The sequence below is a fragment of the Micromonospora sp. NBC_00330 genome (assembly GCF_036136635.1).
GTDB classification, from domain to species: domain Bacteria; phylum Actinomycetota; class Actinomycetes; order Mycobacteriales; family Micromonosporaceae; genus Micromonospora; species Micromonospora salmantinae.
This window is the reverse complement of the sequence record NZ_CP108012.1, coordinates 5,607,297-5,836,146: the sequence shown is the minus strand read 5'-3', so window position 1 is coordinate 5,836,146 and position 228,850 is coordinate 5,607,297. Positions and strand designations below refer to the sequence as shown.

At 70.9% G+C, this 228,850-nt stretch carries 212 protein-coding genes, 4 tRNA genes and 1 pseudogene (2 of these 217 only partly in view); 113 read left to right on the top strand and 104 right to left on the bottom strand.

The genetic code is table 11. The annotated features are described in order from the left end of the window. From OG598_RS26535 to OG598_RS26525, 3 genes are all read left to right on the top strand, one after another. Window positions 1–1,096, top strand: partial view of a PP2C family protein-serine/threonine phosphatase gene (locus OG598_RS26535; RefSeq protein WP_328655440.1) — the 3' portion only. The gene continues 29 nt to the left of window position 1, outside the view; only the last 1,096 of its 1,125 coding nucleotides appear in the window; its start codon lies beyond the left edge, outside the window; it ends in the stop codon at window positions 1,094–1,096. Window positions 1,097–1,225: 129 nt separating this feature from the next. Continuing rightward, complete coding sequence (locus OG598_RS26530; protein ID WP_328651557.1) at window positions 1,226–3,082, top strand: acyl-CoA dehydrogenase; 1,857 nt, start codon at window positions 1,226–1,228, stop codon at window positions 3,080–3,082. Between the two features lie 195 nt (window positions 3,083–3,277). After that, window positions 3,278–3,547: a DUF6458 family protein gene (locus tag OG598_RS26525; protein WP_030487564.1), complete on the top strand. Its 270-nt coding sequence runs from the start codon at window positions 3,278–3,280 to the stop codon at window positions 3,545–3,547. Window positions 3,548–3,596: 49 nt separating this feature from the next. On the opposite strand, the gene OG598_RS26520 is transcribed toward OG598_RS26525, so the two are convergent. After that, entirely contained in the window at window positions 3,597–4,136 is a 540-nt protein-coding gene (locus OG598_RS26520; protein ID WP_328651556.1) for a SixA phosphatase family protein, read from the bottom strand. 112 nt (window positions 4,137–4,248) lie between these two features. Here OG598_RS26520 and OG598_RS26515 point away from each other — a divergent pair, with 112 nt between their 5' ends. Beyond that, the gene (locus OG598_RS26515; RefSeq protein ID WP_238685224.1) at window positions 4,249–4,536 is read left to right on the top strand and encodes a DUF6458 family protein; all 288 of its coding nucleotides are present in this window, start codon (window positions 4,249–4,251) and stop codon (window positions 4,534–4,536) included. Window positions 4,537–4,754: 218 nt separating this feature from the next. Here the strand turns inward: OG598_RS26515 and trhA are convergent, their stop codons facing one another. Further along, a complete protein-coding gene (trhA, locus tag OG598_RS26510) occupies window positions 4,755–5,432 on the bottom strand; it encodes a PAQR family membrane homeostasis protein TrhA (RefSeq protein WP_328651555.1) in 678 nt (225 codons plus the stop codon). 107 nt (window positions 5,433–5,539) lie between these two features. Between trhA and OG598_RS26505 the strand changes: the two genes are divergently transcribed. From OG598_RS26505 to OG598_RS26495, 3 genes are read left to right on the top strand one after another with little or no spacing between them, the layout of a single operon-like run. Beyond that, the gene (locus OG598_RS26505) at window positions 5,540–6,283 is read left to right on the top strand and encodes a 5-oxoprolinase subunit B family protein (protein WP_328651554.1); all 744 of its coding nucleotides are present in this window, start codon (window positions 5,540–5,542) and stop codon (window positions 6,281–6,283) included. Next, entirely contained in the window at window positions 6,181–7,143 is a 963-nt protein-coding gene (locus OG598_RS26500; RefSeq protein WP_442931534.1) for a biotin-dependent carboxyltransferase family protein, read from the top strand. The genes OG598_RS26505 and OG598_RS26500 overlap by 103 nt, the downstream gene beginning before the upstream one ends. After that, the gene (locus OG598_RS26495) at window positions 7,127–7,876 is read left to right on the top strand and encodes a LamB/YcsF family protein (RefSeq protein WP_328651552.1); all 750 of its coding nucleotides are present in this window, start codon (window positions 7,127–7,129) and stop codon (window positions 7,874–7,876) included. The genes OG598_RS26500 and OG598_RS26495 overlap by 17 nt, the downstream gene beginning before the upstream one ends. A 32-nt stretch (window positions 7,877–7,908) precedes the next feature. Here the strand turns inward: OG598_RS26495 and OG598_RS26490 are convergent, their stop codons facing one another. The 7 genes from OG598_RS26490 to pdhA all read right to left on the bottom strand — a co-directional run bounded on the left by OG598_RS26490 (window position 7,909) and on the right by pdhA (window position 17,438). Next, entirely contained in the window at window positions 7,909–9,747 is a 1,839-nt protein-coding gene (locus OG598_RS26490) for an NHL domain-containing thioredoxin family protein (RefSeq protein ID WP_328651551.1), read from the bottom strand. 165 nt (window positions 9,748–9,912) lie between these two features. After that, window positions 9,913–10,299 carry a hypothetical protein gene (locus OG598_RS26485; RefSeq protein ID WP_328651550.1) on the bottom strand — a complete coding sequence of 129 codons (387 nt, stop codon included), beginning with the start codon at window positions 10,297–10,299 and terminating at the stop codon, window positions 9,913–9,915. 82 nt (window positions 10,300–10,381) lie between these two features. Then, window positions 10,382–13,111, bottom strand: coding sequence for an LppU/SCO3897 family protein (locus OG598_RS26480; protein ID WP_328651549.1), 2,730 nt, complete (start codon window positions 13,109–13,111; stop codon window positions 10,382–10,384). Between the two features lie 343 nt (window positions 13,112–13,454). Continuing rightward, window positions 13,455–13,592, bottom strand: coding sequence for a hypothetical protein (locus OG598_RS26475; protein WP_167492909.1), 138 nt, complete (start codon window positions 13,590–13,592; stop codon window positions 13,455–13,457). 218 nt (window positions 13,593–13,810) lie between these two features. Next, the gene (locus OG598_RS26470) at window positions 13,811–15,277 is read right to left on the bottom strand and encodes a dihydrolipoamide acetyltransferase family protein (protein WP_328651548.1); all 1,467 of its coding nucleotides are present in this window, start codon (window positions 15,275–15,277) and stop codon (window positions 13,811–13,813) included. After that, complete coding sequence (locus OG598_RS26465; protein ID WP_328651547.1) at window positions 15,274–16,263, bottom strand: alpha-ketoacid dehydrogenase subunit beta; 990 nt, start codon at window positions 16,261–16,263, stop codon at window positions 15,274–15,276. The genes OG598_RS26470 and OG598_RS26465 overlap by 4 nt, the downstream gene beginning before the upstream one ends. Beyond that, entirely contained in the window at window positions 16,263–17,438 is a 1,176-nt protein-coding gene (gene pdhA, locus OG598_RS26460) for a pyruvate dehydrogenase (acetyl-transferring) E1 component subunit alpha (RefSeq protein ID WP_328651546.1), read from the bottom strand. The genes OG598_RS26465 and pdhA overlap by 1 nt, the downstream gene beginning before the upstream one ends. A gap of 526 nt (window positions 17,439–17,964) precedes the next feature. Here pdhA and OG598_RS26455 point away from each other — a divergent pair. Both OG598_RS26455 and OG598_RS26450 read left to right on the top strand, forming a co-directional pair. Beyond that, window positions 17,965–18,876 (top strand): hypothetical protein, encoded by a 912-nt coding sequence (locus OG598_RS26455; RefSeq protein ID WP_328651545.1) that lies wholly within the window; start codon window positions 17,965–17,967, stop codon window positions 18,874–18,876. 65 nt (window positions 18,877–18,941) lie between these two features. Continuing rightward, window positions 18,942–19,565, top strand: coding sequence for a phosphatase PAP2 family protein (locus OG598_RS26450; RefSeq protein ID WP_328651544.1), 624 nt, complete (start codon window positions 18,942–18,944; stop codon window positions 19,563–19,565). Between the two features lie 99 nt (window positions 19,566–19,664). Here OG598_RS26450 and OG598_RS26445 read toward each other — a convergent pair whose 3' ends face one another. The 3 genes from OG598_RS26445 to OG598_RS26435 are packed head-to-tail and all read right to left on the bottom strand — an operon-like array spanning window position 19,665 to window position 24,448. Further along, entirely contained in the window at window positions 19,665–20,888 is a 1,224-nt protein-coding gene (locus OG598_RS26445) for a hypothetical protein (RefSeq protein ID WP_328651543.1), read from the bottom strand. A 57-nt stretch (window positions 20,889–20,945) separates the two neighbouring features. Beyond that, a complete protein-coding gene (locus OG598_RS26440) occupies window positions 20,946–22,631 on the bottom strand; it encodes a GTPase (protein WP_328651542.1) in 1,686 nt (561 codons plus the stop codon). Continuing rightward, window positions 22,628–24,448 (bottom strand): ABC transporter, encoded by a 1,821-nt coding sequence (locus OG598_RS26435; protein WP_328651541.1) that lies wholly within the window; start codon window positions 24,446–24,448, stop codon window positions 22,628–22,630. Before OG598_RS26435 ends, OG598_RS26440 begins: the two co-directional genes overlap by 4 nt. A 220-nt stretch (window positions 24,449–24,668) precedes the next feature. Between OG598_RS26435 and dnaK the strand changes: the two genes are divergently transcribed. From dnaK to OG598_RS26410, 5 genes are all read left to right on the top strand, one after another. Then, the gene (gene dnaK / locus OG598_RS26430; protein WP_328651540.1) at window positions 24,669–26,537 is read left to right on the top strand and encodes a molecular chaperone DnaK; all 1,869 of its coding nucleotides are present in this window, start codon (window positions 24,669–24,671) and stop codon (window positions 26,535–26,537) included. 48 nt (window positions 26,538–26,585) lie between these two features. Beyond that, window positions 26,586–27,341 carry a nucleotide exchange factor GrpE gene (grpE, locus tag OG598_RS26425; RefSeq protein ID WP_210782999.1) on the top strand — a complete coding sequence of 252 codons (756 nt, stop codon included), beginning with the start codon at window positions 26,586–26,588 and terminating at the stop codon, window positions 27,339–27,341. Window positions 27,342–27,426: 85 nt separating this feature from the next. Then, entirely contained in the window at window positions 27,427–28,608 is a 1,182-nt protein-coding gene (dnaJ, locus tag OG598_RS26420) for a molecular chaperone DnaJ (protein ID WP_210782998.1), read from the top strand. A gap of 30 nt (window positions 28,609–28,638) precedes the next feature. Beyond that, a complete protein-coding gene (locus tag OG598_RS26415; protein WP_088952117.1) occupies window positions 28,639–29,079 on the top strand; it encodes a heat shock protein transcriptional repressor HspR in 441 nt (146 codons plus the stop codon). Window positions 29,080–29,215: 136 nt separating this feature from the next. Continuing rightward, window positions 29,216–29,410, top strand: a complete 195-nt coding sequence (locus OG598_RS26410) for a hypothetical protein (protein WP_328651539.1) — start codon at window positions 29,216–29,218, stop codon at window positions 29,408–29,410. A gap of 159 nt (window positions 29,411–29,569) precedes the next feature. Here the strand turns inward: OG598_RS26410 and OG598_RS26405 are convergent, their stop codons facing one another. Beyond that, the gene (locus tag OG598_RS26405; RefSeq protein WP_112677468.1) at window positions 29,570–30,001 is read right to left on the bottom strand and encodes a hypothetical protein; all 432 of its coding nucleotides are present in this window, start codon (window positions 29,999–30,001) and stop codon (window positions 29,570–29,572) included. A gap of 172 nt (window positions 30,002–30,173) precedes the next feature. Between OG598_RS26405 and OG598_RS26400 the strand changes: the two genes are divergently transcribed. Next, window positions 30,174–30,632, top strand: coding sequence for a GNAT family N-acetyltransferase (locus tag OG598_RS26400; RefSeq protein ID WP_328651538.1), 459 nt, complete (start codon window positions 30,174–30,176; stop codon window positions 30,630–30,632). Here OG598_RS26400 and OG598_RS26395 read toward each other — a convergent pair. The 3 genes from OG598_RS26395 to OG598_RS26385 form a co-directional block, all read right to left on the bottom strand. Further along, window positions 30,621–31,835, bottom strand: a complete 1,215-nt coding sequence (locus OG598_RS26395; RefSeq protein ID WP_328651537.1) for a cation:proton antiporter — start codon at window positions 31,833–31,835, stop codon at window positions 30,621–30,623. The genes OG598_RS26400 and OG598_RS26395 overlap by 12 nt on opposite strands. A 5-nt stretch (window positions 31,836–31,840) precedes the next feature. Continuing rightward, a complete protein-coding gene (locus OG598_RS26390) occupies window positions 31,841–32,341 on the bottom strand; it encodes a cation:proton antiporter regulatory subunit (RefSeq protein WP_030332098.1) in 501 nt (166 codons plus the stop codon). A 189-nt stretch (window positions 32,342–32,530) separates the two neighbouring features. Next, a complete protein-coding gene (locus OG598_RS26385; RefSeq protein WP_328651536.1) occupies window positions 32,531–33,667 on the bottom strand; it encodes an epoxide hydrolase family protein in 1,137 nt (378 codons plus the stop codon). An 85-nt stretch (window positions 33,668–33,752) separates the two neighbouring features. On the opposite strand from OG598_RS26385, the gene OG598_RS26380 reads away from it, so the two are divergent. The 15 genes from OG598_RS26380 to OG598_RS26310 all read left to right on the top strand — a co-directional run bounded on the left by OG598_RS26380 (window position 33,753) and on the right by OG598_RS26310 (window position 46,555). Further along, the gene (locus OG598_RS26380; RefSeq protein WP_328651535.1) at window positions 33,753–34,397 is read left to right on the top strand and encodes a TetR/AcrR family transcriptional regulator; all 645 of its coding nucleotides are present in this window, start codon (window positions 33,753–33,755) and stop codon (window positions 34,395–34,397) included. Between the two features lie 85 nt (window positions 34,398–34,482). After that, on the top strand, window positions 34,483–37,074 hold the full coding sequence (gene clpB / locus OG598_RS26375) for an ATP-dependent chaperone ClpB (protein WP_328651534.1): 2,592 nt from the start codon (window positions 34,483–34,485) through the stop codon (window positions 37,072–37,074). 178 nt (window positions 37,075–37,252) lie between these two features. Continuing rightward, window positions 37,253–37,879 carry a DUF4178 domain-containing protein gene (locus OG598_RS26370; protein WP_328651533.1) on the top strand — a complete coding sequence of 209 codons (627 nt, stop codon included), beginning with the start codon at window positions 37,253–37,255 and terminating at the stop codon, window positions 37,877–37,879. A gap of 1 nt (window position 37,880) precedes the next feature. Continuing rightward, window positions 37,881–38,393, top strand: coding sequence for a DUF2617 family protein (locus OG598_RS26365; protein WP_328651532.1), 513 nt, complete (start codon window positions 37,881–37,883; stop codon window positions 38,391–38,393). Continuing rightward, complete coding sequence (locus OG598_RS26360; protein ID WP_328651531.1) at window positions 38,390–38,815, top strand: DUF4247 domain-containing protein; 426 nt, start codon at window positions 38,390–38,392, stop codon at window positions 38,813–38,815. The genes OG598_RS26365 and OG598_RS26360 overlap by 4 nt, the downstream gene beginning before the upstream one ends. A gap of 33 nt (window positions 38,816–38,848) precedes the next feature. Continuing rightward, window positions 38,849–39,271 (top strand): DUF350 domain-containing protein, encoded by a 423-nt coding sequence (locus tag OG598_RS26355; RefSeq protein ID WP_124815985.1) that lies wholly within the window; start codon window positions 38,849–38,851, stop codon window positions 39,269–39,271. Between the two features lie 52 nt (window positions 39,272–39,323). Beyond that, entirely contained in the window at window positions 39,324–40,916 is a 1,593-nt protein-coding gene (locus tag OG598_RS26350; RefSeq protein WP_328651530.1) for a polyamine aminopropyltransferase, read from the top strand. 122 nt (window positions 40,917–41,038) lie between these two features. After that, window positions 41,039–41,410 carry a hypothetical protein gene (locus tag OG598_RS26345; RefSeq protein WP_328651529.1) on the top strand — a complete coding sequence of 124 codons (372 nt, stop codon included), beginning with the start codon at window positions 41,039–41,041 and terminating at the stop codon, window positions 41,408–41,410. 69 nt (window positions 41,411–41,479) lie between these two features. Further along, the gene (locus OG598_RS26340) at window positions 41,480–42,334 is read left to right on the top strand and encodes a hypothetical protein (protein ID WP_328651528.1); all 855 of its coding nucleotides are present in this window, start codon (window positions 41,480–41,482) and stop codon (window positions 42,332–42,334) included. 82 nt (window positions 42,335–42,416) lie between these two features. Next, window positions 42,417–42,995: a DUF4178 domain-containing protein gene (locus OG598_RS26335; RefSeq protein ID WP_328651527.1), complete on the top strand. Its 579-nt coding sequence runs from the start codon at window positions 42,417–42,419 to the stop codon at window positions 42,993–42,995. 102 nt (window positions 42,996–43,097) lie between these two features. Further along, complete coding sequence (locus OG598_RS26330; RefSeq protein ID WP_328651526.1) at window positions 43,098–43,862, top strand: hypothetical protein; 765 nt, start codon at window positions 43,098–43,100, stop codon at window positions 43,860–43,862. 72 nt (window positions 43,863–43,934) lie between these two features. Next, complete coding sequence (locus OG598_RS26325; RefSeq protein ID WP_328651525.1) at window positions 43,935–44,591, top strand: hypothetical protein; 657 nt, start codon at window positions 43,935–43,937, stop codon at window positions 44,589–44,591. Between the two features lie 10 nt (window positions 44,592–44,601). Continuing rightward, window positions 44,602–45,411, top strand: coding sequence for an SDR family NAD(P)-dependent oxidoreductase (locus OG598_RS26320; protein ID WP_328651524.1), 810 nt, complete (start codon window positions 44,602–44,604; stop codon window positions 45,409–45,411). Window positions 45,412–45,580: 169 nt separating this feature from the next. Next, window positions 45,581–46,120, top strand: a complete 540-nt coding sequence (gene pyrE, locus OG598_RS26315; protein ID WP_112586136.1) for an orotate phosphoribosyltransferase — start codon at window positions 45,581–45,583, stop codon at window positions 46,118–46,120. Between the two features lie 57 nt (window positions 46,121–46,177). Further along, window positions 46,178–46,555 (top strand): ArsR/SmtB family transcription factor, encoded by a 378-nt coding sequence (locus OG598_RS26310; RefSeq protein WP_030332125.1) that lies wholly within the window; start codon window positions 46,178–46,180, stop codon window positions 46,553–46,555. 166 nt (window positions 46,556–46,721) lie between these two features. Here OG598_RS26310 and OG598_RS26305 read toward each other — a convergent pair whose 3' ends face one another. Together OG598_RS26305 and OG598_RS26300 are read right to left on the bottom strand one after the other, a co-directional pair. After that, the gene (locus tag OG598_RS26305) at window positions 46,722–47,543 is read right to left on the bottom strand and encodes a DedA family protein (RefSeq protein ID WP_328651523.1); all 822 of its coding nucleotides are present in this window, start codon (window positions 47,541–47,543) and stop codon (window positions 46,722–46,724) included. A gap of 129 nt (window positions 47,544–47,672) precedes the next feature. Beyond that, window positions 47,673–49,241 (bottom strand): LPXTG cell wall anchor domain-containing protein, encoded by a 1,569-nt coding sequence (locus OG598_RS26300; RefSeq protein WP_328651522.1) that lies wholly within the window; start codon window positions 49,239–49,241, stop codon window positions 47,673–47,675. A 180-nt stretch (window positions 49,242–49,421) separates the two neighbouring features. Here OG598_RS26300 and OG598_RS26295 point away from each other — a divergent pair, with 180 nt between their 5' ends. Both OG598_RS26295 and OG598_RS26290 read left to right on the top strand, forming a co-directional pair. Then, window positions 49,422–49,901, top strand: a complete 480-nt coding sequence (locus tag OG598_RS26295; RefSeq protein ID WP_328651521.1) for a SigE family RNA polymerase sigma factor — start codon at window positions 49,422–49,424, stop codon at window positions 49,899–49,901. Window positions 49,902–49,903: 2 nt separating this feature from the next. Then, window positions 49,904–50,965, top strand: a complete 1,062-nt coding sequence (locus tag OG598_RS26290) for an LCP family protein (protein ID WP_328651520.1) — start codon at window positions 49,904–49,906, stop codon at window positions 50,963–50,965. Window positions 50,966–51,037: 72 nt separating this feature from the next. Here OG598_RS26290 and OG598_RS26285 read toward each other — a convergent pair whose 3' ends face one another. Together OG598_RS26285 and OG598_RS26280 are read right to left on the bottom strand one after the other, a co-directional pair. Beyond that, the gene (locus tag OG598_RS26285; RefSeq protein WP_328651519.1) at window positions 51,038–52,609 is read right to left on the bottom strand and encodes an LPXTG cell wall anchor domain-containing protein; all 1,572 of its coding nucleotides are present in this window, start codon (window positions 52,607–52,609) and stop codon (window positions 51,038–51,040) included. 146 nt (window positions 52,610–52,755) lie between these two features. Continuing rightward, window positions 52,756–52,968, bottom strand: coding sequence for a hypothetical protein (locus OG598_RS26280; protein WP_328651518.1), 213 nt, complete (start codon window positions 52,966–52,968; stop codon window positions 52,756–52,758). A gap of 124 nt (window positions 52,969–53,092) precedes the next feature. Here OG598_RS26280 and OG598_RS26275 point away from each other — a divergent pair, with 124 nt between their 5' ends. Beyond that, on the top strand, window positions 53,093–53,476 hold the full coding sequence (locus OG598_RS26275; RefSeq protein ID WP_238677616.1) for a phage holin family protein: 384 nt from the start codon (window positions 53,093–53,095) through the stop codon (window positions 53,474–53,476). Window positions 53,477–53,611: 135 nt separating this feature from the next. Further along, window positions 53,612–54,637 carry a class II fructose-bisphosphate aldolase gene (gene fbaA / locus OG598_RS26270; protein ID WP_124853722.1) on the top strand — a complete coding sequence of 342 codons (1,026 nt, stop codon included), beginning with the start codon at window positions 53,612–53,614 and terminating at the stop codon, window positions 54,635–54,637. Window positions 54,638–54,688: 51 nt separating this feature from the next. On the opposite strand, the gene OG598_RS26265 is transcribed toward fbaA, so the two are convergent. Continuing rightward, window positions 54,689–55,882: an LOG family protein gene (locus OG598_RS26265; RefSeq protein ID WP_328651517.1), complete on the bottom strand. Its 1,194-nt coding sequence runs from the start codon at window positions 55,880–55,882 to the stop codon at window positions 54,689–54,691. 249 nt (window positions 55,883–56,131) lie between these two features. Here OG598_RS26265 and OG598_RS26260 point away from each other — a divergent pair, with 249 nt between their 5' ends. Further along, the gene (locus OG598_RS26260) at window positions 56,132–56,560 is read left to right on the top strand and encodes a DUF3151 domain-containing protein (protein WP_112586150.1); all 429 of its coding nucleotides are present in this window, start codon (window positions 56,132–56,134) and stop codon (window positions 56,558–56,560) included. A 45-nt stretch (window positions 56,561–56,605) separates the two neighbouring features. Here the strand turns inward: OG598_RS26260 and OG598_RS26255 are convergent, their stop codons facing one another. Both OG598_RS26255 and OG598_RS26250 read right to left on the bottom strand, forming a co-directional pair. After that, complete coding sequence (locus OG598_RS26255; RefSeq protein WP_328651516.1) at window positions 56,606–58,891, bottom strand: MinD/ParA family ATP-binding protein; 2,286 nt, start codon at window positions 58,889–58,891, stop codon at window positions 56,606–56,608. A 91-nt stretch (window positions 58,892–58,982) separates the two neighbouring features. Next, on the bottom strand, window positions 58,983–60,062 hold the full coding sequence (locus OG598_RS26250; protein WP_328651515.1) for a diacylglycerol kinase family protein: 1,080 nt from the start codon (window positions 60,060–60,062) through the stop codon (window positions 58,983–58,985). Between the two features lie 124 nt (window positions 60,063–60,186). Between OG598_RS26250 and OG598_RS26245 the strand changes: the two genes are divergently transcribed. The 3 genes from OG598_RS26245 (at window position 60,187) to purD (ending at window position 63,900) form a co-directional block, all read left to right on the top strand. Then, complete coding sequence (locus tag OG598_RS26245) at window positions 60,187–61,476, top strand: adenylosuccinate synthase (RefSeq protein WP_210782949.1); 1,290 nt, start codon at window positions 60,187–60,189, stop codon at window positions 61,474–61,476. A 145-nt stretch (window positions 61,477–61,621) separates the two neighbouring features. Continuing rightward, window positions 61,622–62,560, top strand: a complete 939-nt coding sequence (locus OG598_RS26240; protein WP_328651514.1) for a type IV toxin-antitoxin system AbiEi family antitoxin domain-containing protein — start codon at window positions 61,622–61,624, stop codon at window positions 62,558–62,560. Window positions 62,561–62,649: 89 nt separating this feature from the next. Continuing rightward, a complete protein-coding gene (gene purD, locus OG598_RS26235; RefSeq protein ID WP_328651513.1) occupies window positions 62,650–63,900 on the top strand; it encodes a phosphoribosylamine--glycine ligase in 1,251 nt (416 codons plus the stop codon). A gap of 50 nt (window positions 63,901–63,950) precedes the next feature. Here the strand turns inward: purD and OG598_RS26230 are convergent, their stop codons facing one another. The 3 genes from OG598_RS26230 to OG598_RS26220 all read right to left on the bottom strand — a co-directional run bounded on the left by OG598_RS26230 (window position 63,951) and on the right by OG598_RS26220 (window position 67,377). Continuing rightward, window positions 63,951–65,513: an AMP-binding protein gene (locus OG598_RS26230; protein WP_328651512.1), complete on the bottom strand. Its 1,563-nt coding sequence runs from the start codon at window positions 65,511–65,513 to the stop codon at window positions 63,951–63,953. A gap of 195 nt (window positions 65,514–65,708) precedes the next feature. Further along, a complete protein-coding gene (locus OG598_RS26225; protein WP_328651511.1) occupies window positions 65,709–66,923 on the bottom strand; it encodes an acyl-CoA dehydrogenase family protein in 1,215 nt (404 codons plus the stop codon). Between the two features lies 1 nt (window position 66,924). Then, entirely contained in the window at window positions 66,925–67,377 is a 453-nt protein-coding gene (locus OG598_RS26220; RefSeq protein ID WP_196920508.1) for an SCP2 sterol-binding domain-containing protein, read from the bottom strand. Between the two features lie 67 nt (window positions 67,378–67,444). On the opposite strand from OG598_RS26220, the gene OG598_RS26215 reads away from it, so the two are divergent. Then, window positions 67,445–68,083: a TetR/AcrR family transcriptional regulator gene (locus OG598_RS26215; protein WP_112586169.1), complete on the top strand. Its 639-nt coding sequence runs from the start codon at window positions 67,445–67,447 to the stop codon at window positions 68,081–68,083. On the opposite strand, the gene OG598_RS26210 is transcribed toward OG598_RS26215, so the two are convergent. Further along, complete coding sequence (locus OG598_RS26210; RefSeq protein WP_442931376.1) at window positions 68,058–68,759, bottom strand: DedA family protein; 702 nt, start codon at window positions 68,757–68,759, stop codon at window positions 68,058–68,060. The two genes, OG598_RS26215 and OG598_RS26210, sit on opposite strands and share 26 nt — an antisense overlap. Before the next feature lie 134 nt (window positions 68,760–68,893). On the opposite strand from OG598_RS26210, the gene OG598_RS26205 reads away from it, so the two are divergent. Both OG598_RS26205 and OG598_RS26200 read left to right on the top strand, forming a co-directional pair. Beyond that, window positions 68,894–70,045, top strand: coding sequence for a sensor histidine kinase (locus tag OG598_RS26205; RefSeq protein WP_328651510.1), 1,152 nt, complete (start codon window positions 68,894–68,896; stop codon window positions 70,043–70,045). Continuing rightward, window positions 70,042–70,683 (top strand): response regulator transcription factor, encoded by a 642-nt coding sequence (locus OG598_RS26200; protein WP_328651509.1) that lies wholly within the window; start codon window positions 70,042–70,044, stop codon window positions 70,681–70,683. The genes OG598_RS26205 and OG598_RS26200 overlap by 4 nt, the downstream gene beginning before the upstream one ends. A gap of 6 nt (window positions 70,684–70,689) precedes the next feature. Here OG598_RS26200 and OG598_RS26195 read toward each other — a convergent pair whose 3' ends face one another. The 7 genes from OG598_RS26195 to OG598_RS26165 all read right to left on the bottom strand — a co-directional run bounded on the left by OG598_RS26195 (window position 70,690) and on the right by OG598_RS26165 (window position 77,824). After that, a complete protein-coding gene (locus tag OG598_RS26195) occupies window positions 70,690–71,325 on the bottom strand; it encodes a DedA family protein (RefSeq protein ID WP_328651508.1) in 636 nt (211 codons plus the stop codon). A 185-nt stretch (window positions 71,326–71,510) separates the two neighbouring features. Further along, on the bottom strand, window positions 71,511–72,773 hold the full coding sequence (locus tag OG598_RS26190) for an adenylosuccinate synthetase (protein WP_328651507.1): 1,263 nt from the start codon (window positions 72,771–72,773) through the stop codon (window positions 71,511–71,513). Next, window positions 72,770–73,729, bottom strand: a complete 960-nt coding sequence (locus tag OG598_RS26185) for a hypothetical protein (RefSeq protein WP_328651506.1) — start codon at window positions 73,727–73,729, stop codon at window positions 72,770–72,772. The genes OG598_RS26190 and OG598_RS26185 overlap by 4 nt, the downstream gene beginning before the upstream one ends. A 9-nt stretch (window positions 73,730–73,738) precedes the next feature. Next, on the bottom strand, window positions 73,739–74,707 hold the full coding sequence (locus OG598_RS26180) for a serine/threonine protein kinase (protein WP_328651505.1): 969 nt from the start codon (window positions 74,705–74,707) through the stop codon (window positions 73,739–73,741). Then, window positions 74,704–75,456 (bottom strand): NUDIX hydrolase, encoded by a 753-nt coding sequence (locus tag OG598_RS26175; protein ID WP_328651504.1) that lies wholly within the window; start codon window positions 75,454–75,456, stop codon window positions 74,704–74,706. Before OG598_RS26175 ends, OG598_RS26180 begins: the two co-directional genes overlap by 4 nt. Before the next feature lie 128 nt (window positions 75,457–75,584). After that, a complete protein-coding gene (locus OG598_RS26170) occupies window positions 75,585–76,451 on the bottom strand; it encodes a MaoC/PaaZ C-terminal domain-containing protein (RefSeq protein ID WP_328651503.1) in 867 nt (288 codons plus the stop codon). Beyond that, on the bottom strand, window positions 76,451–77,824 hold the full coding sequence (locus OG598_RS26165; RefSeq protein ID WP_328651502.1) for a 3-oxoacyl-ACP reductase: 1,374 nt from the start codon (window positions 77,822–77,824) through the stop codon (window positions 76,451–76,453). The genes OG598_RS26170 and OG598_RS26165 overlap by 1 nt, the downstream gene beginning before the upstream one ends. 55 nt (window positions 77,825–77,879) lie before the next feature. Between OG598_RS26165 and OG598_RS26160 the strand changes: the two genes are divergently transcribed. Next, the gene (locus tag OG598_RS26160) at window positions 77,880–79,172 is read left to right on the top strand and encodes an acetyl-CoA C-acetyltransferase (RefSeq protein ID WP_328651501.1); all 1,293 of its coding nucleotides are present in this window, start codon (window positions 77,880–77,882) and stop codon (window positions 79,170–79,172) included. Window positions 79,173–79,239: 67 nt separating this feature from the next. On the opposite strand, the gene OG598_RS26155 is transcribed toward OG598_RS26160, so the two are convergent. The 3 genes from OG598_RS26155 to OG598_RS26145 form a co-directional block, all read right to left on the bottom strand. Next, window positions 79,240–81,561: a PKD domain-containing protein gene (locus OG598_RS26155; RefSeq protein ID WP_328651500.1), complete on the bottom strand. Its 2,322-nt coding sequence runs from the start codon at window positions 81,559–81,561 to the stop codon at window positions 79,240–79,242. A 178-nt stretch (window positions 81,562–81,739) separates the two neighbouring features. Beyond that, window positions 81,740–84,067: a PKD domain-containing protein gene (locus OG598_RS26150; protein ID WP_328651499.1), complete on the bottom strand. Its 2,328-nt coding sequence runs from the start codon at window positions 84,065–84,067 to the stop codon at window positions 81,740–81,742. Window positions 84,068–84,245: 178 nt separating this feature from the next. After that, window positions 84,246–86,567, bottom strand: coding sequence for a PKD domain-containing protein (locus OG598_RS26145; RefSeq protein ID WP_328651498.1), 2,322 nt, complete (start codon window positions 86,565–86,567; stop codon window positions 84,246–84,248). Window positions 86,568–86,626: 59 nt separating this feature from the next. Between OG598_RS26145 and OG598_RS26140 the strand changes: the two genes are divergently transcribed. After that, window positions 86,627–86,761, top strand: a complete 135-nt coding sequence (locus tag OG598_RS26140) for a hypothetical protein (protein ID WP_328651497.1) — start codon at window positions 86,627–86,629, stop codon at window positions 86,759–86,761. Window positions 86,762–86,829: 68 nt separating this feature from the next. On the opposite strand, the gene OG598_RS26135 is transcribed toward OG598_RS26140, so the two are convergent. Together OG598_RS26135 and OG598_RS26130 are read right to left on the bottom strand one after the other, a co-directional pair. Beyond that, window positions 86,830–89,136, bottom strand: coding sequence for a PKD domain-containing protein (locus OG598_RS26135; protein ID WP_328651496.1), 2,307 nt, complete (start codon window positions 89,134–89,136; stop codon window positions 86,830–86,832). A gap of 269 nt (window positions 89,137–89,405) precedes the next feature. Next, complete coding sequence (locus OG598_RS26130) at window positions 89,406–91,724, bottom strand: PKD domain-containing protein (protein WP_328651495.1); 2,319 nt, start codon at window positions 91,722–91,724, stop codon at window positions 89,406–89,408. A gap of 174 nt (window positions 91,725–91,898) precedes the next feature. On the opposite strand from OG598_RS26130, the gene purB reads away from it, so the two are divergent. After that, entirely contained in the window at window positions 91,899–93,323 is a 1,425-nt protein-coding gene (gene purB / locus OG598_RS26125) for an adenylosuccinate lyase (RefSeq protein ID WP_328651494.1), read from the top strand. Between the two features lie 127 nt (window positions 93,324–93,450). On the opposite strand, the gene OG598_RS26120 is transcribed toward purB, so the two are convergent. Beyond that, complete coding sequence (locus OG598_RS26120) at window positions 93,451–94,014, bottom strand: YbjQ family protein (protein ID WP_328651493.1); 564 nt, start codon at window positions 94,012–94,014, stop codon at window positions 93,451–93,453. Window positions 94,015–94,038: 24 nt separating this feature from the next. Then, window positions 94,039–94,722 (bottom strand): S1 family peptidase, encoded by a 684-nt coding sequence (locus tag OG598_RS26115; RefSeq protein WP_328651492.1) that lies wholly within the window; start codon window positions 94,720–94,722, stop codon window positions 94,039–94,041. A gap of 358 nt (window positions 94,723–95,080) precedes the next feature. Between OG598_RS26115 and purS the strand changes: the two genes are divergently transcribed. The 4 genes from purS to OG598_RS26095 all read left to right on the top strand — a co-directional run bounded on the left by purS (window position 95,081) and on the right by OG598_RS26095 (window position 99,521). Next, complete coding sequence (purS, locus tag OG598_RS26110; protein ID WP_030491392.1) at window positions 95,081–95,344, top strand: phosphoribosylformylglycinamidine synthase subunit PurS; 264 nt, start codon at window positions 95,081–95,083, stop codon at window positions 95,342–95,344. Continuing rightward, a complete protein-coding gene (purQ, locus tag OG598_RS26105) occupies window positions 95,341–96,024 on the top strand; it encodes a phosphoribosylformylglycinamidine synthase subunit PurQ (protein WP_328651491.1) in 684 nt (227 codons plus the stop codon). The genes purS and purQ overlap by 4 nt, the downstream gene beginning before the upstream one ends. A gap of 67 nt (window positions 96,025–96,091) precedes the next feature. Beyond that, complete coding sequence (gene purL, locus OG598_RS26100; protein ID WP_328651490.1) at window positions 96,092–98,761, top strand: phosphoribosylformylglycinamidine synthase subunit PurL; 2,670 nt, start codon at window positions 96,092–96,094, stop codon at window positions 98,759–98,761. Between the two features lie 4 nt (window positions 98,762–98,765). Continuing rightward, entirely contained in the window at window positions 98,766–99,521 is a 756-nt protein-coding gene (locus tag OG598_RS26095; RefSeq protein ID WP_091396049.1) for a 2-phosphosulfolactate phosphatase, read from the top strand. Window positions 99,522–99,687: 166 nt separating this feature from the next. On the opposite strand, the gene OG598_RS26090 is transcribed toward OG598_RS26095, so the two are convergent. Continuing rightward, window positions 99,688–101,703: a carboxypeptidase-like regulatory domain-containing protein gene (locus OG598_RS26090; protein WP_328651489.1), complete on the bottom strand. Its 2,016-nt coding sequence runs from the start codon at window positions 101,701–101,703 to the stop codon at window positions 99,688–99,690. Between the two features lie 161 nt (window positions 101,704–101,864). Here OG598_RS26090 and OG598_RS26085 point away from each other — a divergent pair, with 161 nt between their 5' ends. From OG598_RS26085 to amcA, 5 genes are all read left to right on the top strand, one after another. Continuing rightward, complete coding sequence (locus OG598_RS26085) at window positions 101,865–102,218, top strand: sterol carrier family protein (RefSeq protein WP_328651488.1); 354 nt, start codon at window positions 101,865–101,867, stop codon at window positions 102,216–102,218. A gap of 168 nt (window positions 102,219–102,386) precedes the next feature. Next, complete coding sequence (gene purF / locus OG598_RS26080; protein ID WP_210784153.1) at window positions 102,387–103,925, top strand: amidophosphoribosyltransferase; 1,539 nt, start codon at window positions 102,387–102,389, stop codon at window positions 103,923–103,925. 57 nt (window positions 103,926–103,982) lie between these two features. After that, a complete protein-coding gene (gene purM, locus OG598_RS26075) occupies window positions 103,983–105,137 on the top strand; it encodes a phosphoribosylformylglycinamidine cyclo-ligase (protein WP_196920530.1) in 1,155 nt (384 codons plus the stop codon). A gap of 172 nt (window positions 105,138–105,309) precedes the next feature. Further along, entirely contained in the window at window positions 105,310–106,413 is a 1,104-nt protein-coding gene (gene amcB, locus OG598_RS26070; RefSeq protein ID WP_328655438.1) for a cyclophane-forming radical SAM peptide maturase AmcB, read from the top strand. Further along, the gene (gene amcA / locus OG598_RS26065; protein WP_210784155.1) at window positions 106,382–106,609 is read left to right on the top strand and encodes a multiple cyclophane-containing RiPP AmcA; all 228 of its coding nucleotides are present in this window, start codon (window positions 106,382–106,384) and stop codon (window positions 106,607–106,609) included. Before amcB ends, amcA begins: the two co-directional genes overlap by 32 nt. A 136-nt stretch (window positions 106,610–106,745) precedes the next feature. Here amcA and OG598_RS26060 read toward each other — a convergent pair whose 3' ends face one another. Both OG598_RS26060 and OG598_RS26055 read right to left on the bottom strand, forming a co-directional pair. Next, a complete protein-coding gene (locus tag OG598_RS26060) occupies window positions 106,746–106,961 on the bottom strand; it encodes a DUF3073 domain-containing protein (protein ID WP_030332207.1) in 216 nt (71 codons plus the stop codon). 302 nt (window positions 106,962–107,263) lie between these two features. Beyond that, window positions 107,264–108,346: a Leu/Phe/Val dehydrogenase gene (locus OG598_RS26055; protein ID WP_328651487.1), complete on the bottom strand. Its 1,083-nt coding sequence runs from the start codon at window positions 108,344–108,346 to the stop codon at window positions 107,264–107,266. 193 nt (window positions 108,347–108,539) lie between these two features. Between OG598_RS26055 and OG598_RS26050 the strand changes: the two genes are divergently transcribed. Both OG598_RS26050 and OG598_RS26045 read left to right on the top strand, forming a co-directional pair. Then, entirely contained in the window at window positions 108,540–109,379 is an 840-nt protein-coding gene (locus OG598_RS26050; protein ID WP_328655437.1) for a hypothetical protein, read from the top strand. A gap of 250 nt (window positions 109,380–109,629) precedes the next feature. Continuing rightward, window positions 109,630–109,839 (top strand): BldC family transcriptional regulator, encoded by a 210-nt coding sequence (locus tag OG598_RS26045; protein WP_007073996.1) that lies wholly within the window; start codon window positions 109,630–109,632, stop codon window positions 109,837–109,839. Window positions 109,840–109,940: 101 nt separating this feature from the next. Here the strand turns inward: OG598_RS26045 and OG598_RS26040 are convergent, their stop codons facing one another. Next, window positions 109,941–110,330, bottom strand: a complete 390-nt coding sequence (locus OG598_RS26040) for a PPOX class F420-dependent oxidoreductase (protein WP_328651486.1) — start codon at window positions 110,328–110,330, stop codon at window positions 109,941–109,943. Between the two features lie 54 nt (window positions 110,331–110,384). Here OG598_RS26040 and OG598_RS26035 point away from each other — a divergent pair, with 54 nt between their 5' ends. Next, window positions 110,385–111,164, top strand: coding sequence for a class I SAM-dependent methyltransferase (locus OG598_RS26035; protein WP_328651485.1), 780 nt, complete (start codon window positions 110,385–110,387; stop codon window positions 111,162–111,164). 52 nt (window positions 111,165–111,216) lie between these two features. On the opposite strand, the gene OG598_RS26030 is transcribed toward OG598_RS26035, so the two are convergent. Continuing rightward, window positions 111,217–111,504, bottom strand: a complete 288-nt coding sequence (locus OG598_RS26030) for a hypothetical protein (protein WP_091396025.1) — start codon at window positions 111,502–111,504, stop codon at window positions 111,217–111,219. Window positions 111,505–111,681: 177 nt separating this feature from the next. Here OG598_RS26030 and OG598_RS26025 point away from each other — a divergent pair, with 177 nt between their 5' ends. Together OG598_RS26025 and OG598_RS26020 are read left to right on the top strand one after the other, a co-directional pair. Continuing rightward, a complete protein-coding gene (locus tag OG598_RS26025) occupies window positions 111,682–112,539 on the top strand; it encodes a 3-hydroxyacyl-CoA dehydrogenase family protein (protein ID WP_328651484.1) in 858 nt (285 codons plus the stop codon). Next, window positions 112,536–113,279: an enoyl-CoA hydratase/isomerase family protein gene (locus OG598_RS26020; RefSeq protein ID WP_328651483.1), complete on the top strand. Its 744-nt coding sequence runs from the start codon at window positions 112,536–112,538 to the stop codon at window positions 113,277–113,279. The genes OG598_RS26025 and OG598_RS26020 overlap by 4 nt, the downstream gene beginning before the upstream one ends. Before the next feature lie 66 nt (window positions 113,280–113,345). On the opposite strand, the gene OG598_RS26015 is transcribed toward OG598_RS26020, so the two are convergent. Beyond that, on the bottom strand, window positions 113,346–114,689 hold the full coding sequence (locus OG598_RS26015) for an ABC transporter substrate-binding protein (RefSeq protein ID WP_328651482.1): 1,344 nt from the start codon (window positions 114,687–114,689) through the stop codon (window positions 113,346–113,348). Window positions 114,690–114,845: 156 nt separating this feature from the next. Between OG598_RS26015 and OG598_RS26010 the strand changes: the two genes are divergently transcribed. Then, window positions 114,846–115,235, top strand: coding sequence for a hypothetical protein (locus OG598_RS26010; protein ID WP_328651481.1), 390 nt, complete (start codon window positions 114,846–114,848; stop codon window positions 115,233–115,235). A 54-nt stretch (window positions 115,236–115,289) separates the two neighbouring features. Here OG598_RS26010 and OG598_RS26005 read toward each other — a convergent pair whose 3' ends face one another. Then, complete coding sequence (locus tag OG598_RS26005) at window positions 115,290–115,730, bottom strand: hypothetical protein (RefSeq protein ID WP_238685309.1); 441 nt, start codon at window positions 115,728–115,730, stop codon at window positions 115,290–115,292. Window positions 115,731–115,859: 129 nt separating this feature from the next. Between OG598_RS26005 and OG598_RS26000 the strand changes: the two genes are divergently transcribed. Next, window positions 115,860–116,564: a DUF2786 domain-containing protein gene (locus OG598_RS26000; RefSeq protein WP_328651480.1), complete on the top strand. Its 705-nt coding sequence runs from the start codon at window positions 115,860–115,862 to the stop codon at window positions 116,562–116,564. A 12-nt stretch (window positions 116,565–116,576) separates the two neighbouring features. Here OG598_RS26000 and OG598_RS25995 read toward each other — a convergent pair whose 3' ends face one another. Further along, window positions 116,577–117,104 carry an SRPBCC family protein gene (locus tag OG598_RS25995; RefSeq protein ID WP_328651479.1) on the bottom strand — a complete coding sequence of 176 codons (528 nt, stop codon included), beginning with the start codon at window positions 117,102–117,104 and terminating at the stop codon, window positions 116,577–116,579. Between the two features lie 46 nt (window positions 117,105–117,150). Here OG598_RS25995 and OG598_RS25990 point away from each other — a divergent pair, with 46 nt between their 5' ends. Further along, a complete protein-coding gene (locus OG598_RS25990) occupies window positions 117,151–118,638 on the top strand; it encodes a hypothetical protein (RefSeq protein WP_328651478.1) in 1,488 nt (495 codons plus the stop codon). Window positions 118,639–119,015: 377 nt separating this feature from the next. On the opposite strand, the gene OG598_RS25985 is transcribed toward OG598_RS25990, so the two are convergent. The 8 genes from OG598_RS25985 to OG598_RS25950 all read right to left on the bottom strand — a co-directional run bounded on the left by OG598_RS25985 (window position 119,016) and on the right by OG598_RS25950 (window position 124,614). Next, window positions 119,016–119,089: transfer RNA gene (locus OG598_RS25985), tRNA-Phe, on the bottom strand. Window positions 119,090–119,188: 99 nt separating this feature from the next. Next, window positions 119,189–119,262, bottom strand: a tRNA-Asp gene (locus tag OG598_RS25980). A 57-nt stretch (window positions 119,263–119,319) separates the two neighbouring features. Then, window positions 119,320–119,392, bottom strand: a tRNA-Glu gene (locus OG598_RS25975). A gap of 154 nt (window positions 119,393–119,546) precedes the next feature. After that, a complete protein-coding gene (locus OG598_RS25970; protein WP_328651477.1) occupies window positions 119,547–120,329 on the bottom strand; it encodes a polysaccharide deacetylase family protein in 783 nt (260 codons plus the stop codon). A 75-nt stretch (window positions 120,330–120,404) separates the two neighbouring features. Further along, window positions 120,405–121,355: a MerR family transcriptional regulator gene (locus OG598_RS25965; RefSeq protein ID WP_328655436.1), complete on the bottom strand. Its 951-nt coding sequence runs from the start codon at window positions 121,353–121,355 to the stop codon at window positions 120,405–120,407. Further along, on the bottom strand, window positions 121,345–121,965 hold the full coding sequence (gene idi / locus OG598_RS25960; RefSeq protein ID WP_328651476.1) for an isopentenyl-diphosphate Delta-isomerase: 621 nt from the start codon (window positions 121,963–121,965) through the stop codon (window positions 121,345–121,347). The genes OG598_RS25965 and idi overlap by 11 nt, the downstream gene beginning before the upstream one ends. Beyond that, complete coding sequence (crtI, locus tag OG598_RS25955; protein ID WP_328651475.1) at window positions 121,962–123,443, bottom strand: phytoene desaturase family protein; 1,482 nt, start codon at window positions 123,441–123,443, stop codon at window positions 121,962–121,964. Before crtI ends, idi begins: the two co-directional genes overlap by 4 nt. A gap of 28 nt (window positions 123,444–123,471) precedes the next feature. Then, window positions 123,472–124,614, bottom strand: a complete 1,143-nt coding sequence (locus tag OG598_RS25950) for a polyprenyl synthetase family protein (RefSeq protein WP_328651474.1) — start codon at window positions 124,612–124,614, stop codon at window positions 123,472–123,474. Between the two features lie 65 nt (window positions 124,615–124,679). On the opposite strand from OG598_RS25950, the gene OG598_RS25945 reads away from it, so the two are divergent. Further along, window positions 124,680–125,603 (top strand): phytoene/squalene synthase family protein, encoded by a 924-nt coding sequence (locus OG598_RS25945; protein ID WP_328651473.1) that lies wholly within the window; start codon window positions 124,680–124,682, stop codon window positions 125,601–125,603. Continuing rightward, the gene (locus OG598_RS25940; RefSeq protein WP_328651472.1) at window positions 125,600–126,925 is read left to right on the top strand and encodes a cryptochrome/photolyase family protein; all 1,326 of its coding nucleotides are present in this window, start codon (window positions 125,600–125,602) and stop codon (window positions 126,923–126,925) included. The genes OG598_RS25945 and OG598_RS25940 overlap by 4 nt, the downstream gene beginning before the upstream one ends. Here OG598_RS25940 and OG598_RS25935 read toward each other — a convergent pair whose 3' ends face one another. Continuing rightward, window positions 126,926–128,002, bottom strand: a complete 1,077-nt coding sequence (locus tag OG598_RS25935; protein WP_328651471.1) for a serine hydrolase domain-containing protein — start codon at window positions 128,000–128,002, stop codon at window positions 126,926–126,928. An 80-nt stretch (window positions 128,003–128,082) separates the two neighbouring features. Here OG598_RS25935 and OG598_RS25930 point away from each other — a divergent pair, with 80 nt between their 5' ends. The 8 genes from OG598_RS25930 to OG598_RS25895 all read left to right on the top strand — a co-directional run bounded on the left by OG598_RS25930 (window position 128,083) and on the right by OG598_RS25895 (window position 143,045). Continuing rightward, window positions 128,083–129,570, top strand: a complete 1,488-nt coding sequence (locus OG598_RS25930; protein WP_328651470.1) for a dihydrolipoyl dehydrogenase family protein — start codon at window positions 128,083–128,085, stop codon at window positions 129,568–129,570. Window positions 129,571–129,697: 127 nt separating this feature from the next. Then, window positions 129,698–130,702 carry a LacI family DNA-binding transcriptional regulator gene (locus tag OG598_RS25925; RefSeq protein WP_112586239.1) on the top strand — a complete coding sequence of 335 codons (1,005 nt, stop codon included), beginning with the start codon at window positions 129,698–129,700 and terminating at the stop codon, window positions 130,700–130,702. Between the two features lie 333 nt (window positions 130,703–131,035). After that, on the top strand, window positions 131,036–132,415 hold the full coding sequence (locus OG598_RS25920; RefSeq protein ID WP_328651469.1) for an ABC transporter substrate-binding protein: 1,380 nt from the start codon (window positions 131,036–131,038) through the stop codon (window positions 132,413–132,415). A gap of 86 nt (window positions 132,416–132,501) precedes the next feature. Beyond that, complete coding sequence (locus OG598_RS25915; protein WP_328651468.1) at window positions 132,502–133,458, top strand: carbohydrate ABC transporter permease; 957 nt, start codon at window positions 132,502–132,504, stop codon at window positions 133,456–133,458. An 11-nt stretch (window positions 133,459–133,469) separates the two neighbouring features. Next, on the top strand, window positions 133,470–134,357 hold the full coding sequence (locus OG598_RS25910; protein WP_328651467.1) for a carbohydrate ABC transporter permease: 888 nt from the start codon (window positions 133,470–133,472) through the stop codon (window positions 134,355–134,357). Window positions 134,358–134,496: 139 nt separating this feature from the next. After that, window positions 134,497–136,116 (top strand): glycoside hydrolase family 13 protein, encoded by a 1,620-nt coding sequence (locus tag OG598_RS25905; protein WP_328651466.1) that lies wholly within the window; start codon window positions 134,497–134,499, stop codon window positions 136,114–136,116. A gap of 143 nt (window positions 136,117–136,259) precedes the next feature. Then, window positions 136,260–139,160 carry a galactose-binding domain-containing protein gene (locus OG598_RS25900; protein WP_328651465.1) on the top strand — a complete coding sequence of 967 codons (2,901 nt, stop codon included), beginning with the start codon at window positions 136,260–136,262 and terminating at the stop codon, window positions 139,158–139,160. Between the two features lie 189 nt (window positions 139,161–139,349). Beyond that, the gene (locus tag OG598_RS25895; RefSeq protein WP_328651464.1) at window positions 139,350–143,045 is read left to right on the top strand and encodes a discoidin domain-containing protein; all 3,696 of its coding nucleotides are present in this window, start codon (window positions 139,350–139,352) and stop codon (window positions 143,043–143,045) included. Here the strand turns inward: OG598_RS25895 and OG598_RS25890 are convergent. Next, complete coding sequence (locus OG598_RS25890) at window positions 143,032–143,847, bottom strand: crotonase/enoyl-CoA hydratase family protein (protein WP_328651463.1); 816 nt, start codon at window positions 143,845–143,847, stop codon at window positions 143,032–143,034. The genes OG598_RS25895 and OG598_RS25890 overlap by 14 nt on opposite strands. A gap of 185 nt (window positions 143,848–144,032) precedes the next feature. On the opposite strand from OG598_RS25890, the gene OG598_RS25885 reads away from it, so the two are divergent. After that, complete coding sequence (locus tag OG598_RS25885) at window positions 144,033–144,887, top strand: Rieske 2Fe-2S domain-containing protein (RefSeq protein ID WP_328651462.1); 855 nt, start codon at window positions 144,033–144,035, stop codon at window positions 144,885–144,887. Between the two features lie 631 nt (window positions 144,888–145,518). On the opposite strand, the pseudogene OG598_RS25880 reads toward OG598_RS25885, so the two are convergent. From OG598_RS25880 to OG598_RS25825, 12 genes and pseudogenes are all read right to left on the bottom strand, one after another. Beyond that, window positions 145,519–146,616: pseudogene (locus OG598_RS25880) on the bottom strand (LysM peptidoglycan-binding domain-containing protein); the annotation flags it as partial. Window positions 146,617–146,630: 14 nt separating this feature from the next. After that, window positions 146,631–147,080 carry a pilus assembly protein TadG-related protein gene (locus OG598_RS25875; RefSeq protein ID WP_328651461.1) on the bottom strand — a complete coding sequence of 150 codons (450 nt, stop codon included), beginning with the start codon at window positions 147,078–147,080 and terminating at the stop codon, window positions 146,631–146,633. Further along, window positions 147,077–147,544 carry a TadE/TadG family type IV pilus assembly protein gene (locus OG598_RS25870; protein WP_328651460.1) on the bottom strand — a complete coding sequence of 156 codons (468 nt, stop codon included), beginning with the start codon at window positions 147,542–147,544 and terminating at the stop codon, window positions 147,077–147,079. The genes OG598_RS25875 and OG598_RS25870 overlap by 4 nt, the downstream gene beginning before the upstream one ends. After that, window positions 147,541–147,984: a TadE/TadG family type IV pilus assembly protein gene (locus tag OG598_RS25865; protein ID WP_328651459.1), complete on the bottom strand. Its 444-nt coding sequence runs from the start codon at window positions 147,982–147,984 to the stop codon at window positions 147,541–147,543. The genes OG598_RS25870 and OG598_RS25865 overlap by 4 nt, the downstream gene beginning before the upstream one ends. A gap of 8 nt (window positions 147,985–147,992) precedes the next feature. Next, window positions 147,993–148,193, bottom strand: coding sequence for a hypothetical protein (locus OG598_RS25860; protein WP_112677536.1), 201 nt, complete (start codon window positions 148,191–148,193; stop codon window positions 147,993–147,995). Between the two features lie 25 nt (window positions 148,194–148,218). After that, entirely contained in the window at window positions 148,219–149,091 is an 873-nt protein-coding gene (locus tag OG598_RS25855) for a type II secretion system F family protein (protein WP_328651458.1), read from the bottom strand. 55 nt (window positions 149,092–149,146) lie between these two features. Further along, a complete protein-coding gene (locus OG598_RS25850) occupies window positions 149,147–150,049 on the bottom strand; it encodes a type II secretion system F family protein (protein WP_328651457.1) in 903 nt (300 codons plus the stop codon). A gap of 4 nt (window positions 150,050–150,053) precedes the next feature. Further along, a complete protein-coding gene (locus OG598_RS25845; RefSeq protein WP_328651456.1) occupies window positions 150,054–151,595 on the bottom strand; it encodes a CpaF family protein in 1,542 nt (513 codons plus the stop codon). Beyond that, entirely contained in the window at window positions 151,585–152,385 is an 801-nt protein-coding gene (locus OG598_RS25840) for a ParA family protein (protein WP_328651455.1), read from the bottom strand. Before OG598_RS25840 ends, OG598_RS25845 begins: the two co-directional genes overlap by 11 nt. A 2-nt stretch (window positions 152,386–152,387) precedes the next feature. Beyond that, on the bottom strand, window positions 152,388–153,050 hold the full coding sequence (locus OG598_RS25835; protein WP_328651454.1) for an SAF domain-containing protein: 663 nt from the start codon (window positions 153,048–153,050) through the stop codon (window positions 152,388–152,390). Next, complete coding sequence (locus OG598_RS25830; RefSeq protein ID WP_328651453.1) at window positions 153,047–153,982, bottom strand: hypothetical protein; 936 nt, start codon at window positions 153,980–153,982, stop codon at window positions 153,047–153,049. The genes OG598_RS25835 and OG598_RS25830 overlap by 4 nt, the downstream gene beginning before the upstream one ends. After that, a complete protein-coding gene (locus tag OG598_RS25825) occupies window positions 153,976–154,485 on the bottom strand; it encodes a hypothetical protein (protein ID WP_442931533.1) in 510 nt (169 codons plus the stop codon). The genes OG598_RS25830 and OG598_RS25825 overlap by 7 nt, the downstream gene beginning before the upstream one ends. A gap of 839 nt (window positions 154,486–155,324) precedes the next feature. Between OG598_RS25825 and OG598_RS25820 the strand changes: the two genes are divergently transcribed. Further along, window positions 155,325–156,002: an A24 family peptidase gene (locus tag OG598_RS25820; protein ID WP_328655435.1), complete on the top strand. Its 678-nt coding sequence runs from the start codon at window positions 155,325–155,327 to the stop codon at window positions 156,000–156,002. A 32-nt stretch (window positions 156,003–156,034) separates the two neighbouring features. Here the strand turns inward: OG598_RS25820 and OG598_RS25815 are convergent, their stop codons facing one another. Next, window positions 156,035–156,664, bottom strand: coding sequence for a phosphatase PAP2 family protein (locus tag OG598_RS25815; protein WP_328651451.1), 630 nt, complete (start codon window positions 156,662–156,664; stop codon window positions 156,035–156,037). Window positions 156,665–156,834: 170 nt separating this feature from the next. Here OG598_RS25815 and OG598_RS25810 point away from each other — a divergent pair, with 170 nt between their 5' ends. Further along, window positions 156,835–159,231: a glycoside hydrolase family 65 protein gene (locus OG598_RS25810; RefSeq protein ID WP_328651450.1), complete on the top strand. Its 2,397-nt coding sequence runs from the start codon at window positions 156,835–156,837 to the stop codon at window positions 159,229–159,231. 54 nt (window positions 159,232–159,285) lie between these two features. Here the strand turns inward: OG598_RS25810 and OG598_RS25805 are convergent, their stop codons facing one another. Further along, window positions 159,286–159,750: a hypothetical protein gene (locus OG598_RS25805; protein WP_112586282.1), complete on the bottom strand. Its 465-nt coding sequence runs from the start codon at window positions 159,748–159,750 to the stop codon at window positions 159,286–159,288. A gap of 144 nt (window positions 159,751–159,894) precedes the next feature. Between OG598_RS25805 and OG598_RS25800 the strand changes: the two genes are divergently transcribed. From OG598_RS25800 to OG598_RS25790, 3 genes are all read left to right on the top strand, one after another. Beyond that, complete coding sequence (locus OG598_RS25800; RefSeq protein WP_328651449.1) at window positions 159,895–160,683, top strand: SAM-dependent methyltransferase; 789 nt, start codon at window positions 159,895–159,897, stop codon at window positions 160,681–160,683. Window positions 160,684–160,758: 75 nt separating this feature from the next. Next, on the top strand, window positions 160,759–161,919 hold the full coding sequence (locus OG598_RS25795; protein ID WP_328651448.1) for a low temperature requirement protein A: 1,161 nt from the start codon (window positions 160,759–160,761) through the stop codon (window positions 161,917–161,919). Between the two features lie 27 nt (window positions 161,920–161,946). Beyond that, entirely contained in the window at window positions 161,947–162,843 is an 897-nt protein-coding gene (locus OG598_RS25790) for a helix-turn-helix domain-containing GNAT family N-acetyltransferase (RefSeq protein ID WP_328651447.1), read from the top strand. A gap of 39 nt (window positions 162,844–162,882) precedes the next feature. Here the strand turns inward: OG598_RS25790 and OG598_RS25785 are convergent, their stop codons facing one another. Genes OG598_RS25785 through OG598_RS25775 form a run of 3 tightly spaced genes read right to left on the bottom strand, consistent with a single transcriptional unit; the run spans window position 162,883 to window position 164,443 of the window. Continuing rightward, the gene (locus OG598_RS25785) at window positions 162,883–163,266 is read right to left on the bottom strand and encodes a hypothetical protein (RefSeq protein WP_328651446.1); all 384 of its coding nucleotides are present in this window, start codon (window positions 163,264–163,266) and stop codon (window positions 162,883–162,885) included. Continuing rightward, complete coding sequence (locus OG598_RS25780) at window positions 163,263–164,150, bottom strand: class I SAM-dependent methyltransferase (RefSeq protein WP_328651445.1); 888 nt, start codon at window positions 164,148–164,150, stop codon at window positions 163,263–163,265. Before OG598_RS25780 ends, OG598_RS25785 begins: the two co-directional genes overlap by 4 nt. Beyond that, on the bottom strand, window positions 164,150–164,443 hold the full coding sequence (locus OG598_RS25775) for a hypothetical protein (RefSeq protein ID WP_328651444.1): 294 nt from the start codon (window positions 164,441–164,443) through the stop codon (window positions 164,150–164,152). Before OG598_RS25775 ends, OG598_RS25780 begins: the two co-directional genes overlap by 1 nt. Before the next feature lie 56 nt (window positions 164,444–164,499). Here OG598_RS25775 and OG598_RS25770 point away from each other — a divergent pair, with 56 nt between their 5' ends. Further along, window positions 164,500–165,144, top strand: a complete 645-nt coding sequence (locus OG598_RS25770) for a TetR/AcrR family transcriptional regulator (RefSeq protein WP_328651443.1) — start codon at window positions 164,500–164,502, stop codon at window positions 165,142–165,144. Window positions 165,145–165,198: 54 nt separating this feature from the next. Here OG598_RS25770 and OG598_RS25765 read toward each other — a convergent pair whose 3' ends face one another. After that, the gene (locus OG598_RS25765) at window positions 165,199–166,080 is read right to left on the bottom strand and encodes a LysR family transcriptional regulator (protein ID WP_328651442.1); all 882 of its coding nucleotides are present in this window, start codon (window positions 166,078–166,080) and stop codon (window positions 165,199–165,201) included. Window positions 166,081–166,217: 137 nt separating this feature from the next. On the opposite strand from OG598_RS25765, the gene OG598_RS25760 reads away from it, so the two are divergent. Then, complete coding sequence (locus tag OG598_RS25760) at window positions 166,218–166,829, top strand: dihydrofolate reductase family protein (protein ID WP_328651441.1); 612 nt, start codon at window positions 166,218–166,220, stop codon at window positions 166,827–166,829. Then, entirely contained in the window at window positions 166,826–167,770 is a 945-nt protein-coding gene (locus OG598_RS25755; protein ID WP_328651440.1) for a GNAT family N-acetyltransferase, read from the top strand. Before OG598_RS25760 ends, OG598_RS25755 begins: the two co-directional genes overlap by 4 nt. Before the next feature lie 23 nt (window positions 167,771–167,793). Here OG598_RS25755 and OG598_RS25750 read toward each other — a convergent pair whose 3' ends face one another. The 4 genes from OG598_RS25750 to OG598_RS25735 form a co-directional block, all read right to left on the bottom strand. Further along, a complete protein-coding gene (locus OG598_RS25750; protein ID WP_328651439.1) occupies window positions 167,794–169,701 on the bottom strand; it encodes an ABC transporter permease in 1,908 nt (635 codons plus the stop codon). Between the two features lie 125 nt (window positions 169,702–169,826). After that, window positions 169,827–171,257 (bottom strand): ABC transporter substrate-binding protein, encoded by a 1,431-nt coding sequence (locus tag OG598_RS25745; RefSeq protein ID WP_145796139.1) that lies wholly within the window; start codon window positions 171,255–171,257, stop codon window positions 169,827–169,829. Window positions 171,258–171,694: 437 nt separating this feature from the next. Next, window positions 171,695–172,501, bottom strand: coding sequence for an IclR family transcriptional regulator (locus OG598_RS25740; RefSeq protein ID WP_328651438.1), 807 nt, complete (start codon window positions 172,499–172,501; stop codon window positions 171,695–171,697). A 172-nt stretch (window positions 172,502–172,673) separates the two neighbouring features. Further along, a complete protein-coding gene (locus OG598_RS25735) occupies window positions 172,674–173,576 on the bottom strand; it encodes an SdrD B-like domain-containing protein (RefSeq protein ID WP_328651437.1) in 903 nt (300 codons plus the stop codon). A 185-nt stretch (window positions 173,577–173,761) separates the two neighbouring features. Here OG598_RS25735 and OG598_RS25730 point away from each other — a divergent pair, with 185 nt between their 5' ends. After that, complete coding sequence (locus OG598_RS25730; RefSeq protein ID WP_328651436.1) at window positions 173,762–174,487, top strand: DUF4839 domain-containing protein; 726 nt, start codon at window positions 173,762–173,764, stop codon at window positions 174,485–174,487. 285 nt (window positions 174,488–174,772) lie between these two features. After that, on the top strand, window positions 174,773–175,657 hold the full coding sequence (locus OG598_RS25725; RefSeq protein WP_328651435.1) for a DUF1963 domain-containing protein: 885 nt from the start codon (window positions 174,773–174,775) through the stop codon (window positions 175,655–175,657). Between the two features lie 409 nt (window positions 175,658–176,066). Here the strand turns inward: OG598_RS25725 and OG598_RS25720 are convergent, their stop codons facing one another. Both OG598_RS25720 and OG598_RS25715 read right to left on the bottom strand, forming a co-directional pair. Next, complete coding sequence (locus tag OG598_RS25720; protein WP_328651434.1) at window positions 176,067–176,240, bottom strand: hypothetical protein; 174 nt, start codon at window positions 176,238–176,240, stop codon at window positions 176,067–176,069. Next, window positions 176,237–176,455 carry a flavin reductase gene (locus OG598_RS25715; protein ID WP_328651433.1) on the bottom strand — a complete coding sequence of 73 codons (219 nt, stop codon included), beginning with the start codon at window positions 176,453–176,455 and terminating at the stop codon, window positions 176,237–176,239. Before OG598_RS25715 ends, OG598_RS25720 begins: the two co-directional genes overlap by 4 nt. Before the next feature lie 498 nt (window positions 176,456–176,953). On the opposite strand from OG598_RS25715, the gene OG598_RS25710 reads away from it, so the two are divergent. From OG598_RS25710 to OG598_RS25675, 8 genes are all read left to right on the top strand, one after another. Beyond that, on the top strand, window positions 176,954–177,169 hold the full coding sequence (locus OG598_RS25710; RefSeq protein WP_328651432.1) for a winged helix-turn-helix domain-containing protein: 216 nt from the start codon (window positions 176,954–176,956) through the stop codon (window positions 177,167–177,169). Window positions 177,170–177,521: 352 nt separating this feature from the next. After that, window positions 177,522–177,839: a hypothetical protein gene (locus tag OG598_RS25705; protein ID WP_328651431.1), complete on the top strand. Its 318-nt coding sequence runs from the start codon at window positions 177,522–177,524 to the stop codon at window positions 177,837–177,839. Window positions 177,840–177,995: 156 nt separating this feature from the next. Further along, a complete protein-coding gene (locus OG598_RS25700; protein ID WP_328651430.1) occupies window positions 177,996–178,406 on the top strand; it encodes a hypothetical protein in 411 nt (136 codons plus the stop codon). 648 nt (window positions 178,407–179,054) lie between these two features. Continuing rightward, window positions 179,055–180,230: a toll/interleukin-1 receptor domain-containing protein gene (locus OG598_RS25695; protein ID WP_328651429.1), complete on the top strand. Its 1,176-nt coding sequence runs from the start codon at window positions 179,055–179,057 to the stop codon at window positions 180,228–180,230. A 1,118-nt stretch (window positions 180,231–181,348) separates the two neighbouring features. Beyond that, window positions 181,349–182,917 (top strand): replication initiator, encoded by a 1,569-nt coding sequence (locus tag OG598_RS25690; protein ID WP_328651428.1) that lies wholly within the window; start codon window positions 181,349–181,351, stop codon window positions 182,915–182,917. Beyond that, a complete protein-coding gene (locus OG598_RS25685; protein ID WP_113973362.1) occupies window positions 182,914–183,111 on the top strand; it encodes an excisionase family DNA-binding protein in 198 nt (65 codons plus the stop codon). Before OG598_RS25690 ends, OG598_RS25685 begins: the two co-directional genes overlap by 4 nt. Further along, a complete protein-coding gene (locus OG598_RS25680) occupies window positions 183,111–184,328 on the top strand; it encodes a tyrosine-type recombinase/integrase (RefSeq protein ID WP_328651427.1) in 1,218 nt (405 codons plus the stop codon). Before OG598_RS25685 ends, OG598_RS25680 begins: the two co-directional genes overlap by 1 nt. A 59-nt stretch (window positions 184,329–184,387) precedes the next feature. Next, window positions 184,388–184,912, top strand: coding sequence for an SMI1/KNR4 family protein (locus OG598_RS25675; protein WP_328651426.1), 525 nt, complete (start codon window positions 184,388–184,390; stop codon window positions 184,910–184,912). A gap of 130 nt (window positions 184,913–185,042) precedes the next feature. Here the strand turns inward: OG598_RS25675 and OG598_RS25670 are convergent. Next, a tRNA-Lys gene (locus OG598_RS25670) sits at window positions 185,043–185,114 on the bottom strand. A gap of 176 nt (window positions 185,115–185,290) precedes the next feature. On the opposite strand from OG598_RS25670, the gene OG598_RS25665 reads away from it, so the two are divergent. Beyond that, complete coding sequence (locus OG598_RS25665; RefSeq protein WP_328651425.1) at window positions 185,291–185,593, top strand: hypothetical protein; 303 nt, start codon at window positions 185,291–185,293, stop codon at window positions 185,591–185,593. Between the two features lie 146 nt (window positions 185,594–185,739). After that, window positions 185,740–186,822 (top strand): NAD-dependent epimerase/dehydratase family protein, encoded by a 1,083-nt coding sequence (locus tag OG598_RS25660; RefSeq protein ID WP_328651424.1) that lies wholly within the window; start codon window positions 185,740–185,742, stop codon window positions 186,820–186,822. Between the two features lie 115 nt (window positions 186,823–186,937). Here OG598_RS25660 and OG598_RS25655 read toward each other — a convergent pair whose 3' ends face one another. The 8 genes from OG598_RS25655 to OG598_RS25620 all read right to left on the bottom strand — a co-directional run bounded on the left by OG598_RS25655 (window position 186,938) and on the right by OG598_RS25620 (window position 193,712). After that, complete coding sequence (locus tag OG598_RS25655) at window positions 186,938–188,128, bottom strand: hypothetical protein (RefSeq protein ID WP_328651423.1); 1,191 nt, start codon at window positions 188,126–188,128, stop codon at window positions 186,938–186,940. Window positions 188,129–188,281: 153 nt separating this feature from the next. Next, complete coding sequence (locus OG598_RS25650; RefSeq protein ID WP_328651422.1) at window positions 188,282–189,031, bottom strand: ZIP family metal transporter; 750 nt, start codon at window positions 189,029–189,031, stop codon at window positions 188,282–188,284. Between the two features lie 54 nt (window positions 189,032–189,085). After that, a complete protein-coding gene (locus OG598_RS25645; RefSeq protein ID WP_328651421.1) occupies window positions 189,086–190,261 on the bottom strand; it encodes a GNAT family N-acetyltransferase in 1,176 nt (391 codons plus the stop codon). Window positions 190,262–190,344: 83 nt separating this feature from the next. After that, on the bottom strand, window positions 190,345–191,037 hold the full coding sequence (locus OG598_RS25640) for a hypothetical protein (protein WP_112637984.1): 693 nt from the start codon (window positions 191,035–191,037) through the stop codon (window positions 190,345–190,347). Then, a complete protein-coding gene (locus OG598_RS25635; RefSeq protein ID WP_328651420.1) occupies window positions 191,034–191,879 on the bottom strand; it encodes an ATP-binding cassette domain-containing protein in 846 nt (281 codons plus the stop codon). The genes OG598_RS25640 and OG598_RS25635 overlap by 4 nt, the downstream gene beginning before the upstream one ends. Then, the gene (locus OG598_RS25630) at window positions 191,876–192,214 is read right to left on the bottom strand and encodes a PadR family transcriptional regulator (RefSeq protein WP_328651419.1); all 339 of its coding nucleotides are present in this window, start codon (window positions 192,212–192,214) and stop codon (window positions 191,876–191,878) included. The genes OG598_RS25635 and OG598_RS25630 overlap by 4 nt, the downstream gene beginning before the upstream one ends. A 102-nt stretch (window positions 192,215–192,316) precedes the next feature. After that, the gene (locus OG598_RS25625; RefSeq protein ID WP_112586332.1) at window positions 192,317–193,036 is read right to left on the bottom strand and encodes a PP2C family protein-serine/threonine phosphatase; all 720 of its coding nucleotides are present in this window, start codon (window positions 193,034–193,036) and stop codon (window positions 192,317–192,319) included. 115 nt (window positions 193,037–193,151) lie between these two features. Next, a complete protein-coding gene (locus OG598_RS25620) occupies window positions 193,152–193,712 on the bottom strand; it encodes a helix-turn-helix domain-containing protein (protein WP_238678690.1) in 561 nt (186 codons plus the stop codon). Between the two features lie 55 nt (window positions 193,713–193,767). On the opposite strand from OG598_RS25620, the gene OG598_RS25615 reads away from it, so the two are divergent. Beyond that, on the top strand, window positions 193,768–195,027 hold the full coding sequence (locus OG598_RS25615) for a benzoate/H(+) symporter BenE family transporter (RefSeq protein WP_328651418.1): 1,260 nt from the start codon (window positions 193,768–193,770) through the stop codon (window positions 195,025–195,027). 67 nt (window positions 195,028–195,094) lie between these two features. Here OG598_RS25615 and OG598_RS25610 read toward each other — a convergent pair whose 3' ends face one another. From OG598_RS25610 to OG598_RS25595, 4 genes are all read right to left on the bottom strand, one after another. After that, window positions 195,095–195,466 (bottom strand): hypothetical protein, encoded by a 372-nt coding sequence (locus tag OG598_RS25610; protein WP_328651417.1) that lies wholly within the window; start codon window positions 195,464–195,466, stop codon window positions 195,095–195,097. Window positions 195,467–195,722: 256 nt separating this feature from the next. Next, on the bottom strand, window positions 195,723–195,974 hold the full coding sequence (locus OG598_RS25605) for a hypothetical protein (protein ID WP_030486188.1): 252 nt from the start codon (window positions 195,972–195,974) through the stop codon (window positions 195,723–195,725). Window positions 195,975–196,055: 81 nt separating this feature from the next. Then, window positions 196,056–196,529 carry a large conductance mechanosensitive channel protein MscL gene (gene mscL / locus OG598_RS25600; RefSeq protein WP_112586336.1) on the bottom strand — a complete coding sequence of 158 codons (474 nt, stop codon included), beginning with the start codon at window positions 196,527–196,529 and terminating at the stop codon, window positions 196,056–196,058. Window positions 196,530–196,568: 39 nt separating this feature from the next. Beyond that, window positions 196,569–197,249 (bottom strand): FadR/GntR family transcriptional regulator, encoded by a 681-nt coding sequence (locus OG598_RS25595; RefSeq protein WP_328651416.1) that lies wholly within the window; start codon window positions 197,247–197,249, stop codon window positions 196,569–196,571. Window positions 197,250–197,488: 239 nt separating this feature from the next. Here OG598_RS25595 and OG598_RS25590 point away from each other — a divergent pair, with 239 nt between their 5' ends. Beyond that, window positions 197,489–198,640 (top strand): MFS transporter, encoded by a 1,152-nt coding sequence (locus OG598_RS25590; protein WP_238683251.1) that lies wholly within the window; start codon window positions 197,489–197,491, stop codon window positions 198,638–198,640. Window positions 198,641–198,653: 13 nt separating this feature from the next. Here the strand turns inward: OG598_RS25590 and OG598_RS25585 are convergent, their stop codons facing one another. Further along, window positions 198,654–199,010 carry an STAS domain-containing protein gene (locus tag OG598_RS25585; protein WP_030332365.1) on the bottom strand — a complete coding sequence of 119 codons (357 nt, stop codon included), beginning with the start codon at window positions 199,008–199,010 and terminating at the stop codon, window positions 198,654–198,656. Window positions 199,011–199,173: 163 nt separating this feature from the next. Between OG598_RS25585 and OG598_RS25580 the strand changes: the two genes are divergently transcribed. From OG598_RS25580 to OG598_RS25555, 6 genes are read left to right on the top strand one after another with little or no spacing between them, the layout of a single operon-like run. Beyond that, window positions 199,174–200,034 carry an STAS domain-containing protein gene (locus OG598_RS25580; RefSeq protein ID WP_328651415.1) on the top strand — a complete coding sequence of 287 codons (861 nt, stop codon included), beginning with the start codon at window positions 199,174–199,176 and terminating at the stop codon, window positions 200,032–200,034. Next, window positions 200,034–200,444, top strand: coding sequence for an STAS domain-containing protein (locus OG598_RS25575; RefSeq protein WP_328651414.1), 411 nt, complete (start codon window positions 200,034–200,036; stop codon window positions 200,442–200,444). The genes OG598_RS25580 and OG598_RS25575 overlap by 1 nt, the downstream gene beginning before the upstream one ends. Beyond that, a complete protein-coding gene (locus tag OG598_RS25570) occupies window positions 200,441–200,860 on the top strand; it encodes an anti-sigma regulatory factor (RefSeq protein WP_091395782.1) in 420 nt (139 codons plus the stop codon). Before OG598_RS25575 ends, OG598_RS25570 begins: the two co-directional genes overlap by 4 nt. Next, window positions 200,857–201,870 carry a SpoIIE family protein phosphatase gene (locus tag OG598_RS25565; RefSeq protein ID WP_328655434.1) on the top strand — a complete coding sequence of 338 codons (1,014 nt, stop codon included), beginning with the start codon at window positions 200,857–200,859 and terminating at the stop codon, window positions 201,868–201,870. The genes OG598_RS25570 and OG598_RS25565 overlap by 4 nt, the downstream gene beginning before the upstream one ends. Before the next feature lie 32 nt (window positions 201,871–201,902). Next, a complete protein-coding gene (locus OG598_RS25560) occupies window positions 201,903–203,228 on the top strand; it encodes a sensor histidine kinase (protein ID WP_328655433.1) in 1,326 nt (441 codons plus the stop codon). Between the two features lie 13 nt (window positions 203,229–203,241). Beyond that, window positions 203,242–204,771, top strand: a complete 1,530-nt coding sequence (locus tag OG598_RS25555) for a SpoIIE family protein phosphatase (protein ID WP_328651413.1) — start codon at window positions 203,242–203,244, stop codon at window positions 204,769–204,771. 39 nt (window positions 204,772–204,810) lie between these two features. On the opposite strand, the gene OG598_RS25550 is transcribed toward OG598_RS25555, so the two are convergent. Next, window positions 204,811–205,638, bottom strand: a complete 828-nt coding sequence (locus tag OG598_RS25550) for an AraC family transcriptional regulator (RefSeq protein WP_328651412.1) — start codon at window positions 205,636–205,638, stop codon at window positions 204,811–204,813. A gap of 31 nt (window positions 205,639–205,669) precedes the next feature. On the opposite strand from OG598_RS25550, the gene OG598_RS25545 reads away from it, so the two are divergent. The 4 genes from OG598_RS25545 (at window position 205,670) to OG598_RS25530 (ending at window position 209,234) form a co-directional block, all read left to right on the top strand. Then, window positions 205,670–206,272 carry a TIGR03086 family metal-binding protein gene (locus tag OG598_RS25545; protein ID WP_328651411.1) on the top strand — a complete coding sequence of 201 codons (603 nt, stop codon included), beginning with the start codon at window positions 205,670–205,672 and terminating at the stop codon, window positions 206,270–206,272. Between the two features lie 198 nt (window positions 206,273–206,470). Beyond that, window positions 206,471–207,007 (top strand): PadR family transcriptional regulator, encoded by a 537-nt coding sequence (locus OG598_RS25540; RefSeq protein ID WP_328651410.1) that lies wholly within the window; start codon window positions 206,471–206,473, stop codon window positions 207,005–207,007. Then, entirely contained in the window at window positions 207,004–207,705 is a 702-nt protein-coding gene (locus OG598_RS25535; protein WP_328651409.1) for an ABC transporter ATP-binding protein, read from the top strand. Before OG598_RS25540 ends, OG598_RS25535 begins: the two co-directional genes overlap by 4 nt. Beyond that, on the top strand, window positions 207,702–209,234 hold the full coding sequence (locus OG598_RS25530) for an FtsX-like permease family protein (protein WP_328651408.1): 1,533 nt from the start codon (window positions 207,702–207,704) through the stop codon (window positions 209,232–209,234). The genes OG598_RS25535 and OG598_RS25530 overlap by 4 nt, the downstream gene beginning before the upstream one ends. 42 nt (window positions 209,235–209,276) lie before the next feature. On the opposite strand, the gene OG598_RS25525 is transcribed toward OG598_RS25530, so the two are convergent. Both OG598_RS25525 and OG598_RS25520 read right to left on the bottom strand, forming a co-directional pair. After that, window positions 209,277–209,462 (bottom strand): hypothetical protein, encoded by a 186-nt coding sequence (locus OG598_RS25525; protein ID WP_328651407.1) that lies wholly within the window; start codon window positions 209,460–209,462, stop codon window positions 209,277–209,279. Window positions 209,463–209,621: 159 nt separating this feature from the next. Beyond that, window positions 209,622–211,718, bottom strand: a complete 2,097-nt coding sequence (locus OG598_RS25520; RefSeq protein WP_328651406.1) for a S9 family peptidase — start codon at window positions 211,716–211,718, stop codon at window positions 209,622–209,624. A 96-nt stretch (window positions 211,719–211,814) separates the two neighbouring features. Here OG598_RS25520 and OG598_RS25515 point away from each other — a divergent pair, with 96 nt between their 5' ends. Continuing rightward, window positions 211,815–213,173 (top strand): FAD-binding oxidoreductase, encoded by a 1,359-nt coding sequence (locus OG598_RS25515; protein WP_328651405.1) that lies wholly within the window; start codon window positions 211,815–211,817, stop codon window positions 213,171–213,173. A gap of 52 nt (window positions 213,174–213,225) precedes the next feature. Here the strand turns inward: OG598_RS25515 and OG598_RS25510 are convergent, their stop codons facing one another. Further along, complete coding sequence (locus OG598_RS25510) at window positions 213,226–213,633, bottom strand: hypothetical protein (RefSeq protein ID WP_328651404.1); 408 nt, start codon at window positions 213,631–213,633, stop codon at window positions 213,226–213,228. Between the two features lie 48 nt (window positions 213,634–213,681). Beyond that, the gene (locus tag OG598_RS25505; RefSeq protein WP_442931374.1) at window positions 213,682–215,754 is read right to left on the bottom strand and encodes a SpoIIE family protein phosphatase; all 2,073 of its coding nucleotides are present in this window, start codon (window positions 215,752–215,754) and stop codon (window positions 213,682–213,684) included. Between the two features lie 293 nt (window positions 215,755–216,047). Here OG598_RS25505 and OG598_RS25500 point away from each other — a divergent pair, with 293 nt between their 5' ends. Both OG598_RS25500 and OG598_RS25495 read left to right on the top strand, forming a co-directional pair. Continuing rightward, window positions 216,048–220,418, top strand: coding sequence for a HAMP domain-containing protein (locus OG598_RS25500; protein ID WP_442931373.1), 4,371 nt, complete (start codon window positions 216,048–216,050; stop codon window positions 220,416–220,418). Further along, window positions 220,415–220,969 (top strand): response regulator, encoded by a 555-nt coding sequence (locus OG598_RS25495; protein WP_091395745.1) that lies wholly within the window; start codon window positions 220,415–220,417, stop codon window positions 220,967–220,969. Before OG598_RS25500 ends, OG598_RS25495 begins: the two co-directional genes overlap by 4 nt. A gap of 14 nt (window positions 220,970–220,983) precedes the next feature. On the opposite strand, the gene OG598_RS25490 is transcribed toward OG598_RS25495, so the two are convergent. Next, window positions 220,984–221,319, bottom strand: coding sequence for an STAS domain-containing protein (locus OG598_RS25490; protein WP_088951070.1), 336 nt, complete (start codon window positions 221,317–221,319; stop codon window positions 220,984–220,986). Window positions 221,320–221,498: 179 nt separating this feature from the next. Here OG598_RS25490 and hemL point away from each other — a divergent pair, with 179 nt between their 5' ends. The 6 genes from hemL to ccsB are packed head-to-tail and all read left to right on the top strand — an operon-like array spanning window position 221,499 to window position 227,488. Next, on the top strand, window positions 221,499–222,836 hold the full coding sequence (hemL, locus tag OG598_RS25485) for a glutamate-1-semialdehyde 2,1-aminomutase (protein WP_328651402.1): 1,338 nt from the start codon (window positions 221,499–221,501) through the stop codon (window positions 222,834–222,836). Window positions 222,837–222,842: 6 nt separating this feature from the next. Next, window positions 222,843–223,490, top strand: coding sequence for a histidine phosphatase family protein (locus OG598_RS25480; RefSeq protein ID WP_328651401.1), 648 nt, complete (start codon window positions 222,843–222,845; stop codon window positions 223,488–223,490). Beyond that, entirely contained in the window at window positions 223,490–224,056 is a 567-nt protein-coding gene (locus tag OG598_RS25475; RefSeq protein WP_328651400.1) for a TlpA family protein disulfide reductase, read from the top strand. Before OG598_RS25480 ends, OG598_RS25475 begins: the two co-directional genes overlap by 1 nt. Next, window positions 224,056–224,874: a cytochrome c biogenesis CcdA family protein gene (locus tag OG598_RS25470; RefSeq protein ID WP_328651399.1), complete on the top strand. Its 819-nt coding sequence runs from the start codon at window positions 224,056–224,058 to the stop codon at window positions 224,872–224,874. The genes OG598_RS25475 and OG598_RS25470 overlap by 1 nt, the downstream gene beginning before the upstream one ends. Continuing rightward, window positions 224,874–226,517, top strand: a complete 1,644-nt coding sequence (gene resB / locus OG598_RS25465; protein WP_328651398.1) for a cytochrome c biogenesis protein ResB — start codon at window positions 224,874–224,876, stop codon at window positions 226,515–226,517. The genes OG598_RS25470 and resB overlap by 1 nt, the downstream gene beginning before the upstream one ends. After that, window positions 226,517–227,488 (top strand): c-type cytochrome biogenesis protein CcsB, encoded by a 972-nt coding sequence (ccsB, locus tag OG598_RS25460; protein ID WP_328651397.1) that lies wholly within the window; start codon window positions 226,517–226,519, stop codon window positions 227,486–227,488. Before resB ends, ccsB begins: the two co-directional genes overlap by 1 nt. A 71-nt stretch (window positions 227,489–227,559) precedes the next feature. Here the strand turns inward: ccsB and OG598_RS25455 are convergent, their stop codons facing one another. Continuing rightward, window positions 227,560–228,850 carry the 3' portion of a hypothetical protein gene (locus tag OG598_RS25455; RefSeq protein WP_328651396.1) on the bottom strand. Its footprint extends 71 nt past the window's final position, so only the last 1,291 of its 1,362 coding nucleotides appear in the window; its start codon lies off the right edge, out of view — the gene reads right to left on this strand; it ends in the stop codon at window positions 227,560–227,562.

Genomic DNA, 228,850 nt, shown 5'->3' with positions numbered 1-228,850 from the left:
GTCGGGCCGTCGCCCGCTGAGCCCCGGATCCCGCGCCGGCCTCGGCGCGGCCCTCGTTCTGCTCGCGATCGTGTCGGCGGTGGAGGCGGCGGACGGCCGCAAGGTGCACTACGTCGCGCTCCTGGCGGCCGCGCCGGTTCTCGCCGCCGCCCTGGCGTCCTGGGTGGTGGTCCTGGGGGTCGGCGTCGCGGCGACAGTGATCGGCGCCGGCTTCGCGCTCGTCGCGCCGAAGGTCTCGTTGGTCACCTCGGTCAACGTTGTCGCGGTCGCGCTCGCCACCGGGATGGCAGTGGCGGTGGCGTGGGTTCGCCAGCGGCAGGCCGAGCGGATCGTGGAGCTGACCAAGCTCGCCTCGGTGGCCCAGCAGGCGGTGTTGCGCCCGCTCGGGCCGCAGGTCGGCACGCTCTCGGTCGCGGGACGCTACATCTCCTCCACCGCGACGGCCGAGATCGGCGGCGACCTGTACGAGGCGATCGACACGCCCTACGGCGTCCGCATGATCATCGGTGACGTGCGGGGCAAGGGTCTGGACGCGGTCCGGCTGGCCAGCATCGTCCTCGGTTCGTACCGGCATGTGGCGTACGAGCGGGCCGACCTGCGGGCCGTCGTCGCCGACCTGGACCGCGCGGTGGCCCGCAACGTCGGCGACGAGGACTTCGTCACGGCGGCACTGGTCGAGGAGCGTGGCGGCACCCTCACGATCGTCAACTGCGGGCATCCGCCGCCGCTGCTGCTACGCCGGGGTGCGGTGATCCCACTGGAACCGCCGGCCCCGGCGCCTCCGCTCGGGTTCATGCCGGTGGTCCGCCCCCGGGTCGAACGCCTGGAGCCCGGGGACCGGCTGCTGCTGTTCACCGACGGTCTCGGCGAGGCGCGGCGGGACGGCGAGTTCTTCCCGACCGCCGACCGGGCGTGGCGACTGCTCGGCCATGGCACCGTCGCCGACGGGCTGGCATCGCTGGAGACCGCCCTGGTCGAGTGGGTGCACGGTCGGCTCGACGACGACATCGCGCTGGTCCTGATGGAGTACGTGGGTGCCCGTACCGGCGCGGCCGTAGCTGTCCCGAGCTGGGAGGTCGGCGCCGCCGAGAGCTGAGCCGGCAGACCGCGCCCGGAGGTGTGTAATCGCCGTCACTTGGGTGATCCGCTTGTCGCTGCCTACCCGCGAGTAATACAGTCGGGGTTACTGATCGGTAACACCTGTCCGGAAGCGGGGCCAGCGAGCATGACCCACTACAAGAGCAACCTCCGGGATCTCGAGTTCAACCTCTTCGAGGTCTTCGGGGCGGACCGGGCGTTCGGCCAGGAGCCGTACTCGGATCTCGACACCGACACCGCCCGCAGCTTCCTCGCTGAGGTCGACCGCCTCGCCCGCGAGGATCTGGCCGCCAGCTACACGGACAGTGACCGCAACCCGCCGGTCTTCGACCCGGCGACGCACACCGCGCCGCTGCCGGAGTCGTTCAAGAAGTCGTACCAGGCATTCATGGACTCCGAGTTCTGGCGCCTGGACCTGCCGCCGGCGCTGGGCGGCACCAACGCGCCGCGCGCCCTCTGGTGGGCGCTCGCCGAGCTGGTGCTCGGCTCGAACGCGCCGGTCTGGATGTACGCCTCCGGCCCGTCCTTCGCGCACGTGCTGCACGTCGAGGGCAACGAGCGGCAGAAGAAGTGGGCCAAGCTCTTCATCGACAAGCAGTGGGGCTCCACGATGGTGCTCACCGAGCCGGATGCCGGCTCGGACGTTGGCGCGGGGCGCGCCCGGGCGATCCAGCAGCCCGACGGCACCTGGCACATCGAGGGTGTGAAGCGCTTCATCACCTCGGGTGAGCACGACCTGAGCGACAACATCGTGCACTACGTGCTGGCCCGTCCCGTCGGCGTGGAGGGTGTCGGTGGCCCCGGCACCAAGGGTCTGTCGCTCTTCGTGGTGCCGAAGTTCCACTTCGACGAGACCACCGGCGAGCTGGGCGAGCGCAACGGCGTCTACGCCACGAACGTCGAGCACAAGATGGGCCTGAAGGTCTCCAACACCTGCGAGGTGACCTTCGGCGAGCACGGCGTGCCGGCCAAGGGTTGGCTGCTGGGCGACAAGCACGACGGCATCCGGCAGATGTTCATGATCATCGAGTACGCCCGGATGATGGTCGGCACCAAGGCCATCGCCACCCTCTCCACCGGTTACCTCAACGCCCTCGAGTACGCGAAGAACCGGGTGCAGGGCGCCGACCTGATCCAGCAGGCCGACAAGACCGCCCCCCGGGTCACCATCACCCACCACCCGGACGTACGCCGCTCGCTGCTGCTGCAGAAGTCGTACGCCGAGGGTCTTCGCGCTCTGGTCCTCTACACCGCCACCTGGCAGGACAAGATCGCGCTGGCCGAGGCCGCCGGCGACGAGAAGGCCACCAAGCTGGCCAAGCGGATCAACGACCTGCTGTTGCCGCTGGTCAAGGGCGTCGGTTCGGAGCGGGCGTACGAGATGCTCGGGCACGAGGCCCTGCAGACCTTCGGCGGCTCCGGGTTCCTCCAGGACTACCCGCTGGAGCAGTACGTCCGCGACGCCAAGATCGACACCCTGTACGAGGGCACCACCGCCATCCAGAGCCTCGACCTGATCTTCCGCAAGATCGTTCGGGACAACGGCAAGGCGCTGCTCGCGGTCTCCGGCGAGATCCAGGAGTTCCTCTCCTCCGAGGCGGGCAACGGCCAGCTCAAGGAGGAGCGGCAGTCGCTCGGCAAGGCGCTGGCCGAGATCCAGAACATCCTCGGCGTGCTGACCGGCTGGCTGGGCGAGGCGCAGGGCGGCGACACCCGCGCGCTCTACAAGGTCGGGCTGAGCAGCCGGCGGTTCCTGCTGGCGATCGGCGACCTGGTGGTCGGCTGGCTGCTCCAGCGGCAGGCCGAGGTGGCGCTGAAGGCCCTCGCGGGCGAGGTCTCCGCCAGCGACAAGGCGTTCTATACCGGCAAGGTGGCCGCTGCCCGCTTCTTCGCCCGTGAGGTGCTGCCCCGCATCGGCGCCGACCGGCGGATCATCGAGGGTGCCGACCTCGACATCATGGACCTCCCGGAGGAGGCCTTCTAGGTCCTGTGCTGGGTCGCACCACCCGGCACTTGCCACGGCCGGTGGGGCTTCTGCCCCGCCGGCCGTCGCCGTCTCCGCCCGGTGGCGGCACGTATTGGCCGAGCCCGGTCGGGTATGCCGCTGGCGTGGCGGGTAACCGTCGCGTGACCTCGAAAGGGAACGCCCAGAGCCACCGCACGGGGGAGTGCAGCGCACATGGGTGTAGGAAGCGGCATTTTTCTCATCGCGATCGGCGCGATCCTGACCTTCGCGCTGAGAGCCAACGTCTGGTGGATCGACGTACGCGCGGTCGGTTGGGTGTTCATCCTGGCCGGGCTGGCCGTACTGCTGACCACTGTCTGGTTCTGGCAGGACCGGCGCAAGCGGGCTCGAACCCTCATCGTGGAGGAGAACCGGCTGTCTCATCCGACGGCGATGATGCCGCCACCGCCGGACCCGCCGCCACCAACCGCGCCGCCGTCCTGATCCCCGCACAATGCGTACCCCTGAGCCACCCGTCGGATCGGCGGGTGGCTCAGTCGCGTGCGGTGTGCCGAGCCGTGAGCGGCGCTCCCGCCCTGCTCAAGTCCGCCCAGCCGGCCGGGCAGCTGTGCACCGCCAGCTCAGCGGTACGCAAACCCTCGTCGTCCACGCCCTCCGGATCGAGGAGCGCGGAGAGCAGCGAGATGCCCGGATTGTGGGCAATGAGCAGCGCCGTGCGGGCCGCCGGGTCCACAGTGCGGACCAGCGACAACAACTCCTCGGGGTGCGCGTCGTACGCACCCGGCTCATAACGGACGGTCGGGCGAGGACCGGTCGGACCACCCTCCGGCGGTGAACCGGTCATCCCCATCGCCACCCCGTGCCAGGTCTGCCGGGTGCGTCGGGCCGTCGAGCAGATCACCACGTCGGGCAGCAACCCCTGGTGCGCCAACCAGGCCCCAGCCGCAGCCGCGTCGGCGGTCCCGCGTGCGCTCAGCGGCCGCTCCGCGTCGTCCGCCGCGTCGCTGCCCTGCTCGGCCTTCGCGTGCCGCAGCAACACCAGAGTCCGTGTGTCGGGGTCGGCGTCCGTCATGCCCCCAGCTTGCCCGATTGGCGATCTCTGTGCCTGGGTAAGTCGATGGATGCCGCACCCCTACCGACGGCCGCGGCGCGACGTACGCCAGGTTAGAGCCGAGGAGCGAGACATGGGCATTGGTGGCAGCATCTTCTTGATCGCATTAGGCGCGATCTTCGCGTTCGCAGTGGAGGCCGACCTGGGTTGGCTGGACCTCGCAGTGGTCGGCTGGGTGTTGATGCTCGCCGGCGTCGCCGGCCTGCTCACCACCCTCTACTTCTGGAACAGCCGCCGCCGCCCGGTGGTGGCCGCGCCGGTACGCGAGGAGCGCGTGGTGGCCGACCGGGTCGTGCCGGTCCAGGACAACCAGGTCATGCAGGAATACCGCGAGGTGCGTCGGCCGGGCCGACCGGTCTGATCCTCGCCCACACACTCCGGGGTCCCGCAGCGTCGCGGGGCCCCGGCTCGCGTGTGCGCCCGGCTCGCGTCTGTGCGCCGGGACCGCCGGCACCCCGCTACCCCTGCCAAGATCCGCACACTTTCGGGGAAAATGCTGCCTGAGGGCGCGTCCAGGCAGCAGTTTCCCCGAAGTTGCGCGGATCTTGAGGTGCGGGCCCGTCCCAGAAGCTGGTTGGGTCAGGCGAACAGCGCGAAGTAGATCGCGATGTGGTGACAGAGCGCCGCCAGCAGCGTGCAGGCGTGGAAGAACTCGTGGTGGCCGAAGACGGTGGGCCACGGATTGGGTCGGCGCAACGCGTAGAAGACAGCGCCGATGCTGTAGATCGCGCCGCCGACGATCAGCAGCACCAGCGCTGCGACGCCGCCCCCGTGCAGGATCTCCGGCAGCATGGCCACCGCCACCCAGCCCAGCGCCAGGTAGAGCGGCGCGGACACCCAGCGCGGCGCGTGCGGCCAGATCACCTTGACCGCCACGCCGGCCAGCGCGCCGCCCCAGACCAGGGCCAGCATCACCGTGGCCGGCCGGGGCGTGAGCAGCATCGCGCAGAGCGGCGTGTACGTGCCGGCGATGAACACGAAGATCATCGAGTGGTCCATCCGGCGCATCACCTGGTAGCCGCGCTCCGACCACACGCGACGGTGGTACAGCGCGCTCGTGCCGAAGAGCCCGCAGACCGTCAGGCTGTAGATGAGGCAGCTCACCAGGGGTGCCCACCCCGGCCGGGTGGCGGCGATCGAGCAGAGCACGATGCCGCAGACCACGGCGACGAAGAAGGCGTACGTGTGTAGCCAGCCGCGCATCCGGGGCTTACCGATGTCGACCGGCTTCAGGCGAAGCGGGGCGGAGGTGGTCACCCAGTCAGGTTACGGCACCGTAGGTTACTTGTAAGTAGTGGCGTTGGTGACACCCGGCACCGTCACCGTGAACACCGGATCGACACGACATCGGCGAGGATGAGCGGATGCGGATCCGACAGGTCGGGGCGCACGCCCTGCTACTCGACTGCACCGCCCCCGCCGACGCCCCCGACGCCGTGGCCGACATCCCGGAGGCCGCGTTCGTCGAAGCGTGGCGGGCCGAGCTGTGGCGGCGTCGGGAGCAGGGCGACCTGATCGCCGTGGAGATCGTGCCGGCGGCCCGGACCGTGCTGCTCGACGGCCTGCCCGACCCGACCACCACGGCCGAGCAGCTGACCCGATGGGCGTCCGCCGTCACCGCCGCGACCACCCGCCCCAACCAGGCCGACGCCAAGGACCACACCACCGCCAATGCCGACGCCCATGCCCAGGACCACAACGGCACAGCCGAAGACGGAGCCGACCACGCGGCGGACGTGGTCGTACCGGTCGTCTTCGACGGGCCGGACCTGCCGGCGGTGGCGGAACACTGGGGCGTGGACGCGCCGGCAGTGCGGCACCGGTTGACCAGCACCCGGTTCCGGGTCGCCTTCTGCGGATTCGCCCCCGGATTCCCCTACCTGACCGGGCTGCCCGCCGAGTTGGCGCTGCCCCGGCTGGCCACGCCCCGTCCCCGGGTGCCGGCCGGCTCGGTCGCGTTGGCCGGCCCGTACGCCGGCATCTACCCGGGCGCTTCCCCGGGCGGCTGGCTGCTGGTCGGTCGGACCGACCTGCTGCTGTTCGACGTGGCCGCCGACCCGCCGGCCCGACTCGGACCGGGCACCACCGTGCGGATGGTGGCGGCGTGACCCACCCGGCCACCATCGAGGTGCTCCGCGCCGGTGCGCTCACCACGATTCAGGACCTGGGCCGGCCCGGCTGGGCGCACCTGGGCGTACCCCGGTCCGGCGCCCTCGACCCGGGTGCCCTGCGGTTGGCCAACCGACTGGTCGGCAACCCGGAGCACGCGGCCGGCCTGGAGATCACCCTGACCGGTTGCACGGTGCGGTTGACCCGGGCGGCCACGGTGGCGGTCACCGGCGCCGAGGTCCCCGTCCAGGCGGGTGCCCGGCCCGGTGACACCGGACGCCCGCTCACAGTGCCGGCCGGGACGGTGCTGCGGATCGGTCCCGCCCGGCGGGGCGTACGGAGTTGGCTGGCGGTGGCGGGCGGCATCGACGTGTCACCGGTGCTCGGTAGCCGGGCCACCGACACCCTCTCCGGGCTCGGCCCGCCCCGGCTACGGGACGGTGACCTGCTGCCGCTCGGTGATCCGGTCGGCACCCCCGCACCGGTGGACCTGACCGTGTGCCCCACGCCGCCGGAGGAACTGCACCTGACGCTGGGCCCCGGCCCTCGCGAGGACTGGTTCACGCCGACCGCGTTCGACAGGCTCTTCGGCAGCGCGTACACCATCAGCCCGGTGAGCAACCGGGTCGGCGCGCGGCTCGCCGGCGCGGCGCTGCCCCGCGCGGTGGCCGGCGAACTCCCCAGCGAGGGCATCGTGCTCGGCGCGGTGCAGGTGCCGGCCGACGGACAACCCCTGATCTTCCTCGCGGACCATCCGACCACCGGTGGATACCCAGTCATCGGGGTGGTCACCGACGTGACCCCGCTCGCGCAGGCCCGGCCAGGTACTACCGTCAGATTCCATGGACCTCAACGCTGACCTGGGCGAGGGATTCGGCATCTGGCGACTCGGCGACGACGAGGCGCTGCTGAGCCTCGTCACCTCCGCCAACGTCGCCTGCGGCTTCCACGGCGGCGACCCGTCCACCATGCGGCGGGTCTGCGAGGGCGCCGCGCGACGCGGGGTCGCGGTGGGTGCGCAGGTCGGCTACCGGGACCTGGCCGGCTTCGGCCGGCGGCACATCGCGTACGACTTCGCCGAGCTGCGCGACGAGGTGACCTACCAGTTGGGGGCGCTGGACGCGTTCTGCCGGCTGTTCCGCACCCGGGTCCGCTACCTCAAGCCGCACGGCGCGCTCTACCACGCGGCCAGCACCGACGAGTCCCAGGCGGCGGCGGTGGTCGCCGCCGTCACCGGTTACGACCCCGAGCTGCCCGTACTCTGCCTTCCCGGCTCGACGCTCGCCCAACTCGCCGTGGGAGCGGGCCTGCCGGTGGTCGCCGAGGCGTTCGCCGACCGCGCCTACCTGCCCAACGGGGCGCTGGTGCCGCGCGGCACCCCCGGCGCGGTGATCACCGACCCCGAGCAGGTCGCCGAACGGGCGGCGCGGATGGCCACCGAACGCAGCGTGGTGGCGGTCGACGGCACAGTCATCCCGTGCTCGGTCGACTCGATCTGCGTCCACGGCGACACCCCGGGCGCGGTCTCCGCCGCCGAACTCGTCCGCGCCACCCTGATCGACGCCGACATCACACTGGCCCCCTTCGCCTGACCGGAGGGGCCCAGCGGGCCCCTCCGGTCGCGTCAGGCGTCCAGGCCGCGAAGCACCAGCGGCAGCCGGGTCATGGCGCCGTCGACCACCCGGACCGGTACGCCCCAGTCCTGCCGGGTCAGGTGGCACGCCGCGTGCTCGACGTCCGCATCACAGGTCGCCGCCTGCGCGGTCACCTGAAGCACCCCTGCGGTGACCTCGCCGTTGAGCACCAGCCGGCGGGACAGTTCGGTGCCCGTACCGGCACCGTCCACCAGCAGCTCCGGCGGGGACGCGGAGACCACCAGCCGGGTCGACGGCCCGTACGTCTCGTCCAGCTTCTGCCCCGGCGCCGGGGTGAAGACGATGTCCAGGGTGACCTCGCCGGCGGCCACGTCGGTCGGCTTGCGCTCGGTGCGGCGGCGGGGCCCGTCCACGGTGCTGGCACCCGCCGCCGACAGGGCGCCGGGGGCGAGCCGGGTCAACCGGTGCGCGGCGGACTCCACCACCAGCACCTCACCGGACGGGGTGAGCACCAAATCGCTCGGCTCCGCCAACCCGTCGGCGACTGTGGAGACCCGGTTGCTGGCCGGATCGAAGCGACGCACCGCGCCGTTGTACGTGTCCGCGATCAGCACCGAGCCGTCCGGCAGCGCGCACACGCCCAGCGGGTGCTGGAGCAGGGCAGACTCCGCCGGACCGTCCACGTGCCCGAAGTCGAACAGGCCCTGCCCGACGGCGGTGCCCAACACACCGTTCTCGACGTACCGGACGGCGCTGGACTCGCTGTCGGCCACCCAGAGACGGGTGCCGTCGGCGGAGACGGAGAGCCCCGACGGCTGGGCCATCCACGCCTCGGCCAACGGGCCGTCGCGCAGCGCCTCGACGGTGGTGCCGGCGTACATGCCGGCGGTCCGCTTGATCGGGTCGAACCACCAGAGCTGGTGGATGCCGGCCATCGCGATGATCAGCTTGTCGTCGTACCAGGCCAGGTCCCACGGGGAGGAGAGGTCGACGGCGAACGCGTCGTGTGCGTGGTCGTCGACCTCGGCGCGCCACTGCCGCCCACTGCCGGCCACTGTGACCACCTCGCCGGACTCCAGCCGTACGCCGCGCAGCAGGTGGTTGACAGTGTCGGCCACCACCAGGTCGTAGCCGGCCACCTCGGCGACGTGCGTGGGGAGCAGACACACCCCCTGCGGCTCGGAGAACGTCGCCGCGGCGGCCGGCCCGTCCGCCCGGCCGCGCTCGCCCGAGCCGATCCGACGCACCGGCGTCTCGCCGTCCGGGTCGATCTCGACCACTGAGTGCCGGGCCGAGTCCGAGACCAGCAGGTTGCCGTTGGGCAGCAGCACCGCCTTACCCGGGAAGCGCAGCGCGGTCTCCGGTGCCGGCGGCGGGACGTACGGGCCGTTCCCCCGGTGCAGGGTGCCCTTGGCCTCGTGGGTGGAGATCAACTCGTCGATCAGTCGGGCCAGCCCCTCGGCGTGCCCCTCGCCGGCCATGGTGGCCACCACGTAACCCTCGGGGTCGATCACCGACAGGGTCGGCCAGGCCCGGGCCGCGTACTGCTGCCACATGTCCAGCTCAGGATCGTCGAGCACGGGGTGGTGCACCCCGTACCGCTCGACCGCGGCGGCGAGCGCGTCGGCGTCCTTCTCGTGCTCGAACTTCGGCGAGTGCACGCCGATCACGACGAGCACGTCGCCGTACTTCTCCTCAAGCGGGCGGAGCTCGTCGAGCACGTGCAGGCAGTTGATACAGCAGAACGTCCAAAAATCCGCGATGACGATCTTGCCGCGAAGGTCGGCGAGCTTCAGTTCGCGCCCACCGGTGTTCAGCCAGCCCCGACCACGCAGTTCGGGGGCACGTACACGCGCTGTCGTTCCCATGCCTGTCAGCCTGCCACGCCCCGTGGGCCCAGCCGCCGTGACCCGTACGACAAGCGTCCTAGTGCAGTACTCGGCGTGTCGGGTTGCTCAGCTTCCAACGATCAAGGGGGCGACTCACGACGCCGGACCGACATCCGGACTCCGCCTCTGCTCGACCGAGGACTCCTAGCTACCTAACGTCCCAATCTCGCTGATCTCGGTCCCAAGAGTGGGACAGGCCCAGACCGCTCGGTCGGCGCGTACCACCGCTGTCAGGGGGTGGCTCTCGGGATGCTGGGGACAGGGCGGCCAGTTGGTGGCACGGCCCAGTGACCACAGTGCCTCCACCGCCCACTCCTGAACCTGGTCGGCGAGCGCGACGACCTGTGTCACGGTGGGTAGGCCGAGATCGATCGAGATCCCGTGGCCGGAACCGTCGGAGGCGTAGAGGAAGGCGCTGGCGGTCTGTGGGTCGTCTCGCCACGGCTCGTCGCGAAGATCGGGCTGCACCCCGTCAGGCTTCCCAAGATCGGACAAGATCGGCTCCAGCGCCGCCGCCAGCTCGCGTTGCACGATCGAATTGTGCCTGAAGCAAGAGGCTCCGGGTACGACGACGGCGGAGCCACGGTTGCCCGTGACCCCGCCGTCGGTGCAGCTACTTCGTGGCCGGCTTCAGGCAGAGCACCCGGTTGGTGCCTTCACCCGGCAGCACCACGTGGGGCTGCGTCGTGTCGGTGCACTTCTCCTTGGCGTCCACCTTCGAGACGATCGTGAACGCGCCCGCCTCGCCGCAGTCCGCCGCCGAGGCGCCGCCCTGCCCGGACTGCTTCACGCAGGTGCCGACCGCCGGGTCGAAGGCCGGCGTGTCGTTCCCGCCGACCTTGCCGAGCAGCAGCAGCAGGCCGAGCGGCACCGCCAGGATGAGCATGGCGGCGATCAGCACCGCGGCCAGCACCCGGCCGTTGCGCACCTTGGGGGTCGGTGGCTCCACCTTCGGCTCGTCGACGGCGTCCGGCTTGAACGCGTCGAATCGGCCCTGGTCCGACTGGCCGGCCTCCTGGCCCCAGGACGAAGCGGGCTGTGGCGGTGGCGGGAACGACGGCGGGAAGCCGCCGCCCTGCGCCGGTTCGGTCCCCGGCCCGCCGAAGCCCGGCGCGCCGGAGCCCGGGCCACCGAAGTTCGGCGCACCGAAGGTCGCCGTTCCGTTCGCGGTGCCGGCGGCTGGCGACCCGGGGCCGCCGAACTGGTCCGCCGGCGGCTCGCCGCCGGAGTGCGGGCGGGTGCCGTTCACCGGCCTGTTGTTGCCGGGGGCGTCGACGAAGGACGGCACACCCGGCGGGAACGCCGGCGGCGGCGACGGTGCCTCGTTGAACGCGTTCGGTGCGGGCTGCCGGTCGTCGAAGCGCGGATCGGCCGGGGACTCGCCGCCCCAGCCGGGCCCAGCCTGCCGCTGCGCGTCGTTCTGCCAGTCGGGTGCGGACTGCTGCCGCTGCGCCTCGTTCTGCCAGTCGGGAGCGATCTGCCGCTGCCCCTCGTGCTGCCAGTCGGGCGTGGCCTGCCGTGGCGCGTCGTTCTGCCACTCCGGAGCACCCTGGCGGTCGGCGCCCTGGTCGCCCTGGAACGCCTCCGGCTCCGGCTCGGCCTCCGGCTCCGGTCGTGCCGGACGGCCGTACACCCGGGGTTGCGGGTTGGCCGTGCCGGTCGGTCGGATGGCCTGGTCGGTCGGGGGCATCACCCGGCTGGCCAGCGGCACCGAAGCGCTCGCCGTGGCCCGGGCCGCTGCGCCGGCTGCCGACTCGGCGTCCGACACCGATACGACAGCGCGGCCCGCTCCGGACTCCGGAGAGGTACGCGGGGCGGGCACCACAGCGCCGCTCGCGGAGACGTCGTCGGGGCGGCCACCGTACTGCGCGGCGGCGTCCGGGGTCTCCCGCTCGGCGTAGGCGGGCTGCTCGGGGATCGGAGCGAACTGTGCCTGGGGCGCGTAGTCGGCCGGCGGGGCGGCGGCCAGGCTGGCACCCGGGACGCGCTGCTCCTGCGGGGGCAGCGGCACCGCGTTCGCCGGCGAGATGCCCGGCGCGGGCCCGGGCTGGTAGGCCGGCGCCTCGTCGCCCCGGTCCGCCTCCCAACCGCCGCGGGACTGTGCGGAAGCTTCGGCCTCCGCGCGACCCCATACCTCACCGGGGGCCCACGGCTCGACCTCCGGCACGCCGCCGGAGTTGCCCTGGGCGGCGTTGTCCGGGCCGGCGGCCCAGTTGGGCGCGCCGCCGCTGGTGGGCACGCTGGCGCTGGCCCGGGCGGGGAGGTTGCTCGGCTCCGCCGGGGTCCACCCTGCCTGCTCCGGCCGCTCGGTCGGCTGCTCCGGTTGGGAGAGCACCCAGTCGGGCTGCTGCGGACGGCCCTCGGCCTCGCCCCAGGCGGCCGGCTGCGCGGGCTGGTCCTGCCGCGCGTCGTTGCCGTCGTTCCACACTGCGGGCTGCGCCTGCTGCTGCGCGGCCCATCCGCCGGAGTTGGCCGGATCGTCCTGCGCGGGCCAGTTCGTCGTCGGGGCCGGGACCTGGGCGGCGCCACGGGCCGGGCTCGGCTGGGCGGCCTGACCCCAGCCGGGGGCGGGCTGCTCGGTCGCTTCGGCGGGCTGGCCCCAGGTCGGTGGCGACTGCTCCGCCGGCGTCCACACCGGCTGGTCGTCGCGGGCGGCGCCGGCGGCGGGCCAGCCGCCGTTGCCGGTGGCCTGGTCCTGCTGGGCGCCGCCGGACCAGCCGGCGGCCTGCGGTTCGTCGGATTGCGGAGATTCGGTCGCCCGCCAGTCGGCTGCGGGCGGGTTGGCCTGCGCCGCGCCGCCCCAGCCGCTGGCCGGGTCCTCCTGGGCGGGCCAGGCGGCGGTGGCCGGCGGAACCTGCGCGGCGCCCCGTGCGGCTGGCTGGGCCTGCACCCAGTCCGGCTGCTCGGCGGGGGCGTTCGGGGTCCAGGTCGGTGCGGGTGCGCTCTGCTCGGCTGGCGTCCAGCCCTGCTGCTGCGCGGCCCAGGGGTCGGGCTGTGCAGCAGCAGGCGTGCCGTCGTTGCCGGACCACGCGCCGGGCTGCTGCTGCGGCGGCTCGCTCGCGCCACCACCGGCGGCCCAGGCGGGCTGCGCCGGGTCGTGGGGCTGCCCAGCGGCGGCGGCACCCCAGGCGGGGGCCGGCGGCTGCTCGGACTGGGCCGCCCATGCCGGCGTCGACGGGTTGGGCCGCGTCGGGGGCGGGGGTGCCCAGCCCAGGTCGGGGCCGGCCGCGTTCTGGCCGTTGTCCGGCTGCGCCGGGCGGTCGCCGTACGGCGCCGGTCCGCCGGCGCCCGGTGACACCTCGTCCGGCTCTTGGCCGGGTCGGTGCGGGCCCTCGGACGTCATGGGTGCGCCTCCTCCATCACATGTCGGCTCGCCGGTGCCGATTGGTCTCCTCGGCGTGGCTGCCGGCGTCACCGGCGTACCGCTGTGCCGGCTCCCCGCACGGTATCGGGTGGTGGCACGACACGTCCAAGGAGCACTGGTCGTCACTCACCGTTGCCGGTTGATGTCGAGCAGTTTCTGTCGGCTCGGCCTCTGCCGGGTCGGCGGGCGGCGACCGAAGCCCACCGTACCGGGCGCTGCGGCAGGGCGGAATCCCGGTGGTGGTGGTTGGGAAACGCCGATGGCCCACCCGGTGGGCCGGGTGGGCTATCGATCTGGAGGAGGTGAGGAAAGTCGTGGAGCGTCAGCTCATGTGACGCTGGGCGATGGCGAGGATCTCCTCGCGAACCGCCGGCGAGTTCGCCGAGCGCAGCGCGTGCTCGATGGCACGGGCGCGGCGGGTCGCGTCGCGGTGGTTGCGGATTCGCTCGATCATGCTCATTGGTGGGTCCCCCTGGCTATTCGGTTGTCAGCCCCTGATGCATCTATTCAACAGCATGAGCCGGCGAACTTCCATCGATTATTAGGTGAGCTGAGACACCTGCCTAACAATCAAAGGTCAACAAGCCGTCTGGCCGACGGTTCCGTTGCCCAACGGACACGGCCGGTGTGCCGGGCGTTAACCCGTGGCACACCGGCCGTGGCTGGCGTTCGAACCGATCAGGTCCAGGCGAGCAGCGCCGCCTCCGGATCCGTGAGGAACTCGCCGACGTCCCGCAGGAACTTCGAGCCCAGCTCACCGTCGACGATCCGGTGGTCGAAGCTCAGCCCCAGGGTGGTGACCTGGCGAACCTTGACCTTGCCCTTGTGCACCCAGGGCATCTCCCGCACCGCGCCGAAGGCCAGGATCGCGGACTCACCCGGCGGCAGGATCGGTGTGCCGGTGTCCACCCCGAACACGCCGACGTTGGTGATGGTCAGGGTGCCGCCGGACATGGCCGCCGGCGAGGTCCGGCCGGACTTCGCCGTCTGCACCAGGTCGGTCAGCGCGTCCGCCAACTCCCGCAGCGAGAGTCGGCCGGCGTCCTTGACGTTCGGCACGATCAGACCGCGCTCGGTGGCCGCCGCGATACCGAGGTTGACGTACTCCTTGACCACGATCTCGTCGCCCGCCCAGGTCGAGTTGACCATCGGGTGCCGTTGCACCGCCAGCAGCACCGCCTTCGCCACCAGCAGCAGCGGCGAGACCCGTACGTCGCGCCACTCCCGTCGGCCGCGCAGCCGGTCCAGGGCCTTCATCGCCCGGGTCACGTCGACGGTCAGGAACTCCGTCACGTGCGGGGCGGTGAACGCCGAGCGGGACATGTTCTCGGCGGTCAGCTTGCGGACGCCCTTGACCGGGATGCGCTGCTCCCGGTCCGCTCCGAAGCTGGGCGCTGTCGTCGCCACGATCGGCTCGGCAACCACCACGCTCGCACCGCTCGCCGCCTGCTGCACGTCCTCCCGGGTGATCGAGCCGAGCGGCCCCGACCCGGTCAACGTGCCGAGGTCGACCCCGAGATCCTTTGCGAGCTTGCGCACCGGCGGCTTGGCCAGCACCCCGCCGGTCACCGTCGCGGCCCGCCCGTTCTGGGCCGGCGCCACCGCCGGCGTGACCACCGGTGACGGAGTCGGCGCGGCCGGTGCGGGAGCCGTCACGGCCTGCGCCGGGACCGCGCCCTTGCGGGGGCGGCGCTTCGCCGCGGTGGTACGCGGGCCGTAGCCGACGAGCACCGCGGTCCGCCCGCCCGGGGCCGCACCGCCGATCAGGCCGGGCTCGACCATGCCCTCGGCCGGTGCCACCTCCACCGCCGCCAGCGAGGCCGCCGACGGGGTGGGCAGGTCACCGCTGGGCGTGGCAGTCGTCGACGGCGCGTCCAGCGGCCCGGCGCCCGGGTCGGTGTCGATCGCGATGATCGGCGTACCGACCTCGACAGTGGTGCCCTCCGGGTGGTGGATCGCCTGAACCTGGCCGGCCCACTTCGCCGGGATCTCCACGGCCGCCTTCGCCGTCTCCACCTCGACGATCGGCTGGTTCAGCTCGATGGTGTCGCCCACCTTGACCAGCCAGGCCAGGATCTCGCCCTCGGTCAGCCCCTCGCCCAGGTCGGGCAGGTTGAACGTCTTGATCCGGGACATGTCGCTCACCAGCCGAAGGTGCGGTCGACGGCGTCGAGCACCCGGTCGAGGTCGGGCAGGTACTCCTCCTCCACCCGGGCGGCCGGGTAGGGGGTGTCGAAGCCGGTAACCCGCAGCACTGGCGACTCCAGGGAGTAGAAGCACTCCTCGGTGATTCGGGCGGCCAACTCGGCGCCGAGGCCGATGTTGGACGGCGCCTCGTGCACCACGACCACACGGCCGGTGCGCTTCACCGACTCGTACGCCGCGGTCAGGTCCAGCGGCGAGAGCGAGCGCAGGTCGATGACCTCAAGCTCCCGGCCGTCCTCGGCGGCGGCGGTCGCCGCCTCCAGGCAGGTCCGCACCATCGGGCCGTAGGCCAGCACGGTGACGTCGGTGCCGGGCCGCACGACCCGGGCCGAGTGCAGGGGGTACGCGTCGGACAGCGGCGCGTCCAGGTCGACCTGGCCCTTCTCCCAGTAGCGCCGCTTGGGCTCCAGGAAGACGATCGGGTCGTCCGAGGCGATGGCCTGCTGGATCATCACGTACGCGTCCTGCGGGTTGGAGCAGGTCACCACCTTCAGGCCGGCGGTGTGCGCGAAGTACGCCTCCGGCGACTCGGAGTGGTGCTCGACGGCGCCGATGCCGCCGCCGAACGGGATCCGGATCACCATGGGGATGCTGAGCCGGCCGCCCGAGCGGTAGTGCATCTTCGCCACCTGCGACACGATTTGGTCGTACGCGGGGTAGACGAAGCCGTCGAACTGGATCTCGCAGACCGGCCGGTAGCCGCGGATGGCCAGACCGACAGCGGTGCCGATGATGCCGGACTCGGCCAACGGGGTGTCGATCACCCGCTGGTCGCCGAAGTCCTTCTGGAGACCGTCGGTGATCCGGAAGACGCCGCCGAGCTTGCCGACGTCCTCGCCCATGATGATGACCTTGGGGTCGTTCTCCAGGGCGCGGCGCAGACCGGTGTTGAGGGCCTTGCCGATGGTGAGCGTCTCCGTGGCCATCAGTGGGCGCTCCCCTCGAACGACTCCATGTAGCGGCTGAACTTCGCGCGCTGCTCGTCGAGCAGCGGAGACCCGTTGGGGTAGACGTGGTCGAACATCGTCACCGGTTCCGGGTCCGGCATCTCGAGCACCCGCTCGCGCAGGTGCACCGACTCGCGGCGGGCCTGCTCGTCGACCTCGGCGAAGAAGGCCGCGTCGGCGATCTGCTGCTTTTCCAGGAAGGCCTTGACCCGGGCGATCGGGTCCTTGGCCTGCCACGCCTCGACCTCGCTGGCGATGCGGTAGCGGGTCGGGTCGTCGGAGGTGGTGTGCGCGCCCATCCGGTAGGTGTACGCCTCGATCAGGCTCGGACCCTGCCCGAGGCGGGCGTTGTCGAGCGCGGTGCGGGTGACCGCGTACGTGGCGAGCACGTCGTTGCCGTCCACCCGTACGCCGGGGAAGCCGAAGCCGGCGGCCCGCTGGTAGAGCGGGACGCGGGTCTGCCGCTCCAGCGGCTCGGAGATCGCGTACTGGTTGTTCTGGCAGAAGAAGACCAGCGGCGCGTTGAACACGCTGGCCCAGACGAAGGCCTCGTTCACGTCGCCCTGGCTGGTGGCGCCGTCGCCGAAGTAGGCGATCGCCGCCTCGCCGTCGTCGGTGCCGGTCTTGCCGTCGATGGTGATTCCCATCGCGTAGCCGGTCGCGTGCAGGGTCTGCGCCCCGATGACGATCGTGTACATGTTGAACTTGAACTCGTTCGGGTCCCAGCCGCCCTGGTCGACGCCGCGGAACAGGCCCAGCGGCATGATCGGGTCGATGCCCCGGCAGTAGAGGACGCCGTGCTCCCGGTAGGTCGGGAAGGCCATGTCCTGGGTGCGCAGCGCCCGCCCGGAACCGACCTGGGCGGCTTCCTGGCCGAGCAGGCTGGCCCACAGGCCCAGCTCGCCCTGACGCTGGAGAGCGGTCGCCTCGGCGTCCAGCTTCCGGACCAGCACCAGGTCGCGGTAGAGACCGCGGTATTCCTCGTCGGTGAAGTCGACGCGGTACTCGGTGCCGTCCGGCCCGGTGGCGCTGTCGATCCGCTCGCCTTCGGGGGTGAGGAGCTGCACCAGCGCGGGGTCGCCGGCCGCGCCCTTTTTGGAGCGGGGTGCGGCCCGCCTGCTGCGGGTGGTGCCCCCGGGGTCGCCCTTTGCCATCGGTCTCTCCCTGTCGTGTCTGCGTCGGCACCGGGGGGTCACCCGGCCGCGCAACTCGTGCGCCTGCCCGGCTGCTGCCGGACCGGTTCCTGGCGGCCGCGCCTAGCCCCGGTGGGGGTTGCCGCACGGCGTGATCCGGGTTCTGGCCGAACCCGGATCGGGAGCGCCGGCGCTCAACCGCGCCTGCCGCGAGGGTGCGCGGAGGTCACGGCTGCGTTGCCGTCGTGCTCCATATTCGCAGAGCAGGTGAGCGCGCCCACAGTACGCCTGCCTCCGCAATCCGACCGCCCATGCTTTGACGCCGTTTGTCGCCATCATGCCGGCCCGCGTTTCCCATGCGTTGCGGCACAATTCGTCACCGTTCGGGCAGCACTGCGTGTCGACACGCGGTGGAGGTTGGCTGACCCACAGTGACTGAGCGAGGCTGATTCCCGCAGGATCGCGCCTATCGGGTTATTTGTCGGCTTTCTGCCCCCGGCGGCGTCCATTCATGTCCTCCGACGGCCGACGACTAGGGGTGTGTGCGGTGTACGAGCCAGGAGACGGTCCCGGCACACCAGCGCTTGGTCGGCACCGGTCGGCCGGCGGCTACCGCCGGATGGTCGGTGTCCACCGGGCCCCCGGCGCCGGTGGCCCCTCCCGCGGTTACCTGCTCACCGTCGCGCTGCTGGCCGGCACGGCGTCGATGCCCATCCTCGCCGCGATCAGCGCGGGCTCGGCCACCCCGGGCAGCACCGCCCTACCGGACAGCAGCACCCCGTTCATGCCGACCCCGTCCGTCGGGCCGGTGGTGATCCCCATGCCGATGACCAGCCAACCACCGCTTCCCGCGCTCGGCACACCCAGCGTCGGCCCGACCAGCGGCTGGCTGCCGGCCGCCCCGTCGCGTCCACGCGAAGGGCCCGCCGCGGCCGATCCCGGGCCCGCCCGGTGGACGACAGCCCCGCCGGTGGCACCGAGACCCACGCGGAGCACCTCGCCGCCGGTGCCCCCGCCCGTCGTTCCGCCACCATCGACCGGCCCCGACCCGACCGATCCGACCGATTCGCCGGAGCCGGACCCGACCGACCCCGACCCGACCGATCCGCCGGACCCGGAGCCGACCGACCCGGACCCCACCGACTCGCCGGACCCCACCGACCCGGACCCGACCGGCTCGGCCGATCCCGATCCGACCCCGACGCTGACGGTGGACCCGACGCCCACACCGGACCCGACGCTGGGGCCGACATCCACGCCGACCGACGATGCGACAGCGACCGCCGTGCCGACCAGCACCTGGTCCGTGCCGGCACCCACACCCACGCCGCCCACTGCTCCGACCCGCCGACCCGGCCCGGCGATCCCGTCGCCGTCGGCCGTCGCCTCGACGCCCAGCGTCGGCCCGGCGCCACTGGCCGGACCGACGTACCCGGCGGTGTCGCCGACGGTACGGTGACGATCAGGCGCGGTCTGTCCGGCGACGGCGGCGTTCGGCGGTAGGCGCGTACCGGAGGGGGTGGCGTGGGCGGCGGTGCGGAACCCCGCCCGGTCACCACCCGGCCCGGCCCGGGGTTGCGGATCGCCCGGCTGGTCACCGAGGTGACCGCACCGGCGGTGCTCGTGTCGCTGCTGATCATCACGGTGAGCTGGCACAGCGCCACCCGCCCCGGTCAGGGCCTCGTCTGGGGGCTGCTCGCCACTCTGTTCGTCACCGGCATTCCGTTCGCCTACATCGTCGGCGGCGTACGCCGTGGCCGGCTCACCGACCACCACGTCGGCCGCCGGGAGCAGCGCCGGGCGCCGCTGCTGGTCGGCCTCGGTTCGGTCGCGGCGGGGCTCGCCCTTCTCGCTGTGCTCGGCGCGCCCCGCCCGGTGCTGGCACTGGCGGTGGCCGGCCTCGTCGGCCTCGTCGTCGCCGTGTCGGTCAGCCACTGGTGGAAGATGTCGATCCACTCGGCGGTGGCCGCCGGCACGCTGGTCATCCTGATGCTGACCTTCGGGACCCGGCTGGTCGCCGCCGCACCGCTGCTGGCGCTGGTCGGCTGGTCACGGGTGCGGCTGAGAGACCACACGCTGGCGCAGGTGCTGACCGGAGGTGCGCTCGGCGCCCTGATCGCCGCGGCGATCTTCGGCCCGCTGCGCTAGCCCGATCCATGGGGCGGGGCGGCGTGCCGCTCAGCCCTGGCGCGCGACGCCGGCCGGGCCGAGGGCGGACGGCGCGTAGCCGCCCACCCTCGGACGCCGTCAGGCGCCGTCGTCGGCGAGGCGGTGGCGGTTCGCCTCGATCCACGCGTCCAGCGCGGCCGGGTCGTCCGGGTCCACCCCGTCGGCCATCAGCTGCGCCACCGCGGCGGTGGCAGCGCTGCGCCGCTCACCGGTCGAGTAGAGGCGGGCGAACTCCGGCACCATCTCCTCGATCGCCTCGTCGGTGCGCGTCGCCGCCGCCTCGGACAGCCCGCGCTGGCGCGACGCGTACCGCGCCCAGGCCCGCAGCACCCGGGGGAGCATCGCCGCGTCGTCCATGTCCAGCACGGCCCGGCGGTGCACCCAGTCGAGCAGGAAGAGCCCGGACACCGCGGGACTCCAGCGCATCGGATCGGCGTCCGGGAAGCTCGCCGAGTGGTCCAGCAGCAGGCTCAGGCAGAAGTGCAGGGAGGCCAACTCCGGGCCGTCGACGGCGTCCAGCCCGAAGCGGGCGGCCTCCGGCGCGGCGAGGAACCGTCGGACCAGGTCGGTGCGCTCGGCCGCGGAGAGCGGCTCGACCTCCGCCGGACCGGTCGGGTCGGCCGCGGTGGGCAGCATCGCCAGCCGGGCCCCGACCAATGCCCGGTCGGTGGCGAGTGACCCCTCGCCGGGCAACTCGCCCAGGTCGTCGGTGACCGCCAGATGGCGAGCCACCTCGCCCCGGAACCGGGCCGGATCTTCGGTACGGAACCAGGTCAGCTCGTCGTCGGCGCACATCTGCCGGACCTGGTCCAGGATCCGTTCGGCCGGCCCGCCCACGAAGATGTCCTTGGTGATCCCGATGTTGTGGTCCACCAGGGCCACCAGCGCGTGCTCCGAGCCGCCGGACTCGTCGTCGTAGGCGAAGGTAGCGAGGTAGGAGGTCTGGTCGCCGTACACGTCGCCGTACGCCCAGGTGCCGGTGAGGTGCACCCGGCCGAGCTGGGCCGTCCAGGTGGGCGCCTGGCTGCCCGGGCGCACCCGATCGGCACCCTCGGCGGTCGGGACGAGCGTGGCGAAGACCTGCCGGATGGTGGTGGCCGCCGCGATCCTGCGACGGGCGGTGGCGGCGAGGAAGCCGGTGACGAACTCCCGTACGGCGGCGTCGCGGTCGGACTCCGCGATCGCGTAGACACTGCCCAGCAGGGCGCTGCCGAGCATCTCGGCGTCGAGGGCGGACTCCAGCTTGGTCACGTCGCGTGCGGCGTGCAGCACCGCGTCGTAGGGGGTCTGAGGCGTGGCCATGCTCCGACCCTACGCCGCCTGAGGCGTACGCAGAGCGGTAGCGAGCCGTGCGGAGCGTCAGCGGCGTGCGGCGTCCCGCAGCGCGTCGCGTGCCTGCGCGTACGAGCCGAGCACGTTCCGTACCGGTGTCAGCACGTACTCGTCGCCCACCTGGGCGACCCGCGCCGTCAGCCGCTGGTCGGCGCGGGTCCGGGCGCGCCGGGCGGCCCAGCGCACCACCGGCCGGGTCAGCGCCGCCACCAGCAGCCCGGCCAGCAGGCCGCCGAGCAGCAGCACTGTCGGCAGCGGCACCTGGCCGACCATCGGGTTGTCCAGCGCGGGCAGGCCGAGCGCCCGCAGCGCGTAGCCGAGCACCAGCCAGCCCAGCCCGACCACGGCGGCGAGGGTGACCAACCACTGCACACCGCCGACGACCCGCCACCACAGCGGGCGACGGTCGAGGCCGAGGTCGGTGCCGGCGATCGTGCGATCCAGGGCGTCCGGCAGGTCGCCGAGGCGGGACCGGGCGGCGGCGGTCACCGCTCCGGGCCAGGCGGCGGGCAGGTCGGTGGCGGCCCGGTCGGCCACCGCGCGGATGGCGAGACCGAGCGCCGAGCGCTGAGCGGCCGTCGGGTCCGGTACCGAGGTGGCCGCTACCAGGCTCTCCGCCGGGTCGGCCTGGTCGCCGGTCGAGCCGGGCAGGTGCAGCCGACGCAGCGGGTCGGGCCGCAACCGCCGCCAGCCCCGGACCACTGGCCAGCCGGTGGCCGCGCCGGCCCGATGCCAGTACGCCCGCTCCACGGCCTCGGTCACCGCTGGCACCCCGGCCGCCCCGGCCAGCGCCCGGTTCAGCCCCTTGACGGCGGTGTCGTCCGGCCCGCCCGCGGGCCGGGCCGAACCGACCAGCTCGTCCAAGCCGGCGACGACGGTGTCGACGTCACCCGCGAGCCGGCGCAACGCGGCCTGCCGCTCGGCGACGGTGCGCTCCAGCGCGTTGCGCAGCCCGACCATCCCGGCCGGATCGATGGCGGTGGTGGCCAGCAGGGGCACCCCGGTCAGCCCGTCGGTGTCGAGCAGCCGACGCAAATCGTCCAGGACCCGGGGCACCTCGGCCGGGGGCAGCCGGTCGGCCTGGTTGAGCACTACCAGTGTGACGTCGCGGTGCCTGTGGAACTCGCGCAGGTAGCTGTCGTGGATGACCCGGTCGGCGTACTTCTGCGGGTCGACCACCCAGACCACCTGGTCGACCAGGCCCAGGAGTCGGTCCACCTCGAGCCGGTGAGATCGCTGCACCGAGTCGAAGTCGGGCAGGTCGAGCAGGATCAGCCCGTGCAGGGCCGTCTCGTCGTCCGCGTCCAGGGCGCTCTCCCGGACGAAGCGGTGTCGGGGCAGTACGCCGATCCAGTCGAGCAGATGGTTGGCGCCCTCCAGTGGCCCCCACACGCAGGCGTGGGTGACGCCTGTGGTCGGCCGGCGGACCCCTACCGGTGAGAGTTCCAGCTGGGCCAACGCGTTGAAGAGGCTGGACTTGCCGCTGCCCGTGGCGCCGGCCAGGGCGACCACCGTGTGGTCCCGGGACAGCGCGAGCCGGGTGCCGGCCCGTTCGACCACTGTGTGCGCGGGCACCAGGTCGGAGTCCGGCAGCAGACCGTCCACGGCGGTCAGGAACCGGCGTACCGCGTCCAGGCGGGCGATCAGCGCGTCGGCGTCGACCCGCTGGTCCCCGCGGAACACCTCGCGTACCCGGCCGGCGATGTTGCTCACCGGGAACCCTCCTCGTCGGCGGCGGACAGGCCGCTGCGGTGCCGGGCCAGCTCGACCCGGCCGGCGGCCCGGCGCAGCCCGTCGCCGGCGTCCTCGGCGGGGCGGGCGTCGGCGGTGCGGCTCAGGAAGCGGTCGGCCTCCACGGCGAGCAGCGTCCGCACCCGGTCCAGCAGGTCGGCGCGGGCCTTGGCGGCAAGGGTACGCACCGCCTGGTCGCCGAAGATCGCCTGGAGGACGGCCTGCGCGGCGACAGTGGTGCCGGCCCCGGTGGCCAGCTCCAGCCCGGTCGGGATGAACGCGGTGGAGGCGAAGACGGCGATCATCACGGCCAGCCCGGTGGCGTTCACCGCGTACGCGGCGGTGCGGGCCACGAACCGCTTGTCACCGCCCTCGACCCGGACCAGTTCCAGCACTCCGCGCTGCCAGTCCCGGACCATGCGCTCGGCGCGCTCGGGTAGGTCGTCGCTCGGGTGGGCGAGCGCCGGGTCGAGCAGGCCGGCGCCGGCCGGGTGTGCCTTCCACCCGGTGTACGCGGACTCGGCGGCCTCCGAGGCCACCCCGCGCAGCAGCGTCACGAGCTGGGACTCGATGGCGTTGCGCAGCTCGGCGGCGGGTGCCGGCCGACCGGTGACGGCGGCCACGACCCGGTCCCGGAGGCGGCCGATCCGTGCCTCCAGCGTGCGGAACAGCTCGCCGGTGCCGACGAACTCCTGCCAGCGGGCGAGCACTTCACCCCGGAGCAGCCGGCCGTCCTGGAGCCCCTGCTCGACGGTGCGTTCGGCACCCCGGTACGCGGCCCGGACCCGTTCGTCGAGCCCGTCGGCGGCGGCGAGCTGCTCGTCGGCGGCGTCGGCCAGATCCTCCACGGCGGGGTGGAGTGCGGCCAGCGCCCCGTCGAGGGTCTGGCGGACCACTGCGGCCCGCGCGTCCACGTCGGCGGCCAACCGGGCGAACCAGTCGGCCAGTGGGGCGGTGACTCCCTCGGGCAGCAGCCCCTGACCGTCGACCCAGGTCTCGGGCAACACGAACAGCGGCGCCCGGCCGAGGCCCTGCTCGGCGAGCATCTCGGTCAGGTGCGCGGCGATCTCGTCGGTGGCCTCGGCGGGCACCCGGTCCAGCACCATGGCGATCACCGCGCCGCGCGCCCGGGCACTGCGCAGCAGCTCCCAGGGCACCGCGTCGGCGTACCGGGCGGCGGTGGTGACGAAGAGCCACAGATCGGCGGCGGCCAGCAGTTGGGTGGCGAGCGCCCGGTTGGCGTCGACGACCGAGTCGATGTCGGGCGCGTCGAGGAACGCCAGCCCGGCGGGCAGGGCCGGGGCGGTGACGAGGTGCAGGGCGCGCGGATCGTCGCTCGGCTCGGTGGTGCGGGTCAGCCCGGGCAGGAGGTCACCCTGCCGGAACCAGGCCGCGTCGGACGGGTTGCAGACCAGCACCGGGGAGCGGGTGGTCGGCCGGAGCACGCCGGCGGCGCTGACCCGGGCCTTGACCAGGCTGTTGACCAGGGTCGACTTACCCGCGCCGGTGGAGCCGCCGACCACCACGAGCAGTGGTGCGTCCAACCGGGCGAGCCGGGGCAGCAGGTAGTCGTCGAGTTGGTCGGTGAGTGCTGTGGCGCTGTGCCGGGCCGAGTTGGCAGAGGGCAGCGCGAGGGGATACCGGGTCGCGCCAATCGCCTCCCGGAGGCCCGACAGTGCGCCGGGGAGGCTGTCGTCCCCGGTGGTGGCGGGCGGCTCCTCCGCGGCGTCCGGCGGGTCGGTACGGGCTGCGACGGCGGGCGCACCGGAACGGGTGGCGGGATCGCCGTGCGTCGTCACCGCTAAAGCGTGCCCGACCGATGCAAGGGAAGACAACCGGACGGTAATAACGGCTGGGTTGCGTCGGGTTGACTCAAGTCAACTTGACGATTGGCCAACGCGTGGCACTATTGAGTCAAGTTCACTCAACTTGTGGTGGGGCCCGCTGCGGGCGGTGCTCGCCAGCAGCCCACGGGCGATGCCCGTCACCTGCACAACCTTATGAAGCGAGGAAGCGAAGATGGCACGTGCGGTCGGTATCGACCTCGGCACGACGAACTCCTGCGTCAGCGTTCTCGAGGGCGGTGAGCCCACCGTCATCGCCAACGCTGAGGGGTCGCGGACGACTCCTTCGATCGTCGCGTTCGCCCGCAACGGCGAGGTGCTCGTCGGTGAGGTCGCCAAGCGCCAAGCGGTGACCAACCCGGACCGGACGATCCGGTCGGTCAAGCGCGAGGTCGGCACGAACTGGTCCGTCGACATCGACGGCAAGAAGTACACCCCGCAGGAGATCTCGGCCCGGACGCTGATGAAGCTCAAGCGGGACGCCGAGGCGTACCTGGGTGAGCAGATCACCGACGCGGTGATCACCGTTCCGGCCTACTTCAACGACAGCCAGCGCCAGGCCACCAAGGAGGCCGGTGAGATCGCCGGCTTCAACGTGCTGCGGATCGTCAACGAGCCGACCGCGGCCGCCCTGGCGTACGGGCTGGACAAGGGCTCCAAGGAGCAGACCGTCCTGGTCTTCGACCTCGGCGGCGGCACCTTCGACGTGTCGCTGCTGGAGCTGGCCGAGGGCGTCGTCGAGGTCAAGTCGACCAGCGGTGACAACCAGCTCGGTGGCGACGACTGGGACCAGCGGATCATCGACCACCTGGTCAAGACGTTCCGCGGTGAGCACGGCATCGACCTGGCTCAGGACAAGATGGCCCTCCAGCGGCTCCGCGAGGCAGCCGAGAAGGCCAAGATCGAGCTGTCCGCCGCCACCACCACCAACATCAACCTGCCGTACATCACCGCCGGCGCGGCCGGCCCCCTGCACCTCGACGTGACGCTCAGCCGCGCCGAGTTCCAGCGGATGACGCAGGACCTGCTGGACCGTTGCAAGGGCCCGTTCGAGCAGGCCGTGAAGGACGCCGGGATCAAGATCTCCGACGTCGAGCACGTCATCCTGGTCGGCGGTTCGACCCGGATGCCCGCCGTGACGGACCTGGTCAAGCAGCTCACCGGCCGCGACCCGAACAAGGGCGTCAACCCGGACGAGGTCGTCGCCGTCGGCGCCGCCCTCCAGGCCGGTGTGCTCAAGGGTGAGGTCAAGGACGTCCTGCTGCTCGACGTGACCCCGCTGAGCCTGGGCATCGAGACCAAGGGCGGCATCTTCACCAAGCTGATCGAGCGCAACACCACAATCCCGACCAAGCGTTCCGAGGTCTTCACCACGGCGGACGACAACCAGCCGTCGGTGCTGATCCAGGTGTTCCAGGGTGAGCGTGAGATCGCGGCGTACAACAAGAAGCTCGGCACCTTCGAGCTGACCGGCCTCCCGCCGGCGCCGCGCGGCGTGCCGCAGATCGAGGTCGCCTTCGACATCGACGCCAACGGCATCGTCAACGTGCACGCCAAGGACCTGGGCACCGGCAAGGAACAGAAGATGACGATCACCGGCGGCTCCTCGCTGCCGAAGGACGACATCGAGCGGATGCGCCGGGACGCCGAGGAGCACGCGGAGGAGGACAAGCGCCGCCGCGACGACGCCGAGACCCGCAACGTGGCCGAGGCGCTCCAGTGGCAGACCGAGAAGTTCCTCGCCGAGAGCGGCGACAAGCTGCCCGGTGAGAACCGCGAGCAGCTCAACGAGGCGCTCGGCGAGCTGCGTGGCGCCCTCGGCGGCCAGGACATCGAGAAGATCAAGTCGGCGCACGAGAAGCTGGCTCAGGTCTCCCAGCAGGCCGGTTCGCTGCTCTACTCGCAGCAGGCCGAGCAGGGTCAGCAGCCGAGTGGCGAGCCCGGCCCGGGTGCGACCGGCGCGACCGGTGCCACCGGGGCGCAGGCGGGCGGCGCCGACGACGTGGTCGACGCGGAAATCGTGGACGAGGACGGCAAGAAGTGACCGTCGGCCTCCGACACGTTTCCACCTCGAAGGGGATGAGGTAGCCGCATGACGCAGAAGCCACGAGCCGCCGACCCGGGCGACACCGGGTCGGCGCCGGGTGGCTCCGCGACCACGGAGCCGACCGGCGACGGGGAGCGGGTCGTCATCCGCAACAACCGCAAGCTCGTCGACACCGCCGAGCCGGAGGGGACCGCCGCCGACGCGGAGACCGGTGTGCCGGCCGAGGGTCTGGTCGAGGACGCCGAGGTCGTGGTCGACGAGATCGAGGTCGAGGTCAACTCCACCGACGGGCCGGAGCCGTCCGGTCCGCCGGTGGTGGACGCCCCGGCGCAGCCGGTGGACGGCGGCGGCACGGGCACCTCGCTCGGCGCCGAACTGGAGGCGCTGCGGGCCGAGCTCGACGAGCGGACCAGGGACCTGCAGCGGGTGTCGGCCGAGTACGCCAACTACCGCAAGCGGGTCGACCGCGACCGCAGCCTCGTACAGGAGCAGGCGACCGGCTCGGTGCTGGCCGCGCTGCTGCCGATCCTGGACGACCTGGACCGGGCCCGGGAACACGGCGACCTGGTCGGGCCGTTCGGCACGGTGGCGGAACAACTCACCACCGCGCTGGGCAAGTTCGGCCTGAACGCCTTCGGCGAGCAGGGCGACCCGTTCGATCCGACCCGGCACGAGGCGGTCGCGCACCAGACCTCGGCCGACGTCAGCGAGCCGACCTGCGTACAGGTAATGCGACGCGGCTACCAGCTCGGTGAGCGGCTGCTGCGCCCCGCGCTGGTCGCGGTCGCGGATCCGGAATAGTGCCAGACAGTGACCGAGCCGTCCCGCCCACCGCTCAGCGGTGGGCGGGACGGCCGGGCCACCAGGGTCGGAAGGAGGTGGACCGGTGAGTTCGAAGGACTGGATCGAGAAGGACTTCTACGCCGTGCTCGGCGTGGACAAGGCCGCCTCCGCGGATGACATCAAGAAGGCGTACCGCAAGGTGGCCCGGGAGTCGCACCCGGACCACAACCCGGGTGACCCGAAGGCCGAGGAGCGGTTCAAGGCCGCGTCCGAGGCGTACAACGTGCTGTCGGACAGCGGCCGCCGTCGCGAGTACGACGAGATGCGTTCGCTGTTCGGCTCGGGCGCGTTCCGGCGCAACGCCCGGGGTGGGGGTCAGCCGGGCGGCATGCCGTTCGACGTCTCCGACATGTTCGGCGGCGGCGGAGGCGGCGATCGTCGCTTCGGCGGCGCCGGCTTCCAGGACCTCTTCAGCTCCATCTTCAGTGGCGGTCAGGCCGGTGGGCAGGCCGCACCACACGGTCCGGCCCGTGGTCGGGACGTGGAGACCGAGGTGGCGCTGGACTTCGGCGACGCGGTGCGCGGCGTGACGCTGCCCCTGACGCTGCGCGCGCCGGGAGTCTGCGACACCTGCCACGGCAACGGGGCCAAGCCCGGCACCCAGCCGCGTACCTGCCCGGTCTGTCATGGTGCCGGCGTGACCACCCGCAACCAGGGGTCGTTCAGCTTCTCCGAGCCGTGCCGCAACTGCCAGGGCGTCGGCACCGTGGTCGAGGAGAAGTGCCCGGAGTGCCACGGCAGCGGCGGTGTCACCAAGACCCGCACCATGAACGTGCGCTTCCCGGCCGGTGTGGCCGACGGTCAACGCATCCGGCTGGCCGGGCGTGGCGAGCCGGGCGAGCGCGGTGGCCCGGCCGGCGACCTCTTCGTGCACGTCAAGGTCCGGCCGGACGAGCTGTTCGGGCGTACCGGGGACGACCTGACGCTGACCGTGCCGGTCACCTTCGCGGAGGCCGTGCTCGGCACGGACCTGCGGGTGCCCACGCTCGACGGTGCGATGACCCTGCGGGTGCCGCCGGGGACGCCGAGCGGGCGGGTGCTGCGGGCCCGGGGCAAGGGTGTGGTCCGCCGCGACGGGCAGGCCGGTGACCTGCTGGTCACGCTGGACGTGGTGGTGCCGGCCCGGCTGTCGGACGAGGCCCGCACGGCGCTGGAGTCGTTCGCCGAGCAGACCCCGCCGGCGGCCCGGGAACATCTCGACGCACGGGTGCGTCGAGTCAGTTAGTCCGGTGGAATGGACGCGGAGGTGAGCGGGATGTCGGGCGAGTTCCTCGGTTCGGGCGACCCTGCCTACGAGGCCAAGGTGCTGATGATTTCGGTAGCGGCACGGATGGCGGGGATGCACCCGCAGACCCTGCGCCAGTACGACCGGCTGGGGCTGGTGCAGCCTGGCCGAGCTGCTGGTGGCGGGCGTCGCTACAGCGTCCGCGACGTGGTGCTGCTGCGCGAGGTGCAGCGGCTCAGCCAGGACGACGGGATCAACCTGGCCGGTGTCAAGCGGATCATCGGGCTGGAGCGGCTGCTGGAGCAGGCACAGCAGCGGGTGGCCCGACTGGAGGCGGAGCTGGACGCCGCGTACCGCCGGGTGGCGGAGCTGGAGTCGCTGGCCCGCTTCCCGGGCCGGGATCTGGTGCCGACCAACCGCACGTCCACCGCCCTGGTGGTGTGGCGCCCACGCCGGATGCCCGATCGCTGACCTGCCGCTCACCCGGATCTGTCTTCTCGGCCCGGACCACGCTGGATTCCCGGCGCGGTCCGGGCCGCTTCAGTTAGCCTGTCGATAAGGGTCCAATCGGCTCAATCTGGACCTACCGGCATGGCGAGGGGGAGCGATGGCGGAATCGGCGAAGAAGGTGGCCCAGCAGACCGAGGACCGGTTGGAGAACCTGGCCGAGACCGTCCGCAAGAAGTTCGACAAGGTGACCGAGGGGACCTACCGGGACCGGATCATCGCGGGCCGGTTCGCCGAAGACGGCGACCACGCCGGCGAACGGGGCCGAGCCGAGAAGGAACGCAAGCAGGACTGACCGGTGACCGACGTGCGGGCCGGGACCCACGGGGGGTCCCGGCCCGTTCGCCGTTCCGCAGTGCGGGCCAGGCGTGAATCGTTTGCGACATCAGCTCCAAAGGAGCCGCAAACAGCAACAGCACCCAGCCACCGCGGGCGAGGGAGCCGCCTGGCCGTCTCAGCCGAGGCGGCGGTTTTCGCGGACCAGGCCGCCCTCGCACCAGTCCCGGTAGACGAAGAGGTCCGGTCGGGCCAACAGCACGCGGCCGTTGTGCGCCCAGACCTTCATCAGTTCGTCGCCGTCACGCTCGGCCTGTTCGACGAGTTTGCGAAAGCGGCGCTTGGGGTGGGCGCGGAAGTTCGTCCGGATGCCGTCGGCCGCGTAGATGTAGAGGCAGTGCAGCGCGAAACGCCGGGCCGGGCAGGTCGGATCCATCGCTAACTCGAAGAGTGTCAACACCAGCCGGTCGCCGGAGACCAGCAGGTCCCAGTCGGGTGGCATCGAGGCCAACGGCACCGAATCGGGCTTGTACGCCCAAGCTCGCAACTCCGCCGGAGTCGGATCGACGGGGTTGGCGAAGCCGTGGAACGTCGACTCCTGCACGCTCACCGGCCAACCTTCCGCTCTCGCCCGCGTCTGGCAACGCTGCCTGCGGACCGTGGCTGCTGGGGCGAAACGGTAACCCGCCGTGGGGTGCTGCGGTAGTACCCGCGAGGAGCAATTCCGCAACCGTTGGCACGGGCGGGTCCATTGCATCGACAGCGCAGCCGATGATGCTCCTATGACTATCCACGTTAGACGGTTCCAGCGGGGTGCCGAGGCCGACTTCGTCGCGGGGCTGGAGTGGCTTTTCGCCCCTCCCGGTAGCCGTCCCGGGGATTGGGACCGCGACCGCGCCGTCGAGCGGACCGCGCAATTGCTCGCCCACGAGGACGTCGCACTTTTCGCGGCGCGATCGGACGACGATCAGTTGATCGGCGTGGCAAGCGCCTACCTGGACATCCTCTCCGTGCGCTTCGGCCGTCGGGCGTCGATCGAGGATCTCGCCGTGCACCCCGAGTGGCGCTCTCGGGGTGTCGGCTCCAACCTCCTCGCGGCGGCCAGGGCGTGGGCGCACGAACAGGGTGCCGACTACGTCTTCCTGGAGTCCGGCCTCGCCCGGACCGAGGCGCACCGCTTCTACCTCCGCGAGGGTGCGACCCACGCCGCCGCGGCGTTCAGGTGGAGCTCAGTGCAGTGAGTCGACGGCCGGGATCGGCTCCCGCCGTTGGGCCGCCGCGCGGTTGCGCAGCCACCGCTTGAACCACGGGAAGTCGGGCAGCCGAGCCAGGATCGGCCCGGTCACCACGGTGATCAGGACGTACGTCGCGGCCAGCGCCGCCAACCGCGGCTCGACGCTCCCGGCAGCCACCGCGAGACCGGCGATGACGATGGAGAACTCACCTCGGGGTACGAGCGCCAGGCCGGCCCGCCATCGACCGGGTTCCGCGATGCCGACCCGGCGGGCCGCGAGGTAGCCGGTGAGTGTCTTCGTCGCCATGGTGACCACGGCCAGGGCGAGTGCCGGCAGCAGCACCGGCGGGATGTCCTGCGGGTCGGTGGTCAGGCCGAAGAAGACGAAGAACACAGCGGCGAACAGGTCCCGCAGGGGCGAGAGCAACTCGGTGGCGTGGTGCGCCACCGGGCCGGACAGGGCGATGCCGACGAGGAACGCGCCGACCGCCGCCGACACCTGGAGCGACGCGGCGATGCCAGCGATCAACAACGTCAGACCGAGTACGCCGAGCAGCAGCGCCTCCGGGTCCTTTGCCGACAGGGCGGACGAGATCAGGTGGCCGTACCGGATGGCGACCACCAGCACGATCAGCACGGTGCCCACCGCGACGGTGAGCGCGATCCCGCCGCCGAGCAGGCCGGTCCCGGCCAGTACGGCGGTGACGAGCGGCAGGTAGAGGGCCATCGCCAGGTCCTCGATGACCAGCACCGAGAGGATAACCGGGGTTTCCCGGTTACCGAGCCGGCCCAGGTCGGCGAGGACCTTGGCGATCACCCCGGAGGAGGAGACCCAGGTGATGCCGCCGAGTACCAGGGCGGCGACCCAGTCCCACCCGAGGAGCAGGGCGAACCCCGCGCCGGGTAGCGCGTTGAGGACGCCGTCGATCAGCCCTGCCGGTGCCGCCGAGCGCAGGTTGCCGACGAGCTCGTTGGCCGAGTACTCCAGGCCGAGCATCACCAGCAGAAGGATGACGCCGATCTCGGCGCCGACTGCGAAGAACTCCTCGCTGGCGTCCAGCGGCAGCAGCCCGCCGTGCCCGAACGCGAGCCCCGCGAGCAGGTAGAGGGGAATGGGAGAGAGGCCGAAGCGTCGGCTGAGCCGGCTGAGGAGCCCGAGCAGCAGCAGCAGCGCACCGACTTCGATGAGCAGCGTGGTGAAATCGTGCATCCGCCTCAGCCGTCCGGGTCACTGTCGGCGAGGATGGCGGAAACGCCGTCGAGACCTCTACGGGTCCCGACAACGACCACCACGTCGCCGGCCGCGAAGCGGAAGGAGGGGAGTGGCGAGACGATCACTTCGCCTTCACGCAGTACCGCCACGATGGAGGCGCTGGTGCGGGTACGCGCCTTGGTGTCGCCGAGCTTCCGGTTGACGTACGGGGAGCCGGCAGTGATGGCGATCTGCTCGGTGAGCAGACCGGCGGCCTGCTCGCGGAGCCCGGAGAGCTGGCCGAGCATCAGCGACGCGCCGAGGATGTCGGCCAGAGCCTCGGCCTCGTCGTCGGTCAGCGGAATGTCCGACTGGCAGGCGTCGGGGTCGTCGGGATCGTAGAGAACGAGATCACGGCGGCCGTTGCGGTGGGAGACGACGCCCAGGCGGCGTCCGGACTCCGTCACCAGATCGTGACGTACCCCGATCCCGGGTAAGGCGGTCTGCTCGACACGTACTCGCACCCTCCAAGGCTACCGCTTTGTGAACAGAGCGCAGATCTTGGAGGTTCAGCGCACTTCGGGCCTGCCCCGGAGCACCTCAGCGGCCGTGATCCACTCCGGTTCATTGAAGTCGGGGCATCCGGCGGGGCGGGACACCCCGACTTCCTGAAGGCCGAGTGGATCAACCGCGTCGGGCGCCGGACGCCGAGGTCAGCGGAGGCTGGCGAAGAACTCGCGGATGTCGGTGACCAGCACCTCGGTGGCCTGGTGGGCCGCGTAGTGACCGCCGACGTCGCCCCGGCCGTCGACGTCGGTCTCGTACGCCGTCCACCGGACGATGTTCGCGTGGTCCCGCTCGGCGAAGCGGCGGATGGACTGGAAGTCGCCGGGGAACATGGCCAGCGCGGTCGGAGCGGTGGTCGGTTCGGTCGGCGGCTCGCCGGCGTGTGCGTCCTCCCAGTAGAGCCGGATCGCCGAGGCGGCAGTGCCGGTGAACCAGTAGAGCGCCACGTTGGCCAGGACGAAGTCGGCGTCCAGGCTCTCGTCGAAGAGCTGGGAGTTCCAGGCGAGCAGTCCCACCGGCGAGTCGGTCAGCGCGAACGCCAGTGTCTGCGGCTGCTGACTGTGCACCTGGTTGAAGGAGAACTTGTTCTCGTAGAACCACTGGAGGTGCCCGAGCGCGGCCTGGTCCGCCTCGGAGAGCCCGGCGAACTCGGCCGGGTCGCCGGAGGGGAACGAGAAGAGTTGGGTGACGTGTACGCCGAGCACCCGCTCCGGATCGACCCGGCCCAGCTCCGGCGCGACCATGGAGCCGGCGTCGTTGCCGACCGCGCCGTAGCTGTCGTACCCCAGTCGGTCCATCAGCTCGGCCCAGGCGCGGGCGATGCGGAACCGGTTCCAGCCGGCGCTGCGGGTCGGGCCGGAGAAGCCGAAGCCGGGCAGTGACGGGACGACCACGTGGAAGGCCGGCGCGTCCGGGTCGGTCGGCTCGGTGAGCGGGGCGATCACGTCGAGGTACTCCAGCACCGAGCCGGGCCAACCGTGGGTGAGCACCAGCGCCGTGGCGTCCGGCCGGGACGACCGGACGTGCAGGAAGTGGATCCGTTCGCCGTCGATCTCGGTGACGAACTGCGGGTGGGCGTTCAGGCGGGCCTCGACGGCACGCCAGTCGAACTCGCCCCGCCACCGGTCGACGAGGTCGCGCACCCGGTCGTTGCTCATCCCGTACGAATCACCCGCGCCGGGCAGGTCGGCGGGCCAGAGGGTGCGGTCCAGCCGGGCGGCCAGGTCGTCGAGGGCGGTCTGCGGGATCTCGACGCGGAACGGGCGGATCGCGGTGTCGCTCATGCGGGAACTCCTTCGGAACGGAATGTTTCGTTCTGCTATCACCATAGCAGAGCGGAACGATCCGTTCCACTGTTAGGCTGGGGGCATGTCAACGACTTCCGGCAAGACGCTGGGCGGTCGCCGCGCCCAGGCAGCCCGCAACGACGAGGTCATCCTCGAAGCTGCCCGCGCCGTCTTCCTCGACGACCCGAAGGCTCCGATCGCCGCCGTCGCGGAGCGCGCGGGCGTCGGCATCAGCGCCCTCTATCGGCGGTACGCGGGCAAGGAGGACCTGCTGCGCCAGCTCTGCCACGACGGGCTGCGCCGGTACGTCGCGGAGGCCGAGACGGCCCTCGACGAGCCGGACGACTGGGCCGCGTTCACCGGCTTCCTGGCCCGGGTGGTCGACGCCGACGTGCACTCGCTCACCGTCCACCTGGCCGGCACCTTCACCCCGACCGAGGAGATGGGTCGGGACGCGATGCGCGCCGGCGAGTTGGCCACCGCCCTGGTCGACCGCGCCCACGCCAGCGGCCGGCTGCGCCCCGACGCTGTCGTACACGATCTGGGGTTGTTGTTGGAGGCGTGCGCTGCGGTGCGCGTACCCGATCCGGAGCGGACCCGCCAACTGCGCCGCCGGCAGCTCGCGGTCCTGCTGGCCGGCCTGTCGTCGGCGCCGGACGCGGACCCGCTGCCCGGCCCGCCCCCGGCGGCCGGCGAGTTCGACTGGCGGTGGCGGCGTCGGGAGTGATGGCCGTCACGCGCTAAGGTTGAGTGGAATACGCTCAACTCTGGTTGTGTCCAACCCAATGGACAACGCCGATCCGGGGGAGCCCATGAACACCGAAAGACTCACCACCAAGAGCCGCGAAACCATCACTGGCGCTGTCGCGCTGGCCAACCAGCGTGGTCACGCCACGGTGGAGCCCTGGCACCTGCTCCTGTCACTCCTGGACACCGACGGTTCGACCGCCACCGGTCTGCTGCGCGCCGTCGGGGCCGACCCGACCGAGCTGCGCCAGGCCGCCCAGCGCGCTGTCGACAACCTGCCGGCCGCCCGCGGCTCCAGCATCGCCGAGCCGACGTTGGCTCGGGAGTTCGTCAACGCCATCGGCGCCGCCGAGCAGATCGCCCGGCCGCTGGGCGACGAGTACACCTCCACCGAGCACCTGCTCGCCGGCCTGGCCCGGGTGGGCGGGGCGGTGTCCGGCGCGCTGAAGACCGCCGGCGCCACCGAGGAGGCCCTGGTAGCCGCCTTCCCGACCGTTCGCGGTGGGGACCGTCGGGTCACCACCGCCGACCCCGAGCAGACCTACCAGGCCCTCACCAAGTACGGCGTCGACCTCACCGCCAGCGCCCGGGACGGCAAGATCGACCCGGTCATCGGCCGGGACTCCGAGATCCGTCGGGTCATCCAGGTGCTCTCCCGGCGTACCAAGAACAACCCGGTGCTGATCGGTGAGCCCGGCGTCGGCAAGACCGCGATCGTCGAGGGCCTGGCCCAGCGGATCGTCACCGGCGACGTGCCCGAGTCCCTGCGTGACAAGAAGCTGATCTCGCTGGACCTTGGCGCGATGGTCGCCGGCGCCCAGTACCGCGGCCAGTTCGAGGAGCGACTGAAGTCCGTCCTGGAGGAGATCAAGAACTCCAACGGGCAGGTCATCACGTTCCTCGACGAGCTGCACACGGTCGTCGGCGCTGGCAAGGGCGAGGGCTCGATGGACGCCGGCAACATGCTCAAGCCGATGCTGGCCCGTGGCGAGCTGCGGATGGTGGGCGCCACCACGCTGGACGAGTACCGCGAGCACATCGAGAAGGACCCGGCGCTGGAGCGCCGTTTCCAGCCGGTGCTGGTCGGTGAGCCGACCATCGAGGACACCATCGGCATCCTGCGCGGGCTCAAGGAGCGCTACGAGGTGCACCACGGCGTACGCATCACCGACGCCGCGCTGGTCGCCGCCGCGACGCTGTCCGACCGCTACATCACCGACCGGTTCCTGCCGGACAAGGCGATCGACCTGGTCGACGAGTCCGCGTCCCGGCTCCGGATGGAGATCGACTCGCGTCCGGTCGAGGTGGACGAGATCGAGCGGGCGGTCCGCCGGCTGGAGATCGAGGAGATGGCCCTGGCCAAGGAGCCGGACGCCGCCTCGGCCGAGCGGTTGGAGCGGCTCCGCAAGGAGTTGGCCGACAAGCGCGAGCAGCTCACAGTGCTCTCCGAGCGCTGGCAGACGGAGAAGAGCCACATCACCAAGCTCTCCACCGCGAAGGAGGAGTTGGAACGCCTCGGCGGTGAGGCCGAGCGGGCCGAGCGGGACGGCGAGCTGGAACGCGCCGCCGAGCTGCGCTACGGCCGGATCCCCGCTCTGAAGGTCGAGCTGAAGCAGGCCGCGGAGGAGCTGGCCCAGCTCCAGGCCGACGGCGCGATGCTCAAGGAGGAGGTCGGCGCTGACGACATCGCCGCTGTGGTCGCCTCCTGGACCGGTATCCCCGCCGGCCGCCTGCTGGAGGGTGAGACGGCCAAGCTGCTGCGGATGGAGGAGTCGCTGGGCGGCCGGGTGGTCGGCCAGACCGAGGCGGTCGGCGCGGTCTCCGACGCGGTACGCCGTGCCCGGGCCGGTATCGCCGACCCGGATCGCCCGACCGGCAGCTTCCTCTTCCTCGGCCCCACCGGCGTCGGCAAGACCGAGCTGGCCAAGGCCCTCGCCGAGTTCCTCTTCGACGACGAGCGGGCCATGGTCCGCATCGACATGAGCGAGTACGGCGAGAAGCACTCGGTCGCGCGCCTGGTCGGTGCCCCGCCCGGCTACGTCGGTTACAACGAGGGTGGTCAGCTCACCGAGGCGGTGCGCCGACGGCCGTACTCGGTGGTGCTGCTGGACGAGGTGGAGAAGGCCCACCCGGACGTCTTCGACGTGCTGCTCCAGGTGCTCGACGACGGCCGGCTCACCGACGGCCAGGGCCGCACCGTGGACTTCCGTAACGCGATCCTGATCCTCACGTCCAACCTCGGGTCGTCGGTGATCAGCGATCTGACGCTCGCCGACGAGCAGCGCCGGGAGGGCGTGCTGGCAGTGGTCCGGTCGCACTTCAAGCCGGAGTTCCTCAACCGGCTCGACGACATCGTGGTCTTCGCCTCGCTGCGCGGGGACGACCTGCGTTCCATCGTCGACATCCAGTTGAACCGGATGCGGCGGCGGTTGGCCGATCGCCGGCTGGGTCTGGAGATCACCGATGCCGCCCGGGACTGGCTGGCCGAGCATGGCTACGACCCGATCTACGGTGCGCGACCGCTCCGCCGCCTGGTCCAGACGGCAATCGGAGACCAACTGGCCAAGGCGCTGCTCTCCGGGACGATCCGAGACGGCGAGACGGTGAAGGTGGACCGCGCCACCGAAACCAACACCCTGTCGGTAACCGCCGCCTGATCCGTCGCACCCGGGCCGATCCCGCCTCGCAGGCGGGGTCGGCCCGACCGCGTTCAACGGCCCCGACGGCACCCCGCCGGGACGCTCCGTAGCCGCCGCATCACCAGACAATGATGAGTTTCTCCAGGTGCGCGGGGTTGTTACCGTTCCCGCCGACGCACTTGGGGAGGTGGTCGGCATGAACGGTCCAGTGGCGTACCTGGTGACGACGCTGGGGTGTCTGATCGGAGTCGCCGGGGTCGTGGTGGCGGTGGTGGCGGTGCGCAAGGGCCGCAAGGCCGCCCGGCCGGCCGCACCCGCAGACCCGTTCCGGGACACCGACAGCGACGCGCTCCGCGGCGACCCGCGCAGGCTCAAGCCCGGCGACATCGTCGAGATCCGCCGGGTGTCGTACGCGGTCCGGGGCTCGGTGCATCTGAACGAGGGCGGCTGGAGCTGGGCCGAGCACCTGCTGGACACGGTCGAGGGCGACAAGCGCTGGCTCTCCGTGGAGGAGGACCCGGACCTGGAGCTGGTGCTCTGGACCGCCGAGCCGGCCGCCACGATCACCCCGGGCGCGTCCACCCTCGACTTCGCCGGCCGCCGCTACGCCCTGGAAGAGTCCGGTCAGGCCCGCTTCACTGCCACCGGCAGCACCGGCCTCGACCCCAGTGGCACCCTTCGATACCACGACTACCGGGCCCAGGGCGGCGAACGGCTCTCCTTCGAGGCGTACGGCCAGGCTGGCTGGGAGGTCGCCCGGGGCGAGCAGTTGCACCGCGCCGACGTGATGGTGTACCCGCAGGCCGGTCCGGAGGCCAGCTGACGTGTTGGTGACCCTCCACACCCCATACGTCGACACCTGCGCCGCCGACCTGAGCCTGGCGCTCGGCGGCCCGGAGCGGCCCGCGTTGCACGTCCGCGACCTCACGCTGCCCGGGGACGTCCGGCTACGGCTGCGCCTGCTGGGCGCGTCCCACCAGGTAGTTCTGGCCGAACCCGGCGGCGCGGCCGAACTCACCGAGACGGTCGCCTGCCTTCCTGGTCGGCCGCCGCACCTGCCCGGCACCCTGCACGACGAGGCAGGCGGATACCGCTTCACCGCCAGCGTGCTACGCCCCGCCGACGGTGAGTTGCACACCCGGATCGCCGGGCTCCGCGCCGACCTGGCCGACGACCCGTACGCCCTGGTCGGAGTCTTTCCCGGTGACCCGGACGCGGTCACCGCGCTGGCCGTGCGCACCGACCTGCCGCACCTGTCGGTCGGCTGGCGTACCTGGCACGCGTACCCGCAGACCAACGAGCTGGTCCTGACCGAGACGGTGGTGGCACTGCGATGACGTACCGACGCTGGTTCGTTGTGGGCGCGGCAGCGGCCGTGGTCGGCGCGCTGGTCGCGACCTTCGCGCTCGTCAACGGCACCTTCTCCCCGCGCGCCTACGTGCAGGACAGGTACTCGCGAGCGGCCAGCCGGGACATCGGCCGGGAAGCGACCGCGTACACCTCGTCCAAGTCACCGACCACCGTCGCCAAGGAACTGACCGACGCGTGGAAGCCGTCCGACCGGTACGCCGACGGCAGCGGCGTCTACCTGCGCTACGACGACGACTCGGTGGTGATCCTGCCGATCGCCGCCGGCTCGGTGATCCTGCTCGAAGACATGGACACCGCTCACCCCCGCTACCACTCGACCGTCGGGTCGTACTGGGGCTGGGGACGCGGCAGCAGCGTGCGGGGCGGCGGCCCCGGCGCCGGCAAGTAGCCCGACGCCCGACCCCTTCACCTGGAGCCCTCCGTGCAGAACCTCGTCACCGATCTGCTGGCCACCCTCGCCTTCGGCGCGGTCGGCGTCGTCCTCATGGGCGTCGGCTACGGGCTGGTCGACCTGACCACTCCCGGCAAGCTGCACGAACTGATCTGGACCGAGCGCAACCGCAACGCGGCGCTGCTGCTCGCGTCCAACCTGCTCGGCGTCGGCACCATCGTGGTCGCGGCGATCGTCGCCAGCGACGACGACCTCGCCCTGGGGCTGGTCGGTGCGGCGGCGTACGGGATCGTCGGCCTGGTCATCATGGCCGCCGCGTTCCTGCTGCTCGACGCGGTGACCCCGGGCCGGCTCGGGGAGCTGCTGGTCGACCCGGAGCCGCACCCCGCCGTGTGGGTGTCGGCAGTGGTGCACCTGGCCACCGGCGCGATCATCGCCGCCGCGATCCTCTGATGACCGGGGGACCGCGACCGGGCGGTGCCGGCCGGCCGTACCCGGGGCAGTCATGAGCACCGGGGCGCCGCCGGTGGTCGACGGCGGCACCGAGGCCCGGCCGCACTGGCGGCTGGCCCGGGCGGCGGTGCTGGTAGCGGTCTTCGTCTGCGCCGCCTGCGGGCTGGTCTACGAGCTGGCCCTCGTCGCGCTGGGCAGCTACCTGATCGGCGACACCGTCGGGCAGGCGTCGATCGTGCTCGGCGTGATGGTCTTCGCGATGGGGGTCGGCGCGCTGGTCGCGAAGCCGTTGCAGCCCCGGGCCGCCGCCGCGTTCGCGGTGATCGAGCTGGCCCTGGCCCTGCTCGGTGGTCTGTCCGTGCTCGGCCTCTACGCCGCCTTCGCCTGGCTCGACCTGTACGGCCCGGCGCTGGTCGGCACCGCCTTCGTGCTGGGCCTGCTGATCGGCGCGGAGATTCCGCTGCTGATGGTGATGCTGCAGCGCATCCGCGAGCAGGCTGCCGGCAGTGCGGTGGCGGACCTGTTCGCCGCCGACTACGTCGGCGCGCTGCTCGGCGGGCTCGCGTTCCCGTTCCTGTTGATCCCCGTCTTCGGCCAGCTCAAGGGTGCCCTGGTGGTCGGCGCGGTGAACGCGGTGGCCGGTCTCGCCCTGGTCTGCACGGTGTTCCGGAGGGAGCTGAGCCGCCGCGCCCGGCTCGTCCTCGGCGCCGGCTCTGTCGTGGTCGCGCTCTGCCTGGGGTACGCCTGGGTGACCGCCGCCGACTTCGAGGTGACCGCCCGGCAGCAGCTCTACCGGGACCCCGTCGTGTACGCCGAACGCTCCCGTTACCAGGAGATCGTGCTGACCCGGTCGGTGCGGGAGGTCGGCCACGCCGACACCGACCTGCGGTTGTTCCTCAACGGTGATCTTCAGTTCAGCTCGGTCGACGAGTACCGCTACCACGAGGCGCTGGTGCATCCGGCGATGCGCGGCCCGCGCGGCGACGTCCTGGTTCTCGGTGCCGGCGACGGCCTCGCCGTCCGGGAGATCCTGCGGTACCCGGACGTCCGCCGGGTGACGGTGGTCGACCTCGACCCGGCGGTGGTGGCGCTGGCCAGCACGGTGCCGCAGCTGCGGGAGCTCAACGGCGGCTCGCTCGGCGACCCCCGGGTGCGGGTGCTGAACACCGACGCGTTCGGCTGGCTGCGTACGGCCGCCGAGCGCTTCGACGTGGTGGTCGCCGACCTGCCCGACCCGGACGAGACGGCCACCGCCAAGCTCTACACGGTCGAGTTCTACGCGCTCATCAGGTCGGTGCTCGCCGAGCAGGGACGGCTTGTGGTGCAGTCCGGCTCGCCGTACTTCGCGCCCCGCTCCTACTGGTCGATCGACGCGTCGGTGCGGGAGGCCGGCTTCGCCACAGTGCCGTACCACGTCGACGTGCCGTCCTTCGGCGACTGGGGGTTCCTGCTCGCCACGGCGGGAACCGTCCCGCCGGTGCTGGAACTGCCGGCCGACGCGCCCCGCCTGCGTTTCCTCGACCCGGGCGTGCTGCGGGCGGCGGCGGCCTTTCCCCCCGACCGCGCCCGCCTGAACGTGCCCCCCAGCACCCTCCTGCAACCGAGGGTCCTCGACTACGCCCGCACCGAGTGGCGCGGCTACTGACCGCCACCACCTGGCGCCTGAACGAGGCGGCTGTGTCAGGGAAGTGTCCGCTCATGGCGCAAACCTCGTGATTAACGGGGTGGAGTGGGGGCGAACGGGGAAAGGGTGGAGGCATGTTTGGGATGCGGAAGGCTTGGGAGCGCGAATTGGGCGCCGCCGTCGACGAGTTGGTGGCGGCTGACACGCTCGCCTTCGGTGGGGTGGGGATCGCGGGCACGCTGTTGCCGGTGACCGAGGCGTACCACCGGGTCGAGGCCGCCCTCACCGACCACCCCGAGGAGGTACGCCGCCAGCTCGACCGGGTGCTGGCCGACGGCACACCCGCCGGCCGGGCGTACGCCGCCACGCTGCTGGAGCGGGTCGACCCGGAGGCGGCCCGAGCGGCCTGGACGTCGCTGCGGGACGATCCGAGCGAGTTCACCACCTTCGTCGGCTGCGTCATGGACCGGGAAACCCTTGGCACGTACGCCAGTCGGCGGCTCGCCGCAGCATGATCCATTCGCCGGTCGGTGCTGCCCGATTGGTTCTGCCGGTCGCCGACGCCGCGCCGTACGTTGCGAGCCATGAGCCCGCCCGTCGCCGCGCCGCGTCCGCCTCGCCCGGCCACCGTGACCATCGCGTTCTGGCTGCAACTGGCGGTGGTGCTGGTGCTGCTCGCCCTGGCCGCGCTGACGGTGGCCGAGGCGGTGCACTTCGACGGCCAGATCGACCGTGCGGTACGACTGGTGCCGGACGCCGACCCGGACGAGGTGGCTGGCGAGCGGCGGGGCAACGTCGCGATGACGCTGATCCTCGGCGTGCCGGCGGTGTTGCTCGCGGTCTGGTTGGCGGCCACGGCCGGCCCGGTCCGGCGGGGCGCCAACGTCGCGCGGATCCTGGTCTTCGTGGCCAGTGGCGCGCAGTTGCTGGTCTGCTTGGCGCAGTGCTGTTCCGGCGGGTTTCTCGTGCCGCTGCTGACCATGCCGGAGATCGGGGACGAGCCGCCACCGGACTGGGACGAAGAGTGGGAGACCTCGACGTTCTTCGACACGCTCTACGCCGGCACCGATCCCTGGGACGATCTGCTCCTCTCCACGGCAGGGCTGGGTGTGCTCGCCGTCCTGGCCCTCTCCGCAGCCGTGGTCCTGCTGCTGGCGCTGCCGCCGGCGAACCGCTGGTTCGTGCCGCGTACCGCGAACGAGGCGCTGCCCGGCCCGGCCTGGGTGATGCCCGTCCCCACCTACGCCCCGACCGGTTACGGATATCCGACAGCTCCGCTCGTGCCGGGTTTCCTGCCGCCGAACCAGCCGCTCCCACCCGGCTACCTGATCTGCCCCGACCCGGCCGCGCACCTGCCACCGAGCGCGCCGGGCACCTCACCAGGGCCGACCGGACCCCCGGCGGCACCTCCGGAGGACGCACCCGACCACAGTCGCTAGCTGAGCTGTGGGCCACAGCGCGGGCCTTCCTGGTGCCGAAGGTTGTTACCGTCTGCGCCGACGTACCTGGGGAGGTGGTCGGGTGGACGCGCTGGTGACGTGCCTGGTGGCGGCTGTTGCCGTACTCGCGGTGGTAGTGGTCGTCGTGCGGGCCCGCCGGCAGCCGACGGGTCGGCCCGACGGCCAGCCGGCGGAGCCGCCGCGCGACGGCCCGCTCCGCCTGACCCCGGGCGACCGCGTGCGGATCCGCGAGCGGGAGTACGCGGTGAGCGCCACGATCCGTCTGGTCGAGGGCGACTGGAGTTGGGTGCAGCACCTCCTCGACGACGACTCCGGCACCCGCCACCGGCTCTCCGTGGAGGACGGCCCCGAACTCGAGCTGGTGTTCTGGACCGCCGAACCGGGCGCCACCGTCACCCCGGGCGCCCCGACCATCGAACTCGGCGGGCGGCGCTACACCTGGGCCGAGACCGGGCAGGCGCGTTACACCGCCACCGGGGAGACCGAGCTGCCGTCGACCGGGACGATGCGCTACCACGACTACCAGTCCGGTGGTGCCGCGCGGCTCTCCTTCGAGGCGTACGGCGAAGAGGGTTGGCGGGTCGCCCGCGGTGACCTGCTCGACCCCGCCGACCTGACGATCCGTCCGCCCCGTGCCTGAGGCCCGCTGAGCCGGACCGGGTGGACGCGCCGCGCTCGTCACGGCATGCCGAACTGGCCGGTTGTCGATACGGTGTGGGCGCGATCTTAGGGAAGGAGAATCGTGGTCGATTCCCAGAGCACGCCGGCCCGTCAGCGGCCATCCATTGTGTCGATTTCCAGTTACCTGCTCTTCCTGTTCCTGGCACTCCAGGTGATCAGTCTGATCATCACGCTCAGCACCTTCGGCAAGACGCGGGACGCGCTCCGCGAGGCGTACGCCGGCACCGCCACCGACGGTGAGCAGGTGGCCGACGTCTTCGCCGTCGTCGGCATCGGCGGGAGCATCGTCCTGCTGCTGCTCGCGGTCGTGCTGGGCGTGCTGGCCCTGTTCAACAACCAGGGCCGCAACGGCGCCCGGATCACCACCTGGATCGTCGGCGGCATCATGGTCTGCTGCGTGGGCGGTGGCCTGCTCAGCAACGCGGCCGGCGGTTTCAACACCGGTGGCGGGAATACCGCCAACGGGCCGAGCCCCGAGGAGATCCAGCGCCGCCTGGAGGAGGCCCTGCCCTCCTGGGTCACCCCGGTCAGCCTCCTGCTCGGCGTGCTCAGCCTGATCGCGCTGATCACGGCGCTGGTCCTGCTGGCGCTGCCGAAGGCCAACCCGTTCTTCCGCAAGCAGACCGCGGGCTGGGAGCCGCCGACCCCGGGCGCCAGCTACCCCGGTCCGCAGGCGCCGGGTCAGCCGGGCTACCCGCAGGCGTCGGGTGAGCCGGGTTATCCGTCGAGTGGGGAGCCGAGCTACCCGCCGCCACCGGCAGCGGACCGGCCGGACGACACGCCGCCCACGGATCGGCCCGGGTTAACCCCGCCGCCTACCAACTGACGGCTCGATAAGCACGACGCCGACGATCCCTCCGAGTAGGTTGCAACCCGACGCCTACCGGAGGGATTCGTCGTGTCGTACCCGGAATCGGCACCGGCCCGCCGGCCCGCCGCCGTCCTGTCGGCCGCGACAGTGCTGTTGGTGATGGCGGTCGGCGCGCTCGCGTACGCAGTGGTCGACCTGGTGGTGCTGGGCGGGACTGTCGACGAGTTCCGCTCCGCCGCCCGCGACACCTCGGCGAGCCCGGAGCAGATCGACGACGTGGTGACTCTGCTCCGCGCGTCCGCTGTGCTGTCGGCGGTGGTGGCGGTGCTCTCCGCACCACTGCTCGCCGGCCTGGCCCTCGGGCTGCTGGCCGGTCGCAACGGTGTCCGGGTGGCGACCTGGGTGGTCAGTGGGCTCGGCCTGCTCGCCGGCTGTTGCAGCGTGGCGGTGGTCGTCGGCGAACGGGCCGCACCACTGCAACTGGGCTCCGGCGAGCAGGCTCTCGCCGAGTTGCTGGGTCTGATCGGCGACGCGTACCCGTCCTGGTGGATTCCGCTCAACGCCGGGCTTTCCGTCGCACAGGCGCTCGGTTACCTTGTAGTAGCTACGCTGCTGGCGCTGCCGGCGGCGAACGGCTGGTTCGGCCGCCACCGCTCGACGGCGCCAACCGCACCGCCCATGTTCCTGCCCGCCCCGCACCAGCCCCCGTCGGCGCCGCACACGCCCCCGTACCCGCCCAGGTGAGGACCACTCCGTGACGCTCGACCCCACGACTGCCGAGCGCCGGGCCCTGATCACCGGGGCCACCGCCGGCATCGGCGCGGCGTTCACGCGGCGGCTGGCCGCCGACGGCTGGCACCTGGTGCTCGTTGCCCGCGACGCGGCGCGGCTGACCGAGCTGGCCACCGAGCTGGGTTCCACGTACGGACGCGAGGTGGAGACGATCTCAGCGGATCTGTCCACCGACGACGGCTGCGCCACCGTGGAGCAGCGGCTCGCCGACGGCAGCCCGGTGCACCTGTTGGTCAACAATGCGGGGATCAGCCTGAACAAACCGTTCCTGCGCTCCACGGCGGAGGACGAGGCGCGACTGTTGCGACTCAACGTTCACGCGGTCATGCGGCTGACCCTGGCGGCGCTCCGACCGATGACTGAACGGCGAAATGGGGCAGTGATAAATGTCTCTTCGGTCGCCGGTTTCGGTACGGCCATGCCCGGATCGACGTACTCCGCCAGCAAGGCGTGGGTCACCAACTTCAGTGAGTCCGTCGGCCAGTCGGCGCGGCCGTTCGGCGTTCAGGTGATGGCCCTCTGCCCCGGCTACACCCGCACCGAATTCCACCAGCGAGCCGGCATCAACATGTCCAAGACGCCGGAGTGGCTGTGGCTGCGGGCCGAGGATGTGGTGGACGAAGCCCTGCGTGACCTGGGCAAAGGCAAGATGGTCAGCATCCCGGCGTGGAAGTACAAGGTGGTCGTCGCCGGCATGCGACACGCGCCACGGCGGCTGCTCCAGGCGGTCGCTCGGGACACCCGCGGCCGGATCGGTCGCGACGAGCGCTGAGCTTCGACCGGCCCGCCGACACCGAGCTGATGGTCGGACGGCGTTGGCACGCCGCTGTCGAGCCAGTTGCTGAGCGTAGTCGAACATCGCCAGTCATCGGTTCCCCTCGGGGCTGATCAGGGTGGACCCCACACGCGGCGTTCAGAGTTGCGCAGTAACCTCTATCGCCATGGGGGACCACGACGACCTGCGTAAATTCATTACCGACCTGGCTGTGGTCCACGGCCGGGTCGTGCTCTCGTCGGGGCGCGAGGCAGACTGGTACGTGGATCTGCGGCGCGTCACGCTCCATCACCGGGCCGCTCCTCTGGTCGGCCGGGTGTTGCTCGACCTCACCGCCGACTGGGAGTTCGACGCCGTTGGGGGCCTCACCCTGGGCGCGGATCCTGTGGCGCTCTCGATGCTGCACGCCGCCGCTCCGACCGGCCGGGCCCTGGACGCCTTTGTGGTGCGCAAGGCGGGCAAGGCCCACGGTCTTCAGCGGCGGATCGAGGGACCGGAGGTGGCTGGCCGTCGAGTGTTGGCGGTGGAGGACACATCCACGACGGGCGGAAGTGTTTTGACCGCTGTCGAGGCGCTTCGCGAGGCCGGGGCGGAAGTCGTGGGCGTGGTGGTTATTGTTGATCGAGGCGCCGGCGACGCGGTGCGAGCCGCCGGATTGCCGTACCGGGCGGCCTATACGTTGGCTGACCTCGGCCTTGTGGCGTAAAAGTCTGCCGATTCGGATCTGCTGATATGCAGGCGGATCGATGCTGCTGGTGGAAGGATGGAATACGTGGGAACTGCGTTGGCCGAAATGACTATGCCTCAGATCTCGCCGCTAAACGGCGAGCCGATCGAACGTGCCGATGCCGAGCGTCTCGCCGGGGTCCTCAAGGCCCTTGCTGATCCTGCTCGGTTGCGGCTGCTCAGCCTGATCCAGTCGGCCCCCGAGGGCGAGGCGTGCGTCTGTGACCTGACGGCGCCGCTCGGCCTCTCTCAGCCGACGGTCAGTCATCACCTGCGCATCCTCACCGAGGCTGGCTTGTTGCAGCGGGAGAAGCGCGGTGTCTGGGCGTACTACAGCCTGGTCCCGAGTGCGATCGCGACGATCGCCGACCTGCTGACCCCGCCGCGTAAGCGGGCCACCAAGAAGGCCCGCTGACGTAGGCACTACCCGCCGTCCCGAGCCGGGGCGGCGTCCGGTGGCGAGCCAGGGGTGGCGCCACCGGTGGTTGACACCTGCTCGTCCCCGGTCGCACCACCGGAGGCCGGGTCCGACATGCCGACGGCCGACCCCCTCACCAGGGGGCCGGCCGTCGTCGTACCGCTCAACGATCCTGACCGTGCTCCGGGCGCTGACGGCCGTGCTGGTGCCCGTCGTGGTCGAACGCCTCACGGGCCGCCTCCACGGCGCCTGCGGCACTGGCCGCCGCTACCACCGCGACCGCCTCGCCGCGCTTACGAGCCCGCCGGTCACGCAGGAACTCGAAGAAGATCGGCAGCACCGAGATCAGAATGATCAGGGCCACCACCGGCAGGATGTAGTGGTCGATCTTGTCGCCGATGGCCTGGTAGATCTGCTCGGCCAGCAGATAGCCGATCAGCAGGATGCCGTCCACCCAGAGCACCGCGCCGACGATGTTCCAGAGCAGGAACTTCTTGGCCGGCATGCCGAGCGCGCCCGCGACCGGGTTGAGGAACGTCCGGACGATCGGAATGAAGCGCGCCAGCACGACGGCCTTCGCCGGGCCGAACTTCTGGAAGTAGTACTCGGCCTTCTCCACGTACTCCTTCTTGAAGAGCCGGGAGTTCGGCCGCTCGAACATCGGCCGGCCGTACCGCGCGCCGAGCCAGTGCCCCAGCTGGGCGCCGATGATCGCGCAGATCGGCCCACCGATCAGCAGGCCGGCGAGGGAGAGGCGGGTGCCGTCGCCGAAGATCGCGTCCGCCACCGGTGACGAGGCGACCCCGGCGAGGAACAGCAGCGAGTCGCCCGGGAAGAAGAAGCCCACCAGCAGGCCGGTCTCGGCGAAGAGGATCACCCACACGCCGATCAGCCCGAAGGTCTGCAACAGATCCTTGGGATCGAGCGGGTTCAGGGCGACGCTCTCCACGAGAGCGCGGGTCTTCTCAGCTGTGTCCACGGCCACAAAGGGTACCGAAGCCCGAGGCCCCGGCCGCGCCGGACCGGCCCGTCACCACCCGCCCGCGCCGTGAGGGCCAAGGACGGTGCCCCGCCGACCGTGGTGGTCGACGGGGCACCGGTGGTGCGGGGTGGGTCAGGCGACGAAGCGGGTCCGGCGGCGCTTGGCCACCAGGTAGCCGCCGACGCCCGCGGCGAGCAGCAGCGCGCCGAGGCCGGCGATCAGGCCGGTGGACTGACCGGTGATCGGCAGCGAACCGCCGTCACCGTCACCGTCGCCACCGCCCGTGCCGCCGGCCACGTTGACCAGGATCTTGGCGACGTCGTTGGCGGGCTTCAGATCGTCGTAGAAGCCGCCCTCGCACTCGCACGGCACGTTGACCTTGACCGTGCCGGTGGCGTTGGCGATGACCTTGTCGATCCGGAACGTGAACTCACCGGTCAGAGTCTCGCCGGCCGGCGCGAACGGGCCCGGGTAGCAGCGGTACTCGCCGGCACCGGGGGTGCCCGCCTCCGGCCACTCAACGTCACTGCCGATCCGCGGGGCGCACTCCATCGGCACCTCGACGGCGGTGGTGCCGGCCGGCACCGTCACGTCGACGAAGGTGACGTCGGCCTCGGTCCGCAGGTAGTCCAGCGTTGCCGGACCGTTGTTGCGGAAACCGAGCGCGGCGGTCAGCTCGGCACCCTTCTTGCCGTTGAGCGTGGCACCAACGGCTTCCAGGTCGGCCCCGTTCTTGCCGGTGACGTCGACCCGGAGCCCGCTGAAGTTGTTGCTGGGGTCGGTGTCGGTCTGCACGGCACGGGCCGCGCGAGCGGCGGAGACCGCCTTCAGCGACAGCGTCTTGCCGGTGCCGCGGCGGGCCTCTTGCGCACCGGCCTCCTTGCGGATCCCGAGGAGATCCTCGAAGTCGGCAGGGGTCATGAACCAGGCGTAGCTGTTCTCGCGACCTGGCGCGTAGGTGTCGGTGGCCAGTTCGTAGTTGAACGTCGCCGTCGCGCCCCCGGAAGCCGGGATCTTCTCATCGAACTCGCAGGCGAAGAGGAAGTCATCGGCGTAGAGGCAGTTGTCGAACCGCTCCTTGGTCCGGATGCCGTAATCGGTGTCGAACATGGCCACGACACCATCGACCTCGGTCGTGCCAGCGTTGAACACCGTCACCGGCGCCTGGAACTTGCCGCCGGGTGCCGCCGTCACAGTGGTGTCCGGCCCGCCTTGCAGGTCGACGCCCTCGCCGACCCGGACCTGGGAGGCGTAGCTGGCGGCCTCCTTGCCGGCGAGCTTGAGGCTGATCTTCAGCTCGCCGGTGTCGCCCTTCGCCGCCTTGTCGGTCGGCGCGATGACGACCTCTCTGAGGAAGCCGCCGAACATCTCGTCGACGGTGACCGGGGCAACCTCGCGGCAGAGGAGGACGCTCTCGCCGTCGGCGGCGCAGTCGTTACCGCTCTCGCCCGCCAGCGTGACCTTGCCGGCGAGGCTGCTGTAGTCGTAGCGGACCGAGACCTCATTGAGCACTGCGGACTCGCCGCTGTACACGGACGGCGACCGAACGACGCCAGCTGAATCGGCGGCGACGGTGACGTCCTCGAAGTACAGGTCGAACTCGGCCGCGGGAGCGGCGACGGCCGGACTGGCGGAGGCAGCGACGAACGCGCCTGCTACGCCCAGTCCGGCGAGCCAACGCCGGGTGGAGTGGGTGAGCATGAGGGGGGTTCCTCCAGTTGGGGGATCAGGTGGAGCCTGCGGATCTTAAGGAATCCCTAAGGCTGACTGCAGCCCTCAAAGCCGCCCGCTGGGCAAGACGAACCAAAAGGTTGATCAGAGTCACCGCAATGTTCGGTCGGTCCGCTTCCGTCATCTGAGGCAGGAGCCCCGGGAGGTGCAGTGACGTACGAGGAGTTCGCGGACACGCGGCTGGCCCCGCTACTGCGGTACGCGGTGATGCTGACCGGCGAACCACACCAGGCCCAGGATCTGGTTCAGGAGACCATGGTCCGGGTCCAGCTCAACTGGCGTCGGGTCGCCCGAGCGGACTCGCCCGAGCGTTACGTACGCCGGATGCTCACCAACCAGTTCGTCGACTGGCGGCGCGGCTCGTGGGTGCGCCGGGTTCTGTTGCGCGGGGAGCCCGACGCGTCGGTGCCGGTCCCCACCGACCATGCCCAGTCCGCCGTGGACCGGGACCAGGTCTGGTCCTGGCTGTCTCGGCTGCCGCGTCGGCAGCGGGCCGCTCTGGTGCTGCGCTACTACGAGGACCTGCCCGACGTCGAGATCGCCGACATTCTCGGCTGTGCCGTCGGGACCGTCCGTTCGTCCATCTCCCGGGCCCTGGCCACGCTCCGGGCCGAGTACGTGGAGGCGTGAACATGATCGAGGATGACCTGCGTGCCGTGTTCGCCCGGCACGAAACGTTGACCCCGTCGACCGGCCCGCTGCGGGTCGCGATCGACCGGATCGCCGCTGTCCGCCGTCGCCGTCGGCAGCGGTTCCAGGCCGCCGGCGTCACGCTCGCCCTGCTCGCCGCGCTCGGAGTCGGGGTGCCGCAACTGGGCCCCGATCGGCCGGCGGAGGGCCCGTCGTTGTCCGGTCAACCGGCTGGCGCGCAGTCCGGGGCGCTGAACGTCCTGCTGCTCGGGGTGGACGGCTTCGGCGAGCAACCGTCGTACCGGTTGGCGGACTCCGTCCTGCTGGTGCACGTCCCGGCCGACCGGAGCCGGCCGTACCTCATCTCGTTGCCGCGCGACCTTGAGGTCTCGATCCCCGGCCGGGGGGTCGAGAAGCTCAACAGCGCGTTCTACAGCGGTGCCGGCGAGCCCCGGCCCGACCTGGACGCCGGCTACGACCTGACCCGCCGGGTGGTCGCCGACCTGACCGGGGTACGCGTCGACGCCGGCGCGGTGCTGACCTTCGCCGGGCTGCGCCGGATCACCGAGGCGGTCGACGGGGTGGAGGTGTGCCTACCGACGGAGGTTCGGTCCTGGCACACCCGCCGGACCTTCCCGGCCGGCTGTCAGGTGCTCGACGGAGCTGCCTCAGTCGATTTGCTGCGGCAACGGCGCTATCTGCCCGACGGCACGTTGGACCGGGACCGTAACGCCCAGCGCTACGTCGCCGGGCTGGTCCGGCGGGCGGTCGCCCAGGACGTGCTGACCAATCCGGTACGGCTCACCGCGCTGCTGTCGGCCGCCGGCAAGGGTCTGGCGGTCGACGACGACGGTCTGCCGCTGACCAGGCTGGTGGCGGTGCTGCCCGAGCTGAAGAGCGTCGACCCGGTGGGGCTCAGCCTGCCGGTCGGACCCCCGGGAGGCAATGCTTCGCGGCTGCCGCTGGACCCGAAGCAGGGCCCGGAGTTCCTTGCCGCGCTGCGCGAGGATCGGTTGGCGCAGTGGGTGGCGCAGCACCCGGAGCAGGTCAATCCCGTCCGGTGACGGACGAGGGCATCACGACGACGCCCCGCCGCCCCGTACCGGGGCGGCGGGGCGTCGTCGGGTCGGGGTGGGTCAGGCGGTGAAGCGGCCGCTCTGGCGTCGGGCGAGCAGGTAGCAGCCCGCACCGGTGACGAGCAGCAGGGCGCCGATGCCGGCGATCACTGTGGTGGGGGCGCCGGTGATGGGCAGCGAACCGCCACCGCCACCGCCACCGTCGCCATCACCGTCGCCTTGGCCACCGCCGCCCTGGGCCGCGTTGACCACGATGGTGGCCTTGTCGTTGGCCGGTTTGATGTCGTCCTTGAAGCCGCCGCCGGAGGGGCACTCGCACGGCGCGTTGACCCGCACCGCACCCCGGGCGTTGGGGATGACCTTGTCGATACGCAGCCGGAACTTCATGGTGTAGGTCTGTCCGGCCACCAGGAGCATCTCCGAGGCGCACAGGTACGTGCGGGTGGTGTCCTGCCGCAACCAGCAGTTGTCGGGGACCTCGACGGCGGTGGTGCCCGGCGGTAGCTCGACGTCGGTGTGGGTGGCGGCCTCGAAGTCTCCGTTCGTTCCGTCGAGCGTCGCCGGGCCGTTGTTCTGGAAGCCGACTGTCGCCGTGACGACGGCGCCGGCCGTGCCCTTGAGCGTGGCGCCGATCGCCGCGAGGTCGGTGCCGTTCTTGCCGGTGGCCTTGATGGTCCACCCGGTGTAGTCGTTACCCGGGCCGATGTCGGTCTGGGCGGCCTTCCGCACCCTGCTGGGTGCCTCGGCCAGAGTCAGTTTCGGGCCGCTGCCGGGGGTGGCCGCTCGTGCGCCGACGGCCGTCCGCACCCGGGTCAGGTCCTCGAAGTCGGCAGTGGTCATGAACTGGGCGTAGCCGACGTGGTTGGCCGGCGCGTAGGTGTCCTTGGCGAGTTCGAGGTTCAGCGTGGCGACGAGTCCGGTGCCCACCGGGATGTCCTCGTCGAACTGGCAGGAGACCAGGTGGTCGTCGGCGTAACGGCAGTTGCTGAACCGGTCCTTGGTGCGGATCGAGTAGGGGAGGTCGAAGACCGCGACGAATCCGTTGACGACCTTGTCGCCGGCGTTGGCCACGGCCAGCGGAACGGTGAACTTTCCACCCGGCTTCGCGGAGAGGCTGGTGTACGGTCCGCCGGCCAGGTCGACCCCCTCGCCGACCCGGACCCGTGAGGTGTAGCTGCCGCGCCGCCCGCCGGCCGCCTGGAAGCTGACCGCGACGTCGCCGGAGTCGCCGAGCTGCGCATCGTCGGTGAGGCCGAGGTGCACCCGCTTGGCCCCGTTGCGGTAGATCCCGCTGCCGAGCGGCGGCATCTCGTACAGGACGACATCCGAGGGCTCCGTGCAGACGAGAACGCCCGGCTCCGGCGCTGTGCACTTCTGGCCGTCGGCGGGAGTCACAGTGATCTTGGTGGCCAGGGAGCGGTAGTCGTACCGCACGGAGACGTCGGTGAGGACCGTCGGCTCGTCGGCGTGCAACAACAGGCCGCGGATGGGCGCCTCCGAGCCGATGGCCAGTGTGGCGTCCTGGAAGTAGGGCTCGATCGTGGGTGCGGCGACGGCGGGGGTGGCGGAGGCGGCGATCAACGCGCCAGCGACGCCGAGCCCGGTCAGCCAGCGGAACGAGTGCTTGAGCATGGGGTCCTCCCGTGGGGGTACAGGTGGCGCTCGTCCAACCTAGGGACGCCAGACTCCTCCGGTAACCCCTTCCGGATCGATATTCGTCTAATGACCCGAACGGCTGAACACCCCTGTCGCAACGGGCAGCCGACCTCGCTACGGAATCAGCGGTAGTCGTCCTCGTCCCCGGTGACCACCCGGGCCTGCTCCATCGCGTCCCAGTCGTCGACCTCCAGGCCGCGGTGCGGCTCACTGTCGACGTCGGCCGGGCCGGCGACAGTGGCCTGCTCGACCGCGTCGGCCGGGTCCGCCTCGGGGTCGCGTTCGTTGGGCGTGAGGTGGTCGCCGGGGGTGAAGTCCTCGTCGGGCTGACCCATCGTCCCTCCCGGGGGTCTCGGGGCACGGTTCCCACCCACCGTACGGGTTGGGCCGGCGCGCCGCCCGGAAGCGGAGTAGGCGGAATCAGCCCTCGGCGACGCGACCCGGTGCCAGGATGGTGCCGTGGGCTTCCTCATCAGACTGGCGATCACCGCTGTCGCGTTGTGGATAACCACGCTGATCGTTCCCGGGGTCGACGTGCATGGTCGTTCGGGTGGCAACACCGTCCTCACCCTGATCGTGGTGGCCCTGATCTTCGGCGTGATCAACGCGGTGCTCAAGCCGGTGATCCGGGTCGTCGGTTGTGTGTTCTACCTGCTGACCCTGGGCCTGTTCGCGCTGGTGGTCAACGCGTTGCTGTTCCTGCTCACCGATCGGATCGCCAGCGGGCTCGACCTGCCGTTCCAGGTGGACGGATTCTGGCCGGCGTTCTGGGGAGCCATCGTGATGACAGTGGTGACCTGGTTGATCAGCGTCATCGTGCCGGACAACCTGGACCGCCGGTGAACGGCTAGCACCCGGGTCGGTTGTTCCGGCGCACCTCACCTACGGGATACTTCCGGGCGGAGGACAGCGCGGTCCGGCGCACAAATGAAGAACAGCGGCCAGCAGGCCGAGAGTGGTAAGTAAGGAGCGCATCACATGCCCATCGCTTCCCCCGAGGCTTACGCGGAGATGCTGGACCGCGCCAAGGCTGGCCGGTACGCGTACCCCGCGATCAACGTGACCTCCTCCCAGACGCTGAACGCGGCGCTCAAGGGCTTCGCCGACGCGGAGAGCGACGGCATCATCCAGGTCTCCACCGGTGGCGCCGAATACCTCTCCGGCCCCTCGATCAAGGACATGGTCACCGGCGCCGTGGCGTTCGCCGCGTACGCGCACGAGGTCGCCAAGAAGTACTCGGTGAACATCGCCCTGCACACCGACCACTGCCCGAAGGACAAGCTGGACGGGTTCGTGCGTCCGCTGATGGGCATCTCGCAGGAGCGGGTGAAGCGCGGCGAGGAGCCGCTGTACCAGTCGCACATGTGGGACGGCTCGGCCGTGCCGGTCGCGGAGAACCTTCAGATCGCCGCGCAGCTGCTCGACGAGGCCGCCAAGGCCAAGATCGTCCTTGAGATCGAGGTCGGTGTCGTCGGTGGCGAGGAGGACGGCGTCGAGAACGCCATCAACGACAAGCTCTACACCACCACCGATGACGGCCTGGCCATGGTCGAGGCGCTCGGCCTCGGCGAGAAGGGCCGCTACATGGCGGCGCTGACCTTCGGCAACGTGCACGGCGTCTACAAGCCGGGCAACGTCAAGCTCCGTCCGGAGATCCTCAAGCAGATCCAGGACGCCGTCGGCGCCAAGTACGGCAAGGACAAGCCGCTCAGCCTGGTCTTCCACGGCGGCTCGGGCTCCCTGCTGAGCGAGATCCGCGAGGCTCTGGACTACGGCGTGGTGAAGATGAACATCGACACCGACACCCAGTACGCCTTCACCCGCCCCGTCGTGGACCACATGCTCCGCAACTACGACGGCGTGCTGAAGATCGACGGCGAGGTCGGCAACAAGAAGCAGTACGACCCGCGCGCCTGGGGCAAGGCCGCCGAGGCCGGTCTGGCCGCCCGGGTCGTCGAGGCCTGCGAGCACCTGCGCTCGACCGGCACCACGATGACCAAGTAACGACGTCCCACCCGACGGCCGGCTCCCCGCACGGGGAGTCGGCCGCCGTCGTCAGGTCGTCAGCAGGCGTACCGCCTCACGAACGTCGTCGGTGAGGTGGATCGTCGACGACAGGTCACCGAACGGGGACGCGGCCAGCAGCGGACGCAACAGCGCCTCCACCGGCAGCTCGACGGTCCAGTAGGCGCGGTCCAGGAAGATGTACGCCCCACTGGCGCCGTCGGTGCCGTAGTAGGTCTTGGTGGCCGCCTGGAACACCTCCTGCACAGTGCCCGCCCGCCCCGGCGCGAAGACGATGCCGCCCCGGGCGAGGCGCAGGATGGTGTCCTCCCGGATCGCGTTCGAGAAGTACTTCGCGATCCGCCCGGCGAACAGGTTCGCCGGCTCGTGTCCGTACAGCCAGGTCGGAATGGCCAGACCACCCGCACGCGCCCAGCCCAGGTCGTCGCCGCGCTGCCGGGGCACCCCCGCGTACCGCTGCCGGACCGTCAGCGCCGTGGCCGTGTACCGGTGGTGGTCGGTGAAGTCGGGGGCGGTGGCCAGCAGGTCGATCGCGGCCGTCACATCGGTCGCCGGGCGGTCCGCCAGGTAGGCGCCGAGGTTCGCGGCCTCCATCACACCCGGGCCGCCGCCGGTCACCACCAGCCGGTCGGCCCGCGCCAGCTCCCAACCCAGCACGGCCGCCATCCGGTACGCGGGACTGCCGCGCCGCACCGCGTGCCCGCCCATGATGCCCACCACCGACTGCGGCCCGTACGCGTTCAGCCAGACCCGGGCGGCGTCGGCCAACGCGTTGTCCACGCCGTGGTCGTGCAACCGCTGACCCAGCGCCTCCTTGACGTCCGGCAACGCGCCGCCGTGGGCCCGGTAGTGGTCGTACACCCTGGTGTCGTACATCCCGGTGAACCCGCCCTCGGCGAACCCGGCGGCCAGGTCGTCCGGGGTGTAGAGGTGCGTCGGCTGGGTCGGGTACGGCAGCCCGGAGAACGGCGGCACCACGTTCGCGCCGCGCCGGACCAGGTCGGCGCCGACGTCCCGGGACGCGAACCGGCAACCGACGAAGAGGGTGCCGGCGACGTCGACGCCGGTCAGGTCGGGCACCGGCGCGAGGTCGAGCCGCAGGCCCTGCACGGTCAGCCCGGCCAGCCGGCCGGCGGCCAGCTGTTGGTCGAACTCGGCGCGGGTCTGGATCTCACCGGCGTGCAGGTGCGGCTCGATGACGTCCGCGGGAGGTGGGGTCGGCACCGGGCCATCCTGCCCCTCCGCCGGGGCCGGTCAAACCTCGGGCCAGGGGTGGAACCGACAGGAGCCCGATGGTCGTGGCCACCGGGCTCCTGCATAACCGGTTCCTGGGGAGGCTCCGGACCATTAGTTGTAGTGGAAAACACCAGGCAGCGGCATAGGCCGCAGGCGTGACCAACTCCTCAGCCGTTCAGCGGGACACGTCGGCCGACCCGCTCGCGTGTCGCCCTGTCCAGCGGGTTGAATGGGGCGATGCAGAACCTTTTGCCAGAGCCACCGGCCACCCGCCTGCCCGTGAACGACGAGGCCGACGCCGCCCTGGCCGCCGCCGACGAGGCCGGCACCGATGAGGCGTACGCCAACGTGGCGGCCGGCTTCCCGACCTACAGCGCTGCCTGGGCTGAGCTCGCGGCGCGTGCGTTCGCGCAGGGCCAGGTGGTGACGGCGTACGCGTACGCCCGCACCGGTTACCACCGAGGCCTCGACCAGCTTCGCCGCAGTGGTTGGAAGGGGCACGGCCCGGTGCCGTGGTCACACGAGCCCAACCAGGGCTTCCTCCGCTGCCTCTACGTGCTGTCCCGCGCCGCAGACGAGATCGGCGAGGCCGACGAGGCGGCCCGCTGTGCCCAGTTCCTGCGCGACTGCGACCCGGAAGCGGCGGACGCGCTGGCGAGCAACTGACCCCGCCCCGACGGCCGGCCCGACATCGGGCCGGCCGTCGGCTGGTTACAACCCTTCGGCGACTGCCGCGGCGATCTTCAGCCAGGCGTCCCGGGTGGCCGAGGAGAGCCCGCCGTACCGGATCGGCTCGCCACTGTCGATGAGCCGCTCGTACGGGGCCAGCAGCACCGCCCGGGTGCGGGCCGCGAAGTGCTCCTGGATGGCCGGCAGGTCGATCTCCTTGCGGGACGGCGGCATCGACACCACGGTCACGGCCTGACGGACCAGCCGTTGCCGGCCGCTCTGCTCCAGGTGGTCGAGCATCCGGGCGGCGGTCTCGGCGGAGTCGTTACGGGCCGACATGGTGACCACCAACTGGTCGGTGGCGTCCATCGACGCCTGCCAGTTCTGCGCCCGGACGTTGTTCCCGGTGTCCACGAAGATCAACTTGTAGAACCGGCTGACCACCTCACGGATCTCGGCGAACGCGGCAGCCGTCAACATCTCGCCACCGGTGGCCGACTCGTCCGAGGCCAGGACGTCGAACATCCCCTCACCCTGCGAGCGGACGTACTGCGACAGGTCGCCGACCCGCCCGTGCGCACCCTGAAACTGCCCGAGGTCACGCAGCATGTCCCGCACCGTGCGGGCGTGGAAGTCCTGCTGGGCGCGCATCCCGAGGGTGCCCTGGGTCTCGTTGTTGTCCCAGGCCAGCACGTAGCCGCCGCGCTTCTGACCGAACGTCATCGCGAGCAGCAGGATGGCCACCGTCTTACCGGCGCCGCCCTTCGGGTTGACGACTGTCACCTGCCGCAGACCGCCGAAGTTGCGGCGCACCATCTCGATGTCCCGCTTGAGCTCCTGCTCGTGCCTCCCCGGAGAGAGGCGGAGCAGGCCCATCTTGTTGACCACCGCGCGTACACCCATTGTCGCCACCGGATCGGCGGGTCGAACCTGGCGGCGTCGGGCGAAGTCCTCGGCGGTCGGTGCGGCGGTGGTGTCCGGTGTCCAGCTCGCGTCCGGGTATGCGGCCGCGTCCGGGTACGCGGGGGCCGGTACCCGGGTCACCCCGTCGGCCTCCTGGTACGGCTGCCCGGGCGTGCCCCCGGGCGAGCCCTGCTGCCAGGGCGGTGGGTACCAACCCGGGGAGGGCGGGAACGGCCCGGGCGGTGGGGTCCCCGGCCCGGCCTGTCCAGGAGATTGCTGCGGTGCGGCAAGGCCGTGCGGCGGGTTGCTGAACTGCGTCACGTCGGGCGGCGGTGGAATCTGCGCCGGACCGGCCTGGCCGGGGATGAACGGCTGCCCGGGGTGTGCCTGCCCGGGACCGGCGTGCGGGACGACCGGCGGAGGCGGAATCGGAGGCGTCCCGCCGGCCTCTTCCTGGGCGGGCGCGGTCGTTCCGGCCGGGCGTTGCGGCGGGTACGCCCACGGCGACTCGGCAATCGGCCGCGCCGGCCCGTCGGGGGACCCGTCCGCACCGGGCCCACCGGGCTGTGGTGCCGGCTGGCCGGGCTGCGGTGTCGGCCCGCCAACCTGCGGCGCGGTCCCACCGGCCTGCGGTGCCGGCCCACCAACCTGTGGCGTCGGCCGGCCAGTCTGTGGTGTTGGCCCGCCAACCTGCGGCGCGGTCCCGCCAGGTTGCGATGCCGGCCCGGCCGCCGCGAGGGCTGCGGCCGAGGGATCTGCCGGCGCGGGGCCGGCGGCCGTCGGGCTGTCGGCGACGCGCGGGCTGTCGACGGTGTTCGGGCTGTCGGTGGCGTTCGGGCTCGCGGCGGACGCGGTGGCCGCCGGGATGGGCCGGTCGCTTGCTGCGGCCGTGGCGGGGCGGTCGGCGGGTGCCGCTGCGGCGGGGCGGTCGGCGGCGGCGGTCGGGTGGTCCAGGGTGAACGGCAGGTTCAGGTCCACACCGCCCGGGCCGGTCGACGGCGGCGTCGGCTGGGCACCGGTCGCTGGCGGAGCGGGCGGCGGTGACGCAGCGGCCGGGTCGGTCGGCGGCGGCCAACTCGGCTGCGCCGGCGCCCAACCCGACCCGACGCCGGACGGGCCGCTGGCCCCCCACCCCCCGGGCGCCGGGACGGCGCCGCTGAGCGACGGGTAGTCCGACGGCGAGGGCGGCGACTGGGCCGCAACGCCGGGCTGGCCGGGAACCGGCGGTCGCCCGATCGGCGGCGCAGCCACCGGTGGCGTGACCGGATGCGTGACCGGCGACGGCGCACCCCGCTGCTCGGCGACCGCAGCCCACGGCGGCACCGCGCCCCGGTCGCCCGGATCCGGCGGCCAGAGTGGTTCGACGTCCCGCTCCGGCACCGGCTGCTGGCCGGGCACCTGCGCCCGGTCGGCGTTCTCGTCCATTACGGCCCTCCCCAGTCCTCCTGCGAGGATAGGCCCAATCGCCCAACAGGGCCGATCGGCGCAGGCAGGTCGGCCGGTCGGTGCGGCGAGGTCAGATCGACCAGACCGCCCAGGCGCCCGGCTCGACCCACCAGGAACGCTTACGGGTCAACTCGCCCTCGACACCATCGTCGAGGTACGGCACCTTGCCCTCCCTGGGCAGCACCGACACCGCCCGCCCACGGGCCCGCCGAACTTCGAGGCGTACCCGCTTGCGCCCCCACGCCGAGCGGACGACCACCGGCACTGCCACCGCGACCTCGACCTGGCCGTCGGCCGGGTCCGGCGCGGTCAGCAGCGTCACGTCGTTGAGCGTCGCGTACCCGCCGGCGTTGCCGACCGCGCAGGCCAGCAGCGGTTCCGCACCGTCGGTGAGGATGGTGTCGTCGACCTCCACCCGGGCGCGCCAGTGCAGCGGCCGGCCGGCGTCGTCGGCCGCGCCGAGGAGCGCGCCGTCCAGGGTCACCGAGCCGCCGTCGTTGCGCAGCAGGTCCAGCCGGCGCGGCGTGCCGTCCAGCACCGCGGCGGCCACCGCCGCCGGGTCACGGGGCAGCCCGAGCTGCGCGGCCAGGTCCCGGTGGGTGCCGCCACGGGCCGGGTCGAGCGGGAGTACGGCCACCGGCGGCAGGTCGGGCAGGGTCCGGTTGCCGGGCAGATCCGCCGGGCGCTTGCTCGGCGCCGGGGCGTACCGCTTGACCAGCCGGCGCAGCACGGCGCGCAACTGCCCGTCGCTGGCCGTGGCGACGACCAGCCGGGTCTTGCTGTCCGGGTCCGGCCAGGTGAGGCCGTCCGGGCGGGCCGGGCCGTCGAGCCGGGCCAACACCGCGTCGATCTCGGCGTCGGAGCGGGCGGTGACCGTCTCCACCCGGGCGCCCCGGGCGTTCAGCGCGTCGGCGCACGCCAGCACCGGCACCCGTGGCCGCTCCGTCGCGCACTGCCCGGTGTCGGTGCTGGCCTGGCCGGTGCCGGTCTGGTCGCTGTTGGCCTGGTCGGTGTTGGCGTGGCCGGTGTCGGTCTGGCTCGTCGGAGCGGTGTCGGCCCCGGTCGCGCCGCCGCAGCAGGCCCCGCCGCTGCCACAGCCCCCGGGAGCGTCCCGCTCCGAACCGAGGGTGAGCAGCACCACGTCGTACACGGAAGGAGCCTCCTGCCTCTCGGCGCGACCCCTGCCGGCCACGCCGTCACTACTTGTTAACCTGACACCCCGGGCTCGCCGAGCGGTCGCCACCTGGCACCCGAGCCTTCTGGAGGCGGAAAAGATGCCAGCGATCGTGCTCATCGGCGCTCAGTGGGGCGACGAGGGCAAGGGCAAGGTTACCGACCTGCTGGGTGAGCGGGTCGACTACGTCGTGCGCTACTCCGGCGGCAACAACGCCGGGCACACGGTGATCACCCCGGACGGTCAGAAGTACGCGCTGCACCTCATGCCGTCCGGCGCGCTCTCGCCGAACGCGATGATCGTCATCGGCAACGGTGTGGTGGTCGACCCGAAGGTGCTGCTCGCCGAGATCGACGGCCTGGCGGAGCGCGGCGTCGACGTGTCCCGGCTGCGGATCTCCGGCGACGCGCACCTGATCATGCCGCACCACCGGGCGCTGGACCGGGTCATCGAGCGCTACCTCGGCTCGTCCCGGATCGGCACCACCGGCCGTGGCATCGGCCCGGCGTACGGCGACAAGGTCGCCCGGATCGGCATCCGCCTCCAGGACCTGCTCGACCCGGGCATCCTGCGCAAGAAGCTGGAACTCGCGCTGCGCGAGAAGAACCAGATCCTGTTCAAGGTCTACAACCGCAAGGCGATCGACCTCGAGGCGACCGTCGAGGAGTACCTGGCGTACGCGGAGCGGCTCAAGCCGTACATCGCGGAGACCCGGGCGATGCTCTGGGACGCCCTGGACCGGGGCGAGACGGTGCTGCTGGAAGGCGCCCAGGCCACCATGCTCGACATGGACCACGGCACCTACCCCTTCGTGACCTCGTCCAACCCGACCGCCGGTGGCGCCTGCGTCGGCGCGGGCATCCCGCCGACCGCGATCAACAAGGTCATCGCGGTGAGCAAGGCGTACACCACCCGGGTGGGTGCCGGGCCGTTCCCGACCGAGCTGTTCGACGCCAACGGTGACCACCTGCGCAAGATCGGCGCGGAGTACGGCACCACCACCGGGCGGGAGCGCCGGTGCGGGTGGTTCGACGCGGTCGTCGCCCGGTACGCCTGCCGCCTCAACGGCGTCACCGACCTGGTCATCACCAAGCTGGACGTGCTCACCGGCCTGCCCAAGGTGCCGATCTGCGTCGGCTACGAGATCAACGGCGTCCGGGTCGACGACATGCCGATGAGCCAGACGGACTTCCACCACGCCAAGCCCGTCTTCGAGGAACTCGACGGCTGGTGGGAGGACATCACCAAGGCCCGCACCATCGACGACCTCCCGGAGAACGCCCGCCGCTACATCGCGAGGGTCGAAGAACTCTGCAACACGAGGGTGAGTGTCGTAGGCGTAGGCCCAGGCCGAGAAGAAAACGTAGTCCTCCACCCCCTCCTCCCCTAACCCCACCGCTCACTGCGGTGATCATGGGGTTAACGGGCTATTCGATCTACAAAAGTCCCGTTAACCCCATGATCGCTGAGAGGGTGGGCACCGTTGTCCACAGGGTTATCCACAGGGGTGGTGGTTGGGTGGTTGAGCGGTCAGCGTGGGCTTTGTGGATCGCGCAAGGTTTGTTCGCTCGGTTGCTGCCGACCAGGATGACCTGATCACCCGAGCGCAGGCGCTGAGGGCCGGCTTCAGCCGGCACGAAATCGACCATCTGGTAGCTGCTGGTCGTTGGCGAGCACTTGCTCGATCGGTCTATCTGACGCGCGGCCCGAACGGTGACCCACCTGCTCGTCGGTGTCGCATCCGTGCTGCCGTTCTCTCGCTGGGCCCGGCGGCTCATGCGGTGTTCGGCACCGCGGCTGAGTTGTACGGCATCGCCGGACTGCCGCGCCAGGACGAGATCCATGTGGGGCTGCCGGGCAGGGCCGCAAAGATGGCGCGGGTGTCGGATCCCGCAATCGTGCTGCACCAACTCGAACGCCCTCTGGGCGCGGTGGTGCAGGTGAACGGGATCGCGGCTACGGAGCCACGCCTGACTGTTTCCGAAATCATCCTGCGGGAGTGTCGGTACGCGGCGGTCTCGGTGCTCGATTCCGCCATCAATCGAGGGCTGCTCACGCCCGAATGTCTGGCAACCATTCCAGCGCTGATTCGAGGCCGACGTGGTGCGGTCGCAGCACGCGGCTATCTCGCTGAGGCGGATGGCCGGGCGCAGTCGCCACTGGAGACTCGCTCTCGACTTCGATGCGTTGACGGGGGAGTTCCGCCGGACGCGCTGCAGTTGGAGGTGCGCGACGATGACGGCTACCTGCTCGGCATTGGCGACCTGGGCTGGCGCGGCCCAAAGCTGATCGCCGAAGCGGACGGCCGAGACGCGCATGGCACCCCGGAGGCCGCGTACGCCGACCGCCGCCGCCAGAACCGCCTGGTCAACGCCGGCTGGACCGTCCTCCGCTTCACCTGGCAGGACACCCTCCACCCCACCTACATCCCCCACACGGTCCACCAAGCGATCGCAACCCTTCGTTCCCGTTGATCATGAGGTTGACTGGCCATTGGATCACCAGATGGTCCGTCAACCTCATGATCAACGGTGAGGTGAAGGGGGACAGTAGGATCTCGGGCGTGCGGGTTCTTTTGGTGGGTGGTGGCGGGCGGGAGCACGCGCTTGCGCTCGGCCTGGTGGCGGATTCGGGTGTTTCCGCGCTGATTGCGGCGCCGGGTAATCCGGGGATCGCCAGCGTGGCTGAGCTGCGGGCGGTCACTCCGACAGATCCGGCCGCGGTGGCGGCGTTGGCCGTGGAGATGGCGGCTGACCTGGTGGTGGTCGGGCCCGAGGCGCCACTGGTCGCCGGGGTCGCCGATGCGGTACGCGCCAAGGGCATCGCCGTGTTCGGTCCATCCGGTGCGGCCGCGCAGCTGGAGGGCTCCAAGGCGTTCGCCAAGGACGTGATGACCGCCGCCGGTGTGCCGACCGCCCGGGCGTACGTCTGCACGGACGAGGAGAGCACCGCTCGGGCGCTGGACGAGTTCGGCGCGCCGTACGTGGTGAAGGACGACGGGCTCGCCGCCGGCAAGGGCGTGGTGGTGACCGACGACCGGGCCGCCGCGTTGGCGCACGCCAACGAGTGTGGGCGTGTCGTGGTCGAGGAGTTCCTCGACGGCCCGGAGGTCAGCCTCTTCGTGGTCACCGACGGCGAGGCGGCGTTGCCGCTGGTGCCGGCACAGGACTTCAAGCGGCTCGGCGACGGCGACACCGGGCCGAACACGGGTGGCATGGGGGCGTACGCGCCGCTGGCCTGGACCCCGTCCGGCCTGGTCGACGACGTGATGCGGGATGTGGTCCACCCGACGCTCGCGGAGATGCGTCGCCGGGGTACCCCGTTCGCCGGCCTGCTCTACGTCGGGCTCGCGATCACCGCCGCCGGCCCTCGGGTGATCGAGTTCAACGCGCGCTTCGGTGACCCGGAGACCCAGGTGGTGCTCGCGTTGCTGGAGACCCCGCTGGGTGGGCTGCTGCACGCGGCGGCCACCGGCTCGTTGGCCGAGCACCCGCCGCTGCGGTGGCGGGACGGCAGCGCCGTGACAGTGGTGCTCGCCTCGGCCGGTTATCCGGCCGCGCCGCGCACCGGCGACGTGATCACCGGTGCGGACCGTCCGGGCATCATCCACGCGGGCACCGCCCGCCGGGCCAGCGACGGCGCGTTGCTGTCCGCTGGCGGCCGGGTCCTTTGCGGTACGGCCACCGGCGCCGACCTGGCTGCAGCGCGGGACGCCGCGTACGCGCTGGTGGACGGGGTGGAGTTGGCTGGCTCGCAGCACCGCACCGACATCGCCGCCGCCGCGATCGAGGGTCGGATCACGATTCCCGGCTGAACACCGACGTCGACCCGGCGGCACGCACCAGCCGACGCGCCTCGCCGCCGTCAGCCGTAGTAGCGGCGCAGTTCTCGGCTGAGTACCTTGCCGGTGGCGTTGCGGGGCAGGTACTTCACGAAGATCACGTCCCGGGGGACGCTGAACCGGGCCAGGAAGTGCCGGACGTACTCGCGCACCGCCTCGGGGTCGAGGGTCTCGCCGGGGTGCAGGGCGAGGAACGCGGAGAGGCGCTGGCCGTACTCGGGGTCGGGCACGCCGATCACGGCCGCCTCGCGGACCTGTGGCAGTTGTGCGAGCAGGTCCTCCACCTCGGACGGGAAGACGTTCTCCCCACCAGAGACGATCATGTCGTCGGCCCGGCCGTCGACGAAGAGCAGCCCGTCGGCGTTGAGCCGGCCGAGGTCGCCGGTGTCGAGCAGACCGTCGTGGGTTTCCCGGTTGGCGCCTGAGGTGTAGCCCTCGAAGAGCATCTCGTTGCCGACGCAGATCCGCCCGACCCGTCCGTCCGGTACGGGTCGGCCGTCGTCGTCGAGCAACTCCAGCCGGGTGCCGTGCGGCGGGCGGCCGGCGGTGGTGGGTGCCTGACGCAGGTCCTGCGGGCCGGCGATGGAGGCCCAGGAGACCTCGGTGGACCCGTAGAGGTTGTAGAGGACGTCTCCGTAGACGTCCATGAACTTCGGGGCCAGTCCGCCGGGCAGGGCGGAGCCGCTGACCGCGACGACCTTCAGCGGTGGACGCGGGTCCGGTGGGGGCACCTCCAGCAGCCGTTGCACCATCACGGGTACGGCGAAGAGCGCGTCGCACCGGTGCTCGCTCAGGGCGGCGAGCGTGGCGGCCGGGTCGAAGCGGCGGTGCAGCACGATGGTGGCCCGTAGTGCCAGGCAGACCTGGAGGGCGGCGAATCCCCAGGTGTGAAAGATCGGGGCGGCGATCATCACGCGGTCCCGGGCGTGCAGGGGGATGCGGTCGATGATGGACACCAGTGGGCCGAAGCCGCTGGGCGTCGGCCGGCGAGCGCCCTTGGGCGTACCGGTGGTGCCGGAGGTGAGCACGATGATCCGGCCGTCGCGCTCGGGCGGGTGCAGGTCACCCGGCAGTGCCCCGGCCACCAACTCCTCGCGCGCGCGTTCGTCGAGCCGGGACAGTTCGGCGGGGAGGCCGAGGACCCGGTCGGCGAACTCGTCGTCGTGTACGAGGAGCCGCAGCCGCTGTTCCTCGGCGACGGTGCCCAGTTGGGCGGCGCTGAGCCCGGTGTTGACGAGTACCGCGTCGACGCCGAGCAGGGTGGCGGCGACGATCGTCTCAATCAGCCCGTGGTGGTTGCGGCAGAGCACGCCGATCCGGTCGCCGGCCTGTACGCCGAGCCCGGCCCGCATCGAGCGGGCCATCCGTTCGGCCCGATCGAGCAGGTCGTGGTAGGTCAGCTCGACGCCGTTCTCGTCGATGACGGCGGGACGGCCCGGGTCTCGGGCGGCTGCTTGGCGTAGCTCGCCTGCCAGGCTCCACCCCCACGTGCGCAACGCGTTGAGCTGCGAGGCGACCCGGACCGGGCTGCCGGGGGTGAGCAGCCCGCGACGGGTCAGCGTGGCAACGATGAACGGCAGGTCCATGCCGCAGACCTCCTCGGGGTGGTGCGCGGACGGGGCGTCGGCATGCCCCGTCCATCAGGGCTTCTTTCCTTGATCATGCACTGGGCGCGGCTGAAGGCCCAGTTGGCGTCGGCGTGGGGTGACAAAGACGGCACAGATCGTGGAATCCGGGCCACCGTCGGCCCAACCCCGGTCGAGGGGCTGGGCCGACGGCGGTCAGCGGATCTGCATCCCGGAGATCGCCCGGGAGATGACCAGTCGTTGAATTTCCGAGGTGCCCTCGAAGATGGTGTAGATCTTGGCGTCCCGGTACCAGCGTTCGACCGGGTGGTCACGCAGGAAGCCGGCTCCGCCGAGCAGTTGCACTGCCTTCTCGGTGACCGACACGGCCACCTCGCCGGCCTTGAGCTTGGACATCGATCCTTCACCCGCTGTGAACGGGCGGTTGTTGCGGCCCATCCACGAGGCCCGCCAGACCAGCAGCCGCGCCGCGTCGATCTCCATCCGCATGTCGGCCAGCGCGAACGCGACCGCCTGGTTCTCGATGATCGGGCGTCCGAACTGGACCCGGTCCTTCGCGTAGTCGAGGGCGTACTCGTAGGCGGCCCGGGCCACGCCGAGCGCCTGGGCGCCGACTGTGGGTCGGGACAGCTCGAAGGTGCGCATCGCGGCCTGCCCGGTGGCCCGCTGACCGGAGCGGGCCCGGTCGAGGCGTGCCAGCAATGCGTCCCGTCCGCCGAGCAGGCAGCGGCCGGGTACGCGGACCCCGTCGAGGAAGACGTCGGCGGTGTGCGACGCGCGGAGGCCGAGTTTGCGCAGCTTGCGGGTGGCGGCCAGGCCGGGGGTGCCCGGCGGTACGACGAACGCCGCCTGACCCCGGGAGCCGAGCGTGGGGTCGACGGAGGCGGTGACCACGTGCACTCCGGCGATTCCGCCGTTTGTGGCGTACGCCTTCTGACCGGTGAGCACCCACTCGTCGGTGGCCTCGTCGTAGACGGCCCGGGTGCGCATCGCGCCGACGTCGGAGCCGGCTTCCGGCTCGCTGGTGCAGAAGGCGGCGACGGCCGGCGAGTCGACGTCGCCGAAGCACTGCGGCACCCACTCGACCATCTGGTCGGGGGTGCCGGCACCGTAGATGGCGGCGACGGCGAGGGAGGTGCCGAAGATGCTCATGCCGATGCCGGCGTCACCCCAGAAGAGTTCTTCGCTGGCGATCGGTAGGGAGAGCCCGGTCGGGTCGGCCCAGCAGGTGGCGAGGAACTCGAAGCCGTAGAGGCCGACCTTGGCGGCTTCCTGGATCACCGGCCACGGGGTGTCCTCGCGCTCGTCCCACTCGGCGGCGGCTGGGCGCACGACCTCGGCGGCGAAGCCGTGCACCCAGTCGCGTAGATCCCGCTGTTCCTCGTTCAGGTCGAGCGAGAACTCAGCCATGTCAGGCCTTGGGGATGTCGAACAGGTTGGCGATGTTGGCGGCGAGGCCGAGGTCGCCCTTCGCCTTCAACTTGCCGGTCATGAACATCATCACCGGGTTGGCGCCACCGGAGACGATCTTCAGGAACTCGACCGGGCCCATGGTGAGGCTCAGCTTCGGGTCGTGCTGCGGGGTCTCGTTGACGACGCAGGTGCCGTCGGCGATGACCACCTCGTAGGTGTCGCTGCCGCCGTCGGGGCGACCGGTGATGATCCAGTGGATGACCGCGTTCGTGGAACCGGCCCGGTCCGCGCGGAACAGCGACGGCATCCGGCCGAACACCTCGCCCAGGACCTTGTCGCGCAGGTCGCCGGACATCACCTGGGCGATCTTGTCGTCCGGGGTGGACTTGACCAGCTGGGCGAACTCCTTGGGGCCCACGTTGGCGAAGGTGGCCGGGTCGAAGTCAGTCATCAGGTGCGCCTTCCGGAAGATTGGCTACTCGCGCGTAACCCTACGCACGAGTAGGTATGCTCGCAAGGTGTCCAGCGTCCCCGCCTTCAAGCGCCTGCCTCGCGCCGTCCGCGAGCAGCAGATGCTCGACGCGGCCGTCAAGGTCTTCTCCCGACGTGGCTTTCACGCCGCCAGCATGGACGAGATCGCCGAGGACGCCGGCATCTCCAAACCCATGGTGTACGCGTACCTCGGCACCAAGGAGGAGCTCTTCGTCGCCTGCCTGCACCGGGAGGGCACCCGGATGATGCAGGCCATCGCCGGGGCGGCGGCTCCCGACCTGCCGGCCGACGAGCGGCTCTGGCGCGGGCTGAGGGCGTTCTTCGGCTTCGTGGGCGCCCACCGGGACGGGTGGGCGGTGCTCTACCGGCAGGCCCGGGGCGAGCAGCCGTTCGCCGGCGAGTTGGCCACCATGCGGGCCCGGCTGGTCGAGGTGGTCGCCGGAATGCTCGACCACGCACTGCGCGCCGAGGGCCGCGAGATCGCCGCCATCGACCTGGAGGTCGTCGCGTACGCCCTGGTCGGCGCTACCGAGTCGTTGGCCGACTGGCTCGCGGACCACCCGGACGCCGACCCGGAGAAGACTGCCACCCGGATGATGAACGTGGCCTGGCTCGGTGCCGCCCAATTGCTGCACGGCGTCACCTGGCGTCCGCCGGCCGACTGACGGCCCCGGCGGGAAGGGCGTCGGTGCCCGGCTCGCCGGCCCGCGCCGTACGGCGGCGGTTGCGGAGCCAGCGGACCACCTCGACGACCACAGTCACCGTCAGGGCGAGGCCCAGACCGAGCAGGAGACCGCGCAGCGGGTCCTGCTCGAAGGCAAGCCCGCCGACGTAGCCGACCAGCGCCGAGTAGAGCCCCCACGAGCCGGCGGCCAGCGCGTCGAAGGCCAGGAACCGTCGCCGTGGATAGCGCACCGCACCCATGGTGAGTGTGACAGCGGTCCGGCCGCCCGGAACGTAGCGGGCCACTGTGAGGATCAGACCGCCCCGGGTGGCGATCCCCCGACGGGCCCGCTCGATGGCGGCTCGGCGTCGACCGTCGGGCGGCAGCCGGTCGAGCAACCGGGTGCCGCCACCCCTCCCGATGGCGTACGAGATGTGGTCGCCGACCAGCGCCCCGGCGGCGGCCACCAGGACCACCGCCGGCAGGTACGGCGCTCCGGAGGCCGCGAACACCCCTGCGGTGATCACCGCCGTCTCGCTCGGCACCACCGGGAAGAAGCCGTCGAGCACCGCGATCGCGAAGATCGCCAGGTACACCCAGGGTGAGGACATCGTGTCGTGCAGCAGGTCGAGCAGATCCATGATCTCGATGCTGGTCGGGGCGGCTGCTCCCGACATCGGCCAGTGGTCAGCTGGGCGGCACTACTTAGGTAGCGGCCGGCCCGGACTGTGCATCGGGGTCATCCCCCACCTCACCCGGGTACGGCGCTGCGGGGCGGCCCGACACGTCGGCTGAGCCCTAGGCTCGCTGTGTGGCCTCCAGCGCCGTCGCCCTCCGGCGGGTCGTCGATCGGTACGCCCCGCCGCTGCTCGCCGTCCTGGTCGCCGCAGCCGTGTGGGCCAGCGCGACCGGTGACATCGGGGTCCGCTCGCCGCTGCCGAGCGTGGTCGTGCTGTTGATCGCACTGGGCTCGGCGGGTGCCGCCCTCACGGTCCGGACCCGCCGCTGGCCGTTGTTCCTGGCTGCGGCGGTCGGCTGGTTGGTGCTCGCCGCGGCGGCGGCCGGGGTGCTGGCCTCGTACCAGGCGGGTCTGCGGTTGCGCGGTCGCCAACTCGCCGGCTACCTCGCCGGGGCGGCACTGGTGCTGACCGGCGGGGTGCTGGTCGGGCTGTCGGTGGGTGGCGTACGCCGGATCACCACCGCCAGCACCGGCAACGTGCTGCTGCTCGCCGCCTGCCTGGTGGGGCTCCCATTGGTCTTCGGCCTGTGGGTGCGGGCCCGTCAGGACACGCTCGCCGCTCTGCGGGACCGGGCCGAGCGGCTGGAACGCGAGCAGGAGGCCCGCGCCGATCGGGCCCGTGCCGAGGAGCGGACCCGGATCGCCCGAGAGATGCACGACGTGGTGGCACACCGGGTCTCGTTGATGGTGGTGCATGCCGGGGCGCTGGAGGTGACAGCCGCGGACCCGGCGACCGTCGAGGCCGCCGCGCTGATCCGGACGACCGGCCGGCAGGCGCTCACCGACCTGCGCGAGGTGCTGGGTGTGCTGCGCCAGGCCGGCCCTGCCGTGACGCCGGAGCGGGGGCTCGACACGTTGGACGAGTTGATCGGGGAGTCCCGTGCCGCAGGGCTGCGGGTGTCCCGGCAGGACGAGGGTGTGCCGACGGCACTGCCGGCGACGCTGGGGCGTACCGCGTACCGGGTGGTCCGTGAGGCGCTGACGAACGTGCGCAAGCACGCGGCCGACGCCGAGACGACCGTCTGCCTGCGCTACCTGCCCGACGGGCTGGAGGTGCTGGTCCGCAACGGCCCGTCCGAGGGCGGGTCGGCGCTGCCGGGTGCCGGGCAGGGCCTGCTCGGGCTGCGTGAGCGGGTGGAGCTGCTCGGCGGCCGGTTGGAGGCAGCCCCCGTGGACGGTGGCTTCCTGGTCCGGGCTCTGATCCCGCTGGCGGGTGCGGCGTGATCCGGGTGGTGGTGGTCGACGACGAGCAGTTGGTTCGGGCCGGGCTGCGGCTGATCCTTGAGGCGGCGGAGGACATCACCGTGGTCGGTGAGGCAGCGGACGGCGCCGGCGCGCTGGAGCAGGCCCAGCGGTTACGTCCCGACGTGGTGCTGCTCGACGTGCGGATGCCGGGCGTCGACGGGCTGACCGTCGCGCCCGACGTGGTCGCCGCCGGCCCAAAGGTGATCATGTTGACCACCTTCGACCTCGACGAGTACGTGCACCGTGCGCTGCGGGCCGGCGCGGTCGGCTTCCTGCTCAAGGACACCCCGCCCCGGGAGTTGGCCGCCGCCGTTCGTACCGTGGCCGCCGGGAACGCGATGCTCGCCCCGACGGTGACCCGGCGCCTGATCAGCTCGTTCGCCGAGCGTGGCCCGGCCCGCCGGGACGCGGCCCGTGAGCGTCTCGCACCGCTGACCGAGCGGGAGCTGGCGATCGTCCGGGAGGTGGCACGCGGGCACGGCAACGCGGAGATCGCCCGGCGGCTGACGATGAGCGAGGCCACCGTCAAGGCACACGTCAGCCGGGCGCTCGCGAAGCTCCACGCGGGCAACCGGGTGCAGCTGGCCATCCTGGTGCACGACGCCGACCTGCTGTGACAGGTGTCAGGTCGATCCGGCCCGGTCGGTGGTGGTGGCGGCGCGGCGGCGCGCCCGGTGGCGCAGCCAACGGATGCCCTCGATGCCCAGCGTGACGATCACCGACAGGCCGATCCCGGCGAGGACGCCCTTGACGGGGTGCCGTTCGAAGGCCAGCCCGCCGAAGTAGCCGAGCAGCCCGCAGTACAGGGCCCAGGTGACCGTCGCGATCGCGTCGTACAGCAGGAACGACCGGCGGGAATAACGCACCGCGCCCATGGTGAGGGTGACGGCGGTCCGCCCGCCCGGCAGATACCGGGAGGTGGTCAGGATCAGCCCGCCACGCCGGTTCAGCGCGCGCCGGGCCCACTCCGAGCTGGCTCGTCGGCGGCTGCCGTCGGGAAACCCGGCGAGGCGTCTCGCGCCGCCACCGCGCCCGATGGCGTACGAGACGTGGTCACCGGCGCAGGCGCCCAGCGCGGCGGCGACGATCACCGCCGCCAGCTTGGGATTTCCGCTGGTGGAGAGCACGGCGGCGGTGATGACGGCCGCCTCGCCGGGTACTGCCGGAAAGAACGCGTCGACCGCCGTGAGCCCGAAGATCAACAGGTACACCCACGGTGAGGTGACCAGCTGTCGGAGCAGGTCGAGCGCGGAGTCCATGCCCCCATGCTCGCCGGGCGCGACCCGCCCGGTGGCCGAAGCCGCTGGATAACCCTCACCTCGCCTCGCGCCGATCTTGCATTTTGTGCCCGCACCAAACCCTGCAAAAGCCGTATAACAACAACCGAAAGTGCAAGATCGACGGGGCGGGGGTGGGGCTGGGGGTGGGGCTGGGGCGGGGTGGGTCAGGCTGCGTGGGCCAGGGGTCGTGGGGCTAGCAGCGGGCCGTGTGGGGTCTTGCTCTCGGCGGTGGGGCCGCGTGAGGTGAGCACCACCGGGGTGTCCAGCTCCGCGCTCACCGCTGCCGGCCAGTCCACCGGCGCTTCGTCGTACAGCGGGCGGGAGCGCAGCAGGCGGGCGGTGAGCGCGGCCTGGCGGTCCAGGTCACCGGGCGGGCCCGGGGTGAGCCGGTCGGTCGTGTCGTAGCGGCGGCAGATCCGCAGGTCGGGGCCGGCCAGGTCCAGGTGGGTCACTGCCAGGCCGTCGACACCGCCGGCTGCGGCGAGGGCGTACCGGTGGGCGACCGCGTCGAAGTGGCCGAACCGGAACCGGCCCTGCCACGGGTTCGTGGCGTTGTGCGCATCGGCGAACGGCAGGCTCCGGTCCTCGGTCACCAACGGGCCGTGCCCGTGCCGGGTGGTGACCACGCGGAGCACCCCGATCCGGGTCACGTCGCCGGGCCGGCCCGCCTCGGCGAGCAGGCTGTCGACGTTGGCGAACGTGGTGGTGCTCCAGGTGGTGTACGGATGGAAGCCGTGCCACTCGTCGAGCAGCACCCCCTGCGCGCCCTCGAAGACGCAGGTCCCGGTGCGCAGCGCCCCGGCGAGCCAACTGCCGTCGACGATGGCGACCCGGTCGGCGAACCCGGTGAACGCGGGCAGGCAGTCGTCGATCGGTGGCGCGTCCAGTGGGCCCAGTTCGGCGGTCAGCCGGTCCCGCACTGTGGTCAGCCTGCGGCGCAGCAGCGCTGGGCTGTGGCAGTCGGCGACCCGGGGTGCGTCGTCGGGGTGGGCGAGACCGTACGCGACGGCCTCGCCCACCCCCAGCCCGCAGGAGCCGTGCCGGTCGGCTCCCCGGGCGATCTCGCGGGCCTGGTTGGCGGCCCGGTGGTACGGGGTGGCGAGCAGTGCGTCCCCGTCGACGGTCAGCCGGTCGAGCGCGTCGGGCACCCCGAGCGTGGCGAGGTGGTCGGCCTCGGCGGCCAACGCCAGCGGGTCCACCACCACGTGCCGGGACAGGTGCGTACGCACACCGGGATGGAACGTGCCGGCGCCGAACTGCGCGAACGTGTGGTGCCGCCCGTCGCGCAGCACGACGTTGTGTGCCGCCTGCGCGCCCCCGTTGAAGCGGACCACCGTGTGCACGGGACGGGTGGCGCAGAGCCAGTCCACCACCGTGCCCTTGCCGGCGTCGCCGTAGCCGAGGTCGACCACCGCCACGTGGTTCACAGCCGGGTCACCCCGCCGGCCGTGTCGGTGAACGCCGGCAGCGTCGACACCTCGGCCCGCCGTTCCCGGCCGAGGCGGGCCAGCGCCTTCGACACGGTCCCGGTGGCGCCGGAGCCGGCGCGATCCAGATCGCGCAGGCCCTCGTCCAGGTCGATGGCCTGTTCGCCGAGGCCGATGGTGAGCGCGATGGTCTCGCAGACCGCGTCGAGGTCGTCGAGCACGACGGCGTTCTGCCCGAACAGGTCCCGCCAGAAGTCGAGCACCTTGGCGTTGCCGGCGTAGTGGCTGCCGGCCGGGAGCAGGTAGTAGGTGTCCCAGCGGCGGGTCACCTCGTCGACCACCTGCCGCAGCGGCACGTCCTCGGAGAGGTGGTCGCCGATCAGGCCGGCCACCTCCCGGGCCTTCACCCGCTGGTACGCCAGCTCGTCGCCGATGATGAAGAGGTAGCCGCGCCGGCCGCGCTTCTCCCAGTTGTCGGTGACCGTGTGCCGGGCCATGAAGTACATGGCCAGCTCGTACGACTCGCTCATCTGCCCGCCGCCGCCGCCCTCCAGCACGATCCGGCCGAGGTCGTCGTCCATCCGGTTGTCCGACTCGAACTGGCCCACCTGCAACGGCACCCGGTCGCAGGTGGCGTCGCCGATGGCACCGAACATGATCTGCGGGTCGCTGGCGTAGCCCTGCCGTTGCAGCAGCCCGAGCAGTTGCGGCAGCTTGGTCTGTAGGACCCGCGGCACCGTACGCATCGAGCCGGTCACGTCGAAGAGCACCGCGACGGGCGTCGACCGGGGGTGCTCGTCGGAGTCGCGGCTCTCGCGGGTCGCGTCCCTGGGATCGAGCGCGGGGTGCACTGTGCGTGCCCCGCTGTCGCTGTAGGAGAAGGCGCTCCTGCCGGTGGACCGGCGGTAGCGGTCGGCGGCGTCGTACACGTCGGTGGACCAGATTCCACTGCCCATGTCAGCTCCCTAGGGGGTGAGGGTGAAGGGTCGGAAGGTGCGTGGCCCGTAGAGCCGGTCCAGCACCTGGTCGAGTTCGCGTAGCAGGCGCCAGGCGTCGTCGGGCCGGGCGTCCAGGGACCGTTGCCGGCAGCCCTGCGCGAAGGTGTGCAGCTCGCGGGGTGCGCGCGGCCCCATCAGCCAGCTCATGCAGTGGCTGGCCATCGCGATGTCGGTGCCCGGCCCGCACCGCTGCTTCTTGAGGACCTCCTCCGGGTTCCAGCCGTGGCCCGGTACGACCGCCGGGATCGTGCTCCCGACGGCCGCGGAGAAGCACCAGTCGACGAGCACCACGCCGTGGGCGTCCGGCTCGATAAGCACGTGTCGGGGCAGGACCGCGCCGTGCACCACGCCCGCCCAGTGGGCCAGGCCGAGCACCACCAGCAGCCGCCGCCACATCCAGGCCACATCCCGGGCGTCCAGCCCGTCGGGGTACGCGCGCCGCACCTGTTCGAGGTCGTGCAGGCCGGGTGCGGTGGCGAGCACGTTGATCCGCCGTTCCGCGCCGGTGGCGGTGTCCCGGTGCCGGAGTTCGTCGACCAGCCGGGGCACGTACGGCAGGTAGCGCGGGTCGCCGCGATCGGCGATGGTGCGCAGGGCGTGCGCCTCGCGGGCCATCAGGTCGTTGTCGGTGGGCCGTCGGGGGAGCTTGAGCAGCCGGTCGTCGCCGACGTCGTAGAGGTCGGCCAGGTCACCCGAGTGAGCCGGCGCGCCGAGCCGGTAGTCGCCGAGGACCGTGGTCTGCCGGGCCTGCCACCGGGTGGTGACGTGGATGAACGCGTCGATGGCTTCGGCGCGTACCGCCGGGTCGGTCGGCAGGCGGTCGGGGTGCAGGGCCGCGACCAGCTCGCGGTAGCGGCGGGCCGGCTGGTCGGCGCCGAACAGGTCGGCGTCGGTGCGGGCGGCCGTGACCAGGCGGATGGCGTCCGTCGCCCTCACCGCACCGTCTCCTCGTGGGCGGGGCGCAGCAACGCCGGGTGCAGCAGGCGGGCGTCGCCGGCCCGGTAGAGCCGGGCGCGCGGGCCGCCTCGGGCACCACCGCGCTCGGTGCTGGCGCCGGTGCTCTCCACGAAGCCCGGCACGGAGAGCACCTTGCGGTGGAAATTGCCGGCGTGCAGCGGGTGCCCCCAGACCGTCTCGTAGACGGCGCGCAGTTCGCTGATCGTGAACTCGGCGGCGAGGAAGCGGGTGGCGAGCGGGGTGTACTCCAGCTTGGAGCGGGCCCGTTCCAAGGCGTCGTCGATGATCCGGCCGTGGTCGAAGGCGAGCTGCCGGCTGGTCAACGCGGTCACCGGCAGCCAGATGGCCTCGTCGGCGTCGCTGCCGGCGGCCGCGTCCGGCAGGTCGGGGGCGAACGCGAGGTGCGCGATCGAGACGACCCGCATCCGCGGGTCACGGTCGGGAGCGCCGTAGCTGCCCAACTGCTCCAGGTGTACGCGGCGCAGCGCCTCGCCGCCGAGCCCGGTCTCCTCGGCCAGCTCCCGTCGGGCGCCAGCGGTCAGGTCCTCGTCGGGGCGGACGAAGCCCCCAGGCAGCGCCCAGTGCCCCGCGAAAGGTGCCTCGCCGCGCCGGATCAGCAGCAGGTGCAGTGCGCCGTCGCGGATGGTCAGCGCCACCACGTCGACGGTCACGGCGACCGACGGGTAGGCCCGGGGGTCGTACGCGGCCAGGAACTCCTGCTCGTCCATTACGTCTCTCTCATCCTGAGAACATCTCGCTGTGAGAACAACTTAGCGCAGAAGTGCGCGCCTGCCAAGGGCAACTGTGCGCACCAAGTCAGCGCGATGCGCTCAGCGCACGAAGCCGGCGGGTGTGCTCAGCGCACGAGACCCGTCAGGTTCGGTCGGCCACGCGAGTCGTGCAGGGCGAACCCGCCGTCGGGCAAGAGCGCGAAGTTCACAGTGCTCGGCAGCGGCACTGGCAGCTTGAAGGCGACCTCGACCGTGTACGCGTCCGGCAGTCGGGCCTCCAACGCGGCCAGGCAGCGCGCCTTGCTCCACATGCCGTGCGCGATCGGCCGGCGGAAGCCGAACAGCCGCGCCCCGAGCCGGGACGTGTGGATCGGGTTGTGGTCGCCGGAGACCCGCGCGTACTCCGTACCGACGCGCGGTTCCACACGCCAGCGGGCGGTGGCCGTCGGCGCCGGGGGACGTTCGCCGGGCTCGCGTCCGCCCGGCTTACGCTCCCGACCGAGGTACGTCGAGACGCCGCGCCACACCTCCTTTCCGTCGATCGAGCCGACGAGCACCACGTCCACCTGCCGCCCCCGGTCGTGCGGGCGCAGGTTCTCGGCGTACGTGGTGAAGTCGAGGGTCTCGTCGGCGGTGATCGGGCGGTGCGTGGTGATCCGGTTGGCGACGTGCACCAGGCCGATCAGCGGGAGGGGAAAGTTCGGCGCGGTCATCAGGCGCAGGGCCAGTGGAAAGCCCATGACGTGCGGAAACGTCGCGGGCAGCCGATCGCTGAGCCGGAACCCGCAGACCCGGTCGTAGTCGGCCAGCCGCGCCCGGTCGACGCTCACCCCGCCCACCGTCAACTCGACCGCCGGCAGGTCGGGCCCGCGCCGTCCGCCGCCGAGGCCCGGTAGCGCACCGAGCAACGCCCGTCGGTGCAGCGCCCCGGCCGCCGGCATCCGGGTCAGTTCGACAGGGGTACGGCTGCCCGACTCCGGCCGCGCGCCCATCACGCCCCCAGCAGGCTCTGGCCGCAGACCCGGACCACGTTTCCGCTGACCGCGCCGCTGGCTGGCCAGGCAAGCCAGCCGATCGTCTCGGCCACGTCCACCGGCAACCCGCCCTGGGCCAGGCTGTTCATCCGCCGGCCCGCCTCGCGGACGACCAGCGGGATGCGGGCCGTCAGCCGGGTCTCGATGAAGCCGGGGGCCACCGCGTTGACGCTGATCCCGTGCTGCCGCAGGGCCGGCGCGAGCGAGTCGACCAGCCCGATCACGCCGGCCTTGCTGGTGGCGTAGTTGGTCTGCCCCCGGTTGCCAGCGATCCCGGCGATCGACGAGACCGAGATGATCCGCCCGCCGGCCGGGATCAGCTCCCGCGCCAGCAGCACGTCGTTGATCCGCTCCTGGCTGGAGAGGTTGACGTCGATCACCTGGTCCCACCGGTCGGCGTCCATCCGGCCGAGCGTCTTGTCCCGGGTGATGCCGGCGTTGTGCACCACCACGTCGACCCGGCCGTGCCGGCTGGCCAGGTGCTCGGCGAGTCGGGTCGGCGCGTCCGGCGCGGTCAGATCGAGTTGGACGGCGGTGCCGCCGATGTCGTTCGCCACCGCGGCGAGCGCGTCACCGGCGGCCGGGATGTCCAGGGCCACCACCTTCGCGCCGTCGCGGGCGAGCACCGTCGCCAGGGCCGCACCGATGCCCCGTGCGGCGCCGGTGACCAGCACGACCTGCCCGTCCAACGGGCGGTCCCAGTCGGCCGGGACGCTCGCCGCGCCGCCACCGACCCGGATGACCTGCCCCGACACGTACGCGGACCGGCCGGACAGCAGGAACCGGAGTGTCGATTCGAGGCTCGTGATGGTGCCAGCCGAGTGGGCCGGGTCGTCCGCCGCGTCACCGCTCACGTAGACGAGTTGCGCGGTGGTACCCCGGCCGAACTCCTTGCCGATGCTGCGGACCAGCCCTTCGAGGGCGCGTTGGGCGGTCGCCTCGCGGGGTGTCGGGCACTCCTCCGGTGAGGTGCCCAGCACGATCACCCGGCCGCTGGGCAGCACTGCCCGGGCCTGCGGGTGGAAGAAGTCGTAGAGCTGGCGCAGCTCGGTGGAGTCGGTGATGCCGCTGGCGTCGTACACCAGGGCTCCGAAGCGATCCTGCGGCCCGGCGGTGCCGGTGTCACGCAGCTCGACCCCGGCGGCGGTCAGGATCTTGGCGATCGGCTCGGCGAGCCGGCCGCCGGTGGCCGCGCCGAGCAGGGCCGGGCCGGCCAGCAGCGGGTCGCCGGGGTGGTGCCGGCGCAGTCGGGGCGGGTCGGGCAGCCCGAGGCGCTTGACCAGCGCGCGGCCGGCGGCCGATTGGACGAAGCTCGCGTACCTGTCGGTCATGGGCGTAGCCTACTGGCGAGTAGGGTTCGAGCAACACATGTCGAGGAGGCGGATCGTGCAGAGCATCCGGCGGGTCGCGGTCATCGGGGGCAACCGCATCCCCTTCGCCCGTTCCAACGCCCGCTACGCGGACGCGTCGAACGCGGACCTGCTCGGCGCGGCGCTCGACGGCCTGATCGCCCGCTACGGGCTGGCCGGGCAGCGCATCGGCGAGGTGGTCACCGGTGCGGTGCTCAAGCACTCCCGCGACTTCAACCTCACCCGCGAGGTCGTCCTCGGCTCCCGGCTCGACCCACACACCCCGGCGTACGACATCCAGCAGGCCTGCGGCACCGGCCTGGAGGCGACCATCCTGGTCGCCAACAAGATCGCCCTCGGCCAGCTCGACGTGGGCATCGCCGGCGGTGTCGACACCACCTCGGACGCCCCGCTCGCCGTCAACGAGGAGATGCGCCGCACGCTGCTCAAGCTCAACTCGGCCCGTACGCTGGGCGAACGGCTCAAGATCGCGGCGAAGCTGCGCCCGCTCCAGCCGTTCAAGCCGGAGATCCCGCGCAACGCAGAGCCGCGTACCGGCCTGTCCATGGGCGACCACGCCGCCCGGACCGCAGCGCGCTGGCAGATCGACAGACGCTCCCAGGACGAGCTGGCGCTGCGCTCACACCAGCGCCTCGCCGCCGCGTACGACAGGGGCTTCTTCGACGACCTGATGACGCCGTACCTGGGGCTCACCCGAGACCAGAACCTCCGCCCGGACAGCAGCCTGGAGAAGCTCGGTTCGCTGAAGCCGGTCTTCGGCACCCGCGGCCCGGACGCCGAGCAGGCCACCATGACGGCCGGCAACTCGTCGCCGCTCACCGACGGCGCTTCCACGGTGCTGCTGGCCAGCGAGGAGTGGGCGGCGGCGCATCACCTGCCCGTGCTGGCCTGGTTCAGCTGGTCGGAGACGGCGGCCGTGGACTTCGTGCACGGCGACGAGGGATTGCTGATGGCACCCGCGTACGCGGTGCCCCGGATGCTGGCCCGTGCCGGGCTGACGTTGCAGGACTTCGACTACTACGAGATCCACGAGGCGTTCGCGTCGCAGGTGCTGGCCACCCTCGCCGCCTGGGAGTCGCCGGAGTTCGCCAAGGACCGGCTCGGCCTGGACGCGCCGTTGGGCGCGATCGACACCGACCGACTCAACGTCAACGGTTCGTCGCTGGCCGCCGGGCATCCGTTCGCCGCCACCGGCGGGCGAATCGTGGCGACCCTGGCCAAGCTGCTGGCCGAGCGGGGAAGCGGGCGCGGGCTGATCTCCATCTGCGCCGCCGGTGGTCAGGGCGTGACAGCCATCCTGGAGCGCTGAGCGGAGTGTGCAAGGCGACGCCCGCCGGACCACGAGGGTCCGGCGGGCGTCGATCGTGCGGTGGAGCTCAGCCGAGGGTGAACTTCTCCCAGGTGCTGATGGTCGGGCCGTTGGCGATCAGCGGCTTGCTGCCTGCGCCGTCGGCGCTGACGTACTTGTTGTTGACGGCGGCCTTGAAGCTGACGGTGCCGTCGCTGTTGCGGACCATGGTGAACCGCTCCCAGCTGCTGGCCGTCGGGCCGTTGGGGATCAGCGGCTTGGATCCTGCGCCGTCGGCGGACACGAAGTGGTTGTTGACGCGGGCGAGGAGGGCGACCTGCCCGTTGCCGACATCCACCACGTCGAACCGCTCCCAGAGGCTGGCCGTGGCAGCCGAGGCGATCAACGGCTTGGTCCCCGCGCCGTCGGCGCTGACGAAGCGACCGTTGACCTGGGCCTTCAGGGATCGGTTCGCGTCCGGTACGACGACCTGGAGGAACTTCTCCCAGGTGCCGATGGAGGGCCGGTCGGCGCTCATCGGAACGGCGCCGCTGAATTCGGCGGTCACGTACTGGTTGGTGATGGGGGTCTGGAGGCTGATGGTGCCGTCGCTGTTGCGCACCAGCGTGAACGATTCGCGGATGTCCACGAGCTTGCTCGTCGCTGTCAACGTGACGTTGTCGAACTGGGAGATGCCGACGTAGCGCCCGGCCGCCCGGGAGAAGAGGGCGACCTTGCCGTTGCCGGCGTCGGCCAGGTCGAACTGCGCGATGGTGCTCGGTTCGGCCTGGTTGGGCCGAAGCCCGAAGCCGGTCTCGTAACTCACGTAACGCCGGTTGGACAGGGCGCGCAGACCAACGGTCCCGGTCGGCCGCAGCATGCTGATCTGATTGCCGTAAGCCGTCGACCGACCGTCGGTGCCGGTGACGGTGACGTTGACGAGATAGCGGTCCGGCTTCGCGTAGGTGTGCGAGGCGATCGGACTCGTCTGGGTGACGACACTGCCGTCGCCGAACGAGAACTCGTAGGACGCGATCGGATTAAGCCCGGGGGTGGAGGCGGAAGCGTCCACGCTCACCGAGCGCGCCTGGAGATTCAGGGCGACGTCGAACGACACCACCGGGGCGCGGACGGCCTCCACGGCACCACGGTCGGCGAAGGTGACCGAGCCGGCGCCGGTGTTCGCCACGGCCGGGTCGTCGACGCGCGGCCAGCCGGCGCGGTCGAGGGTCGGGTAACCGGGGGCGGCCGAGTTCGCCGAGTCGATGTTGTCCCGGGCCTGTCCCGTCTCGCGGTCGTGCGCGGCCTGGCCGGAGGCGGCCCGGAACGCGGCGAGACCCATCGGGGTGTTCCAGGCGTAGATCTGCGGTGAGTCGTTGTTGTAGTGGTGGACGTTGTTGTAGTCGACCACCGTCTTCCCGACAGCTCCGCCGTAGACGCCGATCTCGACACCGTCGAGGAACGCCGGGTCGCAGTAACTCTGGTCGAAGAAGCCGTTCGTGATCAGCACATTGTTCTGCACGGAGACGCCGGACGAAGCCCCGTCGACCCGGATCCCGTCGCGGCAACGGTCCTTGATGGTGTTGTTGGTGATCGCGGTGCCGGTGCCACCGCTGTTGTGCACCCCGTGGCCGGGGCCACCGTCGATCTGGTTGTTGGCCACCACGGTGTCGACCGCGCCCACCCCGATGGCGACTGCCGCTCCGGTGAAACCGCTGTACTTGCTGTCGAGGATGCGCACCCTCGGCCCGTCGACCTGGACGCCGACGCTGTTCTTGGTGGTCCGGTTTCCGCCAGCGGTCAACGCGTTCATGGACTTGAGGAGCACGTCGCTGCTCGCGGCGTCGATGGTGACCCCGGCGGCCAGGCCCATCCCGCTGGCATTGGTCTGCCTCAGCGTCGACCCGGTGACCCCGGTCAGTCGTATCGCAGGCGCGGTGGGGGAATCCGCCATGGCGAAGTTGCCGCCCTGAACGGTGATGCGGGAGGAGTCGCGCAGCTCGAGGCCAGGCACGTCGGTCGACCCGCTGGTACGCAGATTCTTGAGTACGACATCGTGCTGGCCGTCGATCACGAAGCCGGCGGTCGCGCCGATCAGAGTTGCCACGTCACTGGCCAAGAAGGTGACCGGCTGCTCGGGCGTGCCGGACGTGGGAATCGTGACGCGCTCCCGGTAGTTGCCGCCGCCGACGTCCACCGTCTGGCCGGCCGTGACCACCGCGGCCGCCGCGCCGATGGTGCAGAACGGCTGCGCCAACGTGCCTGGGAACTGATCCGAGCAGCCGCCGACGGGATTCTGTCGGACGTAGAGCGTCGTCGGAGCGTCCGCCTGGGCCGGCAGAGTGGTGCCCACCAGGGCACCACCGGTCAGCACGACGGTCGCGAGACCGGAAAGGAGGGATTTACCCATGCTTTGCCTCGGGGATGAGGAGGATCCGGCGGTCGCCGGGAGTCAGATAAAGGTGATCATGCATTACCGGTCGGTTGAGGCGCTGACCGCAGTGACAAAACGGCCGCTCCGCCGGTGTGTGCAAGGCGACGCCCGCCGGACCCGAGGGCCCCGGCGGGCGTCGACAGTGCGGTAGGGCTCAGCCGAGGGTGAACCTCTCCCAGGTGCTGATGACCGAGCCGTTGGCAATCAGTGGCTTGCTGCCCGCGCCGTCGGCGCTGACGTACTTGTTGTTGACGGCGGCCTTGAAGCTGACAGTGCCGTCGCTGCTGCGGACCATTGTGAACCGTTCCCAGGTGCTGGCCGCCGATGCGCCGGCGATCAGTGGCTTGGCGCCTGCGCCGTCGGCGGACACGAAGCGGTTGTTGACGCGGGCGAGGAGGCCGACCTGCCCGTTGCCGACATCCACCACGTCGAACCGCTCCCAACTGCTGGCGGTTGCCGCGCTCGCGATCAGCGGCTTGGTTCCCGCGCCGTCGGCGCTGACGAAGCGGCTGTTGACCTTCGCCTTCAGGGACCGGTTCGCGTCCGGTACGACGACCTGGAGGAACTTCTCCCAGGTGCCGATGGTGGACACGCTGGCGCTCATCGGAACGGCGCTGTCGACGTCGGCGGTCACGTACTTGTTGGTGATGGGGGCCTGGAGGCTGATGGTGCCGTCGCCGTTGCGCACCAGCGTGAACGTCTCGTGTACGTCCACGAGCACGCTGTCCGCGGTCAACGTGGCGAGGTCGAACTGGGAGACGGCGACGTATCGTCCGACCGCCCGGGAGAAGAGGGCGACCTTGCCGTTGCCGGCGTCGGCCAGGTCGAACTGCGCGATCGTGCTCGGTTCGGCCTGGTTGGGCCGAAGCCCGAAGCCGGTCTCGTAACTCACGTAGCGGCGGTTGGACAGGGCGCGCAAACCGACGGTCCCGGTCGGCCGCAGCATGCTGATCCGCCTGCTGTAAGTCCCCGACCGACCGTCGGTGCCAGTGACCGTGACGCCGATCTGGTAAGCGCCCGGGTTCGCGTAGGTGTGCGAGGCAATCGGGTTCGTCTGGGTGACGGTGCTGCCGTCGCCGAACGTGAACTGGTAGGACGCGATCGGGTTGAGGCCGGGGAGGGAGGCGGACGCGTCCACAGTCACCGAGCGTGCCTGGATGTTCATGGCGACGTCGAACCGCACCTCCGGGCTCCGGACGGCTTCCACGGTGCCACGGTCGGCGTACGTGACCGGGCCGGCGCCGGTGTTCGGCACGCCCGGATCGTCGATGCGCGGCGAGCCGCCGCGGGCGAGGGTCGGGTAACCGGGGGCGGCCGAGTTCGCCGAGTCGATGTTGTCCCGGGCCTGCCCCGTCTCGCGGTCGTGTGCGGCCTGGCCGGAGGCGGCCCGGAACGCGGCGAGCGACATCCGGGTGTTCCAGGCGTAGATCTCCGGTGAGTTGCTGTTGTAGTGGTGCGCGTTGTTGTAGTCGACCACGGTCTTTCCGACGGCACCGCCGTAGACGCCGATCTCGACCCCGTCCAGCGCCTTGTTGTCGCAGTAAGCCAGATCGAAGTGACCGTTCAGAGCGAGCACGTTGTTCTGTACGGAGACGCCGGACGAGGCTCCGTCGACGCGGATGCCGTCCTGGCAGCGGTTATTGATGGTGTTGTTGGCGATGGCCGTGCCTGTGGCCCCGTTGTTGTGCACGCCGTGGCCGGCGCCCCCGGAAATCACGTTGTTGGCCACCACGGTGCCGGCCGCGGCGGGCCCGAGCGCGATCGCCGCGTTGGTGAAGCCGGCGATGCTGCCACCGATGTACGAGTTGCGCGGCCCGTCGATCCGGACGCCGACCGTGTTGTCGGCAAGGATGTAGTTGGCATAGCCCTGCACGCTCGTGTCCTGGATGGCGACGTCACTGCTGGCGGCGTCCATGGTGATGCCGGTGCTGGCGGTCAACCCCCTGACGGTGATCTTCGACAGGCTCGAGCTGGTCACGCCGGCGAACCGGATCACCGGTGACGTCGCAGACATGTTCAGGCCGTAGGTGCCGCCCCGGATGGTGAGGCCCGAGGAGTTGTGCGCATCCAGGGCCGGCACGTCGCCCGATCCGACGACGCGGAGGTTCTGGAGCACCACATCGTGCTGGCCGTCAATCACGAAGCCGGCCGTCGCGCCGACCAGGGTCGCCGCGGAACTGGAAGTGGTGAGGAAGGTCACCGGCTGCTCCGGCGTGCCGGACGTGCCGATCGTGACGCGCTCCTGGTAGTTGCCGCCGCCGATGTCGACGGTCTGCCCGCCGGTGACGATTGCCGCTGCGGCTCCGATGGTGCAGAACGGCTGCTCCAAGGTGCCCGGGTACTGGTCGGAGCAGCCGCCGACGGGATTCTGTCGGACGTAGAGCGTCGTCGGAGCGTCCGCCTGGGCCGGCAGAGTGGTGCCCACCAGGGCACCACCGGTCAGCACGACGGTCGCGAGACCGGAAAGGAGGGATTTACCCATGCTTTGCCTCGGGGATGAGGAGGATCCGGCGGTCGCCGGGAGTCAGATAAAGGTGATCATGCATTACCGGTCGGTTGAGGCGCTGACCGCAGTGACAAAACGGCCGCTCCGCCGGTGTGTGCAAGGCGACGCCCGCCGGACCCGAGGGCCCCGGCGGGCGTCGACAGTGCGGTAGGGCTCAGCCGAGGGTGAACCTCTCCCAGGTGCTGATGACCGAGCCGTTGGCAATCAGTGGCTTGCTGCCCGCGCCGTCGGCGCTGACGTACTTGTTGTTGACGGCGGCCTTGAAGCTGACAGTGCCGTCGCTGCTGCGGACCATTGTGAACCGTTCCCAGGTGCTGGCCGCCGATGCGCCGGCGATCAGCGGCTTGGCGCCTGCGCCGTCGGCGGACACGAAGCGGTTGTTGACGCGGGCGAGGAGGCCGACCTGCCCGTTGCCGACATCCACCACGTCGAACCGCTCCCAACTGCTGGCGGTTGCCGCGCTCGCGATCAACGGCTTGGTCCCCGCGCCGTCGGCGCTGACGAAGCGGCTGTTGACCTTCGCCTTCAGGGACCGGTTCGCGTCCGGTACGACGACCTGGAGGAACTTCTCCCAGGTGCCGATGGTGGACACGCTGGCGCTCATCGGAACGGCGCTGTCGACGTCGGCGGTCACGTACTTGTTGGTGATGGGGGCCTGGAGGCTGATGGTGCTATCGCCGTTGCGCACCAGCGTGAACGACTCGCGTACGTCCACGAGGATGCTGTCCGCCGTCAATATGGAGAGGTCGAACTGGGAGATGGCGACGTATCGTCCGACCGCCCGGGAGAAGAGGGCGACCTTGCCGTTGCCGGCGTCCGCCAGGTCGAACTGCGCGATCGTGCTCGGTTCGGCCTGGTTGGGCCGAAGCCCGAAGCCGGTCTCGTAACTGACGTAACGCCGGTTGGACAGGGCGCGTAGACCAACGGTCCCGGTCGGCCTCAGCATGCTGATCTGAGTATTGCGGGTCGTCGACCGACCGTCGGTGCCTTTGACCGTGATGTTGACGAAGTAGGTGCCGGGGTTCGCGTAGGTGTGCGAGGCGATCGGGCTCGTCTGGGTGACCAGGCTGCCGTCACCGAACGAGAACTCGTAGGACGCGATCGGATTGAGGCCGGGGGTGGAGGCGGACGCGTCCACGGTGACTGAGCGCGCCTGGATGTTCAGGGCGACGTCGAACAACACCACGGGGCTTCGGATGGTCTCCACGGTTCCACGGTCGGCGTAGGTGACCGAGCCGGCGCCGGTGTTCGGCACGGTCGGGTCGTCGATGCGCGGCGAGCCGGCGCGGTCGAGCGTCGGGTAACCGGGGGCCGCCGAGTTCGCCGAGTCGATGTTGTCCCGGGTCTGTCCCGTCTCGCGGTCGTGGGCGGCCTGGCCGGAGGCGGCCCGGAACGCGGCGAGACCCATCGGGGTGTTCCAGGCGTAGATCTGCGGGGAGTCGTTGTAGTAGTGGTGGGCGTTGTTGTAGTCGACCACCGTCTTCCCGACCGCACCGCCGTAAACGCCGATCTCGACACCGTCGAGGAACGCCGCGTCGCAGTAGCCCTGGCGGAAGAAGCCGTTCGTGATCAGCACGTTGTTCTGCGCTGAAACGCCGGACGAGGCTCCGTCGACCCGGATCCCGTCGCGGCAGCGGTCCTTGATGGTGTTGTTGGTGATCGCCGTGCCGGTGCCACCGTTGTTGTGCACCCCGTGACCACGACCACCGTCGACCCGGTTGTTGGCCACCACCGTGCCGACCGCGCCCACCCCGATGGCGACTGCCGCACCGCTGAAGCCGCTGAACGTGCTGTCGAGGATGCTGACCCTCGGCCCGTCGACCCGAACGCCGATGCTGCCGGTGGGTGGCTCGTGCGCGATGTTGCTCGACACGTTCACGGATTGGACGAGCACGTCGCTGCTCGCGGCGTCGATGGTGATCCCGCCGCTCGGGGCCACCCCGCCGGTGCTGATCTGCCTCAGTGTCGACCCGATGACGCCAGCCAACCGCACCGCTGGCGCGGTCGAGGAGGTGTCCATTGCGAAGGTGCCGACCTGAACGGTGATCCGCGAGGAGTTGCGCAGGTCGAGGCCAGGCACGCTGGTCGACCCGATGCTGCGGAAATTCCGGAGTACGACATCGTGCTGGCCGTCGATCACGAAGCCGGCCGTCGCGCCGATCAGGGTCGCCCCAGAGCTAGCGAAGAAGGTGACCGGCTGCTCAGGCGTGCCGGACGTGCGGATCGTGACGCGCTCCCGGTAGTTGCCGCCGCCGACGTCCACCGACTGGCCGGGCGTGACCACCGCGGCCGCGGCACCGATGGTGCAGAACGGTTGCGCCAAGGTGCCCGGGTACTGGTCGGAGCAGTTGGCCGGGGGATTCTGCCGGACGTAGAGCGTCGTCGGAGCGTCCGCCTGGGCGGGCAGCGCGGTGCCCACCAGGGCGCCGCCGGTCAGTACGACTGTCGCGAAAGCGGCAAAGAAGGATTTACGCATGCTGGCCTCGAAGATGAGGAGGATCCGGCGACGCCGGGAGTCAGATAAGGCGATCCTGCATGATCAACAAGCGAGGCGCTGACCCGGGTGACAAAACGGCCACCCGCCTCGTGACCGTCCTCGCCGCAGTGGATCGAAGCGGCCGGCAGGTTCGCCTCGTCTCCGGCAGCGTCACGGTCTACGAGCTGCGCTGACTGCGTCCTCGCACGACGACGCCCGCCGGACCCGAGGGCCCCGGCGGGCGTCGATGGTGCGATAGGGCTCAGCCGAGGGTGAACGTCTCCCAGGTGCTGATGGCCGGGCCGTTCGTGATCAGTGGCTTCGAACCGGCGCCGTCGGCGCTGGCGTAACGGCCGTTGATGGCAGCCTGGAAGCTCACGGTGCCGGCGGCGCTGCGCGTGAGGTAGAACATTTCCCAACTGCCGACCGCCGGGGCGGCGGCGATCATCGGTTTGGTGCCGACGCCATCGGCGGAAACGAAGCGGTTGTTGACGTGCGCGAGCAGGGCGACCGTCCCGGAGCCGAGGTCCACGAGGTCGAACCGCTCCCAGGTGCTGGCGGTCGCCGCGCTCGCGATCAGCGGCTTCGTGCCGGCACCGTCGGCGCTGACGTAGCGCCCGTTCACCCGGGCCTTCAACGACTTGTTCGTGTCAGTGGTCGACACCTGGAGGAACTTCTCCCAAGTGCTGATCGTGGGCCGGCTCGCGGTCAGCGGGACGGTGCCGCTCGGATCGGCGGTGACGTACTGACCTGTGCTCGCCTTGAGACTGATGCTGCCATCCGTGTTCTTCGCGACGGTGAATGTCTCCCGGGCGTCCACCGACTGACTCGTCGCGGTCATCGCCGTCGGGTCGGCGGTTCCGATGGCCAGGTATCGGCCGGTGCTGCGGGAGAAGAGCGCAACCTGGTGGTTGCCGGCCGTCACGACATCGAACTGCGCGGTGGCGCCCAACCGGAGCTGGTTCGCCCGAAGGCCGGTGGTGGCGTTGCCCGCGTCGATGTAGCGACGGTTGGACATGGTGAGCAGACCCACTGTCGAGGTCGGGTAAAGCACGCTGATTGGTTGAGAGCTGGTCGCCGACTGCCCATCGGTCCCGGTGACCTTGATCCACACGCTGTAGTTGCCCGGGTCGGCGTAGGTGTGCGCCGCCACCGGGCTCGACTGGGTGACGACGCTGCCATCGCCGAACGTGAACTCGTAGGACCTGATCGGATGCAAGCCCGGGGTGGAGGCGGATGCGTCCACCGTCACCTTCTGCGGCGCGAGGCTGAGCGTGACGTCGAAGGAGGCCACCGGAGGCCGGATCGTTTCCACCGCGCCCCGGTCGGCGAAGGTGACCGGGCCGGCGCCGCTGTTCGGCACCGCAGGGTCGTCCACGCGCGGGGTGCCGGCCCGGTCCAGTTTCTGGAACCCGGGTGCTGCCGAGTTCGCCGAATCGTAGTTGTCCCGCGGTTGTTCCGTCTCCCGATCGTTCGCGGCCTGCCCGGATGCCGCCCGGAACCCGGCGAGGCTGGTCGGGGTGCCCCAGGCATAGGAGTCGGTGCGATGGTGGTGGACGTTGTTGTAGTCGATCACCGTCCGGCTGACAGCGTCACCGTAGATCCCGATCTCGACACCATCGAGAGCCTTCGGGTCACACCCGACCCGTCCGGCGACGCCGTTGGAATCGAGCACGTTGTTCTGAATGGAGACTCCGGACGAGGCGCCGTCGACCCGGATGCCGTCGAGGCAGCGCTGCTTGATGCTGTTGCTGGTGATCGCGGTGCCGGTGGCCCCGTTGTTGTGGATGCCGTGGCCGGCTCCGGCGGTGACCACGTTGTTGGCCACCACAGTGCCTGCCGCGCCGGTCCCCAGGACGACAGCCGTTGCGGTGAAACCGCCGATGCTGCTTCCGATGACCGTGTTGCCGGGCCCATCGATCCGGATCCCCACGCTGGGTACGTCAAGGGAACGGTTGACGTTGCCTGACACGGTCGTGCCTGAGATGTCCACGCCGCTGCTCGCGGCGTCCATTCTCACCCCAGAGGTGGCGGCGTTCCCCGTGACGATGCTCGTCTGCGACAGACTTGACCTGGTCACCGCCGCGAATCGGACCACGGGTGTTCCTGAGGAGCTGTTCAACGAGTAGCGGCCGCCGCGGATCGTGATGCCCGAGACGTCGTGGGCGTCGACGGCAGGCAGGTCGCCCAACGCGTTGACCTGGATGTTCTGGAGCACGATGTCGTGCTGGCCGTCGATGACGAAACCAGAATTCTCCCCGATCAGACTCGCCGAGGTGCCGACGAATACGACCGGCTGCTCCGGGGTGCCGGAGGTCTTCACGGTGACGCGTTCGCGGTAGCTGCCGGTACCGACGTCGACGGTCTGCCCGCCGGTGACGATCGCTGCCGCGGCCCCGATCGAACAGAGAGGCTGGGCGAGGGTGCCGGCGTTCTGGTCGGAACAGTTGGTCGCCGCCTGCCGGACGTACAGGATCTTCAGGTCATCGGCCTGGTTCGGGGCGGTGATGCCAAGGGTTCCGCCCGTCAGGATGACGGTGGCGAGACCAGCGAGAAGCGGTGCGCGCATGAGTGTCCTCAAGGAGGGGATCCGGAGTACGCAGGGATCAGATCAAGATGATCATGCAGCATCGGGGCGTGTTGCCCCGGCCGCGATCGTCGTTGATGTACCGATCTGAGCGATGTGCACCAAGAAGTTCGTGATCTCTTCATCGGGTGGCCCGTTGCCGGCAAGGTCGCCCGATCGCCTCCGTCACCGTCCGACAAGCTGCGCTGGCTCGTACGCGACGACGCCCGCCAGACCGGACGGTCTGGCGGGCGTCGAGGTGGTGATTCGGCTCAGCCGAGGGTGAACTTCTCCCAGGTGCTGACGGCCGGGCCGTTGGCGATCAGCGGCTTGCTGCCAGCGCCGTCGGCGCTGACGTACTTGTTGTTGATGCCGGCCTTGAAGCTGACAGTGCCGTCGCTGTTGCGGACCACTGTGAACCGTTCCCAGGTGCTGACGGCCGGGCCGTTCGCGATCAGCGGCTTGGCGCCTGCGCCGTCGGCGGACACGAAACGGCTGTTGGCGCGGGCGAAGAGGGCGATCTGACCGTTACCGAGGTCGGCGAAGTCGAACCGCTCCCAGCTACCGGCGGTCGCCGCGCTCGCGATCAGCGGCTTCACACCGGCACCGTCGGCAATCACGAAACGGCCGTTCACGCTGGCCTTCAGCGACCTGTTCGCGTCGGCGACCGGAACCTGGGCGAACTTCTCCGAGACGCCGATGGTGGACCGGCTGGCGCTCATCGAGACGGCGCCGCTGGCGTCGGCGGTGACGTACAGGTTGTTGCTCGCCTTGAGGCTGACGGTGCCGTCACTGTTGCGGACGACAGTGAACTTCTCGGTGGTGCCGACCACCTGGCCGGCGGCGTTCAGAGACTCGTTGGCCGACTGCGTGACGTAGCGGCCGTTGGCCCGCGCGACGAGGGCCACCTGGCCGTTGCCGGCGTCCGCCAGGTCGTACTGCGCGGCGGCGGTCAACCCGACCTGGTTGGGCAGGAGAACCGGCGCGGAGGTGCCCACGTAGCGACGGTTGGACATCGCGAGCAGGCCCACGGAAGCGGTCCGCCGCAGCACGCTGACCTGCTCGGTGCTGGTGCCGACCAGGCCGTCGCTGCCCCTGGGGACAACCGTCACGTCATAGGTGCCCGGCTTGGCGTATTTGTGCGTGGCGATCGGACCGGACTGGCTCGTGTAGGAGGTGCCGTCGCCCCAACGGAACTCGTAACTGTCGATCGGGACGAAGCCCGGCGTCGAGGCCGAGGCGTCCACCCTGACAGTGCTCGTGGCGAGGTCCACCGTGGCGTCGAAGGACGACACCGGGTATTTGATGGACTCCGTAGTGCCACGGTCGGCGTACGCGATCGGGCCTGCGCCGGTGTTCGCCACGGCCGGATCGTCCCGGCGTGGCTTTCCGCTGGTGTCAAGCTCCTGGTAGCCGGGTGCCGTCGAGTTCGCCGAGTCGACGTTGTCCCGGACATCGGACGTGTACCGGTCGTGTGCGGCCTGCCCGGAGACGGTGCGGAACTGGGTGAGACCCATCCTGGTTCCGTTCCACGAGTAGCCGGTCGCGGACGCGGTTTGGTGCCAGGTGTTGTTGTAATCGATCACCGTGCCGCTCGGCGCCGCGTCGTAGACGCCGATCTCGGCACCCTCGGGGGCCTGCGGATCGCAGTAGCCCTGGTTGAAGGCGCTGTTGTTGCGGAGCAGGTTGTTCTGTACCGAGACCTGGGACGACGCCCCGTCGACCCGGACGCCGCCCAGGCAACGGTCCTGGATGTCGTTGTTGGCGATGGCCGTGCCCACGGCTCCGCGGTTGTGGATGCCGTATCCGATCCCGCCGCCGATCCGGTTGTTGGCGATCACCGCCCCGGAGGCGGCAGGGCCCACCGAGATGGCAGCTCCGGAGAAGCCGGCGACGTCGCCGTCGCTGATCGTGTTTTGTGGCCCGTCGATTCGAATGCCCACGCCGTCATCGGCGGCGACGTGTTTCGGGTCGGTCGACACCAGCGTGTCGTCGATGAGCACCCCGCTGGTGGAGGCATCCATTGTCACTCCGCCGGCAAGCGCCGTCCCGCTGACGGTGGCCTGTTCCAGCATCGCCCCCGTCACATTGGCGAGTCGGACGGCGGGCGCGGTCGCGACGTTCGCCATCGTGAATTTGCCGCCGGCGATCATGATGTTCGAGGCGTTACGCAGATCGAGGGCGGGCACATCGGCTGACCCGCTGACATTGATTTCCTGGATGTAGATGTCGTGCTGGCCGTCGATGACCAGGCCCGCGTTCGGGCCGACAAGCGTCACCGGTGTGCGGGCGTTCCAGGCCATGAAGGCGATCTGCGCTTCCGGTACGCCAGAGCTGGTGAGGGTGACGCGCTCGGCGTAGGTGCCGCCTTCGATAAGAACCGCCCCGGGGGCGGTCACCACGGCGGCTGCCGCACCGATCGTGCAGAACGGCGTGTCGTCGGAGCCGGGCCCCTGGTCGGAGCAGTTCGCGTCGGCCTGCTTGACGTACAGAATTACAGGGTCGTCTGCCTGGGCGGGTGCGCCGGCGGCCAGCAGGGTGCCGCCGGTCACCGCGATCGCGGTGAGGCCGGCGAGGGATCTTCTACGCATGCATGCCCTCTGTCGTGAAGGGTGGATTCGGCTTCGCCGGAGATCAGATGGAGCCATGATCCGATACCGGCGGGTAACGCACCGCCCCGGGTGACAAAACGGCCAACCGGCCCCACCGGCACCCGCCCTGGCCTGCTGGCCGGACGGGCCGCCGGGTAGGAGAGAATGAGGCACGTGACGACGATCCCCAACGTGCTGGCCAACCGGTACGCCTCGCCCGAACTGGTCGCCCTCTGGTCACCGGAGGAGAAGGTACGGATGGAGCGGCGGCTCTGGCTCGCCGTTCTCCGCGCTCAGCGCGACCTGGGCGTGCCGGTGCCGGACGGCGTGGTCGAGGCGTACGAGCGGGTGCTCGACCAGGTCGACCTCGCCTCGATCGCCGAGCGGGAGCGGGTCACCCGGCACGACGTGAAGGCCCGGATCGAGGAGTTCAGCGCGCTCGCCGGGCACGAGCACGTGCACAAGGGGATGACCTCCCGGGACCTCACCGAGAACGTCGAGCAGCTCCAGGTGCGTGCCTCACTGGAGCTGATCCGCGACCGGGTGGTGGCCACCCTGGCCCGGTTGGCCTGGCTGGCTCACGAGCACTCCGAGCTGGTCATGACCGGCCGTTCGCACAACGTGGCGGCGCAGGCCACCACGCTGGGCAAGCGCTTCGCGTCGGCGGCGGAGGAGCTGCTGATCGCGTACGAGCGGCTGGAGGAGCTGATCGCCCGCTACCCGCTGCGGGGGATCAAGGGACCGGTCGGCACGGCCGCCGACCAGCTCGACCTCTTCGACGGCGACGCCGACAAGGTGGCCGAGCTGGAGCGACGGGTCGCCGAGCACCTGGGCTTCTCCCGGGTGCTGGACAGCGTCGGGCAGGTCTACCCGCGCTCGCTGGACTTCGACGTGCTGGCCGCGCTGGCCCAGACGGCCGCCGCGCCGTCGTCGCTGGCCACCACGATCCGGTTGATGGTCGGTCAGGAGTTGGCGACCGAGGGCTTCAAGCCGGGTCAGGTCGGCTCCAGCGCGATGCCGCACAAGATGAACACCCGTTCCTCGGAGCGGGTGAACGGCTTCGCGGTGATCATCCGGGGTTACCTGTCGATGGTCGGCGAGCTGGCCGGTGACCAGTGGAACGAGGGGGACGTGTCCTGCTCGGTGGTCCGCCGGGTGGCACTGCCGGACGCGTTCTTCGCCGCCGACGGGCTGTTCCAGACGTTCCTCACGGTGCTCGACGAGTTCGGCTCGTACCCGGCGGTGATCAACCGGGAGCTGGAGCGCTTCCTGCCGTTCCTGGCCACCACGAAGATCCTGGTCGCGGCGGTCCGGCGGGGCGTCGGCCGGGAGGTCGCCCACGAGGTGATCAAGGAGCACGCGGTGGCGGTGGCCCTGGCGATGCGCGAGAAGGGCTCACCGGAGAACGACCTCTTCGACCGCCTGGCGGCGGACGGCCGACTCGGCCTGTCCCGCGCCGACATCGACACCCTGGTCGCCGACCGCAACGCTTTCGTGGGCGCCGCCCAAGCCCAGGTGGCAGCAGTGACGAGCCGCATCACCACCGTGGTGACCGCCCACCCGGAAGCCGCCACCTACAGCCCACCCCCCATCCTCTAACCCACCCCACCTCACCCCACCCCACCCCCTTCCCTCCCGGGTGATCAAGAGGTTTGCGTCATTTTCGATCTCCCTGATGACCGAAACCTCTTGATCAACAGGGGGAGGGGGCCGGTGGGGCCGGGCGTTACTCGCCGGTTGGGGTTTCGGCGGCGGTTCTCAGGTTGGGGGCGCTGGCCGGTTCGGCGATGCCGCCGGGAGACTCCGTGATGCCCGCGACCTCCGCGGTCCCGGCGGCGACCGCCGGCTGGTCGGCCGGCATGACCTCGGGCATCTTCTGTACGGCGACCACTGCCGTCCCGTACGCGCAGATCTCCATCCACATCTCGCCACAGTCGCGGCTGTCGAACCGCATGCCGATCACTGCGTTCGCGCCGAGCCGCAGGGCCTCCTCGCCGAGGCGGGCCACCGAGTCGGTGCGCCACCGGGTCAGGTTGTCCGGGGCCATCGGGTCGTACGCGCCACCGCGCAGGTTCTTCACACCCTCGCGGTACGGGTTGCGCGTCCTGGCCATCGATGACACCACCTCACCGAGAATCTGGCGGATCTCGTAGCCGGGCAGTTGCTCTGTCGTCACGACCAGCACGTTTCCGATGCTGTCAGGAGTGGCCCGACCCGATCGGGTGCATTGTTCACCTGATCGGATGCTGCAAAACGACGCGGCGCGGACGGCCGGCACTCGGCCGACCATCCGCGCCGAGCGGGGCGCTAACCGTCAGACACCGGCCACCGAGGTGATCCAGGCCCGGTTGTACGCAACGCTGCCGTAGTTCTGGATGCTCGACCCGTCGGCGGTGGAGGCGACGCCGACCTGCTGACCGTTGTAGAACTGCGGGCCGCCGGAGTCACCGCGCCAGGCGTTGCCGTTGATCCGGGTGGTGCGGATCGCCTGGCCGCCGTACGCGTCGGTGGCGCTGTTGCTCGTCACCCGGACGGTGGCGGTCTTCAGCACGGTGGAGGCCGAGCAGCCGCTGTAGCAGGTCATGCCCCAGCCGTAGATCGAGTTCGTCGAGTTGATCGGCGGGTTGCTGCTGGCCAGGCTCACCGCGGAGGTGCTGACGGTGCTGGAGAGTCGCATGAGCGCGAGGTCGTTGCGGGTGTAGGTGGCGCTGACCGTGCGGGTGACCCCACCGGAGGTGCGGTTCACGCTTCCGACGCGCACCGACATGGTGCCGCTGATGCAGTGCCGGGCGGTGAGCACCCACTGCGCGGCGATGACGCTGCCGGAGCAGGTGAACGAGCCGTTGCTGAGCACCGCGGCGGCCCAGGGTGCGGATGAGACGGTGCCGCCGCCGATGATGGGTTGCGGGCCGGCGGGGGCGGCGGACGCGGCGGACGTGACGCCGAGGGCGCCGACCAGCGCGGTGCTGAGTACGGCGAGCAGGGGGCGGATGCGCATCGGGTGGACTCCTTGGACGGGGCGGGCCCGGGGTCGCCGGGTGCGGATGGTGCCGGGCGGCGGGGGTTCCCGGAGCCGGCAAAATCGACTTACGTCGATGTAGAGTAGGGCGCGACGCGATCGTTATCAAGGAGGTGATCGAGGTTGCCCAATGTAACGATTCGGCCACCCGCTGCGCCGTATATGTCCTGCTAGGGCCACCTGTCGCGCCTGACAGGTCAGACTGAGCGTCAGTAATGTCGATCACTGCCTGAACTGCACCCGGCCGGTGCGTCCGCGGCGATATCTGCCAGGTACGCTGGCTGCGCTCGCCCATTGTGGGTCGGCACCCAACTGCGTACACAGTCAGGAGTGCCCAGTGCCTCGCGTCGTCGTCGACGTCATGCTCAAGCCCGAGATCCTTGATCCGCAGGGCCAGGCCGTCGCAAACGCGCTGCCCCGGCTCGGCGTCGGTGACGTCGCCTCGGTTCGGATCGGCAGGCGGATCGAGATCGAGTTCACCGGTGAACCGGACCTGGACCGCGCTCGGGAGATTGCCGACAAACTGCTCGCCAACCCGGTCATCGAGGACTTCACCGTCCGCCTGGTCGAGGCCGACGAGACTGCGGACGCCCGCTCGTGACCGCCCGGGTCGGTGTGGTCACCTTCCCCGGCTCGCTCGACGACGGGGACGCGGCCCGGGCCGTCCGGATCGCCGGCGCTGAGCCGGTCCGGCTCTGGCACGGCGACCCGGAGCTGCACGGCGTCGACGCTGTCGTCCTGCCCGGCGGTTTCTCCTACGGTGACTACCTGCGGTGCGGTGCCATCGCCCGGTTCGCCCCGGTGATGGAGACGATCGTGGACGCCGCCCGCGGTGGTCTACCGGTGCTCGGCATCTGCAACGGCTTCCAGATCCTCTGCGAGGCGCACCTGCTGCCCGGCGCGCTCACCCGCAACCAGCACCTGCACTTCCGCAACCGGGACCAGGTCCTGCGCGTCGAGTCGGCCGGGACGGCGTGGACCAACGCGTTCCAGCCCGGCCAGGAGGTGCTCATCCCGGTCAAGAACGGCGAGGGCTGCTACGTCGCGGACACCGCGACGCTGGACCAGCTCGAAGCCGAAGGTCGGGTGGTCGCCCGCTACGTCGGCGGCAACCCCAACGGGTCCCTGCGCGACATCGCCGCGATCACCAACGCCGCCGGCAACGTGGTCGGCATCATGCCGCACCCCGAGCACGCGGTGGAGGCGCTCACCGGCCCGTCGCTGGACGGCCTCGGCTTCTTCACGTCGGTCCTCAAGCACCTGGTGGGGGCGCCGGCATGACCGGCGGCACGATCATCGGTCAGCTCAACCGCCGGCCTGGCGGGCACGAGCGCAGCGAGGAGAGGTCATGACCACCCATCCGGACCCGGTACGGGACACACCGGAGGCGTACTCCGCCCCGGCGCAGCCGACCGAGCCGAGCGCGGCGCAGCCGGTCGCACCGGCGACCGCTCCCGCCCAGCCGGCCGTCGCCGTCTGGACCGAGGGCGTGGACACCGTGCCGCGCGCCGGTGGCACCCCGGGCGAGCTTCAGCCGTACACCGAGCTGGGCCTGCGTGACGACGAGTACGACCGGATCCGGCAGATCCTCGGCCGCCGGCCAACGCAGTCCGAGCTGGCGATGTATTCGATCATGTGGAGCGAGCACTGCTCCTACAAGTCGAGCAAGGTGCACCTGCGCCAGTTCGGCGAGAAGGCCCCGCACAGCGACCGGATGCTCGCCGGCATCGGTGAGAACGCCGGTGTCGTGCAGATCTCCGACGAGCTGGCGGTCACCTTCAAGGTCGAGTCGCACAACCACCCGAGCTTCGTCGAGCCGTACCAGGGCGCGGCGACCGGCGTCGGTGGCATCGTCCGGGACATCCTCGCCATGGGCGCCCGCCCGGTCGCGGTGATGGACCCGCTGCGCTTCGGTGCCGCTGACCACCCGGACACCGCCAGGGTGCTCACCGGCGTGGTCGCCGGCGTGGGCGGCTACGGCAACTGCCTGGGCCTGCCCAACATCGGTGGCGAGTTGGTCTTCGACCCCTCCTACCAGGGCAACCCGCTACTCAACGCGCTCTGCCTGGGCGTGTTGCCGGTCAGTCGACTGCAGAACAAGGCCGCCGCCGGCCCGGGCAACGTTGTCGTCCTGATGGGCGCCAAGACCGGCCGCGACGGCATCGGCGGCGTCTCGGTGCTGGCCAGCGCCACCTTCGACGAGGGCAGCGAAGCGCGCCGCCCCGCCGTGCAGGTCGGCGACCCGTTCACCGAGAAGCTGCTGATCGAGGCGTGCCTCGAGCTGTACGACGCCGAGCTGGTCGTCGGCATCCAGGACCTCGGCGGCGCCGGCCTGACCTGCGCGCTCACCGAGACCGCCGCCGCTGCCGGCACCGGCATGCGGGTCTGGCTGGAGCGGGTGCCGCTGCGCGAGCCCTCGATGGACCCGCACGAGATCCTGGCCAGCGAGTCGCAGGAGCGGATGCTGCTGGTCGTCGCGCCGGACAAGCTCGACGCGGTGCTCAAGACCTGCGAGAAGTGGGGCGTCCTCGCCACCGCGATCGGTGAGGTCACCGCACCGGAGCCGGACGGCAGCCCAGGCCGACTGCTGATCACCTGGCAGGACCACCTGGTCGTCGACGTGCCGCCGGGTTCGCTTGTCGACGACGGCCCGGTCTACGCCCGGCCGATGCGCGAGCCGGCCGACCTGATCCTGCTCCAGGCCGACCGGGCCGAGACGCTGCCCCGCCCGGCCGACCCGGAGGCGCTGCGGGAGACCGTGCTGCGCATGATCGCGTCGCCCAACCTGGCCGACAAGAGCTGGGTCACCGAGCAGTACGACCGCTACGTGCTGGGCAACACGGTGCTCGCCCAGCCGGAGGACGGCGGCGTTATCCGCATCGACGAGCGGACCGGCCTCGGTGTGGCGCTGTCGGTCGACGGCAACGGCCGGTACGCCCGACTGGACCCGTACAACGGCACCAAGCTGGCCCTGGCCGAGGCGTACCGGAACGTGGCGGTGACCGGCGCGAAGCCGATCGCCGTGACCGACTGCCTCAACTTCGGCTCGCCGGAGGACCCGGGCGTGATGTGGCAGTTCGCCGAGGCCGTGCGCGGCCTGGCGGACGGCTGCCTGGAGCTGGGCATCCCGGTGACCGGTGGCAACGTCAGCTTCTACAACCAGACCGGCGCGGCGGCCATCCACCCGACCCCGGTGGTCGGCGTGCTGGGCGTGCTGGACAACGTCGCCGACCGGGTGCCGATGGGCTTCGTGCCGCGCGCCGGTGGCGACCACGACCAGCTCTACCTGCTCGGCGAGACGAACGTGGAGCTGTCCGGCTCGGAGTGGGCCTGGGTGACGCACGAGCACCTCGGCGGTATTCCGCCGCAGGTCGACCTTCTCCGCGAGAAGGCGCTCGCCGAGTTGCTGGCCGAGGCGGCCCGCGTCGGTCACCTGGCCTCGGCGCACGACCTCTCCGACGGTGGCCTCGCCCAGAGCCTGGTCGAGTCCTGCCTGCGTCGCGGCGTCGGTGCCCGGGTCGCGGTGCCGGAGCAGTTCGCCGAGGGCTCGATGCCGTTCGTCTACCTGTTCAGCGAGTCCGCCACGCGGGCCCTGGTCTCGGTGCCGCGCGGCCACGACAAGGCGTTCGCGGCGCTCTGCGCCGAGCGGGGCGTGCCGTTCGAGCTGATCGGCGTCACCGATCCGTCCGGTGGTGCTCTCGAGGTGCACGGCCAGTTCCGGATCGGCCTGGACGAGCTGCGCACCGCGCACACCGAGACGTTGCCGCGCCTCTTCGGGGGCTCGACGACCGTCGAGGTGCCGGCCCCGGCCGCCGGTGTGGCGGGTGCGGTCGAGGCCGTGCCGCTGCCGGTCGCGCCGGCTGAGCCGCTCGACGCGGCCGAGGTGGTCTCCGAGCCGATCGCTACCTCGGGTCCTTCTCCGGAGACCGGCGCGGTCGATCCGATCGGGTCAGAGCAGCCCGGCGGGGCGTCCGAGTCTGACCCCGGTGTCACCGAGTCGTCGCCTGACGAGCGCTGAGGCGTTGACGGCCGCCGTCTACGGCCAACCCGGATCGGGTGCCCGGTTCGACTGGGGGCTGACCGGGGCGGCCGAGCTCGGCCGGGTCTGCGCGGCGCTGGTGGTGGTGGACGTTCTCTCGTTCACCACCGCCGTGGAGGTGGCGGTCGCCCGGGGCATGCGGGTGCACCCGTTCCCCTGGGGTGAGCAGGCCGCCGAGTACGCCGTCCGGGTCGGTGCGACAGCTGCGGTCGGGCGGCGGCAGACGACCGCGGAACATCCGTGGTCGCTCTCGCCCGCCGCGCTGAGCAGCGCACCAGTGGTGGCGGACCTCGTGCTGCCCTCCCCGAACGGCTCGGCCATCAGCGCCGCCGCCAGCGCCACCGGTCTGCCGGTGGTCGCGGCGTGCCTGCGCAACGCGCGCGCCGTCGGGCATTGGCTGCGCCGCCAGGGGTACGGCACGCTGGACGCCCCGATCGGCGTGATCGCCTCGGGGGAGCGGTGGCCGGACGGGTCTCTGCGCCCGTCGGTGGAGGACCAACTCGGTGCCGCCTCGGTGCTGGACGCACTCTCCGGCGTGCCCGGTGGGCTCTCGGTGGAGGCCGCCATGGCGCTCGCCGCGCTGGCGAGCACCCCCGATCTGCCCGCCGCGGTGCGCGGCAGCGTCTCCGGACGGGAGTTGACCGAGAACGGCTTCGCCGCGGACGTGGACGTCGCCGTCCGGATCGGCGTGTCGGACGTCGTGCCGGTGCTGCACCAGGGCGTCTTCTCCGCCGCCTGACCGCGCCTGACCGCGCCTGCACCGCGCCCTGTGATCAACTCGGCTTTCCGGAAGTCGCGGTGTCCAGGTCTTCGGGATGGCCCGACTTCACTGATCGCGAGTGGGTCTTGCAGCGAAAACGGCCACCCGGATCTCCGGGTGGCCGTTTTCATGTGCTGTGGTGGGGTCAGTCGTCCAGCCAGTCGAGGCGGCGACCGCCGCGCTCGGTCGGCGGCGGCGGCGGGGTGTCCGGTCGGTTCCGCCCGGCGGCGGGCTGGCCGTAGCCGCCCTGGTCGTAGCCTCGGTCGTCGTAGCCGCCGCGTTGCTGCGGAGGCTCCTGGCCGTAGTTGCCGCCCTGGTCGTATCCGCCGGCGGGCTGGCCGTAGCCGCCCTGGTCGTAACCTCGGTCGTCGTAGCCGCCGCGTTGCTGCGGAGGCTCCTGGCCGTAGTTGCCGCCCTGGTCGTATCCGCCGGCCGGTTGACCGTAGCCGCCCTGGTCGTACCCGCCAGCCTCCGGAGCGCCGTATCCGGCGGTCGGCTCTGCGGCGCGACCGCCGTACGGGGCGGCCTCGGGCTGGCCGTACCCCTGCCCCTGCTCCGGCTGGTAGACGCCGGTGGCGTACGGGTCGGCTGGGGCCGGGTACTGGGTGTCGCCGGTGTACCGGCCGGTCGGCTCGTCGAACCGCTCGCCGTACGCCGCTCCGCCAGCGGGAGCCGCCGGATAGGCGGTCGTGCCGCCCGGGGCGTCGTAGTCGCGACCGCCGTAGCCGCCACCGGAGGCCGGAGCGTTCCCGTAGCCGGCGCCTGAGGCCGGAGCATTGCCGTAACCGGCGCCGGGCGCGGCACCGTAACCGTCACCGGCCGCACCGGCGCCGTACCCGCCCTCCGGGCCGGCCGGAGCGCCGTAGCCGCCACCGGAAGCGGGGGCGTTGCCGTAGCCGCCGGCACCGTACCCGGCGGACGCTGGATCCTCGCCGTAGCCGGCGCCGCCCCAGCCCTGCTGACCCGCGCCGCCGTACGCCTGGGCAGGCGCGCCGTACGGGTCCGGCGGAACGTCGTCGACCACCGGTCGGTGCATCATCGTCGGCGCCTCGCTCAGCGCCGCGCCGCCGACCATGGTCGGGTCCGCTCCACCGCCGGGACGACCGCCGACCACCCGGGTCTGGTCGTCGGGACCGCGGAACCCGCCCCGTGAGGGCGGCACCACACCGCCGCCACCGGCAGCTGCCGGAGCGTCGTCGTCGCCGTTCTCCCTGCGCTTCATCCAGAGCAGCACGATCGTGCCGACACCGGCGGCGACCAGGAGACCACCGAGCAGGATGATCAGGTACGAGCTCAGGCCGCCGCCGTCCTCGTTGTTCGCGGCGTTCGCCGGAGCACCCTGGCTGGCCTCCTCGGTGGGCTCCTCCTCGGTGCCCTCCTCGGTCGCCTCGTCGGTGGGGGTGGCCTCGGGTGTGGCGGACGGGGTGGCGCTGGGCGTCACCTCGACCTTGATCGCGAGGCTGAGTCGCTGACCGGTGATGGCCTGCCCGGCATTGGCGTTCAGGGACTTGAAGGCCTTGATGTTGTCGAACGACGCGCCCAGGTCGATCCGCCCGGGAGCGATCGGGTTCTGGGTGGTGCCGGTGAACCGGAAGTCGCCGCTGCCATTGCTGGTGGCGTCGTAGCGGTGACCGGCGGTGTCCTGGAGAACCACGAACGCGTTCGGCACGGCCTTGCCGTCGGCCTGCGCGACCACCTTGCCGGAGACCGACCGCACGGTCTGGTTCTGCGGCGGCGGCGCTGCCTTGGCGACCAACGTGACAGTCGTCGACGCCTCTTCGCTCTGCTTCACGACCCCGGTCGAGTCCGTCGCCTTGACGGTGATCGTGGCGCTGCCGTTGGCTGCATCGTCCGCAGCCTTGAACGTGGCGTCGAAGCTGCCGCTGGATGTCACCCGGCCGCGGGAACACCCGTCAACACAGGTCAACTTCGAGTTGCTCGAGCTGAAACTGATGTCAGCAGGCCCTCCGCCGTCTTCGAAGGCGAGTCGGTAGCTGATCTTCGTGGTCTTGCCGGCCTCGACGCTGCTCGGCGAGGCCGAGACATCTGTAACGTTGGGAGCGGCCATGGCTGGTGTGGCGGGGACGGCGAGCAGAGCGCCGGCAACCAGCGCTACGACCACACCGGCCCGCTGCTTCCAGGCACGTCGGTGTGTTGACACGTCCACCGCCTTCCGGGCTGACTTCCCTCTGACCGGCGGGGCGCCGGGCCGGGGATCATCACGGTACGAATACGCCGTCGGCAACTATGCCTTGTCCGACTGCTCGAGCGCGACCCAGGGCCAGCGTCGCGTGTTTGGCCTGGGGGTCGTATCGTCCCGTCGTGTCCTCTCCGCACAGTAAGTCCGCTGCCGTTACGGCCGCGTTGTCGGCGCTCGACGAGGGGCGTACACCCGAACGGCCGGTGTTCCGAGAGGCGGTCCGGTCGTTGTTGGCCGTCCTCGCGGAGCGCGCCCCCGGCCGATCGGTGGAGGTGCGCGTCCCACCATACGGGGCGATCCAGTGCGTACCGGGGCCTCGACACACCAGGGGAAATCCACCAAACGTGGTCGAGATGGCCCCGAACACCTGGCTGGAGCTGGCGACCGGCAGGGTCGACTGGGCGTCGGCCGTCACCGACGGTCGCGTCCAGATGAGTGGCAACCGCGCGGACCTCTCGGCGTATCTGCCCCTCTAGTCGTCCCGATGTCCCACTCCCTGTGACGCTGAGCAGGGGAATCGTGACTTTCTGTATTGACGTCGATTCGCGTACACTGTCAGGCGATGACAGTGGTCCCGGCAGAGGAGAGTGGATCCGCCAGTGATCCCCGCCCGGCCGGTCCAGACCAGCATGAGGGAGCGGTAGGTGCCCCGAGGCGACGGCCGGCTGAGCCACGACCTTGACCCCCAACGACCTGGCCCCCAAGATGCCTGCGGCGTCTTCGGCGTCTGGGCCCCAGGCGAAGAGGTTGCCAATCTGACCTACTTCGGCCTCTACGCCCTACAGCACCGCGGCCAGGAGGCGGCGGGCATCGCGGTGAGCGATGGCTCCGGCGTGGTGGTCTACAAGGACCTCGGCCTGGTGGCGCAGGTCTTCGACGAGCCCACCCTGGCCAGCCTGCGTGGTCACCTGGCGATCGGGCACGCCCGATACTCCACCACCGGCGCGTCCAACTGGGAGAACGCCCAGCCGACGATCCGGTCGACCACCTCCGGCACGACCATCGCGCTGGCCCACAACGGCAACCTGGTCAACACCGCCGAGCTGGAGAAGGAGGTCGCCGAGCGCGGCCTCATCGCCGACGGCTCGACGAACGACACCTCCCTGGTGACGATGCTGCTCGCCAGCCGACCGGATCTGTCGGTCGAGGCGGCCGCGCTGGAGGTGCTGCCGCAGCTGCGCGGCGCGTTCAGCTTCGTCTTCATGGACGAGTCGACCCTCTACGCGGCCCGCGATCCGCACGGCGTCCGCCCGTTGGTGCTCGGCCGCCTGGAGCGCGGCTGGGTCGTCGCCAGCGAGACGGCCGCCCTGGACATCGTCGGCGCGAGCGTGGTGCGCGAGGTCGAGCCGGGCGAGCTGATCGCGATCGACGAGAACGGGCTGCGCTCCACCCGGTTCGCCGCGCCGGAGCCGAAGGGCTGCCTCTTCGAGTACGTCTACATCGCCCGCCCGGACGCCACGATCGCCGGGCGCAACGTCCACTCGGCGCGGGTGCAGATCGGCCGGCAGTTGGCCAAGGAGCACCCGGTCGAGGCCGACCTGGTGATCCCGGTGCCCGAGTCGGGCACTCCGGCCGCCATCGGGTACGCGGAGGCGTCCGGCATCACGTACGGCGCCGGCCTGATGAAGAACCCGTACGTGGGTCGCACCTTCATCCAGCCGTCGCAGACCCTGCGTCAGCTCGGCATCCGGCTCAAGCTCAACCCGCTGCGGGAGAACGTCCGCGGCAAGCGGTTGGTGGTCGTGGACGACTCGATCGTGCGCGGCAACACCCAGCGCGCCATCGTGCGGATGCTGCGTGAGGCGGGGGCGCTGGAGGTGCACGTCCGGATCTCCTCCCCGCCGGTCAGTTGGCCGTGCTTCTACGGCATCGACTTCGCCACCCGGGCGGAGCTGCTGGCCAACGGGTTGGACAACGACGGCATCCGGCGCTCCATCGGCGCCGACACGCTGGGCTTCGTTTCCCTTCCCGGCCTGATCGCCGCGACCGAGCAGCCGAAGACCAGGTTGTGTCGGGCGTGTTTCGATGGGGAGTACCCGATCGAGTTGCCAGCCGGCAACCTGATTGGCAAGCACGTGCTCGAAGGGGTGGGTCGACGCGTCGCCAACTCGGCGTCGGAGGCCCCGCACACCAACGGCTCGTCCGTCGCCACTCCGGGTGGCGTTACCGCAAACCGCCCGTAGCACCAACCGGCGCGGCCCGGCTACCGCCGGCGGCACCGAGAACCAAAGGGGAGAACCGTGACGCACGTGTCCGAGCGCAGCGGCGCAGGAAGCAGCCCGACCGGCGCCGGCGGCGACCGCCAGCCGTGGACGGGCGGTGCTGGCCGCCAGGCGCGCAAACGCTCGGTCTCGTACGCCGACGCCGGTGTCTCCATCGACGCGGGTGACCGCGCGGTCGAGCTGCTCAAGTCGAAGGTGCGGCAGACCCGCCGTCCCGAGGTGCTCGGTGACCTCGGTGGCTTCGCCGGCCTGTTCCGGCTGGACACGAAGAAGTACAAGAGCCCGATCCTGGCGTCCTCCACCGACGGGGTGGGCACCAAGCTGGTGATCGCCCAGCAGATGGACATTCACGACACGGTCGGCATCGACCTCGTCGCGATGGTCGTCGACGACCTGGTGGCCTGCGGCGCCGAGCCGCTGTTCCTGCTCGACTACATCGCCACCGGCGAGGTCGTGCCGGACAAGGTCGCCGAGATCGGCGCGGGCATCGCCGACGGCTGCCGCTACGCCGGCTGCGCGCTGTTGGGCGGGGAGACCGCCGAGCACCCCGGCGTCCTGCGTCCGGACGAGTACGACATCTCCGCGACCGGCGTGGGCGTGGTCGAGGAAGCCGACATCCTGAGCCCCGAGCGGGTCGAGGTGGGCGACGTGGTGATCGCCATGCGCTCCTCCGGCCTGCACTCGAATGGTTACTCGCTGGTCCGGCACGTGCTGCTCGGCGCTGCCCGGATGCGTCTGGACATCGTGATCGACGACTTCGGCCGGCAGCGGACCCTCGGCGAGGAGCTGCTCACGCCGACCAAGATCTACGCCAAGGACTGCCTCAAGCTGATCGCCGAGGCCGAGGTGCGGGCGCTGTCCCACATCACCGGCGGCGGCATCCCCGGCAACCTGGTCCGGGTGCTGCCCGAGCACGTCGACGCGGTGGTCAACCGGTCCACCTGGAAGCCGCAGCCGATCTTCGACCTGATCCAGACGAAGGGTCGGATCGACGACCACGACATGGAGTCGACCTTCAACATGGGCGTCGGCATGTTCGCGATCGTCTCGGCCGAGGACGCCGACCGGGCGCTGGCCACCCTGACCGGCCGTGGCGTCGAGGCGTGGCAGGCCGGCGAGATCATCGAGGGCACCGGCAACGTGCAGATGGTCGGTCAGCACACCCGAGGATGATCACCCTCCGGTGATCGTACGGGCACCTGATCAGGGCTTCACCCGAGTGGCCAATGCCGCCTAGCCTGAAGGGCACCCTTCAGCGACGGTCGGGAAACCGCGAGGCTTCCCGACCGCCTCTCAGGCTAGGCGGAGGAGGGCGATGGCTGCTCGGGGACAGTCGTTCAGCGGGATGCGCGGTCTGGCCGCCGTCCCGTCGTACGTCGTCATGCAGCCCACCACCCTCTGCAACCTTGACTGCGCGTACTGCTATCTGCCGTTTCGCGCCGCCGACCGCCGCATGCCGGTGGCGGTGGCCGAGGCGGTCGCGGCCGCTGTCAATCCCTGGGCGGCGAACGGTCGGTTCTCCGTCGTGTGGCATGGCGGCGAGCCCCTGGCCGCTGGTCGAGAGCACCTGGCCGATCTGATCGCCCCGTTCGGGCCGAAGGTCGAGCACCATGTGCAGACCAACGCCACCCTCATCGACGACGACTGGTGCGATTTCTTCGCCCGGCACGAGATGCGGGTGAGCGTGAGCGTCGACGGGCCCCGGGCGCGCAACGGCGACCGGGTCAACCGGGGCGGTCAGCCGGCGTACGACCGGATCCTGCACGGCATCTCGGTGCTGCGGCGGCGCGGTCTGCCCTTCTCCGCGCTGGCAGTGGTGTCCCGGCCCGAGCCGGGGCTCGCCACCGAGCTGTACGACTACTTCCTCGAGCTGGGCTGTGACGTGCTGGGCATCAACATCGAGGAGACCGAGGGGGTCAACACCCGCGACAACCGCCACGACCCGTCGGCGGTGTCCGCGTTCTGGGCGGAGTTGGTCGCGGCGTGGCGTCGGGAGCCCCGGATCCACCTCCGTGAGATCGAGTGGTCGTTGCGCTACGCCGCGGCGGTGCTGGACAACTCGGCGGACGGGGTGCTTCCCCGCCACCTGGACCCGATCCCGACGATCGGTCACGACGGCTCGGTGATCGTGCTGTCCCCGGAGTTGGCCGGGTTCACCGACCCCCACTACGGCGACTTCAGCAGCGGCAACGTGCTGACGACCCCGTTGGCGCAGATCCTCGGCGACGCGGCGACGACGCCGTGGGTGAAGGAGTTCCTGGCCGGGGTGGAGGCGTGTCGGGCATCCTGCCCGTACTTCGGCTTCTGCGGTGGTGGCCATGCCGCCAACCGCTACTTCGAACTGGGGCGTTTTGACGGTACGGAGACCGAGCACTGCCGCAACAGCAAGATCCGCCTATTGGAGGGAGTGTTGGAGCATGCCCGAGACCACCAGTCACCGGCGGCCTGAGCGCGAAGCGGACGACGGAGTAACCGAACGGGTGCGGGACGCGGCTCCCGCGCTCGTCGCGCTGCTACAGGAGGCCGAGGACGCACGGCGGCTGCGTTCGGAGGTGTCGGGCGCAGAGGGCTCCAGCGCGGTCTGTGCCTGGAACCACTTCGAGAACATCCCGACGTTCTACAACTGGAACAATCGCCCGCGCTGAGGGAGCCGTTGTCAGGGGCCTGTCGAGCGACCGGAGTGGATCCGGTCGGGCCAGGCCCCTGATCGTCGGCGGCTGCACCTGCTCTGGACGTGCGTGAGCACGCGGGGGTTACCGCGTGCTCAGCTGCGTCGAGAGGTCAGCGGGTCGGACGGACCCAGGGATCCGGATCGTCGTCCGCGTGATCCTCATCATCGTCGTCGACGAACTCTTTAGAGTCGTCGTCGAAGTGGTGCTCAGACTTACCAGCACCCGCCAGTTCGCGCTGCAAAGCGGTGAGGTCGGTGTTCGGGGAGTGGTACTTCAACTCCCGCGCCACCTTAGTCTGCTTGGCCTTAGCACGGCCGCGCCCCATGGCTCGACCCCCTCGCACAGAATGCGGGGCAGCCCGAAGGCGGGCCCCGATGACGTCAGGCATCTCTCGTGGCTCTTACGGTACATGGGGATGCCATCGTTCGGCACCTCGGGTTACCGTCAGCCGGCTCTGCGCGTCGCGTCGATCCGGCCGTCACCCAGTGTACCGGGTAAGGAGCGGAACGGTTAGCACCCGTGACACCGGACAAACCGCATCAAATTTGACCCCGGCTCAGCTTACCCAGCGAGGCCCGGCACCGGGGCCCGGAGGCGGATCTCGTCGACCCGCCCCCGGGGGGACGCTCAGCGCAGGTGGATCGCGCGCAGCCGGCCGACATCCGCCATCCGCCGTTCCGCCAGCCGGTCGGCGGCCACCGCCGGCGGCACGCCCTCCGCGTCGGCCAGGTGCAGGATCTCGCGGGTGGTGTCGTAGATCCGGGTCGCGCGCAGCTTCGCCCGGTCGAAGTTGAAGCCCTCGATCTCGTCGGCCACCTGGATCACGCCGCCCGCGTTGACCACGTAGTCCGGGGTGTAGAGGATGCCCCGGTCGGCCAGCAGCTTCTCGATGCCCGGGTGGGCGAGCTGGTTGTTCGCCGCCCCGGTGACCACCTTGGCGCGCAACGCCGGCACGGTGTCGTCGTTCAGGGCGCCACCCAGCGCGCACGGCGCGTACACGTCGATGTCCGCGGCGACCAGCGCGCTGGAGTCGTCGACGAGGGTGACCTGCGGGTGGTTGCTGCGCACCCACGCCAGCGCCTTCGGGTTGACGTCGGTGGCGACCACTTCGGCGCCGTCCTCCAGCAGGTGCCCGGTGAGGTACTTGCCGACCTTGCCCAGCCCGGCCACGCCGACCCGCCGGCCCCGCAGGCTCGGAGTGCCCCACACGTGCTCGGCCGCGGCCCGCATCCCCTGGAAGACACCCCAGGCGGTGAGGATCGACGAGTCGCCGGCCCCGCCGTGCTCCACGCTGCGCCCGGTCACGTAGCGGGTCTCCCGGGCCACGACATCCATGTCCGCCACGTACGTGCCGACGTCACAGGCGGTGTAGTAGCGGCCGTTCAGCGACTCGACGAAGCGGCCGTACGCGCGCAGCAGCGCCTCGCTCTTGATCTGCTCCGGGTCGCCCCAGATGACGGCCTTGCCGCCGCCCAGGTCCAGCCCGGCGAGCGCGTTCTTGTACGCCATCCCGCGGGACAGGTCCAGCACGTCGGCGAGGGCGTCGTCCTCGCTCGCGTACGGGTAGAAGCGGGTGCCGCCGAGCGCCGGGCCCAGCGCTGTGGAGTAGATCCCGATGATCGCCTTCAGGCCGCTCTGCTTGTCCTGGCAGAACACGACCTGTTCGTGACCGGTCGATACCGGGTCGTCGGTGCTCGCGAATACGCCCATTGTTGGCTCCTACTGTGGTGTGCGTCCTTGTGGGACGCGGACCTGGTGGACCCCGGCGGGGATGCTGCCGGTGTGATCGAGCCTAGTATCGGCCGCCGGGCGGGCGCTCGACGCGCCGCCGCCGTCCCACGGTGCGGCGCGCGTGCTCCGGCCGCTGACCGCGTACGGGCCTGGTTCGTGGGAGGATCGCGCGGTGCCGTCGCTCTTCGCTTCTTACCTGCGCGTGTACGAACCGCTGGCCGCCTTCGATCGAGACCGGCAGAGCTACTGGCGCCGCTACGTCTCGGAGGGGCGCGCGATCGCCCCGGTCGAGGGGCCCGGTCGCCAGCGGACGGCGGTGATCGAGGCGCTGGGTGCTGGCTGGACCCGGCTGCCGGACCTGCCGGAGGAGGCGTACGTCCTGGAGACGGACGAAGGCCTGCTGGTCTGCCCCTGGAACCTGCGTATCCGGGTCGCTGAGGCGGCGCTCAGCGCCCGGGACGGGGTGCCCTCGGTGCTCGCCGACGCCTTCGTGCCGCCGGTGCTCGCCGGGCAGGCCAGGGCGGTGGTGGACGACTGGCGAAGTGGCGCCCGGGTGCTGGAGCACGGGGTGCCCCGGGTGCACGAGCAGATCGCCACCTGGGGCGTACCGCTGCGGTGGTTCGTGCTCTTCGACCCGGCGGAGCGGGACCTGGTCACCCAGCCGGGCCGGCGGGCGTTGCGCTACCGCACCGAGATCTCCAAGGCTCGACGCCGCTCGTCGCGGGCGCTGTCGGTGCTGCGCAAGTCGGTGGGCGAGGCGCCGATCACCGAGGCGGTGGAGGAGGCGGCCCGCTGGCTGGAGGAGTTCCATCCGCGGTCCGTGGTCGAGCTGGACTACGGCGGTCTGGTCGACCTGCTCTCCGACGAGACTCTCACGTCGGACGACTCGCCCGAGCTGGTCGCTGGCGGCCTCGCGGGGCTGTCGCGCGGCGAGGCCGAGGAGGCGTCGGCCGCGTACGACAAGTTGGTGGCTCGGTGGCGCGCGGTGCAGCTGTTGGAGCGGTGCAACTAGGGCATATCACCCTAGGAGCGCTCCCAAGGTGAGTTGTACTCGTAGTTGACGCATCACGAACCGTGATCATGAGTCCGAATAAGGTACTTTCTGCCGTGTAAAAGTCGTAAAAATCGGGCATGGTTCATCCGTCCGTCTAGGGACCTTCATCCGTTCGGCCCATGTCGGACATCGGGGACTAGCCGGACCATGGGAGACGCGTCGGCCGGCGGGACCCCGGCCGATGTCTATACATGTGGAGGAGTGACCGATGGCATCGCGAACGCACGAACCAGAGCCGCTACTCACGCCGGCCGAGGTGGCGTCGATGTTCCGGGTCGACCCGAAGACGGTGACCCGGTGGGCCAAGGCTGGCAAGCTCAGTGCCATCCGCACCCTGGGTGGCCACCGTCGGTACCGTGAGTCGGAGGTCAGGGCGCTTTTGCAGGGCCAGATCCCGCAGCAGCGGCAGGGCGACTGAGCAGGCAACAGTTCTTCGTCAGGGGCGGTGGATCTCGATCCGCCGCCCCTTTCGTATGCCCCGCCGGGGCGCGACCGCGGCCGAGGTTCAGCGCCGTGGGGTCAGCGCCGTGGCTCGGCCAACGTCACCCGGATGCCGACAGTGCCGCCCTCGCCGCGACGCAACCGGCTGCTCAGCAGGCTCAGCCGACCGATCACGCGGTACTTGTGCTTGAGCAGGTCGCGGATTCGACCGGTGTCACCGCCCCCGTAGATCGTCGCGTGAGCTGACACCTCCGCCCCATGTGGCCGACCCCGCACGTCGCACGGTGCCACTGTCACCTCGCCGTTGCGGCGGATCCGCTTCACCTTGCCCGAGTCGGCCCGCGTCCAGACCGCCAGCGCCTCCCCGTCGCGCACCGCCCAGACCGGGGTCGGCACCGCCCGACCGTCAGTGCGAAAGGTCGTGAGCAGGATGTACTTCTCGGCCGACAGCCGGTCCAGCATGGTCACGCCGCCAGGATACGGCCGGCGCGGGCCACTGAGTGGCCGGATAGCGTGAACGTCGTGACAGGTGAGCCCCTAATCGGTGACGTGATCGGCGAACTGCTGCGAGACACACTCGCCGTGGCCACCGGGGTGGGTCCCCGGCCCCTGGTCGGTGGTCGACTGCCACGACCGGTCATCGAGATCATCGAACGGGACGACGGTCTGATCAACGGCGCCCCGTCCGCGCACTACCTGGACGGGCCGGCGGAGTGGCAGCCGTACGACCACCGCGCGGTGGACCGGGCGCACGGCGAGACGCTGGACATCGGCACCGGAGCCGGCCGGATCGCGCTGCTGCTGCAGGAGCGCGGCGTACCGGTCACCGGGCTGGACACCTCCGCGGGCGCGCTGGAGGTGAGCCGGCGTCGCGGTGTCCGGCGGCTGGTGCACGGCACCGTCGACACGCACGTCGCCGACGGGTCGCGGTACGACACGTTCCTGCTGCTCGGCAACAACCTCGGGCTGTTCGAGGGCCGGGAGCGCGCTCCCGAGTTCCTGGCCGCGCTCGCCGCGCTGGCCCGACCGGGGGCACAGATCATCGCGCAGGGCACCGACCCGTACGGCACCCGCGACCCGCTGCACACCGGCTACCACGAGCGCAACCGTCGGCGTGGCCGGCTCGGTGGCCAGCTGCGGCTGCGGCTGCGCTACCGCGAGTTGAGCACCGAGTGGTTCGACTACCTGGTCTGCTCGGCGGACGAGTTCGCCAGCCTGGTGCACGGCACCGGTTGGCGGCTCACCGATGTGGACGACAGCGACGCCCCCTACTACCTGGCCACCCTGCACCTCGTCGACTGAGCAGGACGGCCCCCGCTCTCCGCTGGGCGGAGAGCAGGGGCCGTCGTACGTCTCAGACCTGGACGGTCGGGGGGAGCTGCTCGGGCGGAAGGCCGCCGTCGCCGTCGACCACCTCGTCCGGTTGGCCGTCCTCGTCGATGTCGACCATGGTGATGTCCACCTTGCCGTCACCGTCGGTGTCGAACTGGAACAGGTCCGCCTTGCCGTCGCCGTCGGTGTCCACCACCCACACGTCGGTCTTGCCGTCGTTGTTGGTGTCGGCGCGCAGCAGTTCGACCCGCTCGTCGCCTCGGGTCTCCACGATCTCCCCGTCGGTGACGCTCTCCGGTGCCTGGCTCATGTCGATGCGGTCCTTCCCTCGGTTGACGGGCCGTCATTACCCGATCCGGCGCTCCCCCACGCATGTGCCGGGTCGTCGCGCTGTCTAGGGTCGCACCATGAGCGAGCGGAGCGGGCGGGACACCCGGGCCGGCGTAGCGGGGACCCCGCGCGTCGGCGGACGGGACAGGGAGGCGTGATGAGCGATCGTTTCGTGGTCGTCGGTGCCGGCACGATGGGGCTTGGTATCGCGTACGTGGCGGCCGGCGCAGGGCACGCCGTCGAGTTGGTCGAGGTGGACCCCGAGCGGGGTGCGGCAGCGCTGAACCGGCTCGCCGACCTGTGGGAGCGGGCGGTGCAGCGCGGGAAGCTCAGCGCCGACGAGGCCGCCACGAACCGGCAGCGGGTGACGCTGCGCCCGACCCTCGCCGCTGTCGCTCCCGCCCCCGAGGTGATCGTGGAGGCGGTGCCGGAGCGCCTCGATCTGAAGCGTGCGGTGCTCCGGGACGCCGCCACGCTGCGCCCGGCGCTGCTGGGCAGCAACACCTCCAGCATCGCCATCGGGGCGCTGGCCGCCGAGCTGGACGCGCCCGAGCGCTTCCTCGGCCTGCACTTCTTCAACCCGGTCTGGGCGATGGCGCTGCTGGAGATCGTGGTCGGCCCGGCCACCGCCGAGGAGACCACCACCGCGGCCGTCGCGCTCGCCGGCCGGCTCGGCAAGGACCCCGTCGTCGTACGCGACATGCCCGGCTTCGCCACCTCCCGGCTCGGGGTCACCCTCGGGCTGGAGGCGATCCGGATGGTCGCCGACGAGGTCGCCAGCCCGGCGGACATCGACAAGGCCATGGTGCTCGGCTACCGGCACCCGATCGGGCCGTTGGAGCTCACCGACCTGGTCGGCCTCGACGTGCGGCTGGACATCGCCCGCACCCTTCAGGCTGCGTACGGGGACCGCTTCGCGCCGCCCCCGCTGCTGGTGGAGATGGTGGCCGAAGGGCGGCTGGGTAAGAAGTCCGGGCAGGGCTTCTACCGCTGGGAAGGCGGTGCCAAGCAGTGAGCGGGTTGCGGATCGAGGAGCGGCCGGACCGGCTGGTGGTCACCCTGGACCGGCCGGAGAAGCGCAACGCCATCGACGCCGACCTGATCGCCGAGCTGCACCAGGTCTGCGCCGAGTTGGAGGCGCGCCCGCGCCTGCTGCTGCTCACCGGCGGGGCGGCGGGCATCTTCGCCGGTGGCGCCGACATCGGCCAGCTCCGCGAACGGGGTCGCATCGACGCCCTCGCCGCGATCAACTCGGCCGCCTTCGCCCGCATCCGGGCGCTGCCGATGCCGACGGTGGCGGCCGTCGACGGCCCGGCGTTGGGCGGTGGCGCGGAGCTGGCGTACGCCTGCGATCTGCGGGTGTGCACGGCGCGGGCGGTCTTCGGGCAACCGGAGGTGCGGTTGGGCATCCTGGCCGGCGCCGGCGCGACCCACCGGCTGCCGGCGTTGATTGGCGAGGGCCGGGCCAAGGAGCTGCTCTTCACCGGCCGGCGGGTGGACGCCGCCGAGGCAGTGCGGATCGGCCTGGTGAACCGGGTGGTGGACGAGCCGGGCGAGCTGCTGGCGGTGGCGCACGCGTTGCTTGACGAGATCGCCCTGGGCTCACCGTTGGCGGTGCGGCTGACCAAGCTGGCGGTGGACGCGCCGGCCGCCGCGCACCCGCACCTCGACCTGGTCAGCCAGGCGGTGCTCTTCGAGGACGACGAGAAGCATCGCCGGATGACCGAGTTCCTGGAGCGCCGCCGGCCGCGCTGATCCCGCGTACCAGAAACGGCCGCACCGGCGGGAAGCCGGTGCGGCCGTCGTGGTTTCTGGCCCTGCCTACTGCCGGATCTGCACCCCGGCGTCAGCCAGGCCGCGGATCACCTGGGCGGACTCACCGAAACCGATGATCAGTACGGCGTCCGCGCCGAATTCCTTGATCTCCTTCGCGCCGCCGCTGAAGTCGACCGGGGCGGCCTTCGCGTCGGCCGGCGGCTCGTACGTCAACAGCTTGAGCCGGTCGTTGGCGATACCGGCCTTCTCCAGCTCGTCGCGGACGGTGCCCTGGAGGCCCTCACCGTAGGAGTCCTTACGGGCGACGATGACGATCTTCTGTGACCCGTCGCGGAGGATCACGTCGGCCAGCGCCCGGCCCTGCAGGCTGTCCGGTGGGGCGGTACGGAAGTAGAGGCCCTGGTCATCGACGTCGGTCAGGCTGGCGTCGGTGTTGGACGGGGAGAAGAGGATCTTCCCGGCCTGCACCACGTCCGGCAGCACGGCCCGGGAGATGCCCGAACCGCCGGCACCGATGATCACGCTGACGCCGTCCGTCACGTGCTTGGCCACCGTCGCCTTGGCCACCGCCGGGTTGGTGCCGTCGTCGCCGTCGAGCCACGTCACCGGCTTGCCCAGTGCGCCGCCAGCGGCGTTGATCTCCTTGATCGCCAGCGCGGCGCCGGCGGCCATCGGCGGGTAGGCGATCGAGAGGTCACCGGTCTTCGGCAGCAGGCCGCCCAGGATCAGCGGCTCCTGGTCGGCGGCGCCACCCGGGCGCTGCTTCTTCGGCTTCGGCGGCGTCTTGGTGCTCGCCGCCGACTCGATACCCGCGCCGACGAACTCGGTCTTGCCGTCGTTGATCTGCTGCCCGTCGAAGGTCAGCGTGGCGTAGCTCGCGGTGGCCGGCTCACCCTTGTCGGTGAAGCCCGCTCGGGTCAGCGACACGCCGCGGTACTCGATGTCCTGCCCGTTGCGGGCCAGCGTGAGACAACTGGCCGGGTCTTCGCAGCGCTGCCCGTCGTTGGTCACGGCGACGATCTGCTTGGTGATGGCAGCCGGGTCGGTGCTCCCGGCCAACTGGGAGGCGAGCACGGCGATCACCACCGCGTCGTACGTCTCGGCGGAGTACACGTAGTCCGTCAGCGCCGGATTGACGGCCCGTAGCCGGCCCTTGAAGTCGTCTGGGAGCGGAACGAGGGGCGTGGTGCCCTTCATCCCGTCGACGAGACTCGCTCGTTCCTTCAACTCCGCAGGATAGGAGTTGAGCATGTTGCCGTCCGTGCCGTAGAGGCGCACCTGTTGGGCGCTGGCCTCTTCGGGCTTGTCATCCCCGCAAGCGCTTGTGGCGAGCAGGATCGTCGCGCAGGCAGCCAATGTGACTACCCGCGAGCGGCGTGATACGAACATGGTCGTCCTTCCTCCGGCGAAGGTCCGCTGCGCACATTAGCGTGCCGAGGCCGGCGGCGGGACCGTGGAGGTGGCGTAATGCGCAGGTAGCTCGCGTTGAACACGGACAGTGACGGTCGCGGGGGGCGCTTGACCACCCGTCCTACTGTGCGCTGCGTGACCGACCTACCACAGCAGACGTTCGATGACGCGGCCGCCGTGCTCCGCTCGGCGCTGACCGGCGATGGAGACGCGGTGGTGGGAGCGTTCGACGCGGTCGTCGACCGGGCCGGCCTGGACGGCGCGTACGGCGTCGCCTGGTGCCTGGCCGCGACGATGCTCGGTGACGCGCCTGCGGCCACCGGGGCGGCGCTCGACTTTCCGGGGATCGATCAGGCCGGGTACGACACCCGCTGGGTGGCCCGCTTCGTCAGCGCGTACGCGAATCGGGACGAGCCGACCGGGGAGGCGCTGTTCGGCGCGGCGGCCGCCGACGGGCTGCTCCCCGACTGCCTGCTCACACTCGCCGGCTCGACGATCGCCACCCTGCGCAGCCGCGCCGGGTGAACCGCCAGGTCGCGGCGTCCGTCGGGGGGCGGACGCCGCGACCGTGCGGGTCGGTCAGAACGCGTGGTACGCGATCAGCGGTTCGTACTCGTACCGCAGGTTCTCGAAGCGGACCCGGAAGTTGACGCCGTCCCGGACGTTGGTCGCCACAGTGATCCAGCCCGAGTTGGCCGGCAGGTACGTCCAGTAGTTGCAGGCGCTCGTCTTGTCGACGAAGATCACGCACGCGTCGGTGGCGTACACGCTCGCGTTGCGCACGTTGATGTCGCGACAGCGCGTCGTGGTGCGGTACTGGCCGGCCGAGCCGCCGTACCGGCCAGTCTCGAAGTACGACCGGACCGCCCCGCCGTAACAGGTGGCGAGCGGGGCGAACGCGTTCGGCCCGGAGCTGACCGGCGTGGTCGGTGTCGTCGGCTCCGCCTGCGCGGGCGTGCCGACGGAGAGCAGCGCGGTGGCCGTGGCGACGGCGAGCAGACGAGCGGTCGGGGATGGCATCCGTTCGTTCCTCCAAACAGTTGGTTGACCGTCCGTATCGGACTGATCATCTGGCCGTGACGATGATACGTATCGATCGATTGCCGCGCGGCCCCGATGATGTCCGGCCCGTGTGGTAGCTCTTTAGGCATGTCCGAGGCCATGCTCAGCAAGGTGCGCAAGCTGCTGGCCCAGGCCGAGGACCCGGCCTGCACGCCGGCCGAGGCCGCCGCGTTCACCGCCAAGGCCACCGAGCTGATCGCCCGCTACGGCGTCGACCGGGCGCTGCTCGCCGCCCGGGACCCGACCACCGACCCGGTCGGCGATCGGGTGCTGGACGTCGTCGCCCCGTACGCCCGCGACAAGGTCGGCCTGCTCGCCGCAGTGGCCGAGCCGCTGCGCTGCCGCTGCGTACGCCGTCGGCAGGGCAACGGCTTCGCCCTGCACCTCTTCGGCTTCGCCAGTGACCTGGAACGGGTCGACCTGCTCTTCACCTCACTGCTCGTGCAGGCGGCGCACGGCCTGGCCGCCACCGAGGTGCCAGCGGACGACCACCCCGCGGCCTTCCGTCGCTCCTGGCTGGCCGGCTTCGCGGAGGTGATCGGAGGTCGACTCTGGGCGGCGGAGTCGGCGGCGGCCACCGAGTCGGGCACACCGTCGATGGCGCTGGTGCTGGCCGACCGGTCCGATCGGGTGCAGCGCCGGCTCACCGAGGAGTACCCACGGCTGCGCACCGCACCGCCACGTCGGTTGGGCGGCACCGGCTTCGGCTCGGGGGCGGAGGCCGGCCAACGCGCGAACCTCGGTGGTCGGGACCTCGGCGGCGCCGCTTCCGGTCGGCGGCTCGGCCGGTGACCCGGTGGGTCGTCAGGCCGTCGTGCCGGGGCGGTGGCGCGACACCGTGGCGACGTAGCGGGTGAGCAGCTCGTGCCAGCCGGCAGTGAGCGCCTTGCGGTAACCCTCGGCAGCCTCGCCGTGCCGGTCGAAGTGCCGGTGCTCCAACTCGACCCGGGTGTGTTCCGGCCCCTCGGCATGGAACAGCACCTCGACCTCGCTCGCGCGGGCCGGGTCCGGCACCGGCGCCCGATCAGGGCCGATCTGCCAGACGAAGACCAGTCGGCGAGGCGGATCCCAGGTGAGCACCCGGCCCCAGTCGGCGCGGAAACCGTACGGGCCGATCTCGTAGAGCATGCCGCCCGCCCGAGGCTCCATGCCCAGCTCGGCCAGCGCGTCCGGGCCGGACCAGGTGTATTCGGTGACCCACCAGTCGGTCAGTTCGTCGGTGAAGACCGTGAACGCGTGCTCGGCGGAGCCCGGGACGAGAAGGCTGCACCGGAGAGAGAACTGGCCGGCGTCCTGCCGGATGTCGGCCGGATCAGTCAATTCCTGTCCCATAGGCCCGGACCATACCGGCTGATGCCTCGGTGTGCAGCTTCGCGCGGTGCCCGGTTCCAGACAGAGGGTCGTCGAGTCGTCACGGACGGGATGGCCCGCCGGAAAGCGGGTAACCGCGCCCAACGGCCCGGACGACCGGGTCGGTGTGCAGGTGGGGCGGGAGAGCATGAGCGAGAGCGGGCAGCAGCGGGAGCCGGACCGGAACGTCGACAGCGGGGACCCGGACGTCCTGCTCGACATTCCGAAGGTCTCCGTCGACTCCATCCGACTGGCGGTCGACGGTCTGGAGGCCGACCTGTCGCTGCGGGCCCGGGTGGCCAACCTGCTCCAGGTCGACGCCGGCGTCCGCGTGCACCTCAACGGCGGCGAGTTGAACATCGACGGGGTGAACGCCGAGGCGCAGCTACGGGTGCGGTTGGAGCAGCTGACCAGAATCCTGGGCCGCGCGCTCGACACGCTCGACCACAACCCACACATCATCGAGGCACTCGCCCGCACGGCCGGCACCGCCGTCGACGACGTGAACCGCAGCGCCCAGCAGTTGGCCGCGGGCGCAGCGGAGATCAAAGCATCGAGTCGACGCTCTGACGACGTACGCGACGAGCCGGGCTGGCAGGTCGGCGCGGCCAGCCCGGTAGCCGACCGCGACCGACTGGGCTCCGACCGGCCGGGTCCAGGTCGGCCATCGGGTTCTGGCCGGCCGGGTTCCGATCGCCCGGGTCGGGATCGCCCGGGTCTCGATCAGTCCGGCCCTGGTCGCCTGGGTTCTGATCGGCCGGATGCGGGTCGGCCGGATGCGGGTCGGTCCGGGGCTGGTCCCGCCGGTTCGGGACCGGGTGCCGGCGGACCCGGGCCGCGAGCCGGCGGCCCAGGGCTTACCGACCAGGCGCAGCAGCAGGGCCAGAATCCGCAGGGCCAGCAGCAGCCAGAGGGGCAGCATGCGCAGGGCCAGAATCCGCAGGGCGCGCATCCTCAGGGCCAGCATCCGCAGGGCGCGCATCCTCAGGGCCAGAATCCCCAGGGCGCGCATCCGCAGGGCCAGCAGCCGGAGGGTCGGCGTTCTGAGGGTCCGCATGCGCAGGGCCAGCATCCTCAGGGACGGCAGCCAGATGGGCGGCAGTCGGAGGGCCGTGAGCCGGAGGGCCGTGAGCCGGAGGGCGGCGCGCCAGGTGGCAACCGTCCGGAAGGCCGGCGGCACGAGGGGTCGCGTCACCCCGCTGGAGAGCGGTCCGAAGGCGCGGGTGACGGAGAGCATCCGGCGGCGGCGGGCCGGGACCAGCAGCGCCCCGAGGGATCGGCGGGGCCGAACTCCGGGCAGAGCGGCAACAAGCCCGGCCAGTCGGCTGCGTCCGGTCCGAGCCCGTCCGGGGGTGGCGACGGTGGTCTTCCGGGCGCGGCACAGGCTGCGGCGCAGAGCGCAGCCCAGTTCGCCGAGCAGGCGGGGGAGACGCTGCGAGAGGCCGGGCGCAGCGTGTGGGAGGCGATCCAGGGCAGCGTGGCCCAGCATCGCCCGCAGGGTCGCCGCGACCACTGACGCCGCGCGGTCGTGCGTCACGTCCGCCGCGCTGCCCGGCGTGGAGGCTGCCCCGGCCATGATCGACACGGTTTCCTTGAAGTCGCGGTGTCGCGCCTGCCGGGACACCGCGACTTCAAGAAAGTCGTGTTGATCACGCAGGCAGGCGGGGCCGATCACGCAGGCCGGCAGGGGCCGATCACGCGGGCCGGGAGGGGCCGATCACGCAGGCCGGCGAGGGCTGGTCAGGTAGGCCGACTGGAGGTGTCGGCGATTGCGCAGGAGTAGCCCACGCGGAGAGTGGTGGGTGTGGCCGTCACTGAAAGCGACCCACCAAAGCAAGATCCCCACCTGCGTTTCCGCTGGCGGGGACCTCTGTAGCCCGGCGAAAGGCTATGTGGCCAGGGGCGGGGTCGAACCGCCGACCTTCCGATTTTCAGTCGGACGCTCGTACCAACTGAGCTACCTGGCCGTGTCGCTCGGCTCATGTTACCCGCCAACCGGACGAACCGGCGGCAAGGCGACCTGCTCCGATACGCAGAACGCCGCGCGGGGCGCGGCGTCAGCGCTGCGGTCCTGACGGGACTTGAACCCGCGACCTCCGCCTTGACAGGGCGGCGAGCACTCCAACTGCTCCACAGGACCTAGCTTGTGTTGCTCCGGCTTGCGCCGGTCTTGCCTTGCTCCGGCTTGCGCCGGTCGTGCCCCCAACGGGATTCGAACCCGTGCTACCGCCTTGAAAGGGCGGCGTCCTGGGCCGCTAGACGATGAGGGCGGCCCCGCCATCATTGCACATTCGCAACTTCAAGCGGACTTGCTCCCATCCGGCCCCGCCGGAGGCTTGGAAAGCATACGTGATGCTCCGTCGGTCGACAAAATCGGTGTCGGCAAGGGCTTGGGACGGGCCATAAATGCAGGTCAGAGCGTTTCTAGCGGAGTCGGGTGATGCCGAAGCGCTGCTTCAGGTCGGCGATCAACTTCGGGCATGCGGCGAGTGTCGCGGCCCGATCACCGCCCCCGTCGTGCAGAAGAACGATCCCACCGGGTCGGGTGGCGGTGTGGACACGCTTGCCGATCGTGGCCGCTGTCGGCTTGTCCCAGTCCTGCGGGTCGACCGACCAGTGCAGCGGACGCATGCCGAGGTCCTTGGCCACCCCGATCACCTCCGACGTCCACCGGCCGCCCGGCTGCCGGTAGAACGACACCTTCGCGCCGGGAACGGCCTTCTGGATGGCCTTGTTGGTGCGGTCCAGGTCGGCCCGGATCTCGCCTACAGGTCGACGGGCGATATCGAGGTCGTGTCGCCAGCTGTGGTTGCAGAGCTGGTGTCCCTCCCGGACGATCCGCCGGACCAACTCCGGGTGGCGCTGCACCTCGCGACCGACGACGCAGAAGGTCGCTGTCACCTTGGCGGCCTTCAGCTGGTCGAGCACCTTGGGTGTCCAGGCCGGGTTGGGCCCGTCGTCGAACGTCAGGGCCACCGGGCGTACGCCGGTGTTGCGCCCCAGGCCGGAGGGGAGCTTGGCCGGCAGCGGCCGCAGTGGCGGCTTGGCCGGCTTGGTGACGCTGGGGTGCGGTTTCGGGGTGGGCGGCGTTGTCGATTCCACCGGCTTTGGAGCGGCGGCGGGTGTGATGGTGCGGGTTGGCTGGGCGCAGCCGGACAGGAGCAGCGCCACGGCGAGGACGGACGCCAGGATGGCGCGGGCTTGCATCTGCTCGCTCCCGGAGGGTCGGGGTAGGCGGACCCGCCCGACGGTAGTTCACGTCGCGATTCGGCGACAGTGCGATCAATCACGCCTCGACTGGTCCAGGGAGTCGCGGACGGCGGCGGAGAGCGAGACCGCCTCGGCCAGGTCGACCGGTCGCACCACCCCGGCGGGCAGCGTGTCGGCTCGCCAGCCGGGGCCGGCGGCGAGCACCAGCAACGGGCGCCGGGGGGCGGCGAGCAGCGCGCTGAGTTGGGTCGGGTCGGCGGTGGCCCGGGTGTGCGACCAGAGCACCACGGCGGCCGGTCCGGTCCGGTTGACCGCCTCGACGAGGGCGGCCACCGGCACCCGGGCGCCGAGCATCCGGTAGCTGACACCGGCCTCCGCGAGAGCCGCCGCCAACGCCTCCAGCGGCAGGGTGTGTTGTTCCTCGTCGGCGCAGGAGAGCAGGATCCGGGCCGGCCCGGTGGGGACGTTGGCCCGACTGGCCGCCGCGAGCGCTTCCGAGACGCAGCGGGACATCAGGTGTTCCACCTCGATCAGGCCGGCGGTGGCTGCGTGTCGTTCGCCGATGCCGGCGAGCACCGGACGCAGTAGGCCCTCCCAGGTGGCGACGACCCCGCTGGCGGCGAGGGCGTGCGCGATCGTCTCGCTGATCGCCGCCGCGTCCAGTCGCATGGCGGCCCGGGCCAGGCCGCGGGCCGCCGGACCGGCACGGCCGACCGGGATGGAGCCGCCGCCGTCACGGCCGGTGGGGTGGATCCGGGCGGGAGCGACGGTGCCGGTGCCGTTGGGCATCGGGTCCGGTGCCTGGCGGGCCCAGCGGGCCGCCTCGGCGGGGCTCACCCCCTCGGCGGTGAGCCGTCGCATGATCTCGAGACGGGCCAGATCGGTGGGTGTGTACCGGCGGTGGTGACCGGGGATGTGTTCGCTGGGCCCGAGCCCGTAGCGCTGGTGCCAGGTGCGGAGGGTTGTCACCGCGACCCCCAACCGACGTGCGACAGCGCCCGCGCTCAGCGCCTCATCGACCACCCGACCGCTCCGCCGTGTCATCCGCCGACGATCCGGGCGGCGCCATGGCCGGGCCGGTTGCGCCCGACCGGGACTCCGCGGGGCGTAGCAGTCGGTTCACCACCCCGCCCAGCCAGGGCGCGTACGACCGGGGGTCGAGCTTCAACTCGGCCTCCAGCGCGGCGGGGTCGGCCCACCGCAGCTCGGCCACCTCGTCCGGGTCGGGCAGTAGCGGAGCGTGGGGCAGGAACTCGCCTCGCAGTACGTGGTCGTACTCGAACTCGATCCGACCGGTCGCCGGGTCCTCGGCGTAGTAGACGTAGATGCCGACCTCGGTCAGCTCGACCGGGCCCGCTCCCAACTCCTCGCTCAGCCGTCGGTTGGCCGCCTCGGCGAGCGACTCCCCGGGCTGGGGGTGGCCGCAGCAGGAGTTGGCCCAGCGCAGCGGGAACCGGGTCTTCACGGCGGCTCGGCGCTGGAGCAGCACCTGGCCGTCCGGGTCCACCAGCAACACCGAGAAGGCGCGGTGCAGCTGCCCAGGTGGTTGGTGCGCGGCCGCGACGGTCGTCTCGCCGTGGGCCTTGCCGGTCTCGTCGACGAGCTCGACGAGGTGCTTCTCACGACTGCTCATCGGCCTTCCCCGGTGATCCGGCCGGCGGCGAGCTTGCCGGATATGAGCACCATCGGTACGCCGACGCCGGGTTGGGTCCCGGAGCCGACGAAGACCACGTTCGGCAGGTCGCGGTGCAGGTTGGACGGGCGGAACGGGCCGGTCTGGAAGAGGGTGTGCGCGGCGGCGAACGGGGTGCCGGCGGCCATCCCCTGCTCCTCCCACTCGGCGGGGGTGATCGCCCGGAGCACCTCGACCCCGGCGCCGAAGCCGACGTAGCCGCGCTCCTCCAGGGTGCCGATCAGCTGGTCGGTGTAGCGCTGGGTCAGGTCGCCGCGCCACTCGAACGGCGCCCGGTGCAGGTTGGGCACCGGGGCGAGCACGTAGTAGGTGTGTCGGTCCGGCGGTGCCACCGCCGGGTCGGTCCGGCTCGGGTTGGTCACCAGTAGCGACGGATCGGTCATCAGCTCACCCCGTCGGATGACCTCATCGAAGGTGCCCTTCCACGCGCGTCCGAAATGGATGTTGTGATGGGCGATCTTCGCATAGGCCTGTCGGGAGCCGACGTGCAGAACGACGCAGGACGGAGAGTAGGTGAGCCGACGCTGCGGCGCGGCGGGGAGCAGGTCCCGGTAGGCGACCGGCAGGTCGGGGTTGAGCACCACCACGTCCGCCGGCACCAGGTCGCCGTCGGCGGTGAGCACGCCGGTGGCGCGGCCGTTCACGGTCTCCACCCGGGTCACGGTGGTGTCGTACCGGATCTGCACGCCGTGCTTCTCGGCCGCGCCGGCCATCGCCCTGGAGACCGCGTGGATGCCGCCGCGCGGGAAGTAGACCCCGGCCACCGAGTCGAGGTACGCGATGACCGCGTAGATGGCCAGCGCGTCGTGCGGCGCGAGGCCGGCGTACATCGCCTGGAAGGAGAAGATCCGCTGGGTACGCGGGTCCCGGAAGAACTGGTTGATCTTCGTCTGGAGGCGCCGGAAGGCACCGCCGCTGAGCAGCTTGAGCAGGTTGCCGGTGATCAGATCGGTCGGCGCGTCCAGGTTGCGCTCGATGAAGTCGGTACGCTCCAGCCGCCACAGCTCCCGCGCGTACTCGACGAACCGTAGATAGCCGTCGGCCTCCCGGGGCCCGCAGACCCGGGAGATCTCGGCCGCCATCCGGGTGGTGTCGGTGAGCACGTCGAGGGTCGAGCCGTCCGGGTAGTACGCCCGGTAGGCGGGGTCGAGCGGGGTCAGGTCCAGCCAGTCGTGCAGCTCCTCGCCGACCGCGCCGAGTGCCTCGGCGATCAGCTCGGGCATGGTGAGCACCGTCGGGCCGGTGTCGAACTCGTAGCCGTCCACGCCGAGGCGCCCGGCCCGCCCGCCGGGCACCGGCTCGCGCTCCAGCACTGTCACCTGTCGACCGCTGCCGGCCAGGTGCAGCGCGCAGGCGAGCCCGCCCAGCCCGGCCCCGACGACCACCACCCGGTCCGTCCGTCCTGTCACCGTCCGCACGTGACCACCTCCTCGCTCAAGTCGCTCATCAGGCCCGCCGGTTGGCAGCGGCGGTGGCCAGCCCGGTCAACGCGGTCCGCGCCGTCTGGTCCACGGGTGCGGCGTCGAGCGCGGCCAGCGCGTCGCTGACCCGCTCGGCGATCATCTGCTCCACCCGGGTCACCGCGCCGGTTTCGGCGACCAGTTCGGCGAGCGTGTCGACAGACCCGTCGGCGGCCCGCTCCAACGCCCTGAGCTGTGCCGGCGTGGCCAGCTCACGGGCCAGCATGAGCAGCGTGGTCGGCTTGCCGGTGCGGAGGTCGTCCCCGGCCGGCTTTCCGGTCGCCGCCGGGTCGCCGTAGACGCCGAGCAGGTCGTCACGGAGCTGGAACGCTTCGCCGACAGCCAGGCCATAGCGGGTGTACGCGGAGACCAGGGGGTCGTCGGCGGGCACCCCGGCCAGGCAGGCACCGAAGAGCAGTGGTCGCTGGACGGTGTAGCTGGCGGTCTTGTAGCGGGCCACCCGTAGTGCCCGGTCGACCGACCAGCTGCCCGGGTCGTTCTCGCCGAGCACGTCCAGATACTGCCCGGCGACCGTCTCGACCCGCATCTGGTCGTAGCAGCGGCGCACCTCGAAGAGTCGCGTCGACGGCACCGAGGCGTGGGCCAGCAACTGGTCGGCCCAGACCATGCAGAGGTCGCCGATGAGCACGGCGACGGCCTCGCCGAACCGGCCGGGATCGCCTCGGTGGCCGGCGGCGACGTGCTGTTCGGCGAGCGCGACGTGCGCGGTGGGCCGGCCGCGGCGGGTGGTGGACGCGTCCATCACGTCGTCGTGCACCAGCGCGAAGGTGTGCAGCAGTTCCAGCGCGGCCAGCGCGGGCAGCACGGGTGGCAGCGGTGCGGTGCCACCGACGGCCCCGCGCCACCCCCAGTAGGCGAACGTGGAGCGGATCCGTTTGCCGCCGGTCAGGACGGCCTCCCGCGCGGTGGCGGCGAAGCTGCCCATCGACGCGTCGATGTCGTTGAGGGTGTCGACCTCGGCGGTGAGGAAGGCGTCCAGGGTCTCGTCGACCGCCGTGACCAGATCGTGGGTGTAAGCAGCCAGAACGGCGCGGACCGGATCGTCCCCGTCCCCCGGCCCTGTCGGCGCCACGCGGGTCACGTTGCCCGCAACTGCGTCGTTGGCCATGCGGCTGAGCGTACCCTAGGCTACGAGTTGCGTCGATTGGTGCGTCGATAAATGGAGGAGGGCCGGTGGAAACTGATCTCACCGCTGCCTATGACCGGTGCCGTGAGCTGCACAAACGCCACGGCCGCACCTACTATCTCGCCACCCGTCTGCTCCCCGCTTGGAAACGACGACATGTGCACGCCCTCTACGGGTTCACGCGGTACGCGGACGAAATCGTCGATCGCACCGAGGACCTACCGCCGGCCGAGCGGGCCGCCCTGCTGGACCACTGGGCCAGCCAGTTCGTGGCCGGTCTGCACGGTGCGCCGGTCGACGACCCACTGTTGCCGGCAGTGCTGCACACGATCGCCGTCTTCGATCTCGACCGTGACGACTTTGCGTCGTTTCTGAAGAGCATGGCGATGGACCTGACAGTCACCGCGTACCCGACCTACGACCACCTGCTCGACTACATGGAGGGCTCGGCGGCGGTCATCGGCACCATGATGCTGCCGATCCTGGGCAGCTCCGACCCGGTGGCGGCCCGGGAGCCGGCCCGGCAACTCGGCTTCGCCTTCCAGCTCACCAACTTCATCCGGGACGTCGCCGAGGACCTCGACCGGGGCCGCACCTACCTGCCGGACGAGGACATGGCGAAGTTCGGAGTCACCCGCGAGGAGTTGGCCGAGGCCCGCGCCCGGAGCCGCGTCACACCCCGGATCCGCGAGCTGATCGAGTACGAGGTGACCCGCGCCCAGGCGCACTACGCCGCCGCCGCACCGGGCATCACCATGCTGGCGCCCGCCTCGCAGGCCTGCATGCGCACCGCGTACGCCCTCTACGGTGGCATCCTCGACGAGGTGGCCGCACAGGACTACGACGTCTTCGTCCGGCGGGCCCTGGTGCCGCAGCGGCGACGGATGGCGGTGGCCGCGCGGGCCCTGCTCAGCTCGACCGGTACGCCTGTCGTCATCCCCGGGCCGACGATCCAGCCGGAGAGCCGGTGACAGCGAGCACGGCGATCGTGCTCCTCACCCGCGACCTGCGGGTGCACGACCACCCGGCGTTGGCCACCACCTGTGCGGCCTTCGACCAGGTGGTGCCGCTGTACGTGCTCGACCCGGCGCTGGCCGACCTCTCCGCCAACCGCACCCGCTTCCTGCACCAGGCCCTCGCCGACCTGCGCGACCAACTCCGTGAGCGTGGTGGCGACCTGGTGGTCCGGCACGGCGACCCGGTGGCCGAGACGATCCGGCTGGCCGGCGAGGTCGGGGCCACCGCCGTCGCGCTCTCGGCCGACGTCAGCCACTACGCCGTCCGCCGGGAGCGGCGACTACGCGCCGAGTGCGAGCGGCACCGGCTGCACCTGCGACTGTTTCCCGGGCTGACAGTGGTCGAGCCGGGAGCGTTGCGGCCCGGTGGCGGCGGGGACCACTACCGGGTGTTCAGCCCGTACCACCGGGCCTGGGCGGCCAACCGGTGGCGCGAGGAGTTGGCCGCGCCGCGCCGGATCGCGCTGCCCGATCGGGTACGCGTGGGTCGGTTGCCGACGCTGCCAACCGGTGACTCGCCCGACGCGGCCAGCGGTGGTGAGCGGATCGCCCGGCAGCGGCTCACCGACTGGCTGCCCGACCTGGCCCGGTACGGCGACCAGCACGACGACATGGCCGGCGACGACACGTCCCGGCTCAGCCCGTACCTGCGCTTCGGCTGCGTGTCGCCGCTGGCGGTGGCGAACCGTGCCGGCGACCGGTCTGGCCCGTTCGTCAGGCAGCTCTGCTGGCGGGACTTCTACTACCAGGTCACCGCCGCCTTCCCGGAGATCTCGACGGCGGCGTACCGGCGGGGTGCCACCGAGCAGTGGCGCTACGACGACGACGCGTTGGCGGCCTGGACCGAGGGACGCACCGGGATGCCGATCGTCGACGCCGGGATGCGGCAGATGCTGGCGCAGGGCTGGATGCACAACCGGGCCCGGCTGATCACCGCCGGCTACCTGACCAAGCACCTTGGGCAGGACTGGCGGTCCGGGGTGGCGGTGTTCTTCCGCTGGCTGCTCGACGGGGACGTGGCGAACAACTCCGGCAACTGGCAGTGGGTCGCCGGCACCGGCAACGACACGAAGCCCTACCGGGGGTTCAACCCGGTCCGGCAGGCCGAACGGTACGACCCGGACGGCGACTACGTGCGCCGGTGGGTGCCGGAGCTGGCGGGAGTGCAGGGCAAGGCCATTCACCAACCGTGGCGGCTGCCGGAGGCCCTGCGCCAGACGCTCGACTACCCACCGCCCCTCTCGGTACCGGGCACCGACCCCGTCTGGCTGCGCTGATCAGAGCACCGAGTGCAACGCCTCGACCAGCTCGTCCACCCGGTCGTGCTCGGCGAGGTGCGCCGTGGCGTACGCGAAGGTGTAGCCCCGCTCCGGGTCGGCCCACGCGCTGCTGCCGCCGATGCCGCCCATGCCCCAACTGCCGTCCGGCTCCCACTGCATGCCCAGGGTCCAGTGGGCGTCGCGGTCCAGCACCAGGTCGGGCCCGTCGTACTGGACCCGTGTCGCCTCCGCCACCAACTCCGGGCTGAACAGCCGAACCCCGTCCAGGACACCACCGGCCAGCAGACCGGCGTAGAGCCGGGCCAGGCTGGGCGCAGTGGCGTGCAGGTTGACGGCGGGCACCTCCGCGCCCCGCCACAGCGGGCTGTTCAGCACGGCCAGGTCCAGCCCGCCGGCCGGGTTGCCCATCGCCCGCGCCCGCATCGAGCCGGTCTCGCCGAGTGCCCGGGCCGGCCATCCCGGGTCGCCGTACCGCAGGTCCGCGCAGCGCAACTGGTCCGCTTCGGTCAGCCCGAAGCCGAGGTCGAGCTGCCACCGGCCGGCGATCTCCTCGGCCAGGAACCGGCCCACCGACCGCCCGTCGACGCGGCGGACCAGCTCGCCCACCAGGTGCCCGTACGTCCAGGCGTGTTCCCCGGCGACAGTGCCCGGCGACCACTCGGGGTCGGCGGCAGCCAGGTCGCCGGTGAGCAGCGCCCAGTCGGCGATCGCGGCGGCCGGCCGCGGCACCGGGAAGGCCGGCAGCCCGGCGGTGTGCGACAACACCTGACGCACAGTGGCGGGAGTGCGGAACTCCGGCCAGTACCGGTCCACCGGCGCGTCGAGATCGACGGTTCCCCGATCGACGAGCAGTAACAGGCAGAGCGCGGCCACCGGCTTGCCGACCGAGTAGACGTTCACCAGCGTGTCCGGCAGCCACGGCTCGCCGCCCGCCCCCTGGCCGCGGCGCGAGCCGCCGACCAGGTCCACCACCGGCTGCCCGTCGTACCAGATGGTCAGTGCGGCGCCGGTTTCCCGGCCGGAGGCGAGCAGGTCGTGGAAGCAGTCCCGGACCGGAGCGAAGCGTGCGTGCATCCGGCCACGGTAGGCGTCAGGGCCGGTGCGCGCGCCGACTTTTCCGCCGACCCCGGTGGTTGGGGTGGTGCCGCTGGGGGATGCTGTTCGGTGTGGCGGAGCCGGAGCTGGTGGATGTGGTCGTGGTTGGGCTCGGGGTCGGCGGCGAGGAGGTGGCCGAGCGACTTGCCGAGGCCGGCCTGAGCGTCGTCGGCGTCGAACGGGATCTCGTCGGCGGGGAGTGCCCGTACTGGGGTTGCATCCCGAGCAAGATGATGATCAGAGCCGCCAACGCGCTCGCCGAGGCCCGCCGGGTCGACGGGCTCGCCGGGACGGCGCAGGTCCAGCCGGACTGGGCGCCGGTGGCGAAGCGGATCCGCGAGGAAGCCACCGACACCTGGGACGACACTGTCGCGGCGGAGCGGTTCGTCGGCAAGGGCGGCCGACTCGTGCGGGGCAGCGGCCGGCTCGACGGCGCGCGCCGGGTCCGCGTCGGTGACCAGGTGTTCGAGGCCCGACACGGGGTGGTGCTGGGCACCGGCACCCGTCCCTCGGTGCCGCCGATCGACGGCCTGGCCGACACGCCGTACTGGACCAACCACCAGGCGATCGAGGTCGAGGAGCTGCCGGAGTCGCTGCTCGTGCTGGGTGGCGGCGCGATCGGCCTGGAGTTGGCGCAGGTCTTTGCCCGCTTCGGGGTCCGGGTCACGGTGGTCGAGGCGCTCGACCGGGTGCTGGCCGTCGAGGAGCCCGAGGCGTCCGAGGTCGCCGCCGCGGCGCTGCGCGCCGACGGCGTGGAGATCCACACCGGGGTACGCGCCGAACGGGTCGAACACGACGGGACCAGGTTCACTCTGCGCGGTGGCGGTGGCGCGGAGTTCACCGCCGACCGGCTGCTGGTGGTGACCGGGCGCAAGGCCCACCTGACCGAGCTGGGTTTGGACACGATCGGGCTGGACGCCAGCCAGCGTTACCTCCCGGTCGACGACCGTCTGCACGTCACCGACCACGTCTGGGCGGTCGGCGACATCACCGGCGAGGGGGCCTTCACGCACATCGCCATGTACCAGGCGGGGATCGTGATCGCCGACATCCTGGCCCGCGCCCGGCAGGCGAAGGCGGGGGCGGACGCCAGCGGCACCTCCAGCGTGGTCGGCGGAGCGATGGGCGCGTCCAGCTCGCTGGCCGCCAGCGGCTCGAGCGGGTCGGCCGGCACCGTGCCACGAGCCGACTACCGCGCCTTGCCCCGGGTGACCTTCACCGATCCCGAGATCGGCGCGGTCGGGCTCACCGAGCAGCAGGCCCGTGAACGCGGCATCAACGTGCAGGTGGGTTACACCAAGCTCGGCACCTCGACCCGTGGCTGGATCCACCGGGTCGGCGACGACGGGTTCATCAAGCTCGTGGCGGACGCCGACCAGGGTGTGCTGATCGGCGCCACCTCGGCCGGCCCGGCCGGGGGCGAGGTGCTGTCCGCGCTGGTCGTGGCGGTGCACGCGGCGGTGCCGCTGAGTCAGCTCCGGCACATGATCTACGCGTACCCGACCTTTCACCGGGCCATCGAAACCGCCCTACGCGACCTGTCCTGACCCCAGCCCCACCCAGGGCCGCCGCACTCGCGATATCACTGGAACCGCGTCGATACGGCAGCCGGCCAGCAAATGGCGCGCAAATTGCTGTTCATTTCTTTCATGCAGATGACGTACGATTGCGACCGTGACCAAGCGGTTGACTGAAGTTGCCAAGAAGGCGGGCGTCAGCGAGGCCACCGTCAGCCGGGTGCTCAACGGCCGCGACGGGGTCTCCGAGGCGACCCGCACCGCAGTGCTCACGGCGCTGGACGTGCTCGGTTACGAGCGGCCGACCAAGCTGCGCGGCGAACGCGCCCGGCTGGTCGGGCTGGTGCTGCCCGAGTTGCAGAACCCGATCTTCCCGGCGCTGGCCGAGGTCGTCACCGGCACTCTCGCCCAGCGCGGCTACACCCCGGCGCTCTGTGCCCGGACCATCGGCGGGGTCTCCGAAATGGACTACGTGGAGATGCTCCTCGACCACCAGGTCTCCGGGGTGATCTTCGCCGGTGGCTCGTACGCGCTCGCCGACGCCAAACACGACCACTACCGTCGGCTGACCGACCGCGGGCTTCCGGTAGTGCTGGTCAACGCCGGTGTGGACGAGCTGGGTTTCCCCCGGGTCTCCACGGACGACGCGGTGGCGGTGGAGCAGGCGTACGGGCACCTGCGCTCGCTCGGGCACGAACGGATCGGCATGGTGCTCGGCCCGGAGGGGCACGTGCCGTCCCGACGCAAGCTCGACGCGATGATGAAGGCTGCGGGCTGGGACGAGGGTGACGCCGAGTGCGTCGAGCGTTCCAGCTTCTCGATGGAGGGTGCGCGGGTCGCCGCGACGAAGTTGGTCGAGCGGGGCGTGACCGGCATCATCTGCGCCAGCGACGTGCTCGCGCTGGGCACGATCCGGGCGGCCCGCCGGCTGGGCCGTTCGGTTCCGGCCGACGTGTCGGTGGTGGGTTTCGACGACTCCGCCTTCATGACGTGCACCGATCCGCCGTTGACCACGGTGCGGCAGCCGATCGAGACGATGGGGCAGGCCGCCGTGGATCTGCTGGTCACCCAGATCGAGGGTGCCGGGGTCCTTCAGGACGAGCTGCTGTTCGAGCCGGAGTTGGTGGTGCGGGGCTCCACCGCGCCCGCCCCCGGCCGCTAGGCACCACACCGAACGACGCTTCGGCCGTCGACCGCCTCTCGCGGTCGGCGGCCGTTTTCGTCGTTGCTCGCCATGGTCGGCATCGACCAGGCCGAATGACCGGTCATAAGGTATCAATAGCCGGCAAGCCGGGCTGCTTTCAGCGTCTTGCCAACATCTGTCGTCATCACGTCGTGTCCTTTCGGAACAGGGTCGATACCTTGCCGAAATGAGTCGGCCTCGCTACAGTGACTCCACTCACACCTGGCTCCGACGCAGCTACTGGGCGTCAGGTCGTATCACCGCAGATCAGCGAAGGTCATTGGAGACACCCGTTCCCGAAGGGATGGACAGATGTCCGTACCGCAATACCGAAAGGCTGCGGCGGTTGCGCTCGTGGCCGGCCTGGGGCTCAGCCTCACGGCATGCTCCACGAAGAGCGACGACAAGGGTTCGAACGCCAGCGGCAAGGTCACCATCACTGTCGACTGCCAGCCGGTCGGCGCCCAGAAAGAGCTGTTGAAGAACTGGAACGACGACGTCGCCGAGTTCCAGAAGCAGAACCCGGACATCACCATCAAGAGCGTCAGCGTCGGCGAGCAGTGCAACAACCCGCCGGACTTCACCGCCCGCCTCGCCGGCGGCACCGTGACCGACGTCTTCTACGGCTACATGACCGATCTCCAGCAGGTGCTCGACTCCGGTCAGGCGATGGACATCAGCCAGCACGTCAACAAGGACGCGATCTCGACCTGGGACAGCGTCGACCCGGCGCTCAAGGAGGTCTTCACCGACGGCGGCAAGCTCTACGCCGTTCCGGTGAAGAACTACTCGATGGGCCTGGTCTACAACAAGGTCCTGTTCCAGCAGGCCGGGCTGGACGTCAACAACCCGCCCAAGACCTGGGCCGAGGTCCGTGCCGCCGCCAAGAAGATCTCCGCGCTCGGCAACGGCATCGCCGGCTACTCGGAGTACAGCGCCGGCAACACCGGCGGCTGGCACTTCACCTCCCTGCTCTACTCGCAGGGTGGCCAGGTGCTGACCGAGGACGGCAAGAAGGCCGACTTCAACAACGCCATGGGCAAGCAGGTCCTGCAGAACCTCAAGGACATGCGGTACGGCGACAACAGCATGGGCGCCCGTCAGCTCCTCCAGTGGGGCGACCTGCTGACGAACGCCGGCGCGGGCAAGGTCGGCATGTTCATCGGCGCGCCGGACGCCACCCAGGCGATCGTCAGCCAGTTCCAGGGCAAGTTCCAGGACTGGGCGATGGCTCCGCTGCCGGGCCAGGACGGTGCGGCGAAGGGCACGCTCGGTGGTGGCGAGGGCTACTTCTTCAAGAAGGACCTCACTCCCGAGCAGGTCAAGGCCGGTCTGAAGTGGATCGCGTACCAGAAGCTCACCCCGGGCAAGGGCCAGTTCGACTACGTGCGGGCCAAGCCGCAGAACTACCCGGTGGGTCTGCCCCAGCCGCTGCTCTTCGCCAACGGCAGTGACGCGCAGAAGCAGGAGCTGGAGCTGCGTAAGGCGAACGCGAACGTCGACACCACGAACTTCGCGCTCTTCGAGGCGACCCCGGTTCCGATCAAGGGTGAGCCGCGCAACGCCCAGGCCGTCTACGCGGTGCTCGACGCCGCGATGTCGGGTGTGCTGACCAACCCGAACTCGAACATCGACGCACTGCTCAAGACCGCCGAGGAGAAGGTCAACCAGCTCCTCGCCGCCGAGAGCTGACCGATCGTGTGGGGGTCGGGACGCCGACCCGACCCCCACGCCACTCGCACCGCATCTCGACGTCACCGACTCACCCAGGAGTTGCCTTGGCGATCACCACCGTCCCGGAGACCCCCAGGAAACCGGGCCGCCCGCCGTCGCCGTACTCGGCGAGGCCACAGCGCACCAGTCTCGGCCGCAAGGTACGGGACAACCTCACCGGTCACGCGTTCCTGATCGGGGCGGTGCTCTGCTTCGTCGTCTTCTCCTGGTACCCGATGGTCCGCGGCATCATCATGAGCTTCCAGCGGACCCGGCGCGGCGAGACCACCTGGGTGGGCTGGGACAACTACTCCCGCATCATCGCCGACCCCAGCTTCTGGACGGCCTGGCAGAACACCTTCTACTTCACCGTCCTGGCGCTGGCCCTCGGGTACGTGGTGCCGTTCTTCGTGGCGATCCTGCTCAACGAGTTCCGCCACGCCAAGGGGTACCTGCGGATCCTGGTCTACCTGCCGGTGATGCTGCCGCCGGCCTCCGCGCTGTTCCTCTTCAAGTTCTACGCGTACGACCCGAGCGAGGCCGGGCTCTTCAACGCGATCCTCAAGGCACTGCACCTGCCCACCTCGCAGTGGATGCAGTCGCCCGAGATGACGATGCCGGCGATGGTGTTCGCGTCGACCTGGATGAACATGGGTGGCGCGGTGCTGATCTACCTGGCGTCGTTGCAGAACATCCCCGGCGAGCTGTACGAGGCGGCGGAGCTCGACGGCGCCGGGATCTGGCGCCGGATCGTCCACGTGACGATCCCGCAGACCCGGCTGATTCTCGCGCTCCTGGCGATGTTGCAGATCGTCGCCACGATGCAGCTCTTCATCGAGCCGCTGATCCTCGCCAACGGCGCGGGCGCGGAGGACTCGGCGACCTCGGTGGCGTACCTCATCTACCAGCACGGGTTCTTCCAGAACGACCTCAACGGCGCCGCCGCCCTGGGCGTGATCATGCTCGTGGTGCTGGCCGGCTTCTCCGCCGTGTACGTGCGGCTGACTGCGAAACAGGACTAGGACGGCGAGGAATGGCACAGGATTCCGGAACCCGGACCCTCATCTCCCAATCCCAGCTCAGCCGGGGGCGCGGCCGGGTCATCTACTGGACGCTGCTGGTAGTGGTCGTGGCGGGGTTCACGCTCGTCTTCCTCGGGCCGCTCTACTGGATGGTCACCGGCGCGCTCAAGTCCGGCCAGGAGATCGCGCAGACCCCACCGTCGCTGTTCCCGAAGGACCCGCAGCCGCAGAACTACATCGACGCGTGGAACAACCTGGCCCTCGCCAAGCTGCTCTTCAACACCTTCTACTACGCGGTCGGCGCGGTGCTGTTCCAACTGGTCTTCGACACCGCCGCCGCGTACTCGCTGTCCAAGCTTCGACCGATCTTCGGCAACGCGATCCTCGCCCTGATGCTGGGGACGCTGATGATCCCGGCGATGGTCCTCATCGTGCCGCAGTACGTGACGGTGATCGACCTGCCGATCGTGCACATCAACCTGCTGGACTCACCGTTCGCGATCTGGCTGCCCCTGGTCGCTAACGCGTTCAACATCTTTCTGTTGAAGCGGTTCTTCGACTCCATCCCCGAGGAGTTGATGGCGGCGGCCCTGATGGACGGGGCGACGTCGCTGCGCACACTCTGGTCGATCATCCTGCCGCTGTCGCGTCCCATCCTCGGCGTCGTCTCGATCTTCGCCGTGACGGCGGTCTGGAAGGACTTCCTCTGGCCGAAGCTGGTCATGCCGTCGCCCGAGACCCGGACGGTCAGCGTCGGCATCTACGCCTTCGCCGGTGGCACACCCATGAACGTGGTGATCGCCGCCTCGGTCATCGCCGCCATCCCGACTGTCATCATCTTCCTGATCTTCCAGCGGAACATCATGTCCGGTCTGACCACGGGCAGCATCAAGGGATAGCGACCACCGGTCCTCCCGCGCGGCGAACAACGACCGTTCGCCCGATACATATCTTCCTCCGGCGAACCCGCCGACGTACTGACGCAGAAAGCAGGTGCTCGTGTCCACAGCTGACAGAAGTCCGTGGTGGCGTGGAGCCGTGATCTACCAGGTGTATCCCCGGAGCTTCGCCGACGGTAACGGCGACGGAATCGGTGACATCGCCGGCATCCGGTCCCGGCTGAACCACCTGTCCGCGCTCGGCGTCGACGCGATCTGGTTCAGCCCCTGGTACCCGTCCCCGATGGCCGACGCCGGCTACGACGTCTCCGACTACCGCGACATCGACCCCGTCTTCGGCACCCTGGCCGAGGTCGAGGCGCTGATCGCGGAGGCGCACGCGCTGGGCATCCGGACCATCGTCGACGTGGTGCCCAATCACTGCTCCGACGCGCACCCCTGGTTCCAGGCAGCGCTCGCCGGCGGCCCCGGCGCGCCCGAACGGGACCTGTTCTGGTTCCGACCCGGCCGGGGCCCCGACGGCGACGAACGACCCACCGACTGGGTCGGCGAGTTCGGCGGCGAGACCTGGACCCGCACCACCAACCCGGACGGCACCCCCGGCGACTGGTACCTGCACCTGTTCGCCCCACAGCAGCCGGACTTCAACTGGGACCACCCCCGGGTGCGGGAGGAGTTCGAGGACATCCTGCGGTTCTGGTTCGACCGGGGCGTGGACGGCATCCGGATCGACTCGGCCGGGCTCCTGGTCAAGGACGGGACGCTGCCCGAGGTCCGCGAGGACCACCCGCACCCGTTCCACGACCTCGACGGGGTGCACGAGATCTACCGGGGCTGGCGTCGGGTCGCCGACGAGTACGCCGACCGGGCGCTGATCGGTGAGGTGTGGCTGCCGGACCGGCAGCGGTTCGCCAACTACCTGCGCCCGGACGAGCTGCACGCCGCGTTCAACTTCGACTTCCTCGGCTGCGCCTGGGACGCCGCGGCGCTGCGCGAGAGCATCGACGGGACGCTGAGCGCGCACGCGCCGGTCAACGCGCCGGCCACCTGGGTGCTCTCGAACCACGACGTCACCCGGCACGTCACCCGCTACGGTCGCGCGGACACCCGGTTCAGCTTCGCCGCCAAACGCGAGGGCACCCCCACCGACCTTGAGCTGGGCACCCGCCGGGCCCGCGCCGCCGCGCTGCTCTCGCTGTCGCTGCCCGGTGCCGCCTACGTCTACCAGGGCGAGGAACTGGGCCTCTACGAGGTCGAGGACATCCCGTACGCGATGCGGCAGGACCCCATGTGGGAGCGGTCCGGCCGGATCGACCCCGGTCGGGACGGCTGCCGCGTACCGCTGCCGTGGGCCGGTGACGAGCCGCCGTTCGAGTTCAGCCCCGAGGGTGCCGCAGCGCCCTGGCTGCCGCAGCCGGCCGACTGGAAGGACCGGACGGCCAGCGCGCAGACCGGCGACTCGGCCTCGATGCTGGAGCTGTACCGGGCGGCGATCCACGCCCGAAAGGCCGACCCGGCGCTCGGTGACGGTGAGCTGACCTGGTTGCCCGCCCCGGACGGGGTGCTGGCGTTCAAGCGCGGCGGTGGCTTCACCTGCCTGGTCAACCTGTCCACCGCGCCGGTGCCGATGCCAGCTCAGGGGGAGTTGCTGCTGGCCAGCGGGCCGCTCGACGACGGGTTGCTGCCGTCCGACACCGCGGTCTGGCTGCGTACCGCCGAATCCACCGACGGGCCGCGCGGGGCGGACGGCCCGGCCTGACCTGACTCTGCTCGCCGTGGTGCCGGCGGCCCGTCCCGGCCGCCGGCACCACGCCACCAAGAAGGGAGAACCGAGGGGGGACGCGCGACACCGCACCGACACGGGGGGATCTGGCCTGCCTGACGAAAGGGAGAGCGCAGCTCATGGCCAACCACACCACCGGCACCCCGCACCACCTTCGACACCCGGCCCGGGCAGGGCTGGCCGCCATCGCCGCCACCCTGCTCGCTGCCACCTCGGTCACCGTCCTCGCGGTCACCGGCACCGCTACCCCGGCCTCGGCGGCGGGGTTGTCCCCCTTCGACATCCCCAACCGGGGCGCCACTGTTCCGTTCGTCGAGCAGGAGGCGGAGGAGACCGCCCACAACGGCACGAAGATCGGCCCGGACCGGCGTTACGGCACGCTGCCGTCCGAGGCGTCCGGCCGGGAGGCGGTCACCCTCGACGCCGTCGGCGAGTACGTCGAGTTCACCCTCACCGCCCCGGCCAACGCTGTCACCTTCCGCTACAGCCTGCCGGACAGCCCGGCCGGCACCGGCCGCGACGCCTCCATCGACCTGCGGGCCAACGGGTCGCTGCTGAAGTCGGTACCGGTCACGTCGAGGTACGGCTGGTACTACGGCGGATATCCGTTCAACAACAACCCGGGTGACACCAACCCGCACCACTTCTACGACGAGACCCGGGCGCTGTTCGGCAGCACCCAGCCGGCCGGCACGAAGATCCGTTTCCAGGTCTCCTCGACCGCCCAGTCGCCCTCGTTCACCATCGACCTGGCCGACTTCGAGCTGGTCGCCCCGGCGATCACCAAGCCCTCCGGTGTGCTCGACGTGGTCACCGACTTCGGCGCCGACCCGAGCGGCGCTACCGACTCGACGGCGAAGTTCCAGGCGGCGGTCGACGCCGGCAAGGCGCAGGGCCGTGCGGTCTGGATCCCGACCGGCACCTTCACGCTCTGGGACCACGTGGTGGTCGACGGGGTGACGCTGCGCGGCGCCGGGCCCTGGTACTCGGTGCTCGGCGGCCGGCACCCCACCGAGCGGAACCGGTCCGTCGGCATCTACGGCAAGTACGTCCCCGGTGGCGGCTACACCGGCCCGGTCCGCGCGCACGAGGCGAACGGGCCCAGCCGCAACGTCACGCTGCGGGACTTCGCCATCATCGGCGACATCCGCGAGCGGGTCGACGACGACCAGGTAAACGCCCTGGGCGGGGCGATGACCAACTCGGTGGTGGACAACCTCTGGCTGGAGAACACCAAGGTCGGGGCGTGGATGGACGGCCCGATGGACAACTTCACCATCCGCAACAGCCGGATCCTGGACCAGACCGCGGACGGGGTGAACTTCCACACCGGGGTGACCAACTCGACGGTGACGAACACGTTCGTCCGCAACACCGGTGACGACGCGTTGGCGATGTGGGCGCAGAGCGTGCCGAACGTCAACAACTCCTTCACCCGCAACACCATCGGGGTGACCCTGCTGGCGAATCACCTGGTCAGCTACGGCGGTCGGGACATCAAGATCACCGACAACGTGACGGCCGACTCGCTGACCAACGGCGGTGGCATCCACATCGCGAACCGCTACCCCGGCGTGCAGGGCGCCACCGGAGTCCAGGGCACCTGGACGATCGCCCGCAACACGTTGATCCGTAACGGCAACTCGGACTACAACTGGAACTTCGGTGTCGGGGCGATCTGGTTCTCGGCGCTCAACGAGGCGTTCCAGAACCCCACCATCAACATCACCGACACTGACATCCTGGACAGCTCGTACGCGGCGCTGCACTGGATCGAGGGCCAGACCAACGGGATCAACCTCAACAACGTACGGATCGACGGCGCCGGCACGTACGCGCTCCAGGTGCAGGCGAACAGCCAGGTGTCGTTCACCAACGTGCGGGCCACCAACATCGCGCAGAGCAACCCGATGCACAACTGCGTGGGCGCCGGCTTCCAGATCACCCAGGGCTCCGGCAACTCCGGCTGGTACACCCCGACCCCGTACTGCGGCCCGTGGCCGAACCCCCAGTGGGGCGGCGGACCCACCTCGCCGCCGCCCACCACCACCCCGCCGCCGACCACCCCGCCGCCGACGACTCCGCCCCCGACGACTCCGCCGCCGACCAGCGGAAACCTGGCGCTGGGCCGCTCGACGACAGCCACCAGCACCAACCAGAACTACACGGCCGCCAACGTGGTGGACGGCAACGCGTCGACGTACTGGGAGAGCGCCAACAACGCCTTCCCCCAGTCGGTCACCATCGACCTGGGTGCTTCCCGGTCGGTCGACCGGGTGGCGCTGAAGCTGCCCAGCGGTTGGGAGCAACGCACCCAGACCCTGTCGGTGCTCGGCTCCACCGACGGCTCGTCGTACACCACACTGGCGTCGTCCGCCGGTCGGGTCTTCACCCCCGGTGCGGGCAACACCGTGTCGATCGGGCTGCCCTCCGGTGACCGCCGCTACATCCGGGTCACCGTCACCGGCAACTCCGGCTGGCCGGCGGCGCAACTCTCCGAGGTCGAGGTGTACGGCGGCACCCAGACCACCCCGCCGCCGACCACGCCACCGCCGACCACCCCGCCCCCGACCACCCCGCCCCCGACCACGCCGCCGCCCAGCGGCAACCTGGCGGTCGGACGGTCGATCACCGAGACCAGCCACTCCGACGTGTACGCCGCCCCCAACGCGGTGGACGGCAACGCGAACACCTACTGGGAGAGCGCCAACAACGCCTTCCCGCAGTCGTTGACAGTGGACCTGGGCGCCGACCGGTCGGTGTCCCGGGTCGTGCTGAAGCTCCCACCCTCATCGGCCTGGCAGACGCGTACGCAGACGCTGGCGGTGCTCGGCTCCACGAACGGCTCGACGTTCAGCACGCTGAAGGCGTCCGCCGGCTACAGCTTCAACCCGGCCAGCGGCAACACGGTCACCGTGACCTTCACGGCGACCACCCAGCGGTACCTGCGGCTGACCGTCACCGGTAACAGCGGCTGGCCAGCCGGCCAGCTCAGCGAGTTCGAGATCTACTCCAGCTAGGTCGGGTGCCCCCGCCCGGACCGGGCGGGGGCACCCGGTCCGGGCGCCCCGGCGCAACGCCGCGCCAGCCGTCCGACCCCGTCCCCAACCCGCACCGTCCCCCACCTGTCGCGGAACGACGGGCGTACCCCTGCACCCGTCGCCGGACAACGCACCCACACCCACCCCCGAAAGAGGTGTAGCGACCCCATGTCCAGGACCGGCACCAGACGAGGCACGCCGCCAACCGGCGCGCCCACCACCGTCCCCCGCACCGCCCGCACGGGCCGCCGTCGGATGCTCGCCGGCGCGCTCGCCGGGATGCTCCTCGCCACCGCCCCGGTCGTCACCCCCATGGCGAGCGCGGCACCGGCGACCGACGCGTCAGCGGCCGCCGCCCGAGTGGCCTTGCTCGCCGGGCTCTCCGCCACCATGACCGCCAGCAGCTACAACCAGAACTACGTGGCGGGCAACGCCAACGACGGCAACGCGTCGACCTACTGGGAGAGCGCCAACAACGCGTTCCCGCAGTGGATCCAGGCGGACCTGGGCGCCACTGTCAGCGTGGACCGGGTGGTGCTCAAGCTGCCACCCGCGTCGGACTGGCAGACCCGTACCCAGACGCTGTCGGTGTTGGGATCGACGAACGGCTCGTCCTTCACCACCCTGAAGGCGTCCGCCGGCTACACCTTCAACCCGAGCAGCGGCAACACCGCGAGCGTCAGCTTCACCGCTGCCAGCACCCGCTACGTACGGGTGCAGGTCACCGGCAACACCGGTTGGCCGGCCGCCCAGCTTTCCGAGGTCGAGGTGTACGGCGCCAGCGGCAGCACCGACACCCAGGCGCCCAGCGTGCCGGGCAACCTGGCCTACACCCAGCCGGCCAGCGGGCAGATCCGGCTCGCCTGGTCGGCGTCGACCGACAACGTCGGTGTGACCGGCTACGACGTCTACGCCAACGGCGCGCTGCGTGGCAGCGTCAGCGGCTCGACGCTCACGTACACCGACAGCCAGGCGGACAGCGCCACTGTGTCGTACTACGTCCGGGCCAAGGACGCGGCCGGCAACCAGTCGGCGAACAGCAACACGGTGACCCGCACCGGCACCGGCAACCCGCCGACCGGGAGCAACCTGGCGATCGGCAAGCCGATCAGCGCCTCCGGGTTCGTGCACACGTTCGTGGCCACCAACGCCAACGACAACAACGTGGCCACCTACTGGGAGGGCAACGGCAACCCGAGCACGCTGACAGTGCAGCTCGGCGCGAACGCCAGCCTCAGCCAGGTCGTCGTGAAGCTCAACCCGGACTCGGCGTGGGGCGCGCGTACCCAGAACATCACGGTGCTGGGCCGGGACCAGGGCTCGTCGAGCTTCACCACTCTGGTCGGCGCGGCGAACTACGCCTTCAACCCGGGCAGCGGCAACACGGTGACCATCCCGGTCTCCGGCGCGGCGGCCGACGTACGGCTCTCGATCGCCTCGAACACCGGCGCTCCGGCCGGTCAGGTGGCCGAGTTCCAGGTCTTCGGCACCCCCGCGCCGAACCCGGACCTGACCGTGACCGGCATGTCGTTCAGCCCGTCCGCACCGGTGGAGACCAGCACCATCACGCTCTCCGCGACCGTGCGTAACGCGGGCTCGGCGGCCTCCGGCGCTACCAACGTCAACTTCTACCTGGGCTCCACCCGGGTGGGCACGGCGTCGGTCGGCGGTCTCGCGGCCGGTGCCTCGACCACTGTCAGCGCCAGCATCGGCACCCGGGACTCGGGCAGCTACCCGCTCAGCGCCAAGGTCGACGAGTCGAACACGGTCGTCGAGCAGGACGACACCAACAACAGCTACACGAACCCCAGCCCGTTGGTCGTCGCCGCGGTCGCTAGCTCCGACCTGGTCGCCTCGGCGGTCGCCTGGTCGCCGGGCAACCCGTCGGCGGGCAACACGGTGACCTTCTCCGTGTCCATCCGCAACGCCGGCAACCAGGCTTCCGCGTCCGGTGCGCACGGCATCACCCTGACCGTTCTCAACGAGTCCGGCACCGTGGTCCGTACCCTGACCGGCTCGCACTCCGGCGTGATCAACGCCGGCGCGACTGTCGGCCCGATCAACCTGGGCACGTGGACCGCCGCGAACGGCAAGTACACCGTCCGGGTGGTGCTCGCCGTGGACGGCAACGAGCTGCCGGTGAAGCAGGCCAACAACACCAGCGACCGTCCGCTCTTCGTCGGTCGCGGCGCCAACATGCCGTACGACATGTACGAGGCCGAGGACGGCGTGATCGGCGGCGGCGCCGCCGTCGTCGGACCGAACCGGGAGGTCGGCGACCTGGCCGGCGAGGCGTCCGGTCGGCGGGCGGTGACCCTCAACTCGAACGGCAGCTACGTCGAGTTCACCACTCGGGCCAGCACGAACACGCTGGTCACCCGCTTCTCCATCCCGGACGCCGCCGGCGGTGGCGGGATCAACTCGACGCTCAACGTCTACGTCAACGGCACGTTCCACAAGGCCATCGACCTGACGTCCCGGTACGCCTGGCTGTACGGCAACGAGACCAGCCCGGGCAACTCGCCGAGCGCGGGCGGTCCGCGGCACATCTACGACGAAGCCAACGTCATGCTCAACTCCACAGTCCCGGCCGGCAGCAAGATCCGCCTTCAGAAGGACCCGGCCAACACCACCACGTACGCCATCGACTTCATCAACACGGAGCAGGTGGCGCCGATCGCCAACCCGGACCCGGCGCGCTACACCACGCCGACCGGCTTCACCCACCAGGACGTGCAGAACGCCCTGGACCGGGTGCGGATGGACACCACCGGCAACCTGATCGGGGTGTACCTACCGGCCGGTAACTACTCCACCTCGTCGAAGTTCCAGGTGTACGGCAAGGCGGTCCAGGTGACCGGCGCCGGCCCCTGGTACACCCGGTTCAACGCGCCGTCGGGCCAGGACAACACCGACATCGGCTTCCGGGCGGAGAACTCGGCGGCCAACTCGTCGTTCAAGAACTTCGCGTACTTCGGCAACTACACCTCTCGGATCGACGGTCCGGGCAAGGTGTTCGACTTCTCCAACGTGTCGAACATCGTGATCGACAACATCTGGAACGAACACATGGTGTGCCTCTACTGGGGCGCGAACACCGACTACATGACGATCAAGAACTCCCGGATCCGGAACATGTTCGCCGACGGCATCAACATGACCAACGGCAGCACCAACAACCTGGTCAGCAACAACGACGCCCGGGCCACCGGCGACGACAGCTTCGCGCTGTTCTCGGCCATCGACGCGGGCGGCGCCGACATGAGAGACAACATCTACGAGAACCTGACCTCGACGCTGACCTGGCGGGCCGCCGGTGTCGCCGTGTACGGCGGCTACGGCAACACGTTCCGCAACATCTACATCGCGGACACGCTGGTCTACTCGGGCATCACCATCAGCTCGCTCGACTTCGGCTACCCGATGAACGGCTTCGGTGCCAGCCCGCCCACCCGGTTCGAGAACATCTCGATAGTGCGGGCCGGTGGGCATTTCTGGGGCTCACAAACCTTCCCGGCGATCTGGGTCTTCTCCGCCTCGAAGGTGTTCCAGGGCATCCGGGTCAGCGACGTCGACATCATCGATCCGACCTACAGCGGCATCATGTTCCAGACCAACTACGTCGGTGGGCAGCCGCAGAACCCGATCACCGACACGGTCTTCACGAACATCTCCATCAGCGGCGCCCGCAAGAGCGGGGACGCCTACGACGCGAAGTCCGGCTTCGCCATCTGGGCGAACCCGATGCCGGAGGCCGGGCAGGGGCCGGCCGTCGGGTCGGTCACCTTCAACAACCTCCGGTTGAGCAACAACGCGGTGGACATCCAGAACCCCACGACAACCTTCACCATCAACCGCAACTGATCCAGCCCGAAGCCGACGCCGTCGGGAGGTTCACCCCTCCCGGCGGCGTCGCGCCGTGTCGGCCCTCGCCCGCGGCGAACCGGGCCGCGCCGGCCGCGGCGTCCGTGGCCAGCGAGTCCATCCCGTACGCCAACTCGGTAGCGAGCGCCTCCGGCTCGGGCAGCCCCGCGCCGGCCAGCAGCGCCGCCCGGTCGTTGCGCAGACAGGTCTGCGGATGCCGGGCGATCGCCGCCGCCAACTCCTCGGCCGAGGCCCGCGCCTGGCCGGGTGGCACCAACCGATTGACCAACCCCATCGTGTACGCCTCGTCGGCCGGCACTGGGCGGCCGGTGAGGATCAGGTCCATGGCCCGACTCTCGCCGATCAACCGGGGCAGCCGGACGGTGCCACCGTCGATCAGCGGCACTCCCCAGCGGCGGCAGAACACCCCGAGTGTCGCGTCGGACTCGGCGACCCGCAGGTCACACCAGAGCGCCAGTTCGAGCCCGCCCGCCACCGCGTACCCGGAGATCGCCGCGATCACCGGTTTGCTGAGCGTCATCCGGGTCGGACCCATCGGGCCGTCCCCCTCCGGCTCGACCCGGTTGCCGCTCGGTGTGCCGATCGCCTTGAGGTCGGCGCCGGCGCAGAACGTCCCACCGGCGCCCCAGAGCACGGCCACCAACGCGTCCGGATCAGCCTCGAAGGCCCGAAACGCGTCGGCCAACGCCCGAGCCGTAGGACCGTCCACGGCGTTCCGAGCGTCCGCCCGATCCAGCACAACAGTGGTGACCGCCCCGACCCGCTCCACCCGCACACCCATCCCGCCAGCATGCCGGCCCGGCTCCACCCCCACAATCCCCGTCGATCTTGCACTCCGGGTTGCCGGTTCGCGGCTTGTGCCCCGGATCATGTGAGCACGAACTGCAAGATCGGCGTGGTGATTGGTGCGGCAGGTTTGTCGCCGCCGACCGGTTTGCGACGGCGATCGCCGGGAAGTCGGTACTCGTGCGAGCACTTTTGACGAAAGTTGAGCAGGACTCCCGGCTGGACCGCGCGGGTGACCGGTTGCAGAAGGTCGTCCTGGGGACGTTGCGTCCACGCCGGCTGCGTGACCTGCTGCACGGGGTGACCCTCGGGCATCCGCTGCACCCGGCGATGGTGCAGGTGCCGGTCGGCGCCTGGATCAGCGCCGCGGTGCTGGACCTCATGCCCGGGCAGCGCCGGCCCGCCACCGTGCTGGTCGGTCTGGGCACCGTCAGCGCGCTGCCGGCGGCGGTCGCCGGTCTGAACGACTGGGCGGCACTCGCCCGGGACCAGCGCCGGGTCGGCCTGGTGCACGCCGCCGCCAACACCGTCGGCATGACGCTCTACGCCGGCTCGTTGGCCGCCCGGCTGTCCGGCCGCCACGGAATGGGTCGCGCCCTCGGCTTCCTCGGCCTCTCCACTGTGAGCCTTGGTGCGTACATCGGGGGTCACCTCGCGTACAAGCAGGGGGCGCAGGTAAACCAGAGCGTCTCCGAGCTGCACCGGATGACCGATGGCTGGCACTCGCTGGCCGACATGGCGACGCTGCCGCAACGCACCCTGATCACCCGAGAGGTGGACGACGACATCTCGGTGATCCTCTACCGGCACGGTGACGAGGTGACAGTGATGTTGGAGCGCTGCCCGCACCAGAGCGGGCCGCTCGGCGAGGGCGAGGTGCAGGAAATCGACGGCCACGCCTGCGTGGTCTGCCCGTGGCACGGCAGCGCCTTCCGGCTCAACGGCGGTGAGGTGGTGCAGGGGCCGTCCGGCAACGACCAGCAGATCCTGCCCACCCGCATCCAGAACGGCGTGCTCCAGACCCGCCTGCCCTGACCGGCCTGCCCCGACCCGCGCGCCTCCGGCGAGCCTCCGCCGGACGGCGGAGACACCAGATCGTGCGGGCCGCTCAGGTGCGTCGGTGTCGGCCGACCGGCGGACCGTCGGGCACGGAGTCCAGGCCGTGCCCGCCGTCGAACAGCCCGCCCTCGCCACCAGCGCCGGCCCAGCCGTCGTCACCACCCCAGCCCCCAGGGCCGGCGCCCGTCATTCCGCCGCCGTGGGGTGCCGTGCCGCCGGAGAGAGCCATACCGCTGCCCGGGAACGCCGTGCTGCCGGGGAAAGCCATTCCGCTTCCGGCGGGTGCCACTTCGCTGCCAGCGGGCGTCACCCCACTGCCGGGAGGTGCGATCCCGCCAATGACTCTCGTCACGCCACCGTCGGCAGGTGCGACCCCACCGCCGGCAGGTGCGATCCCACTGCCGGTAGGCGTCATCCCGACACCGCGAGGTGTGAAGTCGTTCCCGCTCGGTGCCGCGCCGCCGTGCGGTGTCGCCGGGGCTTCGATGGCCGCAGCCGCCCGGCTGGCAGCCCAGGCGGCACCGCTCCCGGCCGCCCCACCACTGCCCCGCCGGCCCGCGTCACCGCTGCTCCGGCCCGCGCCACCGCTTTGACCCGCGCCACCGCTATTTCGGCCCGCGCCGCGCCGTGATGTGCGGGAGGACGCGGCCAGCCGGGGAGCCGCCCCGGCCGTGGCTGGACGGCGGCGCAGCCCCAGGACCGCGCCGATCTGGGCGCCGACGATGCTCGCCACCGCCAGTACGGCGGAGACCGCCAGCGGGCGGTTCACCCGATCGGCGGCACCGACCCGGGCTGCACCGACCGTCATCGCTGGTGGTTGGCCCGCTGACTCCGTACCGCTGGGTGGTGCCGGGGCCACCCGCGGCGGTGCGGCCCGCTCGGGCGCCGGCCGGGGCGCGGGCGGCTTCGGCGCTGCGGGTCGGTCGACGAGCCGACCGGTGGCGTGCTGCCGGGCCCCCTGGTCGGCGGCCTCCGTGGGCAGTCGGAGCAGTTGGCCGGGGCGGATCCGGTCCGGGTCGTCGAGCTTGTTCAGCTTGGCGAGCTGTCGGTAGTCCCCGAACTCGTCCAGGTACCGCTCGGCCACCTCCCCGAGGTAGTCGCCGCGCGCCACCCGGTACACCGGCGCGGCCTCGTCGTTCGCCGCCGAGGCGCCGCGTGCGGCCAGCCCTGTCCCGGCCATGCCGAGCAGGCCGCCCCGGGCCACCGGGGCGGCCGTGTCCGGTGTCGTCGCGGCGCGGGTCGGCGCGGCCAGAGCGGTGACGGCCGTTGCGCTCGGACTCGCGTACACCGGAGTTCCGTAGATTGCCGCGGCGCTGGCGGCGGCGGGGCTGGCGACCAGGATCAGCGCGACCGAGCCGACCAGCGCGGCGGCGGCCTTCTGCTGGCGGCCCATCCCGGGCAGCTTCGGCGCCGGCCGGCGCAGGGTCTGCGCGCCCAGTTCGACGACGACGGAGAAGGCGAACGTGGCCCAGCCGAACCAGCCGGCCACGGCCAACGCCCGCAGGAAGAGCTGACCGTCGTCCCGGCTGGTCAGCGCGGTGCCCACCTCGCTGATCGTGGGGAGGTGATCGGGCAGCGGGTTACCGGCGAAGGCGAGCAGCGCGATCGGCGCGCCGACCAGCAACACCAGGAGCACGGCCAGCGCGCCGATGCCGGTGAGGATCCGTCCGGTCCGCCGTACGACGGACCCACCCGATACGGGCATGGCTGCCTACCTTCCTACGGTGTTGCGGTGATGGCACGCGCGGTCGCCTCGCCGGTGACGGTGACCGTTTTCTGTTGAATGAACGGTCCGATCATCGAGCGGTGGTAGGTGATGGAGACGGTCACCCGGATCAGGGTTTCCCCGTCGACCTGGGGGAAGTTGACTGTGTGGCTGGCGGTGTTCACGGCGTCCAGGTAGTTGGCGACCGCATCGCGCGCCTCCGGCTCGTTGATCCGCTTCGGCCCGCCCTCGATGGCGGTGGCCCGGTCGATGGCCTGACCGCCGGTCCGGGCCGCCTCGGCGGCCAGGTTCTGGGCGCGTTGCAGGGTGCGGAGCTGCCCGGCCGCGTCGAAGGAGAGGCCGATGATGGCCAGTACGCCGACCATCGTCACCGCGAGGAAGATGCTCACCCGGCCGTGTTCACCTGCCCGGGAGGGACTGGCAGCCGACGTGGTGGCCGTCATTGCCGACTCCGGTAACGGTCGAGGGGGGAGGTGAACTGCGCGGAGATCAGCCGTTCACTCGCCATCCCGGGCAGGATGTCGAGGGTGATGTCCTTGAAGGACACGCGACAGCTGATCTTCACCGTCACCGTGGCGTTCGTGCCGACCGTGCTGCTGAAGGCCTTGTCGAAGCTGGACTCACTGTCGGGCGACTTGCCGCTGAATTCCGGGTCCAGGCCGTTGGCGCAGGCCAGGCCGTGCCAGTCCAGCTGTTTCTGGGCAGCCTCCCGCGCCTCTTCCTTGGCGACGTCGGAGTTACGGGAGATCGAGGCGGCACGGGCGGCGTCGTGCGCGGCCGCTTCGAGCGCCTCCGCGGCAACCGCGCTGCGCCCGACCACACCAGCGAGCACCATCAGCGCGATGAACGCGGGTGCCAGCACCGCCACCTCGATGGAGACCGAGCCCCGCTCGGCGGTACGGGTCATGGCGGGGTCACCCTCTCCACAGTGCCGTGGGCAGTCTGCCGAATCGCGAAGTCCACGCCCGGCACCACGGACAGGGACCGGCCGCTCACCGTGCAGGTCACGTCGGTCGTGGTGGTCACGCACGTCGGACCGGACCTGTCCCAGCCCACCAGCCAACCGCCGGAGGCCCTCAGGAAGCGGGAGGCGCTGTCCACCCCGGCGCCGTCGCTCGCCTGGTACGTCCGCTGCGCGTTGACGCCGCTCTGCGCGGCGTTCAAGGCGGTGGATCGGGCGAGGAAGACGGCCGCGACCTGGATCGAGGCGAAGAGCAGCACCAGGATCAGCGGCATCATCACGGCGAGTTCCACCGGGTTGGCGCCCCGCTCCCGGTCGCCGGCCGCGAGGCGGCGCCGGGCGGCGGTGACCGCTCGGCTCCACCTCGGGTACGCGGCTCGACGCACGTCAGCTACTACGGCTTCGTGTAATTCGGGATGCCGGTCATCCAACTGTTGGCCTTGGTCAGGGCCAGAGCGGTGACAGCCATGGCGACGGCGACCAGGCCGGCGATGATCACCGCGGTGGGCACCGGGCTGTCGCCGCGCTCACTGTCACGGCGTAGCTCGGCCAGGCGCGTCGTCACCACGACGTGCAGGTAGCTGAGGATGGACATGGCGTTCTCCTTCAAGGGGGAGGGGTCAGACACGGGCGATGAACGGATAGAGGACGAACCCGAGCAGCACGAAGACGAGCAGCGCGCCCGGGATGTCGAGCTTGCTGGTGATCCCCTCGGCACGAGCCAGGTTGTCGGTGCGGATCTGGTCGCGCAGCGAGTCGGCCCGGCTGCGCAGCGTCTCGTGCACCTGCGCGCCCTCGCTGCCGGAGGAGCGCATGATCGCGCCGACGTCGCCCAACTCGGGAATGCCGATCTTGTCGGCGAGGTCGCGCAGCTCGTCCCAGGGCGCGTGCATCTGCATCTGGGCGATCCGCAGCGACTCCTGGAGTCGGTCGAACACCCAACCGTCACAGACCGCCGCCGCACGCTCCAGCGACTGCACCGGCCCGTGCGCGGCGGAGAGCTGCAACGCCACCAGGTCGAGGTAGGTGCAGACCGCCTGGCGGAACTCTTCACGGGCGGCGTTGGCCTTGGTCAGCACGGCGCGGTGCGCCAGCAGGCCGGCCAGCAGCGCCAAGCCGAGGCTGCCCAGCACCGGAACGACCACCGGGAAGGGGATGCCGAGCACCCACAGCACCACCCCGAGCACTGTCGGCGTGGCCAACCCGATCAGCGCGGAGAGCAGCACCGACAACGCGTACTGCTCGGAGGTCTGACCGATCAGGGCGAGCTGCATCTGCGGCGGCCGCAACCAGCGGGACATCCCGGTCAGCCAGTCGAGCCGCCGGGAGGCGGGCGTGGCCACCCGGCCGGTGCCCGGCGGCTGGTGCAGTCGGCGCAGCGCAGGCCCGAGCGCCGGTGTCGCCGGCACGAGCTCCCGGACCACCAGGAACACACCCAGACCGACCCCGGCGCCACCGCAGACCGCGAGGGCGAACTGCCAGTTCACGATCATGCGAGCCGCCTTTCGCTCGCGGCTGCGGGGCTCCGCTGCGCTGCACTCCTCGCGCTCACGCGATCACCTCGGCCGGGTTGGGGGCCGGCAGGAACCGGGCCGGCCGTTGCGGCTGGCTCATCGACCGCACCCAGGCCAGCAGGCCGATGAAGGCGGCGCCGAGGGCGGCCATCACCAGCTGACCCACCGGTGTGCCGTACGGCCTGATGTACTCGGTGTTGATCAGCCCGTACGCAAGGGTTGCCAGCGTCATCCCGGTGAGGAAGCGGACCGCGAACCGGGGCTGGGTGCGCTTGGCCTCGATCTCCCGACGCGTTGCCACCTCCGCGGACGCCGCGCCGGCGATCGAACCGAGCACGTCACCAAGCCGTTCACCCCGGTCCGACAGGTGCAGGATCAGCGCCGCTACCACCTGGTCGCAGACCGGGTCGGCGATCTCGTCGGCGAACGCCAGCAGCGCGGAGCGGGCCATCCAGCCGGCCTGGAGACGGGCGGCGAGCAGCCGTACCTCGTCCTCGACGCCGGGTGGCACGCTGCCGATCGTGCCGATGATCGACTGTTGGAGGCCCTGCCCGGTGCCGGAGACGTCCTTGAGTCGGCGGGTCCACTCGCCGACCGCCTCGATCCGGGCGATGGCCCGCTGCTCGGCCTTGCCCACTCCGAACAGCCACGGGGTGCCGGGCACCGCCACCGCCACCAGCAGACCCACCACCGGCAGCCCGGTCAGCAGGAACGCCAACGCGCCGGCTACCAGCGCGACGACCAGCAGCACCTGGTAGCTCCACTGCTCGGCCGGAGTGTTGCCCGGCCCGCGCCACAGTCGGCTCAGCCCCGGCCCGCTGCCCGGCCGCGGCCCGGGAGGTCGACGGGTGCCGACCAGGGCGACCACGGCCAGCAGCAGCCCGGCCACACAGGCGGCGCCGGAGACCACCGCGATCAACTCCAGGCTGTCCAACATCAGGTCACCGCCGGGCCAGTCGGGTCTGCCGAGGCCGCCGCCAGGCACCGGCACCGGCCTCGACCCACCGGGTCAGCAGCCGCGCGTCGTAACCCACCCGCAGCAACTGGTCGCGGACCCGCTCCGGCAGGTGCCGGGGGACCGCACGACCGTCCGGGCCCGGCCCGAAGACAGTGGTGGTGGTGATCCGACCGGCTTCGCCGGCCCCGATCACCTCCTCCACGTGCGAGACGAACCGGTGCTTCCGCCCGCCGATCGCGGTCTCGTCCTCGATGGTGACGTAGACGATCAGGTCGAGCGCGTTGCCCGCCATCCGGCGGGCCTGGTCGACTGTCATCTCGCGGCCGTGTGCCAGGGCCAGCTCGACGATCCGTTCACCCACACCGGCGGCGGTACGGGCGTGGATGGTGCACATCGACCCCCGGCTGGTGGTCATCGCCTGGAGCATCGGGACGATCTCCCGGGACCGGACCTCGCCCACGATGATCCGCAGGACGCCCATCCGCAGCGATAGCGGGATCAGATCGGCGATGGTCACCTCACCGGCTGGGCGCCCGTCGAAGCCGCGTTCGCCGTGACCCTCCCGGGCCTCGAAGCTCATCACCGCCCGGTGCCGCTCCCGGCGGCGGGTCGGGAGCAGCTCCCGACTCTCCTCCAGCAGCACGTACGGCTCATCCTGCGGGATCTCGTTCATCAGCGCCCGGATGACAGTGGTCTTTCCGGCGCCGGCCAACCCGGCGACCATGATGTTCAGACCGGCGCGCATCGCCGCGCGGAGGAAGTCGCGCAGCAGCGGGTCGATCATCTCGTCCAGGTCACCCCGGGCGCCCGCGAGGTCGTCGAGGCTCACATCCAGGGTGTTGTGCTTGCGGATCACCGCGTACGGGCGGTGGCTGACCAGGAACACCGCGGCCAGCCGGCTGCCGTCGGGCAGTTGCAGGTCGAGGGTGGGCTTCACAGTGGAGAGGGACCGTTCGGTCGCGCCCGCCCGACGGGCCGCCGCCTGGAGGATCTCCACCAGCTCGGCGTCGCTGTCGGCGATCGGCTCGGCCCAGTCCACCCCACCGCCGTGGCGGGTGATGCGTACCTGGTCGCAGCCGAGGATGTGCACCTCCTCGATGGTGTCGTCGACCAGCAGCGTCTGTAGCCGGCCGAGCCCGACCAGCTCGGCGGTCACCTGGTCGAGCAGCAGGCGTTCATCGCCGGCGGCCATCGGCGTGCCGGCCCGGCGCACCGAGTCCGCGTACGCGGCGACCACCGTGACGGCGAGTCGGGCCCGCTCGGTGTCCTCCTCGTCGACTGTGAACTCCCGGCCGCGCTGCCAGAGGGTGAGCCGTTCGGTGAGTTCCCGGCGCAGCTCCCGGACCACCTGGAAGTCCATCCGGGCCCGAGGCGGCGCCTCCGGCGGCGGGCTGGTCGTGGGCGCCGACTGCGGCTGTGGCCCGGACTGGTGGTGCCGGCCGTTCGGCACGGCCAGGGGCGGCGCGGTTGAGGTCACTGCCGGCGGCTGCTGGCGCGGATCGGTGGAGACCGGCTCAAACCGCATCCGGCACCCCCTGCTGCACGGGCCACGCCAACCGGGCCCGTCGCCGCTCCAGGAGCGCCCCGATCGGAACCTCCAGCGCGGCCGCCGCGCGCATCAGCGGCCGACCGGCCCGCACTGTCCCGCCCAGGGCGAGCACTCCGGCGGTACGCGGATCGTGCGGCAGCCGTGCGATGACCGGCAGTTTCAGGGCGCGGCTGATCTCGGACCGCCCGTGCCCTTCGCCGACCAGCAGCAGCCGCAGGGTGCCCGGGGGCACCCGGTGCTCGGCGAAGTCCCGTTCGATGGCGGTGACCACCGCGCGGGTGCCGGAGAGGTCCGGCAGGTTCGCCCGGGTCACCAGCAGCACCACCGAGGCGGCCCGCAGCACCGGCCACGGGGGCCCGGTCACGTGTAGCCGACCACAGTCGACCAGAACGTCGTAGCCGGGGGTGCCGCGGTCGAGGGCGTCGAAGTAGTCGGCGAAGCGCTGCCAGAGCGGGGTGACGCTGCCGCTCTGGGCCGGGTCGACGAGGCCGGGCAGCAGCAGCCGTTCCCGGCGGGGGGCGTCCAGGTCGACCAGCTGGGACCAGAACGCGGTCTCCAGGTTGCCGTCGCGCAACTCGCCGACGGCCAGCTCTCCGATGCCGCGCGGGCCGTCCAGTTGACCGCCGAGGTATCCGGCGAGGATCGAGCCGCCGGCCGGGTCACATTCGGCGACCACCAGCCGCCGGTGCCAGGCCAGCGCGCAGGCCAGCGCCGAGGTGGTGACGCCGGGCGAACCCTTCGCGGACACCAGCGCGATGATCGCCATGCTCAGGCCGCCTCGGTCAGTACGACGGCGAGCCGTTCCTGTGCGGCGAGTGCCACCACCGCCGGCACGTCACGGGTGAGCAGCGCCAGGTACAGGACCTTGTCGTCGGTGGCCGGGCTGACCATGTCGATGACGGTGGCCGCGAACCGGGTGCCGGCGGCGGCGGGCGTGTCTTCGTCGGCATTGTTGTCCGGAGTGCTGACCAGCAGCACCTTGTCGCCGGGGTGCAGTTCGCGGGCCGGCACCTGGGCGGTCTTCAGGCCGAGGGCGATCTGCTGCTGGCCGGGGCCGAGCAGCGGGTCGTCGGTGACCTGCCCCAGGGTGAGCAGCGTGCCCGGAAGCAGCGCGACAGCGGCCCGTTTGCCGACCACCTCGTCGAGCCGTGCGGCGGGCACCGGGCGCAACCCCTGGCCGCCGGCGACCTGCACGGTGACCAGGTCGGCTGCGCTGATCTCCCGGCCCACCTCCACCGGGCGGGCCACCGCCAGATAGCTGCCGGTGGCCCGTACGGAGGTGACAGCGAAGGCCGCGCCCAGCCCGCCCAGCGCGATCAGGAGGACGGCGAGACCGAGCAACCCGGGACGGACCCGGCGTTGGCGGACCACAGTGGGCGGGTTGACGGGTGCGTCCACCGACGGGGTCCCGTTGCGCGTCGCGAGGCTCATCTGGTGACCACCTGGAGTTCGTTGATCCTGATCTGCACGATGCCGCTTCTCCGGGTCTGCGGGATCACCCGCCTTGTGGCGTCGCTGTTGGTCCACCAGTTCACCGTCCAGTGCGTGGTGGCGGTGACCTTGTAGGTGTCTGCCTTCGGGTAGCCCTTGTCGTAGCCGCAGTCCGGGGAGGTGGCACCCGCCCGCGCGCCGGTGGCCTTGTACTCGGTGCCGGCGTCGTAGCAGGTGACCTTCTCGCCGTTGCCCATGTCCCAGACGATCCGGTCGACCTTCGCCTCGATGTAGACGGTCAACCCCCGGTCGGACTCGTCGGCGTATATCGGGCCGAAGTAGTTCTTTCCTGCGGTTGCCCACATCCACACGGGCAGGCCAACCAGACCCGGACCGATGTCCTTGCGGGGGGCGACCTTCAGTCGCGCCGGCAGCAGGCTGATCGAGGCCAGGGCGCGACGGGCCAGTTCCTCCGGGTCCGGCGGCGCGCCGAAGCCGGCCGGCGCGTCGGCCAGCGACACCACGTCCTGGGCGCCCAGGTCGCCGCCGTTGCAGGTTTGCAGGTACCACTGCTCACCCTCGGGGGGAGCGACCGGCCCCTCGGTCAGCTTGTAGTAGCACCCGTCGCCGTTGTTGAACCAGCCCAGGTCCTCGTCGTAGCAGGGGATGGTCCGCCCGTTCCACTGACAGGAGCCGCCACCGCCACCGCCACCGTCGTCCCCGCCCCCACCGTCGTCCCCGCCGCCCCCGGGGTCACCGGGATTGCCGGGCTCGTCGTCCCAGACGCTGCAGTCGGGTTGGTCGGGTGGGCAGCCCGCTCCCGGGTCGGCACGGAGGGCGGCGGCGGCCGGCGGGACCCCACCGACCACCAGCAGGAGCATGAGGCCGAGCCCGGCGAGCGCCCGTCGGGTCGTCGCGGCCCCGCTCAGCACGGCTGGTCCCGGTGCGTCGCGCCGTAGTTGATCAGCCAGCGGCCGTCGGGATAACGGGTCGCGGTGGCGGTGGAGAGGTGCCTGCCGCCACCGCTGCCCGGTACCGAGCGCTTGTCCTTGGCGTAGACCAGCCGGTAGCCGGTCGTGTCCAGGCAGTCCTGGATCTCCACGGTGGCCGGCTTCGCGTCCAGGCTGACGGCGGTCACGGTCGGGTCGGACTTGAACGTCCCGGTACGCATGGCGCCGTGCTCCTTAGCCTCGCGAATGGACACCCGCACCCGAGTCAAAAGTGGATCACCGAGGAACCGGGACAGTTCCGGCGAACGCGGATCACTGCGCAGGCCCGCCGTGCGCGAGGCCGCGAGATACCCGGAGTACGCGTCAAGCGCCGCCTTTTCGGCAGCGCGTCGTTCAACGTCGGAATCGGTCCGGGGTCCGTTGTCGGGAACTTCCGTCGGCCGTTCGACCGCTTCCCGTCCGCTGGCGCAGGCGGTGACCGGCATTGCCGCCACGCCCACCAGCAGGCAGATTGCCGCTCTTCTGAGCTGCCGTCCGCGCACCGTCGAGCCTCCTCGTGGTCGCCCGGGGCGGTGACGGTTCACCGCCGTCGGGCATGCGGAAGCGCGCCCGGATCAGCACATCCGGAGCCGTTCATTGCGCTTCTGCATTCACCGTTACGGATCTTTTACAAATTCGGGGTCCTGTGTCGTCCGATGGTGAAGGTGAGGCTTGCGTCACACCCAAGGGGCGAGCATAGGCTGACGCTCGCCGATGCAACAGAGGCAATTCAAGCGAACACTCAGCGTGATGACAGGTGGTGGTGGCGGGTGTCAACACTGCTCCCGGGGCAATGGGCTAGCAAACTGTCGTTATTGATGGGGCGTCGCCGGGCCGGATGGGTTCACCGGAGTCGCGCCACCGGTCGCGGGAGTGGGACATCGCGGTCTCTACCCGGCATTCGACCGACGTCGTCACAGTGTCGGCGGGCGACCTCGTCCCACGGCCCGCCGGACTCGGAAACGGTCGAAAGCGCCAGCGCGGGCGCTGGTCGGCAGGTCGCTTTCTGCGCCATCCGCTACACCGCAGCGAGTGCTCAATCACGATCCGTGTTCACCGTCGCGGGGGAGCAGTTGGCCGCAAAGGAGGCGACATGGCGCTGACCGGCCCCCCGGCGGCCATCCCCGGTCGGGAAGACCCACCCGATCGGAGCCCGGCACCCCCGCCGTCCGGTGCTACGACGGCACCCGCAGGCCAGGCAACCCCCACTCCGCCGAGCGAACGACCGGCGGTGGCACGCACCCGGGTCTCGACGGTGTTCGCGATCCTCGCGATCAGCCCGCTGATGCGGTTGGCCGCGCTGCGCTACGCCGTACCCCCGGGTCTGCCCAGCCGGACCGGCTGCGACGCCTGCGGCGCGCCGGTCGGCCTGACCCGCCCCTGGCCGGCACTGGGCCCGGCAGCCCGGTGCGGTCGGTGCCGCGCCCGGGTCGGCCCACCGCCGGCCACCGTCGAACTGGTAGTGCTCGCGGCGGCGGTGCTGCTGGCGTTCGCCGGTCCGCCGGGCGGGGCGCTGCCGGCGCTGATCTGGTGGCTCGGCTGGACCATCCCGGCGATCCTCGTCGACCTGGCCGTGCACCGGTTGCCGGACCGGCTCACACTGCCCGCGGCAGCCGGGACCTGGCTGCTGCTCGGCGTGGCCGCGCTCGACGCCGACCCGGGGCACTGGCTGCGAGCCGTCATCGGCGGCGCCGGGCTGGCGCTCTTCTTCGCCAGCACCGCCCTGCTGCTCGGCCGCCGCGGCTTCGGGCTGGGCGACGCCAAGCTGGCGCTCAGCGTCGGCGCGCTGCTCGGGTGGTACGGCTGGCCGGTGCTGCTGCTCGGGCTGATGCTCACCTTCGGGCTCTCCGCCCTGGTGAGTCTGGCCCTGCTGGCCACCCGCCGCGCCAACTGGAGCACCCACCTGCCCTTCGGCCCGTTCCTGCTGCTCGGCACGACGGCCGCCCTCCTACTGGCTACCTGACCCGCCGCCCCGCCGGCATCGGGCGTCGGTGGTCAGGGGCGGGAGCGGCTGGCCAGTTTGGCGACCGGCCTGTCGGGACGGTTGGCGCGGCGGCGGAGCACCTCGCTGGTCGGGCGGGCCAGCAACGGGGTGACCACCACGGCGACTAGAGCGCCGAACAACACACCCGCGATCACGTCGTGCGGGTAGTGCACGCCCACGAAGACCCGGGAGAAGGCGCCGAGCGCGGCCAGGGGCAGCGCGACCAGGCCCAGTCGGCGGGAGAGCAGCAACGTGGTGACCGCCAGCGCGCCGGCGATGGTGGCGTGGTTGCTGGGGAACGACCAGTCGCCCGGCGGTGGGCAGGCACCCGCGATGATCTCCCGACCGATGGTCCGGCAGGGGCGATCCTCGTCCACCACGGTCTTGAAGAACTCGCTGCCCACGTACGCCAGGAGGGCCGGCACCGGCGCGATCAGGGCGAGTGCCCGGTCGTGCGGACCGCCGGACCGGCGGCTCAGCGCGGCCATCACCAGCAGCGCGCCGAGGAGCAGGATCACCCCCTCGGTGGCGTGTCCGACGAACCACTGCACCGGCTCTGGGCTGCCGGCGGCGGCGTCGACGACGTCGTCGTACCACTCGGCGCTGATCTCCGGAACGTCCATGCTGCCGTTGTCGAGCATGCATCACCTCACTTCACGTTCATACCCTGTTCACCTTGGGCACACCCTACGAACGCGCCAGAGGGCATCGCTGCTGTCGAAGGTCGGGTGGTCCGTCGGACCTTCGTCCAGGGTTCGCACAGCCGGCTCTGGTTGGCTGTCGCAGGACGTCGACATCGACAGGAGGCCTCGTGCAGACCGGTTCGGCCACCGATCAACAGCAGTCCACCGCCGCGGCGGACGACGAGACCTGGCGGATCCGGCGTACGGAGGCCGACGTGGACCGACTCGGCGAGACCGAGTCGATCTTCGCGTTGGGCAACGGGTGGATCGGCTGGCGTGGGGTGCTCGACGAGGGTGCCCCGTGCGGGATGCCGGGCAGTTACGTCAGTGGCTTCCACGAGCGGCGCGAGCTGAGCTACCCCGAGGAGGGGTACGCGTTTCCGCCGGCCAGCGACACCGTCATCAGCGCACCGAACGCCGCGCTGATCCGACTCTGGGTCGACGACGAGCCGTTGGACCTCCGGACCGGGACGCTGCGCAGCCACGAACGGGTGCTCGACCTGCGTACCGGCGTGCTGCGCCGGGAGACCGAGTGGATTTCACCGGCCGGGCGGGGTGTACGCATCCGCAGCACCCGGTTGGTGTCCCTGCCACGTCGCCCGGTGGCCGCCGTCCGGTACGAGGTCGAGCCGTTGGACACCGCCGTCGAGCTGCGGGTCTGCTCGGATCTGCTGGCCAACGAGAAGGTGCCGGAGCGTTCGGACGACCCTCGGGCCGCCTCGGTGCCCACCGACCCGCTGACCGCCGAGACGTACCGTGCGACAGGCCTCGACGGCGTGCTGGTGCACCGCACCGAGCGCAGCGGCCAGCGCGTCGCGGTCGCGGTCAGTCACCTGCTGGAGGGCCCGGGCACCGTGACGACCAGCGGTGACTGCACAGCGGACCGCATACGGCTGACAGTGGCGGGTCGCCTGCACCCGGGGGAGCGGTTGCGGCTGACGAAGTTCGCCGCCTACGAGTGGGCGGCGGTCGACGCGACGCCCGCCGACGAGTTGGCGGCACTGGTCGCCGCCGAGGCGGACGCGGCGCGGGCGGACGGCTTCGACGCACTGCTCACCGACCAGCGCGCCGCACTGGACGCGGCGTGGCAGGTCGCCGACGTGCAGCTCGACGGCGATCCGGAGCTTCAGCAGGCCGTTCGGTTCGCGATGTTCCACCTGATCCAGGCCGGTCGCCCGGACTCCGACCGGACCATCTCGGCCAAGGGGTTGACCGGCAACGGCTACGACGGGCACGTCCTCTGGGACACCGAGAGTTACGTCCTGCCGGTGCTCACCTACCTGGCCCCGGCGGTGGCCCGCTCGGCGTTGAGGTGGCGGCACGCCCACCTGCCCGAGGCGCGGGAGCGGGCCGCCGAGCTGCGGTTGACCGGCGCGACCTTCCCGTGGCGCACCATCGGCGGCCGGGAATGCTCCGGGTACTGGCCGGCGGGCACCGCAGCGCTGCACGTCAACGCCGACATCGCCGACGCGGTGTTGCGCTACCTGGCGGCCACCGACGACCAGGGGTTCCTGGCCGAGGCGGGGCTGGAACTGCTGGTGGAGACCGCCCGGCTCTGGCACGGCTTCGGCCACTGGTCGGACGAGGGCGGCTTCCACCTGCACGGGGTGACCGGCCCGGACGAGTACGCGGCGCTGGTCGACGACAACGTGTTCACCAACCTGATGGCGAAGCGCAATCTGCGCGGCGCGGCGGACGCCGCCGAGGCGCATCCCGAGCTGGCCGGCCGGCTCGGCGTGGACCGCGACGAGGTGACCGGCTGGCGGGCCGCCGCCGACGCCATGGCCATCCCGTACGACAGCGAGCGTGGGGTGCACCAGCAGGCCGCCGGCTTCACCGAACAGCCCGAGTGGGACTTCGCGAACACCGGTGACGACGACTACCCGCTGCTGCTGCACTTCCCGTACCTGGAGCTGTACCGCAAGCAGGTGGTGAAGCAGGCCGACCTGGTGCTGGCCATGCAGCTCTGCCCCGGTGAGTTCACCGCCGACGAGAAGGCCCGCAACCTGGCCTACTACCAGGCCCGCACGGTCCGCGACTCGTCACTGTCGGCGGCGCCCCAGGCCGTGCTGGCCGCCGAGGTCGGGCACCTGGATCTGGCGTACGACCTGTTCGCCGAGTCGGTCCTTCAGGACCTGGCCGACCTGGGCGACAAGACCGCCGACGGGCTGCACCTGGCTTCGCTGGCCGGCGCGTGGCTGGCGCTGGTGCAGGGCTTCGGTGGGCTGCGCGACGACCGGAGGGTGCTCTCCTTCGACCCCCGGCTGCCGCGCCGGATCGACCGGCTGGCGTTCAGCCTGCGCTGGCGCGGCCACCGGCTGCGGGTCACGTTGACTCGGGCCGAGGCCCGCTACGAGCTGCCCGACGCCGGCGCGGACGCCGAGGTCGAGCTGTGGCACCACGGCGAGTCGCTGCGGATCACCGGCGCCGAGCCGGTCACCCGGCCGATGCCGCCGGTGCCCGACCCTGGCCCGGAGCCGCCCTCCCCGCCCGGCCGCCGCCCCACCCGCCGCTCGGCCGACTGAGCCGCCCCGACCGGCTCAGGGGTCGCCGCGGCTCAGGTTGGCGCGGGCTCCAGCTCAGGTCGGGGCGGGACCGCCGGCCATCCGCTCGCGGACGGCCTCCAGCGCCTCGAAGGCGTACGCCCAGTTGTGGCACTTGAAGCTGCGCAGACCGTCGATCGCCGTGTGACAGTCGGAGCAGCGCACCCCGGCGATGGCATCCGGGATCTCGGTGTTGACGTACTTGCGCTCGCCCAGGATGACCGTGGCGATCATGGCCTTGTCGTGCAGGCCGGAGAGCGCCGACGAGACGATGTCGTACCAGGTGACCCGCCGGCGGCACTTCGGGCAGTCGGGTTCGTCGCCGCTGACCCAGAGCGGGGCGCCGATGCTGCGCGCCGGCATGCCGAGCAGTTTCTCCAGCCGCCGGACGTCCGACTCGGGGGTGGTCCAGCGGTGTCGGCCGGGCAGTGATGCGGGCGAGTCGTACACGGCGCGGAACAGGTCGTGGTCGACCTGCACTGTCTCGCGCTGAGCGGTCATCGGCGTCCCTCCTCGTTGAGTCGGTGCCCCCACCGTGGTCAGCGGTGACCATGGGCGCAGCCGGATCAACGACACGAGGGGTCAGCGGGTCGTCGCCGCGGGTGCTAGACATCGAGTTCCGCGCCCGCCGCGAAGGGATCCCGCATGACCGATCAGCAGGCACCTGACGTCACCACCAGACCCAACGTCGCCCGCATGTACGACTACTTCCTCGGGGGCAGCCACAACTTCCCGGCCGACCGGGCCGCCGCCGACCGGGTGCTGGAGATCTTCCCGGAGACCGGGGTCGCCGCGCAGACCAACCGGCACTTCCTGCGCCGAGCCGTCCGGTACGCCGCCGAGCAGGGCGTACGCCAGTTCCTGGACATTGGCGCCGGGCTGCCCACCCAGGACGCCGTGCACGAGGTGGTACGGGCCGTGGCGCCCGACGCGCGGGTGGTCTACGTCGACTACGACGAGGTGGCCGTCGGGTACGCCCGGCAGTTGCTGACTGGCGTACCCGCCACCGCTGTCGTTCAGGGCGACCTGCGGCGGCCGGACGAGCTGCTGGCCCACCCGGACGTGCGGGCCACTCTCGACCTGGACCAGCCGGTGGCGGTGCTGCTCCTCGCGGTGCTGCACTTCGTGCCGGACCAGGACGACCCGTGGGGGGCGATCGCCCGGCTGCGCGACGCCACGGTGCCCGGCAGTCACCTGGTGCTGTCCCATCTGACGTTGGACGGCATCTCGCCGGAGCTGGCCGAGCGCGGCCAGGCGGTCTACCGCAACAGCAGCGCACCGCTGGTGCCCCGGACGCGCGCCGAGACGGCACGCTTCTTCGCCGGGTACGACCTGGTGGAACCCGGCCTGGTCGCCACCACCCGGTGGCGACCGGACGGCGAGCCGGAGACCGTGGACGCCCACGGGTACGCGGGGGTCGGCGTCCGCCGCTGAGCTCGCTTTCGCCTCCGGTGGCCGGCCTCGGGTGGTACGACGGACGCAGGGCGTGCGCCAGCGGGAGGAGCGCCGATGGCGAGCAGACCCGAACGGCTGCTGCGGGGCGGTGACTCGCCGCTGAGCGCGTCGTTCCTGGAGCTGTTCTTCGATCTGGCGTTCGTACTCGCCCTCAGTCAGCTGGCCGCCCACCTGCTGCACGACCTCACCGTGGCCGGCGCGCTGCACACCGCACTGCTGTTGACCGGCGTCTGGTGGATCTGGGTGACCACCACCTGGTTCGCGGACTGGTACGACCCGGAGAGCCCGGCGGTTCGGTGGCTGCTGGTCGGTGCCGCGCTGGGCAGCCTGCTGGCCGGGGTGGCGATTCCGCAGGCGTTGGACGGGCGGGGCCTGCTCTTCGCCGGCGCGTACGTCTCGGTGCATGTCGCCCGGGGTGTGTTCACCGTTCTCGCGCTACGAGGTCACCCGCGGCAGAGGCGGGCGCTGCGCATCCTCTGCTGGTTCAGCGTCTCGGCCGTACCGTGGTTGGCCGGTGGGTTTCTGCCGGAGTGGCGGGTGCCGCTCTGGTTGCTCGCCCTCGCCATCGATCTCACCGGCCCACGACTGGGCTGGCCCACTCCAGTGATGGGACGGACCGAGCCGCAGGAGTTGCATCTTGCCGGTGAGCACTTCGCCGAGCGGTACCAACAAATCATGATCATTGCGCTCGGCGAGCTCGTCCTGGTGGCCGGCCTCTCGTACGCCGAAAGCGACCTCGCCCTCCCGCAGACCGCCGCGTTCCTGTTGGTCTTCGCCGCCGCGGTGCTGATCGGTCTGCTCTACGTCACGCCTGCCGGCCAGCGCCTCGGCCCGGCCATCGAGCACGCCGACCCGTCCCGACTCGGGGTCATCACCGGATACCTGCATCTGGTGATGATCGCCGGGCTGGTGGTCACCGCCGTCGGCGCCGAGCTGAGCATCGCCCACCCTCAGCGCACCGGTGACCGCACTGCGGTCCTGGTCATCCTGAGCGGCCCGTTGCTGTTTCTCGTCGGGCGGATTCTCTTCTCGGCGGCGATCCACCGGCGACTCTCCTGGCCCCGGGTCGCCGCCCTGGTCGTGCTGGCCGGAGCGGCGGCCGTCGTGCGGCTGCCGCTGTTGGCGGTCAGTGCGGTCGCCACCGGGGTGGTGCTCGTGGTGGTAGTCCTGGACCATGCCGGCTTCCGGTCCTACCGCCACCGAGCTGGCGCCTAGTAGAGAAGCCTGACTAAAGTCAGGCATATGGACTCGGCTCTCATCGCCGCCGTGCGGCGGTTCAACCGGACGGTCACCCAACGGGTGGGTGCGCTCGACGACGAGTACATGGCCCAGGGGCGCCCGCTGGGGCAGGCCCGCCTGCTCTGGGAGATCGGCCCCGCCGGTGCCGAGGTCGCCGCGCTGCGGGCCCGGCTCGGCCTGGACTCCGGATATCTCAGCCGACTCCTGCGCACACTGGAGAACGACGGCCTCATCGCCGTCGGACCGGCCGACCAGACCGGCGCCGACGGCCGGGTACGCGTCGCCACGCTCACCGACGCCGGCCGGACCCAGTGGGCCGACCTCGACCGGCGGTCGGACGATCTCGCCGCCTCGATCCTCGAACCGCTCACCGAACACCGCCGCGAACGACTCGTCACCGCCATGGCCGAGGTCGAACGGCTGCTCATCGGCTCGATGGTCGTCATCGAGCCATGCCCGCCGAGCGACCCGCGAGCCCGCGCGTGTCTGCGGGCCTACGCCCGCGACATCGCGCGACGATTCGACGACGGGTTCGACACCACACTGAGCAACCCGGTCCACGACGAAGCGCTCGTCCCGCCCAACGGGGTGCTCCTGCTCGCCACCCTCAACACCGAACCGATCGGCTGCGGCGCTGTCAAACTCCACACCGACGCGCCCGCCGAGATCAAACGCGTGTGGGTGGCCGACACCGTACGCGGGCTCGGTGTCGGGCGGCGGCTGCTGGGCGAGCTGGAACGGTACGCCGCCGAGCGGGGTGCCACAGCGGTCCGGCTGGACACCAACCGCAACCTCACCGAGGCGATCGCCCTGTACCGGGCGACCGGTTACCGGGAGATCGAGGCGTACAACACCGAGCGCTACGCCCACCACTGGTTCGAGAAGCAGCTGGGGCACTGACGGCCGTCGTCCGGTGATCTGGTGTCGCTTTCGCGGCGGCTACAGCCGCTCGAAGCTCTCCATGCCGGCGAGTTTCAGCACCTCGGTCCGGGTCGCCGGGCATTCCTGGCGGGTCTGGTCGTCGATGTCACGGCCGTTGGGTACGGGGCCCTGCTTCTCGTACCAGGAATAGAGGTTCACTGTGAGGTTGGCCATCGCGCCCGTCTCGGACCCGATCCCCTTGAGCGTCGGCACCTGGCCGTCCAGGTAGGCGCACACGTCCTTCGCCGACACCGGGGAGCCCTCGGCCGGAGCGGAACCGGCCGCGCTGGTCGATCGTGTCGTGTCTGGCGCCGCAGCCTTCTCGGGCGCGTCGGCCTCGGTGCAAGCGGTCAGGGCGAGCACGAGGCAGAGGGTTGGTGCGAGCGGTCGGAACGTACTCATTGGCTTTTGTCCTCACGGAGTTCGTGGTGGGTGGGGGTTCCGGCGGCGTTCGCGGTGACGAGCCAGAGACCGGCGGGAAGTCGGTAGCCGGCGCCAGGCTCACGGAACCGGTCGAGCAGCCGGGCGGCCCCCGCTCGGGCCGCGGCCTGTCCGGCCGGCGGGGCCGCCCGGTACGCGGCACCGGCCGGGCCGACCTCGATGAGCCATTCGGCCACCGCGTCGGCGTCGTCCGTGGTCTCCAAGGCGACATTGCACTGTGTGATCGTGACGGCGGTGAAGCCGGCGGTGGTGAGGACGCGGGTGAGGCGCGCGGGGTCGGCGAACGCGAACGGACCGGGCTCGTCACCGACCGGTAGCGGTGGTAGCGGCCCGAGGTGTGGTGCCGCGCCGAGCATCGCGGCGGACAGCCACTGGTTGACGCCGCCGTCGCGGAAGACGGTCGCGGCGAGGCGCCCTCCCGGGCGTAGCGATCGCCGGATCGTGGTGCAGCCGGCAACCGGATCCGCCAACAGCATCAGCGTCATCCGCGAGAACGCCGCGTCGAACGGCGCCCCCGGCACGACTTCGAGAGTCTCGATGTCGGCAAGGTGGAACCGAGTGCCCGGGTACCGCTGCCGAGCGGCGGTCACCATCGCCTCGGCGATGTCGACGCCGATCGCCGTGCCGGTCTCGCCGACTGCGGCGGCGATCTCGGCAGTGGTGCCGCCGCAGCCGCAGCCCACGTCGAGGATTCGCTCGGCGGGTCGTGCGGCGAGTCGATCCATGGCCGCCGCTCCCAGCGGTCGACCGGTCTCGTCCTGCCGATCGGCGTGGCGAATCCAGCCAGCTGCCGCGCCCGCCCAGAAGGCGGCATTGCGGGACCGCAAGGCGGCGGTGTCGGCCATCAGAACGGCATCTCGGCGCCGTCGACGCTCATCGAGCGGAAGTGAGCCGCCTTCGTCGGGTCGAAGCCGTCCTCCTGTGCCGCCAGGCCAGCAGCCCGGACCAGCCGTTCGGACTGGAACCGGCGGAACGCCGCCTCGTCCTGCCAGACGTTGATGATCCGCCAGCCGTCCTCCGTCGGCCCGGCGACATGGGCGAGGAGGCCCGGCGGTCGGTCCGGTCCGAGGTGTCGTTCCACCTGCCGGTATTCCGCCTCGCTGACGCCGGGCATCTCCTGCAACACACCGAACGGCATGGCCGTCCCCTCTCGATAGAGTGAGCCTCTATCCAATAGAGCACTACACTCGGACAGTGGTTGTCAAGCGGCGATATGACTCATCCCGGCGACAGGAGCAGGCCCGACAGACCCGGCGGGCGATCCTCGAAGCGGCTGGCCGGCTGTTCGTCGACCCGGGCTACGCGGCCACACCGCTGACCGCCGTCGCCGTGGAAGCCGGCGTCGCGGTCCAGACCCTGTACGCGGTGTTCGGCAGCAAGCGGCAACTGCTCTCCCAACTGGTCGACGTCACGCTGGCCGGCGACGACGAACCGGTGGCCCTGCCGGACCGGCCCTTCGTCGCCGAGATCCGCGCCCTCACCGACCCCCGGGCCAAGCTCGCCCGCTACGCCCGTCACCTGGCCGAGGTCAACGCCCGGCAGGCCCAGGTGATGCTCGCGCTGGCCGGTGCCGCCACTGCCGATCCGGATGCCGCCGAGATCTGGCGCAAGAACGTCGACGACCGCCGCCGCGGCATGGCCATGTTCGCCGCCGAACTCGTCGGCACGGGAGGCGTACGCCCCGACCTGGGCGTCGATCAGGTGGCCGACATCCTCTGGCTGGCCCAGGACGTCCGCAACTTCGACTGGCTCGTCCGGCAACGCGGATGGGCGATCGAGCAGTACCAGCGGTGGTACGTGGACACGGTCGGCGGCGCGATCATCGCCGGCGCCGAATAGCGGACAGCGCCGGTCATGGCGTGCTGTGGTCACCTGGCCCGCCGACGCGGCGGGCTATTCGACGGGGTGGAGACCCTGCGCGATGCCGGCGAAGGAGCGGATGAGTTCCGTCTCGCCGCCGGTACGCCAGATCAGCCCCCACCGGCCCGGCGGGGCGTCGTGGATGGGCACGTAGGCGATGTCCGGCCGCGCGTAGTAGCGGGCGGCCTGGGCGTGCACAGGCGAGACGGCTTCGCCGGTGACGAGGATCGGGATCATCTCCTGGAAGTTGGAGACCGACGGGCCGATCGGAATCAACCGTCCGCTGGGTGTGCGTACGGGCACCAGGATCTCCCGCCAGTAGTCCGGCCGGGCCCCGCCCATGACCGTCTCGTCCGCCAGATCCTCGTAGGAGATCGATTTCCGGCCGGCCAGCCGGTGGGTCGCCCCGACGGCCAGCACGATGGGTTCGGTGTAGATCACCGGGCCGACGGTGAGGTCCGGCTCCTTGACGGGCAGCCACACGATCTGCACGTCGATGTCACCGGCGCGCAGCCGACCGAAGGGATCGCCGAAGTCGACGTGCCGGAGCTGCACCTCGCAATCAGGGTGGTCCTTGGCGAACCCGTCGAACAACTCGCGGAAATCGTGGAGGTTGACGGCGATCGACCCGACCCGCAGCACACCGGTCTTGCCGCGGGCGGCGAGCCTGGCCCGGTCCATGCCCTCGTGCAGTCCTCGGTACATGGGCTGAATGTCGTCGAAGAGCCGTTGGCCGATCGGTGTGAGTGCCACCTGCCTGTTGTTCCGCTCGAACAGCGCGGCGCCGATCCGGCGTTCCTGCTTCTTGATCGCCTGGCTGACCCGGGCCTGGGTCACGTGCAGCCGCTCGGCGGTGCGGGTGAAGTGCAGTTCCTCCGCCAGGGTCAGAAAGATCTCGATGTCGCGGAGTTCCATGTGCTGTTCCCGATCCACCCATTAGCGAAGGGTTATGGCACGTTACCAGTCGTGATCTTGTAGCCCGGCGCCTCGCCGGGCAGGCTGATGGACGTTGCCGCCGAACAGCATCCGGCAGCCTGAACGAGGAGATCGTCGTGCGCAAGCTCGTGTATTACATCGCCACCACCCTGGACGGCTTCATCGCCGGCCCCGACGGCGCCGACCCGACCGGCCCCGGCGGGTTCTGGCCCATCCCGGACGACTACCTGCACCACCTCGTCGGCGAATATCCGGAGACGCTTCCCGGTCCGGCCCGGCAGGCGTTCGGCATCACCGACCAGGGCAGCCGGTTCGACACGGTGCTGGAAGGGCGCCACTCGTACGAGGTGGGCCTGAAGGCCGGCGTGACCGACGCGTACCCGCACCTGCGCCACCTGGTGTTCTCCCGAACGCTGGGCAGCAGCCCGGACCCGGCCGTCGAGGTCATCGGCCAAGACCCGATTGCCACCGTACGAGAGCTGAAGCGGCACGACGGCAAGGACGTCTGGGTGATCGGCGGCGGCGCGCTGGCCGGTGCCCTCTACCCCGAGATCGACCAGCTGATCATCAAGCTCGCCCCGTTGACCATTGGCGCCGGCATCCCGCTCTTCGGCCGTGACGCCGTCTTTGCACCACGCACCTGGCGCCTGACCGACCACACAGTTCTGGACAGTGGCGCTCTCTTCCTCACCTACACGCGCACACAGACCGGAAACGAGTCCGCATGAGCACCTCCCTTGACACCGTCACGATCCGTCCCATCACCGGGCCGGACGAGATCGCCCTGTTCAACCGCCTGCCGTACACCATCAATCACGAGCTCGACGACGACCTTGCCGACAAGCGCCGCCGACCGGAGTGGATGTGGGTGGCAGTGCGCGGCGACCGACTGCTGGCCAGGGTCGCCTGGTGGGGCCGCAGCGGCGACGACACTCCGCTGCTGCTGGACATCCTCGACGTCGACGACACCGCCGAGGACCTGACCGAGGTGGCACAGGCGCTGTACGAGACCGCCGCGAAGCAGGTCCTGACCCCCGGCGCGGTCCCTCCCGAATACGGCCGTTTCATCCCGGCGGACTGGCGCGAGAACCCGGACACCTACCGGGCGGTGCGTACCAGGATGGGCGTCCTCGAGAGCGCCGGCGCGCGGCTGACTGTCGAACGCCTGCGCCTGGAGTGGCGCCCCGCGGCCGGCCTGCCCACGCCCGACCGGCGACTGGTCTTCCGCCCGGCCCTGGACACCGACGAGTTGGTCGCGCTGATGACCCGCGCGCTGGACGGGACCCTGGACGCGCACAGCCGTACCGACCTGGCGCAGATGTCGCCCCACGAGGCCGCGCTCAAGCACTACGAGCAGGAACTCGCCACGTACTCCAGCCCCCGTGAGTGGTGGCGCATCGGCACGTTGGGCGAGAACGGCGAGCCCGTCGGGTTCGTCGTTCCGGCCCGCAACGCCTACCACCCGGTGATCGCCTACCTCGGCGTCGTTCCGGAGCACCGGGGCCACGGGTACGTCGACGGCCTCCTCGCCGAAGGCACCCGAACCCTGGCCGCCGAGGACGTCCCACGCATCCGCGCGGCCACCGACCTTGGCAACGTACCCATGGCGAAGGCCTTCGCCCGCGCCGGTTACGTCAACTTCGAGCGGGCCATCAACATGGCCTGGTAGCGCGAGGGGTCGGCTGCCCCCGATCAGCCCTTCACCGCGCCCGCGGTGAGCCCTTCGGTCAGGAAGCGCTGCCCGAGGGCGTACATGATCACCACGGGGATGCTGACGAGCAGCGACGCCGCGGCGAGTTGTCCCTGCGGTACGACGTCTCCCGCGATCATCGATTGCATCCCCACCGGAAGCGTCTTGTACTCGTCCTTCGTGATGAACACGAAGGCGAAGAGGAACTCGTTCCAGGCGTTGGTCAGGGTGAAGAGCGCGACAGCCAGCAGCCCTGGCTTGGCCAGCGGCAGCACCACCCGGCCGAACGCCTGGATGCGGCTGCAACCGTCGACCAGCGCGGCCTCCTCCAACTCGATGGGGATCGACGAGAAGTACCCCACCAGCAGCCAGGTGGCGAACGGCAGCGTGAAGGTCGGGTACGTCACCACCAGGGACCACAACGAGTCGGTGAGCCGGGCGCCGATGAGCATCTGGTACAGCGGGATGAACAGCAGCGCGCCCGGCATCACGTAGGTGAGCAGCACAGTGACGGTGAAGCCCTGCGCCCCGCGGAACCGCAGCCGGGCCAGCGCGTACCCCGCCAGGGCGGCGCAGACCAGTGCCACAGCTGTCGACGCCGCGGACACCAGCAGGGTGTTGAGATACCAGCGGCCGAACGGCTGGTTGTCGAACAGGGCGCCGAACTGCTCAAGCGTCCACGGCGTCGGCCACAGGTCGTCGGTACGCATGACGACCTGGCCCTCGGACTTGAAGGCCGTGACGGCGATCCAGTACAGCGGGCCCAGCACGAAGAAGAGCAAGCCGGCCAGCGCGGCCCAGGAACCCACTCCCGACACGGCTGACGACGAACGGCGACCACCTCGGGACTGAAGGGTCGAGACCACCCGGCCGACGCCCGCCGCGATCAGCAGGATCACGCCGAGGACCACCGCCGCCTTCCAGAAGATCTGCGGTGACGCCCAGGCCAACAGACCGGTGACCAGCGCGGCGACGACCCACGGCAGCGCCTTCCGCGCCGTTCCGGCCCACCGTCGTGCCCCGATCCACCGCGCTGTCCGGCGTCGCCGGGGCAGTCTGATGTTGGTGTCCTGGCGCAACAACCGGACCAGGACGAACACCAGCCCGCCGATGATCGGCAGCATGACGAGCGTGACCGCCGCGCCCGCGCCGTACTGGAGCTGCAGGATGGCCTTCGAGTAGGCGATGAGCACGTACGGCGCTGTCACGTCACCCGGGCCGCCCTGCGTCAGCAACCAGACCAGGTCGAAGTTGTTGAACGTCCAGATCGACGACAGGGTCACCGTCACGGTGATCACGTGGCGCAGTCCGGGCAGCGTCACGCTTCTGAACCGCTGCCACGCCGAGGCGCCGTCGATGGTCGCCGCCTCGTAGAGGTCCGCCGGAATGGCCTTCAACCCCGCGAGGAAACACACTGTGAAGAACGGCACCCCCTTCCAGACGTTGACGAGGATCACCGACGGCATGGCCAGCGACGGGTCGGACAGCCAGCCCGCTGGCCAACTGTCGACCAGGTGCGCGCTGGCCAGCAGCGGCCCGATCCCGGTGGCGGTGAGCAGCGCGTTGACGCTGCCGAAGATCGGGTCGAGCAGCGCACGCCAGCTGAACGCCGTCACCACCGTCGGCACCACCCACGGCACCAGGAGCAGCCCGGCCAGCACGGCCCGCCCGCGGCGGCGATGGTGCAGCAGCAGGGCCGCGGCCAAACCCAGCACGACCTTGAAAACCTCGGCGTACGCGGTGAAGACGAACGAGTTCACCACGCCCGTGTGGAACTGATCGTCGCCGACGAGCGCGAGATAGTTGTCCAGGCCGACGAACACGCTGTCCTGACCGTGCCGTTCCGTGGTGCTGGTGATGATCGAACGGGCGATCGGCACGAGAACGAGCCCGCCGACCAGCACTGCCATCGGCGCCAGGAACAGGGCCGCGAGTCGCCAGTCGCGACCCAGCCGCCGCTGGACCGCGGTGAGGGAGCCAGGTCCCGACGGCGAGGGCTTCCTCGCCGCCGGGACCCGCGCAGGACGGACCGACCTCACTGCGGCAGCCCCTGCTGGTTGAAGATCTGCACCATCTTCGCGTGGGCGGCCGTCACGGCCTGCGCCGGCGCCGCTCCCTGCACGACCTGCTGCATCATGTCGGTGAGGACGTAGGCCGAACCCACCGCCTGCTGGCCCGCGCTGGCCTTCTGCGGGAAGGCCAGGCCGTTCTTCGTGTTCAGCGGCAACTTCAGCTCAGTGATCTTGCGCAGCATGGGGAACGCCGGGTCGCCGCTGGTGAAGAACGGGTCGGCGTCCCAGACCTTCTCCCAGGCGGGCATCACCAGGCCGGGTGCCTCCTTCGCCACCCCGAGCAGCGCGGGCGCGCTGACCAGGTACTGCGCCAGGAGCTTGGCGAGCGCCGGGTTCTTGGCGCCCTTGAAGACGACGAAGCCCTGCGACTGTCCGAGCAGCAGCGGATTGTCGGTCGCCGGTCCGATGCAGTCGGAGAACACGTGGGTGTTCGCGTGCACCGGGTTCTTCTTGGTCCTGGAGTCCGCGTAGACGCTGAACTGGTTGCGGGTGTAACCGAGGATCCCGGCGAGCCAGTTCTCGTTGTTGCTGGTGTCGGTCCAGCTCGCGATCCCCGGCGGCAACATCGGCTTGTACTTGGGGTTGGTGTAGATGTCGCCGAGGAAGGTCACGGCCTGCACCGTCTCCGGTGAGTTGAAGGTGACCTTCCGGCCGTCGTTGGCGGCGATCGACCCGCCGTAGGCGTTGATCAACGCCTCGATCATTCCGTTGCCGTCACCGGACCGGTTCACCGTCATGCCCCAGCCGAACCGGCGTTTGGTCGGATCGGAGATCTCCAGGCACAGGTCCCGCAGCTCCTCCCAGCTGTAGATGTCCTTGGGGGAGATGCCCTTGTCCTGCATCCAGTCCTTGCGCAGGAACGACCCGATCCCGATGAAGTGGTACGGGATGGCGAACCACTTGCCGTCGAAGACGCAGAAGTTCTTGGCCTCGGCGCAGGGCTCGCCGTACTTTGCGGTCAGCGCCTTGACGACGTCCGTCACGTCCTCCAGGTCGCCCAGCGCCTGAAACTGCGCGACGAACCGCGAGTCGGTCATGAACGCCAGGTCACGGGCCACCCCGCCCTTGACCTCGGCGTCGATCTTGGCCACCACGTCACCGGCGTCGGCCTGGACCAGACTGTTCTCGATCTTCGTTCCGGTGGTGTCGGCGAACTTCTTGATCGAGCTGTCGAGGGCTTCGTTCGCCGTCGTCGAGTACAGCTTCTGCGACAGCATGCCCATCGAGGAGCCCTTCATCGCCGCCGCGGCGTCGATCAGCTCCTGCGGAACCTCCGCCTGCACCCTGGTGGGCGATTCGGAACCGTCCCCACACGCGGCCAGACCGGCCGCGCCGAGCACCCCCACCCCCATACCCAGAAAGCCGCGCCGTGACCACCCCGACTTGTCCTCCATGGACACCCGCCTCCTTCTTTTCCCGCGCACGGCTGCACGCCGAAGGCCTAGCTGGCGAACACCGCGATGGTTGTGTTGCAGTTGGTTTCTGCCGGCGACCACCGAGGGACGCCCGTCGAGATCAGTGCGTTCGTGGGTTCCTACGCTGGTGAGCGGGCCCGCCCGTCACCGTGGGGCGTCCGCTCACGCGCGCTTCGTCGGAGCCACCCGAGACATGTCGGGTGACGCTCTCCGGGTAGCGCGACGAGATTGAGGTGATCGGCGACCGGGCCGAGGCAGTAGCGCTGGCGTTCCAGTTCGGTCGGGTCACAGGACCACCGCCGTTCGAGATTTCGAACTAGGTTCGATATACCGTATCGAGTGGTCGCGACGCTAGGGCAGTGCGACGACCTATGTCAATGTTTCGATGTGGTTTCGAACCGAAAGCGGGAGGTTGCCTACCGAGGTTGCGCCCGGTAACCCATGCGAGCCGACAGCACAGCCGCGCCGTCGCGAACCAGCCCGGTCCACTCCACCTGCACCTGAGGCGTCCAACGAATGATCGGCGCGGACAGACTCATCCCAGCGATGATGGTGCCGGTATGGTCCCGGATCCCCGCAGCGACACAGCGCATCGCGGTGTCCGACTCGCCGATGTCGACAGCGACACCCTCCGCCCGGACACGGTTCAGATGCTCACGAAGAAGATCCGGGTCGGTGATGCTGTCCGGTGTCATGCCCGGTAGGGGGCCCTTCAGCAGGACGGCGTCCAGGTCCGCCTGGCCGAGAGCCGACAGCAGTACCTTGCCGACGGCCGTGCAGTGAGCGGGCAGCCGCAACCCGACCCCGGAAACCATCCGAACGGGGTGGGTGCTGTCGAACTTGACGAGATAGATGACATCGGCGCCGTCGAGCACCGCCACATGAACCGCCTCGTCGCACGCAGCGGCCATGTCCCGCGCGACGCCCTGCGCCTCGCGTACCAGATCAAGCCGGCCCGCGAACGCCGCGCCCAGCTGGAACAGCGGCATGCCGAGCCGATACTGCACAGGCTGACCCGGTATGGAGATCAGGTACGCGCGAGCCTCGAGCGTCACGAGCAACTCGTGGACGGTCGTGCGCGGCAGGTCGAGTCGCTCCATCACCTGGCGGGCCGACAGTTGGGGGCAGTCCAGGAACAGTTCGAGGACGTCGAGGGCGCGGATGACCGCCGGTACCACACGGGGCATGTCGATAGTCCCTTCGCAGTGCCGGACCCGTGTCAACGATCTCCACACGGGCCAGCACCTGAAGAGGATATCTACGTCGGCTCCCGACGCCAGGTGCCGAACTCGTCGTCGATGGGGGCCGTCTGGACGGCGCGGCGATCGGCAGCCGCTGCCATCCGTCCGGCTCGCCGCCCGCCCGAAACGTCTCAGGCGGGCGGCGGTGACGGGCTCAGCTCTGGGTGACCAGGCCGGCGTCGATCACGTACTCTCCGCCGTGCACGGCCTCGAATTCGGCGCTGGCGACGAGCAGGGTCGGCTCGTACTGGTACGAGGTAACGATGTCCGAGTCCGTGGCGTCGTCACCCACGTCTGCGACAGTCCGGCCGTACGTGGCGGCCGCCTCCAGCCGGACCTCGTACAGCAACTCGGTGCGGGCGGTGATCGACCAGGTCCCGTCCGGGTTGACGGTGGCCGAACCACCGCCGATGGCCTGTCCCTGCCGATTCCACAAACGCACGTCCAACACGCCGTCCGGGCCACCGCCGATGGCCGGCTCGTTCGCCTCGCGCTGCCCATCCCGGTCAAGGTCGTGCCACACACTGCCGCGGATGACGCACGTGCCCGAGATCGCCGCCGTGACGGAGCCGGTGTTGTTGTCGGTGTTCGCCTCGCGGCGTTGCGGGGTGATGCTCGTGGTGATGGGCACCCTGCTGCCCGGCGCCGCGCCGGCCACGACGAACGGCACGAACAGCCGGCTCGCCCGACCGCCAGCAGCCAGTTGCGGATGCGAGCACGTGTAGCTCATCGTGCTCACCGCCGTGCAGGTCCAGCCCGGGTCACCGACCGACGGCGTGGTTGTCCTGAGCCCTGCGGGCACCGCGACCGTGACGCTGATCGGGTCCGACGCGCCGGTGCCGATGTTCCGGATGTCGATCTCGGCGGAGAAGGTCTCTCCCTCCGCCGGATTCAGCACGTCGGTCATCATCAGATCGACGGCCAGATCGGGCTGGAGTCGCCCGGCCGCCACCGCGTCGGCCGGAGCGAGTGCCGCCGCGCCCCCGACGAGGGCGAGGGTGGCCAGCGAGGTGGAGAAGGTACGTCGGATCGAGCGGGAAAGGGAACGAGGGCGCATAGGTTCCTCACGTCGCAGTGACGGCCCTCCCCTGACGGTGAAGGCCGGACTGGAGATCAAGATCTCCACTCGTCCGGCGTCGTCGATCAGCCCGGCGTTACACGGAGCCGGTGTCAGTTGTGCCTGTCCCCTATGCTGCGCCAGGCAGTTGGTGTGAGCAGTCCACTTAGGGGGCCCGAAGCCGCATGGCCGACGAGATCAAGTACGAGTACAAGACCGTACGGCCAGTTCGCGGCACCGACGCCTGGGTCATCTCGAAGATGCAGAAGGATGGCTGGGAGCTCGTGCAACAGGCCCCAGGCACGCTTCGCTCCACCGTCGACTTCCGTCGGCCGAAGAAGCCGCAGCCGTGGCTCCTGATCGGCGCGGCGGCAGCCGTCCTCGTGATCCTTGCCGTCGTCATCGGCACCGCCTCTGCACTCAGCGGCGGAGACGAAAAGAAGCACGAGTCAGACAAGTCGACGGCTGCTGTGAGTGAGAAGCCATCTGCTACGCCGGCTCCGACCGCTGTCGAGTCGGCTGCCACTGAGGTGATCACGCCGCAGAACAATCCGGAGTTCGCCGCGCTGCTGAAGGCGGACAGTTGCGACGACGCGAACCTGGCCTTCGCGACCAGGCACGAGGGCAAGACGGTCGCGTTCGACGGCTCGATCGTGAACATGGTGCCCCACGGTGACTACGACACCCGCTACGACTTCCTTCTGGGACCAGGCGACAAGGGGCCGAACACGACGGTCGGCCCGGCCTTCAAGTACGAGGACGTCAACATTCTCGGCCTGAAACTAACCGGCAAGCAGATCCCCGCCACCGTCGGCGAAGGCGACAAGTTCCGCTTCGTCGCCGAGGTAGGCGAGTTCAAACCCGCCCAGTGCCTCTTCTTCCTCGACCCGGTCTCGACGGAAGTCCGGTAGTCAAGATGGGCTAGCCGCGTCACTGCCGGACCAGCTTGCCGGTGCTGGACGTTCACCCCCTGGTGGCGATGCAGATCTTCGGCACGCCCAGTTCTGGCCCCGATCACGGCAATAGCGGCGCCACAACGGGCCGCACCTGCATAAGAGTGGGCCGCCAGGGACTCGAACCCCGAATCCCTTTCGTGCTGAGGGGATCGGGCTGAACCGGGCGGAACGGCCCGCTGAACTGGGCGGTCGCCGGGCTCGCCCTCTGGCCGTTGGGTCTTCGTGGCACCATGTTGCGCTATGGATCATCAGGGGCAGGTCCGTCGTGCAGCGCTCGCGTTGGGCATCCCGGACGACGAGGTCAGCCGGTTCATCCAGCACCTCCGTTTGTCGATCCGGTTGAGCGGGGGATCCGGCGGTGTTCCGGTCGGGCAGTTCGGTGGGTTGCCCCGGCTGCCGGTGGGCATGGACTGGCCGTCCGACGGGGTCAGTCCGTTGCCGTTCATCTTCTCGGTCGACTGTGCGGCGCTGCCAGGAGTCGACGGCTTCGGCCTGCCGGCAGACGGCTCGCTGCTGTTCTTCCTGAACCACGAGCAGGCCGCTGCCACCGGGGAGCGAAGGTACGGGCGAGTCGTGTATGTGCCGGCCGGTACCGGTACCGAGCTGGCGACACGATCCACCGACGACGCGTTCGTCGGCGAGCAGTACGACGTCGGCGCCACGCTGCGCGCGGAGTTCCCCGATTGGTTCGGGGCGGACGACGAGGACGAGGACGACGAGGACGACCTGTCGCCCTTCCAGCAGCAGTTGGCCCGTGACCTCGAGCGTGACCTGCCGCACCTGGACGAACTCTGTGCTCTGGCCAACGAACTCTGGCCGCCTGACAACGGGTACGCCAGCGCCTATATCGGCGGATATGCCGACGAGGAAGTAATGAAGAGTTTTGCGGAGCAGACCCTCGCGTGGCGCGAGAAGACCGGCGAGATCGTCATCCCGGTCGCGAAATGGTATTCCCATGTGGAGAAGGAGACGCACCGGCTGACGACTGAGTGGGTGTCGCTCGCCCGCTTTCCCGTAGACAACGAGCTCTATTACCGCAGTGACGGGGGTTTCGTGATCCGCCACGACGACCTGGCCGCTAGCCGGCTGGACGAGGCACTTTCCGTGGCTGAGTTGGTCCCATAGAACACCGGCGGCGGCTGTCACCCGTCACGTGAAGCTGATGTGTAACGGATCGAGTGAAGCCAGACATCGCCGGCAGCCCGGCCGTTGGCTTCACTCGGGTGGCTTCGCTGCTTCACCTGACTGCTCACGCCGGATCGCCGAAGGACGGCACCTTCTACTCCCGGGATCCTTCCACCGGCCCAAGATCCGACCTGAGTTGTGCCCTGGTGGTGCCGGGTGATCTTTGGTTAAGGTTTCTGCAGCTCAGAGGGGTTCTGTGGTGGGCCGCCAGGGACTCGAACCCTGAACCTATGGATTGCCGGCGGGGCGGCCTCCTGCGGTGTGGTTCGAGGTCACCCGGGCTGCTGGCGTGCTTCTCGGTCGGGTTCGGCTGGCACGGTTGCTGTACTTCGCTGCTGTACTGCTGGCATCAGATGAGGCGCTGGATGCGGACCTTGGGGCGCTCGTTCCTCAAGTGGCTGTGCTTGTGTTGGCGGACCTGTTCGTCCCAGACCTCTTGGTCGTAGTCGGGGTCCGGTGGGATCCACTTGTGGGAGCCGTCGCTGTAGTGGAACTTCTCGTCGCCGGGTCGCAGGATGCTCATCGGGTCCAGCCGAGAAACCGGTGATGCAGGTAGCCGGCGGGGACGTGGGTCAGGTCCTGGGCGGCGTCGACGAGCTGCGCGGCCAGGTAGAGCGCTAGTGACACCGGGGCGCGGTCGTATTCCGCTCGCAGTTCCCGCCGCCGGGTCTGACAGGGCCAGTCGGCACCGCAGCCGCCGCACGTCCAAACCGGTGTCACCGGTAGGTGGGTCGTCATTGCGGGCCGTCCTGACTCGGCCAGTGACCGCGGTTGATTGGGATGAGGTGGCGGCTTCTGCATGGCAGGTCGGCTCCGCAGCGGCAGACGCGTCGCCAGTGCCGCCAGGACCAAATCGGCCGGTGGCGTCGGGCCAGGGTGAGCGCCACTGCGATGACGTACTCGTCGTAGGTCACCCGCCGCCGACTGCTCTCCGACCTTCGCTGCCAATGTCCGGAATCCCCGGTCGCACGGCCGGCACCTGCGGTTGAGGCAGTTGCATCGTTTGTTCTGGTCACCCTGCCTCCGGCCGACGCTTGGGGGTTCCGTGGGCACCCGGTCAGCCGTGTCCGGAGACAGGGCACCCACGGCGGGGCAACCCGGCCGCCAAGCTGGGGAACCCCACAAGCAACGTAGGACGCAATGTGCGCATAGTCAACGACTGGCAACACATAGCGTTGTAAGTCGAGCCTGGGGTGTGGTCTGCTTGCACCAGCCGCCAAGCTGGGAGCACCACCTATGTCTGAAGCTGCGTACCTACAGGTCGCGCGTGATATCCGCGAGCAGATCAGCTCCGGCCAGTTGAAGCCGGGCGACAAGCTGCCGTCCTTCGCTGCCCTCTGCGAGCACTACGAAGTCAGCAACACGGTGATCCGCGCCTCCATGCTCGTGCTCAAAGCTGAGGGCTTGATCGACGGGCGGCAGGGCAAGGGCGTCTACGTCGCCAACCCCTGATAGCCCCGGGCATCCGCTGAGTCAGGACGCCTCGCTTACAAGCTCTGTGCGTGGCGTCCGCGCCCGTCCGGCAACGGCTGCCCGCTCGGAGCCTTGTTCGTGTCCGCGCTCGTCAATGCGCCGCCGTTCGGCGGCGTTGCTGTCAGCGCTGCTGTCGGCAGTCCTTCCCGGCCGCGACCCAGGCGGACCCCGCTGGGGGAGACGGACACAAGTTGTCGAGTCAGTTGATCCGTCGTGCCGGCCTGGACCCAGGAGCTTCTTGCCTCGCCGCTGCCCCAGCCTCGTCCTCGCCCGTGGCTGACGTCGTCAATCGTCGGTTGGCATCGCATGAGCAAACAGGCAAGATCGGCGAGTGGCTCACGAAGAACGCTCTCTCCGCTGCGAAGTGGTCACATGGGTCAGCCAGGATTTTCCCGGCTGGTTGCGAGTCCGCATGGCCGACGCTGACGGGCAGTCGTGGTTCTTCGTCGACAAAGTCCCCGTCTTCACTGACGGCCAGCTAAACGCCGACACTCGTCTGCCAGCACCAGTTCGCGTGCGATGCAGCATCGTCGGCCAGGACGAGGACGGCGCCCTGGTCATCTCCACCCAGCCGGATGGGGTCGAAGCAGAGGATGGGCAGACGCTGTTCCGGGTGCGCGGGGACCAGTTGGATCGACACACGGTTTAGGAACGGTTTAGCGGCTGCTGGGCCATCTGCCGCCTCACCAGGGGATTCGCGTGAAGGCTCCGCCGTGATGTGCTTGATCGTTCCGCGTATGTTCCGGATGACTCTCTACCTGGCTCGCCCTTGAAGTTTGCAACCGGCGCGGCTACCGTCCCGCGAGTGCCAGACGATCCACTTGATTCAGGCAGGCCGCGCGAAGGGCTAGCCCGGGGCCTGCGTGCGGTGCTCATCTGGACCCTCATCGGGCTGCCAGCGATTGGGGTCCACTACCTCGTCTGGGATGCGACTGGCGGCTACTGGCTCGGGTATCTGGCGGGTTCCGTCCTGCCGGTGGCGGTGACGCCATGGCTCGCCCCTCGGGTTTCCTACCGACGTCGGGATGTACTGATCACTGCGATCGCATGGCCGTACATGGCGGGTGTGATCGCGTCTCGAATGGCGTTGCTGCCATACCGGGATTGGGCTCCCCGGACAGACGAGGTGCGGCGCTCGCGCTGGCACTACAACCCGCGATACGCCGGCTACTGGTGGATCTCCCAGAACCCGTCACCGTGGCCGCCGAAGAAGTGACAGGCTTGCGCCCCGGTGCGCCGTCAAGCGCGTGTCCACCCTGCGGACAAATAGCAGCCGCCAGACTCACACGTTGAAGCGGAACAATAGAGCCGCTGTCCCGCCACCCGTTGCAACTGCCTGCGACACCTGCCCGCACGGCGTCTCGGGCTGCCATCGTCGATGGCTAGTTGACGACGTTTGACAGTGTCTTGCGCCCTGTGTGTGCCCCAGAACGGTCGTCGTGGGCCGTCCCGGAGATCGCGGAGCAACTCGTCCGAGCCACTGGTTCCCGCCCGTGGACATGTGCACGATGCGCCGACCGGCCGCCAGGAGCTCGCAGATGTTGTGCAGCATGTCCGCCAGGTACCCGGCGACTACACCGTCCATACAGGTTAAAACCTCATCGGCCATGACTAGGGATTTGTAATCCTTGACCATCTTTGCCCCTCGCCGATCGTCGTATCGGGCGCGCAACCGGCACGACTTCGGCGAGGGCACGCGATCAAACTGCGATGCGTGCCGGTCCGGGCAATCTCCCTCACCGGCTCACCTGTCGAGCAGCGGCGTGACATCAAGACCCCAGCCGCCGAGCGTCGGTCAGTCGGCTTTCGTGACTCGACGGCTAGTATCGAACGAACGCGAGGCACCGTCCCGGGAGGTCACCTCATGACTGAAATCCGCATTGGAGCTTTTTGGAGCTACGCTCATGAGGATGATCGGCTAGATTCTGGAGGCATCCGGAGTCTGGCGAAACACCTCGCAGACGAATATTCCCTGATCACAGGACAAGAGCTTGGCATTTTCGTAGACCGCACCGCAATGCAATGGGGAGAAGAATGGCGTAGACGTATCGACGATACGCTAGATGCCGTATCCTTTTTCATTCCCATCGTCACTCCCCGGTATTTCACCAGAACGGAATGTCGAAAAGAGTTAATTGCATTCCATAGCAGCGCTCAGAACTTGGGAGCCTCAGAACTGTTGCTTCCAATACTTTATGCGCCAATACCAGAATTTGGCAGCTCGAATCCAGACGAACTTATCGTCTTGGCCTCCCGCTATCAGTACGTCGACTGGAGGGATTATCGCCTCACTGGAGGAGGCTCTCCTCAGTACCGGCGGGCCGTGCACGAATTGGCGCAGCGCCTCTTCGATCTGTCGACTTCACTAGCGGCACGACAGCTATCCAACGAGATTGCGGCAGTTGAGCAGGGAGGCGTAGACGCGGAAGCCGGCCTCCTTGAAATCATCGAGAAGATCGATGCACTGCTCCCCGACTGGCTGAATGCCGTAGAGGATAGTGAGGTCAACGAGGCGCACTACTTAGCCACTTGGGGAATTTACGGACCCCGTTTGCGCAGATTGGAGCAGAATCGGGGGCAGGGCGGTGCCAAATTCGCTCTAATCCAGCGCATTGCCCAAGAGGAGCTGCCACTCGCAGAGCGTTACCGGAAGGCCGCGTCTGTTTATACGCAGCGGTCGCTTGAGTTAGACCCGTTCGTAATGCGAGCAATTCACATGGCTCAAGGATTTCCTGATGCAGTTGTCGAGTTGGCTAGCCTTAGATCAGCACTGGATCATGCGGAAGTTCATATTCGAGAGAATAGGCGGTTCGAGGAAGGGGATCCGACCGCCGGCGTTTGGGCTCGGCAACGAGCGCATGTCAGTCGGCTCGTACGCCAGGTAGCCGACACATTCGAAACGGCCGAAAGGACCGTGGATGAGGGGAACTCCTTGGTGAAGCGCTGGCTGGCTGAATGGGATGCGGTTCTGGGCGCTACGCCCACGCTGACATCGGGAGATTCTAAAGACCATGACCTCGGCGATAACGCTTCCTCCTAACAAGGCAAGGCCCGTCCAACCGCACCATCCCGTCTGCCGTCGGCCCGCCCTCCCTGGGGAGCGGGCCGCGGCCCGGCCCGCCACGTCAAGACGGCCTTGACGCAGGTTCGGGCGCTGGCGGGTCGGGCCGTGGTCTGCTCGGCTTGCCCGGGTCGATGGCAGACGGGGTGGCGCGCGCAACCACCCACGGACCGTAACTCGCCGACGGAGCCCGGCCATCCTGGAGCCGGAGCGCCCCCGCCGGAGGCGCAGTGACCGCAGCCCTGCGACCGCCGCCAGCTCGCCGACGCGGCCGGCGTGTACTCCCCGACGCCGCGCGGTGCTGGCCGCGCGGCCCGGCCGGCTGCCGGCCCACCAATATCCGGCCAACGCCCCCTGTCGTCCTGCGGCGGCCCCTTGGGCTTCCGCCTTCCGCGCCAGCCGCCGGGCGTGTTGCGTGGCCGGAGTCGGAGCGTCAGCGGAGCGACGGACGCGCGTCCAGGCGGCGGCGCGTGCGGCCCGTTCAGGGCCGCCTTGATAGACGTACAGAAAGTCCTCCCACACCGGCAGGCAGCCGGCTGTAGCGGATCAACTGGAGCCCGACACGGCAGGCAGCCGGCCGTCCCGCCACAGCCTCCGGGATCACGGTGGGTTGACGTGTCGGAACCCGGTGCTACTCTGGCGCTCGTCGAGCACGCAGCGCGGCCTTCCTGCCGGATCGCTTGACTCGACTTCGGAGATGCCTAGCGGCCTTCCTGCCGCGATGCGGGCCACGTCCCGCCGGCTCTCGATTGCACCGGACGTCACGCCGGTCTCCCGAATCCGCTGAGCGGCCCAGCACGGCCTTCTGCCGTCCACGATGGCCCGGATTCGCACACCTCCAAGGGTGGGGACAGCCTGCGGCAACCGGCCGGATGCCCGTATCCCGGGCTCCCCACCCGTGCCGGCCTCCGTCACCGAGTCCACGAGCGCGAAAGGACAAGACGATCGGCGGGACGTGGCACCACCACGAACCCGCCCTCCGGCGTCAGCCGCCCTCCCGGCGGTGCCAGGAGACACGACGAACACCACCAGCGGACCAACGTCCACGGCTGGTGGTGCTTCGTCTCCCGTCCCTGCCACCCCCTGAGGAGAAGACCGTGTCCACCCCGCTCACCCTGTACCGTCCCGGCGTCGCCTGCGGCCGTGACGCCCAAGCCCTGCACCGGGCCGCTACGCCGGAGTTCTCCGGCTGGCTGGAGCACACCGCTTCCGCCGGCGGCTGCTCTCGCCCGATCCGCCTCTCCGGCAGCATCTCTGCCGTAGAGCGAGACACCGGCCGGGTTCTGATCGACCAGCACACCGACGAGCTACCCGACCGAGCGCTGTACAAGGCGTGCGGCAACCGCCGCGAATCGCAATGCCCGGACTGCGCCTGGGTCTACGCGGGCGACGCATACCAGGTCGTGCGCTGCGGCATTACCGGCGGCAAGGGCGTGCCTGCCTCGGTCGGCCGGCACCCGGTCGTCTTCGCCACCTTCACCGCACCATCCTTCGGCGCTGTCCACCACCGGCACGTCGCCCGTCACACCTGTGCTTCCCGGCAGCGCTGCGACTGTCGGCCTGCTCCCTGCCGTGCCCGGAGTGCCGCCGGCACCTGCCAGCACGGGAAGCCCGCGGCGTGCTTCGCCCGCCACGACGCCGACGATCCGCAGCTCGGGCAGCCGTTGTGCCTGGACTGCTACGACCACGACCACCACGCCGTCTGGAACTACTTCTCCGGCGAACTGTGGCGGCGCACCAAGCAAGCCATCGAACGTCACCTCGCCGCCCTCTGCCGCCGACGCGGCATCCCCTTCGTCCAGGTCGTCACCGGCTCCGGCAAGGTCCGCCAGGTGCCGCCCGTGCGGGTGTCGCACGGCAAGGTCGCCGAGATGCAGCGTCGAGCAGTCGTGCACTTTCATGTCCTGCTGCGCCTCGACGGCGTCGATTCCGACGATCCTGGCGCTCGCATTCCGCCACCAGCCGGTATCACCGTCGACGACCTGGACACTGCGGTTCAGGCCGCCACCTCCCAGATCATCGTGACGACACTGCCGCATCCCGACCGCCCGCAAGGCTGGCTGGTGGCCTGGGGTGAGCAGGTCGACGTCCGACGGATCAACAACACCGGTGGTGAGCTGACCGACGGCAAGGTCGCTGCCTACCTGGCGAAGTACGCCACTAAGGCGACCGAGGTCACCGGCCACTGCTCCACCCGACTCACTCCGGCCACCATCGACGACTACGCCGATCCGGAAGGGGACCATCTCGCCCGCCTCATCGACGCTTGCTGGCACCTCGGCCGCCCCACCCAAACCGACACCGCCAGCGGCGCCATAACCGCCGACGACCGTCAAGACAGCCTTGACACCAAACCGAACGTCTACGCCGGGCTGCGCCGCTGGGCACACATGCTCGGCTTCGGCGGCCACTTCCTCACCAAGGCCCGCCGCTACTCGGTCACGTTCGGCCTGCTCCAAGACACACGAGCTACCTACCGCCGCACCGAAGACGATGCCGCCACCGACGCCGTCACCGTCGGCACCCTGACCTACATCGGGTCCGGCTGGCTCAGCGACGGCGACGCCCTGCTTGCCAACACCGCCGCCAGGCGGCGACGAGAGAGCAGACGTATCGGCCGGGAAGAACTCGCCCACGAAACGTGGCTCAGCGGGGCCGCCGCATGAGCAGAGACCTCACCCCGCGCTGGTACTCGCCTGCTGAGGTCGCCGTCCTTCTCGGCTTCGGCATCTCCAAGGTCAAGATGAAGATCGCCACCGGCGAGCTGCGCTCCATCAAGGATGGCAAGTACCGCCGCATCCTCCCCGAATGGGTCGACGACTACATCCGCGATCAGGTCGAGCGGCAGGAGGCGGCCTGATGCCCGGACGCGCCCGCGCCAACGGCGAAGGCTCCATCTTCCCGTACCGCAATGGCTTCGCCGCTTACGTCTGGGTGGAGAAGCCCGACGGCAAGCGGGGCCGGAAGTGGGTCTACGGAAAGACCCGCGAAGAGGTCCACGACAAGTGGATCAAGCTGCACGGGCAGGCCAAAGCCGGCCCGGTGGCGACACGGTCCCCGACGGTGGGGGAGTACGCCGGCTACTGGTTGAGCGAGATCGTCAAGCCGAACCTTGCCCCGGGCAGCTACGTCACCTACGAGGTGGTGGCCCGGCTCTACCTCGTCCCGGGGCTAGGCCGGAAACGACTCGACAAGCTCCGGGTCAGCGACGTCCAAACGTGGATCAACGAGGTCGGACGGACCTGCCAGTGCTGCGCCCAGGGCAAGGACGAGCGGCGCAAGCCCAACCAACGTCGCTGCTGTGCCCTCGGCCGCTGCTGCCGGGATCTGCCCTCGGCAACCAGCGTCACCCACCTGCGGACCGTGCTCCGGACGCTGCTCTCCCAGGCGATCACCGAAGGGCTGATCACCCGCAACGTCGCATCCTTGGTGAAGCTGCCTCCGGTGCGGAAGCGCAAGCGGAAGGCGTGGACGAGCGACGAGGCCCGCCGCTTCCTAGAGTCGGCCCGCGCCGACGACCCGCTCTACGCCGCGTACGTCCTGGTCCTGGTGCTCGGTCTGCGCAAGGGCGAGATGTTGGGGCTCACCTGGGCTGACGTCGACCTCGACGCGGGGGAGTTGACCATCGACCGGCAGCTTCAGCGGGTCGGTGCCGAGCTGCTGCACCGAGAGACGAAGACGGCCGCCTCGGACGCCACCCTGCCGCTGCCGGACATCTGCACCGTGGCGCTCGACCGCCGCCGCGCCGCGCAGACCACCGCCCAGGACGCCGCCGGCCCGGCCTGGCAGCCCTCAGATCTTGTCTTCACGACCCGCTACGGCCGGCCGGTCGAGCCGCGCAACTTCAACCGTTTCTGGGACCGGCGCTGCGACGCGGCGGGAGTCCGGCGCATCACCGTCCGGGATGCCCGGCGGACCTGCGCCTCGCTCCTGGCGGACCTGGATGTGCATCCCCGGGTGGCAATGCAGATCCTTCGGCACGCCCAGTTCGCCATCACCATGGAGATCTACACGGTGGTGTCCTCGGCGGCCACCCGCGACGCACTCAAGCGGCTCGGCCAAGCGCTGGATCGGTAAGGACCCCTGACCGATCCGCTGTCGGTGGTTCCGTCGGTTCTCGTCGCTAGGGTGCTGCCGTGGATCACGATGGTCGTACCTTGCCGACTCCCCTGTCCGAAGCTCACGAGGTCGGCTTCGACTACAGGGACGGGGCCGGCGTTGACTTCGAGCCGTACCCACACTTCCTCGACTCGGGCGAGATTGCCGAGTGGTGGAGGGCGTGGACGGGAAATGCGCAGCTTGACGGCTCCGACTTCCGGGTCTTCGGGCAGGACGGCACGGGTGGCCTCGCCGCGTTTTGGCTGGTGCGTCATAGTGAGCCGATCGAGGAGCAGCCGGTGGTGTTTCTCGGCTCGGAGGGCGAGACGGCCGTCGTGGCGCAGAACCTGTGGGACTACCTGTGGCTTCTCGCCGACGGCTTCGGTCCATGGGAAGCAACGGCCTATCCCGATCATGAACATGAGCCGCGCACGGATGAGCGCCTTGCCGAGATCGCCCAACGCTGGGCACCATCGCATCGCAGGTCGGCGGATGAGGTCATTACCGCAGCGCGGGAAGAGTTCCCCGGCTTCGAAGAGCTGATCGGCTCACTCTGCCGGTAGTTGGCGTGCGAGATGGGCAGCGGCTCGGCAAGAGTCGGACCGGCGAGAGTCGACTGCTGTACTTCGCTGCTGTACCGGCCCGAATGACACCAACAGCGGCCCCGCAAAGGGCCGCTGAGCTGCGGAGGAGTGGGCCGCCAGGGACTCGAACCCTGAACCTATGGATTAAAAGTCCACAGCTCTGCCATTGAGCTAGCGGCCCGCGCGCTCAGGTTACCCGACGGTGAGCGTCGACGGCTCTCGGCTTCCGGCCCGCCGTCGATGGCTGCGGCTGGCTGGCTTCCGCCTCATTTGATCATCACCTGTCGGCGGCACGGTCGAGGGTTCGACCTCGCGCTGTGGTGCATGGGTGTGGGTCGGTGGGGAACCAGGACGGGCATGGGATCGAGCCGCTTGCCGGCCGTGGCGGCCTCCGGGGAGGAGGTCGGGCGCAACGGCGTACGCCAGCCGGGTGGCGAGGTGCACGCGTGGTTGCCCGGCCAGAACCAGACGGTCTGTGGCCTGGCGCTGAGCGGGACCCGACTGCGTCGCTTCCCGCATGTGCCCTTCGACTACTCGGGTACCGACGTGCTCACCGACGCGGACGCGGTGGGCTGGATCTGCCCACGCTGCCTGGCCGCCACCGCCGGTGGGCGGGGCAAGGAAAAGCACGGCTGGGTACGGGAGTCTCCTCGTCCTTGATCGACTCGGGATCCCGGAAGTCGGGGTGTCCTGTGTGCGCGGATGCCGCGACTTTCAGGAAACCGAGTGGATCAAGCCGCGCGCGCCGGAGGCCCCGCCGCGCTGATGGGTGGTTGAGCTGCTGCTGGGCGGGTACGGGGTCGGGCATGCGGATCGTGGTGGTGGGGGCGAGTGGCAACGTCGGTACGGCGGTGCTGCGGCGGCTGCGGCGGGAGCGGGGCGTCGAGCTGGCCGGGGTCGTACGACGGTTGCCCGGCCCGGACGCCGGCGAGCCGTACGACCAGGTGGAGTGGCACTCCTGCGACATCGGCGCGCCGGGCGCGGCCGGACAGCTCGCCGAGGTGTTCGCGGGTGCGGACGCGGTGGTGCACCTGGCCTGGCAGATCCAGCCCAGCCACGACCAGCGGGTGCTGCGCCGGACCAACGTCGAGGGCAGTCGGGCGGTGATCAACGCGGTGGTCCAGGCCGGTGTTCCGGCCCTGGTGTACGCCTCGTCGGTCGGCACCTACGCGCCCGGCCCGAAGGATCACCCGATCAGTGAGCGGTGGCCGGCCACCGGTGTGCCCGGATCGTCGTACAGCGAGCACAAGGCGGAGGTGGAGGCTCTGCTGAATGAGGTCGAACGTGATCAACCGACGCTGCGGGTGGTACGGATGCGACCAGGGTTGATCTTCCAGCGGGCCGCCGGTGCGGAGATCACCCGCTACTTCCTCGGCCCGCTGGCGCCGGTGCGGCTGCTGCGCTTCGGCCGGATCCCGCTGGTGCCGACGAACCGCCGGTTGCGGATGCAGGCGGTGCACGCCGATGACGTGGCTGACGCGTACGCCCGGGCGGTGCTGGGTGATGCGCGCGGCGCCTTCAACGTCGCCGCGGACCCGGTGCTCACTCCGGAGCTGGTGGCCCGGCACTTCCACGGTTGGACGGTGCCGGTCGCCGCGCCGGTGCTGCGGGTGGCGGCGGCGCTGACCTGGCGGGCGCGGCTGCAACCGGTCGACGCGGGCTGGGTGGAGTTGGGTCTGAACGCCCCGCTGATGTCCAGCGAGCGTGCGGAGACCGAGCTGGGCTGGCAGCCCAAGATCAGTGCGCTGACGGCGCTCAAGGAACTCTTCGCCGGGATGGCCGACGGCGACCACACGCCAAGCCCGCCGATGTCCGGCGCACGGGACCTGCCCGGCCGCCCCGCCGCCCTCCTCCACGCCCGCCCCCCAGGCGAAGGAAACCCCTACTGACCCCACCCCAGCCTGTTGATCAAGAGCTTCGGTCAGAAAACGCCGCCCCGACGACCGAAACCTCTTGATCACCGGCGTGGGCGGCGGGTGGCGGGGACGGGCGCGGGCGGGCGGGTTAGGAAAGCTTGGAGTTGGTGAGCGTGGGGTTGCGGGCGCCCAGGAAGAAGATGCCGGGGAAGCCGCGGGTCTCGAACTTGGCGCTGGGATTGCGGCGCAGGGTCGAGTTTTCGATCTTCATCGTGCCGGTGCGGTTGTTGCTCACGAAGAAGACCGCTCCGCCACCCTCGTTGGCAGTGTTGTTCTCGATGATCGTGCCGGCGATCCGCACGGTGAACTCGTTGCCGTCGCAGTAGATCGCGCCGCCGCTACCGCCGCCGGGCGTGCCGGACTTGGCCGGGTTGGCGCCGCTGCCGATCGCCTCGTTGTTTTTGAGCAGGCTGTTCAGCACCACCCACGACACGCCGATGCTGCTCAGCGCCCCTCCGTTGGAGCAGGAACCGCCGTCGAAGGTGCTGCCCACCACGTATACGGGCTTGTTCTCGTACTGGCTCAGCACCCGGACGGCCGCGCCACCCAGGTCGGGGCCGGTGCGGTCGCAGCGGTTGCGGACGAAGCGTGAGTTGACCACCTTCAGCCGCCCGCCGCGTACGAAGATCGCCCCACCGCCGCCGCCCTCGGCCTTCTCGCCGGTGGAGTTGCCGTCGGCGAAGGTGAGGTTCTGCACTGTGAGCTGCGGGTGATCCTGGTTCTGGCAGTGCGAGGTGGTGAAGCCCTGGGCCTCGTCGCAGGTGTTCATGTAGAGGATGCGGCGCTGCCCCTGGCCGCTCAGCGTGACAGTGCCGCCGCCGTCCAGCACGATCTTCGGGCCGTTGGCGTTGCGGACCTTCGCGGTGGCGGCCATCTTGATCGTCACCGGGGCCGGTCCACAGTTGAACGTGATGACACCGCCGGCAGCGACGGCCTTCACGACCGCCCCGGAGGTGCAGCTCGCCGGGGTGCCGGTGCCGATGGTCCGGCTCGGCTTCGAGGTGTCCACCGCCCGCGCCTCGGCCGGCACGGTGGCAGTGCCGTTCGGGTTGCCGGCGGCGAGCACCTTGTTGGCGGGCTTCGGGCTGGCGCTGGCCCCCGGGCCGCCGAGGCCGTCCCGCGCACCCGGCGCGTCGCTCTGACCGCCGGTCGGCAGCGCCGTCGGGGAGGCGGTCGAGCCGGCCTCGAAGGCGGGGGCCGGGTCGTTGGGCGCGCAGGCGGGCAGGGTCGCGGTGGCGACACCGAGGACGAGGAGAGCGGCAAGCGACGTCAGGCGCACCCCGTGATGCTAGGAGCCGCGACGGCGTCGCGACGAATCCGCCGGGCCGGTTTAATGCACCGCTAAGCCACGCGCCCACTGCCGCGCCCGCCGCTGCCCGCACGCCGCCCGGGCCGCAGACCGCCGCGCCGGTTGTGGCGGCGTGACCGGTGGTCAGGTGTGGGAGAGGGCGAAGGCGGTCAGGAAGCCGGCGACCGTGATCAGACCGACCAGTAGGTGCGCGTTCTCGAACGCCTCCGGGACCATGGTGTCGGTGATCATGGCGAGGATCGCGCCGGCGGCCAATGCGGTGATGGCGGCCAGTACCTCCGGCGGCGCGCCACCCAGCAGCGTGTTGCCGACCAGCGCGGCGACGCCACTGATCAGCGCGATCCCGGTCCAGAGCAGGAACACGTACCGTCGGGTGCGGCCGGCCTGGCGCATGCCGGCCGCGCTGGACAGCCCCTCTGGAACGTTGCTGAGGAACACCGCCGCCACAGTGACCAGGCTGACCGCGCCGCCGCCGAGCAGACTGGCGCCGATCACCACCGATTCCGGTACGCCGTCGAGCAGCGCGCCGACGGCCAGCGCCGAGCCGGAACCGGGCTGCTCGCTCTCGGAGGGTTGCTGGTCGCCGGACCGCTTCCGGTGCCGGGCGCCGTGCCGGGCGAGAGCCAGGTTGGCCACTGTGTAGACCACCGCACCGACGGCAGCGCCGAGAACGGTGGGCAGCAGCCCGCCCTGCGCGTGCGCCTCGGCGATCAACTCGAACGACACGGCGGAGAGCAGCACCCCCGCGCCGAACGCCATGATCGACGCGATGACGCGCTGCGGCACCCGGGCGAACCAGCCGATCGCCGCCCCGACCAGCAGAGCCGACCCGGCCAGCAGCCCCCATCCACCCGCCTGTAACCACTCCGGCATTCGCGGGACCGTACCCACGCTCGCCGGAGCGACAAACCCGATTGTGAGGAGGGCTCAGAAATCGGCGAAGAGGTACGGCACTCGGCGGGGGAACAGCCCACGCAGTTCCGTGGCGGCGTCCACCGGGACCTCGCCCAGACCGCGTAGCGGCAGCTCGGCCGGGTCCAGCACCCCGTACGCGAGGGCGGAGAGCCCGGCGGCGGTGAGCGTGGCCGTCGGCGCGCGGCCGGTGGTGTCGTCGACCAACTCCAGCGCGCCGGTAGTGCCGTCGAGCAGGTGGGTGCCGGCCAGCCAGCGGTCACCGGTCAGCTCGATCCGTACCCGGCCCGGGCCGGCGGGCAGCCCGCTCAACGCGTCCAGTGACAGCAGCCGCGCCATCGGCGCGGACGAACCCGGCACTGCCATACGGGCCTCGACATGCACGTCCAGGTCGGTCAGCCACAGCTCGGGCAACTCGTCCGGCGGAACCTGAACGGTGATCCGCTCGATCTGGTCGACGTGCCGGGCGAAGAACTGCAACAGCAGCGCCCGCGCGAGCGGGTCGGTGACCAGCAGCTCGTTTCCGTGCAGCGTGCCGCCGTGTTCGTCGATCCGGTACGTCACCGCGCCGGTGACCTCCCCACCGACCCGGGCGGTGAGCAGCCAGTACTCGTCACGGTCACGCATTCCGACAGCCCGGTAGTCCGGGAAGATCGCGAAGCCGTGTCGTTCCTGGAGGTTGCGCTCGGTGAACGCCCGCCACGTCGGATAGCCGGCGGCGACGCGTTCCCAGCCGACCTCACCGGGCAGGTCGACCCGGAGCAGCGAACCCAGGTTGGCCGGGGCGAAGGTGACCCGGCGCGGCTTGGGCAGCCCGGCGTAGCCGAACCGGGCGTAGAAGCTGGGCCGGAACGGATAGAGCGCGCTGAGCGGATGGCCCTCGTCGCGCATCTCGTCGAGGAGCTGGTGCAGCAGCGTCCGGACGTGCCCCTGCCGGCGGGCCAGCGGATGGGTCGCCACCCCGGCGACACCGGCCATCGGCAGCACCACCCCGCGCAGGTTCTGTCGCATCGGGATGGCCGAGACGGCGGCCAGCGTGGTGCCGTCCTCCTCGGCGATCAGCGTCCGGTTGCCCTGGTTGTAGGGCAGGTAGTCGCGGAACTCGGCGGTGCGGGCAGCACTGAGCGGCGAGGACTCGAAGGCGTACGCGGCCAGCGGGAAGCTGGTGGTGAGACGGTCGTCGTCGGTCACCCGGCGAATGGTCATTCGCCTATCTCAACCCGCCGCGCGGGTTGCAGCAACCGGATTGGCCCGATCCGCTGCCGGTGCGGCGGTCAGCCGACCGGCAGGTGCCGCAGGTGGCGACGGCGGCGCAGACGGACGCTGGCGACCGCGGCCACGCCCAGGGCCAGCAGGGCGGTGACGACGAGCCCGTGCAGCAGACCACGGGAGAGGTAGCCCTGGTCGGTGTTGTCGACGGTCCAGGTGGCGATCTCCCGGCTCGACCAGAACGGCGTCAACCTCGCCCCGGACCCGGCCGGGTCGATCAGCATCTGCACCGTCACCACTGTGAGCAGCAGCAGTGTGCCCTCCAACTCGCGGGGCAGCAGCGCACCGATCAGCATCCCGAACGGCGCCGCAACCGCGACGGAACAGAGCAGCGCCGCCGCCAGGCCGCCGTACCGCAGGTCCGCGCCGTCGATCATCGGGAGCAGGAAGAAGGGTACGGAGATGACCAGCCCCACCGTCCACAGGCCGAGCATCCGACCGAGGTAGAGGTGGTGTGGGCGGTAGCCGGCCAGCCGCAGCCGCGGCTCCAACTCACGGGCCGCGGTCGTGGCGAACAGCGCGGCGGTGCTCACCGCCCAGCCCACGCCGAGCAGCAGCGAGCGAACCGACTGCCCGAGGTAGGCGTCCCGCCGGATCAGGTAGAAGGTCAACGGCATCAACAACAACAGCAGGAGTACGCCCCGACGCCGCAGCAGCTCCCGCAGGGTCATCTCGGCGACGGTGACGAGCCGGTTCACGGGCGGCCTCCCTGGATGTCGGGCGCGTGCCACAGGGTCTCGTGTGCGGGGGTCAGGTCGAGCACGATGTCCACCCGGTCGAGTTGGTTGAGCAGGTGGGTCACGACGACGATGGCTGTGCCGGCGTCGCGCAACCTGCTGAGCTGGTCCCAGAAGTTGACGTACGTGCCCTGGTCGAAGCCCTGGTACGGCTCGTCGAGCAGCAGCACGTCGGGGGCGCTGAGCGTGGACATGGTGAGGTTGAGCTTCTGTCGGGTGCCGCCGGAGAGGTGACGGGCCTGCACGTCACCACCCGCTTCCCAGCCGAGCTGCCGGGCCGCCGCCCGACCGGCGCGGCGGGCCGGGCCCCGGGCCACGTCCTGACCGGCGCCGATCAGCACGAAGTGCTCGTCGGCGAGCAGGAAGTCGGCGGTGCCGCCGGACTGCGGGCAGTAGCCGAGCCGCCCGGAGACGGTCACCTCACCGGCGTCCGGTGACATGAGGCCGGCGCAGATCCGGAGGAAGGTGCTCTTGCCGCAGCCGTTCGCGCCGACGACGGCTGCGATCTGTCCGGCCCGGACGGTCAGCGTGGCGTCGCGCAACACGGTTCGCCGTCCGTACCTCTTGGTGATGCCTGCCGCGTGCAGCCGGACCGGACCGGGACGCGGTCCGGGCGCGGTGCCGATGCTCTCCACGACAGCACCCGCGTACTGCTGGGGTGGGCCGAAGACGACCCAGGGGTCGCCGCCGCCCTCGCGCAGGTGCGTGGCGGCCTCGGCGACCACGTGCCGTGCGGCGTCCGCCGCGACCCGGCGCTGGTGCAGCTCGGCCGTGAGCGTACGCAGCCAATCGTCGGCGTTCACCGGGTGACCCCCTTCGTGACGATGTCGTTCACCGGCCGGACGAAGGTGAGCCAGGCGCTGCCGCCGGCGCGGAGCGCCGCGTCCCCGTCGTCGGTGAGCCGGTAGTACTTGCGGGCCGGCCCGGCGCTGCCCTCCCGCCACTGCGCGGTCACCAGGCCGGTCTTCTGTAGGCGCAGCAGCACGGGGTAGAGCGTGCCGCCCTGGATCGGCCCGACGCCCGCCGCGTCGAGCGCCTGGGCGAGCTGGTAGCCGTAGGACTCGCCTTTGGACAGCAGGGCCAGGACGCAGATGTCGAGCACCCCCCGCAGCCACTGCCCACGCCGGTCGGAATCCACCCGTCGGACAGTAGCGGCGCAAGCTAGATGGCACAACCACCTACTGTGGCAGCGGAACCCGAACCAGTCGGTTCGGGTGAGCCGCCGAGTGAGCCGTACGGGTCAGCGGGCGACGACGTCGGAGACCACGACCGTGACGTTGTCCGGCGCGCCGGCGTGGTGAGCCAGCTTCACCAACTGCTCACCGCACTGCTGGCGGTCGGCGTACATGCCCAGGGCCGCGGCGATGGCCTCGTCCTCGACGTAGTCGGAGAGCCCGTCGCTGCACAACAGCAGCCGGTCACCGGGGACCACTGTGAGCACCCCGACCGCGGGTGGGGTGTCGGCGCCCTGCACGGCCCGGGTCACCAGGGACCGCTGCGGGTGGTGGCGGGCCTGCTCGGGAGAGAGGGTGCCCTGGTCGACAAGCGCCTGCACGAACGTGTCGTCCCGGGTGAGCTGGGTCAGCTCCCCCTCACGCAGCAGATAGCAGCGGGAGTCGCCCACCTGGGCCAGCACCAGTGTCTCCCCGGCCAGCAGCGCCGCGGTGAGCGTCGTACCCATGCCGTCCCGGCTCGGATCGACGGTGATGGCGGCGTGGATGCGCTGGTTGGCGGTGCTGACCACGGCACGCAGCGCGTCGGCGGCGCCGTCGGGGTCGGTGGGCGGAGCCAGCTCGTCCAGGATCCGGATCACGATCTCGCTCGCCACCTCGCCCGCAGGTAGCCCACCCATGCCGTCGGCGACGGCGATCAGGCGGTCACCGGCGAGGGCGGAGTCCTCGTTGTTGGTGCGCACCAAGCCGATGTCGTTGAGGATGACCGAGCGGAGGATCAGCGTCATGGGGTCAAGCTTGCCAAGAACAACCCGCATTCGTCTCTACGCCTCCTACCTAGGTCGAGAAATGATTGCGATTTTCGTCGACGGAGCCGACGGTCCGTGACCGTTCGGCGGGGTCTCAGCGGCGCGGATAGCGCAGGAGCAGGCTCGCGGCGACCTCCTCGTCACCCACCGCCGCGTAGCTGTGTGGCACGTCCGACACCCAGCGGAGGTGACCGCCGGCCGGCGCGGTCAGCGGTGCGTCGGCCGGCCCGGCGCGCAGCACCCCGGCGAAGACGGTGACGTGCTCGGTGACTCCCGGCGCGTGGGCGGGGGAGAGCTGCGCGACGCCGGGTGCGACCCGCATTCGGTACAGCTCGTAGGTCGCGTCGGTGTCGGTGAAGACCTCCAGCAGGGTCGCGGTGACCGCGGTCCCGTGCACGACGGGCTCGGCGGACGGCTCGGCCAGCAGGGCGGTGAACGGTACGCCGAGCTGCGCGGTGACCGCCCAGAGCGTCTCCAGGGTCGGGTTGCGGGTGCCGTGCTCCAGGCCGGAGAGGGTGGCCTTTCCGACACCGGCGAGCCGGGCGAGTGTGGACAGCGAGATCCCCTGCTCCTCGCGCAGGGCACGGACCCGGCGCCCGACGACGGCGGGATCCACGTCGAGGCCCGGGCGCGGGGCTGGTGGTGGGTGCGGCACCCGACTATCGTGCTACACGCTTCCGTTCCGTAAACGGAACAGTCGGGAGGGTGGGGTGGCCGGACGCGTACAACCGGTGCTGGCGGGGGTGGTGACCGCGCTGGTGGGCTTCGCCAGCTCGTTCACAGTCGTGCTGGCCGGGCTCCGAGCGGCGGGCGCGTCGGACGCACAGGCCGCCTCCGGACTGCTCGCTCTCTGCGTGGCGAGTGGCTTCGTCGCCGTCTGGCTGGGCTGGCGGTACCGGATACCGATGAGCGCGGCCTGGTCCACTCCGGGCGCCGCGCTGCTGGTGGCGACCGGGCCGCCGCCGGGAGGATGGCCGGTGGCGGTGGGCGCCTTCCTCGTCTCCGGTGCGCTGATCGTCGCGGCCGGGTTGTTCCCGCCGCTCGGCCGTGCGGTGGCCGCCATCCCCAAGCCGGTGGCGGGCGCGATGCTCGCCGGGGTGCTGTTGCCGCTGTGCACCGCCCCGGTCCGCGCGCTTGTCGAGCTGCCGGTGGTGGCCGGATCGGTGGTGGTCGGTTGGCTGCTGCTGCACCGGTTCGCCCGACGCTGGGCGGTGCCCGGTGCGCTGGTGGTGGCCGTGGCGGCGATCGCACTGACCGCACCGCCGACCGGCCTGACCGGTGCCGCGCTGATCCCGTCGGTCACGCTGACCGCGCCGGCCTGGAACGCGTCCGCACTGGTCGGGTTGGCCCTGCCGCTGTTCCTGGTCACCATGGCCGCGCAGAACGTACCCGGCATGGCGGTGCTGGTCGGCTACGGCTACCGGCCGCCGTTCGGCGCCGCGCTGCGGACCACCGGCCTGGCCAGTCTGCTCGCCGCCCCGGCCGGCGGGCACGCGGTGAACCTCGCGGCGATCACCGCCGCGCTGGCCGCCGGCCCCGACGCGCACCCCGACCCGGAGCGCCGATGGATCGCCTCGGTCACCGCAGGCGCTGGACTGGCCGTGCTCGGACTGGGCGCCGGCGTGGCCACCACGCTGGTGGCGGTCGCCCCACCGATCCTCATCGAGGCGGTCGCCGGGCTGGCGCTACTGGGCGCCCTCGCCACCGCCCTCGCCTCGGCGGTGACCGACCCGGCGACCCGCGAGGCCGCCGTGGTCACCTTCGTGGTGACCGCGTCCGGGGTGACGCTGATCGGCGTGGGCGGCGCGTTCTGGGGCCTGGTCGCGGGCTGCCTGATGCTGCTGCTCTTCCACCGCCGCCAACCCGCCCCGCCGGAGCAGCCCGCCTCCGCCGCGCCGGAGCAGCCCGCCTCCGCCGCGCCGGAGCAGCCCGCCACCGCCGCGCAGGGAAGATCCACTCGGGTTTCATGAAGTCGGGCTGTCCCGAGGCTCCGGACGCCCCGACTTCCGTGAACCCGAGTCGATCAGGGCGGTTGGGTCACTCCTCGGGCGGCAGGTCGGCCACCCCGACGGCCAGGAGGACCCGGCCGTCGGCCACGGAACCGATCCGGTCGGCCGGTACGTAGACCGCGCCGGTGCGGGTCAGGTCGGTCGAGACCTTCAGATAGCCGCTGTGCATCAGCCGCGCCGCCAGATCGGCCGGGACGTCCGGCTCCTCGACCGCGGTCGCCTCGATCAGCTCGTCCAGGCTGCTGCCCGGGTCGGCGGTCGGTGTCTGGACGGTAACCGCGTTCGGGTCACCCCGCTGGACGAGGTCCACGGTGCCGACCTCGGTGCCAGCTGAGTCGATCACCGGCATCCCGGTGGTGATCCGCGAGATGGTCGCCTGCTGCTCGTCCTGCTGGTCCATCCCGCTGCGGTTCCCAGGGCGGCGCGCCGCTAAACGCCGCCGCTCGCAGGCACCGCCACTTCGCTGACGCGCGCCGCTTGGCCCGCTCGCCGATGGGGTAGCGGCAGTGGCTCCAGGCGATGGGTTCGGAGAGCGTGATGACTGTGTGGCATCAATATGTCTCAGAGTCATCACCGTAAAGAGCGGTACCGCCACCGGGAGGCGGAGCAACGGTGGCGGACGAAGGGCCCCCCGCACTGTCTGCTGCACCGCCCACTCAGCTGTTCGGGAGGGTCCAGCCGCCGGGCGGGCGGGGGGATAGCTCCCGCCAGGTGTCCGGGCCGTCGAGCAGCGCCCGGACGGTGTCCTCGGCCTCGTCCGCACTGCCGTACTCGTAGAAACGGGAGATGCCCTCGGCGCCGCCGGCCCGCTGCTCGACGTGCCACCGGTCGGCGTCCACCCTCAGGAAGACGTCCCGCCGGGCCAGCCGCCCCCACTTCCCGTTCCACCAGTGCTTTCGCTGCTCCATGTCGGGACTCTATCGAACACACGTACGAGAAGGTGCGGCCCCTGCGGGAATCCCACAGGGGCCGATGTGCATCCGTTCGGGTCAGCGCTGCGTCGGCGGCTCCGGGCGGCGGCCCAGCACGTCGTCCAGCGCCCCACGCTGCTGGCCGGGGGTGGTGTGGCCGGCGGAGACCAGGGCGTCCCGGATCTCGGTGAGCAGCTTGACCTCCTCGCTCGGCGCCGAGGGCGGCGGCTCCTCGCCCCGCTTGCGCCGCTCGGCCAGCCGGTTCATCGGGTAGACGACCAGGAAGTAGAGCGCCAGCGCGGTCAGCAGGAAGGTGATGGCCGCGTTGACGAACGCCACCCAGTCGAACGGGATCTCCCGGAACTTGGGGGTCGAGCCACTGAGGCCGTTCTTGTTTCCGGTGATCAACACGATCATCACCCGGACCAGCGGTTCGAGGAACGACTTGGTGAGCTGGGTGACCACGCCCGTGAACGCGGCGCCGATGACGACACCGACCGCCAGGTCGACGACGTTGCCGCGCATGATGAAGTCTTTGAAGCCCTTGAGCATTCGTACTCCCGAGGTGTCCGCTTTTCTGTCGGGCACAACCTATGCCCGTTCGGCGGGTTCCAGAAAAGCGCCGGCTTCGAGCGCTGCCCGGCCGGGATCGCCGGCCCGGATGGCCTCGACCAGCCGGGTGTGGTCGACGTAGCGCTCGGGGGTGAGCTCCCCGCCCATGGCTTGGGCGACAGTGCTGCGCAGGGCGGTGCCCACCGAGGCGTACAGCTCGGCGAGCATGGCGTTGTGCGCGGCGGCGACCACGGCCGTGTGCAGTGCCGCGTCGGCCTCGACGAACGCGTCGACCCGGCCGCCGTGCCAGGCGGCCTCGCGCTGGGCGAGCGCGCCGTCGAGCGCCGCCAGGTCTTCCGGGGTACGCCGCAACGCGGCGAGCCGGGCGGCCTCCACCTCGAAGGCGCGGCGTACCTCGATGACCTCGGTCATCCGGTCGTCGCCGAGTCGGCGGGCGACCACCGGTGCCAGTTCGTCGGTGGACACCACGTAGGTGCCGGAGCCCTGCCGGCACTCCAGCACCCCGGCGTGCACCAGGGCACGGACCGCCTCGCGGACCGTGTTGCGCCCGACGCCCAGCGCGGCGACCAGTTGTGGCTCGGTGGGGATGCGCCCGCCGACGGGCCATTCGCCGCCGAGGATCCGGGCGCGGAGTTGCTCGGTGGTCTGCCGGACCCGGTGGCCGCGGGGCGGCACGGCGGGTTGGCCGTGGGACGGCACGGCGGGCTGGCCGCGGGGCGGTGCTGGCGGCGCGGAGGGGAAATCAACCGACGGTGGCACTGGTTACATCACCGGTCCCAAATTCATCCCATGATTGTAGGTTAGAGGTCATGACCCCGCCACCAACCGCCGCTCCGGCGCTGCCCGCCCCCGTCGCCGTCGACCCTCGCCCGACGCGGGACCCCGGCACCGGCCGGCGGACGCACCCGGCGACCGGCGGCGCGCTGGTGCTGGTCGGGATGCTGCTGGTCGCGCTCAACCTGCGCGCCGTGGTGACGAGCCTCGGTGCGCTGCTCGACGAGGTACGCGACGGGCTGGGCCTCTCCGGCGTCACCGCCGGCCTGGTCACCACCCTGCCGACCATCGCGTTCGCCGGCCTCGGCGCGCTCACCCCGTGGCTGGTCCGCCGGGTGGCACCGGCCCGGGTGCTGGTGGTCGCCATGTTCGCCCTCGCCGTGGGCCAGGTGCTCCGGGTCGTCACCGACTCGGCCTTGATCTTCGTGCTCACCAGCGCGCTGGCACTGTCCGGCATCGCGGTCGCCAACATCCTGCTGCCGATGTTGGTCAAGCAGCACTTCCCGCACCGCACCGGCCTGGTCACCGGGGCGTACACGATGGCGTTGACAGTGGGCACGACGGTGGCCGCCGCCTCCGCGGTGCCGATCGCGCACGCCTTCGGGTCGTGGCGGGCCGGGCTCGGCGTCTGGGCCGCGATGGCCGCGGTGGCCGTACTCCCGTGGGTGCCGCTGGCGCTGCGGACCCGCGCCGCGGCGCGGCGGGCGACCCCGACGGCGGTCGTCGCCACGCCAGTGCGGGTCCGGCCGGCGCGGACCCGGCTCGGCTGGGCGATGGCCGTCTACTTCGGGGCGCAGTCGCTCAGCGGGTACGCGATCATGGGCTGGCTGGCCCAACTGTTCCGCGACGCCGGTTACCAGCCGGAGTCGGCCGGGCTGCTGCTCGCCGGGGTGACCGCGCTCGGCGTGCCGATCGCGCTGCTGATGCCCACCCTGGCCGGCCGGCTCGGCAGCCTGCGGCCGCTGGTGCTCGGGCTGACCACCGCGTCGGCACTGGCCTACCTGGGGTTGGCGTTCGCGCCGCACGGCGCCGCGCTGCTCTGGGTCGCCCTGCTGGCGATCGGTCAGGGCGCGTTCCCGATGATCCTGACCGCCATCGGCCTCCGCGCCCGCACCGCCGAGGGCACCGTCGCGCTCTCCGCGTTCGCGCAGAGCACCGGGTACGTGATCGCCGCCCTCGGCCCGCTGATGGTCGGCATCCTCTACGAGGCCACCGGCGGCTGGACCGCGCCGATCGGGTTCCTGCTGGGCGCCCTGGCCGTGCAGACGACGGCAGGCATGGCGATCGCTCGTCCCCGTTACGTCGAGGACGAGTGACGCGCGCTGACGGTCAGGAGGAAGCCGGCGTCGGTTCGCCGGCGACTGCCTCATCCACCGTCGGGTAGGTGTGCAGCACCTCGACCAGCCCACTCACCTCAAGGATGCGCAGCACGCCGCGCTGCGGGGCGGCCAGCCGGACCACGCCGCCAGCCTCGTCGCAACTGTTCTTGGCGCGGACGAAGACCGACAGACCGGTCGAGTCGCAGAACGAGACGTCTGCCAGGTCGAACACCAGCCGGTTGCGGCCCTTGTCGAGCAGGTCGGTGATCTGGTCCTGCAGCTGCGGTGCGGTGGCCATGTCAAGCTCGCCCGCGACCGCCACGACGACCACGTCGCCGCGTTGTTCCGTGTGCACCGTCAACGACATTCGCCAGACCTCCTGTTATCGGGGGAACGGTATCCCACGACCATGGTCGGAGGTAGAACGGGAGCCGTGATCCGGTGGCCATCGTCATTCCGTTGCTACGGGGCAAGTAGTTGATCAGACCCCGGTGATAGAGTCCGCCCGGTCCAGGTCAAGGGGGTTCGAAATGGCGTTGAGCACCGAAGAAAGTGGTCGGCTCGCCGCGCTGCTGAGCGGGCAGGACGAACGGGTCACGACTCGGTGGACCGAGATCGTCACCAGTTCGTTGCGAGGCCGGCTGAGCCAGGCGGAGCTGCGCCGACAGGTCCAGGACCTGCACAGTGCCATCGTCACCACCGGCGAGAAGGGCACCATCGACCTGTCCGCCGAGAGCGCCGGCGAACTGCGTGCCGCGCTCTCCGAGCTGTCCCGTGGCCGGGCCCGGCAGGGCTTCTCCGCCACCGAGACCACGATCAGCATCTTCGCGCTGAAGGACGTGCTGGCCGAGCTGGTGCAGGAGACCGGCGGCCCGAACGCGCTCCAGGACTACGTCGCCTTCTCGAAGCTGGTCGACGAGATGGGCCTGTTCACCTTCGAGAGCTTCGTCCGCACCCGCGAGAGCCTGATCGCCGATCAGGCCGAGCAGTTGCTCGAGCTGTCCACGCCGGTGGTCAAGCTCTGGGAGGGCGTCGTCGCCGTGCCGCTGGTCGGCACCCTCGACTCGGCCCGGGCCCAGGTCGTCATGGAGCGGCTGCTCCAGACCCTGGTCGACACCAGCTCGCCGTACGCGATCATCGACATCACCGGCGTACCGGCGGTGGACACCCAGGTCGCCCAGCACATCCTGAAGACCGTGGTGGCTGCCCGGCTGATGGGCGCCGACTGCATCATCTCCGGCATCCGTCCGCAGATCGCGCAGACCATCGTGGCGCTCGGCATCGAGTTCGGCGACATCGCCACCAAGGCGAGCCTCGCCGACGCGCTGCGCCACGTGCTGCGGCTCAACGGGGTGGAGACCGCTCGCCGCCAGCCGCGTCGGGACGCCTGATGGAGAGGGTGCCGATCCTCAAGATCGGGGACATCCTGCTCGTCTCGATTCAGCTCGACATGTCCGACCAGACGGCGGTCGCGCTCCAGGAGGACCTGGCCGAGCGGATCGTCGCGACCGGCTGCCACGGCGTCATCATCGACATCACGGCACTGGACATCGTCGACTCCTTCGTCGGGCGGATGCTCTCCACCATCGCGTCGATCTCCAAGGTGCTGGACGCGGAGACGGTGGTGGTCGGGATGCGTCCGGCCGTCGCCATCACCCTTGTCGAACTCGGGTTGTCGCTGAACGGCATCCGTACCGCGCTGAACGTGGAGCGCGGCATGGAGCTGATCGCGGCGGCCCACGCCGACGAGCTCGACTACCAGCTCGACGACGATTCGGACGCCGAGACGGCCACGCCGTGACCGCGGGCATCGACCTGGGCCAGCCACAGGCGCAGTCGGTCCGGAGCGATGAGGACGTGGTGCGCGTCCGGCAGTTGGTCCGCGCCGTGGCGGTGGCCAGCAAGCTGTCCCTCGTCGACCAGACCAAGGTGGTCACCGCGGCGAGCGAGTTGGCCCGCAACACCCTGGTGTACGGCGGCGGCGGTTCGGTCGAGGTGACTGTCGTGGACAACGGCCGACGCAAGGGCGTGCAGATCGTGTTCGCCGACTCCGGGCCGGGCATCGCCGACCTCGACCTGGCCATGACCGACGGCTACACCAGCGGCGGTGGCCTCGGCCTCGGGCTCAGTGGGTCACGACGCCTGGTCGACGAGTTCCAGATCGAGACGTCAGCGGAGACCGGTACGCGGATCACGGTCACCAAGTGGTCCAGGTGAACGCCGACGCGGTCACCGACAGTGGCATCTGGTTCCGGGTGGAGGCCAGCAGCGCCGCGAGTGCCGTCCGGCGTGCCGCCGAACGCCTCGGCGCGCAGGTGGAGATGGGTGAGGCGCGCATCGCGGACCTGGCCATCGTTGCCGCCGAGCTGACCAGCAACCTGGTCAAGCACGCCGACGACGGTGTCCTGCTGCTCCGGCCGGTACGCCGCGCCGGGCAGGCCGGGGTGGAGTTGGTGGCCATCGACTCCGGGCCCGGCATGGCCGACCTGACCGTCTCGTCCCAGGACGGGCACTCCACCACCGGCACACTCGGCATCGGTCTGGGTGCCATCGTCCGGCAGGCCAGCTGGTTCGACGGATACTCGCTGCCCGGCCGGGGCACCGTCCTCGCCGTGCAGATCTGGCCGGCCGAGGCGGCTCGGCCGTCCTGGGCCGGCGCTCTTGCCCGACCGCTGACCGGCGAGACGATCAGCGGCGACGGCTACGCCGTGCGGGTCGTCGACGGGCGGCACCAGGTGCTGGTGAGTGACGGGTTGGGGCACGGCCCGCTGGCCGGAGCCGCCACCGACGCCGCGCTGGCCGCGTTCCGCGACGCCCCGGTCGGCCCACCGGCGATGGTGGTCGGTCACCTGCACCGGAGCATGTCGCACACCCGGGGCGCCGCGCTCGCCGTCGGCGAGCTGATGCCGGAGGCCGGGGTGCTGCACTACGCCGGCCTGGGCAACATCTCCGGCGTGGTCGTCGAGGGTGACGGCCGCCGTCGAGGGCTGGTGTCGCTGCCGGGCATCGCCGGCCACCAACGGCCGACGATCCGGGAGTACGACTACCCGTTCGGTCCCGGCGCCCGGCTGGTGATGCACAGCGACGGGGTGGTCGACCGGTGGCGGATGACCGACTACCCGGGCCTGGCGGAGCGATCCCCGCTGATCATGGCGGCGACCCTGCTCCGTGACGCCGGTGTGCGACGTGACGACGCCTGCGTACTGGTTGCGAGGTCGTGGGCGTGAGCGGGGAGCCGGCAGCGCTGCCGCTGCTTCAGATGGCGCTGCGGGTCGAGCAGGACATCTTCGTGATTCGTCAGCGGGGGCGCGAGGTGGCCGCTGTGGTCGGCCTCGAACACCAGGACCAGGTGCGGATCGCCACCGCGCTCAGTGAGGTCGCCCGGGATCTGCTGCGGACGACCGGCGGTGCGGACGTCTCCTTCTACGTCGACGCGGGTGCCGACGGCCGGTTCCACCTGCGCGCCGACCTGGCCCCGGTGTCCCCGCTGTCGGACGATCGCTACCAACCGCAGTCCGGCGCGGTGTCCCGACTGGTCGACACACTGAGCGTGTCGACCGTCCAGGGGGTTACGGTCGTACGGATGTCCCGACGAGTCCCGGCCAACGCGCCGACGCCAACCCCGGAGCGGCTGGCCGAGTTCCGTACCGAACTCGGCCGCACCGCGCCGGGCAGTGCGCTGGACGAGTTGACAGTGCAGAACGGGCAGCTCATCGCCGCACTGGACGAGGTGCGCAGTCAGCGCGACGAGCTGGCAGTGCTGAACGAGGAGCTGGCCGAGACCAACCGCGGCGTGCTGGCGCTCTACAACCAGCTCACCGAGGAGTTGGAGGAGACCAACCGGGGCGTCGTCGCCCTCTACGCCGAGCTGGACGAGAAGTCGGCCCAGCTCCGTGCGGCCAGTGAGTCGAAGAGCCGGTTCCTGGCCAACGTGAGCCACGAGCTGCGCGCCCCGGTCACCGCGATCATCGGTCTGGGTCGGCTGCTCACCGACTCCGCCTCCGACCCGCTCACCGACGAGCAGGGCCGCCAGATCGATCTGATCCGCTCGTCGGCGGCGGACCTGCTCAATCTGGTCAACGAACTCCTCGACCTGGCCAAGGCGGAGTCCGGTCGGATCGAGCCGGACCTGACCGAGGTCGACCTGCGGCCGGTCTTCGGTCAACTACGCGGCACCCTGCGCGCGCTGGCCACCCGACCGGGCGTGGAGCTGGTCGTGGAGGAGCCGGCCGCGCCGGCCCTGCTGCGCACCGACGAGGTGCTGCTCGGCCAGGTGCTGCGCAACCTGTTGCACAACGGGTTGAAGTTCACCGAGCGCGGCAAGGTGCGCCTGCGGGCCAGCCAACGCGGCGACAGTTGGCAGTTCGAGGTCAGCGACACCGGGCCGGGCATCGCTCCGGAGCTGCACGACCGGATCTTCGAGGAGTTCTACCAGATCCCCGGAGCCACCCGGGTCGGTGGCACCGGCCTCGGTCTGCCGTACGCCCGGCGGTTGGTGACGCTGCTCGGCGGGACGCTGGAGCTGACCAGCGCGGCCGGTGAGGGCAGCACATTTACCGTCTCCCTGCCCACTGGCGGGGCGTGACGGCGTGGACGGCATGCCGACAACCATCCTGGTGGTCGACGACAGTCGTACCAAGCGTTACCTGCTGGTCAGCTGGCTGACCCGGGCCGGCTTCACAGTGCTGGAGGCCGAGAACGGCGCCGAGGCGTTGGCCCGGGTCGAGGTGGACCGGATCGACCTGGTGGTCCTCGACGTCCGGCTGCCAGACCTGAGCGGCTACGAGGTCTGTGAACAGATCAAGGCGCGGCACCCGGCGATGCCGGTGATCCACGTGTCGGCGCACGCGGTGGACGTGGCCGACCGGGCCCAGGGGCTGACCCGGGGCGCGGACGCGTACCTGACCGAGCCGATCGAACCCGAGGAGTTGATCGCCACCACCCGGGCGGTGCTGCGCTACTACCAGGCCCGGCAGCGCGCCGAACTGCTCGCCGAGCGGCTGCTCGGGTTGGCCGACACGACAGTCGCGGTGCATGCGGCACCGACCTTCGCGCGCCTGCTGGAGGCCGCCGCCGAGGGCGCCGCCCAGATCTTCAAGAGCCCGGCCGCGGTGATCGCGGAAACCTTCGACGGCGACTGCCTCGCGGGTGTCTGCGCCGGTCCTGGCGCGGTGGCCGCCGTGGTGCCGTGGGTCGTCGACGACACCGGTGTGCCCACCGGTGCCACGGTGCGGGTGGAGGCCCCGGGGAACTGGGCGCTCGTCGACTGGCCGGCGGACGACACGGTGACGGTCGCCGCCGCCCGACTGCGCGAGGACCGGGCCCCGCTGTACGTGGTGGTCCCGACCGCCACCCAGACCGCGCGGACCCCGGTGCTCAAGCAGTTGGCTCAGGCGGTGGCGGCGGCCGTGGAGGGGCAGCGCTCGTTCGACGAGGAGCACCGGATCGCTGTCACCCTCCAACGCAGCCTGCTCCCGCGTGGGCTGCCCACGGTGGCCGGGCTGGACCTCGCGGTGCGCTACGAGCCGGCCAGCGCGCAGACCGAGGTGGGCGGCGACTTCTACGAGCTGGTGATGCTCGACGGTCACCTGCTGCTCGCGATCGGGGACGTCGCCGGCCACTCACTGCACGCGGCGACAGTGATGGCCGAGCTGCGGCACGCGGTGCGGGCGTACGCGGTCGAGGGCCATCAGCCCGGCGAGATCCTGCACCGGGTCAACGAGCTGATGCGGACACTGCTGCCGAACGAGCTGGCGACGCTCTGTGTACTGCTGATGCACCCGCCGACCGGACGGGTCCGGCTGGCCAGTGCCGGGCACCTTCCGCCGCTGATGATCATGGACGGCAAGGTCGAGTTCGTGCAGCACTCCGCGCCGCTGCTCGGCGTCCGCGCCCCGCGCCCGGCCGACCTGGAGTTCGTGGTGCCGGCCGGGGCCACGCTGGTCTTCTACACCGACGGGCTGATCGAGCGACGGGACGCCACCATCGACGAGGGGCTGGCCGCACTGGCTGCGGTCGCCGCGACCGTCGACGGTGACCTGGACCAGTTCTGCGCCCGACTGCTTGTGGAACTGGCCCCACCGGAGATCCAGGACGACGTCGCAGTGGTCGTCCTGCGGCGTCGCTGATCTGTCAGCTGTGTCGGCTCTGTCTGTTCCTCGGCTTTCTCACCGCACCGAGCGGGCGTACGCGGCGGGGGACACCCCGGCCACGGCGGTGAAGTCGCGGACCAGGTGGGCCTGGTCGCTGTAGCCGAGGTCGGCGGCGAGGTCGGCCCAGCTCAGCGGGCCACCGGCGGCCTGCTCGACCGCCTCCTGGAGGCGGTAGCGGCGGATCACCCACTTCGGCCCGACCCCCACGTACTCCATGAAGAGCCGCTGCAACCGGCGGACCGGAACGTCGTGGCGCGCGGCGAAGTCGTCGACGCGCAGCACCGTCCGGTCGACACGGATCGCCTCGGCCAGTCGGACGGCCTCCTCGGCCAGCGGGTCCGGCTCCGGCTGCCAGGCGGTGAGGAGGGCGTCCAACGCCCGGCAGCGCTCGTCGTCGCCGGCCGCCGAGGTGGGCGCTCCCGGGAACGTGCCAGCGCCCACCGGGACGTCCGGGTGGGTCAGCCGGCCGGCTGGCAGCGGCACCCTGCGACCGGTCAACTCACTGACCGCGCGCCGCCAGAACGGGTGGAAGCCGCCGGGGCGGAACTGCACCCCGCACACCCGGCCGGCGCCGTTGAGCGTGATCCGGAACAGGTCGCGGCCCACCCCGGCCACCTCGCCGGACTCGGGCCCGTCGTCGTCCCGCCGGAACACCACGTTCACCGCCGGGTGCGGCACGACCCGCTGCTCGAACGGCGCGCTCAACGCCCAGTCGATCAACCAGTAGTGCTCGACCCACTGGCGCAGCGACTCCGCCGGCAGGTGTCTGCGGAAGCGCATCTCGCGCAGCAGGCGACCGGGGTCGAGAATCCCCCGGCTGTCACCACGCGGTCGCTGTCGCATTTGTTCAAGACCACCCTCATACGCTGGCCCTATGTCCACTCAGACTAGCGAGCTGCTGGCGGCCGCCGCGCCGCGAACCGTCGATGTCGTACGGGGGATCTCCGACGACCAGCTGGACCTGCCCACCCCGTGCAGCGACTACCTGGTCCGTGATCTGCTCAACCACCTCTTCCAGGTGGTGATCAACTTTCAGGACCTGGCCGAGAAGCGACAGGTGGAGTGGGCCGAGAAGCCCGACCACCTGGGCGACGGCTGGCGGGACCGCTTCGAGGTGGAGACCGGCCGGTTGATCGCCGCCTGGTCGGACCCGTCCAGCGTGGAGGGCATGTCACCGCGTATGCCCATGCCGCAGACCGCCATCGGCGGCATGGCCCTGCTGGATCTGACGGTGCACGGCTGGGATCTCGCGGTCGCCACCGGCCAGCCGTACCACCCGGCCCCGGAGGTGGTGGCCCATCTGCACGAGCTGGTGGAGCAGCTGGGCCCCACCGCCCGCAAGATGGGCGTCTTCGCCGACCCACTACCCACCCCAACCCCCGACCGCACCCCCGACCGGGCCCCCGACCCCACCCCCGACCTGGCCCACCTCCTGACCCAAACCGGCCGCACCCCCACCTGGCCCCAAACCCCCTAACCCCCACCCCGGCCCTCACCCCTGCCCCCACCCCGACCCGCCCACCCCACCTCGGTGATCAAGGGGTTTGCGTCAGATTCGGACGCGTTGGTGACGCAAACCCCTTGATCAACCAGGTGGGTCGGGGCGGAGACCGGGTGGGGGTGGGGTGGGGTGGGGTTGTTGACTTGGGTATTCGCTGGGTGAATAGTGGGCGGGGTGTCCACGCCGCATGTTCTGCTCGGGTTGCTCGCTGGGGGCAGCCGGCACGGGTATGAGCTGAAGCGCGCGCACGACGAGCGGCTGCCGCGGGCTCGGCCGCTGGCCTTCGGGCAGGTCTACGCCACTCTCGGCCGCCTCGAACGCGACGGGCTGGTGGCTCCCGCCGGCCAGGACCGGGCGGGCGGGCCGGACCGCACCGCGTACGCGCTGACCGACCAGGGGCGCGACACGCTGGACCAGTGGATGTCCACAGTCGAGCCGCCCATGCCGTACGTGGCCAGCACGCTGTTCGCCAAGGTCGTGGTGGCGCTGCTGGTCGCCGATGTCGACCGGGCCCGGTCGTACCTGATCGCCCAGCGGGCCGCGCACACCGCACGGCTGCGTGAGTTGACCGCGGTCAAGGCCGATCCGGCCGCCACCCTCAGCGACGTGGTCGCTGCCGATTTCGCGATCGCCCACCTCGACGCGGACCTGCGGTGGCTGCACGCCACCATGGGCCGGGTCGCCGACTGGCACCGGGAGGTGCATCCGTGACGCAACTCCAGGCTCGCGGCGTGGTTCGGGCGTACGGCCCGACGCCCGCGCTGCGCGGCGTGACGCTCGACGTAGCCGAGGGCGAGATCGTGGCCGTCACCGGGCCGAGTGGCTGCGGCAAGTCGACACTGCTGCACTGCCTGGCCGGGATCCTCCGGCCGGACGCCGGCGAGGTCACCTGGCGTGGGCACCGCATCGACACCTGGTCGGAGGCGGCCCGGTCCCGGCTGCGCCGCACCGAGTTCGGGGTGCTGTTCCAGTTCGGTCAGCTGGTGGCCGAGCTGACCGCCGCCGAGAACGTCGCACTACCTCTGCTCCTCGCCGGCACGGGGCGGCGAGAGGCACGGACGGCGGCGCTCACCTGGCTGGAAAGGTTCGGGGTGGCCGAGGTGGCCGACGTGCGGCCGGGTGAGATGTCCGGGGGTCAGCAGCAGCGCTGCGCCACGGCGCGGGCGCTGGTGACCGAGCCTCGGATGCTCTTCGCCGACGAGCCGACCGGCGCACTGGACACGCTCACCGGCGAGCAGGTCCTCACCCAGCTGGTCCGGCTCGCCCGCGAGCAGCGCACCGCCGTCGTGCTTGTCACCCACGAGCCGCGGATCGCCGCGTACGGGGATCGGGAAATCGTGCTGCGTGACGGCCTGGTGGACCACACCGGCCTGGGGCTCGACGTGCCGCTGGCCGGCGGTGCCCGGTGAGACCGGCGACGCTGCTCCGCCTCGCGCTCGCCGGCACCCGCACCGACACCGCCCGGGTGGTGCTCACCGCGCTCAGCGCCCTGCTGGCGACAGTGGCCGGGCTCGCGGCGCTCACCGTGTTGGCCATCCCGACCCCTGCGGCGACGGACGAGAACCAGAACAGGTGGTCGGAGCAGTATGACAACGCTCTGCTGGCGCAGCCCGGGTTGCGTGGCGGCACGGCGTTCGCGCTGCTGATGCTGATGATTCCGGTGCTGGCGCTGGCCGGTCAGTGCGCCCGGCTCGGCGCACCGGCACGGGACCGCCGGTTGGCCGCGCTCCGGTTGGCCGGCGCCACTCCCGGTCAGGTCACCCGGCTGGTGGTGCTGGAGACCGGCGTGGCCGCTCTGCTCGGCACGCTCGTCGGGCTGGGTGTCTATCTGGTCGGCCGCGATCTGCTGCACCGCCCGGACGCGCAGGGTCGACTGGCCCTGCCCACCGACGTGCTGCCGTCGACCGGCGCGCTGGCCGGCATGGTGCTCGGTCTGCCGGTCGTGGCGGCGCTGGCCACCGCCCTGATGGTGCGTACGGTCACCACCAGCCCGCTCGGGGTGAGCCGCAAGGCCGTCCGCGAGCGTGGTCCGGGTCCGTGGGCGGGGCTCCTGATCGGGTTCGGCGTGGCCGCGTTCGCCCTGATCCGCCCGGTGGTCTTCCGGTTCGACGACAACGGGGGGCTGGCCTGGCTGGTGCCGTTGTTGTTCGCGGTGGGCGCGCTCGCGGCGATGATCGGGGTGGTGATCGGCACCGGCTGGCTGTCGTACCACTGCGGGCGTTTGTTGCGTCGGCACGCCCGCGGTCCGGCTGCGCTGCTCGCGGCGGGGCGGCTGATGGCCGACCCGTGGGCGGGGAGCCGCACCTTCGCGGCGCTGCTCGCCGCCCTGATCTTCGGCGGGGGCGCGGCCGCCCAGCGGGCCTACTTCGGGACCAAGGACCAGCTTGAGCAGGAGCAGAACCGGTTCGCCGGGTTGGACGGCGGCACCAACCCGTTCTATCTGACCACGATGGATTACGTCGATGGCGCTATCGCCGTGGCCATCCTGATCGCGACGGGCGGGTTGATCGTCGCGCTGGTCGAGGGGATCGTCGCCCGTCGACGCGCGTACGCCGCGTTGGTCGCCACCGGGGTGCCCCGCGCCACGCTGAGCCGTTCGGTGGCCTGGCAGGCGTTGGCGCCGGCCGTACCGGCGATCCTGCTCGCGCTCAGCGTGGGCACGCTGCTCGGCCGAGGGCTTGCCGCGGGGGAGGTGTCGGCGGGCGGTGGCTCGGCGACGATCTGCGAGGCCACGGCGGCGCTCTGTGAGGACCCTGCCACCAGCGCACAGTACAACCGGATCGTGCACATTCCCGAGGTGCAGCAGGCCGTTCCCGTACCTCTGGAGCACCTGGCGTGGCTCGGTGCCGGCGCGTTGGCAGCGGTGCTGGTGACGGTCGGTGTCGGCCTGCTCTTCCTACGCGCCAGCACCGCCCTGGACGAGTTGCGGACGACCTGAACCGGACTGGCCCCACCGGCCGGCCTGATCCGCGCGGTCGGGTCAGGCGGCGAGCAGGCCGGAGGAGAGTGCGATCAGGGCGCCGACCACAGCCGAACAACAGCAGACCAGGAGGCCGGCGACCACCGCGAGGATCAGCCAGACCCGGCGGTCCCGCGCCACCGCCGCCACGCTCGGTCGGCGGACGTCCTCGGCGGCTCCGCCGTCACTATCCGTAGCCCCGGTCACCCCGGAAGTCTAGGCCGCGACGTCCGTTACGACTCGGAAAGGCCAGGCCGGGCATACGCGCCCCGGCCATGATCGCGCCCGATCACGGAAGTAGTGGTCTCCCCGAGTCGCCGAGGGAACTACTCCCACCACCGAGCGCGATCATGTCGACCCGCCGGGTCAGGCCCGGCCGATGCGGTCCAGGATCCAGGCGTTGATGAACGCCTCCTCGCGCCAGGAGTCGTAGCGACCGCTCGGGCCACCGTGCCCGGCACCCATCTCGGTCTTCAGCAGGTAGTCGCCGCTCGGGGCCACCGCCCGCAGCCGGGCGATCCACTTCGCCGGCTCCGAGTAGAGCACCCGGGTGTCGTTGAGGCTGGTCACCGCGAGGATCGCCGGATAGTCCACGGCGGCCACGTTCTCGTACGGCGTGTAGGACTTCATGTACGCGTACACCTCGGGGTCGTCGAGGGGGTTGCCCCACTCCTCCCACTCGGTGACGGTCAGTGGCAGCGACGGGTCGAGGATCGACGTGAGCGCGTCCACGAACGGCACCTGCGCCACGATCCCGGTGAACGCGTCCGGCGCGAGGTTGGCCACCGCGCCCATCAGCAGGCCACCGGCCGAGGCGCCCCGGGCGACCAGCCGGTCGCTGGCCGTCCAGCCGGCCTTGACGAGGTGCCGGGCGCACGCCACGAAGTCGGTGAAGGTGTTCTTCTTGGCCAGCAGCTTGCCCTGGTCGTACCACCGTCGGCCCAGCTCACCGCCGCCCCGGATGTGCGCCACAGCGAAGACGACACCCCGGTCCAGCAGGGACAGTCGGGCCACCGAGAACCACGGGTCCATGCTGGCCTCGTACGAGCCGTAGCCGTACAGCTCGCAGGGCGCCGAGCCGTCCCGGGGGGTGCCGACGCGGCAGACCAGTGAGATCGGCACCCGGGTGCCGTCGTCGGCGAGCGCCCAGTCGCGGTGCTGCTCGTACTCGGCCGGGTCGTACGGTCGCCCGTCCGGCCCGGGCAGCACGGGCTTCTGCTTGAGCAGCACCATCTGCCGGGTGACCAGGTCGTAGTCGTACACCGAGTCGGGGGTGATCAGCGAGGAGTAGCGCAGCCGGACCTGGCCGGTGCGGTACTCCGGGTTGGCGTCCAACCCGACGCTGTACAGCGGCTCGGGGAAGTCGATGTCGTACCCGTCGTCACTGCCCACCGGCAGCACCCGCAGCCCGGTGAGCCCGTCGGTGCGCAGGGACACCACCAGGTGGTTGGCGAAGGCGTCGACGGCCTCCAGCCGGGTGCCGGGGGTGTGCTCGATCAGCGGCACCCAGTCGCCCGGTACGTCCGCCGAGGTGAACGCCAGCGCGAAGTCCTCAGCGCCGTCGTTGTGCAGGATCAGGAAACGGTGGCCGTGGTGCTCCACCGTGTATTCGACGCCCTGTCGGCGGGGGGCGATCACGGCCGGAGCGCCGGTCGGGTTGCCGGCGGGGATCACCAGCACCTCGCTGGTCACCTTGCTGTGCACGTCGATGAGGATGAACTTCTCAGACCGGGTCAGCTCCACCCCCACCCAGAACCGCTCGTCGTCCTCCTGGTGGACCACCACGTCGTCGGCGGCGGCGGAGCCGACGGTGTGCCGCCAGACGCGGTTCGGCCGCCAGGCGTCGTCCACGGTCACGTAGAACAGCACCGAGGCGTCGGCCGACCAGGCGGTGCCGTAGAACGTGTCCGGCACCTCGTCCGGCAGCAGCTCGCCGGTGGTCAGGTCCTTCACCCGCAGCGTGAAGCGCTCGTCACCGGAGAAGTCGGTGGAGTAGGCCAGCCAGCGACCGTCCGGGCTGACGTCGAACGCGCCGAGCGAGAAGAAGTCGTGCCCCTCGGCCAGCAGGTTGCCGTCGAGCAGCACCTCCTCGCCGTCGAGCGGGGCGCCGTCCGCGCTGACCGGCGGGTCGGTCTCACCGTCGCGGACCGCGCGGCGACACTGCACCCCGTACTGCTGTCCCTCGACCGTCCGGGTGTAGTACCAGTGCCCGCCCTTGCGGGTCGGCACGGACAGGTCGGTTTCCTGGGTGCGTCGGCGAGTCTCCTCGAACAGGTCGGCGCGCAGGTCGGCCAGGTGTGCCGTACGCGCGTCGGTGTACTCGTTCTCGGCGGTCAGGTAGGCGATCGTCTCCGGGTCGTCCTTGGCGGCGAGCCAGGCGTACTCGTCGACGACAGTGTCGCCGTGGTGGGTGCGCTCGCTGGGCACCCGCTTCGCCGCGGGCGGGGCAGTCTCGGTGGTCACGGCGGCCACGTTACCGGCCGGCAGCCGCAGCGCGCCGGACCAGCGGCATCCCGATACTCCCCACCACGCCTTTCGAACACATGTACGATGGCCGGCATGGCGGCAGCAGCGAGTTCCCTCGGCCGGTCCGGAGCCCTTGAGATCACCCGGCGGTTGGCGGCGATCTGCGGTCCACCGTTCTCCCGGCTGGCCGGGCCCGCCGACGAGGTGGCGGGGCGACCGGCGCGCTGGGTGGCCGTCCCGGGTGGCCCGCACGCCGCCGCCGAGGTGCTGCGACTGGCCGCCGTGCACGATCTGACGGTGGTGCCCCGAGGCGCGGGCACGAAGATCGACTGGGGCGCCGCCCCCGTTCAGGTCGACATCCTGCTCGACACCGGCCGGCTGGCCGGCATCGGTCACGAGCCGGTCGACTCGCTGGTGACCGACGTGGGGGCCGGCACTCCACTGCGGGCGGTGCAGGCCACCCTGGAGCGCACCGGGCAGCGGCTCGCGATGGACGCACCCTCGCCCGGCGCGACAGTGGGCGGTGTGCTCGCCGCCGGCGAGTCCGGCCCGCTGCGCCACCGCCACGGCAGCCCCTGCGACCAACTGCTCGGTGTGCGTTACCTCGCCGCCGACGGCGAGCTGATCAGCGTCGGCGGTGGCGCGCCCGGGCTCGACCTGGCCCGCCTGCTCTGCGGCTCCCAGGGCGCGCTCGGCGTGCTGGTGTCGGCGAGCCTGCGGGTGCAGCCGGTGCCGGCGAGCAGGCTCTGGGTGTCCCGCCCGGTGTGGACGCCGTTGGAGGTGCACGACCTGGTCCGGACGATCCTCGCCGCTCGGCTGGAGCCGTCGGCCATCGAGCTGGACCTGCCCGGAGGCACCCCCCGCCCACGTACGCCGTACCCGCCCGGTCACCCGGCGGCCACCGCCCGCGAGCGCCATCCGTCGATGTCCGGCCGGGCCGGCGCACCGTCCCGGGCCGGCAGCCTTGTGGTGCTGCTGGAAGGCGGCCCGGCCGACGTCACCGAGCGCGCCGAGCGGCTGGTCGGCCTGCTGCACGGGGAGGCGACGATCGCCCACTCCGCGCCGACGTGGTGGCGCCGCTACCCGTTCGCGCCCGGTGACACGGCGCTGCGCCTGGAGGTGCCGATCGGCGACCTGCACGCCGCCGTCTACGCGCTCCGCGACGCGGCCGGAGCGCCGGTGCCGGTGCGCGGCTCCGCCGGGCTGGGCGTGGTGCACGCGGCACTGCCCGGGGCGCTCGCGGCCGACCGGGTGGCGTCCATCCTGGCCGCCGTCCGAGGCGTGCTGCTGGCCCGGCAGGGCCGCTGCGTGGTGGTCTCCGCTCCGGCGGCGGTCCGCCAGGCGGTCGACCTCTGGGGCGAGCTGGCCGGCTTGGCCCAGTTGCGGGCCGCGAAGCGGCACCTGGATCCGGAGCACCGGCTCGCGCCCGGGCGGCTCCCCGGTGGCCTGTGAGGCAGGTCCGGCCATCTGAGCCGTCGGCCGGGCCGGTGCGGCCCGGCCGAGGTCAGTCCATCCACCACCGGTGCATGTCCAGCAGCGGCGGGGTGAGACGGGCCACCAGCACCAGCAGGCTGCCGACCGCGCCGGCCAGCAGCAGTGACCGGGTTGCCCGGGGCAGGGCAGCGCGTTCCCGGGCGACCACCACCCCCGCGACGATCGCCAACGGCAGCCCGAGCACCGCACCCGTCAGGTAGAGCACCGCCACCACGGGGTGGAGCACCCCGAAGAAGGCCACGTCCTTCGGGTCGTACGCGCCGGTCAGCATCTCGGCCGGGCCGACGCCGGCGCTCGTCATCCGACCGATGTAGAGCAGCAGCACGGCGAGGAACCCGCCGATGGTCGCGAACTGCGCGATGATCAGGGCCCGGACCGCCGGCCGGGAGTACGACGTGACCTGCGCGACGCTCGTCATGGCCGTCAATCTACCGAGCGGACCCGGCGGCCGGGGGCCGCGCTGCGGTCAGGTCGCGTCGTTGCGGAGCACCAGGATGGCGATGTCGTCCCGGGGCGGCTCGACCGAGAAGTTGATCGCTGCGGCGCGCAGCCGGGCGGCCACCACGTCGGCCGAGTATCCGGCCAGGGGCGCTGCGGCGTCCCGCAGTCGGTCGGTGCCGAACAATTCCCGGCCGCGCCGCCGCTCGGTGACGCCATCGGTGTAGAAGATCAGCGAATCGCCCGGCGCGAGCGTGATCTCCGCCGTCGGCGAGGTGATCGTGTCGAGCAGGCCGAGCGCGGTGCCGCCGGTGCCGACGAACTCGGCCCCGCCCGCCGCGGCCAGCAGCACCGGCCGGTCGTGCCCGGCGAGGTGCAGCGAGACGGCCAACTGGTCACCCTTGCCCGGCCCGACCGCTGCCAGCGCCAGCGTGCAGTAGCGACCGCCACCGCGCTCGACAAGCGTCTCGTTGAGCCGCGCCAGCGCCTCCGGTAGCGGTTTGCCGTCGCCGACCAGCACCCGGATCACGTCCCGGACCAGCCCGGTCACCGCGGCGGCCTGGACACCCTTGCCCGAGACGTCACCGATCACCACCAGCCAGCGCCCGTCGGGCAGCGGCACCACGTCGTAGAAGTCGCCGCCCACCTCGGCGTCGTCGCCGGTCGGGACGTACTCGGCGGCGAAACCGATCCCGTCCACCAGTGGCAGCACCGGCGGCAGCAGAGACTGCTGGAGCGTCTGCGCCACCCGACGGCGTTCGGCGTGGATCCGGGCGTTCTCGATGGCCAGCGCGGCCCGCCGGGCCACGTCCTCCAACACGGCCACCTCGTCCGGGTCGTGCCGGTGCCGCTGGTGCCGCCCCACCGCCAGGGTCCCGAGCCGCTGCCCGCGTGCGATCAGCGGAACCGCGAAACCCTCCATCGGCCCGCCCAGGGGGATCTGCGCGGCGCTGCGGGACGCCTCGCGCAGGCGGGCCTGGATCGAGTCCGGCCCGGTCTCGGCCAGCACCTTGTGCAACTGCGGAAGCATCGACTCGTCGGCGTGGCTCGCCGCCGCCAGCCGGAGGCGACCCCATTCGTCGGTGGTGTGCACCGCGCACCACTGGCCGAGTCGCGGCACCACAAGCTGCGGCACCAGCGCCATGGTCAGGTCGACGTCGAGCGACTGGGCCAGCAGTTCGCTCGCCTCGGCGAGGAACGTCAGCCACACCTGCCGGCGGACGTCGGCCCGGCGCAGCCGGTCGTTCTCCAGGTGCAGCGACAGCCGCTCGGCGGTGAGCACGGCCAACGGTTGGGCGTACGCCGACGGCGCGGCGTCCAACTCCAACTCCCCGGCGTACGGGCGGTGCACCGTCAGTGGCACCCGGAGCAGGTCGCTGCCGGGGCGGGGCGGCCGACCGAAGCGGGCCAGCACCTGGCGGCCCTGCCCGTCGCCCCGGTCGAGGCGGATCGTGCCGCCGGCTGCGCCCACCATCTCGGCGACCCGGCTGAGCAGGCTGGTGGCGAAGTCGGGCAACGGGTCGTCCCCGTACAGGTCAGGGGCGGTCTGCATGAGTTCGCTCATCGCGCTGGCGCTCGGCGCGGACCCGTCGGTGCTCGTCCGGGGGCCGGCGTTGGCCGGTGTCGACTCGCCGATGGTCCCGCTGGAGGGCGGGTCGGCGCCGGGGCGGTCCAGCCGGAACCAGACGCCCTTGCCGGTGGGCAGGTACGTGGTGCCCCAGCGGCTGGCGAAGTGGTCGACCAGCAACAGGCCCCGGCCTCGCACGGAGACCTCGTTGATCTCGGTGGAGTCGTTGCGGTCACCGACGGTCAGCTCGTCGCCGGAACCGGGGGCGAAGTCGGAGACGGTGACGGTCAGCCCGATCTCGTCCGCGACGACCTCGATGTCCAGTTCGGTGCGGGCGTGTTCGACGGCATTGGTGGTCAGCTCGGTGGTGAGCAGCAGCGCCTCGTTGGCCAGCTCGTCCAGGTGTGACTCGGTCAACACCGAGCGGACCACGGCGCGGGCGGCGGCCGGCGTACGGCGGTCGGCGGGCAGCCGAACACGCCGGACGGCCCCGTCCCGGGCCCCGGCCATCGCGGGCCCCGCCTCGTCTGGCACCCCCGTATCCTCCACCGTCGCCCTGCCGGGTGCCAAGCCGATCACCGATCGCGGGCCTGTCGCGTCGGTCAGCGGCACCGGTGGCAGCGCACGTGTTGACGTGTCGAAACGACAGGTCCGGGAGCCGGGCGAGGTTTGCGGCACGCCGTGTCGACTCGACGCCGATCGGGCGGGTCGACCGGGCGATCGATGCCATCTGGCGGGTCGCGCACCCTGGCACCACGGCGCGCGCGGGCACAATATGGGGTGCCGGTGTGTCCGCACGGACCGGCGCCCCCCGAGTTGAGCGAGGAATGATGACCACGTCGAAGCAGTCGGTGGCGGATCCGTCCGCGTCCGACCACGAGGCGCTCCTCGGTGAGTTGGCCGAGGCACTGCGACGGATCGGCCGCGGCGACCTGAAGGTCCGGCTTCCCCGCCGGGCCGGCGCGGCCGGTGAGGTGGCGGACGCCTTCAACGAGGTGGTCTCGCTCCAGGAGCGGCAGTACCTGGACCTGCGGCGGATCAGCCGGATCGTCGGTCGCGACGGCCGGCTCACCGAGCGGCTCGACGACGAGGGGCTGGACGGTTCCTGGGCGGAGGGGCAGCGGGCGATCAACTCGCTGATCGACGACCTGGGTCGACCGACCACCGAGATCGCCCGGGTGATCGTGGCGGTCGCCGACGGTGACCTGTCCCAGCACATGGCGTTGGAGATCGACGGTCGGCCGCTGCGCGGTGAGTACCTGCGCATCGGGCGCACGGTGAACACGATGGTGGACCAGCTGTCGTCGTTCTCCAACGAGGTGACGCGGGTGGCCCGTGAGGTGGGCACCGAGGGCAAGTTGGGTGGCCAGGCCGACGTGCGGGGTGTCGCCGGCACCTGGAAGGACCTCACCGACTCGGTGAACACCATGGCGTCGAACCTGACCGGCCAGGTGCGGTCGATCTCGCAGGTGGCGACGGCGGTGGCCAAGGGCGACCTGTCGCAGAAGATCACGGTCGGCGCGCGTGGTGAGGTGGCCGAGCTGGCCGCCACGATGAACTACCTCACCGACACGCTGCGGCTCTTCGCCGAGCAGGTGACCCGGGTGGCCCGTGAGGTGGGCACCGAGGGCAAGTTGGGCGGCCAGGCCGAGGTGCCGAACGTGGCCGGCACCTGGAAGGACCTGACCGACAGCGTCAACTCGATGGCGTCGAACCTGACCGCCCAGGTCCGTAACATCGCGCAGGTCTCCACGGCGGTGGCGCGCGGCGACCTGTCGCAGAAGATCACGGTGGCGGCGCAGGGCGAGATCCTGGAGCTGAAGGACACCGTCAACACGATGGTGGACCAGTTGTCGTCGTTCGCCGACGAGGTGACCCGGGTCGCGCGTGAGGTGGGCATCGAGGGCAAGTTGGGCGGTCAGGCCCAGGTGCGCGGCGTCTCCGGCACCTGGCGGGACCTCACCGAGAACGTCAACCAGTTGGCCGGCAACCTGACCAGCCAGGTCCGCAACATCTCCCAGGTCTCCACAGCAGTGGCGAAGGGCGACCTGTCGCAGAAGATCACGGTGGACGCCCAGGGCGAGATCCTGGAGCTGAAGAACACCGTCAACACCATGGTCGACCAGTTGTCGTCGTTCGCCGACGAGGTGACCCGGGTGGCCCGCGAGGTGGGCACCGAGGGCAACCTGGGCGGTCAGGCGCAGGTGAAGGGCGTTTCCGGCACCTGGCGGGACCTGACCGACAACGTGAACTCGATGGCGTCGAACCTGACCAGCCAGGTCCGCAACATCGCCTCGGTGACCACCGCCGTGGCGAAGGGTGACCTGTCGCAGAAGATCACGGTGGACGCACGGGGCGAGATCCTGGAGCTGAAGTCGACTGTCAACACGATGGTGGACCAGTTGTCGTCGTTCGCCGACGAGGTGACCCGGGTCGCGCGTGAGGTGGGCACCGAGGGCAAGTTGGGCGGCCAGGCGCAGGTGCGCGGGGTCGCCGGCACCTGGCGGGACCTGACCGACAATGTGAACTCGATGGCGTCGAACCTGACCGCCCAGGTCCGCAACATCGCGCAGGTCTCCACTGCGGTGGCGAAGGGTGACCTGTCGCAGAAGATCACCGTGGATGCGCGGGGCGAGATCCTGGAGTTGAAGTCGACTGTCAACACGATGGTGGACCAGTTGTCGTCGTTCGCCGACGAGGTGACCCGGGTGGCCCGTGAGGTGGGCACCGAGGGCAAGCTCGGTGGCCAGGCGCAGGTGAAGGGCGTTTCCGGCACCTGGCGGGACCTGACCGACAACGTGAACTCGATGGCGTCGAACCTGACCAGCCAGGTCCGCAACATCGCCTCGGTGACCACCGCCGTGGCGAAGGGTGACCTGTCGCAGAAGATCACCGTGGATGCCCAGGGCGAGATCCTGGAGCTGAAGTCGACTGTCAACACGATGGTGGACCAGTTGTCGTCGTTCGCCGACGAGGTGACCCGGGTGGCCCGCGAGGTCGGTATCGAGGGCAAGCTCGGCGGTCAGGCGCAGGTGAAGGGCGTCTCTGGCACCTGGCGTGACCTCACCGAGAACGTCAACCAGCTCGCCTCGACGCTGACCACGCAGTTGCGGGCCATCGCCCAGGTGTCCACCTCGGTGACCCGGGGCGACCTGACCCAGCGGATCGCGGTCAAGGCGCAGGGCGAGGTCGCCGAGCTGAAGGACAACATCAACCAGATGATCGTCACCCTCCGGGAGACGACGAAGAAGAACGCCGAGCAGGGCTGGCTGGACTCCAACCTCGCCCGGATCGGCGGCCTGTTGCAGGGCCAGCGCGACCTCGGCGAGGTCTGCCGCATGATCATGACGGAGGTGACTCCGCTGGTCGACGCCCAGCTCGGCGCCTTCTTCCTGGCCGACGACACCGACGGCACCATGCGGCTTCGGCTGACCTCCTCCTACGGGTACGTGGCGCGGGGCCACGACGTCACCTTCGGGCCGGGTGAGGGGCTGGTCGGGCAGACAGCGCTCTCCCGTCGCACGATCCGGGTCAGCGCCTCCCCGAACAGTCGGCTCACCCTGCGGTCCGGCCTGGCCGAGACACCCCCGTCCGACCTGGTGGTGCTCCCCGTGCTGTTCGAGGGCGAGCTGCTCGGGGTGATCGAGTTCGCCAGTGTGTCGGCCTTCTCCGAGCTGCACCTGTCGTTCCTGGAGCGGTTGGTGCTCACCATCGGCATCGCTGTCAACACCATCCAGGCCAACCGGCGTACGGAGGAGCTGCTGGCCCAGTCGCAGCGGCTGGCGCACGAGATGCAGGAGCAGTCGGCGGAGTTGCAGCGCACCAACGCCGAGCTGGAGGAGAAGGCCACTCTGCTGTCCGAGCAGAAGGGCAACATCGAGACGAAGAACCGGGAGATCGAGCTGGCGCGGCTGGGCCTGGAGGAGAAGGCGCAGCAGCTGACCCGGGCGTCGGCGTACAAGTCGGAGTTCCTGGCCAACATGAGCCACGAGCTGCGGACCCCGTTGAACTCGTTGCTGCTGCTGGCCCGTCTGCTGGCCGAGAACTCGGAGCAGAACCTCAGCCCGAAGCAGATCGAGTTCGCCCGGACCATCCACGGGTCCGGCTCGGACCTGCTGCGGCTGATCGACGACATCCTCGACCTGTCCAAGATCGAGGCGGGCCGGATGGACGTCGAGCCGACCGAGATCCGCTTCACCGAGCTGCGCGGCTACGTCGAGCAGGCGTTCGCGCCGCAGGCCGAGGAGAAGAACCTGGACTTCCAGGTACGGGTGAGCAAGGATCTGCCGCCGGCGTTGGTGACCGACGCGCAGCGGTTGCAGCAGATCCTGCGCAACCTGCTCTCCAACGCTGTGAAGTTCACCGACAACGGCGCGGTGACGCTGCGGATCGCCCCGGCCGCGGAGAACGCCGTCTTCGACGTGCCGGCGCTGACCAACGCCCAGCAGGTGATCGCGTTCACCGTGATCGACACCGGGATCGGCATCTCCGACGACAAGCTGTCGATCATCTTCGAGGCGTTCCAGCAGGCCGACGGCACTACCAGTCGCCGGTACGGCGGCACCGGCCTGGGCCTGTCGATCAGCCGCGATCTGGCCCGACTGATCGGCGGCACCATCACCGTGTCGTCCGCGCCCGGTCAGGGCTCGACCTTCACCCTGTTCGTGCCGCAGGTGCTGGCCCCGGACGCGGTGGTGGCGCCGCAGACTCCGTCGCCGCAGCGCGCCGGTCTGCCGTCGTCGCTGCTGATGCCGCCGCTGGAACTGCTGCCGGAACGGCCGGAGGCACCGGCCACCCGTCAACTGGACGGCGCCACGGTGCTGATCGTGGACGACGACGTCCGCAACGTCTTCGCCTTGACCAGCGCGTTGGAGCTGCACGGGATGACCGTGCTGTACTCGGACAACGGGGCGGACGGTGTCCGTCTGCTGGCCGAGCATCCGGAGGTGGACATCGTGCTGATGGACGCCATGATGCCCGACCAGGACGGTTACGAGACCACCCGCCAGATTCGCCGCAACCACCGGTTCGCCGACCTGCCGGTGGTCTTCCTGACCGCGAAGGCGATGCCGGGTGACCGGGAGTCGGCGCTCGCTGCCGGGGGCAGCGACTACATCACCAAGCCGGTCGACCTGGACGACCTGATCGAACTGATGTCGTCCTGGATCAACGGCAGCCGGACCGAGGAGACTTCGTGACCCAGATGGCCAAAGCGCTGCTCGTGGACGACCGGCGGCAGAACCTGACGGCCCTGGAGGCGATCCTTCAGGGCCTGCCGGTCCAGTCCGTGGCGGTGGAGAGCGGCGAGGCGGCGCTCAAGCAGCTGCTGGTGGACGACTTCGCGGTGATCCTGTTGGACGCGCAGATGCCGGACATGGACGGCTTCGAGACGGCGAGCCACATCAAGCGCCGCGAGCGGACCCGGCACGTGCCGATCATCTTCCTCACCGCCGCCGACCGGGACGCCCAACTCGCCCTTCGGGGTTACCAGGTGGGGGCTGTGGACTACCTCACCAAGCCGTTCGACCCGTGGGTGCTCCGGGCCAAGGTGTCGGTCTTCGTGGAGCTGTGGGTGAAGACCCGGCAGCTCGCCACCCAGTCGGATCTGGTCCGGGAGCGCGACACGCAGTGGCGGCGGCTCACCGACGCTGTCGACGAGGCGACCGCGCAGCTCCGCTCGGACGACCCGGAGGTCCGCGACCGGGCGGTACGGCTGCTCGAACAGGCCCGTTGGGGCAACACCGCCTGACGCGGCGGGGCGGCTCAGCCGGTGGGCTGGTCGTTGCGGATCATCAGGGCGCTGCGCAGGCCGGTGATGTCCAGCACGCGGATCAGGAAGTCGCCCACGTGCGTCAGCATCAGCAGGCTCTGCGCGTGGCTGGCCTTGCGGCTGAGCACGACCAGGGTGCCCAGGCCCTGCGAGTCGCAGAAGGTGACGCCGCCGAGGTCGAGCACGATCTTCGGCGGCGGGTCGGCCAGCACCTCGTTGACGACGGTGGAGAGCTGGGCCGCCGTGAGCATGTCGATCTCACCGGCCAGGCGCAAGACTGCTTCGTCGCCCGTCCGGTGTAGCGTGATGGACAGTTCGGCACGATCCACCCGGTCAGCCTAGCGCGATCCGACCGACCTGGCCTGTCGAGGCCGCGAGCCGTTGCCGTCCAGGCCACGAGGCCCCCCATGTCGGCGCTGCTGACCGGCGCGGGTCACAGGTGAGCCGGGTAACCCCACCACGGGGTGGCTGCTGGTTGACCGTCCGGCGCTGTCACAATGGCGGCATCGTGACCGACATCTTTCCCGCCGGATCCGGCCGCTACCCAGCCGATGCGCCGGCCTCCGAGGCCCTGTTCGACCGCGCCCGCGCCATCGTGCCGGGCGGGGTGAACTCCCCTGTGCGTGCCTTCCAGGCGGTCGGCGGCACCCCGCGTTTCATGGTCCGTGGTGAGGGCCCGTGGCTGTACGACGCCGACGGTCGCCGCTACGTCGACCTGGTCTGCTCCTGGGGTCCGCTGATCCTCGGGCACGCGCATCCCGAGGTGGTGGCCGCCGTCCAGGCCGCCGCCGCAAAGGGCACCAGCTTCGGCACCCCCACGCCGGGCGAGGTGGAGCTGGCCGCCGAGCTCGTCGACCGGACCCCGATGGAGCAGGTGCGCCTGGTCAACTCCGGCACCGAGGCGACCATGTCGGCGATCCGGCTGGCCCGCGGCTTCACCGGCCGCTCGAAGATCATCAAGTTCGCCGGTTGCTACCACGGCCACGTCGACGCGCTGCTCGCCTCCGCCGGCTCCGGCGTGGCCACCCTGGGCCTGCCCGACTCGCCCGGCGTGACCGGCGCGGCGGCCAGCGAGACGATAGTGCTCCCGTACAACGACATCCGGGCCGTCGAGGAGGCGTTCGCCGCCGAGGGCCAGCACATCGCCGCGGTGATCACCGAGGCTGCCGCCGGCAACATGGGCGTTGTGGCACCCCGCGACGGCTTCAACCAGCAGCTCGCCCGGATCGCGCACGCACACGGCGCCCTGCTCGTGGTGGACGAGGTGATGACCGGGTTCCGGGTCTCCCGCGCCGGGTGGCACGGCCTCGACGCCTCCGACGCCGACCTGTGGACGTACGGCAAGGTCATGGGTGGCGGCCTGCCCGCCGCGGCGTTCGGCGGGCGCGCGGACATCATGGCGCGGCTCGCGCCGGCCGGCCCTGTCTACCAGGCCGGCACCCTCTCCGGTAACCCGCTGGCCTGCGCCGCCGGCCTGGCGACCCTGCGGCTCGCCGACGACGCGCTGTACCAGCGCCTCGACGAGACGGCCGCCGTCGTGGGCAAGCTGGCGTCCGACGCGTTGGCCGCCGCCGGGGTCCCACACCGACTGTCGTACGCGGGCAGCATGTTCTCGGTCTTCTTCACCGACACCGACGTTGTCGACTACGACAGCGCGCGCACCCAGCAGGTGCCGGCGTTCAAGGCGTTCTTCCACGCGATGCTCGCCGCCGGCGTCTACCTGCCGCCGAGCGCGTTCGAGTCGTGGTTCGTGTCGGCGGCGCTCGACGACGCCGCTCTGGAACACATCGCCGACGCGCTGCCGACGGCGGCGAACGCGGCGGCAGCGGCCGGTCACGGGGGGTAGAAGACCTTGAGCAAGACGGTGGTCCACGTGCTTCGGCACGGCGAGGTGTACAACCCCGACCAGATCCTCTACGGCCGGCTGCCCGGTTTCCGCCTTTCCGAGCTGGGTGTGCAGATGGCCAAGGCCGCCGCGCAGGGCCTGGCCGATCGGGAGATCGTGCACGTGGTGGCCAGCCCGCTGGAGCGCGCCCAGCAGACCGCCGAGCCGATCGCCGCCCAGTTCGGGCTGCCGGTCGGGGTGGACGAGCGGCTGATCGAGAGCGCCAACTGGTTCGAGGGCAAGAAGGTCTCCCCGGGTGACGGGTCGTTCCGTGACCCGCGCAACTGGTGGGTGCTGCGCGACCCGGTGACCCCGTCCTGGGGTGAGGCGTACCGGGTGATCGCCGAGCGGATGTTCGCCGCCGTGCACGCCGCCCGGGTCGCCGCCGAGGGGCGCGAGGCGGTGCTGGTGTCGCACCAGCTCCCGATCTGGACGTTGCGCCGTTACGTCGAGCGCAAGCGGCTCTGGCACGACCCGCGCAAGCGGCAGTGCGGGCTGGCGAGCCTCACCTCGTTCCACTTCGACGGCGCGAAGGTCGCGGGCATCGGCTACAGCGAGCCGGCCGCGCACCTGATCGCTCTCTCCGCGACCGCCCGGACGGCCAAGGGGGCCTGATGAACGCCCGGAGGTGGACCGCCGGTCTGCTCGCCACCGTCGCCGCGGTGGCGCTGGCCGGCTGCACGTCCGGGGGCGGCGGGGAGAAGCACTGCACCAGCGACGGCCTCACGATCACCTGTGCGCCGGACCAGCGGTCGAAGACCCCCAAGGTGGTCGGAGAACTGCTCACCGGGGGCCAGTACGACGTCTCCCAGGCACGCGGCCAGGTAGTGGTCGTCAACTTCTGGGGTTCCTGGTGCGCGCCCTGCCGTGCGGAGGCTGACGACCTGGAGGACACCTACCAGGCCACCAAGGCGTCCGGGGTGACCTTCCTGGGGGTCAACGTGCAGGACAGCAAGGACAAGGCGATCGCCTTCGAGCGGGGGCGGGTGACCTACCCGAGCATCTTCGACCCGTCCAGCAGCCAGGCGCTGAACTTCGACATCCCGCCCAATTCCACACCGGCGACAGTGGTCCTCGACCGCGACGGCCGGATCGCCGCGGTGATCCGTCGCGCGGTGACGAAGGACGAGCTGCGGCCGATCGTCGAACGGGTCGCCGCCGAGAAGCCGGCGTCGAACTGATGGGTGAGACCTTCGAGCAACTGGCCCTCCGCGGGCCGCTGCTGCTCGCCATCGGCGCGGCGGCGCTCGCCGGCCTGGTCAGCTTCCTCTCCCCGTGCGTGCTCCCACTCGTCCCCGGTTACCTGTCGTACGTGACCGGTCTGGCCGGCGCCGACCTGGAGGGCCGGCGGCCGGAGGCCGACCCTGCGCCGGTCGGCGGGGGTGTCGCGGTCAAGGAGCGGGTCGCTCGGGCCGGCGCGGTGAAGGGTCGGGTGCTCGCCGGGACGCTGCTCTTCATCGGCGGCTTCACAGTCGTCTTCGTGGCCACCGCGATCCTCTTCGCCAGCATCGGCCGGGTGTTCTTCGACTACGAGCGCGAGTTGCAGATCGGCGTCGGCGTACTGATCATCGTCGCGGGGTTGAGCTACCTCGGGATGATCCCGGCCCTGCAACGGGAGTTCCGGATCTCCCGGTTGCCGTCCGCCGGGCTGCTCGGCGCACCGGTCTTCGGGGCGGTCTTCGCGCTCAGTTGGGTGCCCTGCACCGGCCCCACGCTCGGCGCGGTGATGGGCATGGCCACCGCCAGCGGCCAGAGCGACCGAGCCGTGGTGCTCGCCGTGGCGTACTGCCTCGGGTTGGGGATACCGTTCATCGTCTTCGGGCTGGGCTTCGAACGCCTGCTCGGGGTCTTCCGCGCCGTCCGGCGCAACAGCCGCTGGGTCACCCGGGTCGGCGGCGCCCTGCTCATCCTGATCGGTCTGGCCCTGGTCACCGGCGGATGGCAGAGCTTCGTGATCTGGTTGCAGACCACCGTCGGGGTGGGCGAGGTGAGCATCTGATGACGGTCGTCGACGACCGACCGGAGACCGTGGCGCCCGCGCCACGCCGCCGGCCGAACCGGCTGCTGGCCCTGCTGCGCAACTCGTGGCGGCAGCTCACCAGTATGCGTACGGCGCTGATCCTGCTCTTCCTGCTCGCGATCGCCGCCATTCCCGGCTCGGTGCTGCCGCAGCGCGGGATCAGCCCGGAGAAGGTCAACGAGTACTTCGTCGACCACCCGGACTGGGCCCCCCGACTGGACCGGATCGGCGCGTTCGAGGTCTTCGGGTCGGTCTGGTTCTCCGCGATCTACCTGCTGCTGTTCACCTCCCTGATCGGCTGCATCACGCCCCGGCTGCGCGACCACGTCCGCACGCTGCGGTCCCGGCCGCCGGCCGCGCCGAAGCGGATGGCCCGGCTGCCGCAGCACACGGTGCTGCCCGCCCCGCCCGGTGGGGCGGCGGCGATCGCCGAGATGCTGCGCAAGCGCCGTTGGCGCGTCGAGGTGCGCGGCGACGAGGTCTCCGCCGAGAAGGGCTACCTCAAGGAGACCGGCAACCTGCTGTTCCACACCTCGCTGATCGCGGTGCTGATCGGGGTGGCGCTCGGCTCCTGGTACGGCTGGAGCGGTAACCGGCTGCTGGTGGCCGGCGCTGACAACGCGTTCTGCAACACCCGCCAGCAGTACGCCGAGGCGAAGCTCGGCCCCCAGGTGGACAGCGCCGACCTGCCCGGCTTCTGCCTGCGGTTGGACGACTTCGAGGCCCGGTTCCTGGCGTCCGGCCAGCCGGAGTTCTTCAACGCCACCGTCACCGTCAGCGGTCCGGACGAGCCGACCCGCAGCGCCGACTTCTCGGTGAACTCGCCGCTGCGCCTGAACGACGCGAGCGTCTACCTGCTCGGCCACGGGTACGCCCCGGTGATCCGCTACACCGACCGGTTCGGCAACAGCCAGATCAGTGACGAGCCGTTCCTGACCACCGGCGACATGGGCCTGACCAGCGAGGGGCTGGCGGCCTTCCCGGACGCGAACGTCGACCCGGCGACCGGCAAGCGCGCACCGGATCTGCAGATGGCGTTCACCGGCATCTACCTGCCCACGGCGCCCGAGAAGGCGCCGTTCGTCCGCTCGCAGTACCCGACCGAGCGCAACCCGGTGCTGAACCTGGTCGCCTACCGGGGCAACCTCGGCCTGGACGCCGGCATCCCCGGCTCGGTCTACCAGCTCGATCAGCGGCAGGTGCGGGCCGGCAAGGTCAAGGAGGTCGGCACCAAACTGCTCCGCAAGGGCGAGACCTGGAAGCTGGACGACGGCACGACAGTCGAGTTCCTGGGCACCGAGCGGTACGTCACTCTCTCCGTCCGGCACGATCCCGGCTCGACGATGCTGCTGGTCAGTTGCGGCGTCCTGCTGGTCGGGCTGATGGGTTCGCTGTTCGGGAAGCGCCGTCGGGTGTTCTTCCGGGTGGTGCCGGCCGACCCCGGGGAAGGATCTCCGACGAGCGGTAGTAGCTTGATGGAGGTCGGTGGGTTGCCGCGTACCGACTATCCAGGGTTCGCCGACGAGTTCACCCAGCTGGTCGCCGCCGTCAGCGGTGCCGAACGGGCTGGTGCTGGCGCTGACTCCGCTGACCGGGCCGGCGTGCGAGAAGGAGCCGAGTGATGTCCGCACTCTCCGACAATCTGGTGTCGTTCGCGATCCTGGCGTACCTGATCGCGATGATCGGCCACGCCGTCGAGTACGCGCTGGGCAACGTGCGTACCCGGGTTGCCACGGCGGCTCCGGTGCGCGAGTTGGTAGGTGCCGGCGGCGGTGTCGTCCCGACGCCGCCCGCGCCGGTCCCCTCGTCACCTGCGGCCGACCGCTCCGCCGGGCGGGCCCGGCTCGCGGGCCTGATCGGGGTGGGCGCCACAGCGGTCGCCGCCGCGCTGCACCTCGCGGCGCTGGTCACCCGTGGGCTCGCCGCGGACCGCATGCCGTGGGGCAACATGTACGAGTTCGTGCTCACCGTGACGTTCATCGGGGTGGCCGCCTGGTTGGTGGTGCTCTGGAAGCGACAGTCGCTGCGCAAGCTCGGGCTCTTCCTCACCCTGGTGATGGTGCTGCTGGTCGCCACCGCCGAGCTGGTGCTGTACGTGCCGATCGTGCCGCTGGTCCCGGCCCTGAACTCGTACTGGTTCATCATCCACGTCTCGACGATCGTCTTCGCGTCCGGCATCTTCCTGCTCGGCGTGGTGCCGGCGGTCGGCTTCCTGATGCGCAACGGGTACGAGCAGGGCAAGCGGAGTTTCCCGTACACCCTGGCGAAGCGGCTGCCCGGCGCGGCCGGCCTGGAGCGGCTGACCTTCGCGCTGCACGCCTTCGCGTTCCCGATCTTCACTTTCGCGGTGATCGCCGGTGCCATCTGGGCCGAGGCGGCCTGGGGTCGGCCGTGGGGCTGGGACCCGAAGGAGACCTGGGCGTTCATCTCCTGGGTGGTGTACGCCGGCTACCTGCACGCCCGCGCGACGCCCAGCGTGAAGCGCAACGTGGCCACCTGGATCGCGGTACTCGGCTTCCTCACCATGCTGATGAACCTGTTCGGCGTGAACATCTTCTTCACCGGCCTGCACTCGTACGGCGGGCTGGACTGACGTGGTTGACGACAATGCGGGCCGGTCACTGAATCGTCAGTGACCGGCCCGCATTGTTCTCCGTGCCTGGGTCAGCTCACGGTGACCGGGGCGATGTCGTTGCTCGGGTCGTCGTCCACCCGCGGGTAGCGGCCGTGCGGCTCGACCTGTCCGGCAGCGCCGGTGAGACGCTCGATCCGCAGGTCGAACGTGACCATGTGACTGGTCCCGGCGAGGAACACGACCACCCGCCCGTCGCAGTACCAGGTTGCCGGGGTGTCCGCGGTGCCCTCGTCGCCGCCGAACGGCCGGCAGTCTGACGGATGGTCCACGATGGTTACGCCAACGGGTGGGGTGAAGTAGAACGCGCCGACGACGTCGCCGGAGTTGGTGCCGTCCGGCACGCCGGGGCCGACATTACGCAGGCCCACGATGACCTGGACGGTGTCACCGACGGCTCCGGTGACGGCGGCGCCTTTGGCGACGATGTCGAAGGCGCCCTGGACCTGGCCCAGGTAGGTCCCGCCGCCGGCGCCGGTCACCTCGACCGGGACCACGTCGAGCGGTGCGCCGACCGGCCGCAGGCGCAGTGCCTGGTCGGCGTCGCGCCTCTTGAACTTCACATCGCTCGGAAGCGGCCCGGCGCTGGACAGCGGCTCCACGATCTGGTTGATTCGCTTGCCGCCGAGGGCGGCCGGACCGACGGCGGTGGGGAAGCCACCACGCAGTTCGTGCCGCTGGCCGGGCGCGAAGGTTCCCCGCACCGTGCAGGCGACCCTGGTGCCGAGCGCCGGGTCGGTGCCGTACCGGCAGTTGCGGTAGCTGGCCGGAATTATGCCGACCGGAAAACGGAAGGTGAGTCGGAGATCCACGGCCGGCTGGTCGCCGGCGTTGACCACGGCCACCGGCATTGCGTAACTGTCACCGACATCGACGCCAGCGACGTTTTCGTTGACCATGTCGAGCAGGTCGGGCCCGGACCGCACGGTGACAGTCGCCTGCTGGGTGTACGCCTCGGTCTGCTCGCCGAGCGCCGTGTAGTCGAGGGTGCCGGTCGCGCCGTCGACAGCGCCGGGCGCGGGCCGGAACACCACCGGGATGGTGCCGGTGAGCGTGCCGAACTCCTCGATGGCCGTCGGCGGCATCGGGCAGGTCACCGAGGTGCCCTGGGTGACGCAGTAGTCGGGGAAGCCGGCGGTGGCCACCCCGGCCAGGCCGGTCAGGTCGATTGTCACCCGGGGCTGGCTGGCGCCGGTGCTGTTCAGGGTCAGCGGCACAGTGCGGCCGGGAGCGCCGGGGCCGCCGACGGTGAGGTCACCCAGCCAGCCGTCGACCCAACCGGGGTCGTCCTGGGCCGCGGCCGGGCCAGCCGCCACGGCGACC

Bases quoted from the DNA above. Each gene is read 5' to 3' on its own strand.
- OG598_RS26260 (WP_112586150.1), top strand. From the start codon at position 56,132: ATGCAGAACCTTTTGCCAGAGCCACCGGCCACCCGCCTGCCCGTGAAC.
- OG598_RS25575 (WP_328651414.1), top strand. From the start codon at position 200,034: ATGGAGAGGGTGCCGATCCTCAAGATCGGGGACATCCTGCTCGTCTCG.
- fbaA (WP_124853722.1), top strand. From the start codon at position 53,612: ATGCCCATCGCTTCCCCCGAGGCTTACGCGGAGATGCTGGACCGCGCC.
- OG598_RS25720 (WP_328651434.1), bottom strand. From the start codon at position 176,240: ATGAGCATCCTGCGACCCGGCGACGAGAAGTTCCACTACAGCGACGGC.
- OG598_RS26155 (WP_328651500.1), bottom strand. From the start codon at position 81,561: ATGGGTAAATCCCTCCTTTCCGGTCTCGCGACCGTCGTGCTGACCGGT.
- OG598_RS26300 (WP_328651522.1), bottom strand. From the start codon at position 49,241: ATGCTCACCCACTCCACCCGGCGTTGGCTCGCCGGACTGGGCGTAGCA.
- OG598_RS25875 (WP_328651461.1), bottom strand. From the start codon at position 147,080: ATGACGGCCACCACGTCGGCTGCCAGTCCCTCCCGGGCAGGTGAACAC.
- OG598_RS26400 (WP_328651538.1), top strand. From the start codon at position 30,174: ATGACTATCCACGTTAGACGGTTCCAGCGGGGTGCCGAGGCCGACTTC.
- pdhA (WP_328651546.1), bottom strand. From the start codon at position 17,438: ATGGCAAAGGGCGACCCCGGGGGCACCACCCGCAGCAGGCGGGCCGCA.
- OG598_RS26415 (WP_088952117.1), top strand. From the start codon at position 28,639: ATGTCGGGCGAGTTCCTCGGTTCGGGCGACCCTGCCTACGAGGCCAAG.
- OG598_RS26060 (WP_030332207.1), bottom strand. From the start codon at position 106,961: ATGGGGCGCGGCCGTGCTAAGGCCAAGCAGACTAAGGTGGCGCGGGAG.
- mscL (WP_112586336.1), bottom strand. From the start codon at position 196,529: ATGCTCAAGGGCTTCAAAGACTTCATCATGCGCGGCAACGTCGTCGAC.
- OG598_RS26015 (WP_328651482.1), bottom strand. From the start codon at position 114,689: ATGTTCGTATCACGCCGCTCGCGGGTAGTCACATTGGCTGCCTGCGCG.
- OG598_RS25855 (WP_328651458.1), bottom strand. From the start codon at position 149,091: ATGATCGTGAACTGGCAGTTCGCCCTCGCGGTCTGCGGTGGCGCCGGG.
- OG598_RS26495 (WP_328651552.1), top strand. From the start codon at position 7,127: ATGGACCTCAACGCTGACCTGGGCGAGGGATTCGGCATCTGGCGACTC.
- OG598_RS25920 (WP_328651469.1), top strand. From the start codon at position 131,036: ATGTCCGTACCGCAATACCGAAAGGCTGCGGCGGTTGCGCTCGTGGCC.
- OG598_RS25680 (WP_328651427.1), top strand. From the start codon at position 183,111: ATGCCCGGACGCGCCCGCGCCAACGGCGAAGGCTCCATCTTCCCGTAC.
- OG598_RS25840 (WP_328651455.1), bottom strand. From the start codon at position 152,385: ATGGCGATCATCGCGCTGGTGTCCGCGAAGGGTTCGCCCGGCGTCACC.
- OG598_RS26370 (WP_328651533.1), top strand. From the start codon at position 37,253: ATGAACGGTCCAGTGGCGTACCTGGTGACGACGCTGGGGTGTCTGATC.
- OG598_RS26030 (WP_091396025.1), bottom strand. From the start codon at position 111,504: ATGAGCCAGGCACCGGAGAGCGTCACCGACGGGGAGATCGTGGAGACC.
- OG598_RS25935 (WP_328651471.1), bottom strand. From the start codon at position 128,002: ATGCACGCACGCTTCGCTCCGGTCCGGGACTGCTTCCACGACCTGCTC.
- OG598_RS25610 (WP_328651417.1), bottom strand. From the start codon at position 195,466: ATGGACCAGCAGGACGAGCAGCAGGCGACCATCTCGCGGATCACCACC.
- OG598_RS26350 (WP_328651530.1), top strand. From the start codon at position 39,324: ATGAGCACCGGGGCGCCGCCGGTGGTCGACGGCGGCACCGAGGCCCGG.
- OG598_RS25665 (WP_328651425.1), top strand. From the start codon at position 185,291: ATGGGATCGAGCCGCTTGCCGGCCGTGGCGGCCTCCGGGGAGGAGGTC.
- OG598_RS26490 (WP_328651551.1), bottom strand. From the start codon at position 9,747: ATGGGAACGACAGCGCGTGTACGTGCCCCCGAACTGCGTGGTCGGGGC.
- resB (WP_328651398.1), top strand. From the start codon at position 224,874: ATGACGGTCGTCGACGACCGACCGGAGACCGTGGCGCCCGCGCCACGC.
- OG598_RS25735 (WP_328651437.1), bottom strand. From the start codon at position 173,576: ATGCGCCCTCGTTCCCTTTCCCGCTCGATCCGACGTACCTTCTCCACC.
- OG598_RS25510 (WP_328651404.1), bottom strand. From the start codon at position 213,633: ATGACGAGCGTCGCGCAGGTCACGTCGTACTCCCGGCCGGCGGTCCGG.
- OG598_RS25750 (WP_328651439.1), bottom strand. From the start codon at position 169,701: ATGGCAGTGCTGGTCGGCGGGCTCGTTCTCGTGCCGATCGCCCGTTCG.
- OG598_RS26360 (WP_328651531.1), top strand. From the start codon at position 38,390: ATGACGTACCGACGCTGGTTCGTTGTGGGCGCGGCAGCGGCCGTGGTC.
- OG598_RS26145 (WP_328651498.1), bottom strand. From the start codon at position 86,567: ATGCGTAAATCCTTCTTTGCCGCTTTCGCGACAGTCGTACTGACCGGC.
- OG598_RS26225 (WP_328651511.1), bottom strand. From the start codon at position 66,923: ATGGCTGAGTTCTCGCTCGACCTGAACGAGGAACAGCGGGATCTACGC.
- OG598_RS26530 (WP_328651557.1), top strand. From the start codon at position 1,226: ATGACCCACTACAAGAGCAACCTCCGGGATCTCGAGTTCAACCTCTTC.
- OG598_RS25820 (WP_328655435.1), top strand. From the start codon at position 155,325: ATGCGGTTGGCCGCGCTGCGCTACGCCGTACCCCCGGGTCTGCCCAGC.
- grpE (WP_210782999.1), top strand. From the start codon at position 26,586: ATGACGCAGAAGCCACGAGCCGCCGACCCGGGCGACACCGGGTCGGCG.
- OG598_RS25860 (WP_112677536.1), bottom strand. From the start codon at position 148,193: ATGTCCATCCTCAGCTACCTGCACGTCGTGGTGACGACGCGCCTGGCC.
- OG598_RS25900 (WP_328651465.1), top strand. From the start codon at position 136,260: ATGGCCAACCACACCACCGGCACCCCGCACCACCTTCGACACCCGGCC.
- OG598_RS25545 (WP_328651411.1), top strand. From the start codon at position 205,670: ATGTCCACTCAGACTAGCGAGCTGCTGGCGGCCGCCGCGCCGCGAACC.
- OG598_RS25585 (WP_030332365.1), bottom strand. From the start codon at position 199,010: ATGTCGTTGACGGTGCACACGGAACAACGCGGCGACGTGGTCGTCGTG.
- OG598_RS26475 (WP_167492909.1), bottom strand. From the start codon at position 13,592: ATGAGCATGATCGAGCGAATCCGCAACCACCGCGACGCGACCCGCCGC.
- OG598_RS25950 (WP_328651474.1), bottom strand. From the start codon at position 124,614: ATGGCCAACGACGCAGTTGCGGGCAACGTGACCCGCGTGGCGCCGACA.
- OG598_RS25825 (WP_442931533.1), bottom strand. From the start codon at position 154,485: ATGCCGGTCACCGCCTGCGCCAGCGGACGGGAAGCGGTCGAACGGCCG.
- OG598_RS25590 (WP_238683251.1), top strand. From the start codon at position 197,489: ATGCTGCTGGTCGCGCTCAACCTGCGCGCCGTGGTGACGAGCCTCGGT.
- OG598_RS26130 (WP_328651495.1), bottom strand. From the start codon at position 91,724: ATGCGTAGAAGATCCCTCGCCGGCCTCACCGCGATCGCGGTGACCGGC.
- OG598_RS25550 (WP_328651412.1), bottom strand. From the start codon at position 205,638: ATGCGACAGCGACCGCGTGGTGACAGCCGGGGGATTCTCGACCCCGGT.
- OG598_RS26120 (WP_328651493.1), bottom strand. From the start codon at position 94,014: ATGGTCGGCCGAGTGCCGGCCGTCCGCGCCGCGTCGTTTTGCAGCATC.
- amcA (WP_210784155.1), top strand. From the start codon at position 106,382: ATGCCCGAGACCACCAGTCACCGGCGGCCTGAGCGCGAAGCGGACGAC.
- OG598_RS25515 (WP_328651405.1), top strand. From the start codon at position 211,815: ATGGCGGCAGCAGCGAGTTCCCTCGGCCGGTCCGGAGCCCTTGAGATC.
- OG598_RS26340 (WP_328651528.1), top strand. From the start codon at position 41,480: ATGAGCCCGCCCGTCGCCGCGCCGCGTCCGCCTCGCCCGGCCACCGTG.
- OG598_RS25790 (WP_328651447.1), top strand. From the start codon at position 161,947: ATGGACTCGGCTCTCATCGCCGCCGTGCGGCGGTTCAACCGGACGGTC.
- amcB (WP_328655438.1), top strand. From the start codon at position 105,310: ATGCGCGGTCTGGCCGCCGTCCCGTCGTACGTCGTCATGCAGCCCACC.
- OG598_RS26170 (WP_328651503.1), bottom strand. From the start codon at position 76,451: ATGGGCGCGCGGCCGGAGTCGGGCAGCCGTACCCCTGTCGAACTGACC.
- OG598_RS25560 (WP_328655433.1), top strand. From the start codon at position 201,903: ATGGCGCTGCGGGTCGAGCAGGACATCTTCGTGATTCGTCAGCGGGGG.
- OG598_RS25970 (WP_328651477.1), bottom strand. From the start codon at position 120,329: ATGCAAGCCCGCGCCATCCTGGCGTCCGTCCTCGCCGTGGCGCTGCTC.
- OG598_RS25660 (WP_328651424.1), top strand. From the start codon at position 185,740: ATGCGGATCGTGGTGGTGGGGGCGAGTGGCAACGTCGGTACGGCGGTG.
- OG598_RS26000 (WP_328651480.1), top strand. From the start codon at position 115,860: ATGTCCGAGGCCATGCTCAGCAAGGTGCGCAAGCTGCTGGCCCAGGCC.
- OG598_RS25730 (WP_328651436.1), top strand. From the start codon at position 173,762: ATGGCCGACGAGATCAAGTACGAGTACAAGACCGTACGGCCAGTTCGC.
- OG598_RS25710 (WP_328651432.1), top strand. From the start codon at position 176,954: ATGTCTGAAGCTGCGTACCTACAGGTCGCGCGTGATATCCGCGAGCAG.
- OG598_RS26055 (WP_328651487.1), bottom strand. From the start codon at position 108,346: ATGGGCGTATTCGCGAGCACCGACGACCCGGTATCGACCGGTCACGAA.
- OG598_RS26025 (WP_328651484.1), top strand. From the start codon at position 111,682: ATGAGCGATCGTTTCGTGGTCGTCGGTGCCGGCACGATGGGGCTTGGT.
- OG598_RS25930 (WP_328651470.1), top strand. From the start codon at position 128,083: ATGCTGTTCGGTGTGGCGGAGCCGGAGCTGGTGGATGTGGTCGTGGTT.
- OG598_RS26345 (WP_328651529.1), top strand. From the start codon at position 41,039: ATGCGGAAGGCTTGGGAGCGCGAATTGGGCGCCGCCGTCGACGAGTTG.
- pyrE (WP_112586136.1), top strand. From the start codon at position 45,581: ATGGGGGACCACGACGACCTGCGTAAATTCATTACCGACCTGGCTGTG.
- OG598_RS25555 (WP_328651413.1), top strand. From the start codon at position 203,242: ATGCCGACAACCATCCTGGTGGTCGACGACAGTCGTACCAAGCGTTAC.
- OG598_RS25850 (WP_328651457.1), bottom strand. From the start codon at position 150,049: ATGTTGGACAGCCTGGAGTTGATCGCGGTGGTCTCCGGCGCCGCCTGT.
- OG598_RS25910 (WP_328651467.1), top strand. From the start codon at position 133,470: ATGGCACAGGATTCCGGAACCCGGACCCTCATCTCCCAATCCCAGCTC.
- OG598_RS26395 (WP_328651537.1), bottom strand. From the start codon at position 31,835: ATGCACGATTTCACCACGCTGCTCATCGAAGTCGGTGCGCTGCTGCTG.
- OG598_RS26045 (WP_007073996.1), top strand. From the start codon at position 109,630: ATGGCATCGCGAACGCACGAACCAGAGCCGCTACTCACGCCGGCCGAG.
- OG598_RS25475 (WP_328651400.1), top strand. From the start codon at position 223,490: ATGAACGCCCGGAGGTGGACCGCCGGTCTGCTCGCCACCGTCGCCGCG.
- OG598_RS25725 (WP_328651435.1), top strand. From the start codon at position 174,773: ATGGATCATCAGGGGCAGGTCCGTCGTGCAGCGCTCGCGTTGGGCATC.
- OG598_RS26505 (WP_328651554.1), top strand. From the start codon at position 5,540: ATGCGGATCCGACAGGTCGGGGCGCACGCCCTGCTACTCGACTGCACC.
- OG598_RS26445 (WP_328651543.1), bottom strand. From the start codon at position 20,888: ATGGCCACGCCTCAGACCCCCTACGACGCGGTGCTGCACGCCGCACGC.
- OG598_RS25870 (WP_328651460.1), bottom strand. From the start codon at position 147,544: ATGACCCGTACCGCCGAGCGGGGCTCGGTCTCCATCGAGGTGGCGGTG.
- OG598_RS26515 (WP_238685224.1), top strand. From the start codon at position 4,249: ATGGGCATTGGTGGCAGCATCTTCTTGATCGCATTAGGCGCGATCTTC.
- OG598_RS26140 (WP_328651497.1), top strand. From the start codon at position 86,627: ATGATCAACAAGCGAGGCGCTGACCCGGGTGACAAAACGGCCACCCGC.
- OG598_RS25500 (WP_442931373.1), top strand. From the start codon at position 216,048: ATGATGACCACGTCGAAGCAGTCGGTGGCGGATCCGTCCGCGTCCGAC.
- OG598_RS26135 (WP_328651496.1), bottom strand. From the start codon at position 89,136: ATGCGCGCACCGCTTCTCGCTGGTCTCGCCACCGTCATCCTGACGGGC.
- OG598_RS25765 (WP_328651442.1), bottom strand. From the start codon at position 166,080: ATGGAACTCCGCGACATCGAGATCTTTCTGACCCTGGCGGAGGAACTG.
- OG598_RS25775 (WP_328651444.1), bottom strand. From the start codon at position 164,443: ATGCCGTTCGGTGTGTTGCAGGAGATGCCCGGCGTCAGCGAGGCGGAA.
- OG598_RS25805 (WP_112586282.1), bottom strand. From the start codon at position 159,750: ATGACCGCTCAGCGCGAGACAGTGCAGGTCGACCACGACCTGTTCCGC.
- OG598_RS26290 (WP_328651520.1), top strand. From the start codon at position 49,904: ATGATCGAGGATGACCTGCGTGCCGTGTTCGCCCGGCACGAAACGTTG.
- OG598_RS25580 (WP_328651415.1), top strand. From the start codon at position 199,174: ATGGCGTTGAGCACCGAAGAAAGTGGTCGGCTCGCCGCGCTGCTGAGC.
- OG598_RS26245 (WP_210782949.1), top strand. From the start codon at position 60,187: ATGCCAGCGATCGTGCTCATCGGCGCTCAGTGGGGCGACGAGGGCAAG.
- OG598_RS26255 (WP_328651516.1), bottom strand. From the start codon at position 58,891: ATGGACGAGAACGCCGACCGGGCGCAGGTGCCCGGCCAGCAGCCGGTG.
- OG598_RS25755 (WP_328651440.1), top strand. From the start codon at position 166,826: ATGAGCACCTCCCTTGACACCGTCACGATCCGTCCCATCACCGGGCCG.
- OG598_RS25890 (WP_328651463.1), bottom strand. From the start codon at position 143,847: ATGGGTGTGCGGGTGGAGCGGGTCGGGGCGGTCACCACTGTTGTGCTG.
- OG598_RS26185 (WP_328651506.1), bottom strand. From the start codon at position 73,729: ATGGGCAGTGGAATCTGGTCCACCGACGTGTACGACGCCGCCGACCGC.
- OG598_RS25845 (WP_328651456.1), bottom strand. From the start codon at position 151,595: ATGCGGTTTGAGCCGGTCTCCACCGATCCGCGCCAGCAGCCGCCGGCA.
- OG598_RS25995 (WP_328651479.1), bottom strand. From the start codon at position 117,104: ATGGGACAGGAATTGACTGATCCGGCCGACATCCGGCAGGACGCCGGC.
- OG598_RS26175 (WP_328651504.1), bottom strand. From the start codon at position 75,456: ATGGACGAGCAGGAGTTCCTGGCCGCGTACGACCCCCGGGCCTACCCG.
- OG598_RS25815 (WP_328651451.1), bottom strand. From the start codon at position 156,664: ATGCTCGACAACGGCAGCATGGACGTTCCGGAGATCAGCGCCGAGTGG.
- OG598_RS26210 (WP_442931376.1), bottom strand. From the start codon at position 68,759: ATGTCGGGAGCAGCCGCCCCGACCAGCATCGAGATCATGGATCTGCTC.
- OG598_RS26385 (WP_328651536.1), bottom strand. From the start codon at position 33,667: ATGAGCGACACCGCGATCCGCCCGTTCCGCGTCGAGATCCCGCAGACC.
- OG598_RS26465 (WP_328651547.1), bottom strand. From the start codon at position 16,263: ATGGCCACGGAGACGCTCACCATCGGCAAGGCCCTCAACACCGGTCTG.
- OG598_RS26230 (WP_328651512.1), bottom strand. From the start codon at position 65,513: ATGGACCTGCCGTTCATCGTTGCCACGCTGACCCGTCGCGGGCTGCTC.
- OG598_RS26115 (WP_328651492.1), bottom strand. From the start codon at position 94,722: ATGCGCATCCGCCCCCTGCTCGCCGTACTCAGCACCGCGCTGGTCGGC.
- OG598_RS26310 (WP_030332125.1), top strand. From the start codon at position 46,178: ATGGAATACGTGGGAACTGCGTTGGCCGAAATGACTATGCCTCAGATC.
- OG598_RS26410 (WP_328651539.1), top strand. From the start codon at position 29,216: ATGGCGGAATCGGCGAAGAAGGTGGCCCAGCAGACCGAGGACCGGTTG.
- OG598_RS25785 (WP_328651446.1), bottom strand. From the start codon at position 163,266: ATGAGTACGTTCCGACCGCTCGCACCAACCCTCTGCCTCGTGCTCGCC.
- OG598_RS26005 (WP_238685309.1), bottom strand. From the start codon at position 115,730: ATGCCATCCCCGACCGCTCGTCTGCTCGCCGTCGCCACGGCCACCGCG.
- OG598_RS26150 (WP_328651499.1), bottom strand. From the start codon at position 84,067: ATGGGTAAATCCCTCCTTTCCGGTCTCGCGACCGTCGTGCTGACCGGT.
- OG598_RS26525 (WP_030487564.1), top strand. From the start codon at position 3,278: ATGGGTGTAGGAAGCGGCATTTTTCTCATCGCGATCGGCGCGATCCTG.
- OG598_RS26285 (WP_328651519.1), bottom strand. From the start codon at position 52,609: ATGCTCAAGCACTCGTTCCGCTGGCTGACCGGGCTCGGCGTCGCTGGC.
- OG598_RS25470 (WP_328651399.1), top strand. From the start codon at position 224,056: ATGGGTGAGACCTTCGAGCAACTGGCCCTCCGCGGGCCGCTGCTGCTC.
- OG598_RS26195 (WP_328651508.1), bottom strand. From the start codon at position 71,325: ATGGACTCCGCGCTCGACCTGCTCCGACAGCTGGTCACCTCACCGTGG.
- OG598_RS26220 (WP_196920508.1), bottom strand. From the start codon at position 67,377: ATGACTGACTTCGACCCGGCCACCTTCGCCAACGTGGGCCCCAAGGAG.
- OG598_RS25895 (WP_328651464.1), top strand. From the start codon at position 139,350: ATGTCCAGGACCGGCACCAGACGAGGCACGCCGCCAACCGGCGCGCCC.
- OG598_RS26280 (WP_328651518.1), bottom strand. From the start codon at position 52,968: ATGGGTCAGCCCGACGAGGACTTCACCCCCGGCGACCACCTCACGCCC.
- idi (WP_328651476.1), bottom strand. From the start codon at position 121,965: ATGAGCAGTCGTGAGAAGCACCTCGTCGAGCTCGTCGACGAGACCGGC.
- OG598_RS25650 (WP_328651422.1), bottom strand. From the start codon at position 189,031: ATGCCGGAGTGGTTACAGGCGGGTGGATGGGGGCTGCTGGCCGGGTCG.
- OG598_RS25605 (WP_030486188.1), bottom strand. From the start codon at position 195,974: ATGGAGCAGCGAAAGCACTGGTGGAACGGGAAGTGGGGGCGGCTGGCC.
- OG598_RS26380 (WP_328651535.1), top strand. From the start codon at position 33,753: ATGTCAACGACTTCCGGCAAGACGCTGGGCGGTCGCCGCGCCCAGGCA.
- clpB (WP_328651534.1), top strand. From the start codon at position 34,483: ATGAACACCGAAAGACTCACCACCAAGAGCCGCGAAACCATCACTGGC.
- OG598_RS25800 (WP_328651449.1), top strand. From the start codon at position 159,895: ATGACCGATCAGCAGGCACCTGACGTCACCACCAGACCCAACGTCGCC.
- OG598_RS25695 (WP_328651429.1), top strand. From the start codon at position 179,055: ATGACTGAAATCCGCATTGGAGCTTTTTGGAGCTACGCTCATGAGGAT.
- ccsB (WP_328651397.1), top strand. From the start codon at position 226,517: ATGTCCGCACTCTCCGACAATCTGGTGTCGTTCGCGATCCTGGCGTAC.
- purL (WP_328651490.1), top strand. From the start codon at position 96,092: ATGACCACCCATCCGGACCCGGTACGGGACACACCGGAGGCGTACTCC.
- OG598_RS25625 (WP_112586332.1), bottom strand. From the start codon at position 193,036: ATGACGCTGATCCTCCGCTCGGTCATCCTCAACGACATCGGCTTGGTG.
- OG598_RS25715 (WP_328651433.1), bottom strand. From the start codon at position 176,455: ATGACGACCCACCTACCGGTGACACCGGTTTGGACGTGCGGCGGCTGC.
- dnaK (WP_328651540.1), top strand. From the start codon at position 24,669: ATGGCACGTGCGGTCGGTATCGACCTCGGCACGACGAACTCCTGCGTC.
- OG598_RS26520 (WP_328651556.1), bottom strand. From the start codon at position 4,136: ATGACGGACGCCGACCCCGACACACGGACTCTGGTGTTGCTGCGGCAC.
- OG598_RS25745 (WP_145796139.1), bottom strand. From the start codon at position 171,257: ATGGAGGACAAGTCGGGGTGGTCACGGCGCGGCTTTCTGGGTATGGGG.
- OG598_RS26480 (WP_328651549.1), bottom strand. From the start codon at position 13,111: ATGACGTCCGAGGGCCCGCACCGACCCGGCCAAGAGCCGGACGAGGTG.
- OG598_RS25835 (WP_328651454.1), bottom strand. From the start codon at position 153,050: ATGAGCCTCGCGACGCGCAACGGGACCCCGTCGGTGGACGCACCCGTC.
- OG598_RS25685 (WP_113973362.1), top strand. From the start codon at position 182,914: ATGAGCAGAGACCTCACCCCGCGCTGGTACTCGCCTGCTGAGGTCGCC.
- OG598_RS25795 (WP_328651448.1), top strand. From the start codon at position 160,759: ATGGCGAGCAGACCCGAACGGCTGCTGCGGGGCGGTGACTCGCCGCTG.
- OG598_RS25780 (WP_328651445.1), bottom strand. From the start codon at position 164,150: ATGGCCGACACCGCCGCCTTGCGGTCCCGCAATGCCGCCTTCTGGGCG.
- OG598_RS26165 (WP_328651502.1), bottom strand. From the start codon at position 77,824: ATGACCGACAGGTACGCGAGCTTCGTCCAATCGGCCGCCGGCCGCGCG.